The following is a 230,686-nucleotide window of genomic DNA, read 5'->3' on the forward strand; positions in this document are numbered from 1 at the left end:
CGTAAAAGTTGATTTACTGCCGAGATAATCTGGAACATCAAAACCATTTTGTACTGCAAGATAGGTACGTGTCCCTGCTCCCTCGATCGTACTCAGTTTCAAAGTATTTCCTGCTAAAACTGGAACCGCTGACCAAAACGGAATCGCAACCCCATCTAGCTCTGCGCGCATTGGCGCACCTGTTAAGCAAATGACAGTATCACAGTTGAATCGTAAGGTAGGCCCTGTAACAGTAAGTTCTAGTGCAGCACAAGATTCAGAATTTCCAACTAACCGATTGGCTAAGCGAAAAGCAAGATGATCCATCGGTCCCGAAGGAGGAACACCAACATTCCAATAGCCCATGCGACCCGGATAATCTTGAATTGTGCTAAAGGTTCCGGGTTGTAGAACTTCGATCGAGTTGGGCAAGTACTCAAACGAATCGAGAAACCGAGTACTGAGATCTGCTGCGGCAAAGGTTGAACTTGCTAGAATTTGGCGCAAAAAGTCGAGATTTGTCTCAATGCCTGCAACGGTAGATTGATCTAATGCAGATTTGAGTTGAGCGATCGCGCTTTCTCGCGATTCTGCATGAGCAATCAGTTTTGCAATTAACGGATCATAGTAAGGGGTAATTTCTGTCCCGCGATCGATCCAAGCATCACATCGAACGGTTGCTGGAAATTTGACTTCAGTTAAGATCCCAGAACTTGGCTGAAAGTTTTTACCCGGATCTTCAGCATAGAGACGCACCTGAATCGAATGTCCTTCTGTTTGCGGTTGGTAATTTTCTAGAAAACTGCGATCGCCTGCTGCGAGCCGAACCATCCATTCGACCAAATCAACGCCTGTCACCTCTTCAGTCACGCCATGTTCGACTTGTAGACGAGTATTGACTTCAAGAAAGTAAAACTCTTGTCGATCGACATCAAAGACAAATTCAACGGTTCCAGCGGATTGATAATCGATCGCTTTTGTAAGCCGCAATGCTGCCTCGTATAACTGTTGTCGGAGAGATTCACTGATTCCAGGACAGGGGGTTTCTTCGATGACTTTCTGATTACGACGTTGCACTGAACAATCGCGATCGCCGAGTGCAATCACTTGCCCTTGCCCATCGCCAAAAATTTGTACCTCGATATGTCTCGCTTTTTGGACATAGCGTTCTAGATAGATTCCGCTTTGCTTAAAGTTGTTTTGACTGAGGCGTTGTACTGTTTGGAACAATTCCGCCAGTTGATCTTGGCTGTGGCAAAGCTGTAAGCCAATTCCTCCTCCTCCCGCTGTACTTTTGAGCATGACGGGATAACCAATTTTCTCAGCCTCAGCTTGTGCTTGTTCAACATTTTCGAGGAGCGAAGTACCCGGAAGCAAGGGAACTTGATTCTGAGCCGCAAGTTCTCGTGCAGTATGCTTCAGACCAAAGCTTCGCATCTGTGCAGGAGTCGGCCCAATAAAGACAATTCCTACTGCTGTACAAGCTTCTGCAAATTCAGCATTTTCGCTCAAAAAGCCATAGCCTGGGTGAATTGCTTCTGCGCCTGTTTGTTTTGCTGCTTCGAGAATTCGATCCCATCTCAGATAGCTATCTGCTGCGGATGCAGAACCAATCGCCACGGCTTCAGTTGCGATCGCGACATGCCGAGCATATTGATCTGCTTCCGAATAGACGGCAACTGAAGCAATATTTAAGCGATCGAGCGTCCGAATAATCCGGCAAGCAATCTCTCCGCGATTGGCGATCAGAATTTTTTGAAACATAAAAGGCACTTGTAGGGTAAGGGGGATAGAAATTGTGGCTCTAGGAGTTAGTCATATTGGGGAGGTGGGGAGTGGGGAGCAAGAATCATTTCTAGTGTTTCCCCTATTCCCCTACCCTTCATAGCAAATCTGCCCGATCACTAGCTATCCCACACAATGAGTTGAATCGGAGTTGGATTGTAGCCGTTACACGGATTATTCATTTGAGGGCAATTTGAGATCACCACTAGGGCATTCATTTCTGCACGTAGATCAACGATGCTACCAGGATCAGAAATGCCATCCACAATTTCTAGCGTTCCATCTTCACTGACTGGAACATTCATGAAAAAGTTGATGTTGCTCGTCATGTCTCGCTTGCCCATGCCGTAGTCTTTCAAGGCATAAAGGAAGTTTTCTACGCAGGCATGTTGCCATTTTTTATCTAGTCCAAATCGCACAGAGTTACTTTCACAACTGCAAGCTCCACCCGACGTATCATGCCGACCACAGGTATCGTTGAGAACAGTCATGAGAACATTGCCATCGTTCGAGTAGAGCTTTGTTCCAGTGGTAATAAAAATATTTCCTTGGGCGCGAATGGTATCTGGAGCACTGTAACGTTCACTCGTATCATCGGCATTGTAAACCAGAAAATCAACCGCTTGATTTCCACCTAAATCTACAATCCGCAGGGTTTGTCCTTTTTTGATTACTTTCGCCCAAGGTTTGCGAGATGGAAGAACTTGATCGTAGATTGCGAGCTTGGGATCGAGTTGAGTACTAATCGTTGAAGTCATCACTGAAAGGCTCCTACATTACGCGAAAACGGCATCAGTATTTTGGAAGCCACGCTTGGCTTCTGGGTTCGCAGTTCGGCACAGATCATCCGCAGTGGGAGCAGGTGAACTCCAGACAGTTGCTTGAATCGGTTTCGGGTCATACGCTGGATTTGGATCAAGCGGATGCGGGCAATTCGAGAGGACGACCAGCACATTCATCTCGGCTCTGAGATCAATGTATTGTCCGGGTTGAGCCGTTTTGTTTGCCCAAACTAGATTGCCATTTGGCTCTACTGCAATGCGGGTGAAGAGATTTAAGTTCGGCATGATATCTTTTTTGCCCAGATCACGCTTCGTCAGGGCAAGCAGAAAGTTGTCTCGCGAATTTTTGTAGTCGCCTTCGCCATACTTTGCATTGGTTGCGAGGTTACTACATCCGCCGAGAGTGTCATGGTAACCGCAGGTATCTTCAACGATCGAGAACAAAATTCGTCCCATGTCTGAATAAATGACCATGCCTTTCTTTAAGAAAGCATTGAACTGAATTTTCGCGGTATCCGCTGCATTGTATCGCTCGATCGGATTGTCCGCGTTATAGCACAAGAGCGCTACGCCACTCGAACCTTCTGGAGCTAGAATCCGCAATGTGTCATTGCGCCGAATCACTCGTGACCAGTAGGCACCGCCTGGAATCGTTTCTTCATAGGTGATGTGTGCAGAATCGATCGTCATTCTCAGTTCCTCATTGCAACTACAAAAGCCCAGGAAGCCGTCAGCAAGATTAGTCTGCTGGTTGGCTCTCCCGGGCTTTTATCCCTCCGTGTAACTTATCTAGAAGATGTTCTCAACTCTAGATAAGCGGCTTCTCTTGGACCAGCCATTCAACTCAACATTGAACCGGAACCCTAGAAGCAAATTTGTACTGTAAGCTTGAAACCTGTTTGATGCTGCTAAAACTTGTAGCACAAGTCAAGCAATGAAGTAAATCCTCTCAAATGTACGGAATAGAGCAGTATTAAAAAGTACTTCTCTCTTCTAGGGAGTGGGGAGTGGGGAGTAGAGAGCTAGCAAGGAAATATTCCTCAACTCCTACTTCCTATCCCCTACTCTTTTGAGCACTTACAATTCAAACAGGCTCGCTCCAAACTACAGCGACTTCACAATCGAATCATCGTACAGCGACTTCACATCAAGCGGCTGTGGCACGGCTTTGAAATCATAAGCCCCTTTCGCCATCAGTTCAAAGCTCTTAATGGCGTTATTCGGATTCTCAGGATTAAATCCAATCGTTTTATTGCCTTCAATATCGAACAAAGTAATGCCCGCAAGCTGTTCTTTCAACTCTTCAGGCTTAATTCCTAGTCGGCTCGCAGCAGCAGCGATCGCGTCCGGATCACCCGATTTCAGTAACTTAATTCCCCGATCGGCAGCTTTGAGAAACTTGATTAAATCGTCTCTGCGACTAGCAATCAGATTCGCACGGGTCACAATCACATCTGCAATCAGATTCGTTCCTTTCGTACTGAAAATAATCTCTCCGCCCCCTTCTTTGGCTGCCTTCGTCAAAAAGGGTTCATAGGTCACAGCAGCATCGACTCGCTTCGCGCTAAACGCAGTTGCCGCATCAGGCGCAGGTAGATCTCTAATGGTGATATCTTTTTCCGTCAAACCGCCTTTTTCGAGATACGCCCGCAGCAACACTTTTTCAAACAACACATCTTCACGTGCTACTGTTTTACCTTTCAACTCTGCTGGGGACTTAATCCCGCGTCCCAAGATGCCATCAGATCCGTTTGAATAGTCAACGAGAAAGATAATTTTCACATTCGGATCTTTCCCTGCCATTTGCATGACATCGCCTGCGGTCAACCAAGCCACATCCGTCTTCCCAGATAGAAAAGCAGTAATTTGCTCGGTGTTTGACTGAAACAAAGTGTCCTCAACCTGGAGTCCTGCTTCCTGGTAAAACCCTTTCTTCACCGTAACATGATGACCTGAATACCCAGACCATGGATTCGTCGAAACAGAGAGTTGAGGTGTATTGTTCGCTGTATTGTTTGAAGCCTGGGGAGAGCAAGCGATCGTCCAAAATAGAGCAATGAATGCAAATGCGAAAAGTTTGACAAAACGAGATCTGAACATCTAAAACTTCCTTCTAGAGTGTGAAATCAATGCAAAACAGGAAATGCACCACTTAAAAAGCCTGAAAGAGGCGCAACAGCACCATTGCTGTTCATCGTCTCTCCCAGGCTTTTATCCTTCCGTGTGACTGCTCGGAAATCCGAAACAGTTTGCTTCTCTTGGACCAGACATTCGTGCTGAATCGGAACCCTAGAAGCGATAAATTTTTCGGCGATATGATTGAATCGATCGCGCGCTCCAAATTGCTAAAGCTAACTTACTTCTAGCACGTAGCAGTAGAAATAAAGTATTCAAAATCACAATTCTGTCGCTCTGAAGATTTTACTACTCGCGCAGTGAGTGAAGAATTTGCCGTTTGATCGCAACAAACTCAGACGAGAGCTTCATGTCTAAGTCGCGATGTTCAGGTAGTCCAACTGGAATTTCTAGTTTCATCCGTCCAGGACGAGCGCTCATCACATACACGCGCTGTGACAGAAAAATTGCTTCTTCGACATCATGGGTAATCATTAAAACTGTGACATGAGTTTGCTCCCAGAGTTCGAGCAAAAATTGCTGCATCTGTTCTTTGGTCTGAGCATCGAGTGCGCCAAAGGGTTCGTCCATGAGCAAAACAGCAGGTTCATTGGCTAAAGCACGAGCGATCGCGACTCGCTGCTTCATTCCACCAGAAAGCTGTTTTGGGTAAGATTTCGCGAACTGCGTTAAGCCAACAACATCGAGATAGTAATTGATGCGATCGCGCTGTTCTGCTTTGGGCATCTTGCGCAGATTCAGACCAAAGGCAATATTTTGAGAGACAGTCAGCCAGGGATAAAGGGTGTAATTCTGAAAGACCATGCCGCGATCGGAACCCGGCCCCGTGACTTTATGCCCATCGACTAAGACACTTCCAGAGGAGGGAGGCGTGAGTCCTGCCACAATGTTGAGTAAGGTCGATTTGCCGCATCCTGATGCACCGACTAAGCAAACAAATTCTCTTGGAAAAAGCTGAAGATTGATGTCTTCTAGCACAGTCATTGAGCCAGTTTGCAAGTTAAATGACTTAGACAGGCTACGGACTTCAAGCTTGGCAGTTGAGAGTTCAGATGCGATCTCAAGTTCAGATCGCTGCTGTAGTGCTTGAGATCGGGTGTTGAGCATAGTGTTGGCGTGCAGAAGGAGACAAAGTATTAGTTAAGTCGATCTCAGAACTTAAAAATGTTAATTCAGATACATAAGGTACGAGAACTTAGAAAATTTGGAATTTCGTCGCAAATGCAAGAGATGTAGTTGTCAATACAAAAACGCAGTCAACTCTCTCTCTAGACTGAACCCATGTCATTGATCGATGACGTTTTAATCTGCACTCAAAGGATGAATCCCGTGACTGATGCAAGTCTTAGTTCGCCTCAATCTGTCGATCGACAATATAAGTATCTAAAACCCTCCGTGTTTTGGAGTATCCGTCAAGGATTTCCGCGTCGATTGTCGGCACTGATTGTGATGATCTCGCTGGCAGTTCCACTCTTGCTCTGGTCGCTGATTAGCTATGCTCAAGTCGTTCCACCGATGTTTTTGCCCACACCAACTGCCGTTGTGCAGTCTGGGATTGAAATGTTCATCAACAATGATCTGATCTCAGATGTACTGACCAGTTGTGGGCGAGTGCTAGCAGGATTTGTTGTGGCAGCATTAATTGGTGTACCGATGGGCATTGCTATGGGAACGTTCTACAGCATGGAGAGCCTGTTCGCTCCTTTTGTCGGAACCGTGCGCTACATGCCTGTGACTGCTTTTGTGCCGCTGATTGTGATTTGGTTAGGCTTGGGTGAGGAGTCTAAGATTCTAATCATTACGTTGGGTGTCGTGCTTTATAACGCGATTATGATTGCAGATGCAGTAAAGTTCATTCCCAGTGAGATGATCAATGTTGCTTATACGTTAGGTGCGACACGGCGAGATGTGTTGTTTCGGGTGATTGTTCCGGCGACATTTCCGAGTGTGTTAGATACACTGCGAGTAAATATTTCGGGAGCTTGGAACTATCTCGTGATTGCTGAACTAGTCGCGGCTCAAACTGGCATAGGCTTCAGAATTATTCAAGCCCAACGCTATTTGCAAACTGAGAAAGTGTTGTTCTGCATTTTGCTGATTGGTTTGATTGGACTTGCGATCGATTACGGTCTGAAATGGATGTCGGCAGTGCTCACACCTTGGGCGGATCAGACGCGGCACTAGTAGAGTATTTGAAAAGTAATCGTTGAGACGCACTCACCCGCCCCGAAATGGAATTCCAGGGCTAACTGTGCGAAGCCCTTTGAAAGGACTGCATCGCTCAAGCCTCTGGTTAGTCCAGTTTAGTACTAGCCCCGAATTCACTCCGGGGTAGGATAGCAACGAGAGCGCAGAGTCTTTTCATACTCTCTATCAAACATCCTCCTTAGACTAGGCGAAATTCCCCCCTCAGGTTTCGCCTAGAGTTAGTCAGATTGATTGTAAAAAATGGGGAGCTAGAAGAACTTCATATAGCGCTGAACTTCCCAATCTGAAACATGATTGTGATACTCAAACCATTCTTGAGTTTTGAAATCAACATAGGTTTGATACATTAACGAACCCATTACCGATTCGCTCAACGGGTCAGCAGCAAACGCTTCGATCGCTTCTCCCAAGGTTCGAGGAAGCATCTTAATTCCCATTTCTGCTAGTTCTGCTGTCGTGTAGGTATACATATTCTCAGTATGCGGTTCACCGGGGTCGAGTCCTTCTCGAATCCCTTCTAACCCTGCTGCTAAAATCATCGCTGCACCCAAGTAGGGATTGCAGGAAATATCAGCCGCCCGACATTCAACTCGTCCACCTGCTAGTGGAATGCGCAACATATTCGTGCGATTGTTGTTGCCATAGCAAATATACACAGGTGCCCAAGTAAACCCAGACATACTTCCTCGTGCGATCAACCGCTTGTAGCTATTCACAGTCGGAGCAATCACCGCACAAATCGCAGGCGCATGACGAAGCACACCCGCAATAAACTGATAGCCCAACTTCGACAAACCACAGCGGCGCGGATCTGCTCGATCGACAAACAAATTCTCCCCAGTTTTCAAATCTGCAAGCGACATATTGTAATGCGCGCCGCTTCCTGTACGATTCGCAAACGGCTTGGGCATAAACGTTGCAAAGTAACCATGCTTCCGCGCAATTTCCTTCACCATCAAGCGGAAAAAGATCAAGCGATCGGACATCGTCAGCGCATCTGTATAAGTAAAATCCGTTTCAAACTGACCATTGCCATCTTCGTGATCAAACGAATACACATCCCAACCGAGATGATTCATCGCTTGCACAATCTCGTCTACCCAAGCATAGTTATCGAGCAGTCCTTGTAGGTCATAGCAAGGCTTTGCTAGCGTATCGCGATCGCTGATTGGAACCGCTTGTCCATCCTGATCTTTGAGAATAAAAAACTCAGTTTCAATCCCCAGATTAAACTGAAACCCCATTTCTGCTGCTTGCTGCAACACAGATTTAAGAATGCTGCGACAACACGCCTCAAACGGTTGACCCCGCAAATACAAATCACTCGCAAGCCAAACCATCTCTGAATTCCACGGCAAAATCGTTGCACTGGCAAGATCAGGCATTGTTGCTACTTCTTCATCACTGACCTCTTGAGGAACGCCATCCAAAGCAGCTCCCGTAAATAGCTCTGACCCTTGCATCATTTGGTCAAAATGCGACAGAGGAACCATTTTCGCTTTGCACATGCCATGAATATCAACAAAGCTCGCGATCGCATATTTCACACCTTGGTCTTTGAGCATCGTTTTGAACTGCTGCAAATCCGGATTAAGCTGATGGGTCATAGATTGAGATAGTTATTAAGACTGGACTTTACCGTATCAGACGCAGATTTAATTGCTGATTGGCACTTGTTCAGGTTAAGCAAAATTCTATCTAAAGATAGTGTCTAGCGATACGCGATTGTTTTATCTTTTCTGCTAGTCAACCCTACGCTTACTAAGCCGTTCATCAGAGGGAAAATTGGGAGAATAGAGCGTGGCTCAGGATGAGAAAGCAACAGGCACTGAAGACATCCTGATAGGAAATCAGATTGATGCCTTTTGTATCGTACTGAATGATGCATTACGTCCACTGACAGATGCGGAAGCAATTCAGTCAACAGCAGCGCATGTGCTAGGCGAGTCGTTAGGGGCAAGCCGTGTTGCTTATGCTGAAATTTTACTGAATCCTCAACAAGTGAGCATCTACCGGAGCTACACAAACGGCGTAGCAGAACTGAGCGGGGTATTTAGTACAGAAGAATATGGTCGAGACTTGATCAAAGACTACAGAATGGGGCAACAAGTGATTGTCTCAGATATTCAGCACAGTAAGCGCCTGACAGAGCGTGAGAAAGCAAAGTTCAAAGAGATCGACATTGCCGCCTATTGTGATACGCCTTTGATCAAGAACGGTCAATTAGTCGCCTTGCTCATTGTGCATCAATCGACTCCGCGACAATGGACAAAGCTGGAAGCAAGACAGATCGAAGAAACCGCAGAGCGAACTTGGGCAGCCGTTGAACGGGCACGCGCAGAAGCAGCCCTCCGACAATCTGAGACAAAATATCGCACCTTGTTTGAGTCGATGAATCAAGGATTCTGCCTTTGTGAAATGATGTTTGACGAACAAGGAAATCCGCAAGACTATCGATTCCTAGAAGCCAATTCTATTTTTGAATCGATGACAGGGCTGAAAGGTGCAATCGGAAAAACAGCACGAGAATTAGTCCCTAATTTAGAAGAGTTTTGGTTCGAAACCTATAGTAGAGTTGTACAGACGAGGAAACCTGAACGCTTTGAGAGTGGCTCTCAGGCTATGAATCGATGGTTTGAAGTCAGTGCTTTCCCAATCGATACCTATCCACAGTTTGCCATTTTATTCACCGATATTAGCGATCGTAAACAAGCCGCGATCGCACTGCAAGACAGTGAAGAACAGAGTCGTAACATTCTAGAAAGTATTACCGATGGGTTCTTTGCACTGAATGCCCAATGGCAGTTTACTTACATGAACAAATCGGCTGAAGCATTGCTTGAGCGATCAAGCAACGCTTCGGTCAGCAAGAACCTGTGGACAGAATATCCAGGCTTGATCGGAACTGAGTTTGAGCGAATTTATCGCGGTGCAATGCACGATCAAGTTGTCGGCGCAACAACCGCATTTTATCCCGACCACAATCGATGGTACGAAGTTCGTGCCTATCCAGCCAGGCCAGGCATTACCGTTTACTTTAGAAACGTAACCGAGCAGATCCAAGCTCAAGCAGCACTCCAACACTCTGAGAAACGATATCAAACCTTGTTTGAATCGATCGATGAAGGCTTCTGTGTAATTGAACTCGTGTTTGAGAAGGACATAGCAATTGATTATCGCCTTGTTGAAGTCAATCCAGCTTTTGAACAGCAAACGGGACTGACACAAGCCGTTGGCAAAACAATTCGTGAGCTAATTCCTGAGATTGAAACATTCTGGTTTGATATCTATGCGCAAGTGCTGCGGACAGGCGAACCGACGCGATTTCAGGATCACTCGGCTGCGATGAATCGTTGGTTTGATATCTATGCATTCCGGCTTGAACCTGCTGAAAGCAACAGAGTTGCAGTGCTATTTCAGGATGTGACCGAGCGCAGGCGAATCGAAACAGAGCGCGAAGCTGCACGAGAAGCAGCCGATCAAGCAAATCAGATCAAAGATGAATTTCTCGCGGTTCTCTCTCACGAACTGAGAACGCCACTGAATCCGATTTTAGGCTGGATCAAATTGCTACAATCGGGCAAACTCGATGCCAATCAACAGCGAGGAGCTTTAGCCACGATCGAGCGCAATGCCAAGCTGCAATCTCGACTGATCGAAGATTTACTCGATATCTCCCGAATTATTCAAGGCAAGCTGCTGTTAAATCCTACGATTGTTGATTTGACTCAGATCATTTCTGCCGCCGTTGAGACAGTACGTCTCGCCGCTGCCGCAAAAAACATTCAGTTAACGCTCACTTTTAATCCGACGGCTCCCGTATCGGCTGATCCAGTTCGATTACAGCAAGCTATCTGCAATTTGCTCACCAATGCCGTCAAGTTCACGCCAGACGGCGGAACTGTGACAGTCACATTAAGGTCTAGCGATCACCGGGCTGAAATTCAGGTCATCGACACAGGTAAAGGCATTCAGCCTAATTTTTTGCCTCGGATCTTTGACTCCTTTCAGCAAGAAGATGGCTCAACGACTCGCAAATTTGGCGGATTAGGACTGGGACTCGCGATCGTACAGCGCATCATCGAAATGCATGGCGGAACCGTCCAGGCAGAAAGTCAGGGAGTCAATCACGGCGCGACATTTATTGTAAAACTGCCGATGAATTTGCAAGCGCAATTGAGCAAGAGCGCGCTTGAGCCGCATTGCCCGGATGCAGCGCAAGAAGGAGAGTTAAACCATGTAACAGTTTTACTCATCGACGATGATCTCGATACTCGCGAATATCAGGCTTTCTTACTTGAACAAAATGGTGCAACAGTCATTGCCGTGCCATCTGGACTCGCCGCCTTACAGGTACTCGATCAGACCTTGCCCAATGTCATCGTCAGTGACTTAGGGATGCCTGAGATGGATGGCTACCTGTTAATTCGACAGATTCGTGCTAGAACATCGAAATGGGGAGGAAAAATTCCCGCGATCGCAGTTTCTGCCTATGCAGGAGAGTTTAACCAGCAGCAAGCGCTTGAAGCCGGATTTCAGCAGCATCTTGCCAAACCCATCGAGCCAGAAGAATTGATTCGTGCGATCGCCACATTATCAAGGAGCCAAGCATGAAACCTGAACCGAGCACAGCAAGCTTTCTCCAAGGCGGTGGCGAAATGGGCAGACGCATTCGAGAACTCGATTGGTCAAAGACTCCACTAGGTGAGCCAGAACAATGGCAGCAAAGCTTAAAAACAGCGGTGCGAATTATGCTGACCTCGCGTCAACCAATGTGGATTGCCTGGGGAACCAACTTAACCTACCTCTATAACGACGCGTATCGAGCGATTCTCGGCGGCAAACATCCAGAAATGTTAGGACAGCCGACCTCGGTTGTGTGGCGTGAAATTTGGGATGAGGTCGAGCCGCGAACGGCTTCAGTCATGCTGAGAAACGAAGCGACCTATGATGAATCGCTGCTGCTGATCATGGAGCGCAACGGGTATCCCGAAGAAACTTACTACACGTTTTCATATAGTCCTATCCCGGATGATCAAGGCGGAACAGGCGGGATTATTTGCGCCAATACTGACAATACGCAGCAAGTGATTGGAGAGCGACAGTTAGCATTGTTACGTGTCCTTGCGGCTAAAACTGCGGATGCTCGGACGTTCGATGAGGCTTGTACTTTCAGTGCCCAGTGTTTAGCTGCAAATCCTTATGATCTGCCGTTTGCTTTGATTTATCTGATTGATGTTGAACAGCAGCAAGTGATCTTATCCGGCACAGCGGGAATCGAGCGTGATCATCCGCTGGCGCTTGAAGCGGTCGGATTCGACCAAGATTCGATTTGGCAGTTGAGTGAGGTTGTGCGATCGCAAACATCCGCAATCATTACAAACCTCACCGCTGAGCTTCCCAAAGGCGCATGGCAGCATCCCCCTCATCAAGCCATTGTTATGCCGATCGTCGCCTCAGGAGACACAGGACAAGCTGGTATTTTAGTCGCAGGTCTCAATCCGTTCCGATTGCTAGATGATAACTATCAAGGCTTTCTTGATCTAGTTGCAGGTCAGATCGCAGCAAGCATTGCCAATGCTCAGGCGTATGAAGAAGAACGCAAGCGCGCCGAAACCCTCGCAGAACTCGATCGAGCAAAAACCGTCTTCTTTAACAATATCAGCCACGAATTTCGCACGCCTCTGACGCTGATGTTAAGCCCCACTGAAGAGGCACTCAGCGATCCGATTCATCCCCTTCCTCCGACCCAGCGAGAACGCATCGAGATCGTTCAACGCAACGGAATGCGCTTGCTAAAGCTAGTGAACACTCTGCTAGACTTTTCTCGAATTGAAGCCGGACGAGTGCAAGCCGTTTATGAACCAACTGATCTGGCAAGCTACACAACAGATTTAGCGAGTGTCTTTCGATCTGCGATCGAGCGTGCCAATCTCCAGTTCGTGGTCGATTGTCCTGCACTTCCAGAAGCGGTGTATGTCGATCATGAGATGTGGGAAAAGATTGTTCTGAATCTTCTCTCGAATGCCTTCAAATTTACCTTTGAAGGCAAGATTACTGTGCAGTTGTGCTGGCGGATAGACCAGGTTCAACTGATCGTTCGAGACACCGGAGTTGGCATTCCCGCAGCAGAAATTCCGCATCTGTTTGAGCGGTTCCATCGGGTGAAAGCGTCACAAGGACGAAGCTTTGAAGGATCAGGAATTGGACTTTCTTTAGTTCAAGAATTAGTCAAACTGCACCAAGGCACGATCGAGGTCATCAGCCAGGAAGGAGAAGGAACTTGTTTTACGATCGCCATTCCAACCGGAACCGCTCATCTTCCGGTTGAACAGATTAGCGAAACTCGTACGACCAGCGCAACGGGTGCAAGCTCTTATGTCGAAGAAGCGCTACGATGGCTACCAGACTCAAGTTCCGTTGCTACCCCACTGGACTTGAATCCGGTGATGCAGTCTTCGAGTCCTCAGGCTTACGTTCTACTTGCCGATGATAATGCGGATATGCGGGATTATGTCAAACGTCTTCTCGCTCAGCAGTATGAAGTCAAAGCAGTTTCGGATGGTTTAGCCGTGTTGGATGCGGTTTGCGATCGCACTCCAGATCTCATTCTCACAGATGTGATGATGCCCCAACTCGATGGATTTGGGGTCTTAAGTGCCCTGCGAGACAGCCCGCAAACCCGAGAGATTCCCATCATTCTCCTCTCTGCCCGTGCAGGAGAAGAAGCCAGAGTCGAAGGCTTAGCCGCCGGAGCCGATGATTATCTGACGAAGCCTTTTTCTGCACGTGAGCTATTAGCGAGAGTCGAAGCCACCCTCAAACTCTCGAAACTTCGACAAGAAGCACTCCAACGAGAGCAAACCTTACGAGCCGCGAGTGAAACGGCAAAACAACAAGCCGAAACTGCTCTAAGACGGATCGATCAGCTTCTAGAAAGTATGAGTGATGCGTTTGTGGCTTTAGACCATCACTGGAAAATCATTTATCAAAATGCTACTGCCGAACGCATTAACAATAAACCTCGCTCTGAAGTCATCGGTAAAACACTTTGGGAAGAATGGCCTGCGGCGATCGGAACCGAAATTGAAACGCAATACCGTCGAGCGATCGCGCAACAGACAGCAGCGCACTTTGAACATCACTACTATGAACCGCCGAGCCACGATGTTTGGTTAGAAGTGAACGCTTATCCATTTGAGGAAGGGTTAGGAATTTTTTATCGCGATATTAGCCAACGCAAACAGCTTGAAGCCGAGCAAGCTCATATTCTTCAGCTTGAGCAAGTTGCCCGTGAGAAAGCCGAACAAGCGAATCGGATTAAAGATGAATTTCTCGCGGTGCTCTCGCATGAATTACGATCTCCCTTGAATCCGATCTTAGGCTGGTCGAGGCTCTTGCAAACAGGCAGGTTAGATGCAGAGAAAACGGCTTATGCGTTAGCTACGATCGAGCGCAATGCCAAACTTCAATCGGATCTGATTGCGGATCTACTCGATGTCTCTCGAATTTTGCAGGGCAAGATCAACCTCAATGTAAGCACGGTGAATTTAGCAACGGTGATTCGAGCCGCGATCGAGACGGTTCGGTTAGCAGCTGAATCGAAATCGATTGAGATTGAGACTGCTTTTGAGTCGATGAGCAGCGACATTGCAGGAGATGCGACTCGCTTACAGCAAATTGTCTGGAATTTGCTCTCGAATGCCGTGAAATTTACGCCGACTGGAGGACGGGTGCAGATTTATCTGATTTCGATGGATGATCAAGTTCAAATGACGGTACACGACACAGGAAAGGGGATTGCTCCCGAATTTCTACCGTATGTGTTTGACTATTTTCGGCAAGAAGATGGCGCAACCACTCGTCAGTTTGGTGGGTTAGGATTGGGACTCGCGATCGTTCGATATCTAACTGAACTGCATGGTGGAACTGTAGCGGTTGAAAGCCCCGGTGAAGGACAGGGGGCAACATTTATGGTGCGATTGCCTCGGTTGTCAACTGCATCCGAGCTTCCATTAGAAGCACAATCGCCTGATTCATCTAGCTTGAAAAATATCAAAGTTTTAGCTGTCGATGATGATCCCGATGCGCTTGGGCTTGTGGAGTTTTTGCTCGAAGAAGCTGGAGCGATCGTGGTCTCTGTCAGTTCAGCGCATGCAGCTTTGGCAGCGTTGGCACAATCGCGTTTCGATATTCTCGTCAGTGATATTGGGATGCCAGAGATAGACGGGTACATGCTGATGCAGCGCATCCGAACGTTACCCCCAGAGCAAGGCGGAGAAATCTGCGCGATCGCGCTCACTGCCTATGCAGGAGAGTTGAATCAAAAACAAGCGATCGCCGCTGGATTTCAAAAGCATCTCGCGAAACCGTTGGAATCTGAGGAATTAATTGATGCGATCGCGGCATTGACGAAAAAATAGAGACTTTCGGAGGTGGGGAGTGGGGAGCACCCAGATTGAGATTGCTCCCCACTCCCTATCCAAAATTTATTGCGGTGAAACTCGCCCCTCAATCGTTTTCTCCGCAACTCTAAATCTGCAACATTTTCGGATATTCCAGGAGCATCTCATCGTAAGTGAGGCTATCTCCGTCTGCCTGTGGAGTCCATTGCAGTTCAAACTTCATTAAATACTCTGCATTCAAACTCGCTAACTGATTCAGCACCTCAGTCAACGCTTCCATCGATCGAATCTCCATAAACAGCGGCTTATCATCTGCCGTCCCGACAAGCAATGTCACCACAATATAAGAGGCAGGCTCCTTATCCGGATCAACCTCAAACTCTTTCAGCACCAACTGACCTCCTGCATTCGAGATCGTCTCTGTGGTGTACTTTGTCCGTTCGGCGATCGACAACCGATTAAACGCTTTCTCCGCCTCGTCTCGGGTCTTCACCGTCTCAGAACTCGCCTGCACATGGCTCCAATTTTCCGGCATTCTCAGCAACGCCAAAACTGCCTCTTGCAGCTGCGCGTGCAGCCCTTCGATCGAATCCGTTTCACCCTGCTCCACAATCTCCGTCAATTCCTTCTGAATCGCTCGACCTTCCGCCAGCAATCCCACCTGAATCATGGAAACCGTCACAATATCATTGTCAAGCTCATTGCCCTTGCTCTTTTTCGCACTCTTCAGCAAGTACCACACGAAAAATCCAGCACCACCGACGAGAATTAACGCCACAATCCATAACACGATGCTCGCGCCACTGGAATACCCGCTGCTATAGCCGCCCCCATAATAGCCGCCCCCATAATAGCCACCCCCCTGATATCCCCCAGAATTTGAGCGTCCAGAACTTGAACTTCCAGAGCTTGAGCCACCCGGAGTCGAACTGCCAGAAGAGCGAGAAGACCCACTACTGCGATTAAACGATCCGCCACTGCTGCGACCACCACTGCGTTTCGCATATGCCGCAGAATCAAGCAGCAATTCTGAAGATCGAAACGGCATCGGCACGTGTATCGAGTTCAAAACAGCAGAACTCGCGATCGTGGCACAGAGTAAGCGGAATTTTTTCGTCAACATGGTTCGTGATTTACTTCATCAGGTTTAAATTGCCCCGTCTGCTCCAGCCACTCTTGATATAAATCCGGGCGACGAGTTCGAGTGCGTTCGATCTGTTGCTGCGTCCGCCAGCGATCGATTTCAGCATGGTTGCCCGATCGCAAAACAGTCGGAACTTCCCATTCTCGAAACACGGGCGGACGGGTGTATTGCGGATAATCGAGCAATCCTGTTTCAAAACTTTCCAATTTCAGCGACTCTTCCTTGCCAATCGCACCCGGTAACAGCCGAATCGTGCCGTTTAAAAGCGCTAAAGCCGGAATCTCTCCACACGTCAACACAAAATCTCCTAACGAGACCTCGCGCGTCACCAAATTCAGCACCCGCTCGTCTATCCCTTCATAATGTCCGCAAATGATGACAATCTGATCAAAATTCGCCGAAAATTCCTTGAGCAAATCTTGTCGCATCGGCTCACCTTGCGGTGTCACAAATACTACCTCGCGACGGGGCAGTACGGGTAAAGATTCGACCGCTGCGAAAATTGGCTCTGGCTTCATCAACATGCCGACCCCGCCCCCGTAAGGCTCATCATCGACTCGGCGATGTTTATCGATCGCAAAATCTCGCGGATTAGTTAGATGCACCTCCGCGATTTGTTTCGCCAAAGCTTTCCCCAGTAATCCAGATTGCAGCGGCGACGCAAAAAAATCTGGAAACAACGTGACAATATCGAAGCGCATGTTGATAAATAAGAACGAAGAACTGTTAACAAAAAATTAATAGTTTGGCATGATGGAGAGTCATAAGAAATCAAAAATTAAATTTATAGCGTTAGACGATACAACTCCCGCGCCAGCGCGATGCGAATTTCGATTTCCCTGTTCACCCTTCACATATCATCCCTCATCCCTTCATGCTAGAGTCAGTCTTGCAATCGTTTGAACCGCAGATGCCTCAGTCTCTCAATACCGCCATTATGGTAATTGGCGGCGCAGAAGATAAAATTCATGGACGCGAAATCCTGCAAAACTTTTTCTTTCGGGCAGGAGGAAGTGATGCCCGCATCGCGATTATTCCCTCCGCTTCCCGTGAACCCCTAGTGATTGGCGATCGCTATTACACTATCTTCTCCGATATGGGCGCTCAGGAAATCAAGGTACTGAACATTCTTGATCGGGCGCAATGTGACGCACCCGAGATGCAAGAGTATGTCAGCGAATGTAGCGCTGTTTTCCTGACTGGAGGCGATCAATTACGCCTGTGTGGATTGTTATCGGATACGCCTGTGATGGATATTGTGCGATCGCGCGCCCAATCCGGCGAAATTACCCTCGCAGGCACCAGCGCTGGTGCCGCTGTCATGGGACATCACATGATTGCTGGCGGCGGCAGTGGTGAATCTCCCAATCATTCTTTAGTCGATATGACCCTCGGACTTGGCATCATTCCAGAAGTCTTAGTCGATCAACATTTTCATAATCGCAATCGCATGGCGAGATTAATGAGCGCGATCGTTGCCCATCCCGACCGATTAGGAATTGGAATTGATGAAGACACCTGTGCATTATTTGAAGGAGACGGCATTTTACAAGTCCTAGGCAAAGGAGCTGTCACCATCCTTGACCCCAGCGAAATGAACTACACCAATCAAGCCGAAATCAACAAAACCGACCCGATTTGTATGGGAAATTTGCGCTTGCATGTTCTCAGTGCGGGTTGTCGATTTGACCTACGGCGGCGCACCATACTCTTGCGGGAATCTCGGAGAAAGCCATTCTGGGATCGCCCCTAGAGATTGAAGAAATCAGATTTTCTTAACTTGTAGATTTGAGGATGTCTGGTAGCGTTTCGATGAGATCAGGTTGCACGATGTTACAGAATTGCTTGAATTCCCGACTTTTGGCGGCAACAGTTCTTTACACAAACTGTTTATCATGGACACTTCCCTGCTCAGATTGCATCTGAAACTAGATAACTGCTTTTGCAGGTAATCTAGTTCAGATCTTGATTGCCCAACTAACTAAACGCCAGCCTGTATCCCTGAATAGACCCCTATGAAGATACTCAAAGTTCAGACGTTACGTGGACCCAACTATTGGAGTATTCGCCGCCATAAAGTTGTTTTAATGCGTCTAGATCTCGAAGATCTGGCAGAAACACCTTCTAACTTAATTCCTGGGTTCTACGAAGGTCTGGTCGAGTTACTTCCTTCGCTTGTCGAACATTTCTGTTCTCCAGGCTGCCGAGGTGGCTTTTTGGCGCGCGTTCGCGAAGGCACAATGATGGGACATATCATTGAGCATGTGGCGCTAGAACTTCAAGAATTAACCGGAATGCTGGTTGGGTTTGGACGAACTCGCGAAACCGCCGAACCGGGCGTGTACCAAGTTGCGATCGAATATATTCACGAACGCGCCGGACGCTATGCAGCGAGGGCTGCCGTCCGAATTTGCCAAACCCTGGTTGAAACCGGACGATATCCAAAAGAAGAACTTGAAAAAGATCTCAACGACCTGCGCGAAATTGCCGCAGAGTGCAGTTTAGGACCGAGTACCGAAACGATCGTCAAAGAAGCCGAAACCCGCAATATTCCTTGGACAGAACTCGGCGCGCGCGCCATGATTCAACTGGGCTTTGGTGTCCATCAGAAGCGCATTCAAGCGACGTTGAGCAATCGGACTGGCATTCTTGGAGTTGAGCTTGCCTCCGATAAAGAAGGAACGAAACAAATGCTGCGAGCGTCTGGAGTTCCAGTTCCGCGTGGCACTGTTATTAGCTATTTAGACGAATTAGAAGATGCGATCGCGGATGTCGGTGGATATCCGATCGTGATTAAGCCGCTGAATGGCAATCATGGGCGAGGCATTACGATTAACATTACAACCTGGGAACAAGCCGAAGCTGCTTACGATGCAGCCAAAGATGTTTCTAAGTCGGTCATCATTGAACGGTTCTATCAGGGTCGCGATCACCGAGTTTTAGTCGTCAATGGGAAAGTTGTTGCTGTAGCTGAAAGAGTTCCTGCACATGTAGTAGGAGATGGTCGCTCGACGATTCAACAATTAATTGATGAAACGAATCGAGATCCGCGACGTGGTACAGGTCACGATAATGTCCTGACGAAGATCGAAGTCGATCGCACGTCTTGGGAATTGTTAGAACAGAAAGGCTATAACTTGGAAACGGTACTACCAGCAGGCGAGATGTGCTATCTGAGAGCAACTGCGAACCTCAGTACTGGCGGCATTGCTATCGATCGTACCGATGACATTCATCCTGAAAATCTCTGGTTAGCTGAGCGCGTCGTAAAAATTATCGGCTTAGATATTGCGGGAATTGATATCGTCACTGAGGATATCTCAAAGCCGTTGCGCGAAGTCGATGGTGTGATTGTCGAAGTCAATGCGGCTCCCGGGTTCCGGATGCACGTTTGTCCGAGTGAAGGGATTCCGCGCAATGTCGCTGAACCCGTGATCGATATGCTATTTCCGAATCATTCCAATGGTCGCATCCCAATCATTGCGATTACTGGAACAAACGGAAAAACAACCACAACGCGCTTAATTGCTCATCTGTTTAAACAGACGAAGCAAGTCGTAGGTTACACCACAACCGATGGCACTTATATTGGGGACTACCTCGTTGAACCTGGCGATAATACCGGGCCTCAAAGCGCACAGTTAATCCTGCAAGATCCAACTGTAGAAGTTGCTGTACTCGAAAGTGCTAGAGGTGGAATTCTGCGATCGGGTTTAGCCTTCAATGCCTGTGATGTGGGTGTCGTTCTGAACGTCGCCGCTGATCACCTGGGGCTTGGAGATATTAATACGATCGACGAAATGGCGCGAGTCAAAAGCGTCGTCGCGGAAGCTGCACTGCCCAAAGGCTATGTCGTCTTGAATGCGGATGATCCGTTAGTTTCAGCAATGGCAAGTCGCGTTTCGGCTCAGATTGCTTACTTCTCGATGAATGCAGAGAATGAATTAATTCGATCGCATACCCAACGAGGTGGACTCGCAGCCGTGTATGAAAATGGCTATCTCTCGATCTTGAAAGGCGATTGGACACTGAGAATCGAACAAGCGATCAATGTTCCCTTAACTTTGGGTGGACGTGCGCCCTTCATGATTGCTAATGCTCTAGCTGCAAGTTTGGCAGCATTTGCTCAAGGCGTTCGGATTGAAGAAATTCGAGCAGCCTTGATGACATTCCAAGCTTCAACCAAGCAAACACCAGGGCGGATGAATCTCTTCAACTTGGGTCATTTCCATGTGTTGATCGACTATGCCCACAATCCGCATAGCTACAAGGCATTAGGTGGCTTTGTTCAGAATTGGACGGATGGCGATCGCATTGGAGTAATCGGCGCACCGGGAGATCGACGCGATGAAGATTTTGTCGAGTTAGGCACACTCTCCGCAGACTTATTCGATCGCATGATCATTAAAGAAGATGACGACAATCGCGGACGCGAGCGTGGCAATACCGCTGAATTCATTGTGCAAGGCGTAAAAGCAACGAAACCGGATGCTCGATATGAAGTCATTCTCGATGAAACTCAAGCGATCGAGGCGGCGCTAGAAAGTGCAACTCCTGGCAGTTTAGTGGTGATCTTGCCGGAAAGTGTCACGAGAGCGATCAAGCTCATTGAGGCTCGAAATGCAGTTCAGGTCATGACCCCGGTTGTAACTCTAAATGGCAATTCAGATCCTGTGCAGCCCCAGATGGTCGCGAGAGAAGCAATCCCAACTTCCTAGTAATTTCTAGCGAATGATTGGACGCTGCCTTGTACTTTAGCCAACCAATTAAAAAAATCCCTCGCACATCAAACGCGAGGGATTTTGCACTTGAGTCTGTCAAAATCAGTTGAACTGCGATCGCTTACAAAAACCGCTTACGTACACGCTTTGGAACCGTCAAATTTCGAGACGAATGAAAATCTTCTTGAACTTTATGCGTTAGACGACGCGAAACCTGACGAACAACCTGTTTGAGAATCCGCTCTCCCGTACTTTTAATCAACGCATCTGGCAAAGCATGAATAAAGCGCGGAAACTGAATCGCCACATTCAAATCAAGCTGCCACTGCACCTGAGTCATTTTCGAGTTGGAATCAGTGGGGCTTGGATGCTCCACCAGATTCAATGCCGCTTTAAAATCTACCTCGTAACCCAGATAAGTATCGTCTGGAACCGGAACCGTCTCAATCCGATAAATCCCTTCCTGCTGTGGCAACAGATCTAACCCCACTCGCGGCTCCACATCGTATCCAAACGCCCCGAAATGTCCAATGATCAGCGCATAGCTATTTTGTCCGATCGGTTCGACCTGCATCGGATGCGCGCAGCGTCGAAACCATTCTTGATGCACATCCAGATAGGCTGCTACCGTTCGCGCATCAGCATTCATCTCCATGCAGTCCACAAACTGGCTCGAAAACACCGTTGGCTCATTAATCAGAGCATCCGTGTGAGCAGGAGTCACATTTCCACCCGCAGCATCGGTGGGGCGGGCGAAATTGGGATTCGCGAAGTCTGAGGGATCGGTCGGTTGCGATTGCATTCACTCTCTCTTCCGTTTGCCGTGGTTCTACGTCAAGGTTCCCCAAAGGATACTGATAGGCTCCACTTTCAGTCGGGGCTTCTCCTGAAAATCAGTAAAATCCATGCGGATTTCAGATGAGTACAGCCATCTATTTCTATCTTTACAAAAGTTAAGGATGTGCCTTACATATCCTACTCCGTGTACGAGGGTTTGGGAAGGGTAAGCCAAAAAAATCGCGGATCGAGCTGGCATTGATCACACTTCTGCACGATGTAGATTAGAAAGGGTCAGCAAAATATTGATAGACAGTGATTTGGTAAATTCTATGAAAGCATTTGTAGCAGGGGCGACGGGTGAAACGGGACGTAGGATTGTTCAACAACTCGTCGATCGCGGAATTCCTGTGCGCGCGCTCGTGCGCGATCCCGAAAAAGCACGATCGATTTTACCCACTGGGGTTGAATTGGTGAAAGGGGATGTCTTGAATAAAGCAGACTTAGTCGGCGCGATCGCAGACTCCACCGTGTTGTTCTGCGCAACGGGAGCGAAACCGAGCTTCGATCCCACCCAACCCTATAAAGTCGATTTAGAAGGCACAAAGAATCTCGTCGATGCTGCGAAAGCGAAAGGAATTGAGCATTTTGTATTCGTTTCCTCACTGTGTACCTCACAGTTTTTTCACCCATTAAACTTGTTCTGGTTAATTCTGGTCTGGAAGAAACAGGCAGAAGAATATCTACAAAAGAGCGGACTCACTTACACGATCGTGCGTCCGGGGGGCTTAAAGAACGAAGACAATCAAGATCGCATTATCATGTCCTCGGCAGATACCCTCAGCGAAGGCAGCATTCCCCGCACCAAAGTTGCACAAGTTTGCATCGAGTCTGCCTTTCAGCCCAGTGCTCGCAACAAAATTGTAGAAATCGTGGCAAAACCAGAAGCCCCTGAGCAATCGTTTGAAGCGCTCTTTGCTTCAGTTGCTTAAGCCTCTATGTTTGATCTTTCGCTCCGTTCTTTTGCGAAACGGAGTGAAAGATTCCAAGGTTCCACGATACCCCGCAATCATTTGTTAGATTTCAGGAAGCGCATGTTTCAAGAGTTGGATATGGAATCTGAGAAAAGAGAAATTGTTGTAGTCGGAGCGAGTCGGGGGATTGGAGCGGCTGTGGCGCAGCACTTTGCCCAAAAAGGTGATTCTGTGTTCTCGATTTCCAGAAGTCAGCCGATAGCAGGAAAGTGGATTCAAGCAGATATTTCCACTCCAGAAGGAATCCAATCCATTGTCAGTCGCATTGGTGACTCAACAATCGATGCCCTCTTGTTTATGGGAGGAGTTTGGGAAAACGGCGCATTTACCGATCAATATGACTTTATGACAAGCTCTGATCAAGAAACTCGCTTTGTGATAGCTGTCAATACGATTGCGCCGATTGAACTGACCAAGCAGCTTGCTAAAAACCTTGCCCAGTCTGACAATCCAAGAGCCATATTTATTGGTGCACTCTCAGGATTGGATCACTCTCCAACGATCGAGGTCGCAAATACAGCATCTAAATTTGGGTTAAGGGGAGCAGCCCAGGCATTGAAACTTGCTCTTTGTGATTACAAGATTGGGATTACGGTCATTAACCCAGGCAATATCGCAACTGAAGAAGTCATAGCAGATATTGAAGAGGGTAGATTTACACCACAAGTTCCAATTTCACTGGCAGATGTCATTTCTACAATTGAATGGATTCTCACACTTTCAAATACTGTCGATATTGGAGAGATTAATATGTATCAGAAAGGGTAATCAAGAAATCTTCTAAAGAGATAGAGATTATCAAGGTCGCTGAGAAATTGCGACATCTAAAAACCCTTGTACAGCGGACTACCCAAGAGAGATCGCTGAGTGATTGAAATTTCTAGTTGTTCCGATATAGACACCGTCAAGTTAGAAAGCGATCGAGGGCTGTTTTCAGTTCTTCAATTTCCGCTTCAATATTGCCTTCTTGAGCCGCACGCGCCACACATTGAGATAAGTGCTCGTCTAAAATCAAACGAGCTACTCGATCGAGTGCCCCGCGGACTGCGGCAACTTGGACTAAAACATCTGGGCAAGGTCGATCGCTTTCTACCATCGCTTTAATACCCCGCACATGTCCTTCAATTCGAGAAAGACGATTGACCACCTTCCGAATCGATTCTTCGCTATGGACATGATCATGCGGCTCATGATCGTGATGATGAGAGTGCGACTCCGTACCGTGAGGCAAATCTGAGGTCGTCATCGTCTTCAAACTCATTAGAGATCCTGTCTGATCTTAGTGCGAGGTGTGGAGAATGGGGTGAAATCTCTACCAGACTCGATTTTGTTTTCAGTCGTAGGATAGGAATAATGGCTAGACAGCGGCATTTTCATTAGGTTTAAGAATTATGCAACGCGCTCAACTCTCAAATCAGCTTCGGCGAATTCAAATTGCGATCGTCACACTCGCGCTGATGTTCGGCTTTACCCTATCGCTTCCCCAATCGGTGAAAGCCGAGACAACTGAAGCAGCACAACCCGCTCCGCGCGCCATTACACGCGGTAGCTTTGTTGCGGAAGCCGTGCAAAAAGTGGGAAAAGCGGTCGTCAGAATCGACACCGAGAAAACCGTTACAAGACGGGCTGATCCGATGCTCGATGATCCCATGTTTCGCCGATTCTTTGGGGAAGATTTTGCTCCACGATCGGAGACATTACGCGGTCAAGGGTCGGGATTTGTGATTGAGAAAAGCGGCATTATTCTGACTAATTCGCATGTGGTCAACGGTGCGGACAAAGTGACTGTGACCTTGAAAGACGGACGAGTGTTTGAAGGAAAAGTCCGAGGCTTTGATGAAGTGACGGATTTAGCTGTGGTCAAAGTTGAGGGCAAAGATCTGCCCACTGCACCTTTAGCCGATTCTGACCAAGTGCAAGTTGGAGATTGGGCGATCGCAGTCGGCAATCCCCTCGGCTTAGATAACACTGTGACCTTGGGAATTGTCAGTACGTTACATCGATCGAGCGCTCAGATTGGTTTATCCGATAAACGCTTAGATTTCTTACAAACCGATGCCGCAATCAATCCCGGAAATTCGGGTGGCCCCTTGCTCAACGATCGTGGCGAAGTGATCGGAATTAACACTGCCATCCGCCCGGATGCGATGGGAATTGGGTTTGCGATTCCGATCAATAAAGCGAAATCCGTCAAAGATGCACTTGCTAAGGGTGAAAAGATTCCACATCCTTACATTGGCGTGCAAATGACGACCTTAACTCCTGAAATTGCGCGTCAAAACAATACCGATCCAAATTCGCCGTTTGAAGTCCCTGAAGTCAATGGCGTGATTGTCGTGCGCGTTGTGCCAAATTCTCCGGCTGCTGCGGCTGGCTTCCGCCGAGGTGATGTCGTCACTGAAATTGATGGACAAGCAATTTCTAAAGCAGAACAGCTTCAAGCCCTGGTGGAAAATGTGAAACCCGGTCAAACCTTGAAAGTTCAGGTTCAGCGGGGCAAGCAAATGCAGCAATTGTTAGTTAAGCCTGCGGAACTGCAAGACGTGGGCTAGTAGTTTCTCACTAGCATTCGGAGGAATTTAAACATGGCTCAGAATCGATTTTTGATGTTTCTGATTGGGTTGGCAGTTGGACTGTTCATCGCCTGGGTTCCGTTGTCGATCGCAGTTTACTTTAACCAAAGCGGATATCACTTGGCTCACTATCTCGTTCTCACCGTATCCTCGATTTTCTTTGGGGGATTAGCGGCAGTGCAACAAGAAAAATTTGGCAACACCATCCAACGAGTCTTAGATTCGATGACTTGGGGCTAATCCTGGTAGATTTGCTACTCTTAAAAGAACAACGCTCCTTTACTGTCTAAGTGAGGAGCGATTTTTATTTCTTGATTTGTGAGGAGCATCATATGGGTTCACTTAAAGGACGGGATTTATTGAAATTGTCAGATCTCAGCCCAGACGAAGTGATGGAGTTGCTAGAGATTGCAGCACAGCTTAAATCTGGAAAATTAAACCCACGGATCACGGTCAACGGTCATCCGCCCGTGTTGGGATTGCTGTTCTATAAAGCCTCGACTCGAACCCGTGTGAGCTTCTCAACTGCCATGTATCACCTGGGTGGGCAAGTTCTTGATTTGCCCTTGAATGCCACTCAGGTGAGCCGTGGAGAACCGATCGAAGATACGGCAAGAGTCCTCGATCGCTATCTCGACATCTTGGCAATTCGCACCTTTGAACAGTCGGATCTCGACACATTTGCTCAAGAAATGCAGATTCCAGTCATCAATGCCCTGACGGATTTAGAGCATCCTTGCCAGGTTTTAGCCGACTTACAAACGATTCAAGAAACCTTTTCGACCCTTTCCGGTTTGACGCTGACGTATGTCGGAGATGGCAATAATGTCGCGCATTCGCTCATGTTGGGCTGTGCCTTAGTGGGTATGAATGTCCGCATTGCAACTCCTACAGACTACCGACCTCTGCCCGAAATTGTGCAACTGACGGAAAAAATTGCCAACGGTAAATCCGAAGTGCTGTTAACCGATGATCCGATCGCGGCCGCAAAAGATTCCCATGTGCTCTATACCGATGTCTGGGCAAGTATGGGACAAGAGGATCTCGCCGAAAGCCGAATTCCGATTTTTCAGCCTTACCAAGTGAATTCCGAGTTGATGAGTTATGCGGATAAAGACGCGATCGTGCTGCACTGTCTTCCGGCACATCGGGGCGAAGAAATCACCGAGGATGTGATCGAAGGCTCTCAATCGAAAGTTTGGGATCAAGCCGAAAATCGTATGCACGCTCAAAAAGCGCTCATGGCAAGTTTGCTCGGTGCAGTCTGATCCCAAACTTCCTTAAAATGTCGTAAACTTTTGTTAATAAGGACACTTCTAACTTGAGATTATGACAAGCTCTCCTGGATTCGGAAAAAAGGTTCATAAAGAGAAGAAGCAAACGACTGGGACGGCAAAACGTGCCCAAGCCTCGAAGCAGTTTGACGACTTCAAATCGAAAGGGCTACCCGAATATGAGATCTACCTCCGAGTCCAGGGCAAAAAGAAACTGCAATGGTTTCCCATTGGCGCGATCGCAGTAAAACGCTCCTCTCAAATCAGTGCAGCCATTTACGCCAACGAAGAAGAACTCTTAAAAGGCGCATTCCGTCTCTTCCCTGGCTTACGCAAAGAGCGCGAATCGCTGGAATATGGCTATCGCTTGAAAGAATTTAAAGACGAAGAAATTCAATTAGCCGTCCGCCCGACACCTGGAGTTCCCGGAGTGCTGCAAGGTGCGATCGCCTCGGTGGGCGAAAAAATCGGCGGATTATTCAGCAAAGCAAAATAATGCCCATCTGCTTAGCTTGAGCATCTTGAAATTAGAAAGGACTCGGAGCGTTCAAAACTCCGAGTCCTTCAAGATCCAATCAGGTTAATTTAGTATTCCGGCACAGAGGAATCGATTTCTTTGCTCCAGGCAGTAATCCCACCTTTCACATTGATGCCATCAATTCCTGAAGACTTGAGAATGCCAAGCGCTTTCGCCGATCGGCCTCCCATTTTGCAATGAGCAATGAGCTTGTGCCCATTCAGCAATTCTTTGACTTTCGCAACGCCGTCACCATTTTCAATGTCAGGGAGCGGAATCAAGACAGAGCCAGGGATCTTAGCGATATCGTACTCGTTTGGATTGCGGACATCGAGGAGAACATATTCGCTTCCGATCGCACCACTGTCGATCAGTTGCTTCAATTCCTGAACAGTCACTTCTTGCATATTGGCTTTTTCCTGTTCTTCGGCAGCTTTAGCTTGAGGAATGCCACAGAACATCTCGTAATCGATTAATTTCTCAATCACAGGACGCACTGGATTTGGGCGCAGTTTCAACTCGCGGAACTTCATATCGAGCGCATTGTAAAGCATTAGTCGCCCGCTTAATGTTTCGCCTGTACCCAAAATGATCTTGACCGTCTCAGTCGCTTGAATCACACCGATAATACCCGGCAAAATTCCCAAGACTCCACCTTCGGCGCAAGACGGAACCAATCCAGGTGGCGGGGGTTCTGGATACAAATCTCGATAGTTCGGTCCGCCCTCGTAGTTAAAGACCGTTGCCTGTCCTTCAAAGCGGAAAATCGAACCATATACATTCGGTTTGTTCAACAGCACGCAGGCATCATTGACCAAATACCGAGTCGGGAAATTATCCGTTCCATCCACCACGATGTCGTAAGGCGCGACGATATCGAGCGCATTTTCCGAACTGAGGCGCGTTTCATACAAATCAACTTGGCAGAATGGATTAATTTCGTGAATCCGATTCTTAGCTGATTCGATCTTCGGTTTGCCGACCCACGATGTGCCGTGAATGACTTGCCGTTGCAAATTCGAGTGATCGACGACATCAAAATCGACAATCCCGATCCGTCCAATCCCGGCAGCAGCAAGATACAGCAATAAAGGCGACCCCAAGCCACCCGTTCCAATACAAAGAACGCTGGCTGCTTTTAGGCGTTTCTGTCCATCGACCCCAACTTCCGGCAAAATTAAATGCCTGGAGTATCGGGCAATATCATCTTGAGTTAACTGGATCTCGTCCAGATTTGGATTTAACATGATGCGTTGCTGAACAAGTTGACAATCGTTTTCTAGGGAGTTATCAGCAGGCTTTCAGGTTGGAAAACTTGCCGATCGTCGAGGCTCCAGCTTTGAAGATCAGCCGAAGTTCCATTCAAAACTGAAACGATCGCATAACTGTACTGTGACCAGGCAGCGGCACGATCGCATTCTGAAGGGATTGCCGGATGATTCGGATGAGAATGATAGATCCCGATAATCTCAAGATTGTGCGATCGAGCTTCTTGCATGACCGCCAGCATTTCTGCGGGAGCAATTTCGTATCGACGCATTTTCGTCAGATCATTCTGGTCGTCATTCCATCCATTCTTCGTGGCTTTCACTTCCATGACGGTTTTCCCAGTGGGGTCACTCTTGCCTAACAGCAACCCGCAGCACTCTTCGGGATAGGTGCGTTCGGCATGAGCACGAATGCTCATGATGTGCTGAGCGTTGAGTCTGAGAATCACGGGCATGATGCTGATTCAGGGTGAATGCAAGCTCGATCAGTCGCCACGTTGCCAACTCGATCCGCTTTCTATGGACGGACGAAGTGCAAGCAAAGCGAAAGTCCGATCGAAATTTGCGTTAAATCAGATACTTATTCTAAGGGATTCAGGGGTAAGGGAGTTGGAAGATTGACGATTGATTTTTATGAAGATGATGAGAATGCTTCGGGGCGAAGATGTGCCCAAGGTTGTATCGTTTCCAATTGCGCCGCCAATGCCAGAATCGTTGCTTCGTCTGCTGGACGACCGACAAGCTGGATGCCGATCGGTAACCCATTTTGATCAAATCCCGCTGGTAAACTGATTCCAGGCTGCCCGGAGACATTGAATGCCGGACAAGGGGCAATCCATTTGATAATTTCGTCGATCGTTCTCATCGGGCTGAGATTTTTCCATTCCCCAACTCGAATCGTTGGATGCATGTAGGTTGGGGTTAACAAGACATCAAATTGATCAAACATCTTGACGATTTTACGAGCGAAAATTTGCAGTTGCTGCTGCGATCGTACCAATCGGCTCGCAGGCGTAAATTTTGCCCGCCACCATAACCATTGATTCACTTTTTCAAGCAAAAAGGGCGGTACTCCTACATCGGTTTGATTGCGCCAAGCAATCATAAACGGTTCGATCATGTCGCTTAAATCTGGAGTAATTTCTTCGATCGAATGTCCCATTTCTTCAAGCAGCCGCGCCGTTTTCATCACCGCTGCTAAGCAGTCGGGATCGGCTTTTCCAGCAGGCTCGATCGCGGTCACTAATCCAATTTTTAACGGTTCTAACTCCTGTCGAGTTGACTCGAGAAAAGAAGTCTCAGGGGAAGGAAGCCAATAGGGATCACCCGTGACATAGCCTTCTGTCATATCTAAAAAGGCGGCGGCATCCGCCACAGTTCGCGATAAGACTCCATTCACGGCAAATCCTGAGAAAGCTTCACCGATGGGAGCCATCGAAATTCGACCGCGTGAGGGTTTGAGTCCGACTAACCCACAACACGCCGCTGGACCTCGAACTGATCCCCCGCCATCACTGCCTTGAGCAATTCCACATAGTCCTGCTGCAACTGCCGAAGATGATCCCCCACTCGATCCCCCAGGTGTATAGTCTAAATTCCAAGGATTGCGGGCAGGTGGAAATCCAGGCGGTTCGGTATAAGGAAAAGAACCAAGCTGAGCCGTTGCGGTTTTCCCCAAAATAATAAATCCAGCTTGTTTCAGTTTTTTGACCACGAGGTCGTCCTGCGTCGCAAGTCGCTGCTTTGCAACTTTCAAGCCATAAGAACAGGGCACGCCATCCACTGCATTGAGATCTTTAATCGCGATCGGCACTCCATGAAACGGCGGTATTTCCACGTCTGATAGCTGATTCGTTTTCGTCTGGGCTTCTGCGATCGCTTGCTCTCGCATCACAGTATAAAAACTGCCTAATCGCGGATTAAATTTCTCGATTCGATCCAGGTAAAGCTGGGTGAGTTCAAGCGGAGAAATTTCTTTATTCCGAACGAGTTTTGCTTGATCAAGGGCTGAGCTAAAAGCTAAATCAACAGAATCCATAAAATACGACCTTGAGGCAGAGTAATTTAAGAAGCAATGTAACGAATACTGGGTTCTAATTTGATTGGAATTGTGGCATGAGATTTCTAAGAGAGATCGATCCCAAGTGACATTTAAATTTAAACTTTTTGGAAGCGCAGGCACGGATCGTCGAGGTTATTCTGTGGAGCCATTACCGATTACCCCCACTCCCGCACATATTACAGAGTCCCCAGAGCCAATTACAGGCAGTGAAGCCGTTTTTCCGTTGGCTGCAATGCCCGAATCGAGATTTTCTAAGAGTGAAATTCGATCGAGCCTGCGCGCCTCTACTTTAGATGGGATCTTTGCCGCAGTCTTCTCCAATATTGCTGGAGGAGTCCTCCTCAGTAATTTCTTAGTTGAACTTCATGCCAGTCCGGTTGAAATTGGGTTATCTGCTTCGATTCCCATGATGGCGAATTTGCTGCAACCGCTCGGAGCTTGGCTCGGCGATCGTACGACTAGCCGCCATAATTACTGTCTGGCCATTTATACGCCTTCTCGATTAATCTGGCTTTTATTGCCAATTTGTATTGGCTTATTTACTGCTGGAAAAATTGCGGATCATACGCTCGTTCTTTTCACGTTAGCGATCGTCTTTTGCACGCATTTTTTAGGCGCTTTGGGCGGGGCTTCCTGGCTGTCTTGGCTGGCGTCGCTGGTTCCCAGACGCTTACGCGGTCGATATTTCAGCATTCGTAACAGTGCGGCAAATCTCACTTGTTTAATTAGCGTGCCACTGGGTGGATTTTTAGTCTCGAAATTTGCAACCGGATCGATTTTGGGGTACGGAGTCATCTTAGTGTTCGGCATTGTGGCGGGAATTCTCAGTCTTGGATTTCAGTGGTTTATGAACGATGTGAATCCGCAAGAGCAGCAGAAAGCCGTGACGGCTTCCGATGAGATCGCGACCGATGCAATTCCTTTAATCACCGTTCTCAAAGATGCCAATTTTGTCCGATTTCTGATTTACTTCAGCGTTTGGATGTTTGCAGTCAATTTGAGTGCGCCCTTTTTTAATCTCTATTTGCTCGATAATTTGGGCTTGGATGTGAGTTGGGTGACGATTTATAGCAGTCTGACTTCTGCGGCAAATTTGCTGATGCTCGTTTTTTGGGGAAGAATTGCCGATCGCGTAGGCAATCGATTTTTGCTCCTCAGCGTTGGCGTGCTCGTTGCAGCGACTCCGATTTTCTGGCTGGGGACAGGAACGGATCTGTTATCCCTCTGGCTATGGTTGCCGTTGCTGCACATCTTAGCGGGCGGAACTTGGGCTGCGATCGACCTTTGCAATAACAATATTCAGCTTGAAATCGCACCCCTGCAAAATCAATCGACATATTTTGCACTGGCGGCTGCGATCGCGGGTGTCAGCGGTGCGTTGGGAACGACAGCAGGCGGATTTCTCGCAGAGCTTGCCAATTATGGCGGGTTGCCCGGATTATTCGTGATTTCCACGATCGTCCGATTTGTGGCGCTCGCGCCGTTAATTTGGGTGCAGGAAAGGGGAGGGCGATCAGTCCGGCAGGTTCTACGATCGTATTTTGCGAAGGATCAAGTCGATTTACAACTGTCAGAAAAATCTTGATGCTGCGGGTTGAAAACCTACTGTAACGTCAGTTCGGGTTAACGTTTGGGCGGCTAGCAAATTCCATTCGCATCGGCACATGGACGAAATCTCTTATCCCGAATTCACGTTACTGTACAAAAAACTCCGAGTTTGAAGGCTCGGAGTTCTAAATTGAGTAATGCTGAATTAACTCGCTGGTTTTTGCTGCTCTAGTTGTTTTTTGCGTTCCAATTGCTGCTGCGCTAAATCCTGTTGTGCCTTCTGAATATTCGTCTTCAGTTCTGATCGCTCCGTAGGATCTGTCGTGTTCTCTAATACACGAGTCCACATCTCGATCGCAGCGGCATAATGTCCCATCTTGTATCGCTGCATCGCGTCAAGCTTCGTCATCGTCATCCCTGCCTCAAACGCAGCATGAGCACGCAGCGGAGTCGCGATCGTAATTGGAATCAGACAAATCAGCAATCCGATCACCAGCAAGAAGCAAAATCGTACGAAATGTTTCAAGTCAAACATGGTTTTCTGCATTGACGAAATGAACTCCAATCTCTATCCGAAGATTCACTGTCTAGAGTTCACCGATCGACCCAAAAAATTACACCTAACGACAGCCTAAACTTTCACGAGTATCCACACCCGTCATCGGATTCGTTCCAGCCGCCCGTTTACACAGTTGTGCCGTTGTATAGCGATCGAGGATAGCATCCGTAAAATCGACCCCGGTAATTTCTGCCTCATCTAAAATCGTGTTTGTCAAGGTCGCTCCAACTAAAATCGCATTGCTGAGATTTGCTTTGTAGAGCGTCACTCGATCGATCAACGATCCCTGCAAATTTGCTCCACTCAAATCGGCACCCAACAAATTTCCTTTGGTGAGCATCGAATTTTTCAGATTTGCGCCTTTGAAATTTGTCTCTCGCATCTCTGCCGAAACAAACACTCCGCCTTCAAAATCTTGATTCGAGAGATCTTGACCTGTCAAATTGGCATTCGAGTAATTGAGAAATTTGGTTTCAGCATAAGCAGGGCTTGCGCCCATAAGAATCCAAAACCAGGCTAATGCCAAAATTAGCAGCGCATAAATGAAACGCCTGATCGATCGCGGAATCGCTAAAAACATGAGGACAAACCGAAGTATTGGGCTATCTCAAGCTTAACGACTACTGAGGCAGTTTAGACCGCATAGCGCTCCAGTCGCTGCCAATCCGAATCGTCAAATCTGAATCCAGCTCTCCGGTCGAAGTGGCTTCAACCTTGCCAAATCCCAATTCCCCCTGCAGCACTTTCGCACCTTGCAAGTCGCCTTTTTGCACAATAATTTGAGTTTTTTGCTGGAGATCTTGCCAGTTCTCAGCTTGGTAAACGTTGGTATACCCCAGCGTGCTCAAGTACTGCGCAAATTGCGCACCAGCTTGGGGATCATTAGAAGCATTCTGAATGGCAATTTTCAGATTTGCCAGCGGGAGTTCGTCAGCAGTTGCAGTAGAAGCTTTGAAATACTCTTGCATGACGCGATCGCGTCCCTGCTCATCCATAATCCAATAGCTGGCACGAAACTCATTCGGAGCGCTAAACCGTCCAGGCAACAGCACCATTTTAAAGTCATCTTTATCCAGCTTTTGCCCAAAGTTGACCAACGCCAGCATTTCTTCCATGCTGAGATTCGTATCAATGTACTTCTGCATCATGCTAACCAGGTTTGGAATACGCGGCAGAATCAACGGATTCGTCAATTTAGCCCGCAGTGCCTTGATCAGAGCTTGCTGACGCTGTACCCGCCCGATGTCACCGAACGAATCGTGGCGGAATCGAGCGAACTGTTCTGCTTTCGCACCATCCAAAGTTTGCCAACCTGGCTGAAGATCGATCTTGAGTTTTTGAGTGTTATCTGTATATTCCATCCGCTGCGGAACATACACATCGATACCGCCAACTAAATCAACTAATTCACGAAACGCATCGGTGCTGACGCGAACATAGCGATCGACTTCTACGCCATTGAGCGTTTTACTAATCGTCTCGCGAGCAAGAAGAGGGCCACCACTGGCATTGGCTTGGTTGATCTTTGTCACACCAATTCCTGGAACTTCGACTTGAGTGTCGCGAGGAATCGACAGCACATTCACCGAATTATCTGTTGGATCAAGTCGGAGCAACAGCATCGTATCGCTGCGACCTGAAAAGACTTCGTCCGAACCAGGCTTAGCGTCCACAACCCGATCAATTCCCATCACCAGAACGTTCACCGGACGAGAAATCTTGTACTGAAATCCGCTGCTCCACAAGTCGCCAAGCAGCTTCCGACCTTGCTCTGGAGCCGCACCTGGAATCGGAGCAAGCAGGGCAAGCGTGGTTCCAAGCATTGCAGAAATCGTCGTTGCCCCTAAAAAGGCAGCAATCCAAGTCAACGTCTTAGTCAGAGAAGGCTTTGGGCGAGGCGGTTCCACTGGAACAGGCAGCCGAGATTTTGCCGGGATAGACTGCCCAGGCACACTAGTGGGATCTAGCGTCGGTTGGCTTCTAGACTCTTTCACTCCGCTCACACCTCAAAAACATCTCGGTCAAAACGATCGCCAGAACTATATTGTTCGTTATCTTAACCAGAAAATTTTCAATTTCCTTCAGCTTTTGGAAATAGATTTTCTCGTTAATCTGAGTGAAAACCGCTTGTAGTCTGGGCTACAAAAACGCGATTTGTCCGAACTTAAGCATTTCCTGGGAATTTTACACTCGAACTTCGACTTTCGGCTAGTCTCCCTACGATCGGAATCACAATACTGGAGTTGTAGTCCGGAGAGAACCGTAGAACTCACCAGAAAATAAGACCAAGCTTGGGAAAATTAGAAGAGTCAGCAAAGATCGCAGTCAGCACCTTCAGAATGTGCTGACATTGATTACAATCCAAATCGTTTAGCCCCGAATTACTGAGTGCGCTTATGACTCAATCTCTGGTTCCGATTATTTTAGCGGGTGGAAAAGGTGAGCGGTTTTGGCCCCTCAGCCGCAAACAGCGTCCAAAACAGTTTCTTTGTCTCGATGGCAGTGGACGGAGTTTGTTACAAACAACGGCCGATCGCTTATTAAAAACAGCAGGCGGTTGGGACAATCTCTGGGTCGTGACCGCTTCGCATTTGGCAGATGGTGTGCGCGAACAGTTACCGGAGCTACCAGAAGCAAATATTTTGGTGGAGCCAGAAGGGCGTGATACCGCTCCGGCTGTGGCTTGGAGTACGGTCGAAGTGGCAAAACGCTACGGCAAAGATGTCGTGACCGGATTTTTCCCTGCGGATCACTGGATTGCCGAGCAGGATATTTTTGAAGCCACGTTGATGGCGGCAGTAGAGGCGGCAGTTGAGCATTCAGCGATCGTCACATTGGGCATTGCGCCAACTCATGCCGCGACAGGCTACGGCTATATCGAGCAGGGTGAAAAGATTGGGTTATTTGGTCAAGCCTATCCGGCATTTAAGGTCGATCGCTTTACAGAAAAGCCGGATAAAGATACTGCAGAAACATTTGTCAGCAGTGGACGTTTTAGCTGGAATGGCGGGATGTTCGTGTTTCTAGCCAGCGTGATGCTCGCTGAATTGCACCAACACGCTCCTGAAATCATTCAACTCCTAGAAGAGAAAGGAATTGACGCATATTCGACTCTCCCCAAGCTCAGCATTGACTACGCAGTGATGGAAAAGACCGATCGTGCCTGTGTGCTTCCGGTGCAATTTAGTTGGGACGATTTGGGAGATTGGGGCGCGATCGAGCGATTGATGAAATCAGCGGATCATCCGAATGTCGAATTCGGACAGCATGTTTGTCTTGATACGAGCGGCGCAATTGTTTACACCTCAGATGAGGATGAATTAATTGTGACAATCGGACTAGACGATACTGTCGTCGTCCGGGATGGGAAAGTCACACTCATTGTGAAAAAAGACCGGACGCAAGAGATTAAAGCCGTGCTGAAAACCATTCAAGAGCGATCGGAATTTCAAGGACTGCTCTGAATAATCTTGCAAAACCTGGAGGCTTACATACTTTCAGGCTCTTTGCGCTCAAGCTGCGGTTCGGGGATAGGGAGATAGGGTCAAGAACTGAACTCTAGATCTAAACTCTATAGCTGCTACTCCCCACTCCCCACTCCCAAAACTAAATGCGGTTGACGACTAAAGCACATATACCGCGATCGAGAAAGAATTCGGCACACGCGGCACTGAGTATCAAAACACTTAGAAAGACCTAACCACACTTACCAAACTCGACGACATTACGCTTGATCGTAATATCGCAATCTCCAAAGAAATCGTGACCTAAAAGCCCGATATCCATAGGACCGATCGAGACTGGGACATCTCGAATCGTCTTACCTGACACCGACATCGATTGCACCATTGCAATTTGCACGGTGGTCACACCTGCTGCCGTCATCGCTTGAGTTTCACCAATTGATCGAGCACCCAACTGTCGTGCCATTTCTTGGGTGATCATTGTTGCCGAAGCCCCAGTATCCACCATCATTTCAAATCGCTGACGATTGTTAAACAACACATCCACGACCGGAATATTATTCTTTCGGTATTTAATTGGGACTTGTAACGTGCGCGATCGTTGGGCTGCAATCGTCGCGATCTCTTTAGACGACAAGGCTGGATCAACTTTAATCCCTGGGTCAAGCACTGCTACTTTTTCTTTGCCAGTTCGAGCAGCCCGATCCTCAGCATTTGCCAAAGCTTGATTAAATTCCCCAAGTTTCTGGTTGACGAATTTGCGATTGGGATCAGATTTAGGAACTTGTTTGAGTGCGGCGATCGCACTTTTCCACCGACTCGCCACTAATTGCCAATCTTCTGGAGACAGCGCCGATTGGCTAATTGATCGCGCACTAGCAGCACTGTCGAGAGCCGATTGATAAAAATCTTCGATCGTCTCCGGAGTCGGAGTTGGCTTGGGGGGAGCAGAAGGTGTCGCAACTTGAAGCGATCGCGTCTGTGTCAATTGCATCCGACTACAGCCCACCCCGATTGCAGCCGAGGTCGCCATTAACAGCGGCAAAATCACGCAAGTTCCAAATCTGAGCATAGTTCCGACGTCCGAAGTCTGTCTGTCTTAGCGTTCCCTCAAAATCTATGTAAAAGCTTAGGTAATCCTTGCAACCTGAAACAGACATGAAATAATGGATAGGATTTTTTAGAAGTTGCTCCTGTTTATGTCTTCTGCTGTTCAGCCTGCTTTACTTGTGCTTGCCGATGGAACGACGTATCGCGGATTCTCGTTCGGCGCAACCGGAACCACGATCGGAGAAGTCGTTTTTAATACTGGAATGACGGGTTATCAGGAAGTCATGACCGATCCCAGCTATCGCGGTCAAATCGTCACGTTCACTTATCCAGAACTGGGAAATACTGGAGTCAACCCAGAAGACGAAGAGTCAGATGTCCCGCATGTGCGGGGTGTAATTGCGAGAAATATCTGTGAGCGTCCGAGCAATTGGAGATCGACAGCGACGCTCAGCGATTATCTCAAACAGCATCGACTCCTGGGAATTTATGGGATTGACACGCGTGCCCTAACCCGCAAACTGCGATCGGCAGGGGCGATGAATGGCGCAATCTCAACTGAAATTCTCGATCCCGGCGAACTGTTAGAACAAGTTCAGAACGCTCCCAGTATGGCTGGATTAAATCTCGTCAAAGAAGTTTCCACCGACAAAGTTTACGAGTGGTCAGAAAAAACAGAGACGATTTGGGAATTTAGCAGCACGGCTCAAACCCAAGAAGAACCCCTGACCGTCGTCGCGATCGATTTCGGAGTCAAGCGCAATATTCTGCGGCGCTTAGCGAGCTACGGCTGCCGAGTCATCGTTGTGCCCGTTGACACCCCACCCGAAGAAATCCTCAAATACAATCCTGACGGCATTTTCCTTTCCAATGGACCTGGCGATCCCGCCGCTGTCACTGAAGGAATTGCGACAACCAAAGCATTACTGGAAGCTCAAAAACCTCTATTTGGAATTTGCATGGGACACCAAATTTTAGGATTGTCTCTGGGAGCGGAAACCTTCAAGCTCAAATTCGGACATCGGGGATTAAATCAACCCTGTGGCTTGAGTCAGCAAATTGAAATTACCAGTCAAAATCATGGATTCGCCATTGATGCGAATTCTCTCTCTGACGCGACTGTCGAGATTACACATTTGAATTTGAACGACAAAACAGTTGCAGGACTGCGCCACAAGACGTTACCAATGTTTTCGGTGCAGTACCATCCAGAGGCAAGTCCAGGTCCACATGATGCCGATTATCTGTTCGAGAACTTCGTGCAATCGATGCGCGAAAACAAACAGTAGTCAAGTCTGCAGTAAGAGGGTATACTGGAGCGTCGAATTATATATTTGATTCTTCAATTATGGTAGGAGGGGGCTATTCCTGAGCAACTAACCCTAACAGTCAGTCTTCGAGGCACACGCGAAGTTAGGGACAATACATATCAACTCTTTCGCCTCGTAGGGCAACTTGATGCCTTTTCTGAACCGACCTTCCGGAAGGTGCTGACGAAGTGTATTGAGGATGGTCCTAAGCACGTTGTTTTAGATTTATCCAAAATCGACTTTGTGGATAGTTCGGGTTTGGGCGCTTTGGTGCAGGTCGCTAAAAAAGCGCAACAAGCCTCTGGAACCTTGCAGATTGTCACGAATGCACGGGTTACACAGACCGTGAAGCTAGTTCGCCTAGAGCAATTTCTTGCTTTACAACCGTCTGTGGAAACGGCGATTGAAAATATTCAATCTGCCTCTTAAGTCGATACATTTTCAGGAGTCTAGCGAATTCTATTTGCTGAGTCTCTCGAAGTTAGACCGCTATTCGTCTGCGCTCGAATAGTCGGTTTTTTCATGGTCTGCTAGGATCAGTAAGCTTGATTTCTCACGTGGAGCTAGAACAGATGTGATCTCAAATGAGTTAGGTTTTTTGGAATTGTCTCCAGGGTTGTCTGCTCCTTCCTCGTCTGAGATCCAGCGTCTTTCTCCGGCTGCATTTGCCTATTTGGGAGATGCAGTTTACGAACTGTATATTCGGAGGCAGTTTCTCTTGCCACCGAAGCGTTCTGAAGATTATCATCGGCAAGTTGTGTCGCATGTAAAAGCGGAGTCCCAAGCCGCGCATTTACGATCGCTCATGCCCCACTTAAGCGAAGCTGAACATGAGTTTGTCAAACGAGGTCGCAATGCCGCTTTAAACCGCCCGAAACGACTTGAGCCGGAAATTTATCAGCTTGCCACCAGTTTGGAAGCACTGATTGGCTATCTCTATCTCACTAACCCCGATCGTTTGTTTGAATTACTAGGATTTCTCGACCTTCAGTAAACAGAATCAATACCAAGCTTGAGGCGAAGGTTACTGCTCGTCTCAAATTCGTATCTCTTCGCCTTCTCTTCAACAGGATTAAATCATTATGGCTACTTCCGATAGACGCAACTCCAATTCCAAGGGTCGAGCAAATCGCGATGCTGGTGGAGGCAAACCGAAGTTTAAGGGCAAGCGGGTTGGTGCTCCTAAACGCCGCGACAGTGAGAGCAGTTTTGATCGCGATTCTCGCCCTGAGCGCCGCTCTTACGATTCGGGTGAGCAACGCTTTGAAAAACGCGATAACTCTGCACGGGATCGCAATGAGGGTTCCGGTGAGCGCCGATATGAGCGCAAAGAGCGCAGCTTCGATCGTCCAAACCGAAATGATTCAGGTGAACGACGCTTTGAAAAGCGCGATGGCTCTGGCTCACGTGGGCGGGATCGTTCAGAATTTAATGGCGAGAGAAGAGAGCGCAACTTTGACCGTCCCAAAGGCGAGTTCAATGGCGAAAAACGCAGCTTCGATCGCCCCAACCGTGAATTCAATGGCGAGAGAAGAGAGCGCAACTTCGATCGTCCGAATCGTGAGTTCAACGGCGAAAAACGCAGCTTCGATCGTCCCAACCGTGAATTTAATGGTGAGAGAAGAGAGCGCAACTTCGATCGTCCGAATCGTGAGTTCAACGGCGAAAGAAGAGAACGACGTGGCGGCTACGAAAGCCGTGAGCGCAACTTTGACCGTCCAAGAGACGGATTTAAGGGCGAACAACGGAAAGAGCGCAACTTTGACCGTCCCACGGGTGAACGACAAGAACGGAGCTTTGATCGCCCAAGAGGTGAGTTCGGGGGGCGGAAATTTGATCGGTCTGCACCTGGATCAGACTCACGATTTGAGAAGCGCGATCGCTTCTTAGCTGAACAAGCGCGCGATGATATTCCTTCGCATTTCGTTTCACATGATGAACCTTTTGAAAGCAATGAAGAACCCGATCTGCTCTATGGTCGCCATCCTGTCTTAACTGCTCTACAGGGAGAGCGCACTTTAAACCGAATTTGGGTAACTGAAAAGCTGCATTACGATCCCCGCTATTTGTCTTTACTAAACCAAGCAAAAGCCAACGGAACTGTCATTGATGAAGTAACCCCGAAACGATTGGATCAAATTACGCATGGTGCCAATCATCAGGGGATCGCAGCCCAAGTTGCAGCTTATGAGTACACCGAGCTAGACAATTTAATTGTGCGAGCTAAAGCAGCAACCGATCAGCCTGTGATTGTCGTTGCTGATGGGATTACTGATCCCCATAACTTAGGTGCAATCATTCGGACAGCCGAAGCTTTAGGAGCACAGGGGATCGTGATCCCGCAACGGCGTGCTGTTGGCGTAACCTCAACTGTGATGAAGGTTGCAGCAGGTGCGATCGAAAAACTCCCCGTTGCCCGTGTCGTCAATCTTGCGCGTGCTTTGGAAGATTTAAAATCAGCAGGATTTTGGATTTATGGCACAGCTTCTGAATCCAGTCAGCCGATTCATACGGTAAAATTTGCGAAAGCTGCTGTGGTGGTAATCGGTGCAGAAGGGGAAGGTTTAGGATTAGTGGTGCAGCGCGGGTGTGATGTACTGGTCTCAGTTCCACTACAAGGCACAACGCCCAGCTTAAATGCTTCTGTAGCAGCAGGAATGGCACTTTATGAAGTGTTCCGCCAACGCTGGGAAAGCACCATCCACATTGATGGACTTAAGCCAACTTTTGGATTGAAAAGTTAAGTGTAACGGAGTATAAAGAAGTTTGAACTCCAGTTTTGAAACATCAAGCACAGCACTGAACCGTCGATCGGATGCACAATCTAGGCATGATGCTTCTCAAAGTTTGCAGTTTGAACGGATGATTGCTCCTGTTTGCAGGTAGTTCTTTGGGTAAATAAACAGGCTTATGAATGAACTTTGGACAAGTTTTCTTAGCGCGGTCGGTTTTGCCTGGTGGGTTGAGGTGACAACCGATAATCCCCGCTGTGTGTATTATTTTGGTCCTTTTCCAAACCAGAAGACAGCAGCAACCCATCAAGGCGGCTATGTAGAAGATTTGGAGAAAGAGGGCGCAACGAATATCCGCATTGATGTAAAGCGTTGTAAGCCGTCGAATCTGACGATTTACGACGAGAAGGTGGATGTGGGGTTTAAAGTCTCCGGCGTGTTTAGTAGCCAGTATTAAACCATTCCTGTAGAGGCGGTTCGGTGAGCCGTCTCTACACCGTTTTATCAGGCATGATCCCTGCATCTGAGAGTTTGAGAAGACCGCCGAATCACCCTCGCCTAGAAAACTACTAGGGGTGTGGATGAATGAAGTTCTACGATCACCTCCAACTTTCAAGGTGTTGATCGAGCCATTGATCGATATCGTCGAGGATTGTTTCGGGGATCTCCCAAGGCAATAAGTGCGCGGTGTTTGGATAAACTTTATATTCGCAGTTTGGTAGATTTTTCGCAGTTTCAACACTAGAAATCGCGGTGATATGTCGATCGTGTTCTCCTGCTAGCATGAGCACCGGACAGTTAATGTCTTCAAAATTTTGAACTCGATAGTAACCTGGACTCAACGCTGCATTCAAAGCTCGATTTGCAGCCAGCGAAGTCTTGAGAAAGGCATACATTGCATCACTCGCAATGTAGCGATAGGTTGCGGGTGTATGGTGTCGGACTAAGTAACGAAACAGCGATCGCTTTGCAAACGTATCAATGTTCCACTGCCAACCGGGGCGGACTGCATTGAGAATTCCAGCAATTGCAGTGAATAGATTGTCCTGAAAGCTAATTTTGGGATGATCTCCCCAGGGGCGCGCGGAAGTTGCAATCAAGATGAGTCCGCTGACTCGATCTGGAAATCGTGCAGCAAGTTCAAGTGCGATGATCCCGCCCAGTGACCAACCCAGAATTAAACAGCGATCGATTCCATACTGATCCAACACGCCCTGCAAATCATCCAGATGATCCAGCATGACGAAGTTTTCGCGTGTCTTGGATTGTCCGTAGCCACGTAGGTCAGGCGAAATTGTATAAAACCGTTGCGCGAAATGCTCAGTAAACACGCTCATACTGCGACCTGAGCCGGGATGCCCATGCAAACAGAGGATCGGATACCCGCTTCCATCAATCCAAACCTTCAAAGAAAATCGATTCATCGAGACACCTAAATCCTTTCGCTCACTTGCCGCTGTTCGATATTATTAAAGACGAGTACTCCCAAACGGAATTGGTGTTATGGCAACGGAAGAAACGAACCCTCAAGGTGAAGACAAGGAACTCCCACCAACCGTCGGTGGCAATGTCCCGGAGGTTGTCAAAGAAAACTTGCATAGCGAATCTACATCTGCGACGACTGAAATTCCTTCTGCGAATGCGCCTGATCCCACTGCCGTTGAGAATAATGTTAACTCAGCAAAACCGAAAGCTGCGAAATCTGATGAGGCGCTAAAACCTGCAAAGGCGAAGAAAGAAAAGGCTCCTAGTGTTGAAGACAAACCATTTGGAGAGTTCATTCAGCAAGATTATTTGCCGGCGCTCAAGCAAGGGCTAGAGAAATTAGGCACTCGATCGCTAGAGCTACATTTCGAGAAGCGCAAAATTCCGATCAAAGGATATGATCAGGCTCCAGAATGTTGGCAAGTGATTGGCAAGTGGCAGCCGAGTTACAAGCAGTTGCGCGAGTTCAACATTTACTTCTTTGATGAAAGCATTAATGGTCTGAAAGGCTTTGCGTGCGCCGAGGGTGATCTCCTGAGTACGATGGAGTCTTTTCTGATTGATGAGCGGAAAGTTTCGCTCGACCTTTTGGTTTTTGGTGCAGTGCAGCGCTTGAATGGTCAAAAGTGGTTAGCACGGAATTAGTGAAAGCATGAATTAAAAAATCGCGATCGCACAAGTTACGATCGCGATTTTTTATGGAATTCAACTTGAATTCAACTTGAGATCACGAAACAGATTCTGCGATCGCTTGCGCCTCCTGTTCCTTAGCGAGGCGGCGTTTTCTTGCATACAACTGAATGAATGCTGCCATCGCGATCGTCATTGCAAAAATGCCCCAAGCCGTTGCACTGGTTGGAATGTTATTCTTAAACACCGCCAGCATCACAACAATCACAAAAAACACCGTTGGAAACTCATTAAACCAGCGAAACTGCTGACCTGTCATTTTGCAAGTGTCTGATGCAAATTGTTTCATGATGCGCTTACAGAGATGGTGATATCCCACAAGCAAAGCAACACAGGCTAATTTGACATGCAGCCAAGGCTCTTTCAACACATCGGGTTCAGTTGAAATTAGCCCAATCGCCATGGCGATTGTGAGTAACATCGCTGGGGTCATAATGATGCTGTATAAGCGCTTCTCCATGATCTGATACTGCGCCTTAAGAATGCTGCGGGCAGGTTCGGGTTGTTCATTTGCTTCAGCATGGTAGACAAAGAGCCGAGGCAGATAAAACATTCCCGCAAACCAGCAGACAATTCCTACGATGTGAAACGCCTTAAACCACTGATATGCCATAGAAAATAATTAAGTGGAGTGTTTGAAAAGCGTATCGAGGTAAACCGAGGTTATTTGTCGATCGCATTCTCCATTCTGCAATAAAAAGAGGCTCAATGCGGCGGTTAGAACTTGATCTTGATCCCAATCTGGATGCTGCTCTAAATATTGGGTCAAGGAGGTATGAAGGGCTTCGGGAAGGTCGGTTAAGATGCTGATGATCGGGTACATAAAAGCTCTCGATTTGGAGATGTAAACAAACGAGCCTGGTTTTTCAACAGGCTGTGGAAAACTTCAATCGACACAAAAAAGTTCAGCCAGAGCTTACGATGCGAGTTTGCATCATTAAGATCGGCTAGGACGTTGCATATGTACTGGTTTCAGCCGTTTTTGAAGCGGTTTCTGAAACGGTCTTATTGTGCTTCCAAATGCTTATTTCTGTCAATGCTAGAAAATGTATCGTAAAGGATCATTTCAGCAGAATACGACGGTGGAATGGGGGTTTCAGCGATTTCACTTTCTGAATTCTGATCACTACAGCCTGTTATTATACATTTTCTGATGGTTTTTTCAGTGTAAACACGGTTTTTCCACAGGATCACCTTTTTTCCTGTGGAAAACTACGCTACCCTGTGGAAAAGTAGCGTAAAGATCTGTGGAAAACTTGAATTTTCAGTCTCCGTTGGGGTTAAACTGTGTGCCGAAATTCGGGCAGTTCTGCGAGGGATGATATGTTGAGGTTTGCTGGGGAACCAGATGCAACCCTAAGCGATGCCGACTGGCAGGATGTCGATCAAGAAAGTCTCAAGAAAAAATAATTTGGACATGCCTTCTTGCCGATTCGGGCTTTTGATTTTAGCAGGAGTTGGCTCAGGAAGTCACGGTTTTTTTGCTTTAGTTTGCGGAAGAATCCGGTTTGCGGAACAGCAGTTGGATGGCGAGGGCAAATAGTCCCAGAGCTGCAAGTCCGAAAATTCCGGTTCCCATTGCGCTCATGCCCAAAACGAGGGTGCGGACGGCGGAGGAAATGCGCTGAACGATAAGTGTCGTGTCGGTATCGATCGGTTTGGTGGCGAAAGAAATCGCGATCGAGCTTGTCATGTTGTAGAGCGCATAAGCGAGGACAGCGGCAACGATCGCGCCGAGGAGGCAGCGGAGTGGGGTAGGGGATTGGGGAGTAGGGGATTGGGGGGTAGGGGAGTCTGACATGAGGGGTCTATCGATCGAGTGTCTGTCTAGTTTAAAACATCGCCTGCTGCTGAAGTGACTAATTCTCATCCCCTTTCCCAGGCAGACTTTAGAAAGGTTGTGCTGAGCTATGTTTAGAGATTGAGTACAGGGTAATAGCTGTCGCGAGTCTGCAAATCTAATGTTCTAAACTGAAAAAAGCTTCTGCTGTTTCAGCCGCAGAGATTGAGATGGCGCAAAGCTTCTGAGCAGGAGGGCTGACTTTCAATTCAAAGGTTTAGATGATTTCTGAGCGATCGGCGTTATCGCGAGCCTTGGAATATCGAGGCGACTGAAACAGGTCGTCTACGAGCGATCGCTCATTGCATCAGAGGAGATAACCCGCTAATGACACCCTTTCTTCCCTGGGATGATCTTCCCCCAGAACAGCTTGGAATCGACGATCGCGACCTGCGCCGTCAGCTTGACTTATCTCTTACCCAACGCTTTCGACAACAGTGCACTTCAGAACTCCAAACCTTACTCAATGCCTGTGCTTGGGCAATCACAACTACCACGAATGTTGTCACGTTAGTGATTGTTTGTCCTAATCGTGTAACGAATTGGGCAATACTCAGTCAGGTTGTCAATCTGGGCAATGAGCTAGCAGAATTTTCTACAGATGCTCGAATCCGCATCTACCCTACTCCAGAGATGCTCGATCAGTTTGAGATTCGAGTCGATGAACTCTCCATTTATCAAGATGGAGCTTGATAAATGCAAAAATCATTGCAAAAAAAAAGAGGCAATATCCTAATTACCTCCTTAGTCTGCATTTATCCACGTTTAAGCCAGCTGTAGGATTTAGTCATTCATTGAGTTCATCGCTTTCTTCGCTGCTCTTTCTGCTTGCTTAGCGGTTTTCTTAGCGGTCTTCTCAGCATCTTTTGCAGCTTTCTTGGCTTCACTGCTGAGCTTTGCAGGTGCTTCTCCAGCGTTATCTAACCCTTCTTCGATCTGTTGCTCGATCGATTTAGCGTCGGTATTCGATGGGCGCTTCATGTTATAGAAGCCTGCGGTGCCTTGCACTTCGTTGATCGCGCCACCTTTCGAGCGATCGCGAACTTCTTCGAGTGATTGCAAACCACCTTTATCGATCGTGTCTTTCGCAGTCCGCTCATATTCTTTTGCGACTTCGGATGCTTCGTTCGTCATCGGTTTGTCTTTGACAACAGCTTGAGCCGAAGCGCTCGATACCACTGAGACAAACATCATCGTTGCACAGAGGCAAACCGTGAAGAAAAACCGGAGTCCAGATAACAAAGATTTCATACAGATACCCTCCATAGGTACAGAGTTTTTTTAGAAACTTGCCAAAGGCAGTTCGCGTTAAATCTGCAACTATCTACTCAAACTTTCCCATCGATCACCATCTGCATCAGGGTGAGTTTTTCTTCCAGTGATTCCTATCTCAAGGTGGATGAGGCTAAGATTTTGACAGAAATTCGATGGTAGGAATCAAAGGGTCTTTGACGATGCCAAATCCCTTATAGCCCCAGCGATCAAGCAAACTCGTCATTTGCGAGCCAATGATCGATTCGGTGACAAAACGATCGCTCATTTCACCTGCATACTTGTTCAGGTATCCCAATGCATCGAATTGTTCTTGAAAGAGTAGGACATACCCATTTGCAGGCGATCGCGCTTCGTCTTCTTTTAACTTCGGATAAGCAGCAAGATAGCTGCCGTCAATTCTCGATCGAATTAAATAGTAAGTCTGTGAAAACATTTTTAGCTCTCATCTTGATGTCCTGAACTTTAAAGTCAGGTTTAGTTCAGACGAATCATGATTGATGCTCATCTGCCTAGAATCCATGCTAATTCAAGTCATCAATGCTAATTCGTGGATCAACTGCTTTCAGCAGTAAATCAGCGAGTAAATTCCCAACAATGAGCATCACTGCTCCCATCATCAAGCTCGACATAATCAAGTACAGATCTTGAGCCTGAACAGCTTGCAAAATCAATCTCCCCAAGCCTGGGAGATTAAAGAAATTCTCCGTGATAAAGGCCCCACCTAACAGGCTGGCAAATTCAAAGCCCAAAAGCGTAATCAGCGGGTTGATTGCATTTCGCAACGCATGAACATAAATCACGCGATTTTCGGACAGTCCCTTTGCGCGCGCCGTTTGCACATAATCTTGGCGCAACACATCGAGCAACTGACCTCGCATAATTCGCTGCAATCCGGCAAATCCTGCGATCGCTAAAGCCAAAGTCGGCAAAATCAAATGCCAGGCAACATCGAGAATCTTACCGAACCAATTCAAATCTGCAAAATCAATGCTGGTCAGATCTCCCACTGGAAACAGGGGCGAAGTATTCTGTGCAAAAATGAGCAGCAGCAAAGCAGTCACAAAGCTTGGAAATCCTTGTCCTGCATAGCTGAGTACTTGTAAAACTCGATCCACCCATTTTTGCTGTTTAATCGCTGCTAAGATTCCCAACGGAATCGCCACGCCCCACGTTACAACCAGCGAAGTGATTGCTAGTAAAAGCGTGGGTGGAACTCGTTCCCAGAGCAATGATACAACCGAGCGATTGTAAACAAAACTCGTTCCGAAGTCACCTTTTGTAATGATGTTCCAGACCCACAAGAAGAACTGTTCGATCCAAGATCGATCCAACCCATATTGCTTGCGAAGTTGATCAATCCGTTCTGGCGAAATTTTCGGGTTTTCGCGCAGCGTATCGAGGTAGTCACCTGGCGCAAGCTGAATGATGAAAAAGCTTAATGCGGCGGCAAGCAAGAGTGTAAATAATGCTTGCAATAATCGCTTCATCACATAAATCGAAGTTTCACTGGTCAGCGCTTCAAGGATTCGATCGAAACCAGATTGGAATCTTCTAGGGGTTGAAGTAGTCATGTGGAAAACCAGAGCGATCGGTTTCGTGATTATAGCGCTAGTATTCGACGAGCGTAACGATCGGAACTTGCGGCAAGCGATCGCGTCCTTGCAATTCTTTTAATTCAATCAAAAACGCACAGCCGACTAATTCACACCCAATTTGTTGAACCAGTTTTGCCGTTGCACCTGCGGTTCCGCCCGTGGCAATCAGATCGTCCACAATTAAGATGCGGCTTCCAGGCTGTACTGCGTCTTGATGCATCTCTAAGGTGTCTGTCCCATATTCCAATTCGTATTCGACAGAATGCACCGCAGCGGGCAGTTTTCCAGGCTTACGGACAGGCACAAATCCGATATTCATTCGGTAAGCCAAGGGTGCGCCGAAAATAAACCCTCGCGATTCCATGCCCACGATGTAGTCAGGATTGAGGTGAGAACATTTTTCCTCAAATAGCTCGATCGTGGCTCTTAGTCCGGCTGGATTTTGTAATAAAGTTGTAATGTCTCTGAACAGAATACCGGGTTTGGGAAAATCTGGAATTTCGCGGATGAAGGGTTTGAGATCCATAATGGGCAAGACTGGAAGAAGGTCAGTCATATCTTACCGTTCGCTTGAGTCTCGGCAAAGATTTCTACAGTTTGCAACTGAGACGATCGCTCAAAAATCTCGGCACCGATCACGATCGTAGACAAATTTGATTTTCCCGCTGTCATTCAATACTTGGGAATTCTCTCTGGTTTCCTGCAAATTTGTCATGTCACTCTCAGCTTCTCAACCTCCAATCTGCGACATCGTGCGGTGATACTTCCCAGTGGTGCCCGAATCACGCTGTTTGTAGTTAATCTCAGGCTTCAGTCCTAAAAGTTCACTGACCTGCTCGCGCAGTGCTTGAGTCGAAACGCCCGATCGCAGTTGCGATCGCAAATCAATCTGTCCGATCTCATTGAGCAAACAAGGGCGGAGCCAACCATCGGCAGATAATCGCATTCGATTACAGCGATCGCAAAAACATTCCGACATTTGACTAATAAATCCCAACGTCCCCTTCGCCCCTGGAATCCGAAACACATCCGCTGGACCATTTCCTTTCACAGTCGCTTCTGTTAATCCCCAGCGTTCTCGAATCTGTTGACGAATGGTTTCTGAATCGATCCAACCCTGTTGCTGAAACAATTGATCATTCCCAATCGGCATGAACTCAATAAATCGCACATGCCATTCTCGATCAAGACTCAGAGCTGCTAACTCTAGCACTTCATGATCATTCACACCTGGAATCACCACAACATTCAGCTTCAAAGGACTAAATCCAATCCGATGCGCGGCTTGAATTCCATCCCAAACCTGCTGCCAACGAGACTTACCTCGATGACCAATAATTTGATCAAAGATTTCTGGAACGAGTGAATCTAAACTAATATTGATTCTTCTCAAGCCTGCATCATAGAGATCCTGCGCCATCGACTCTAGTAAGAAGGCATTGGTCGTCATCGACAAGTCTTTGGTTTCAGGAAATTGTGCGATTGCGCTGACAATCTCGACGACTCCCGGACGAATCAAAGGCTCTCCCCCCGTCAGCCGAAATCGTGTAAACCCAACTGGAATAAACACCTCTCGCAGCAATGTCAGCAACTCCGCCTGAGTCAACAGAGCTTGCTGCAATACATACGCTAAGTCACTTCCTTCCGGCATACAATATTGGCACCGGAAATTACAGCGATCGACTAAACTAATTCGTAGATAATCAACTTGGTTCATCGTTCCATTCTGCCGGATGCGCCCCGAAAGCCGCAATCTCCTCAAAACTACTCAGGCGATTCATAAATCTTATAAAGCGTGTATCAATTGCAACTCGGTCATTTCAGCCTGACAGTGGAACATCAACTTCGGTCTTCATCAAACCTCTATCATCTCTTCAGGAAAACTTGTTTGAAGAAGCAGGAAACCGCCGTAAAAATACTGAGATATCTTCCTGGGTTTGTATAGTAACTTAATTGCGTCCGAACCCCGTATCCATCGACAGTTTCACCGATCGCTCTATTCTTTAATTTGCGTGAACCATCTCTTCTCTCTTAAGTCATTTGATGCGACTGAGGCAACTCACCCGCTCATTTACTGACCTACTGGTTCACATCATGGCTCAACCTCGTTACGACAAAACTGTCGATCGAAGACTCAGAACAGTGTCATCAGATTATTCCATTGGGCAAAAATATGACTACTTCTCGCCTTGCTTACACAGTTTGCGCTATCGGTTTGTCGGTTGGGATTCAGATTATTTCCGCTTCAAGCTATTCTGCCTACGCCCAAATCACACCGCCTCCAAATTCAGGTTCACCCGGAACCACCACAGGTGGCGGATCGCGATCTTAATTATTTTCAGTTGCGGTAGACAACTTCATCACACTGCCCTAAAGTTTGTAAAGACTTGACAATAACAGCAGCTTAGGGGCTAGGAGTGGTGAAAATCAGTGCGGCAGTGGGTAAGAGTTAGTCTCAGCACGATCGCAACAGCAACAGCAGTTCTCGGAATGCAGCTTGCTGGCGCATTCCAGCAATTGGAGTTAATGGTGCTCGATCAATGGTTTCGGGCACGTCTCTTAGAACCTGTCGACTCCCGGTTGGTCATCGTCACGATCGACGAATCTGACTTTAATTCACTCAGACAATACCCAATTTCAGATGAACTCCTGGCTGAGTTGCTCACCAAGATTCAGCGCCAAAAGCCACGAGTCGTGGGAATGGATCTGTATCGAAATCTGCCTGTTGAACCTGGACATGCCGCCTTGCAAAAGGTTTATAGTCAAATGTCCAATCTGATTGGTATTGAGAAAACGATCAGCGGCAACAACTTTCCTTCCGTTGATCCCCCGCCTATCCTGCGTCAGCGCAATCAAATTGCAGCGAGCGATATTGTTCTCGATCACGATGGCAAAGTGCGGCGCAACCTGCTTTCGCTGAGAGTCAATAAGCTATGGGGAAAAGATTCGCGGACGCTGGAAACCTTGGGAACTCGCTTGGCGCTAGAGTATCTCAAAGCAGAAGGCATTACGCCAAAACCGATCTCCGGAACATCTCAGATCCAACTCGGGCGCGCCCGCTTGGAAGCTTTGTCGCCGACAACTGGGGGGTATGTTCGCGCGGACACGGGTGGATTTCAGCTGATGGCGAATTTTCGCAATCTGAGGCAGCGCTTTACCTCGGTTAGTTTTAACGATGTGCTACAAGATCGGGTTCCCGCCGGATTGATGCAAGATCGCATCGTGGTGATTGGGTCGATCGCAGAAAGTCTGAACGATCGCTTTTTTACCCCCTATTCGCAAACGGCTCAAATGACTTCAGCAGGCGTTGAAGTGCATGCAGATTTCTCCAGCCAGTTGATCAGCGCTGCGATCGAGGGCAGACCACTTTTACGAGGGGTTCCGGCTGGAGTCGGGGGCGCTTGGTTGTTAATTTGGCTCGGAGGCGGTGCGGTCTTAGGGTGGCGAGTAAAATCGTTGCGATTGGCACTGATATTAGCCGTTGGCGTTACATTAAGCGGCATTGCTGGAACGTATCTTTTATTTTTGGCAGGCTGGTGGATGCCAATCGTCGCTCCAATTTTGGGAATGAAATTGGTCGCGTTAACCATGCGGATGCATTTAGTTTGGCGATCGCTCTCTGAATCTCATGACATGCTGCAACATTATGCAAAAACTTTAGAACAGAAAGTCGAAGAGCGCACCCAAGCTTTAAAGCAACAGAATCTTGAATTGATGCAGGCAAAACAAGAAGCCGAAGCTGCTGATCGAGCTAAAACAACGTTTCTTGCCAATGTGAATCATGAGTTGCGCACGCCACTGTCCATTATTCTCAGCAGCAGCGAATTGATGGGTTACGATAAATCGCTTGCACCGAAACAGAAAGAGCGATTGACGATGATTACTCAAAGTGTGCAGCACCTTTTAGATTTGATCAACGGTGTTTTAGAGTTGGCAAAACTCGAAGCGAATGCAGAAACTGTCGAGTTGCAAGCCGTGTCGATTCCCCAGATGTTGCACAGTTTAGAAGAACTCTATCAACCTCAAGCGATCGCGCGTGATTTAACCCTAACGCTGCACTGCGATCAAGAGGTTCCAGAGTGGGTACAAACTGACGAATGCAAGTTACGGCAAGTCTTAATGAATCTTCTGACCAATGCACTGAAGTTTACTCAACAAGGTGCTATTTCTCTGCGCGTCTTATGGATAGAAGCATCGCGATTGCGCTTTGAAGTCGAAGATACTGGGATTGGAATTGCGCCGCACGAGATGCAGTCGCTGTTTAAACCATTTATGCAAACTGAGTCAGGGCGCAGATCTGGACAAGGTTCTGGCTTAGGCTTATCGATTAGCCAACAATTACTCCAGCTACTTGGCTCCAAGCTCCAAGTTCACAGTACTCTGCAAGTTGGGACTATGTTTTGGTTTGATCTGGATGCAGAATTCGTCACGTCTGCCGAGAGCGATGCTTCTGCCTCCGAAGTTGCAATCACTCACTTAGAATTACGCGATCGCCTCGGTGCATAAGCATACAAGACCTTGATCTGCTATGAAGCCTCACTCTCCCTTTGTCCAGGCAAAAATGTCAATGCAAAAAAAGGGGCTGCATCCAATCAGCCCCTTCAGTCGCAAATTTTAGTACTCCCGCAAGCTATTTGCTCGCTCTCCGCAAGTAAACCCAATGACGATAGTTCGGATGAACATGACCTTCTGGCTCACGTTGCGGACTGTGTTCTACTTGGGGTTGGTCTTTTTCCGAGTTCTGACGTTGAAAGAATTTCATAAGAGTCCTCCTCAATGAAGTAATTGCAGGAGGCACTTCCAAACCTGTCACCATGCAAATCGACGCATGTCCGAATCTTTTTTGTGCCCTGTGATACTATTTTAACTCACTTTACGTGAACGTCATATGACTTGAGATAGAATCTTATCCCTGCCGAAGTACGAGTATCAGAAAATTCTGAATGATGAATTAAATCGTTTTGTAAACTCGAAGTAAAAAATTGAACAATAGCTTTAGTACACTTACGGTCGTAGATTATTAAATAAAAATTTTATTGCTTTGTTAAAAGCAAAGAGGAAGATATAGTATCTCCACAGATAGAAAAAGTCGGTCGCTATTCTATACCTGCGATCGCACATTCTTATCAGCTAAGACTTTGAAGCTCTAGGAGAAACTTCTGTGAACATTATTGCTTGGGCATTACTTGGAATTGTCGCTGGCGCGATCGCTAAGCTGCTTTATCCCGGTCGCCAAGGCGGCGGCATTCTCAGCACCATGATTTTGGGAATTGCAGGCGCAATGCTAGGAGGTAGCTTATTCTCGCTGATCACGGGCGGCGGTAAGATTGCCATCTCGGTATTTAGCCTACCGAGCTTAATTGTGGCAATTCTGGGTGCAATGATTGCAATCTTCTTGTGGGGATTAGTCACTCGCAGCGCTTCTTAAGATTGTAAAACTCTTTTAAGTTCAACATTAGGGGTTGTACTACTTCTCTTCCTCTGAATAGGGAGATGAATTGTACGATCCCTTCTTTTTAGTAGAGGTCAAACTGCGATCGCAAATCGTATGCTGATGTGCATTCAAGATTTGTAACTAAGGTAAAACAGTGATGACCTACCTCGGACAGCACATCGAAATCACAGAGCAAGATTCCGGTTGGATTGGGGTCTGGTGGCATGAAGGAGGCATGATCCAGCTTGGATTTTTCCTGAACGCGCCAGATGCATGGCAAGCCGTTACAGAATTGATTCAGCGGGATTTAGCCGTACGCTGTTTACTTGGTGTCTTGGATGAATGGCGCGACTACGATCAGATTGATGACATTGAATATGCGCTAGGTGTCAATTCACTCGTCGAATTTGTCTTAGCTTAGCTTGTCTGAGCATAGTCGGTTAGCTCTACTCAGAGAGTACAGTTTACGCGACTGTCGATTGCCTCAAGATGCGGCACGATAAGGACATGAAGATTCAAGTTCTTAATCGTTTTTCAAGAGGTGACAAGATGTTAGTTCGTTACTGGCAACCCTGGCGAGAAATCGATACATTCCGTCGCCAATTTGACCAATTGCTTGATTCGATGGCTCCGATGACCCATGAGCCGACTGACTGGACTCCTGCAGTCGAATTAAAAGATACAGGTCATGAGTTTGTTCTCCGCGCCCAACTCCCTGGCATTGACGCAAAGGATCTTGATGTTCAGGTGACCAAAGATGCGGTTTCGTTAGCAGGTGAGCATCGCCAAGAATCAAAGACCGAAGAAGGTGGATTCTTTAGAAGCGAATTCCGCTATGGTAAGTTTCAACGAGTCATTCCTCTTCCAGTTGAAGTGAAGAATGATCAAGTCAACGCTGAGTTCAAAGATGGAATTTTGAGCTTGATCTTGCCGAAAGTTGATCAAGTCAAGACTGTGAAGTTGAATTTGGCAGATGCCACAGGCGCGATCGCAGGGACACCTGAACCGACCAACGCATAGTTTGCAGATTGAATTCTAAACAGATTGAACTCTGAAGAGGTGGAAGGCACGATCGTGCCTTCCATTTTTTGTGTGTGCTAGCAGTCAAATATGAATCTCTGCAAAACTCCGGATGTCATCTCAGAAGATTATGTCAAACTGAAACTGTCTCTTCGCAACAACGCTACAACAACCGCGAAAAATGAACTGATTCTGCATTCAATCGATCACACTCAGGATACTCAGTCCCATGCCAAACACAATCTTAATTGCAGACAAATTGCACCCGAACAAACAGCCTCTGTTTGAAAATGCAATCCTAACAACCGTCAACAATTTATATCAACAGATCCATCGCTCTGAACTGTCTTCGCCTGAATGTGAGCCGACTTGCTGCTTCATCAAGGTTGCATCATTGCTGAGTACCCACAAAGCACCTGCTCATCCCGCTGATTTACTCATCACAGCTAGCCTAGTCACGCCCAATTTTGCCCCGACCTTGATCCGGCTTTACGAACAAATGCCCGATCCAAAATTTGTCATCGCACTCGGAGGATGTAGCCCGATCGAGAATTCGCTCACTGCTGTAGGCAGTCTGATTCCAGTCAATACTTACATTATGGAATGCCCATTGCGATCGCAAACGCTGTTAAACGCGATCGCATCTTTGCATCATTCGTGATCCTGCTCAATCCGAGCAATTCCCGTTTTCGGATAGTAGCGTGCCAAAATCTGACGATAGTTATATCCTTGTTCGGCAAGGCTCAATGCTCCTAGTTGGCTCATTCCCTTGCCTCGAAAGGCTTCTGCGACAATATCATCCGATGCCGCATACAGCGACTCGACAATTCCGCCGCGATAGCTGACAAACTCCCCTGCGGTCTGATCAACCGCCCGATTGGTGGCATCTGCTTCTCTAGAGATACCGCTATAGACTTGAAAATATTCGTCAGACCCCATGTGATAAAGCGGTTGAGCACGCCGGAAATAGTAAGTTAAGGCATACGATCGCGCCGCAACGGCTTGAGCTTTTAGCGCTTCTGCACTCCAGCTAGGTGAAACTTCACTGGCAACGACACTATGCAAATAGTGTCGCAAATTAATATAGTTCACGACCCAAATTCTTCCGCCTTGAGCCGCGAGTAAAAATCGACCTCGGTACGGTTTGTCTCCAAGATAGAGAATTCCGTTCGGCGGGGGCTGAATCATCACCATTCCTGGTAATTGTCCGTTGCCGAAATTCATGCGATCGCCAATTCCCTGAATCGGGTAAGAATTTCCAGACGAAAGTTGACCGATGGGCTTTCCTTCTCCATCCAGAATCGTTGCACCTTGAGAAGCCGCGATCGCCAAACTCGGTTGTCCCATTGCGATCGCAACTTGCATTTCAATTAATGAATCAACCGTTCCAATCGAAGCCATCAATGCCGCTTTGGTTTTCGCATTCAGGGCAGCTTCTTCTGGAGTAAATTGCTTCGGATCAACGGGCGTTAACGTCTTTTTTGGAGCGGGAGACTTAACGGGTTGCGCTAATTTCGGCGGAGGTGAGGGTAACGCGATCGGGCTTGGCAACGGAGATGCGATCGGAGAAGGCAGCGGTGCAGGTTCACTATGACTTTGCTGATTCAAATAAACGCCAGCCAGCGGAATTAATGCCAGACACGGAACCAATAACCAGGGACGCTGTTTTAGCCACTCTAAAATCGATTTACGCCACATATGAATAAAGTGCGGAATTCAGGATTGAATATTCGGAACAGATCTCCACCTTACCCTCTATTCAAGCCTGAATTCCAAAATCCGCTTACCAACCTTTCTCTGCTTTATCTAAGACGTAGAGTGCAACGGATTGGATTTGGTCATCGCTGAGACGACCTTTGAATGCGGGCATTGCGCCTTTGCCATTCGTCACTTGAGCAACGATCGCTTCAACTGTATCTTTGCCATTTGCGGTCAGCGCATCTTTCTTTAAAGTTTTTGCGCCGTTAATTGCGTTACCGCCGCCTGCATGACAAGCTGCACAGTTTGCATTAAAGACTTTTCCGCCTGCTGCTGCGTCGGCCGCAAATGCAGGTTGGCTGATCAATGTGGTTAGAAACACCACAGACAGGACGATTGTAGCCAACAGTGTTCTCATTCTGCGAATCATTTTGTTCTTCTCTTAAACGTCAACATTCGGTAAGCAGTTCTCACCAGTGTCATGCTGTCTTCAGGAAAATCCCTACGTCAAAAGACAGCGCGTAAAACTTTTCGGTTTCGTTATTAACCGCAATAGTTCGTTACCTGAGATGCAAATAAAGGTTTACAGAAGTTTACAGTTTTAGGGCTTTCAGTAATGATTCATTGTGGATTCGCTCAATGGATAGAGCAACCCAATTAATTACCTTAATTTCATCTATTCATCTCAAAGAATCAATGCCATTATTGAATCTCATCAATGTATGTTTGATTTTGATAATTCCAATGAGTTGAGCCTATGAGATGAGGAGAGATACTTTCTAAAAAATAGAAATAAGTCTATTAATTTAGGCCATATACAAATTATTTAAAACATGCGTAGTCTTCTCACAGTAGGAATTTCAGCAGAATACATAGTATTTTTTCAGCTGTAACTCATCACTAATATATCCTTTGCTTATCGGAGTAATTACTATCCAGGAATGAGAATCTATAGACTGAAATCCATCTATTAGATTTGAGATTTATGGTCTTATTTGCACTTCAACGTCTAGACTTTCTACAGAATTTCAGAGTATCTTAATATTCAACAGATTAATCAAGTTTGATTGACTTAAACAAGTGAGTTAAACCGATTAATAACTGCCAAAGCTGGTCTAATTTTTGCGGCTCAAAGGGCTGCTTTTGCTTGGTGTGATGCAGCAATTCAACTTAATTTTTGTCGTTGAATTTGCACATTAGATTTTCGCAGTCTGAATAGCTAGACTCCAGTGATTACAAGAATCTCTGGATCAGATTCGCTTGCTCAATCGAGCGCTTAATTTGTTGATTTATCTATGTTTGGGAGTTGGATATGAAGCGTTTTTCGTCGATGTCACGGCGCAACTTTTTATTAACAGCAGGAGCAACTACTGCTTCTACGCTCTTATTAAAAGGATGTCTAGGAAATCCCCCAGAGCAGACGACCGGTGGACTACAAGCTTCTCCCGTTGCTAATGTAGGTTCTGCCGTCAAAGCAGGCGAAGAACCTGAAGTTAAAACGGTCAAATTGGGCTATTTACCGATCGTTGAAGCAGCCCCGCTGATCATCGCTCAGGCAAAAGGTTTCTTTGCCAAGCATGGCTTAACTGAAGTTTCGCTCGATAAGCAAGCAAACTGGGGTGCAGCCCGCGATAACGTCAAAATTGGCGCAGGTGGCGGCGGAATTGATGGGGGACAATGGCAAATGCCGATGCCCTACTTGATTTCTGAAGGCATTATTACCGATGGCGCTCAAGTTCCAATGTATGTATTGGCGCAATTAAACACTCAAGGAAACGGAATTGCGATCGCCAATAAACACTTAGGCAAAAACATCGGAGTCAAGCTCGCAGATCAAACAGCATTCTTCAGCGGTCTGAAATCTCAAGGCGGACGCTTCAAAGCTGCTTACACCTTCCCCAAAGCAAACCAAGAGTTCTGGATTCGCTACTGGCTCGCAGCAGGCGGCATTGATCCAGTCGAAGATGTAGAACTGCTGACAGTTCCAACTGCACAAACCGTTGCAGACATGAAACGGGGGGCAATGGATGCCTTTAGTACTGGCGACCCTTGGCCCGCTCGAATTGTGTCAGATAAGTCTGGATTTATTGCTGCCTTGACCGGAGAAATCTGGAAAGCCCATCCAGAAGAGTACTTAGCAGTACGGAAAGATTGGGTTGATAAGCACCCCAAAGCAACGAAGGCATTGCTCAAGGCAGTGATGGAAGCCCAGCAATGGTGTGATGATTTCAACAACCGGGCTGAAATGGCAAAAATCTTTTCTACTCGTGAGTATTTCGGACTGCCAGAGGATATCATCCTCGAGCCGCTCATGGGCAAGTACAACTTGGGTGAGCGCACCGTCGATGACAAATCACTGGCTGTGATGTACTGGAAAGATAGCAAAGGCAGCGTGTCTTACCCTTACAAGAGCCATGATCTGTGGTTCTTAACCGAAAGTGTCCGTTGGGGCTTCCTGCCACAAAACACGCTAGACAAAGCGAAAGAAATGATTGATAAAGTCAATCGCGAAGACCTCTGGAAACAAGCTGCTCAAGAATTAGGAGTTGCTGCTGCTGACATTCCCACCAGTACATCCCGAGGCGTGGAAGAGTTCTTCGATGGAGTCAAGTTTGACCCAGAGAATCCCAAAGCTTATCTCGACAGCTTAAAGATTAAGAAGCTAGCAGCGTAGTTGCTAAATCGGTGCATCTCGCACTTTGAATGACTTGTCTGATTTGTTAAACACTTACCGCAGTTAATAAGGAGCAAACCGTCATGACTATCGCCCGGAAGCGGACACCTAACGGTGAGCCGAAGGCAACGACAACATTCCCCGCCTTCACTTGGGACGACAAGACCAAAGAGACACTCGACAACATTCTGATGCCGATTGGAGCATTGTTCGGATTGCTCGCCCTTTGGCAAATTCTGACCATGATTGTGCCGACCGATTTGCCAGGGCCTTTCAAAGTCATTGAAGAAACTCGGATTTTGATTCTATACCCGTTCTATGACAAGGGTGGCACAGACAAAGGGCTATTCTGGCAAGTGTTCTCCAGCTTGCAACGGGTTGCAGTTGGCTATACGTTTGCCGCAGTGGTAGGCATTAGCTTAGGCATCTTGGTTGGATTGAACAAACGTCTTTCAAAAGGTCTCGATCCAATTTTCAACATCTTAAGAACTGTTCCGCCTTTGGCATGGGTTCCGATCGCACTTGCTGCATTGAAGCAAAACCAGCCTGCTGCACTGTTCGTGATCTTCATTACTGCAATTTGGCCGATCTTAATCAACACCGCAGTGGGAGTCCGACAGATTCCGCAGGACTATAACAACGTTGCTCAAGTGCTGCAATTGCCCAAGTCGGAGTACTTCTTCAAGATTTTGATTCCCTCTGCACTGCCTTACATCTTTACTGGATTGAGAATTGCAATTGGTCTGGCTTGGTTGGCGATTATTGCAGCAGAGATTGTGATGTCCGGGATTGTGGGGATTGGCTTCTTTATCTGGAACGCTTATCAGAACAGTCAGGTGAGTGAAATCATCTTAGCCTTGGTTTACATTGGCTTAGTCGGTTGGTTGCTCGATAACCTGATGGCATGGCTTCAGAATAAGATCTTGCCGCAAAGCCAACGGTAATCCAAGAACTAGCGCGCTTGCTCCACTGCGGTAGCAAGAGGTGAAGGATGATGAGGACTGGATTTGTTCTCCGACGTTTGCGCCTCTGCATCCTTCACTTTTTATCCCAGCGATCGTTCTCTATCCCGTTCTGAAACACTTAACCACTGTCGTTCCAGGTTTTAGTTATGACTTCCTTTGTTACTGTCGAAAGTCTTGAAAAGACCTTTGCCCTTCAAGGTGGTGGCAGCTACGTTGCACTGAAGGGAATTGATTTAGAAATTAAGCAGGGCGAATTTATTTCCCTGATTGGTCACTCGGGTTGTGGGAAATCTACCTTGCTGAATATGGTGGCAGGTTTAGATTTACCGACAGATGGTGTCGTGATGCTGCAAGGCGAGCAAATCCTGCGCCCTGGTCCCGATAAAATGGTGGTTTTTCAAAACTACTCGCTCTTGCCTTGGATGACCGTGCGCCAAAACATTGCGCTGGCGGTTAACAATGTGATGAAAGATCTTTCAGCAGCAGAGCGGAACCAAATTGTTGAAGAACACATTGATTTAGTTGGTCTTCGACATGCCGTGGATAAGCCACCGGATCAGCTTTCTGGCGGAATGAAGCAGCGAGTCGCGATCGCACGGGCGCTAGCAACTCGTCCGAAGCTCTTACTGCTAGATGAGCCTTTCGGTGCGTTAGATGCGCTGACTCGCGGGAACTTGCAAGAGCAATTGATGAAAATCTGCGAAGAGAGCCATGTAACAGCAATCATGGTGACGCACGATGTCGATGAAGCTTTGTTGTTGAGCGATCGCATTGTCATGCTCACGAATGGACCCGAATCAAAAATCGGGCAAATCATGGAAGTAGACATTCCTCGCCCTCGCAAGCGCATGGAAGTCGTCAATCATCCCAACTACTACAGCTATCGCAGTGAAATCATTTACTTCTTGAATCAGCAAAAGCAGAGCAAGAAACTGAGAGCAAGAAAAACAACCGCGATCGCTCGTCATGGCTTAGAGAAGATCAATCTTGAAATCGGATTTGTCCCGCTCACAGCTGCGGCTCCCCTGATCATTGCCAAAGAGAAAGGCTTCTTCGCGCATCATGGCTTAGATGAAGTCAACTTAGTGCGTGAATCAAGCTGGCGGGGAATTCAAGATGGTATTGCGGGCAAATATTTAGATGCCGCACAAATGCCTTCTGGGATGCCTGTTTGGTTAACCGTCGGTGGACTAGGAGAACCCCTCCCTGTCGTCAGTGCTTTAACCATGACCCGAAACGGAAATGCAATTACACTCGACAAGCGATTCTTTGACAAAAGCATTACCACCTTGGCTGAGCTAAAGCGGATGCTGCTCGAGAGTGTAGATGAACGGCATACTTTCGGAGTCGTTCACCCGGCTTCGATGCACAACCTACTCTTGCGCTACTGGCTCGCGGCAGGTGGAGTCGATCCAGATAAAGACTTAACCATTTCAACCATTCCGCCAGCGCAGATGGTTGCTCAGCTAGAAGCTGGAAACATTGATGGTTACTGTATTGGTGAACCTTGGAACATTCGGGCTTCGCTCGACAAAATTGGGTATACGATCGCAACTGACCTAGAAATCTGGGATGGTCATCCTGGTAAGGTTCTAGGCGTTCGAGAAGATTGGGCGAATACTTATCCCAACACCCACGTTGCCCTCGTCAAAGCACTGCTCGAAGCTTGTGCTTATTGTGCAAATCCAGAAAATCATCTAGAAGTTCAAGCGATTCTGTCTCAACCGCAATATCTCGATTGCGAGATGGACTACATTGGGCTTGGCGATGGCAGCCATAGTACTTGTGACATTAAAGGGTCGCCGCGCGAGAACTCACACCCTCAGTTCTTTGGAGCAGGGGTCAACCGTCCCAGCCGGACAGAGCATCTTTGGATTCTGACGCAGTTGGCTCGGTGGGGCGATATTCCCTTCCCGCGGAACTGGGTGGAAATTCTAGAGCGGATTTGTAAGGTGAGTGTCTTTAGTATCGCGTCTCGTGAACTTGAACTAGAGGATGTTTCCTACAGTCGCGGACCAATTCAACTGTTTGATGGCACAACCTTTACCGCAGAAGATCCAATCGGCTATCTCAACCACCTCAAGATTAAGCACGATGTCTACATGGCAGACATTCCGCTAAAAGCTCCAGGCATTCTGGCAGCTTAAGGTGTGCGCGATCGCGAATCCACACATTCGCTCGATCCTCCAGATTTGGAGGATTAAGAGAACACCGATCCGTCGATCGCGCAGCAACACCGCCGTGCTACCTCATTCTGCACATCAACCCTCTCCTAACCATGCAAACCACTCAATCATCTAGAACAATGGTGACTTCGGCACAATCTGCACAAAGCTCTGCGTCCAGAGCAGCCAATCCCTTTCTCGTGATCGATCAAGTCTCCAAAGTGTATCCCACCAAAGATGGGGACTACACTGTTTTGAAAGATGTCAACCTCACTGTCAATCAGGGCGAATTCATCTGCGTCATTGGTCACTCCGGTTGTGGAAAATCCACCCTGCTCAACATGGTGAGCGGATTTTCCAAGCCCACCACAGGTTCTGTCCTGCTACAAGGTAAACCGATCGAGAAACCCGGTCCCGATCGTATGGTCGTATTCCAGGGATATGCATTGCTTCCTTGGCTCACCGTGTTTGAAAACGTCTATCTCGGGGTCAACGTCGTTTACCCTGACAAGCCCAAATCTGAAAAAACTCAGATTGTCAAAGACTTTTTGGCAATGGTTGGGCTAGCCGATGCAATGGAGAAAAAACCCACCCAAATCTCAGGCGGGATGAAACAGCGAGTTGCGATCGCCCGTGCGCTTGCCATTTGTCCAGAAGTTTTGATCTTAGATGAGCCATTTGGTGCATTAGATGCCATCACCAAAGAAGAATTGCAAGAAGAACTTTTGAAGATCTGGAACACTCACAAATGCACGGTGTTGATGATTACGCATGACATTGATGAAGCGTTATTTCTTGCAGATAAATTAGTGATGATGACTAACGGACCTGCGGCAAACATTGGAGAAGTGATGGAGATTCCATTCCGCCGTCCTCGAAATCGTGGGCGGATGATGGAAACACCAGAGTATTACAAACTGCGAAACTATGCATTGGATTTCCTCTATAATCGCTTCGCTCACGACGACGAATAACGTAACTAATCTTCAGGAGCCAGTGAAGGGCATTCAATTGAAATCTAATACTAAAAATTAGTATTGAATCCCCTTCATTACCGAACGAATGCAATGCCCAACGCTCTCAAAAGTTTGCTTGCACCGAAGCCTGTCCCAAGTAGTTGAACAGATGCGCTACTTTGAATCGATTTATAAGAAGCGCATCTATTTTTTCTCTCTCATCGCCAAAACGTCTCTCTGGCTTCTGTCCAATTCGCTTGATTTACAAAATAGAAGAAGAAGCTTAATTATAGATATTCTTAGGACTCAAGATTGGGCGAATTCAATACTGTTCGTAGATGCCCATGAAATAGCGCCAATCTATCAACAAATATCAATACTGTTCAAAAGTCTAGAGCGAATTAAGAGGTTTTTCTTATTCGCTCCATTTGGTTTTTCTTGGATTTTCATCTATTTAAGACTAGACGGAATACAAGAAATAACGATAAGGTTATTTCAATCATTTACTTGAACTGAATATAGTTAATCAAATCGTTCGTGGGGTCAATCATATCGATTGATTGAAATCAATGATTTTCCCACTGACATTGATCAACTACTTCAAAATCAGACGCTGTTGAGATTAATTCATGAGATTGATCTAGGGATTTTTGCGCCCAATTTTCTTGAGCAACGGCGTGCAGTTCAGTCCCTTTTTGGAGAGGAACATGGCTCAATTTTTAGACTCATTTTGGAGAGTGACCCTTGTGAGCGCCCTGACTACAGGTTTTCGTGCACCACAGGTGTTTCAAGAGTGAAGCGCCTCACTCTTACTCTCGATTAACTCTTGAAAGTTCATTCAGTTCATTCACTGCAACACTCCTCGACAGAGGAGAAGGAGGTATTTATGGATTTTTGGTCCTTGTTTGTCATGGACTTCGTGCAGCAGTTGCAGTCCCCAACACTCGCTTTTTTGATTGGTGGGATGATCATTGCTGCTCTCGGGAGTGAATTGGTAATTCCCGAGTCGATTTGTACAATCATCGTCTTCATGCTGCTCACCAAAATCGGTCTGACCGGTGGCATTGCTATCCGTAACTCCAACCTGGCGGACATGGTGTTACCCATGATCTGTGCAGTAGTCGTAGGGATTCTGGTTGTCTTCATCGCGCGCTATACATTGGCGAAGCTGCCAAAGGTCAAAGTCGTCGATGCGATCGCGACTGGAGGATTGTTTGGAGCCGTGAGTGGCTCCACGATGGCTGCTGGACTGACAGTACTGGAAGAACAAAAAGTGCCATTCGAGGCATGGGCAGGCGCACTCTATCCCTTTATGGATATCCCCGCCCTCGTGACTGCGATTGTGGTCGCCAACATTTATCTCAACAAGAAGAAGCTGAAGGCTGCACAGGCGCATCTCACCGAGGAGGAGTATCTCAGCAAGCAGGAGTATCTCAGCAATCAAGGGGCTGCGAATAATCGGGTCAAGATATGGCCGATCATTGAGGAAAGCCTTCGGGGTCCTGCCTTATCAGCAATGTTGTTAGGTCTTGCGCTTGGCATATTCACCCGACCAGAGAGTGTCTATAAAGGTTTCTACGACCCTGCCTTTCGCGGCTTGCTCTCGATCTTGATGTTGGTCATGGGCATGGAAGCATGGTCAAGACTTGGCGAACTGCGCAAGGTGGCTCAATGGTATGTCGTGTATAGCGTGGCAGCACCGTTTGTGCATGGGCTAATCGCCTTTGGTCTCGGCATGATTGCCCACTACGTTGCAGGATTCAGCATGGGCGGTGTCGTGATCCTGGCTGTCATTGCTTCCTCTAGTTCAGACATCTCAGGTCCACCCACGTTGAGAGCGGGTATCCCATCGGCTAACCCCTCTGCCTATATCGGCGCGTCCACAGCCATCGGTACACCCATTGCGATCGGCTTATGTATCCCGTTCTTCGTCGGTCTCGCCCAAGCGATCGGCGGACTATAATGACGGGCCGTGGTCTGTCGGTGTTCCCTTAGCTCGACAGACCCAGCATGTTAATGTACATCGTTTAAGGAAACAGCCAATATGTCTAAGAAAGCCAACAAGCTTGTCATCGTTACGGAAAAGGTTCTGCTGAAAAAGGTCGCCAAGATCATTGAGGAATGCGGGGCAACCGGTTACACAGTGGTGGACACTGGCGGTAAAGGCAGTCGCAACGTGCGCTCTACAGGTAAACCCAACACTGCCGACACCGACTCGAATGTGAAGTTCGAGATCCTCACCGAAACTCGGGAGATGGCTGAGAAAATTGCAGATCAAGTTGCATTGACGTTTTTCACCGATTATGCCGGCATTGCCTATCTCTGTGAAGCAGAGGTACTGTACGGGAGAAGTTTCTGTGGACCAGAGGGCTGTTGAGATCATCTCAACACTCATTTGCCCCCGTTACTCATTGAAAGCTATGACTCCGGCAATGATTGAGAGTGCATTTTTGAGGCTGGAACCCTTGAAAATTCTAGATTTTCTTTGATAGCTTTCATTGTCGGTTTAATAGGCTTGTCTCGATCCAGGCAACCGCATCCAAAGCATGAGAGTCTTTGATTCGATCGGTTGCTTTTTTCATAACTGTCCGCAGTTTGATGAATCTTTCAAACCCTTAACCTTCGTTGTTCTAAATTCATGATTTTGTCCAACATTCTGCATCCTTTTAGTGGGGGGATAGCCGCTCTCATGACTCCAATACCATTCCTGGCGACCGCTGTTGCTGAAGATTCACCCCTAATTCTGTCTGGCGTATTGCTGACGCTGGTGGTGATTTACCTAGCCAGCAAGCTCGGCGCAGAAGTCGCTAGGCGATTAGATTTTCCGCCCGTTTTGGGGGAACTGGTCGCGGGTGTGATTGTCGGCGTTTCAGCATTGCATCTGGTGATCTTTCCCGAAGGGGGGCTATCTGCCTCTGACTCGGTGATTATGTCAGCGCTGCAAGGATTAAATCAGTTAGCACCGGATGCGATGACTCGGATCTTTGAGTCGCAAAGTGAAGTGATTTCGGTTCTGGCTGAAATCGGCGTGATTATTCTGCTGTTTGAAATTGGACTGGAATCCGATCTGCGACAGCTAAAGGAAGTGGGAATTCAAGCCACGGTGGTCGCCTGCGTCGGAGTCGCAGCACCTTTTGCAGCGGGTACGGCAGGGTTAATGATGCTCTTTCATGTCGCAGCAATTCCAGCAATTTTTGCGGGAGCCGCATTAACGGCAACGAGTATCGGCATTACCTCTAAAGTGTTGTCAGAGCTAGGTCAACTCAAATCCAAAGAAGGGCAAATCATTGTTGGCGCAGCAGTGATTGATGATGTCCTCGGCATTATTGTTCTAGCTGTCGTCGCTAGCTTAGCTAAAACGGGTGAGATTGATGTTGCCAATGTCATTTACTTGATTGTCAGCGCGACGGCATTTTTGATGGGTTCAATTTTGTTGGGGGGTATCTTTAACAAAACTTTTGTAGCGATCGTAGATAAGCTCAAAACCCGTGGAAATATTGTTATTCCGGCATTCATCTTTGCGTTCTTTATGGCATTTTTAGGGAATGCCATTCATCTCGAAGCGATTTTGGGCGCGTTTGCAGCGGGTTTGGTGCTCGATGAAACCGATGCCCGGAACGAGTTAGATGAATTAATCAAACCGATCGCCGATTTACTGGTACCCATCTTCTTTGTGACAGTGGGAGCGCGTGCCGACCTCGGTGTGTTGAACCCGACAGTACCGGAGAATCGGGCGGGTCTCTTGATTGCTATCTTTTTGATGGTGGTAGCGATTATCGGCAAGCTGATCACAGGTTGGGCAGTGTTCGGACAACCCGGCATCAATCGAGTGGCGATCGGGGTTGGGATGATCCCTCGAGGTGAGGTAGGTCTAGTGTTTGCTGGCATCGGCTCAGCTAGCGGCATTTTGGATAAGCCGTTGGAGGTATCGATTATTATCATGGTCATTCTGACAACTTTTCTGGCTCCACCCTTTTTACGGGTTGCCTTTGGTTCATCCACAAATTCCATCCCAGAATCTACCCCGGCTGTGGAAACAGCTAGCAAGTAACGGTTTTACGAGATTACATCTGTTTACTCAACAGATGTAATCGATGATTGTGGCGCGATCCTCTGATCTACGGAACCGAGCATTAGAATTCTTGTATAGCAAGGTTACTCATACTGCGTAGCAATTCGGTGACGCAATCTTAAGAATCCTAGTTGGAACTTGTCATCGCTCCCAATCTTTCAGAAAAGATAGAGAAAATTTTCTCTATCTTTTTTTTGTTTCATCCGCAAACCGATCGCGTCTCCCTGTTGTCACAGGCAACCATTTGTCAGGAGCGTCAGATGCTACAACTCAAAGTCTTAGTCAATTCAGTGCTCAAGCAGCAGCCCATCGACTCTAGCAAGCTTCCTGCTGATCAGAAACAGTCGATCGCAGCCGAAACGGTTTTAGAGATTAGCTCGTTTACTGTTGTTGCAGACCATCTCAAAGTTACGTTTGCTGATCGATCGTTTCAAGGTCAAAAAACCTGGATGATCTTCCAACGTCATGCGGTCATTCTCAAAGATGGAAAGGTGAACTTTCCGCAAGCCACTCGTTTAGCCGTACCTTATCTCGATCAGTTAGATAACTCCGATAATCCGTACGGAACTTGCAATGTTACAAGTCTTGCAATGGTGCTGTCTTACTTCCGAGTTCCTCCGCGTAATCCAAGTATCCGCTTTCCTGATGAACTCGATCGCTATTGCACTGAAAAGAATTTAGATCGCCATGAACCCGCAACGATCGCTCAAGTCGCTGAAGATTATGGCTGCCACGATCGCTTTACGCAAACTGCAAGCTTTGAGCAAGTTAAGGAATGGTTAGCTCAGGGCAATCCAGCGATCGTGCATGGTTACTTTACTCCATCCGGACATATCATTTGCATCATTGGCTACAACGAAAAAGGCTTTATCGTCAATGATCCGTATGGTGAATTAATGTTTGATCCAAATCCTGAACTCAGCCACTACGATATCTACACCACAGGTGCAGGACTGACTTATTCTTACAATCTGATCTATCAAACTTGCTGTACAGATCATCAGTTCTGGGTGCATTTCATCTCAAAGCGTTAACTTCGTTTCTGGTTTGCGAGCGTTCTGAGATTCGGAATGCTCTTTTTAATTTAAATTATTTTCGGAATATCTTGCCGTCGTTGAGCACGAGAAGGTTGGCTAATGCAGTTTGTGAGCGCTACGATCGCATTAAGCCTCTCTTCATGAGTTCATCGTTTGCTGACACATTTTAGGAATTAAGCGTTCCCTTTGTTCCTAGAATGGATCGAATGTCTGCCGCTACAAGTTCGACGTTAGCCCAGGATGTCCTGTAGTCATCGATACAACATCGAGACAACCTTGGGGTGCACACTCTCATTCATTGAGGGACACCCCAGAATACACATTTACCCAGATTTTTCTCTATGACATCTTCGATTCGGATTTTGATGTGTGCTCCTGACCATTACGATGTGGATTATGTGATTAATCCGTGGATGGAAGGGAATATTCACAAGTCGTCGCGCGATCGCGCAGTAGAACAATGGCACGGTTTGCATGACTTGATCAAGCAACATGCGATCGTGGATCTGGTCACGCCACAAAAAGGTGTCCCCGATATGGTCTTTACCGCTAATGCGGGTTTAGTACTAGGAGATACGGCTGTCTTGAGTCGTTTTTATCACAAGGAACGGCAGGGAGAAGAACCCTTTTTCAAAGAATGGTTCGAGAACAATGGGTTCACCGTGTACGAGCTTCCGCCAGAACTGCCGTTTGAAGGCGCGGGCGATGCTTTGTTCGATCGTGAAGGACGCTGGCTTTGGGCAGGGTATGGCTTCCGATCTGAATTGGATTCGCATCCTTACTTGGCAAAATGGCTGGATGTCGAAGTGTTATCCCTGCGCTTAATGGATGAGCGCTTTTATCACTTAGATACTTGCTTCTGTCCGTTGAGCAATGGCTATTTGCTTTACTATCCACCTGCGTTTGATGCGTATTCTAATCGCTTGATTGAGATGCGAGTTCCCGCTGAGAAACGCATCGCGATCGCAGAACCTGATGCGGTGAATTTCGCGTGTAATGCGGTGAATCTCGATCATATTGTGATTATGAATAAAGCGAGTGCTGAACTGAAACAGCGCTTAGCAGATGCCGGATTTACAGTGCTAGAAACGCCGCTGACAGAATTTCTCAAAGCTGGAGGAGCCGCAAAATGTTTGACCTTACGGGTGACTGAACCTGTCCGGGTGGAACTTCATGCGGTGGCAACGATCGAGAGCCGAGTGGTGCAACTTGAAGGTCACTTGCTCGATTCGGGTCTGATCAACCGAGCATTGGATGTGATTGTTGAAGCGGGGGGAAGCTTCCAGGTCTTGAATTTCAGCTTGGGAACACAGCGTCAAAGTACGTCTTCTGCGGAAGTGAAGGTATCGGCTCCGTCGCATGATCTGATGGAAACGATCATGTCACAGTTGATCGATTTAGGAGCCTTGCCGCGTCCAACCGAAGTCTGTGATGCTGAACTTGAGGCAGTGGTTCAAGATGGCGTTGCACCGGATGATTTCTATGTGACGACGATTTATCCAACCGAGGTTCGGGTGAATTGCGAATGGGTGAGAGTTGATCGTCAGAGAATGGATGGTGCGATCGCAGTTTCCGCCGATGGTAAAAGTGCTCAGTGTAAATTACTGCGAGATTTGACGACCGACGATCGCGTTGTGGTCGGAGTGGAAGGCATTCGCACGATTCGGAAGACGAGCACTCGCGATCAGCGCAACACTCAAGAATTTAGCTTTATGGGTGCAGGCGTTTCGAGTGAGCGGCGCGTGGAATTAGTCGTTGAGCAGATTGCTTGGGAATTGCGGCAAATTCGCGATCAAGGTGGTCGAGTTGTGGTGACAGCAGGCCCTGTTGTGATTCATACAGGCGGCGGCGAACACTTGGCGAAATTGATTCGAGAAGGCTATGTGCAGGCATTGCTCGGTGGCAATGCGATCGCAGTTCACGACATGGAGCAATCATTGCTCGGGACATCGCTCGGTGTGGATATGAAACGAGGGGTTTCTGTCCGAGGTGGGCATCGCCATCACTTGAAAGTGATCAACACAGTCCGGAGCTACGGTAGCATTGCCAAAACTGTGGAAGCAGGTGTGCTCAAGAGTGGCATCTTGTACGAATGCGTTCGGAATGATATTCCATTCTCGCTTGCTGGATCGATTCGTGATGATGGTCCATTGCCCGATACGAAGATGGATCTGATCGAAGCACAGCAAGATTATGCGCGTTTGATCGAAGGCGCAGACATGATTTTGATGTTGTCTTCGATGTTGCATTCGATCGGGGTAGGCAATATGACCCCATCGGGCGTGAAGATGGTGTGTGTTGATATCAATCCAGCAGTTGTGACGAAACTCAGCGATCGTGGTTCGGTTGAATCGGTTGGCGTTGTGACCGATGTAGGCTTGTTCTTGAGTTTGTTGGTGCAGCAACTTGAGAAATTGACGAGTGCTTATCGCTTGGCTGAGAAAGTGTAAGCGGAGTGGGGAGATGGGGAGTGGGGAGAAACCAGGCTTAGCTCGCTCCTTATCCTCTACAGATTTTGTGATGAACTACTAGAGCTGCTAGAAGCCGGATTTTTCAGAAAAATCCGGCTTCTATTTTTAGGGCACGATCCCATCAGGAGTGAAGTTTGCGATAGTGGAAGTCTAAGCTTAGAGTTTTCCTATCACGAAAAAGGTTTTTCCTATCATGGTTTCTACTTTCCTAAGTTCACCTTCAGTCGATGTTTCACAAATTCGACTGGAAATTCGATCGCTGCAAGCTCAACTCGTCACCTGGCGCAGACAACTTCATCAACGTCCTGAACTCGGCTTTCGCGAACAGTTAACGGCTGAATTTATCACCCAAAAACTTCAGGAATGGCAGATTCCACACGAAACCGGAATTGCAAAAACCGGAATTGTCGCCACGATCGCAGGAAATCGTCCGGGTCGAGTCTTGGCAATTCGAGCCGATATGGATGCGTTGCCGATTCAAGAGCAAAATGATGTGCCCTATAAGTCGCAGCATGATGGACTGATGCACGCTTGCGGACATGATGGACATGTGACGATCGCGCTTGGAACAGCTTATTATCTGTCGCAACATCGTGATTTTTCAGGCACGGTAAAAATCATTTTCCAACCCGCTGAAGAAGGGCCAGGTGGAGCAAAACCGATGATCGAAGCAGGGGTTCTCAAAAATCCAGATGTCGATGCGATCGTCGGATTGCATATTTGGAATAATTTGCCCTTGGGAATGGTGGGTGTGCGGACTGGGGCATTGATGGCAGCCGTGGAAACGTTTGACTTCACGATCGTTGGGAAAGGCGGACATGGAGCAATTCCGCAACAAACGATCGATTCTGTTTTGGTCGGTGCTCAAATCGTGAATACGCTGCAAACGATCGTGGCGCGGAACGTTGATCCGATCGATTCAGCAGTCGTGACGGTCGGTGAATTCCATTCTGGGACAGCTTGTAATGTGATTGCGGCTTCAGCGCGGCTCAGAGGCACAGTCCGCTACTTTAACCCCAAATATGCGGGATATTTTGCGCAACGGATTGAACAGATCGTCGCCGGAATTTGTCAGGCACATGGCGCAACGTATGAATTCAACTATGACGTACTGTATCCGCCTGTGATTAATGATGGCGCGATCGCGGATTTAGTTCGGTCGATCGCGGAAACGGTGATCGAATCGCCCTTAGGAGTTGTGCCGGATTGCCAAACGATGGGGGGCGAAGATATGGCGTTCTTTCTGCAAGAAGTTCCAGGCTGCTATTTCTTCTTAGGATCGGCTAATTCAGAGAAAGGATTAGATTTTCCACACCACCATCCTCGATTCGATTTTGATGAAACGGTATTGGGGATGGGTGTCGAGTTCTTTGTCCGCATTGTTGAGACGTTTCGCTGAAACGACTGAGCGAAGTTTGTAGAAATCAAGAATTATCCATGTTAGGGGCATTTGCCCCTTTTTTAATGAGAATCAGTATCAAGATAGATGTTGTCAGCATTTTCTAAAATATTCGGATTCAAAAGGCTTTTTGCCCCTAATTGTACGGTTAACCCGCCCTAGAATTTCGGATTTACTAATGCAACTCAAAATCAGAATGACTATGATTTAGATATTAAAGCTGACTTGTCACTTCAGCCAACAAGTTTTCGGACAATTCATTGGAGAGATTCAAATCATGGCTTTTGAACTGAAACCGTTACCTTATGCTTACGATGCGTTGGAGCCTTACATTGATGCAACGACGATGCAACTCCATCACGATAAGCACCATGCCGCTTATGTGAATAACTTGAACGCAGCGATCGAGAAACATAGCGACCTACAAAGTATGTCTGTTGAGGATCTCGTGACTCACCTCGATCGAGTTCCTGAAGATGTTCGTACTACTGTCCGCAACAATGCAGGTGGGCATGTGAACCATACAATGTTCTGGGAAATTATGGGCGCAAATGGTAGCGGCGCACCGACTGGAGCAATTTCTGAAGCGATTAACAATTCCTTCAGTAGTTTTGATGCCTTTAAGCAGCAGTTTAATGATGCAGGTACAAAACGTTTTGGTAGCGGTTGGGTTTGGCTTGTGCGATCGCAACAGGGCGATTTGCAAATTCTTTCAACGCCAAATCAAGATAGCCCGCTGATAGATGGTCATACGCCGATTATGGGAAATGACGTTTGGGAACATGCTTACTATTTGAAGTATCAGAACCGACGACCGGAATATCTCAATGCTTGGTGGAATGTCTTGAATTGGGAAGAGATTAACCGTCGATTCGATGCGGCGATGAGCGGGCATTAATCTATCGATGATTAGAATCATCCACTTGTGTGATCTCGATCACTCACAGTATCATTAACCACAGACATACTGTAGAAGACTCAACTTTAGCCGAGTCATCAACAGGGAACACACGACTGGCCGACAGATTTCTCAGGAAGACTGTCGGTTTTTATTATTTAGACAGAAAACGCTAAACTAGAATCCCTGATTCTTCGTATCTCATGTTGGTTGCTGCTTTTTACAAGTTCGTTTCTCTCCCAGATTATGTGGAGTTGCGCGCTCCCTTGCTGGCACTGTGTCAAGAGCAAGAAATTCGTGGCACGATTTTGCTGGCGCAAGAAGGAATTAATGGCACGATCGCGGGATCAAGACCTGCGATCGCTCAAGTTCTCGACTATCTCCGCAGCGATTCAAGATTTGCTGACCTGAACGTGAAAGAATCTGAAACCGAATCGCGGATGTTCGATCGCTTAAAGATCAAACTCAAAAAAGAAATCGTCACCTTAGGAATTCCCGAAGTCGATCCGACTCAGCAAGTTGGAACCTATGTGAAACCGCAAGAGTGGAATGCGGTGATTTCTGATCCTGAGACGATCGTGATTGACGTGCGCAATCGATTTGAGGTCAGTGTCGGCAGTTTTGAAGGGGCGATCGATCCTGAAACTGCTTCGTTTCGACAGTTTCCAGACTATGTGCGATCGCAGCTTGACCCAACGCAGCACCAGAAAGTTGCGATGTTCTGCACAGGTGGAATTCGCTGCGAAAAAGCTTCGGCGTATCTGCTGTCTCAAGGATTTAAGCAGGTCTATCACTTGGAAGGCGGGATTCTCAAGTATTTAGAAGAAGTGCCTTCAGAGGAGAGCTTGTGGCGGGGTGAATGTTTTGTGTTTGACCAACGGGTGGCAGTGACGCAAGGAGTCAAAGATGGCTCGTATGATATGTGCTATGCCTGCGGACATCCAATCTCTCTCGATGAAAAAGCCTCTCCTCTATATCAAGAAGGAATTTCTTGCCCATATTGTTCAGAGACTTGTTCGGAGTCATCAGAGTGATTCGGAGCCATCAGAAATTGAACGAGAATCTAACGATTGCTACTCTTAAAGTCAAAGTGCTTTGTGATCGCATTCTCTTCAGAAGCTTGATTGGTACTGGCAAAGCTTGAACTGATTTAACCTTCTTGAATCAAGTGAAGCAGTTCATCGGTCGAGATTTTGCCGCTGACTTCTGTGCCTTCGAGTAGACTGTCTGCTAGCTCGCGTTTGTGTTGATGGAGATCAACAATCTTATCTTCGATCGTGTCTTTTGCCACGAGTCGATAAATGGTTACTGGACGCTGCTGACCAATTCGATGTGCGCGATCGCTGGCTTGATCTTCAACAGCAGGATTCCACCACGGATCCATATGAATCACATAGTCTGCGGCTGTCAGATTGAGTCCTGTTCCTCCTGCTTTCAGGCTAATTAAGAACACATCGCCTTCCCCTGCTTGGAAAGCATTAATGCGCTTCTTGCGTTCAGGGGTTGAAGTCGAACCATCGAGATATTGATAAGCGATCGCTTTTTCTTTCAATAGTTCTTGCAAAATTTTGAGATGATCGACAAATTGACTAAAGACTAGAACTTTATGTTTGTTGTCGAGTAACTCGTCTAGCACTTCGCCAAACAGTTGCAGCTTTGCACTGGGAAGTGGAGAATCTGGTGTTACTAAGCGAGTATTACAGCACGAACGACGAAGCTTCATAATCTCAGCTAAGACTTGCAGGTGCTTCTGTCCCGCAGTTGCATCGGATTCTGCAAGACGCTGCATTGCGCTTTTTCTCAGTGCTTCATAGAAAAGTCGTTCGTCAGTACTCAACTCGACATGAAGGACAATCTCAGTTCGAGAAGGCAATTCTTGTAAGACCTGAGTTTTAGTCCGGCGCAGGATGAACGGTTGAATCAGTTTTCTTAAGCGAGTTCGGGCTTGTTTATCTTCAAATCGTTCGATTGGAGTCGCAAAACGTTCGTTAAAGTGCTCAAGCGAACCGAGTAAACCAGGATTGATAAATCGGAAGAGATTCCACAATTCGCCTAAGTGATTCTCGATCGGGGTTCCGGTCGTAATCAGTTTGAAGCCGCCTCTGAGGTTCATTGCAGCTTGCGATCGCTTAGTTGCAAAGTTCTTAATCGATTGAGCTTCATCCAGCACAATGGTTTGCCATTCGATTTGAGCTAGCTTTTGGGCAACGTCATCTTGCTGAAGTAAGCCATAGCTGCAAATCAAAATGTCAAACGGTTGTAGACGATCGAGAACTTTTTGGCGATCGCCACTTCCAAACTGCACAACATTCAATGTTGGAGCAAAGCGCTCAACCTCACTAATCCAGTTCAAACAAACCGAAGTTGGAGCGATGACTAAAGTTGCTCCATTTGCGGCGCGGGTGAGGATTAGGGCGATCGATTGCAACGTTTTACCTAATCCCATTCCATCGGCTAAACAGGCTCCTACGCCCCAGTGAGCAAGCTTTGCCATCCAGCGAAATCCTTCGATTTGATAGTCGCGTAGTTCGGCTTGTAGCGTTGAAGGAAGAACCGGATCGAGAGATTCTACTTCTTTGAGCTTTTGAATGTGTTTTTGCCAATATTGGTCGGCTTTTAGTTCGCCAATTTCATCGATCCAATCCTCGATCGCAACTGCGGCAAGTGGATGAAATCGAGTTTTCTTGCCTTGCTGTTCTGCGATCGCTCGAAATTCATCGAGTCGTTTGCGAAACTCTTTGGTGAGTGCGAGAAACTGACCATCTTCTAGACGAATAAATCGACTGTTCGATTGTCCTAATAGTTCTAACAGTCGTTGCATTTCCAGCACTGAGTCTTCGTCAATTCTCAGTTCACCGCTTGCTTCAAACCAATCTCGCTGGCGTTGAATCTTCATCTGAAAATTGCCGATTCCAACTTCGCGGCGAATGCGGAACTTTTCACCTTCGGGATGAGAAATAATAATGCGATCGCCCAATTCCTGAAGCTCTAGCAATAGCTCCAAACAATCCTCTGGATCTTCAATGAGCCATTCGCCATCTTCTTGCTCATGTTCCATTAAAATATCGCAGTCGAGCATGGCATCATTTGCCAATTTTCGTTCTAGCTTCAGGTCTCGTGTAGTCTGTAATCGCTGACCTTCGACTTCTGCAATGACAGTTTCTCCGCCCATTCCAGGACGATAGTATGATCCACCCGTTGCAAAGGGACGAACTAATACGGCAACTCTCAGCCCGGATCGTGCAGGCAGAAGATGAAAATTAGGAGTTGGGTCAGCAGGTACTTCTTCAGCACTCACACCACCACCGATATCTGAATGAACGGTCACCAGTCCAGAGATTGCGTGAATCGCATTGAGCACTCGATCTTTCGCTTGTTCAGGGACTTCTAATTTGTTGCGCGATCCTAGAATTTCTCCAATTCGTCGATGCTCAGCCGTCAGTTCAATAATTTTCAGCCGAGTTGGACTTTCTTTGATTAATAAAATGCTTTGATTGTCTTTGAGAGCCGGAGATAGTTCTAAGGTTAAGCGATCGTGCTTTCCCTTTTTCACAATCAATTCTGGCTCACCTCGGACTACCTCAATCCTTGTGCCTGGTGCATCGTCCCAAAAGACATAGGGATGACCGATTAAACCTAGAATTGCTTTCTCGTCAAATCGATAATCGACCTGTCCATAATATCCGCCTGATGAATAAGCTTTGAGTCCAGCACAAATTTTCTGATCTTGCTCGGTTAAGTAAGGAAAATCCTCACTTGATCGCACTAAACGCTTCAAGGCAACATTTCGACCTTTTCCCCATTCGCCTTTTGCATTCAAAGATTGCTCTTTGGGTTGAATTGTCCAAGAGCTAGCATACATTGTAATAAACCAAGCTAAGCGCTGTTTTGTTTCGGAAGGTTCAGAAACAACGGGAGCTTGATTGAGGTTTGTCAATGCATTTAGGCAAAGCTCCCAAGGTTCGAGTGACTTGACTAAATCAACTAAAGGTACAATTTCCGTTGATCGCTGAAGTTGTTCTGCAATTTCAGCAAATTCGCTCTTGGGTTTGAATCGTGAGAGTAACATAGCAACTTCTAGCGCGACCCAGTAATAACCTGATGCCTGAGCTTGAGCATAGAAAGCACTGAGTCCGCCTGAAAGTCTTGATTTCGCAGTCGATGCATCTGTCCAGTAAACGACTAGGGCATTCACAATGGTTTCGATGCCATGCTGATGTCGATAAGGAGCTAAATCGAGAATCCAATCTTTCTGACCAATGTCTCCTTGCTGAAGCTGAATGATTTTCTCTAGCGTTTCATAGGTTGGACTCAGCCAATTCTTTGCCTGTTTTCCAATCCCTGCATAGGTTTTAGCTTCACTCAATTGAGCGGTCGATCCCGCTTTTAGCAATGCCAAGATGAAAAAGATGCCAAGTAGCCCGCTGAAATAGGCTTTGCGTTTGCCGATAGCTTTGCGAAAGGCAGCAAGCCCGATTGTATATTGTGCGATCGCAGTCTCGAAATCCCCGCTTAACGTTTTTAGCCATCCGGATAATGCGGCACTTGGCTCTGCGGGCAGGCTGTTCAAAGTAGCTTGTGCTTCAGCAAGTTTTCCTCTCAGTAACAGTTGCTCGACTAAAAGCAGCGGTTGCCACCTGAATTTAGTCTTGTTTTGCTGACAATCTTCCTGAAGCAGTGTAAATGCTTCATTCGCAGGAACGAATTGCTGCACGGAATGATTCAAAATTCCGAGGAGGACTGTTTCATATAAAGGTGCTGGCAATGAGCGCACCCACTCTGCATCAAATGAACGATTACAGACTTGAAAGATGGCTTCATCGATCGTGATTTTTGTTCGATTGAAACTGTAGCGAGAGTAGTGCTCAAACTGTTTGCTGGCGTAGGTGAGATCGTTTCGATAAATGCCGATGCGAAATTCGCGCAAAAACTGTTGCTCAGTCTTGAAATATTTAGCGCTGCCTGAAAGTACTTGAATGGGATTCACTGCCTCAATCGCGGCGACCAGGGTTTCAAACTTGTTGTCTGCGATCGCGTCCCGAGTTGCAATTTCAACGATCGCTGGATTGCACTGAAACCCGTTTGAAACTTGCACTAAGATTTCATCATTGATTAAGCGATCGAGTCTCGTCTTCAGCATCGCATCGCTCAAGACTTTCCCACCCTCTCTGATCCCCGCATGCTGGAGACATTTCAAACAAGCTGCACGGTATATCGGTTCATACATAACCGAGAACACCTGTACGATTTGGCGCTTGATCTTGTCTAATTTGCGATAGCGATTGAGAATCTGAGCGTGATCATCACTCATAAGCGTTTAGCTCAATGAAGTTTAATCAGGATAACAAGAAATTTAGGCTGCTCTCAAACCTGAATTCCCAAAAAAATTAGCATTTAAGATCAGGGGATCACGTTAAGATCTAAATCCTAATTTAACCTCCGCGTTCTGGAACTGATATGAAACTGGCAGGAAGAGTAAGTCAGGTGACTCCATCCCTCACCCTCGCGATCGACGCAAAAGCCAAGGCGATGAAGCGTGACGGTATTGATGTCTGTAGCTTTAGCGCAGGCGAACCCGATTTCGATACGCCAGACCATATCAAGCAAGCGGCGGTTGATGCGTTAAAACAAGGTAAAACTCGATACGGCCCTGCTGCTGGAGAACCGCTCTTAAGAGAAGCGATCGCGCACAAACTGCAAACCGAGAATCAACTCTCCTATGCTCCCGAAAATATCATCGTGACGAATGGCGGTAAACATTCGCTCTACAACTTGATGATGGCAATGATTGATCCGGGCGATGAAGTGATCATTCCGGCTCCCTATTGGGTGAGTTATCCCGAAATGGTCAAACTCGCGGGGGGTGTGCCTGTGATCGTCAAAACTACTGCCGAAACGGGCTACAAAATTACGCCAGAGCAGTTGCGCCAAGCGATTACGGATAAAACGCAGCTTTTCATTCTCAACTCGCCCTCGAATCCCACGGGTATGGTTTACACGCCGGATGAGATTCGCGCGATCGCTCAAGTGATCGTTGAGAAAAATATCTACGTGGTTTCAGACGAAATCTATGAGCGCTTGCTCTATGACGGTGCAGAGCATTTGAGCATTGGGGCAGTGAGTCCAGAAGCATTTGAGCGAACCATTATCAGTCATGGATTTGCCAAAGCTTATTCGATGACGGGCTGGCGAGTCGGCTATCTCGCGGGGAATCTGGATTTAATCAAAGCGGTGACGAAGATTCAAGGGCATAGCACCTCGAATGTCTGTACGTTTGCTCAATATGGCGCGATCGCGGCGTATGAAGGCTCACAAGATTGTGTCGAGAAGATGCGCCAAGCCTTTGCTGAGCGGCGACAGGTGATGTTTGACGGGGTGACTGCGATTCCCAAATTAACTTGTGTAAAACCGGATGGAGCTTTCTATCTGTTTATCAACATTAGTCAGCTCGGCATGACTTCGCTTGAGTTTTGTGATGGTTTGCTGACAGAACAGAAAGTTGCCGGAATTCCAGGAATTGCATTTGACGCAGACGATCATATTCGCTTCTCTTACGCGACGGATATGAATACGATCGAGCGAGGACTCGATCGCTTAGCTGCCTTTGTCAAATCTAAGATCTGATTGGTTTGGCAGAGCATCGAATCGCGTTTGTCTGAGCAAATGGAATTCGATGCTACATCAGCAAAGTATGCCTGCATGTTCGAGCAGGGTGTTTTAAAGGTTTTCTTCAGGTTCCTCGCTCCGTTCTATCTCGCCCCGGAATGAATTCGGGGCTAACAGTGCGAAGTCCTTTGAAAAGGACTGAAGACCCTATTCTGATTGGCTGTTCGTCCCTTGAGTGGACTTCGTTCTGTTAGCCCGGATTTTCAATCACGGGCGGGTGAATGCAATGAACGATTACTTCTCAAACGTCCTCTAACAGCCATTGTTTTCAGATCAGTATGCTGCTAGTTTTGTGCACATTGCTCGAATTCCATTGAGGAACAGTCTTAATTACGATCGGCAACGGCTGCTTTGGCTCGACGAGTGGGTAATTTGCGATCGGATTTGCGTTTGAGTCCGATGGCGACGGCTTCTTTACCATCGGAGCCGAATTGTCCTCGAACGGCTTCTTTCATGGCGAGAACGGCATTGTGAAAGTCTTGTTCTGCTTGGCGTGCAGCTTCTGCGGCTTCGCGGGCGAGAACTTGCTGTTCGGTTTCGAGTTGTTGTTTGGCGAGCATGGTGCGGTAAGCGGTTTGTAAGCCTTCGGTGGTGGCTTCTGGGCGATGGGTTTGGTAACCGGAGATGGTGCTTAGTCCGTTTATGGATGCGACATCTTGTTGAAGGACATCGCGGGAGATTCGTTTCGTTGGCATTGGAGTTGATCCTCTGTCTGAAGGTTTGGTTTATTATGCCCAGGAATGATTTACGACTAAAGTCTAGAGAATGAGTTGGTTTTGACATTGCAAAACGGTAGTTCGAGTCGTGCAGATTGAGAAACGTTGTCGGAATTCAGTAAATCCCGCAGGCGAATCGAGATCGACGAAAGGCGAATCGAAATGGCGCGATCGAATTATGTATATTCCGCAGGGCGAATCGAATGCGACGTAGGGCGAATCGAAATGGCGCGATCGAATTATGTATATTCCGCAGGGCGAATCGAATGCGACGCAGGGCGAATCGAATACGATGCAGGGGAAATTCGATTCGCCCTCATTTCTTTTTGATTGTGAACAAAAGAAATGCTTCATCTCCCCGGTATTTCAAGTCTGGATGTGTAGGATAAAAGACAAGCCCTTTCTCCTGTTGCTCGATCGATGTCCTCTCAATTTCAGCCCTATCTGGAATCGATTCTGAAAGCTTATGAATCGCGATCGCGATTTTATACGCAAACGGATGCGGAAGGTCGGGAGACGTGTTTAGGCTTGATGGTGAAAACGGCGGAAGAGACTAGACCGGGCGAAAGAGATCGAGAAAAAGAACGAGAACAGATTGAACGATTGCCTGTGCTGGAAGGATTGCAGAAATATGCTTCAGAGCACAAGCACGTTTTGCTGGTAGGTCGTCCGGGATCGGGGAAGTCAACGGCATTAGAGCAATTGTTGTTGGAATTGGCAAGGAAAGCGCAAGCGGATGAAGCGTTGCCGATTCCAGTATTGGTGCAGTTGAAAGCGGATCGACCAATTTTGGCATTGATTCGAGAAACGTTACGACGGCATCGGTTGCTTTTGAAGGATAACGACTGTGTAGATGAACTGCTCTTTGAAGGAAAACTGCTGCTGCTGTTGGATGGTGTGAACGAAATTCCTCAAGAGTCATTACGGCGAGAATTGGAGCAGTTTCGAGAAGATAATAGCGCTGTGCCGATGGTGTTTACGACCCGTGATTTGGAACTGGGTGGAACACTGGGCGTTGAGAAAAAGCTGAAGATGCAGCCTTTGACTCCTGAGCAGCTAAAGGAGTTTGTGCAAAAGTATTTGGGGATAAAAGGAGAAGCGCTTTTAAGGGGGTTGAACGATCGCTTAAAGGAGTTAACGGAAACGCCATTGTTGTTGAAAATGCTCTGTGATGTCTATGGGTTACAGGGGGAATTGCCACGGAGTCGAGGGGAGTTATTCCGCGCGTTTGACCAGAAGTATGAGGAAATTAAGGGCAACCCGCCGATTTCGGCAGATTCTCGGCGGTTTAAGTCTGAGCTATTGCAGCATCTGGCATTTGGAATGTTGGAGGGGGATGCGCTGGAGCCACAATTGAGATTGTCTAGAACGGAAGCAGAGCAGAGATTAGAGGAATTGCTAAAAGGGCGAGTCGATGCACCTGGGCAGAAGGCGAAGGAATGGTTAGAGGATTTGCTGGAGCATCATCTATTGCAGGTGGCGGACGATCCGAAGGAGATTGAGTTTCATCACCAACTGTTTTTGGAATATTATGCAGCAGAGTGTTTGCTAAATCGGGTTGCTCGACTAGAGGATGAGCAACTGCAACAGAAGTATTTGAATTTTCTGAAGTGGACGGAGCCTGTAGCGATGCTGCTGGTGCTGGTAGATGAAGCGCAGGCGGAACGAGTGATCAGGCTGGCGTTACAGGTTGATTGGAGGATGGGATCGAGATTCGCCGGGACAGTAAAGCCAGAGTTTCAGAAGAAGACCGTTAGATTTGTGGAGGAATTGAAGGTTCCCGATTGGTTGAAAGTTGAGTGTTTGGGGGAAATGCGATCGGAAAGCGCGATCCCTGAATTGCTCGAACGGTTGGAAGATGATCACTCTAATGTTCGTGAGAGAGCAGCATTTGCGTTAGGCAAGCTAAGAAGTGAAGCTGCAATTCCTGAATTGCTCGAACGATTGGAACATGCTGACTCTGACGTGCGTGGGAGAGCAGCAGATGCGTTAGGCAAGATAGGAAGCGAAGCTGCAATTCCTGGATTGCTCGAACGATTGGAGCATGCTGACTCTGACGTGCGTGGGAGAGCAGCAGATGCGTTAGGTGAGATAGGAAGTGAAGCTGCAATTCCTGGATTGCTTGAACGGTTGGAAGATCCTGACTCTGATGTGCGTTGGATCGCAGCGATTGCGTTAGGTGAGATAGGAAGTGAAGCTGCAATTCCTGGATTGCTTGAACGGTTAGAGCATGCTGACTCTGACGTGCGTGGGAGTGCAGCATTTGCGTTAGGTGAGATAGGAAGTGAAGCTGCAATTCCTGGATTGCTTGAACGGTTAGAGCATGCTGACTCTAATGTGCGTGGGAGTGCAGCATTTGCGTTAAGCAAGATAAGAAGTAAAGCTGCAATTCATGCATTGCTTGAACGGTTAGAACATGCTGACTCTGATATGCGTTGGAGTGCAGCATTTGCGTTAGGTGAGATAGGAAGTGAAGCTGCAATTCCTGGATTGCTCGAACGATTGGAAGATCCTGACTCTGATGTGCGTAGAAGTGCAGCAGATGCGTTAGGCAAGATAGGAAGTGAAGCTGCAATTCCTGGATTGCTTGAACGGTTAGAGCATGCTGACTCTGATGTGCGTGGGAGAGCAGCATTTGCGTTAGGTGAGATAGGAAGTGAAGCTGCAATTCCTGGATTGCTTGAACGGTTAGAGCATGCTGACTCTAATGTGCGTGGGAGAGCAGCATTTGCGTTAGGCAAGATAAGAAGTGAAGCTGCAATTCCTGGATTGCTCGAACGATTGGAACATGCTGACTCTAATGTGCGTGGGAGAGCAGCATTTGCGTTAGGCAAGATAGGAAGCGAAGCTGCAATTCCTGGATTGCTCAAACGATTGGAAGATCCTGACTCTGATGTGCGTAGAAGTGCAGCAGATGCGTTAGGCAAGATAGGAAGTGAAGCTGCAATTCCTGGATTGCTCGAACGGTTGGAAGATCCTGACTCTGATGTGCGTAGAAGTGCAGCAGATGCGTTAGGCAAGATAGGAAGTGAAGCTGCAATTCCTGGATTGCTCAAACGATTGGAACATGCTGACTCTGACGTGCGTAGAAGTGCAGCATTTGCGTTAGACAGCACTACAGAAAAACATGCAGAAACGATCGCTCAACACCTCCCTCATCTTCTAACCTTAATCCCAACCGATTCAGGTGAAGATGCTTATCGCGTCACCCTCGCCACCCAGAGGAACTGCAAATATTACAACTACGAAATCTATCAAGCCTATCTAGAAGCGCAGAAGCACGATCGACAAACTCCACAAAACAGCGATCTCACACACACAATCATCAATAACTATCCCAACGTTACCGACGTTAAACAAACTATCATGAGCAACTCATCTAAATACAACTTCCCCAACGCTCAGAAAGTTCAAATCTTTGAGCAAGTGAACACCTACATCGAAAACAACCATCCCACAGATCCCGAAATCAAAAAAGCGATCGCTGACCTCACACTTCTCCTCACTCAACTCCAAACGCAACATCCCCAAGTCAAGACCGAATCTCAAGCCCTCACCATTCTCGATGCAGAATTTACCGAAATTCAACACTCCACAACTCATCCCCTCGTCACCCTCCGCCAACAACTGCTCAATCCAGAGCGTCATCTCCAAGCCATCAAAGCCACCCTCGCAGAAATCGCCAAACACTACCTCGAAGAAAGCGTCTGGTCAAAAGCAGCAATTACCTATCTCGATAAAATGAGTGAAACCCCCGACCAAGGAGCCTAAATCATGCAAATCACGATCGACATCCCCGACTCTCTCCACCTCAGCGAAGCCGAACTCCGCAGCGAACTCGCGATCGCGCTTTTCCAGCAAGATCGCGTCAGCCTCGGTAGCGCCAGCAAAATCGCAGGAATGCACATCATGGACTTCCAAAAGCTGATCAGCGATCGCGGCATCTGCATCCATTACGATGTTGAAGAATTCCAACAAGACGTGCAACATCTTCAAGAACGCGGCTGGCTATGATCATCGTCAGTGACACCTCCGCGATTGGAAACTTAGCGATCGTCAACCGTCTTTGGCTACTTCAGATCATCTATAGCAAAGTGAGTACCTTACAAGAGCTTCCAGAATGAGCAATCCATCCAAGTACAACTTCCCCAATGCTCAGAAAGTCCAAATCTTCGAGCGAGTCGATACCTACATCGAAAACAACAATCCCTCAACTTCTGAAAGTAAAACCTCATCTGCTTCATCTGCTGCAAATCCAGAAAAATCATCCACTTCTTCAGATACTCCGTTCACCCTCTTCTACTCCTACGCCCACGCAGACGAAACCCTCCGCGACGAACTCAACAAACATCTCAAGCTCCTTCAACGCCAAAGAATTATCACAGCTTGGCACGATCGCAACATCACCGCCGGAACCGAATGGGCAACCGCGATCGATCAAAACCTCAACACCGCCGACATCATCCTGCTCCTCATCAGCGCCAACTTCCTCGCCTCCGACTACTGCTACGAAACAGAACTCACTCGCGCCCTCGATCGTCACACAAAAGGCGAAGCCCGCATCATCCCCATCATTCTCAAACCCTGCGACTGGGAATCCGCCCCCTTCGGCAAACTCCAAGCGCTCCCCATTGCTCACGGAGCAGGCGCAAAAGCCATCACAACTTGGAGCAATCAAGATGAAGCATTTTTAGCGATCGTCAAAGGCATCCGCAAAGCTGCCGAAGAGATCCGGCAAAAGAAAACCTCAAGTTAAAATCAAACTATCCTCTTTCTCTACTCGATTCATGCAAATCACGATCGACCTCTCACCAGACATTCAATTAGACGATGCCATTCGTCAGCAAGCAGAGTCTAAAGCGCGTGAGTCCTACATTATGGAACTCCTACGTCACGGCAGCATTAGCACAGGTTACGCAGCGCAGAGTCTCAACCTCAGCCGTTTAGAAATTCTGGATTTAATGGCACAGTTCAAAATCTCACCCTTTCCAGAACAAACTCCAGAAGAACTCGCTCAAGAAATCGCTGAAACCCGCAATTTGCTCTAATCGTGATCATTGTTTCCAACACCACACCCCTCAGCGAACTTGCCAAAATCGATCGCCTCGATTTGTTATCTTCCCTCTTTACCAAAATTCTCATCCCCCCAACGGTTCACGCAGAACTCACGACCGGAAATCATCCCGCTAGCCTGTTGATTCCGAAGGCAACTTGGATTGAAATACGACCCCTCCAACAGACTGAAAGAATTGAACAACTTCTAAAAACTCCTGGACTCGATCGAGGTGAATGTGCTGCAATTGCACTCGCAGAAGAATTGCAAGCCGATCGATTGCTGATGGATGAAAGAGCAGGGCGCAACCTTGCTCAAACTTTAGGATTACCAATCATTGGAACGATTGGAATTCTGCTTCTTGCCAGAGAGCAAAGAATCATCAGTGAAGTCTCTCCCTTGCTAAACGGATTAATCGACCAGGGAACCTGGATAAGCCCTGCGTTTTATCAACAAGTGCTACAAATGGCAGGCGAAGAATAGCAAAGAGTAAAACCATCACGATCGCCCAAGGCATCCGCAAAGTCGCCGAAGAGATTCGGCAACACAGAACCGCAAGTTAAAATCAAACTATCCTCTTTCTCTACTCGATCCATGCAAATCACGATCGACATCCCCGACGAATATATTCAACAGCTAGAACCTAACTTAGAAGATCTGCCTCAGCAAGTTCTTGAAACCCTTATCGTAGAGGCTTACAAAGATCAACGCCTCACCCATGCAGAAGTCGGGCGCATTCTCAAACTCGATCGATTTCAAGTCGATGCCTTTCTCAAGCAACATCAAGCCTACCTTCATTACACGATCGATGACTTCAATCAAGACTTACAAACACTTCAGAAAGTCCTTGGGGAACAAAGCTAGGACATATCAATGATTGTTGTCTCCGATACCTCACCAATTCTTTATCTGCTTCTCATCGATCAGTTAGACCTCCTGCCACGTCTCTATCAACGCATTATTATTCCTGATGTTGTTCAAGCTGAAATGCAAAATCTAGGTGCACCACTTGAACTACAAAACTGGATTGCTTCTCCTCCACATTGGCTAGAAATCCATCCTGTTTCAAACAGCGCTAGCTCTGCTCCAACAAATGTTCGCACGCTCTTACAGCGACTCGATCCCGGAGAACAAGCAGCAATTCTTCTTGCTCAGTATTTAAACGCTGGTTTGCTAATTGTGGATGATCTTGATGCCCGTCAAACTGCTCAAACTCTAGGTCTCAACATCACTGGAATGTTAGGAATTCTGGGCGAAGCAGCAAAACGCAACTGGATTACCTTATCAGAAACTCTAGAACGGCTCTTACAAGAAACAAATTTTCGTGCCTCCCCGAAACTCATTCAAGCCCTGCTTGATCAGTTCTCTAATTCTCAAGGTTAGAACAATTACGATCGCTCTCAGTGACACGCTGGAACAAAACTTGAAATACGATCGAGATTCAACCAATCGCAAAAATAAACTCTAGAATCGTTGAGCGGTGAACTCTCAAGGCTAGATGTCAATGGAATTCCATCCAAAGCTACTGTGGAAGATTTTAGCGATCGCATTGCGAATTTATGCGATCGTCTGTTTCGTCTTATTTCTGATTCAATCTCGATTCATCTTCTTTCCCACCCGCACCATTTACCAAACTCCTGCCGATTTAGGCTTATCTGCCGAAGAAATTTGGATTCCTGTAAAAAACTGGCTTGGAAAACCGGAGCGAATTCATGCTTGGTGGGTACAAGGCAGCAAGCCGAACTTAGGAACCGTGCTGTATTTTCACGGCAACGGCGGCACATTAGGCGGCATTGACCAAATGGATCGCATTCATCAGCTTGGATTCTCAGTACTTGTGATTAGCTATCGCGGCTACGGCAAAAGCGAAGGCGGATTTCCCTCAGAATCACAAGTGTATGCCGATGCAGAAGCCGCTTGGAATTATTTAACTCAGACGCGCAATATTCCACCCAAGCAAATCACAATTTATGGATACTCGATCGGCGGTGCAGTCGCCATTGATCTCGCCACAAAACATCCCGAAGCCAGAGCATTAGTCACCCAAAGCACATTCACTTCTATGCAGGATATGGCAGAAAGAAATCCTTATTTTCGCGTCTTTCCCTTAGAGATCATTTTGACTCAGCGATTTAACTCGATCGACAAAGTACGATCGCTGAAAATTCCCGCCTTTTTCATTCATGGCGATGCCGATGATCTGGTTCCGCCTGCGATGAGTCAAGCCTTATATGATGCCACTCCAACGACGAAACAATTATTATTTATTCCAGGCGCAAAACATAACGACGCTGAATTTACAATTGAACACTTAGAAACCATTCGGAAATTCGTTGAAGCGGTTCGATAAAATGCCAGACAAAACAACGATCGATTACAACAGTCAGCTCAAGCAGGAGTTTGGAGCGCTCATCGACTCGCTCAATCTCAAAGAACAGCGCAGCAAAGAATACTTGCGAATGCGCTGGCTCGATCAAGTCATGTGGATGGAAAAACGCGCGGGAGAAATGCGCGATAAACATCGACGGCTAAGGCTGAATGTGATTATCTGTAGTGCTCTAGTGCCGATTGTTGTCGCATTAAACTTCAATCAAGACAAAGAAGTCGATAAAATCCTCAAAATTACGATCGTTGCGATTAGTGCGGTTGTTACTGTCAGTTCTGCGATCGACGAATTCTATCAATATGGTGAGCGTTGGTATAGCTATCGTAAATCTGCGGAATTGTTAAAGACTCACGGGTGGCAGTTTTTCCAACTCAGCGGCGCTTATCGGAGTTATAAAACGCACGAAGAAGCATTACCAATCTTTAGTGACGAGATTGAAAGCATCATTCAGCGCGATGTCGAAATCTATGTCGCTGAAGGAGCAAGACGGACTCAAGAAGATAACAAACCTGAAGAACTTCCGCCTGCTGAGTAGAACTGTTGAGTAGAAACTATGTCTGACCTACCCCCATTGAACTCCGATACGATTTGGGCAATTCTCAAAGATGAAATCGATGATGCTACTGCAAATCGTTTAGTCTGTCATTACTTAGGCTATGACGATGCCGCTGTTGCACCGGATTGGCTCGAAACCTATCCTGAGCCGCCGAATTTTATCGAAAGCCGTCCAGCAGTCGTGAAATTAACCCGATCGATTCCCTCTGAAAACAAGCAACTTCTGAAAGAACAACTGGGATTTGGCGGCTACAAAGTTGATGAACTGGTGCCCCGAAAAACTCGTCGTGCCACAATGGCGAACTGGTTGTTAAGCTACATGCAGCAGCATGACATTAGCCTTTAGAGGATGAAATCATGGGAATCGAACGCCGCCTATCTCGAACAATGTTTCTCGCAGCGGAAACAGTACAATTGCGTCAAATGTGTTTTACACCGGGCAAAGTCTTTCAACCCGGTCGTTATCTCGCCGGAGAATTGCCCGATGTGGCGTTTGAAATGGGTTTAGTCGATAAATTGCCGCCCGTTCGAGGCAAGAGTGCTGAAATCACAGAAAAACCGGATGAAGAATGATCCTTATGCTTGGCTTGAGCAGTCCTTAAAGTCGATCGAGCGTGCAGGTTGGCAGCGATCCACTAAAACAATCGATCGTCCGGGTGCAGTGATTCAACTTGACGATCGTCAATTTCTCAATTTCGCCAGCAATGATTATTTAGGACTCGCCACTGACGATCGTTTAGTCAATGCCGCGATTCAAGCGATTCAGAGCTATGGAACTGGAAGTACTGGCTCGCGGCTCCTCACGGGGCATCGGGCTTTACATCGAGAGTTAGAGACTGCGATCGCACAACTCAAACAAGCTGAAGATGCGATCGTATTTAGTTCAGGCTATTTAGCGAATTTAGGCGCGATCGCTGCTTTAGTCGGAAAACGCGATTTAATTCTGTCTGATCAATACAATCATTCAAGCTTACGAAATGGTGCGATTGTTAGCGGTGCAACAACGCTCGACTATGCTCATTGTGATATTCAAGACTTACGAACTAAGCTAGAACAACAACGCCAACATTTTCAGCATTGTTTGATCATTACAGACACAGTGTTTAGTATGGATGGCGATCTCTGCCCGCTTCCAGAGATTCTTGACCTAGCAGATGAATTTGAGTGCATGGTGCTAGTAGACGAAGCTCATGCAACAGGTGTGATGGGTGCAACAGGTGCAGGATGTGTTGAACATTTAGGCTGTACAGGACGTGCGATCGTTCAAATGGGAACACTCAGCAAGGCATTAGGAAGTTTAGGCGGTTATATTGCTGGCTCAGCGCAATTGATTGATTTCTTAAGAAACCGCGCACCCAGTTGGATCTACACAACTGGGCTGTCTCCGGCTGATACTGCGGCGGCATTAACAGCAATTCAAATTGTGCAACAAGAACGCGATCGCCGAAATACCCTTTGGCAGAATGTTGCTTATCTCAAATCACAGCTTCCAAATTTCGCACTTCTCCCTTCAGAGTCTCCGATTCTCTGCTGGCAATTGCCGAATGTGCAAACTGCACTAGAAGCTGCAAAATCTCTACAAGCAGAAGGAATCTTCGCCCCTGCAATCCGCCCGCCGACTGTGCCGACGAGCCGGATTCGGATGACGATAATGGCAACTCATGAGAAAGCGCATCTCGATCGCTTAGTTGCTGCTTTGAATCGAGTTCAGAAAGACGTTGAGTAAGGTGTGTTTTAGCTAGCTCAAATCACTCTCGATCGACTTTGCAACACAGCTATTGTGGTTTTTCACGTCAATATTAGAAGTATTGCGGCTCAAGATTTGTCTGAACTGCGTTGCATTACATTGGCTAGGTGCAGGAATCTGATTGAAAATAAACTCTTTTGAAGCAGTAGAAAGTTGCCAACCGAGCGGAAGCCTGATCTGTTGGTCTAAGTTTACTTTTTCTAGCATTAGAGTTCTGAACCTTAGCTTAAACGGGTCAGTAATTCCATCATTCAAGGTATAGGTAGATAGCTCGATCGCGCTGGCACTCCGAGCTTCACGCGCACTGAATAGAGCGCGAATCGGCGACAAGATCTCATTCATTCCTGCCGACTTGAGCGGTTTTCCTGAATCAACTTGTGGTTGATCTACGATCGCTAAATAAATCAATTCAAAGCTTTTCCCATACCCTTTTACTTTCTGCAAAGCTCGACCAATATCAAGAGCAGTAGGAATCCCCGAATTATCAAAATACCCACCATCCGCAAGCCGTAACTTACTTCCGTCACTCTTGCGTTGAAACCAACCCACCGGAGTTACAAAAGGAAACCTAGCACTCAATACAGCCGCCGTACTCAACCTTAAATCTAACTGACTCTCGTTTAGAGTAATCCTTTCTTGAGTCGGTAATACAATCTCAAAAGGACTCATTACCAAGCGTTTTCCGTTCTCAACGATGGTTGAATTGAATACCAGCGCAGGAGCAATTCCTTGAGGTTGCCAATGTTTGTAAAAGGACTGCTTCAAAGGATTTTCACGATTATTACCAAGCTGATTCCAACTATTTTCAAAGGCAAGTTCTAACCCAGTCGCTCTGTCCCAGTCATAGATCGGAAAGGGAATAAATCTCTGAATCAGATCTGGAAAAAAGCCCAGTGTCAGTAACGGAGAAAGTAACTCTTGCTCAAAAAGCTGGCTAGCTTTTTCACTAAGATTTTGCTCCTCTCCGGTCTTGAGTAAGCTCGCATACGCTGCTGATCCCAAACTCCCACCAGAAACGCTACTAATCGTAAAAAGATGCTGAGGAAAGCTTGGAATCGATTCAGTCAAGTGTGCAAAAGTAGTCGCTGCATGATACGCCGCAAAAATCCCGCCCCCTTGGGCTGATGCAATATACACTGGATAAGGTTTTCCTGAATATTGATCGCGATCGGGACGACTCGCTAGCCAGGTTTGAAAACTTGCTTCTAAAGATGGCAATGGAGAATTATCAGAGGTTGCAATTTGCCGAAACCGATGATTGTCATTCAGGTTCAGTAGACTTGAAATCGCAACTAATCCTAGTAAAATCGTGAGAGCTGGAACATTATTTCTAAATGCCCAATAATAGATAGTTGAAAACACAACAACGAGCGTAGTCAATGCGATCGCAATCACACTCACCGCTCCAACCGCATTAGGAATCACCGTAGATGGCAGAGCAATGACGAAAATAGCAGAAGCGGAAATCGATGCAATCCACCACAAAACGATCCTCGCTGCTAGATGGGAATGCCAAGAATACAGAATGAGGTTAAGCAGGACAGACAGACCAAAAACGATAATGACTCCCAAAGCTGCTCTCGAATCTGCTGCTGCTGCAATCAAAGGCAAAGAAAATGTACTAAAGATCGTGTACGCAACATTCGCAAGCCCAATTTCAACCTGTGGAGCAAACAGCCCTTCCCCTTGAGACTTAGATCCCAAAAAGCATCGATGAAATAAGTCTGTGCGTTTCCAAAGTAGGAAGAAAATAGTTATCCCAGTGCTTAAGCTTGAAATCATCCAAATCATTAAAAAAGATCGAGCTTGATCATTAATCGATTCGTTCCAAGCCTTGAGAATTCCGAGCACTAAGCTAAGAATTGGAATTATCCCTAAAATCCTCGGTGTCCAATTTGCTAAGCCATTCTGAAATCTACTCCCTTGCTCCAGAATTAGAAAACGGGAGACATACCAAATGAAGATTGTGAGCAATAAGACAGAACTGACCGTTACGGATGCCTCATAAAATTTGTTACTATCCGAAGCGATCGCGCGATAGACCTCTATAGTCTGATCAACTTTTGTAAAAATTAAGGACGCGACGATCGCGATCGTCACCGGAACTCTTAAGTAGATCCCGATCTCAAAGATCGGTTGAATCCACGTTTTGATCAATTCAGAAACCGTTTGCACCCATCCATTAGAATTCGATGCTGTCATGATTGAATCTCTTGAACTCGGCTGTGTCTAAGCGGACATGCTCAATTCTTGGAAACAATATCCCAAAAATTGCATTGACACACCACCTCGTCACGAATCGAGTCAAAATGATCAGCAAAATGGGGAGATGGGGAGCATTTGAAGTTCCCTCGTCTCCCCATCTCTCCCTCTTCCTACTAGGGTTTAAGTTTCAGACGTAGACGATCGACCCAAAGTGGGTGCTAAAAATGCCACTAAAGCCCCGATCGCAAATCCTGCAACATTCCGAAACAGCGGCAACCAATCGGTGGTACGAGTGATGACTGGCCCAATTCCAAACGCCAAAAATAAGATCCCCCACAGCGGCGAGAAAATCAGCGCCCACTGCCAAGCGAAGACCTGTCCTTCTTTACGAGGTTGTGCTGCAAATCCAAACACTAACCCCCCAACCGTTGAAGTAATCAGGGTTAACAACCACTGTTCACGCGGCAACCCAGGGACAACCTTACATCCACCCTGGCGTAAACATCCTTTGACTGATTCCAACGCTTCTAAGATGGCTTGATCCCCGCCGTTATCTCGCACGAAAAATTGATTCCCGAATCGAGTTTGTAACTCGATCCAAAACGTCCGAGACAGCAAGGGATAAAAATCATCACCCACACTGAAATTCAGCAGATTTCCGCCTCGTGTATCTGCAACTAACAAAACGCTTTTGTTATCCAATCCCCAAAAGCCTTTGACGGCGGTTCCAGGTGTACGATCGCTTTGTGTCAGAACCCGTAATTTCCAGCCCGTCTCAGCTTCAAACTTTGACAAGTCAGCAGACAGTGCTTCTTCCTGAGTCTTCGTAAACTCATTTGCCAAGTCAATCACGTTCGTCGGATGATCCGGCAATAAATCAGGATTGTCATATGCCTGTGCCGCTGGTGCGATCGTCCAGACAGAAATGACGACCATCAGTGCCATCAAACCTTGAAATAGACGGCGGACTCGAAGATTAGGCATAGCACGATCTCACGAATGGGTCACTAAAGAACATTAAAAGTAATCGTAAATGAGGCATTTAGAATAGACGCTCATTTTTGTTTACATTTGTTTAACTAATTCTAATATAGGAATGCTGTCAGCGATTCATCTCGCTGGAACAGGATCAATAATTTTGCTTATTCTGGGTCGTGGCGCACTGGCGATCGCGAAGGTTCAGACGGCTTGTTCGTCTGCGATTCGTCCTGATCTTCCCACTCATAATTTAGTTCCAGATCAGAAGTCACTTCTTCAAAATGATGATTTCCATTTTGTTCGTGTGGTAACAATCGTGGCTCTCCACTTGCTGTCATCCGATTCGCTCGCCGCGATTTATTCTGAGGTTGGTTCAGTGTCCGCCATGCCGCTTTCACGCCTGCAAAAACACTGCGCCCAGTTGTTTGGGCTTTCTGTGCTTGTTGCTTCACACCGGTCAGAGTCTCATCTACCTGCTTCACCACTTGACTGGCGCTCTGAACGCCTTGAGTCACATCATCGGTGAGATCAGTCACCTCATTTCCGGTAATCCGGAGCGCCTCTAACGTCGGTGGCAACTCCCGATTCAACGTCTCGAATAATTTTTCGGCACTGCGGGCTGCCCGTCCCATCTCGTTAAATGCAGGAATTGCCACAGTTAAGAGGGCGGTCAAACTGATCGCCACGAGTAAAATCGATAAGCCTAGCCAAAAAATAGGATCAGTCACACTTCATCTCATCTCGCTTAGCGCAAACGATCGCGAACTGGAGGTTTAGGATCGCTCCCCGATTCAGACTCTCGACTGAGAATTTGATGCTCACGCTGGGTTGCTTCCAATCCAGCGGCGATCGCTTCTTTTAATCGTCCCAGTGTGTCATCCCAGTTTCGCAGCGCAGACTCAGAAAAGCGATCTGCCTGAAGTTGGACACTGGTGGATAAATCTTCCGCAAGTTCAGGCAGAGCATCTGCCGACTTTTTGATCAACTGTCGAGTTTCTCGTCCTGGACGGGGTGCAATTAATAATCCTGCGATCGTCCCCATTGCTGCTCCGATGATCATGCCGCCTAAAAATGATCCCGATCGATTGTCAGACATATCTTGGCTCTACCCCTTGCGACTCACTAAACCAACTCTGTAACACCAGACCTTTCCTCATTCTGCCAGACTGAACCGCAATCTAGCGATTGATTCGTCCTTTAGCTGATTTTGTAGCAAATTTTTTCGCGCGTTGGTTTAGGAGAGGGGTGAGGAATAGCGATCGTCCCATTCCCATCCCCATTCCCAACAGGGCAAATGCCTGCTGTGCCTGCCGAACTTTCGGTTCAAGCTGGCGATACGTATGCCTTATTCTTTGTACGCCGAGCTGTTGACGCTCGATCGCGCTCGGTGCACCATACAAAACTTGATGCGTTTGCCGTTCTGCGACAACCAGTGCATCTGCGGCTCTAGAAAAAGCTTGCCGCAACTGCCACATTTGCCAGGTGAGATAAAACCCATACAAAGCCAGCGCAAGATTTAAGACAATAACCGCTATCAACATATCTCGACCGATTGTTTTTCTAATAATAGCGAGTCTTTGTCATTACAAAATGCCTCTTTTGCCATTTGGGCGGACGGTGAGCCAGTTAGTCTTTGCCATCGCTAACTGCTCTGCGGTGAGTTTTGCGCCTGTGAGGTTTGCGCCACACAAATTTGCATTCCGCAAATTCGCATTGAGTAAATACGCTTGCGTAAGATTTGCACCTCGTAAATCTGCCCCTTCTAAATCGGCATTACTCAAATAAGCTTGTGCCAAGTTAGTATCGCGCAAGTTGGCTCGCTGCAAACTCGCCTTGCCAAAATCAGCATTGAATAAATTTGCGCCTTGTAGATTAATCTGTTTCAAATTCGATTGATGAAACACAGCGCCTGACAAATTAATTTTCGGAATGGCGAGTAACGACAGATCATGCGACGCAAAATCTCGTTTACCCTTACCGTACAGAGACACGAGAGTTGCAGAATCAAGTTTTGGAGCCGCCTGAGTCTTGTTGCCGGATGTGTTGCTATTGCTCCCGGTTCGTCCGCCTGAATCACGAGTCGTTGGGCGAGCTGCCATCACGCGATTCCGAGCCACTCCGGTCTGTAAATTCGTCGATTCCGATCGCTGATTGCGCGCCCGAATTGCCATGGCTGCCCGTGCTGCCGGAGAACTCGGTTGAGAATCAGGGTCACGTTTTGTCAACGTTGATCGGGTTGAAACGCTATTCATACTATTTGCCAAACTGTCGAGATACGGCTCCAAATCCAACGCGCGTAAAATCTCATTGGCTGACTGAAACCGATGCCGCACGGAGACTTCCAGCATTTTCTTCAAAACGCCTGCAAAGTGCTCACTCAGATGCACCTGTTTTTGCCACAACAATTCACCTGTGGCAGGATCGTAATCGAGATCTTTTGGAGATTTTGCGGTCAATAAGTAAATGCAAGTCACACCCAATGCATAGAGATCGCTTGCATAAACCGGACGCATTGCCATTTGTTCGGGTGGCGCAAATCCGGGAGTCCCGATCGCATAAGCGGTGAGTGCAGTCTGATCCGATAAACTCGCGGCAGATACAGAGTTCACTTGGTTTTTGACGGCTCCAAAGTCAATCAGCACAAGTTTGCAGTCTTGCGATCGCCGAATCAAGTTTGCAGGTTTAAGATCTCGGTGAATCACTTGATGACTGTGAACATACTGCATAATCGGCAGAATCTCGCTGAGAAACTGCTTGACCCCTGCTTCGCTAAAAGCTCCTGAGCGTTTGATTTCCTGCTGAAGGGTGGAACCGCTGATATATTCCTGAACCAGATAAAATTCTTGATTTGCCTCGAAATAATCGAGTAAGCGGGGAATTTGGGGATGATTGCCGATGCGCCCCAAGGTTTGGGCTTCCCGTTCAAACAAGTCTCGCGCCATCTGCATCACATGAGGTGCAGTTGTGGTCGGACGGAGCTGTTTAATCACACAGTAAGGTTGACCCGGCAGAGATTCATCTTTTGCGAGAAACGTTGCACCAAATCCACCTTGTCCTAATGCATGCAAGACACGATAACGATCGCGCAACAGCAAACTAGCGCCACAGGCTTGACAGCGCTCTGTATTGGCGAGGTTTTCTGGGCTTGGGCAGACTGGGTTCAAACAGTAGCTCATGAGGGCAGCAATCTGTAAGGGTGGATTCCAAAAAATGGCAAAGCTTTGGGGGGAAGCAAAGTGTGAGTTTGCAAGACGCAGCTTGTATTGAGAGGTTACCCAGAAGTGGGAGAGCAGGGAACAGGAACGCTGAGAGAGGCGCAACAGCGATAGAATAAGGTCTGTCTTGGCGTGATTTTTGAAGGCGACGGATGCGTATCTCTCTGAACTGGTTGCGGGAATTGGTAGATATTTCAATGACTCCAGAGGCGTTGGCGGAAAAGCTGACGATGGCGGGGTTTGAGGTGGAAGACATTGAGGATCGGCGCACTTGGGCAGATGGCGTGGTCGTCGGAAAAGTGCTGACGCGCGAACAACATCCCAATGCCGATCGCTTAAGTCTCTGTACAGTGGATATTGGGGCTGAAAGTCCGTCTCAGATTGTTTGCGGTGCGGCAAATGTGCGCGCTGATATTTTTGTTGCAGTGGCGACGTTAGGCACATACTTGCCGAATGTCGATTTGAAGATTAAGCCTGCAAAACTCAGAGGCGTGGAATCGAAGGGCATGATTTGCTCTTTGTCAGAGTTAGGCTTGACGAAAGAATCGGAAGGCATCCATATTTTTGATGAAACTGTGACAGGAGCGTTAACGCCTGGTATGGATGTGCGTCCCTTGTTGGGATTGGATGACGCGATTTTGGATCTGACTTCGACCGCGAATCGAGCAGACGCTTTGAGCATGGTGGGTATTGCGCGAGAAGTGGCAGCATTAACCGGTGCAACGTTGCGCTTGCCGGAACCGAGTGTGCCTGAGTCTCAGAAGACCAAATCGGTGTCGATTAAAATTTCAGATGCTCAAGCTTGTCCGGCGTATATTGGCACGCTGATCGAGAATGTGAAAATTGCGCCTTCGCCGTTGTGGTTGCAGCGTCGCTTACTCGCGTCGGGTGTGCGATCGATTAATAATATTGTCGATATCACCAACTACATCATGCTGGAATGGGGGCAACCACTCCATGCCTTTGATTTCGACAGTTTGGTGAAAGTGGCTGGAACGGATCAGATCGAAATGGGCGTGAGATTTGCGCGATCGGGCGAATCGGTTAAAACGCTCGATGGCCAAGATCGCACGCTTCAAGAGCAAGCTTTGTTAATCACCGTCAATGACAAGCCAACGATGTTGGCGGGCGTGTTTGGTGGTGAAGAAACAGAAGTGAGTGACAGCACTCAGCATATTTTTCTCGAAGCTGCAATTTTTGACTCTGCTGCAATTCGCAAATCTGGGCGATCGCAAGGGTTGAGAACAGAAGCCTCTGCTCGTTACGAACGGGGTGTGAACTGGGCAGGTTTGGAAACGGCGGCTCGTCGAGCAGTGCAACTGATTCTTGAGCTTGCAGGTGGAACGATTACGGCTCAAGAAACGGTTGACACCCGACAAGGTTCGTTGACGAGATCGATCGCGCTACGACTTGAACGAGTTCGAGAAGTGCTCGGCATGGTTGAACTCGGTGACGATGTTGGGGAATTGCAAGCGAAGGATGTGGAACACACTCTGACAGCACTAGGCTGTGAGTTGAAATCAACGGGTTCAGAAACTTGGAATGTTACGGTTCCGCCTTACCGCTATCGAGATTTGGAACGTGAGATTGATCTGATTGAAGAAATTGCGCGGCTGTATGGCTATAACAATTTCTCAGATACGCTACCTGCGAAAACTGAGCCAGGATATTTGTCGATCGAGCAATTGATTTCTCGCAAAGTTCGCGAAGCCTTCCGAGGTATGGGGCTGACCGAATTGATTCATTATTCACTCGGCAAACCTGGAGAAGAACGGCAAATCGTTCTCGCGAATCCTTTATTTACCGAGTATTCTGCGCTGAGAACTGATCTAATCAATGGCTTAATTGAGGCATTCCAGTACAACCTTGAGCAAGGCAATGGAGCTTTGAATGGCTTTGAGATTGGGCATGTCTTTACTCAGGAAGAAGATCTGATTGAAGCTGAAGCGATCGCTGGTATCTTGGGTGGAGATCCGAGCCAAGGTAAGTGGGTTCGGGGCGGCAAAGATCAGCCGATGACCTGGTTTGAGGCGAAAGGCATTTTAGAAAGTGTCTTCGATCGAGTCGGGTTACCTGTAGAATTTCAGCCTGATCGACGCGATCCGCGCTTGCATCCGGGACGAACGGCTTCGCTTTGGGTTAGAGGCGATCGCTTAGGAACGTTTGGACAGTTACATCCTCAACTGCGTCAAGAGCGCGGCTTACCGGATGAAGTTTATGTTTTCCAATTGGATCTCGAAGTGATCATTCGCCATTTGGAAACAGATGAAGCGATGGTTCCGGTTTTCAAGCCGTTCTCTACTTATCCTGCTTCCGATCGCGATATTGCTTTCTATGCATCGCGTGAGGTAGGCGTGAGCGATTTGGAACGCACGATCGTCAAAGCAGGCGGTAAGTTACTAGAATCGGTGGAACTGTTTGATGAATACAAGGGCGATCGCGTTCCAGAAGGTCAGCGCAGTTTAGCGTTCCGATTAGTCTATCGGGCTGACGATCGCACTTTGAAAGATGAAGATGTAGACCCGGTGCATCAAAAAGTGCGCGAAGCACTGGTTGAGAAGTTCCGGGTTGAGTTGAGAAGCTAGAGGTGAAATTGTGCCGAAATATGTTGTTTGGGGAAGCTACTGTGACGATGTTCTAGAGAAAAGAACGCCCTATCGTCAGGCTCATTTAGATGGGTTAGCGAAGCAAAAAGAAGATGGGATTTTAGTGACGATCGGACCGACGAAAGATGTAACGAAAGTGTTTGGCATCTATGAAGCGGAGAATGAAGCGATCGTTCGGAATCTGATCGAGTCTGATCCGTATTGGCAGAATCAGATTTGGACGGAATATGACGTGAAGGAGTGGATTCAGGCGATTTAGGTGTGATGGGGAGATAGGGAGCAAGAATTTTTTTGCTTGTCTCTCTGTCTCCTCAATCTTAACCTTCACAGCGATCAGATCTTTAACTGTTTCACCCTGTTGCTGCGGCCAATATTGGCTCAGTAAATATGATTCCAAGAATGGAGAACCATCGAAACGATTCAGGAACATCAGGATCATAAGTTGCTAACAGTTGCGATAATGATATGCCCAGTACAAACGGGTAGTAAACACAGCGCACCTGACCAGCTTTTGCCGTTATAGTTCCGTAGCTCTTCTTGGATAACCCATTTGTAGTAACCGTAGTAGAGCGATCCGATCAAAGCCGACTGCCACAGGTTCCACAATCACTCCACACCTGTACCTAAGTAATATCAACAGTATTGCTTGTATTTAAAGTGACTTTATTTTCCGGAAGAATAAGCTTTGCTGGGGAAGAATTATCAGAATGGTAATCTTCTTCTTCTGGCTCCCTCATGCCTCTACCACTTGCTAAAATCATCCGAAAATTTCATGTGCTTTGGATCACAATTCCTAGCGTAGCAGGATTAATCGTGCTTCTGCGGGTTGCTGGGGCATTACAATCTTTAGAATGGATGGCATTTGATCAATATGTTCGGCTGCGTCCCCAAGAAGCAACTGACGATCGCGTCATTATTGTAGGCGTAAACGAAAATGATATCCGGCAACTTAAACGTTATCCGTTTGATGATGCTACCTTTGCCAAACTGTTGACGAAAATTAAGCAGCAACAGCCGCGAGCGATCGGTTTAGATATCTATCGGGATCTGCCAGTAGAGCCAGGACATTCAGAGCTAGCTAAAGTATTCCAGACAACCCCTAACCTGATAGGCATTGAAAAACGAGGCGGAAGTACAGAAGTCGAGGTTGCACCTCCCCCCATTCTGAAACAGCGCAATCAAACTGCTTCAAACGATGTAGTCCTTGATGGCGATGGGAAACTGCGCCGAGGTCTACTGTATTGGACAAGTCCCAATGGAGAAGAATCTTTAGAAAGTTTGGGATTACGCCTTGCAATGCTCTATTTAGAAGCTCAAGGAATTACATCTCAACCAGCGAAAACCAATTCACAGTATCTCCAGCTTGGGCATGGGATCTTTCCTATTTTTGAGCCAAGCGATGGGAGCTATGTCTCGGCGGATGCAGGCGGCTATCAAATCTTGCTGAACTATCGAGGCGCTTCTGGCAAGTTCCGCACGGTGTCACTGATGGACGTGCTTCAAGACCGACTGCCTGCTGATCTCATGCGTGATTCGCAAGGACAGCCCTTCCGAGGCAAAATTGTTTTGATTGGAGTGACAGCTCGAAGTCTTAAAGATGTCTTTTACACTCCCTATAGCGGCGACTCGATCACGACTCCAGAGAGAATGGCGGGGGTTGAGGTACAGGCAAATTTAGCGAGTCAAATTATCAGTGCTGCGATCGACGGACGATCGGGCTTCCAAGTTTGGACAGATGCAATGGAGGCAGGTTGGATTCTGCTGTGGTCGGGTGTGGGAACAGGCTTAGGCTGGATGGTGCGATCGCCACGTTGGGCAGTGGCAGGCACAGTTGTTGCAGTCGGAGGGCTAGGACTAGGAAGCTTTGCAGCATTCGTCTTTTCCTGGTGGATTCCGGTTGTCCCACCTGCCTTAGCGCTGCTCACGTCTGCGATGGTCGTCACGGTTCACATTGCCCACTCCGAGCGGCGCGATCGCCAAACTGTGATGAATCTCTTTGGGCGATATGTGACTCCAACGATTGCTGAGACAATTTGGCGCGATCGCGATCAACTGCTCTCCCAAGGTCGCCTGCGGGGACAAAAACTCACTGCAACGGTACTATTTACCGATATTAAAAACTTCAGCACAATTGCCGAACGGTTCGACCCTGAAACGCTGATGATCTGGCTCAATGAATACATGGAAGCGATGACGGAAGTGGTGTTGAAGCATGGGGCAGTGGTCGATAAATTTATTGGAGATGCGATTATGGCAGTCTTTGGTGTGCCGATCGCTCGTAAAACTAGTAAAGATATTGCTCATGATGCGTACAGTGCTGTGCAATGCGCGATCGAAATGTCCGCTGCACTAGCTGCACTGAATCAACGCTGGGCACAGCAAGGACATCCCACGATTCAAATGCGAGTAGGTATCTCGACAGGCACAGTCGTTACAGGCAGCTTAGGTGGTCAGCAGCGCATGGACTATACCGCGATCGGCGATAGTGTTAACGTAGCAGCGCGACTCGAAAGTTTTGATAAATCGATCGAGGGTGGACTCTGCCGAATTTTAATCAGTGAAGAGACCTTTACGCTGGTTGAAGGTCAATTTCCAGTGCAAGCCGTTGGGACAGTTCAACTAAAAGGGCGGGAGCAACCGACGAACGTTTATCAAGTTTTATGGGAACCCTCGAAGAGTGGGCGTGGAAGAGTTTAGCGTCTGTTCGACAGGAGAGAATTGCTCCAAAGTTTTCCCACCCTTGCAACCGAGCTAGATCATCGATCATCACCCTCTATTGATTCACAAGACGATGGCTTCTGATTTCTCTAAACTCAAACGAGTTAACCCGATATTCTTGTTTGGAATTGGGACACTTTCTTTCACTATCCTACAAAGTTTATTGCCGCTGGAGTTCCCCTTACCTAGTCCTCTCAATTCATTGCAGCCTGCCCCCGCAAATGCTCAATACAAGCCTCCTAAACGTTCGGGTTTCAGAAGTAGTGAAGGCACGGGAACGCGAGAAGACGCATTACGCCTTTGTGGTCAGCGCAAAACAGCTTCTTTTACTCCCCTCGCACCAACCAACCACATCGGGGAAACGATTTCATCCCGTCCAACCTTATTCTGGTATCTATCCAGCCGCCAAACTGTGGAACTTAAGCTCATGGAGTCAGGAGTCCAAAAGCCTGTGTTTATGACCACAGTACAAGTAGATAAGCCTGGTATTGTCCCATTTGAATTACCGAAAACTGCGCCTGAGCTAGTTCCTGAAAAAGTTTATCGCTGGTCGATCGCTATCGTTTGTGAAGATGGCACAAAGGATGCTTTGAAGATGACATTGATCCGACGAGTTGCACCGACTCCAGAGGTAAAACAGCAATTAGCGATCGCGAAATCCGATCAGAATCGCGGTCAAATCTACGCAGCCCAAGGTCTGTGGTACGACGCAGTCACAATGTTCTCGAAAGCGATTGCGGCAAATCCCAAAGATCGAACGGCTCCTGACAAGCTCTTATCACTGCTCGATCAAGGAGGATTTGCAAAGATTACGGAACAGGAGCGCAAAAAAAGCAGCCGATAGAACATTGAACGATGCCAAGATTGCTGCAATTGCAGGATGATTCGTCTTTAATCATGCGATCGACATAAACCCATCCTGAGAGGTAACAATGTTACTCAAGAAAATTAGCTTCTCGATCTGTTTTACGCTTCTCTTCATCTGGCAACCTTTATCTTGTCAACAGTTCGCAGCAATCAGTGCAGAGCGCCAATCTGAAAAAATCGCTCAATCCAAACAAATTACACAGACGAGCGCGCAGCCTCTCACACTTTATCAACCCCTCCAGCGCTTGCAATGGGAAGGAGAAACGAGCAAAACTGGAATTGCTTACTTTCCCATTGAGGGATTGCCAGATATTTCTGTTTCTGAAGCTGATTTAGACATCGCTCGTCGATCGCAAGACCCAAAGCTAGTGGCTAAAACATTAGCTGCTTTGGGATTATCACATCATCTTCAGGGTGAATATGACAAAGCGATCGACTACTATCAGCAAGCCTTAAACATTGCCCGCAACCTAGATTCAACCTTAGAAACAACATTACTAGGTAATTTAGGACTCGCGCATGTACAGTCTGGAAATTACTATGCTGAGGCTGTAGATTATTTAGCCCAGTATTTAACTGCTGCTCAAGATCGTAAAAAACTCCAAGCCTTCGGCAATCTAGCAAACGCCTATTTTGGAACAGATTTATATGTAAACGCGATCGAGCTTCACCAAAAACGTCTTACCTTATCTCGAAAATTCAAGGATCAAGCCAGCGAAGCTAAAACATTCAGCGATCTGGGCATAGTCTATCAAGCCCTCGGAGAACGTGCCAAAGCGATTCAGTATCAAGAACAAGCGCTAACCTTAGCGCAGAACATCAAAAATCAATCGATAGAATCACTGGCGTTGGGAAATTTAGGCGTGATTTACCAATCACAACGCAACTATGCCAAATCAACTGAATATCAGCAGAAACGCCTTACCCTTGCCCGTCAGTCTCAAGACCTACGAGGAGAAGCAGAAGCGTTAGGAAATTTGGGCGGAATTGCTTATTTTCAGGGAAATTATCAAGAAGCGATCGCTCAATATGAGCAAGCCTGGAACATTGCTTGGAACAAACTGCGCGATGCCGATCTGATCTATCGAATTCGCGGCAATCAAGGGCTGATCTACGCACAAATGGGCAACTCTGATAAAGCATTAGAGTTCTACGGACAATATCTTCGTTACGCTGCTTCCCGGAGCAATCGACGAGAGGAAGGAATTGCCAGGATCAATGCTGCCGCAGTTCGGTTTCAATCTGGGAACTTAGACGCTGCCGCGAAAAATCTTCAAGCGGCGATCGAGACTTGGGAATCACTGCGATCGCGACTCGGCAACAATGATAGCTTCAAAGTCTCTATCTTTGAAACTCAAAATTCACCTTATAGCAATCTCCAAAGTGTTCTCGTCGCTCAAAATCAACCCGAAGCTGCCCTCGAAATTTCTGAGCGAGGACGTGCCCGCGCCTTTGCCGAACTCCTCGATCGCCGTCTTTCTGGGCTTTCTTCCCGAAAAGAAACGCCGCGATCGCCCCTTGCCTCTTTGACGATCGCGCAAATCAAACAAATTGCTCAAAAGCGCCGCGCGACTCTAGTTGAATACTCGATCATTCCTGCACAGTTCAACGTGAATGGCAAACTAGAAACACGCGAGTCAGAGCTATTGATCTGGGTGATTCAACCGACCGGAACTGTCACTTTACGTCGCGTTGACCTCAAACCGCTTTGGCAATGTCAGGATGCTCAGCCTTGTGCTCCTGAAGAACTCTCTGATATCGTTTCGCTAGGTCGAGCAACGCTAAATGAGGACAGTCAAGCTACTCAAGATGCTGCACATCCCTTACGGCGGCTGCATGAACTCTTGATTCAACCGATCGCAGATCTGCTTCCTCAAGATCCGAATGCTCAAGTTGTCTTTGTGCCGCATCGATCGCTCCTGCTCGTGCCATTTACTGCCTTGCAAGATGCAAAAGGCAAATTCTTGATTGAGCAGCACACTATTTCGATCTCACCTTCGATTCAAGTTCTCGATCTGACGGATCAATTAAGAAAAAAACTAGACACCGTTAGTCAGAAACAAACAGAGAAACAATTAAGCGAAGCTCTGATTATTGGCAATCCGGTCATGCCAAAAGTCGTGACTGAGGTAGGAGAACCCCCTGAACAACTGCCGCCTTTACCCGGATCAGAGCAAGAAGCAAAAACGATCTCTCAAATGCTCAAGTCTTCGGCATTAGTTGGCGAAGCTGCAACAAAATCGAACGTCCTGCAACGTATGAATCGCGCTCGTTTGATTCATCTTGCGACTCACGGCTTGATGGGTGATTTTGTTGGATTAGGAGTACCAGGTGCGATCGCGCTTGCACCAGATACGATCGCCACCGGACAACCTTCTTTAGAAGAAAACGGATTGCTGACTGCGAATGAAATTTTCGATCTCAAACTGAATGCTGAACTCATTGTTCTCAGTGCGTGCAACACTGGACGAGGCAGAATTACCGGAGATGGAGTCATCGGATTATCTCGTGCTTTGATTGCGGCTCAAGTCCCAAGTGTTGTCGTTTCGCTCTGGGCAGTCCCCGATGAAGCAACTGCATTACTCATGACAGAGTTTTATCGAAATTTGCAACAACAGCCGAATAAAGCCCAAGCCTTACGCCAAGCAATGTTGACAACGATGAAGCAATATCCTGCCCCCGTAAATTGGGCAGCATTCATGCTCATTGGCGAAACACATTAGCGATGTTATAAGTTCAACTTTTTTGAGAGAGCTGGAATATTATAAACCTGTCCCCGCGTGGCGAAGCGATCGCGGTTTCTCAGTGGAGATCAAGCTATCTCTACAAAAGTGATTCGGCAACTTTCAGATACGGCGATTACTATGGTAACGGTTCAGGAGCTTTTTAATGGCTGGGTAGGCAGGATCAATGACCTGATTCAAGTCGATCATGAGAATTTATCTTGTTGTATGGAATGCATTCAAAATATTTCTTGCCATATCGAGTGTCGCGTCAAATTCGCGAATCACACTGTCCAAAGAAGCAATCACGTTCCTCCTGGATTTGTTGAACCGACTGTCTATCTTTGGCAGTGCTGCAAGAATACCTCTAAAAGCAGCAATCTCTCCTTTCACATTTGAGATTCCTTCTTCCAAATCACGAATTTGATCTTCTAATACTCCTTCACTGTCATTAGAAGAAGATTCTCTTCCCAGTGCAATACCCCGGCTCAACGCTTCAAAAGCATTGTCTCTAGACTCGGAGAAACTTGGCAATTGTTTTTCTAAGACAATTGAGTATCGACTCATATCTTCAGCAACCAATTGTACTACCTGTTTGAAGCGTGTGTAGTCACCTTGAGTGCCTAAAGTACCTAATGAGTCAACTTCATCTGAACGTCTCTGTATCTGTGTTCCTATATCAATAGTCGCTTCTGCAATCGCTCGTAGAGGTGTGAGCATTGCTTCAGACTCTCTCGTAACAATGTCGTAGTAATCCAGAAGCCCGTAGTCGTTCTCATCTTCAGTAGTTGTATCAAGGCTAGGCTCAAGTATTTTATTTTGAAGTGTTGAAGATTCAGTAAGTAAAAAATCTCTTGCCGAAAGCCTGTTTTTCCAACGTTGTACCACGAGACTCAGATGCGTCCGTACTGTGGATTCAAAAGCAGTTGTGCTTTCAAATGAGCAGTAAATTGACTCATCTGCAATACTAGAGTTGTTGGGGAATAAGTTGTAGAGTTGTGAAATTCCTGCTTTTTGCCATCAGGTTAAGCAGCGATCAAGTAAAAGTTCCAGAGTCCGGCAGCAGTCAGCATCAAACGGTCATCAAAATCTTGTGTGCGATTCCGATAAATCGCACTCGCCGCCCCATAACGCTTGATGCCTGCAAACGCATTTTCACAGACAACTCGCGATTGGCTCAAACTGCGATTTTCTTGTTTCTGTTCCTCGCTTAGCTCACCTCCTCTCGGTTTCTTGTGTGGAATACGAATATTGACATACTCGGATTGCAAGCCTTGAAAGCCTAAATCTACCTCGATTGGGATCTCATCCGGGATATGAAAAGCGATCTCCTCTTCCGCTTCAAATCGCTTATCGTGGAGCTTTCCCTCACGAGATGGACTCAACACTAACACTCGCTTGGTTTGGTCTACTGCCGCAAGATGCTTGCGAGTATGTCGGCGCTTTTTGCCGGAGTAGTTCTGCGTCTGAGTGTCTGGATCTTGCGGACGTTGAATCGGGCGCTCTGTCCCATCAATCATCACCCGCTCCACACCTGGAAACATTTCTAGGAACGCTTCAATACTCCGCAGCTTGCGCTCTGGTAGCACCATCTCATGACCCAACGCTGCTTCAAGAACAGGTTGCAGTTCGTGCATCCATTCGTGTGTTTGGGAGCGGTCCAGGTCAAACAAAATTCCCGCTAAATCAAACGTCGGGTAGCACTTGAAGTAGAGCAAAATATAGAACAGCTTCGCTTCTATGCTTTGCAGTCTCGCTTTGCGTCCACCTCCCCTTGCTCGTTTTCGCACGGGCTTTGCTGCTACTCGACTTGCCTCATACGCCTGCTCAAAACTCGGCAGCAAGGCATCAAAAGCTTTGCGATTTAGCCCTGTCAATGCTCGCAGCAGTCGGTCTTGGTTCAGTGCGCGTTCAAGGTTTAGCATCGGGTAAGATGACGGTTCTCTTGTCTATTATCACTTATTTCCCAACAGGTCTACTGTTTCTGAATTCTTGAACTTTGCTTAACTGTTGACTATCAATCTTAGAGGGGGCAATAGGAGCATCTTTGAAGTAGAGCATCAAATCAACAGACTCAGGATCTACCTTGAATCTGGAGTAAGCACGCTCAAATTCTTCGATTGCGCCTGATGTAGCCCTAAGTGTTGGTGTTCCTGCCCTACCCCAAAAGATTCCAATAAAAATGTCGTAATCATTAATCATTTGCGAATTTACGATATCCTGAGGATCACTGCCAAAACTGGGATATACGTGAGTTTCCCACCTATTCAGCTCCAATCGTAACCTTAAGTTTTTTGCCCAAGTTCTGTTTAATTCTGAGATGACAGCTTCTAAAATATCTCGTTCTTCTTTGACATCGGAAGGAGACGCAACGAAGACTTGCAGTACAGTTTCAATTTTCGGCATTTTGTCGTGAAGAAGAATTATAGATGCCCAAATCTTACTGTGTTGTTCAGTACCTTTGTACGACTTAGCATGTAGAGATTACCGAACTAATGTATTAACTGAAATTCTTCAAACAAAAAAGCGCCCAGAATTTCCCTGGACGCTCTCAGAATATTTGAGATAACTCTAGTTCAGTGCATCTGCACCTGCAACTACTTCAAGCAGTTCCTGAGTAATCGCCGCTTGACGTGCCTTGTTATAAGACAACGTCAACGAACCAATCAAATTCTTCGCGTTATCACTCGCATTGTTCATCGCTGTCATCCGAGCCGCCAACTCACTAGCTGCCGCTTCTTGCAGCGCCCGCAGTAATTGGTTATTCAGATACAACGGCAGCAATGCGTCGAGAATTTGTACTGGATCTTGCTCGAAGATCATATCTTGTGGGAAAGACTGAACTTCAGGAGCCGACACTTTCTCACGTTCGACTTGAAACTGACCGCCACGAGTCGTCAAGCGAAAGATCTCATCATCTGCAACTTCCAATCCTTGCGGATCAAGCGGTAACAGCGTTTGAACAACCGGACGAGAGGCAATCAAGGAAACAAATTTCGTGTAGATCAGCTCAACTCGATCGACACTTTCCGACAAGAACTGAGATAAGACCACATCCGCGATCTGAGCCGCTTCTGATGCGGTCGGGATCTGTTCTAGCCCAGAGTAAGTTTCCACGATCGGATAATCCCGACGTTGGAAATATTGCGTTGCTTTTCGACCGACAATGACCATTTTGTAGTCAATGCCTTCCGCTTTCAGTTCCTTAGCACGAATTTCAGCCCGACGGATAACGTTAGCATTGTAACCACCGCACAATCCACGATCGCCCGAAATTACTAATAAACCAACAGTACCGACATTCCGCTTTCTCAAAAGCGGTAAGTCAGCTTCTTCAAACTTCAATCGAGCTTGCAAGCCGTAGAGCACTTGCGCTAAGCGATCGGCAAACGGACGAGTCGCAGTCACTTGCTCTTGTGCACGACGCACCTTCGCTGCTGCCACAAGCCGCATTGCTTCTGTAATCTTTTTCGTGTTCTTGACCGACTGAATGCGATCGCGAATAAATTTTAGGTTTGCCATGATTTGAAACGATTTTAGAGTTTAGCGTTTGGATTCTGAATCGATCGAAGATCCAGAATCCAAAATCCGTCTTAGGCAGCAACCATCAAGGCTTGCTTCGTCTCGGTAATCGCTTCTTTCAACAGCGCTTCCGCTTCATCGCTCAACACTTTCGAGGTCTGAACGATCTCAAGATACTTCGGCTTGCCAGTCTTCAGATACTCACGCAGATTCGTCACAAAAGTCGTGACCTTATCCACAGGGATATCATCCAAGTAACCATTAATGCCGGAGTAGATCACAGCAACTTGCTCAGCCACCGAAAGCGGCGAATACTGAGGCTGTTTCAAAATCTCACGCAGACGCACACCGCGAGCAAGTTGGTTCTGGGTAGACTTATCCAAGTCAGATGCAAACTGTGCAAACGCTTCCAATTCAGCGAACTGTGCAAGCTCAAGTTTCACCTTACCTGCAACTTTCTTCATCGCCTTGGTTTGTGCCGCAGAACCTACACGGGATACCGAAATACCCGCGTTCACCGCTGGGCGCAGACCTGAGTTAAACAAGTCAGAGGACAAGAAGATCTGACCATCCGTAATCGAAATCACGTTCGTTGGAATATATGCAGATACGTCACCCGCTTGGGTTTCGATGATCGGCAATGCTGTCATGCTACCGCCACCCAATTCATCGCTGAGTTTTGCAGCACGCTCAAGCAAGCGAGAGTGAACGTAGAATACGTCTCCAGGATAAGCTTCACGGCCCGGCGGACGACGCAGCAAGAGCGACATTTGGCGATAAGCCTGAGCTTGCTTAGACAAGTCATCATAGATCACCAGGGTTGCTTGACCTTTGTACATGAAGTACTCAGCCAAAGCTGCACCCGTGTAAGGTGCGAAGTATTGCAGAGTTGCCGGATCGTTTGCGTTTGCTGCAACGACAATCGTGTATTCCATCGCGCCACGATCTTGCAGCACTTGGACAATGTTCGCAACAGTCGAAGCTTTTTGTCCAATCGCAACGTAAACGCAGATTACGCCTTCGCCTGCTTGGTTTAGAATCGTGTCAACCGCAACGGAAGTCTTTCCAGTTTGACGGTCACCAATAATCAACTCACGCTGACCCCGACCGATGGGAATCATTGAGTCGATCGCAGTAATTCCGGTTTGCATCGGCTCACAAACCGACTTCCGGGCAATAATCCCTGGAGCCATCGATTCGATGAGACGGGTTTCAGTCGTCGCAATATCGCCTTTACCATCGATCGGACGTGCCAAAGAATCGACCACGCGACCGATCATTGCTTCGCCTACGGGAATTTGAGCAATCCGCCCGGTTGAAGTCACAGCACTTCCTTCTTGAATGCTGCGACCGTCGGACATCAATACCGCACCGACGTTATCTTCTTCCAGGTTCAATGCCATCCCGACCGAACCATCTTCAAACTGCACCAATTCGCCGGACATGCACTTTTCCAAGCCATAGATCCGAGCGATGCCGTCACCGACTTGTAGGACAGTTCCAACATTTTGAACTTTTACGCCTTGATCGTAAGTTTCGATCTGCTGACGAATAATGTTACTAATTTCGTCTGGTCTGATTGCTGCCATTGGAAACCTCTATTAAAGGATGAGAAATGAAGAAAAAAGGGGGAAGTCTAAGTCGCACTGGTCAGACGTAGCGTAATCCGACGCAGTTGACCGCGGAGACTTGCATCAATTACCTGCGAACCAACTTTGATGATCACACCACCAATGAGTTCAGGATCGATTTTTGTTTCGATGTCGACCGAGTTCGCATTCGTCATCGCAATGACTTTGCTACGAATCGCATTTTTCTGATCGTCGCTCAGTTCAACCGTCGAAATCACTTCTGCCAAAACTGCCTGCTTCAATTTCCGCAGCAGTTTTCGATATTGCTGGCAGATGCCTTCGAGAAAAGTGATCCGTCGTCGATCGACCAGTAACATCAAGAAATTCCGCGTAAACGGATGAATCGCATCACCAAAGACTTGATTCAGTACGGCTTTCTTCACATCAGCTTTCGCCAAAGGACTCGCTACCAGGGCTTTTAGATCTTCTGACGCATTCAGCGTGTCGAGAATGTTCGCCATATCTTCGCCGAAGCGATCGACTAAATCATTCGACTGTCCCAAAGACATCAACGCCTGAGCGTAAGGTTCTAAAACCTCAGAGGTCAAAATATTTTCTGCCATTGATTAACCCTCGCTCAATAACGCAATACTGCGATCGACTAATCTCTGCTGCGAATCATCGTTCAAGCGATTTGGCAATTCGCCAGATGCGCGTTCCAGTGCCATCGCTGCCACTCGTTGACGCAATTCGTTGATGATGCGTTCTTGCTCTGAAGAAATATCCGCCGCAGCCGTTTCCCGCATCCGAACGATATCTTGTTCAGCCTTTGCAAGAATTTCGTCTGCCGACTTCTTCGCCGCAACTTCAGCATCGGATCGAATCTTTGCTGCTTCTTGTTGAGCTTGAGCCAATTTCTGTTGCTGCTCTGCCAATGCTGATGCAGCAGTCTTTTTCCGGCTTTCCGCTTCAGAAATTGCTTGCTCGATCGCGGCACGCCGTTCGCCCAGTGCTTTACTGAGAAAACCGCGTCCAAAATATACCACTATCGCAATAACGATGCTGAGGTTAATCAGGTTGGTTTCGAGGATATCGAAGTTTAATCCGAAACCGCCCCCCTCTGCTTCTGCCAAAATCGGATGAATCACTCCGCTGGCAAGTCGCAAATACATTTCCATGACACTTTTCCAAAACTGCGCGTTGTCTATCCCAAACCGGACGGGGAATTGTTCTCATCGGGAGCCTTGATCAACCAGCAGCCTCGTTAAATTCCAACTAATAATTTGTCTAGAATTTCACGACTTAAGGCTTCCACTTGCTGCTCTAGCGTTTGCATCGCAGCCGCTTTTTGCTGGTCTAACTCTTTCTGAGTTTGTTCCCGCTGTTGTTGTGCTTCTTGCTGTGCCGCTGCAATTTTCTGTGCCGCGATTTGGTTTGCGTCAGCTTGAGCTTTTGCGATCGCGCTTTGATAAGCCCGACGCGATTCAGCGAGTTCAGTTTCGTACTGTTTCGCTAATGCTTCTGCTTTTGCCAACCGCTCCTTCGCATCAGCTTCAGTGCCGCGAATAAAATCATTACGATCTTCAACAACCTTGGTCAAAGGCTTGAAGAACACAATGTTCAACACTGCAACCAACAGTAAAAATTGCACCGCCATCAACGGCAGCGTTGCATCAAAATCAAACATTGTAGGAAGTAAGAGCTAGAAGGACACACTCAAAACTCGGAACACAGAATCGATCTGAATTCCGAGTTTTGAACTCGAACTTATGCAAATGGGTTCGCGAACAAGAGAACCAACGCGATTACCAGACCGTAGATGGTCAGAGATTCCATAAACGCGAGGGTCAACAGCAACGTACCGCGAATTTTGCCTTCTGCTTCAGGCTGACGTGCAATTCCTGCAACAGCTTCTCCAGAAGCATTACCTTGACCAATACCAGGTCCAATTGCAGCAAGACCGATCGCGAGTGCAGCAGCGATTACAGAAGCAGCAGCAACGGTAGGATTCATAGTGATTTTCCTTCGATTGAATACGGTGAACAGATTCGGACAAGAAAATGCGGCTAATCGTGATGTTCGTCGCCGTGACCTTCAAGTGCTTCGTGAATGTAAGCACCTGCCAGAGTCGCAAACACCAAAGCCTGAATTGCACTGGTAAATAAACCCAGCAGCATCACAGGAAGTGGGACGAACAGCGGCACTAGAAGCACCAATACACCGACCACCAATTCATCCGCCAAGATGTTACCAAAAAGTCGGAAGCTGAGTGAAAGCGGCTTCGTGAAGTCTTCTAGAATCGCGATGGGCAGAAGAACCGGAGTAGGTTGAACGTACTTCGCAAAGTAGCCCAATCCTTTCTTACTGAAGCCTGCGTAAAAATATGCCAGCGACACCAAGAGTGCTAAAGCAACTGTGGTGTTGATGTCATTCGTGGGGGCAGCGAGTTCGCCTTCTGGTAGCTTAATCAGCTTCCAGGGAACGAGTGCGCCCGACCAGTTAGAGACAAAGATGAACAGAAACAGAGTGCCAATAAACGGAACCCAAGGACGGTACTCTTTCTCGCCTAGCTGGTTTTTTGCCAACTCACGCACAAACTCCAGCGCGTACTCCATCAGGTTCTGAATGCCTTTTGGAACGCGTTGAGCGTTACGGGTTGCGAGCAATGAAGCTCCAACCAATAGCCCGATGACGATCCAAGAGACAATAAATACCTGCCCATGAATCTTCAGATTGCCAATTTGCCAGTAGAGGTGATGACCCACTTCTAAGCTGGCGATCGGTAAAACGTTGGGAGCGTCGAGGAAATTAAGCATTTCAGTTCAGGCGGCTTTCCCCAGATTCAAGGAGCAATATTTTTTTCGCGAATTTCTATTAAGTTAGGTCTGAGTTTGTTCAGGCTTAAACAGAATCCGCAAGGTATGGACGAGTAGGGTTCCTTTATACGTTAAAAAGCCTAGAAATACAGGCAGCACATGAAGATCTTTCACTTGAGTAACGAGAACCATTACCCCAATAAAAACAGCTAAATGTGTTTTGCTGATTTTTTGCTTTTCCGTACCGAGTCGCTCTACATTTCGCGCCAATAACTTTAAGTAAACCACACCTGTACACGCTCCAATTAAATAATTCAGAGCAGTGTTGAGCGAATAGAAATACCAGACAGGGAAGAATATTAGCCCAGTCAAGATCACGGTTACGATTAGCAACTCATTTTGGAGTCGATAAAAGTCATCCATGGACTGACTTGACTCTGGTTTTTCTGTACCAGTTTGGATCGTTTCTTCCATAGCAGGCGCGGCTCCAAAGTTAGATTCACATTGTCATGATAACGATCGAATATCATTGATGTCCGAGCGATCCCCAACAATCTGAACCAGAAGCAATCATATCATGTGGAGGTAATAATACTTAATGACTTTTGACACGGGGATTTTGTCAATTGCCGATCAAAGAATTTCTACTCTGAGGGTTGTCAAAAGCGCCTGAGTGATGCTGTGAGAACGGACATCAGCCGAGAAAATCGTATTCTGGCTGAAGGGATTCATGACCGCTTGCTTGAATCGGCAGCCATGAATTCCTTCACAAACGGCAACAAATCCTACGGAGTCAGTAAGATAAGCTGCTGTTCTTGCAGCGATCGCACTTTATCGATCGAAATCGAAACCGTCGAGAGAATCTCTTGCACCGATTGTGTCTGATTACCATCGCAAGCCTTCAAAAATTCAAACTCATCTTCAGCCAGATTGATGATTTGGTAATCGTAATTAAACAAACAGCGGCTCTCCCATCCGTCCATACAAGGACTGCGTTCAGGAATTGCCTGTAAAAGGGCTTCATCCGAACTCCAATCTGATTTTGGTAATTCCCCTCGACTCAAGAAGAATTCGTAATGAGTCACCGACTCTGGATCAAGGAGTTCAATTAAGCGATATCTTTCTTGATCGCTCAATTTGTCCGCCCGTTCCAGCAAGTCCGGCTGATTGAACAGTCGCGATGCCTCCCACTGACGCGGATTTGAGAAGCCTAAAAAATTCAATCCAGACGCATCAATCAACTCAAACAGCGTGTGAATGTTGTAATCGACTTCACGCGGATGGACATACATGTCGGCAAAACACTCATCGCGCGTATTCTCCATCGACCAGCGCTCTTGTTCTCGGCGCACCAGACGATTGTTTGGAGGCAAGGACGCAAAAATCTGCCGCCCGATCGCTACGCCTTCGCGATAGTCGGATCGATCCGATTGCAAAAGCTTAATCGCTTCTTGCATCAGTTGAATTTCATATCGTCCCAATTCTGAATACACAAAAATGTGCATCAATCCACCCGGCGCCAGTTTGGTTGCCAAGGATTGAATCCCTCGGTTTGGATCGGGTAAATGGTGCAATACGCCCACGCAATTAATTAAATCGAACTGACCGGAAAGTTGATTGGCATCGTAGAGACTGAGGTGATGAAACTCAACACGATCGGCTCCCGATCTCTGACAGCGCTCTCGCGCAACGGTTAACGCCCCTGCACTCAAATCAATCCCCGTCACCTGAGCGTGAGGATTCAAATGCACAAGATATTCTGTGCCAACGCCTGTTCCACATCCCGCATCTAAAATCCGGACATCTTGGCGTTTCGGTTTCTGTCCGGTACAAAAACTATACGCAGCCAGCCAATTCCAGCGCCAGTTGTAGCCGGGTGGTGGCTCATCTAATAAAGGCTCTGGTGGAAAAGGGTAGGTGTTATAAAGTGCGGCAACTGCAGCACTAATGGTTTGAGAATCTGACATAAAATTCGCGAAAATCACAGCAAGCGTGTATTTCTAGTGTCGCACTGGATGGACGCAGACGGGAAACCGTCCTGTTGCGGATTAACAAGGATTTGCCAGAATGAATGCAGCCACGATCGACGAACGACTAAAAATATGGATAACAACAATTGGATCACGCAACTGCTGATGCTCGGTGTGGGCACAACGTCTTTGGTCGCTGAAAAACTCAAAGAAGTTGGGGATCAGTGGGTGAAAGAGGGCAAACTCAATCCCGATCAGGCAAAAGGCTTCGTCGATGATCTGATGAATCAACTGAAAACCGAGCAGGGCGGATTTGAAGCCCAGTTTCAGCGGCAGCTTCGCAACATGCTGATGGATTTGGGTGTGCCTCGCCAGAACGAAATGGATGAATTGCGCGGCAGACTCGATCGCTTAGAGCGACAGGTGCGAGATTTAGAAAATAAGCTCTGGAAATGAGAATCAGTGTGAAAATTGAAAAGCACATTCAAGAAAACTGATCATGAGAGAGATTTTGATCAGCTTCGGCGTCATGGTGGCTTGTATTGCGGTGCTGGTCGTGGCACAGATTACGGGAGGTTCTCGTGATAGCGCGATCGCTGCTGAAATGCCTAAGACCGAAGCTGCTCCTGTAGTTCAAGTAGCACAAGCTGCTGATTTAAAACCGATGACAACTCCGAATCCTGCTGAATCGAAAGAACCGACCGAAACTGCGTCTGGTCTGAAATATGTTGATGTGGTTGAAGGAACGGGCGAGACTCCTGAAGTGGGTCAACTCGTGACGGTTCATTACACGGGAACGTTAAAAGACGGCACGAAGTTTGATAGTTCTCGCGATCGCGGTCAGCCTTTCAAATTCAAAATTGGCGTAGGGCAGGTGATCAAAGGCTGGGATGAAGGCGTTGGCTCAATGAAAGTGGGCGGTCGTCGCACTTTAGAAATTCCACCCGATTTGGGGTATGGAAGTCGAGGCATTGGCCCGATTCCACCAAATTCGACGCTATTTTTTGATGTGGAATTGCTCAAGGTTGGCTAGATTTTTTAATTGAGCGATCGTCTAAGCTCCCTGATTCTCAACCAATCGGGGAGCTTATTTTATTGAAATCTTGAAAGACAAGAAACGCCGGATTGATTCAATCCGGCGACTCGATAGATGAAAAATTTGGCTGTCAATTTCTTAGGGATCGCTCTGCATCACTTGAGGATGAAGCAATCCGACCATTTGTTGAATTCCGCGATGAATCCGGCGCGTCACCGTCATCGGGCTGACTCCAATCTGTTCTGCGACTTCTTTACGCGATAAATCATGTAGGAAAACATATTCGATCGCTTGGCGGGTCTTATCTTCAAGCTGATTTAAGGCGCGTTGTAATTGCTGGCGGTCTTCTTCGAGCACTTGGAGGGCTTGATATCTGACATCGGGTAAGGTGTCGCCCAATGTCATCGGAGAATCTAACTGCTGACACACGGTTGCGTCTAAACTCAGCGGTAATCGGTTCTTTGCAGCCAGTTTGCTCTCGCGCCATTCGTTCACCGACACTTTTAATACATCTGCAATCTCTTCGTCACTGGGTTGCCGTCCGAAGGCTTCCATTAATTGTTCGCGGACTCGTTGCCCTTCTTTATTCAATTGCTGCCAGCGACGGGGAATTTTGACGGTTCCAGCGCGATCGCGTAAGAAGTGAAGCATTTCGCCTCGAATATACGGTACGGCGAACGAACTGAACGCGCATCCTTGATTGGGATTAAACCGTTCGATCGCTCGAATCAGCCCTAAATATCCAATCTGTTCGAGGTCTTCATAGGGTTCTGCACATTGATGACTCACCCGATGAGCGATTTTCCGCACTAAACCTGCATTCATCTGCACCAACTGGTTTCGCAGTCTTACCGAGGGGTTTTGGTGATACGAAACTAACAGTTCCATTCCACGGGAGCGTAAAGAAGATTGAGTTGCCATCATCTACCACAAGGTCAAAGTTCACATCAGCGTTGAGCTTATTTTCTGTATAGAAATGGTTTCAAGCCATCGTCGATATACGGTACTGATCGAGTTTCTTCTGGTATGAATTCGGCAGAAACACGCAAGATCTCAATCCTTTGTATAGAGGGCATTTCGACCAATTTAGGGCTGTGATCTGTGTCATATTTCGGATGTGATTGTACTCATCCAAAAGTGTGATTTATATCTCTTCTTTTAGATGAGGAAATACATTTTTAATAACTTTATTTTGAATGTCATAACTCGGCTGAAACATAGCAGGAATAACAATTATGGCAACCCAAAAAGACAAAAAACCACAAAAAGAAATGGATTCTTCTAAGTTAGAAAAAGAGCAAAATTCGGCTCAACAAACAAGCGGAGGATCAGATCTCGATAATGCTCCCGATGTCGAATCTTTGACAGAGATTCTACACGGAGATCCTACGGAGATCGAATCCAATGAAGCGATCGATTCGATCGATGAATGGGTGGATTTTCTCAAAGGTCACAAGGAGGACAATATCAAAGAGTTGTCTGCATCTTTGAAGGAACTGAAAAAACTCTTGAGGGGCAAAAAGTCTGATGGAAGTGAAATTGCGGAGGTGCTAGAGACGCTTGGCGAGCAAACGAATGCGATCGGAGATGAAGCGGCTCGCGGTGTGAAAGGGCCTCTGCACACCTTGGGCAAGGCGTTAATTACGTTCAGCCACAAGATCGAACGCACGGCTGCAAAAGATGAGGAATAGTCTGCTGATAAACGCTCTGAAGTCTGTCTAAAACTTGCGAGCAGCGAGATTGGACGAAATGTAAGTTCAATCTCGCTGCCTCGTTTGTAAGATTTTCTAGCGTGGGTAATCTAGACGAGCGATCGTTAACGAGTATTTCACGCTATATGGATCATCGTAAGCTTCAGAATCAGCACTTTACTGCTCTCAAGGAGAAGTATCAAGTTGAGCACAACCAATCTGCTGAACCGGACATTTTTCTGTATTTCATTCTTAGGAAAGCTGAGTTAGGGATTCAGATTACAGAGATAGAGTTTCAATGGCTCATTGAGAATCGCTTCACTAAAACCGCTGGCATCATTGATTTGCAGCAATACAAAACCGAAGAGCTACAAAGACTAGAAGCTGAACTTTTGCGGCTCCGAGTTCGCTATTGTATTCCAGAAGATGCAGAGCTTACGATCTCAAATCCTATCAGTTCATTGCTCTGGAAAGTAGAATCTGGAGGTGTTATTTCAGCTTCGGAGTTAGAACTTCTCAATCATGATGCTCTTGTAGATACAAGGAAAGTGATTCAGGAAGTTTTGCAGTTTTCGCAACTCAAAGTGACCTACAAAGCGGCAAAACATCTTGATCGTCTCCCAGAGGAGCCTCTCTTCTCAATTCTGAAAAAACTGGATGTTCGTGAACAGTTAACTGATGCTGAAGCAGATTGGCTTTTAGCTCATGATTTCTATGAAACATTAGACATTTATTGGCAGCAGGAAAACGAGAGAAAAGCTGAACGCGAGTTTTCAGTGCTTAAGACAAAATATCAAGTTGAAGCGCATCCGGATACTTCTATTTCTAGTCCGCTCTATACCATTCTCAAGAAGTTAGACGCAGAAGAGGCGCTAGTCAATCGGGAATGCAAATGGCTAAGCAAGCAAAATCTAAACACGCTCGTCATTCTTGCACAGCATCATAAAGATAAAATTCTTTTTGCATCACTGAAATCGAAGTATCAAGCAACTCAGTGCGAGAGTTCAGAGCCTACTAATCCTTTGTTCCTGATTTTGAAACGTCTTGAGGCACTCAATTCAGAAACCTCTATGCGGAACTGGGATTCCCAAGTTATTGCAGGAGACATTCAATGGCTATCAGATCAAGGATTGGCTGGAACAGCACAGATACTGATACAGACGCATTTCAGGATGTTAAAAACAAAATATCGAATTTTCGGAGCATTAGCGATCGAGCCATTCTACGAAATCATGCTCAGATTGGAGCGAGGAGAACGACTTGACCCAAAACAAGTTGTGCAACTTATTGAAGAAGGTCGTCTTTCTCGAACTGGCAACATTGCGATCGCTCACTATCGATTAGAAGCTATTTTCTATGAGAAAGAATACCGACGTACTGGAAATCGATGGAATCTAGCAAGTGCAAGTAGTAATTGGCGCAAAGCAGGTAAACCTGAAAAAGCGTTACAGGTGACAGAGACTCTGAATTGGGACAAAGTAAAAGAACTAGACTTGAAAGCAGCTTTGCTCGTTACAAGAGGAGCAGCTTTCCGCGATTTGGAACAGCTAGATGAGGCAGAACAGTGTGCAACAAAAGCTATGGAATACCAACCGGAGAGTCATCAGCCTTTCACCTTAATGGGCGCTTTGTCCTACGATCGAGGTAACTATACTCAGGGCGATGATTGGTTTGAAATGGCAGTAGAGCGTGGAGCGACTGATACAGACAATGAAATTGAAAAAATTGTCAGGATGACGAAACAGAAGGAAAAACGCCGAGAAGTTGTCGAGTATCTTCTCAATAAAGATCCAGACCGCTACAAATGGGCGAAGGTCTATCTTAAACCAGAGTCACTTTAGGAGCGACGAGCACGAAGCTACGTTATACATTCAGAGATTTGACAGGCTTAGATGTTGCTAACTGAACATATTCTTTAGATGCTTAAAAAAGCTGGTGGTCTCCTATGAGTGGAGCTACCAGCTTCATTTCTCAATCAACTAGAGAACTTACTTCGACTCGGTGAAGTCAGCATCGATGACATCATCGCCACCCGAGGTCGAACCACCGCCACCAGCACTTGCACCTGGATCAGCGCCAGGTGCTTCGCCGCCTGCTTGCTGATAGAGGTTTTGGCTAATGCCGTATAAGGACTGTTGCAGGTCGGTCTGGAGAGACTTGATTCTATCGAAGTCTTCAGCAGCGATGCCCTAGTAAGAATTTTCTGAAGGCTTGCCTGATTCGTAGAAATCATAAATGTTCTTCAATCAGTCTCCACTTTCAAGCTTTTCCAAATCAGCTAAATCCTGTAACCGTCCTGATGCTTTCTTATTCCGCTTCAGATTCTCCAAGTCGATAAAATTGACCATGACTCCATCAACTTCGATTTCAGACCTTGTACGAAAACAAGTCGCAAAATCCACACCATCTGGCGTTGTAATCATATCAATCCGATTGGGTGGATATCCGAGTTGAATCACTTGATCCGAAGTTAGAAAATCTTCAACGGTTAAATTCAGGGAACCAAAACCGAACTGTTGCAATGCCTGCATGATATTAGTTGCATTCTCCTGGGTCATCTCAATCCAGACATCCAAATCCTTTGTGTAGCGAGGATGCCCGTAAATTGCAACTGCATAGCCGCCCACAACTAGATATCGAACCTGATTATCGTTTAATGATTGTATAAACTCTCTGAAGTCTTGGTTCAGCATCACCGTATTTCCAGAGATGGTACTCTCGACGAATCTCTTCTAATGCATTGATTCTCGCCTGAAAAGATTGAGTTTGCCAATAAGCAATATCTTGGTTTGGCGCTCTCATGCTTGTCTTTACAATTGGCATTGATCGACGAGGAGAATCTTGCATAAGCTTATGTCAATGTTATCTGCATTATACAAGAGGTCTAGCTCAAGCTATAAAAAAGCTGGTAGCTCCAGCAAAGGGAACTACCAGCCTCATTTCTCAATCAACTAGAGAACTTACTTCGACTCGGTGAAGTCAGCATCGATGACATCATCGCCACCCGAGGTCGAACCACCGCCACCAGCACTTGCACCTGGATCAGCGCCAGGTGCTTCGCCGCCTGCTTGCTGATAGAGGTTTTGGCTAATGCCGTACAAGGACTGTTGCAGGTCGGTCTGGAGAGACTTAATTCTGTCGAAGTCTTCAGCAGCGATCGCATCTCTGAGATCCTTGACCAATCCTTCAACTTTAGTCTTATCATCGGCAGGGACTTTATCGCCTAGCTCGCTGATTTGCTTCTCAGCTTGGTATGCCAAGGAATCTGCTTGGTTCTTGAGATCAATCCGCTCACGACGTTCTTTATCGGTCGAAGCATTTTGCTCAGCATCGCGTACCATCCGTTCAACATCATCTTTCGGTAAGGTTGAAGCTCCGGTAATGCTGATCGATTGTTCTTTACCTGTGCCCTTATCTTTCGCAGAGACAGTCAAGATACCGTTCGCATCAATGTCGAAGGTGACTTCGATTTGAGGAACGCCACGGGGAGCAGGAGGAATTCCATCGAGACGGAAGGTTCCAAGGCTCTTGTTGTCGTTCGACATTTCGCGCTCACCTTGCAGCACATGGATTTCTACATTGCTTTGTCCATCGACTGCGGTTGAGAATACTTCCGATTTCTTGGTCGGAATCGTGGTGTTGCGAGGAATGATTTTGGTCATCACACCGCCCAAGGTTTCAACACCCAAGGACAACGGCGATACGTCGAGCAAGAGAATGTCTTTAACTTCACCTGCCAAGACACCTGCTTGAATTGCTGCACCAATTGCAACCACTTCATCTGGGTTCACGGTTTGGTTCGGATCTTTGCCCAAGACGCGTTTTACAACTTCCTGGACTGCGGGAATCCGGGTCGAACCTCCGACGAGAACGACTTCATCGATCTTGCTCTTGTCAAGCTTCGAGTCGCGGAGTGCAGTTTCAACCGGGATGCGGCAGCGATCGATAAGATCCGCACACAATTCCTCAAACTTCGCACGAGTCAACGTGGTATCGAGGTGCTTCGGCCCATCTTGAGTTGCAGTGATAAACGGGAGGTTAATATCCGCTTGAGTCACGCTCGACAGTTCGATTTTTGCTTTCTCAGCCGCTTCAGTCAAACGCTGAAGTGCTTGCTTATCTTTGCGGAGGTCAATGCCTTCTGCACGGGCAAAACCATCAGCTAAGAAATCTACGATCTTTTTATCGAAGTCGTCTCCACCTAAGTGAGTGTCTCCAGAAGTCGCGAGTACTTCAAATACACCGTCGCCAACTTCAAGGATTGATACGTCAAACGTACCACCACCTAAGTCGAATACGAGAATCGTTTCATTGCTCTTCTTATCAAGACCGTATGCGAGAGATGCAGCAGTCGGCTCGTTAATAATTCGGAGCACTTCTAGACCTGCAATTTTCCCTGCGTCTTTGGTTGCCTGTCGCTGAGAGTCGTTAAAGTAAGCGGGAACTGTGATCACCGCTTGGGTCACATCTTCGCCGAGGTACTTACTTGCGTCTTCTTTCAGCTTCCGGAGGACTTGAGCAGAGATTTCTTCCGGTGCAAATTGCTTGCCTTGGGCGGTGCAATCGAGTTTAACGTTTCCGCCAACGTTCAGGACTTTATAAGCAACTTCTGTTGCTTCATGGGTCACTTCGTCAAATCTGCGACCGATAAACCGTTTGACCGAGTAGAACGTATTCTCTGGGTTCATGACGGCTTGGCGCTTGGCAATTTGACCAACTAAGCGATCGCCATTTTTTGCGTAACCGACGACTGAGGGGGTCGTGCGAAATCCTTCCGCGTTTGCGATTACAGTGGGTTTACCACCTTCCATCACAGCGACACACGAGTTTGTCGTTCCTAAGTCAATTCCAACAACTTTTGCCATATGGGTGCTTCGGCTCCATCACTTAATCAATGCGGTTCGGGGTAGGGGACTGGCGCAAGTGCCAGAATTTATATCGGGGCGGCGGGACTCAAACGGGTAATTTTCAGTTCAGTGCCACCAAAGCATTCCATCCCCTACCTAATATACTGTTCGGGTTCTGGCGTTCCATGAAGGGGTATTTACCGTACCTACCGAACCATTTCGGGGACGGTTGAGGGGGAGTGGGGAGTGGGGGGTGGGGAGATGGGGAGAATCAAAATTGCGCTTCTTGCTCCCTATCTCCCTATCTCCCAAGCCCACATTTAGGAGTTCCAAACGTCTGCCGTTTCTTCAGCTTGCGCTTCTGATTCGACGAGATTGAGTTTGACGATTGTGGGTTTCACGGCTTGTAGACGAGGTAGGGTGAGGGTCAAGATACCGTCTTTCAATTCAGCCTTGGCTTGATCGTTTTGCACAGCAGCAGGGAGCGAAATCACGCGGCGGAATTTGCCATAGCGGAATTCAGAACGGAGTCCTTTGGCTTCTGTCGCTTCTAATTTGTGCTCACCTGAGATCGAAACGGTGTCTTGTCCGATTTGGACATCAACGTCTTTGGCAGCGATGCCTGGGAGTTGAGCGCGAAGAATGAATTCGGCTTCTGTCGCGGTGAATTCGATCGCAGGTGACCAAGTTGTTTCGCGAGTCGGCATCAGTTCGCTGAAGAGTTGATTAAACTGACGACGTGCCATTTCCATTTCTTGCAAACGAGTAGAAGTCATCATGGCGGTTACCTTGTCTAGAGAGTAGCGTTCTGTGTTTCGATGTTTCTAATTTAGGAGGAATCAAGGTTAGGCGCATTGGGGCAAACCGGAAGCCAAAGGTTGGGGTTGCCGCCCCGGATGAAATTCATAGGTACGGTGAACCGTCGAGGCGGTTGGGTTTACCCGCGCTGAACGACCTCAATGCGTTGTGCTGATGGCGTTTTCTTTAACCACGGACTCGGCTGAACCACAGTTGCATCGATGTTTGCACCCCATACTTTCTGCAAAGCTTGCAGGAGTAAATCTTGTTGATATCGCAGTTCCAGAATGTCAGTGCCGCGATTGATCACCGCGAAATAGATCAAACCGCGATCGCGAGTCGGTAACACTCCTGCTAAAGCGCTCACTTCTCTAAGAGTTCCGGTTTTAATGACGGCATGTTCTGGCACTGCTCGATCTTCTAGGGTTCCGTTGCGATCGACACCGGAAGCCGGGAAAAAATCAGCGATCGACAAGTTTAATGGATACAGAGTACGATCAAGGGCTGCAAACATGGCACAAGCTGCATGAGGAGAGATGCGATTTTCAACTCCGAGTCCAGACCCATTTGCTAGCAAGAGTTCATTGGGTGAAACGTTTGCGGCTGAAGATGCTTTTTCAATCACAGTCTTCACGCCTCCTAAGTTATCTGCTAGCATCTGCGCCATCTCATTTTGGCTATGAACATTGAGATGTTTGAGCACATGCACTAACGGTAGCGATCGATGTTTTAACAATGTCGTCTGCTGGCTAGCTGATCCAGTCCTGACTTTTCCTTTGATTTCAATGGTTGGACGTTTTCCTGAAACTTCCCCAAATTCATCACGAATGTCAGAATCCCACGTTTTTGAGTTGAGTGCTTGTTTGAGCAGTTCACCGGACTGCAGAGTGCTCTCTCGAAAGTTGAGCATAAAGCTACCTGTGATAACTAAATCTCCTGTCACACGAGTAATTCCAAGCTGATTTAAGGCATTGCCAAGCGCGATCGCATCTTCCCAGACAAACAGAGGATCACCACCACCTTGAATGACTAAATCCCCCTGTAACACTCCGTTTTCAATAGCTTCAGTTGTACCGATCAGCGTCTCAAATTGGTGATCGACTCCCCAAGTCTGTAAGGCTGCCAGCGAAGTTGCAACTTTGGTCAGAGAAGCTGCTGGCACAGGAGTTGTACCTTGATTGCTAAGCAGCAGATTTGCGCCAGATTGTAGCCAAATTCCTTGCTCATTCGCCTTTAATCCTTGGCTGTTGAGGAATTTCAGATAATCTTTGACCACTTTTTCTGCATCTGGATCGCTCGCCTGCCAGAATGGAGTCTGAACCGTGACGCGATCGAGCATTTCGCTCGGATCAAATGAGGTGGGTAATCCCGCCATTTTCAGCCACCCTGACAGTAATCCTGCACTCAACAGATCCAGCAAATCACATCCTCCTGTACGGTTAAAGAATATTGCTCAACTAAGTCCTATGGCAAAGTCTGATCCGAATCGAATTTTACGCCTTTTACCGATCGCAGTTGGCGTTTTGGGTGGAAGTTTGTTGTTTACGAATCGAATTCTCACCCCTGCTCTCACAGATTCTCAAGCGCGATCGGATGCATTGGGTGTGATTTTGAGCGCGATTCTGATTTTGACGGGCTTAATCTGGCAGCAAATCCAGCCTCGTACACCTGATAGTGTCGAATTAATCGGTGAAGAAGGGTTTGATCTCGATCCAAATTTACCGGAAGCTGTAAAGACTGAGTTAGCATGGGCTTCTCATATTCTGCTGACGAATACGGTAACGCGATCGCTGATTGTTTTCTATCGCGGCAAAGTGCTGCTGCGTCGTGGCATTCTTAGCCCTGTGAAAGAGGTAAAACCGGGCGCAATCTTAGCGCGAGTTCTCGAGAAGCAAAAACCGATTTATCTCGTCGCACTCAATGTTTATCCTGGCAAGATTGAGTTTGACTATCTGCCCGAAAATACGCAGGGTGTGATTTGTCAGCCCATCGGTAAAGAAGGCGTTTTGATTTTAGGAGCGAATGCACCTCGAAGCTTTACCAAGCAGGATGAAAATTGGGTGAGTGCGATCGCGGAAAAACTCGATTACAGCCTGAGTCAATTATCAACTTGAAAGAGTGCTAGCTTCGTAATGCTTTAACAGTCTGCAAAACACATTGTGCTGCTTGATCAATGTCTGCCTCTGTATTGAATCTGCCAATGCCAAATCGGATCGAAGCAAAGGCTAATTCATCAGGGACACCGATCGCGGTTAAAACGTGGGAGGGTGCAATTTTTGCAGAGGTACAAGCAGAGCCGGATGAAACCGCGATCGTGGATTGCGCTCCGAGGAGGAGCGCTTGTCCATCGACATTCTCAATGCTGATATTTAAGTTTCCGGGGAGGCGTTGAGTGGGATGTCCGTTGAGATGGATGCCTTCAATGTTCAACTGCTGCCATAAGCGATCGCGCAGGACTCGGATTTTTTCTTCGGGTTCAGCAAGCTCGATCGCTTTGCCGAGTCCAACAATTTGAGGCGTGTAAAGTGTTCCCGATCGCATTCCTCGCTCATGTCCGCCTCCATGTAACTGAGCAGAGAGTTGAACTCGCGGATTCTTGCGCCGAACATACAAAGCTCCAATGCCTTTGGGCGCATAGACCTTGTGCCCTGTAATCGACATGAGATCAATATTTTTCACAGTCAGGGGAATTTTACCAATGGCTTGTGCGGCATCGGTGTGAAACAGGACATTGCGACTGTGACAAAGCTCGCCAATCTGCTCAATCGGTTGAATGACTCCGATTTCATTATTTGCAGCCATAATCGAGACTAGAATTGTATCTTCTCGCATGGCTTTTTCGAGTTCTTCTAGATCAATTAAGCCAAAGCGATCGACTCCTAAGTAAGTCACTTCAAATCCAAGCGATTCTAAATACCGGCAAGGGTCTAACACTGCATTGTGCTCAGTTTGAACCGTGATGATATGTCGTCCTTGGCTAAAGTAAGCTTCTGCAACACCTTTAATCGCTAAATTATTTGCCTCAGTTGCACCGCTAGTAAAAATAATTTCTTCTGGAGTTGCGCCTATCTTATCGGCGATGATTTCTCGTGCTTGTTTGACAGCGGCTTCTGCTTCCCATCCGTACGCATGAGTCACACTCGCAGGATTGCCGTAATGCTCAGTGAAGTAGGGAAGCATTGCGGCTAAAACGCGATCGTCTACCCGTGTGGTTGAATGATTATCAAGATAAATGGGACGCATGAGCGAATGAGGGGGTAAATGGTAAATCCGCTTGATCCGTATGAACAAATTTTATTTGCAACTTACACAGAAGCGGAGGCTTTATAGATTGAAGCACTCCTAGCAGATTGGGATCAGGCGACTTATGAGACTCTTGCTCATAGTATCGTTGACCACGCTGAACGACATGGATATTCTGGCAATTATTTGCGCTATCTCCGCAAGGCTAAGAATTTCAACAAGAAGAGCGCGAAACAGAAGACTTTAGCGGATGGCGCAATAAGATGGAACAAAGGATTTGAATTTTTGATTGAGCGGTCAGGGAAAATCATCTCATATGGAGAGAATTAACGAATTATGAGTGAGCAACTTCTATCTCGTTCGTCTGACCTTGAACTCGTTCACATTCGCAAGCGGATTGAACAACTCAACATAGATTACCAAGCGCTCAAATCGGAGCGGCATCAACTCTCAGAATGGGAAGAGGATCAACCCTTCAGTATCCTAGGCGAAATTGAGCTGTTCACGACTCAAATTCAAGGCTATGCTCATCAGATTTTGAGCCAAAACATGCGCTCGTCGATCGAGGAAACGATTCAACATCTCAAATCAATCAAACTGTTTGAGATTGATTATTTTTCAGATTGGTATTTCGCTGAAAACAATGACTACACGCAACTCAAACGCTATGTAGAAGCGCAAGATTATCTAAGATTACTATTACTAGAATATCTCAACCAAACTCAATTACATCCAGTCGTGCAATGAATGTGCCAACGCTAAAACGGTTCACGATCGAGGAATATCACCGCTTAACCGAGTTGGGATTTTTCCAGGAAGACGATCATATTGAACTGATTCGAGGACAATTGATTCACATGGCAGCAAAAGGCAAAGCACACGAAACCTGCAATCGAAAACTGCTCCGAGAATTGCCACGCTTGCTAGGCGATCGCGCAACGCTTCAGAATCAATCGCCGATTACACTTCCCAACGATGGAGAGCCAGAACCTGATTTTGCAATTGTTCAGAATCGCCCGGATGATTACCTTTCAGGACATCCTAGACCCGAAGATATTTTGCTCGTGATTGAGATTTCAGATTCGTCTCTCACCTATGATCAAGAGACGAAATTAGAGATGTACGCAGAAGATAAAATCCAAAATTATTGGATTTTCAATCTCCTCGATCGCGTCTTAGAAATGTATAGCGAACCGTATCGTAAGTCAGACTCAGAATTTGGTTATCGAGTGAAGCGGATTGCTTTACCGAATGAGAGGGTGAAGTTGCCTCAGTTTTCGGATTTGGATTTGGAGTTATCGATCGTATTTCCCCTACAACAAAACCTTGAGCGCTAGAGTAAACCCTGGAACGACATCTTCTCCACTTAAAGTCGCTGATTCAGGATATTGAGTAATTGATCCATCAGCACGATAGACGTAAGCAGTTTTATTTTGACGATCGATCAACCAGCCCAATTTCACTCCATTTTCAATATATTCCTGCATCTTTTCTTTCAAGCCTTCAAGCGAATCAGACTTGGAGCGAATTTCAATGACGAAATCAGGCACAACTGAAATAAACTTATCTTCTTGCTGATCCCAATCTTCAGGCAATCGACCCTTCGCAACAAACGCTGCATCAGGCGATCGCACAGCAGTGTTTGGCAATCGAAAGCCCCCACTTGAGCTGAAGACTTCGCCTAAATCATTTTGTTCGACATGAATCAGAAGATAAGCCCCTGCTTTAATTTCTCGATTGCTCGAAATTCCCCCGGTTGGTGGCATGGTGACTAAACTCCCGTCTGCATTACGCTCGAATCGCAGTTCAGGATTCTTAGAACTCATCTGCATTAGTTCTTCATCGGTAATCTCGGTGAACGCAGGATGTACCATTAGCTTGTCTAGAATGCGGCGATATTGTTCGACTATAACAGGAAAAATTTAGGAACTCGATCGACGAAAACCCAAATGATTTCTGAAGCTATCGGTTGAATCTTAGAGTTGAGAGGTCAGCGATGAGTGATCCAGTAGGTTAAAGCTCCAAGTGCTAAACCGATCGTTGAAGTGAAAGCCAAAATAAAACATGTATCAATTCTACTGAACGACTCCAAAAGCTGTTTCCCAGCCCAAACCCCAGCAAAAACCAAAGTCCATATTCCAACTGCAACACTAGCACCAGATCCATTTAACACCTTACCTAAAGCTCCATATAAAGCTCCAGACAAAGCCCACGCTCCAACGAGAACCCAAGCCCAACCCCAAGCTTTCGCCGAAACCCAAGCTCCAGCCTCAATCAAAACTCCAGCCAGAGTCAAAGCCCACACTCGAATCTCAGCAGCAGATACGGATAGTAAAAAGCCTAACAGACCATACCCTAATACAAGGCAGGTTAGCGGACTCCAAGGTAGTCTTTTGACTAGACAATCATGCTTTCTGACTTGTTTATTATTTTGCTGAGGGGTGTCTTGCTCAGATGGCTGTTGCACAGCTTGCTGCTGTCTTTCCTGATGTTCTTTAATTTGACCTAGTTTTGGTGAGTTTTGTCGTTCTCTCTCTGGTTGTTCTAGCTTATCGTGATGTGCTTGTTTCAATCGTTCTATCGTCTGACGAATCCCCCGCGTCACGCTGAGAAAAGCATCGTCAAGATTTTCCCATTTGGTCACAGGTACAGCATTCTCAGGTAGCGCTTGGAGTTTTCCAAACGGAGCGTCATTCCAATCGACAGGGCGCAAAATAATCGGGATGACGCAGGCTTCTTTGCGGTCGTGCCTCTCTAATGCTTTTGTCAATTCAATGTCATAACAATAATCTGAAGCCAAAAAATCTGCGCTAATCAGCAACAAAATAATCTTCGCCGAATTCAGATGAGCAGCGATCTCGCCTTTCCATTCTGATCCTGGGCTAATTTCTCGATCGTGCCACTCTTTAATCACGCCCTGACGCTTCAGAATACTCAGATGCTTTGCCAATTCATCCCGCAACAACTCGTCTCGATGTGAATACGAGACGAACACCTCAATTGGTTCCGGCGTGAGATTCGACACAGGGCAGAAAGAGCCACTCTACAGCTATAGGATAAATCTTAATCTGATGGAGTCTGAAATTGCACGATCGCTCACCGCTCACCATGCTTTGAACCTCGCGCATCAAGATCAGAGCAGCGCGATCGCTCATCCAAAATTCGCCCGCCATTCTCAAATATTCACGCGCGACACTTAGAGCATCTCGCTCGAATCTCAGAGCGTCTCATGCGAACCTTTAGAACATCTCGCGTGAACCAATTTGCATCGTGCTCAATCGTTCAAACAGTTCCAACCCTGATCAAACGCTCGTCATTCAAGTCGATTCAATGTGCGTCGATTCCGTTGACTATAATTGATAGCCCAACCACAAACCTCATCTGATGAAATACGCGATCGCACTTGGCAGTAACTTAGGAGATTCTCAAGCCATTCTAGAATCTGCGCTCAGTCGGTTAGAAACTGTGATTGCGCGATCGTCTTGGTATCAGACCAAAGCCGTCACCTTACCCAATAGCCCACCTCAGCCGGACTATCTCAACGGCTGCGCTATTCTCGAAACTTCATTAGAACCCCTTGACCTCTTGGCAAAACTTCAGCAAATTGAAGCGGAGTTTGGACGAATTCGACACCAAAAATGGGATGCTCGCACGCTTGACTTGGACATTTTGCTGTTTGATGATGTAGTATTCCAAACCAAGACGCTCTGCATTCCACATCCTCGGATGAGCGATCGCGCTTTTGTGCTGGTGCCATTAGCCGAAATCGCCCCCGATTGGAGACATCCCCAATTGAATCGTTCGATCGCTGAACTGGCTCAATTCGTCGATGGCTCTGGTGTCAGAAAGCTCTGAGCTTCGATTCACCTTCACCCTGTAAGAGTCATGTCTCTGGGATCAGAACCTCCTCAACTCCTCAAACAACGCCTTTTGTACAAAGGGCGGAAGTTTAACTTTGAAGTCAATCATTTGCGGCTGCCGAATCGGGCAGAGGGCGATTGGGAATGTATTCGGCATCCCGGCGGTGCTTTAGTGATTCCGGTTACGCCCGATGGAAAGTTGGTGCTGGTGAAGCAATATCGATTTGCCGTGCAGCGTCGATTGTATGAGTTTCCAGCGGGGACAGTCGAGAAAGGAGAAGATCCGCTCGAAACTGTGCAACGTGAGATTCAGGAAGAGACAGGATATACCTCAGAGAATTGGAAGAAGTTGGGAGAGTTTTTCTTAGCTCCGGGCTATTCGGATGAGGTGATTTATGCGTTTCTCGCAACAGACGTAACGATCGTGGATCAACCTCCTCCTCAAGATGACGATGAGGATATTGAAACTGTGTTAATGTCTGCGCAAGAAGTAGAAGCGGCAATCCATGCTGGAGATCTTGCAGATTCTAAGTCGATTTCTAGCTTCTTTTTAGCCCGATCTTTGTTGTCCGACTCCTGAGTTATGTCTGATTTGATTTTGTTTTGGCATCGTCGGGATCTGCGGATTTCTGACAATCTTGGTTTGGCTGCGGCACGCGCACGATCGCGCAAAATTGTTGGTGTATTTTGTCTTGACCCCTTGATTCTCGATCGAGATGATGTAGCTTCCGCACGAGTGAAGTATTTGATCGGAAGCTTGCAGTCTTTGCAAAAAAGGTATGCAGAGGCAGGCAGCGAATTGCTGATTATTCAAGCCGATCCGAAAGAGGGAATTCCGAAATTAGCACGATCGCTGAATGCTGCGGCTGTGTTTTTCAACCAAGATGTGGAACCGTATGGACGCGATCGCGATCAATCTGTAGTTACTGCTCTGAATCATCTGGGTATTGAAGTACAGACATTCTGGGATCAATTGCTGCATTCACCTGAAGAAATCAAATCAGGATCAGGCACACCTTATACGGTGTATTCTCCATTTTGGAAGAATTGGAGCCTTCAGAAGAAAAAAGCGCCTGCACCGGATCTCGCAGGTGTAGAAGGATTGACTGATTCAGAGCGAGAGCAAGCAGAAGGCACGATCGAGCTACCCACCGAAAAAGAACTTGGGTACGTTTGGGAGCATCCCCTCCTACTTGATCCAGGTGAAAAAGCAGCCCAGGAAAGACTCGAAGAATTTTGCGCTAGTGCAATTTACTCGTATCAAGAACAACGAAATTTTCCGGCTCAGTCTGGAACGTCTTTACTCAGTGCTGCATTGAAATTTGGTGTGATTGGCGTTCGGAAGGTTTGGGCAGCGACCGTTGAGACAGCCGAGAATCGCGGGGAAAGTGATGATATTCGAGTTTGGCGGCAGGAGCTTGCTTGGCGCGAGTTTTATCAACATGCGATGTATCATTTTCCTGAATTAGCAGACGGCGCTTACCGCAAAGTTCTCAAGGATTTTCCTTGGGAGAATAACGAGAAGTATTTTCAGGCTTGGTGCGAAGGCAAAACGGGCTATCCGATTATCGATGCGGCGATGCGGCAGATGAATGCAACCGCTTGGATGCATAATCGCTGTCGCATGATTGTGGCAAGCTTTTTGACGAAAGATTTGCTGGTCGATTATCGGCTCGGTGAGAAGTACTTTATGCAGCGGTTGTATGATGGCGATTTGTCGGCAAACAATGGTGGCTGGCAGTGGAGTACTTCGAGCGGAATGGATCCAAAGCCGTTGCGAATTTTTAATCCAGCGAGTCAGGCGAAGAAGTTTGATGCGGAGGCGGAATATATTCGCGAATGGTTGCCAGAATTGCGGGGTGTAGAGACACAAGATTTGATTTCGGGCAAGATTTCAGCAGCAGAGCGCGATCGAGCCGGATATCCAAAGCCGATCATTGATCACGCGGTGCAGCAACGAGTTTTTAAGGAACGGTATGCAGCGCAGAAGGCGACAACCGGAGAGAGTGGGGGTGATTGATCAGAAGCGATCGCGTAAACTAGCTCTAACCCTGATTTTTGATCGCTATGTCCTTTTCTCAAATCACTGTTGAAGACTTGGCTCAATGCCTCGACAATCCAAATATCCAATTTGTCGATGTGCGCGAACCCTGGGAAGTTGAAATGGCTTCTCTAAAACCGTTTCAAAATCTTCCACTCAGCCAATTTTCGGAATGGGCTGAGCAAATCTATAGCCAGCTTGATCCTGAAACGGAAACATTAGTGCTTTGTCATCATGGCGTGAGATCAGCGCAGATGTGTCACTGGCTCACCCAGCAAGGATTTACCAATGTAAAAAATATCTCAGGTGGAATTGATGCTTACTCGATCGTAGTCGATCGCTCAGTTCCCCGATACTAAAACTGCTGTCATAGGCACATGATGACATTGCTCAATTCGTCGCTGTTTTCATTCAAGCTTTTTGCTGCCCTTGGCTGTGGATTAGTTGGGGGTGTTTTCTTTGCGTTTTCAACCTTTGTGATGCCTGCTCTGGAGAGCCTGCAACCTGCTCAAGGTATTGCAGCCATGCAATCCATCAACATCAAAGCGATTAATCCGTTCTTTATGTTTGCGATCTTCGGTACAGCATCAGTTTGTCTACTGCTCGCGATCGCTGCATTGCTGAACTGGCATCAACCGCACACGGCATTTCTTCTAGCAGGCAGTTTACTTTATCTCATGGGTACAGTCGGAGTGACGATCGTATTCAATGTTCCGCTAAATGATGCATTAGCAGTTGTCAAACCCGAGAGTACCGAAGGCGCGAATCTCTGGGCAAGATATTTGACGAATTGGACATTTTGGAATCATATTCGGACAATTGCAGCACTCATTGCATCAGCATTGTTTGCAGCAAGCTAAATGATTTCCCACTCTAATCCATCCTCATCGCGCACGATTTGACAAGACTGTTCTAACTGATCAATCCATTCATCGATCGTTGTTTGAGACTGAGCTAATTTTGCCAGACGACCTGCAACAGTTGCGGCAGCTCCGCTCGTGTCTCCGGGCGCACCCGGTTCTACAAAAAATGTGGTATGGCAACCTCTTCCAGTACTAGGATGTAGCCGTTGTGAATGGTTTGCGAGTTGCAATCCGGCTGGCGTTTGTGCGATCGCTCCAACACTGATCACTTCTCGCAAAATTGCTGGAAATGCCATGCCTTGCCGATGATGATGTGCATACCCATTTCCGGCTGCTGCAACCGTTGCAACTTGTGAATTTCGGAGCTGAGAAATCAAAGGACGCAAAGGATGCTCAGCATAGTACTCATCGGATTCAGAACAGGTTATATCTGCGATCGCAGCACACACGACTCGGATATTCAGTCGATCGTGATGTTCGAGAATCCATTCAAATGCGATCGACATTGCTTCTAGATTGCGAAGAATCCCTTGCCGATTCACGATTTTAATCGGAACAATCCGTACTTCTGGCACGATTTGTAGAATCGTTTGAGCGATCGCGGTTCCGTGTGTTCCATAGTCGATGGTTTCATTGCGATCTCCTTCATCACTCAAATTTAATCCGGTCAGCAAGTGAGCAGCATTCACTCGCTCAGGATCAACACCTGTATCGATCACAGCCACACTGATGAGATTCGATGATTGCATAAGCACCTCTCTGAAACCACTCTCATCCTATTAAAAACCACCATTCAGCACTCTATTTTCAACTCCATAACTTTCCATAACTTTCCATTATCGACTGACCTAAGCAGTTCCCATATCGTAAAAGGGTCTTCAACAAGACACCACAAACCTATCTGAGGAACCGCAACATGTTTCTAAAAAACAGAGCTATTCTACGCGCAAATGAAGTTCGGAGCGTAGCAAAACGGGGTGATAGTAAAAATGCCCTCACTGATTTTGATATGGCATTAGCCTTGACGCAACAAGCAATCAACACTCAGCTTCAATACGCTTGGAAAGCATGGGTACGCCGCAAAAACATTGAAAGTGAAATTGTTCTTCCTAAATTTAAACTGAATAAAAATGGTCAACAAGTTCCTGCAACTTACGGCATTCGTACAAAACTGGCACCAATCACCATTGATTTTAATGTTCCAAACGGCAAACTGGGGCAAGTCAATGTTACTCTGCATCTACAATCAGGAGTAGTAACTTACTACGATGAAGAAGCAGAAGATAAAGCTACCTATCCGATCGAAAATTGGAGCATTGGAGTTGTAGTCGATCTCGATAAGAAACCTGTCGATCTCAAAACCTTAGCAGCGATTGATCCGGATGCTAAAAATCTTGCAAGTGAAACGATCTCAAAGTCGGGTCTACCCGAATCCGTTTTCTCGATCGAATATTTATTCCTAAAGTTTACGACTGTTGATCTCCTCCTTTCTGGCGGACAACAGATTCAGATCCCTGCGGAAGTTCCACAAGCTGCAAAAACGAAAGCACTTGAATCTCTGAATCTATTGCTGCAAGGCGAGATGGGCGAATTTATGCTCGGAACGGTGGTGCGACGAAACCGTGAACAAGCAACGCCAACGTTTGCGATGACCGACTTTATCTTCCATGTCGATCCGAATGAGATCGCTCCGGAAGCAAGTACTTTGAGCTATTTAGGGATGTTCTCGGATCGTGCTCTGCCGAGCGATCGTAATGGAGCACGCATTAATCTCAAAGATGATTGGATTCGCCCTGATCAAATCAATGGTCAAACCTCGACGATTTCCGGCGTGATGGCGATTCGCAAAGAGAAGTTTTTTGATGAATATTTAATTCCTCTGTTTACTCAACAGTTTGGCTTTTCTCCAATGGTCAACGGGAATACTCGGACTTACTCCAAGTCGGATTCTAGAAGCGATCGACGCAAAGACATCGTACAACGGATTCTCGATTCCAGTGATAGTTATGCCGTGAGTATTACGCTCGTACCAGGCACGAATACTCTGAGTATCTCTGGTCAAATTTCTAGCTCTCGGACATATCGAGAGCGCACTCTCCCTACCCTAGTTAATAAAGATGGATTGCCGAGCCTATCTGTGAATGGTTCAGGAACTCGAACTTTCAGTGCTTCTATTACACTAACTGCTGAAGGAATTGGAACTGAGTTTAGTATTCATCCCGATCTCAACGATCCTCAATTTTCACCCATTCAGATTTCCGGCGATACCGATGGTTTTGCAGAAGTAACGAAAGCTTTCCAAAAGCTTTTCGGGATCAAAGATATGGAAACAGAACTAGGGAATGCTGCACAAGATCAGGTCAATCAAATTAGCCAAGTTCTTCAAGGTGTACTGTCGCGCATTGATATTGACCTCTCGAAACATCAATTCATTCCTCCAGGTGGTGGCGTATTTACGTTCCAGAATCTCCACTTCTCCGATCAGACGGGCGATCTGCTCATGGACGTAATCTATCAAGCTCCTTAGTTCTGCTTGCAATTCGGGATCTGTTGGATCTCAGATCCCGAACCCACTTCAACTCTTCAACATAAAATCATGAACACTCCAAACGTTACTAGCTTTTCCACTCTCGACCAGCAAGGACAATCCACCCGCTTCACAGTTTCAACCGATATCATCGATTACATGGCATCTGCTCGCACCTTTGGGCGAGAAGATCTCGCTGATCCACAACAACAAGGACGCTTCCAACGTCGAGTCATTGCGATTCCCGATCGACGTTCTACTGTCCTTACGCCAATGGTGCTAACGATCGGCAATCGCAACCAATTCTCGCTCGTTCGCCAAGATAGCTCAGGCTGGAAACGATTTGATCTCAATCGTGCTTTCGGAAATTCTCAAGTTCATGCTTTGGGTGCTGCCTGGACAGATGACGATCGCATTACGATCTCCGTTGCAGTCAGCGATCCCGTTCAACCTGCGCTCAGTCGCGTCTTTGTTGCCTATGATCTCAGTAGCCAACATACCGATTGGGATAACATTCCTTGGGTTGATTGTGGAACTCGCGCCATGATGCGACTCGCTGCAATTCGAGTCTTGGATGATGGAGATAGCTGGACGATTGTTCTAGCAGGTAATCAAGGTGCAAATGAAGCCGTTTACTTATTAAGACCAGGACAGAAGTTTAATCAAGCTTTTGTCTTCAATCCAGCTGTGACTTTGCAAGAAATCTTTGATTTTGAAGTTGGAGTACATCCTGTCTTTGGAGGTGGATTGCATGTCCTCGGAACTAGTGGAGGGAAGCGCGTGCTTTCTTTCCGTCCATTCCCGACCTATGACAAGACAGGGCGGATTGTATCGACTCCTCCCGTCGTTGTTTTACCTTGTCCAGCAGGAGCAACGGTGCTCGAATCAACTGTCACTCGCGATGGTGCTAGCGATCTCTACATTGCCGGACAAGGCACGCAGTTCATCTCAGCCGATGAGCAGGATCAAGCAGCAAAAGCAAAAGTTGAAGCAATTGTGCCAGCAGAATTAGCACCGAATGTTGAAGATTTAGTCATCGGAGATAATGCAGACGGAACGATCGCAGTTTGGACATTACTACAAAATGGTGACTTGAACATTGTAAAGCGATCGACGAATGGCTGGAGTGCGCCGTTACGCCTGCGCACGGATGTACAAGAGATTGCACCGATCCAAGGAGATGACTATGCAACAACTTCTCTGTTGATTGTTTACACGAATAGTCGTGCTAGCTATCTTTGGCAAGATGCAGGAACGGGTGTTTGGCAAGAAACTCCGATTCTCCTTGTAGATGCGGGTGAGCTAACTCGGATTCCCTGCTATGGCACTTCACTTCGAGTGCTTGATGCAGTAGGAACACCCCAACCGAATCGCAAAGTAACTGTTTCAGCATCCGTACTGTGTAGCGTAGTGATGAACAATGAAACCGTCTTTCTCAGTCCTAATGTGTCAATCGAGACGGAAACGGATGCCAATGGCGCTGTGAGCATATTTGATGCAGTGCGATCGCTGACTCCTGCGATTTATCGTTTCTCAGTCGAATCGATTGATAAAGCGATCGAAGTTAATCCTGCTGCAAGTGTGCATCAACGATTCAAAACGATGACTGCGGATGATCTGCGATCGGCAACCTTTACAACTCCAGAAGGCACGTTTTCACTGTTATCCGAAAGCTTCCGTACTGGAGCGAATCGGACTCAAGTCGATGCGATCGCGGCTGCATTAAATCAAGTCGCAAAACTCACTGATTCAACCACCACCGTTGCTCCAGGAGTGCGGCTCGTCGAACCCAATGCAGCTTACAGTTCTGAATTACGATCGGACACCGTACCACAAGGGTATCAGTGGGGGATCATCGCTACAGCTAAAGGCTTAAAGGCAGCGTTGCAGAGTGATGTCGATCGGCTTGTCAAATCCAAGAGTGCAGGCGAATTCTTTACGAACTTAGGAGATACGATCGCAGATTTCTTTGAGGGAGTAGGCGACCTCATTTACAAAGGTGCAGTGTTTGTGATCCAAAAAGCTGGAGAAGCCTATGAGTTTATTTGCCAACTGGGAGACAAAATTAAGCGATTTGCTATCAAGACCTTAGAAGAAGTCGGGTCTTTCTTCAAATGGCTTTGGGAGCAAGTAAAAATCAAAGCTGAGTGGGTTTGGGAACATCTGAAGCTCCTCTTTGACTGGAATGATATTCTGTTCGTGCGTGATGCAATGGTCGATGCAACAGATGAAGCTCTCCGCTATTTTCAAGCTTCGATTTCTACTCTCAAAACTCATGTCGATAAAGGATTCGATATAGCATTGAACCAAATCGAAGATTGGCGGACAGAAGCAGGAGTGCCACCGAAAAAGCTAGCACCTATCGCTCCTAGTGCAAGTATTTTGGATGACTTGCAATCGATCACAGCTCCGATTCAAACATTGATTGATCGAGCGACTGGCAATAGTGTAGTTGCTTGGATCAATGAGCGTATCAAAGATATTGGCTCGCAAATTATCAGTATCGAAAGTCCAAATCCTATAACTGAAGCAACCGAAGCTGCGGAATCTTTTATCAAAGGACTATTTTCAGATACAGCGGACAATCTATTCGCGTGCTGGCAGCAGATTGAAGCTGACTTGTCTGCACTGTTTAACCATCAGCTCCCAACAGGCAAAGACTTGAATTTTCAATTGATTCGGAATGTCTTGATTGCAGTCGGTGCAGAAGCGTTGTCTGGCTTGCTACAGACATTACGAGATCTGTTAATGCGATCGCTCGAATTGATGAAAGATATTATCGGAGTCCTTCGAGATACTTTATTTCTCAAAGTGCGCTTTCCCTTCATTGAGAAGTTGGTCAATCTGGTGCTTCCGGGTATGAAAGTCGATACTTCATTCCGGTTAATTGATGCCTTGATGTTACTATTCGCGATCCCCGGCACACTCAGCTACAAGGTGTTTTTCCAAGAAGCTCCCCTCAAAAAAGGAGAGAAGTTGATTCTGCCGTTTAACACTCCCATGACCGTACAGTCTGGTGTTGCAGACATCAAGCGATATGCTTGGATTGGCACACTCGTCGGTGCATTTGCGAAATCCGCCATCTCGCTTTATCAAAGTGCCTCCGCAGCTTCAGAAGAAGAACCTGCTTTTCCACCCGAAGTCGCACTTGGACTCGCTTCTGCTTTTGGTGGAATTGGGCTTGCAGCAGAAATCATGGGTCGTCGGGACGTGTCTAGCTTGCCAGCAGCGTTGCGAACCGCAGTAGAAGCGTTGCAGTGGTCGATGATTGCGATTTCAGGTTGGATTGCAATGAAAGGAGCCGCAGCCGCAATTCTAGCAAAAGCCAAAGGGGCAAAAGACGTAGGCACAGTCAAAAAGGTGAATGCTGGATTAGAAACTGTCCTCTATCCGAGCCATTTCCTCTTGCAAACGGTCGCGTACAGTATTGTGATCGATGATGCACGTCGATCGAGCAATCATGATGTTCGCGAGCGGCAGTTACCAGATTCGTTCATCTGGGTCGCGGGCTTGTTTGATCAAGGTGGCTCAACTCTATTTGCAAGTGCAGAACTAGCAAAAGCTCAAGTGAAGTTAGCTTTGCTCGCCGCTGGAACAACCTCAAAACTCTTAGCCTTCTTAACGTCAATTGGAGGAGTTGCAGCAGAAATATCAGTTTGATTGAGATCATCAGATTTGAGAGGAGATAGAAGCCTTACCAGCTTCTATCTTTTTCTTTTAAAGTCAGTCCTCTGAGTCTGGATTCTCCCCACTCCCCACTCCCCACTCCCCACTTCCTCTATCAGATTGATTGTGCTGCACAACAAACCGACCCACACTCTTTTCCCTTGCACAAAAAATCCCCCAGGCAAATTCTCACCTAGGGGACAGTTCAAACATGACTCTCGAAAATTACCTAGCGCGCAATCTTAACAGGTGTGCGATTTGCTCTCACATCAAATTCCGCCTTCTCGATCAGCGATCGACCTGTCATCTCTTCCGGGATCGGTAACTTCAAGATATCCAAAATTGTCGGCGCAATATCCGCCAACCTTCCGTCATCTCGCAAAGAAACTTCAGTTCCATGCCCCGGAATCTTTAAGCCCTCTCCTTCCACCAAAATGAAAGGAACCGGATTCGTCGTATGCGCTGTCCAAGGATTGTGGTTTTCATCCCACATTACCTCTGCATTGCCGTGATCGGCTGTGATTAGGGCTGTTCCACCTGTTCGATTAATCGATTCCAGCAATTGCCCTAAACATCGATCGACGGTTTCTAGCGCTTCTACCGTCGCATCCATTTGTCCCGTATGCCCCACCATATCCGGGTTGGCATAGTTAATCACAATCATGGAATAGATGCGCTTTTCCACAGCCGCGATCGCGCCTGCTGTGACTTTTTCCGCCGACATCGCAGGCTTTTTGTCGTAAGTCAGTACCATTGGACTCGGAACTAACTCGCGATCTTCTCCTGGGAAAGGCTCCTCTAGCCCCCCGTTGAAAAAGTAAGTCACGTGAGCATATTTCTCAGTTTCAGCCGTGCGCAGTTGCCGCAATCCGTGACGAGAGATCACCTCGCCTAAGATGTTGTTGAAGTTTTGCGCTTCAAATGCGACCTTGACCGAAAGCGAGGGATCGTATTGGGTAAACGTCACAAATGCCAGCGGAGAGATTAGGGTTCTCTCAAATCCGTTAAACGCAGGATCAACAAACACCTGCGTCAATTGCCGGGCGCGATCCGGACGGAAGTTAAAGAAAATAATGCCGTCGCCAGGTTCAATCGCTCCCGCAGCCAGTCGAGTCGGCTCAACAAACTCATCGGTCACGCCAGCTTCGTAAGACTGTTTCAGCACGTCGATCGCACTTTGTCCCGTTCCCTCTCCGGGTTGAGTCATCGTCCGATAAGCCTTTTCAACACGATCCCAACGGCGATCGCGATCCATCGCATAATAGCGACCGCTAATGGTGACAATCTTGCCAATCCCGACGCGGTCGATTTCAGCTTGCAAGTGCTGGATTTCTTGAATTGCAGCCTTTGGAGGCGTATCGCGACCGTCCGTGATCGCATGAATATAAACTTCTTCCAGTCCTTGTGACTTCGCTAAGTTGAGCAATCCAACCAAGTGAGAAATGTGAGAATGAACGCCACCCGTCGAACATAACCCAACTAGATGCAACTTCGTCTTCCGATGCTGCACAGTTTGACAAACTTCGACTAACTTTGGATTCTGTGACAGCGTTCCAGTCTCGACTGCATCAGAAATCCGCACCAATTCTTGAGGGACGACGCGCCCTGCCCCGATGTTCAGGTGTCCGACTTCTGAATTGCCCATTTGCCCATCGGGTAATCCGACATCTCGACCAGAAGTCCGAATTAACGTGTGCGGATACGCTGCCCACAGACTATCCATCACCGGAGTCTTCGCCTGCGCGATCGCGTTGCCATCGCGACTATCGCGGTAGCCCCAGCCATCCAGAATAATAAGCACCACAGGAGAAACAGGCGCTTGCCCCATATTTTTCTGCCCTTTCACTGAAATATTCTCCGCAAATCATAGCATTGCTCAGTAATCCTTCGCGTTTTCCCTGCATATAAAAATCAACTTCGCTCTTTTGTTAACAATTTCTTAACAAGTTGATTTACTTCTTAAATCTTGCTAGGAAAACTACTCAGAAGAATCAACGATTTGCGATCAAGTCAAAGATTGATCACAAATCGTTTTCTCGAATTCTAATGCTTTGAATCTTAGCGGTTTTTTCTGGAAATTACGCGCTTCTTTGAGCTTTTTTCGTTTTTTCTTTTTCTTTCTGCTTCGCGCGTTTTTCGGCAGCTTTCGCTTCTTTTTCAGCCTCGATCGCGGTTAATCTGGCTTTCTCTTTCTCCTCAGCGATTTTATCCAGGTAGTAGTGGTAATCTCCCCGGTACAAGCGGAGTTCGCCGTCTCGAATCTCGACGATTTTGTTGGCAGTTCGAGAGATAAAGTAGCGATCGTGCGACACGATGACGACACTGCCATCGTAATTTTGAATCGCTTCTTCTAACATTTCTTTGGCAGGAATATCTAAATGATTCGTTGGCTCATCCAGAATCAGCAAATTAGCGGGTTGAAGCAGCATTTTTGCTAATGCCAACCGCGCTTTTTCTCCTCCGCTGAGTGATTCTACCTTCTTGAAAACGGTATCACCACTAAACAGAAATCGCCCTAAATGTGTGCGAACTTCCTCATTTTTCCAATCTGGGACTTCATCGTGAATTGTATCGGCGACGGTTTTATTCAAATCCAGTGCTTCCGCCTGATTTTGCTCAAAATAACTGGGGATCACGTTGTGATCCCCTAACTTAATGGTGCCTTCGACTGCCTGTTCACTTCCGGTCATGAGGTGCAGCAGGGTTGATTTTCCAGCTCCGTTGGGTCCGAGAATGGCAATATGATCCCCACGTTCAATCAGCAACTCTGCGCCTAAGAACAGAATTTTGTCGCCATACATATGCGTGAGATCTTCAATGATCACCACTTCGCGTCCGCTTCGGGGTGCGGGCGGGAATCGAAAATGCAGCGTTCTCACATCAGAATCGGGCGCTTCGATCCGCTCAATTTTATCGAGTTGTTTTTCGCGGCTCTTTGCCTGCGTGCTTCGAGTCGCACTGGCACGGAAGCGATCGACAAATGCCTGTTGTTTCTCCAATTCTTTCTGCTGCCGCTCAAATGCGCTCATTTGTGCGTCTCGCTGTTCCTGCTTCTGCTGCAAGTAAGCGGAGTAATTGCCGAGATACGTGGTCGATACACCGCGCTCAGTTTCCACAATTTGGGTGCAGAGTCGATCAAGAAATTCTCGGTCGTGAGACACAATCACCATTGGAGTAGAAAGGTCTTTGAGATAGTTTTCTAACCATTCGATCGTTTCTAAGTCCAAATGGTTCGTCGGCTCGTCAAGGAGTAAGAGATCAGGCGATTGAAGGAGAATCTTGCCCAAACTCATCCGCATCTGCCATCCGCCACTGAAAGCGCTGACCAAACGATCTCCATCATCAGAATCAAATCCCATTTCGGGCAAAATTTTCTCAATCCGAGTTTCTAGCCCATACCCATCCATCGCCTCGAATTGCCGCTGCAGCCGATCCATTTTGTTCAGCAACTTGTCTAACTCTTCTGGCGTTGCGGATTCCATCGCCACATGCACTTTAGATAGCGCTTCATGCACCTCGTTTGCCTCTTTGAAGGCACGCCAAAATTCTTCCCGGACAGTGCGCGTGGGATCGACTTCAAATTCTTGCGTCAAGTAGGCTATATGCAGACTCGCAGGACGAATCACTTCACCATCGGTGGGTTCAATTTCGCCTGCAATGATTTTGAGCTGCGTCGATTTGCCTGCGCCATTCACACCGACTAACCCGATGCGATCGCCCGGTTTGACTTCCCAGTTAATGTCTTTTAGGACTTCGCCAGTGGGATAGATCTTACTAACGTGTTCGAGGCGCAACATAAAAAACTCCAGGGTTAGGCAAGTTTTAAAATCTTAACAAAACCTAACCACTTCGGATTTTTAGTTACAGATTATTTGGGAGCGAAAATGTCCCGTCTGCATGGGGTGGAAAGTCGAGAATTTTGACGATCGCATCTGCATTCAATTCGCCATAGATATGCGGAAAAGTTCCAACGCCTTCAACTGCTTCATATCGAATCTCTGAATTCACCTTTTGAGGATCAATGCAGAGTAAAACGAGGTCACGCTGTCCTGCGTAAAACTGATTGGCAACCCAAATCACCTGATCCTGAGTTGAACAGTGAATAAACCCTTCCGTATCCAAAGAATCAGCGCGATAAACTCCGGTTCGCTGTGCAATTTCGGCGCGATCGCGAGTCGTAATGTGCAAAATCAATTGATCGATCCCCATTCTCGCATCGGAAATGAGAAGAGAGCATGAAAGAGTGGGCTAGATGTTTCTTTAGGTTTAGGCATACCAATCCCAGCGAGCAGTGCTAAGAGTACTGTGATGGCGATCGCCTGGAGAAGCTTCTCTAACATCTCAAACCTCACTCAATCAATTTTCAGGCAAGGATGATCGGGTAGGCATCCTTGATAAGATCTTACTTAAGATTGATGCAAATGCCTACATCCTTTAGGATCCTATCAACTTAGCCTCTAAACTTAGCGTCTAGTTGAGTGTTGTCTGTGCCTGAAGTTTTTTTTCCTTGATCCCGCAGAATGCTCCTGCTACAGGTCTCGGTGCTTGAAGATGGGGCAACGTTGGAGGAGATGCGATCGCACTCGCAATCGGTTGGGTCAACAATGTAATCAGACACGAACAACCTGCCAACAAAAATAGCTCTAACCGTTTCGTTTTCATTGCACTTAAATAATCCGCGATCGGGCAATCTGCTCTGCCAAGATAGCAAAAAAATACCGCAATGACTCGTCTACATTGCAGAAGTCGAAACGTACAGACAATTCTAGGAATGCTAAAGAACCCAGATCAAAAGGCCTAAAGAGTTATTTCTGACAGAATTCAATTGACGTAAAAGAACATTAGTACTAAACTACTAAAGGCAAGCGAGCAGAATTCCGAATTTGCTTACAGAGTCGCAATTCCGTTCCTTCTTCGTTCCATTCAACTTGGTCAAAAACCTGATATAAGATATACAATCCCCGCCCTGATTCACCTTCGTAGCAAGGGAGTTGACCTTCAACTTCTTCTTCACAACAGCAGACCGGAGCATCAAAACCGCATCCCTGATCTGAAATGATCCACCAATACTCATCAGCGACCATTGAAAACTGAATTAGAACTTTTTTGCCAGGATCAAGGCAATTCCCGTGTTTTGCGGCATTGACAAGAGCTTCTTGGAGTCCTAACCGCACCTCAGCCCGCCAGCGGCTAGGAACTTTTGAGAGGAGAAGATCCAAAATCGGAATCAGATACAGCGTCGATGGGAAGCTGACTGTGTTCCAATTGCGCCCAACCGGACGAGGAGACATCGCAATCACTCAGAAAACCCCGTTGCTTTCAAATGGATCAACATACCGATCATTCAGCAATCGCACCTGGGAACGTTTGGTTACTTCTAAAAACCGAGTCAGAAATGATTGAAGAACCGTGAAGTTTTTATCTACCTTTACTGCCAATCTGTTAAATGTGAAAGTCTTGGCAACGAGTTATATAAAGTCGAAAATTTATATGAAACTACGCAGAGCAAGCTTGCTCAATGTAGCCTTCTACATTCATCCTATACCAAAATACGCGCCTCGGAGTACGTTTTTTGGCTGAATTGCAGCTAGCGCCGTCGATAAATTTTTTCTTCAAGACGACGAAAGTCTTGTTCGATTTCTGCCCAAAGTCTGCGATTGTGGGGATCAGTACGGAGCGCCTTTTTCAAATAATTCCGGGCTTTTTCATAATCGCGATCTTGAATCAGATGTTGTCCCCAACGGTGATAAGTGATCGCTTGCCATTGTCGAACATCGGGGTGATCAGGAAAGCGTTGCGCTAATCCTTCTGCTAAAGCAATTGCGCGCGGGAATTTCTTTTGTTTGAATAAGTCTTGCAGTTGCTCATAGGACGACTGTAGAAGATGGCGATCGACCAATGAGAGTTCTGGCGCATCGGGATTCTGTGCGACTTTATGAACTTTGACTTTGATTTCTGCGGGTTCTGCTGCAACAGGGGGATCTTGGGGTGACACTTCAGCAGGCAGAATGCTCAGCAAAAATTGATATGCCTCAGTGATGCGGATGAAGCGTTCTTTTGCGCGATCGTCATTTGGATTCAGATCAGGATGCAGTTGACGGGCGAGCCGACGATAAGCAGTTTTGATGTCTTCGTAGGTCGCTCCTGCCCTCAATCCTAAGAGTCGATAAGAATCAGCAATGTTCATGAATACAAAAAAGGGCAGAACTATTTGCATTCTGCCACTTGTTTTTGAATTTGGTGTATCGCAGATTTGACGAATCGTGCTGAATCATTCACTCTAGCGAACAAAATTTGCTAGAGCACACTGCAAATCATCATTAAACGGTTTCGATCACGCGATCGATTAATCCATATTCTTTTGCTTCAGCAGCAGACATGAAATAATCGCGATCGGTATCCCGCTCAATCTTCTCCAGCGGTTGACCTGTACGCTCAGCCAGCATTTCATTCAGTTGCCGACGCATCCGAATGATTTCTCTCGCTTCGATTTCGATGTCGGTTGCTTGCTGACGACCGGTTCCCCCTAACGGCTGGTGAATCATGATCCGGGTGTGCGGTAGTGCAACCCGTTTGCCTTTGCTGCCAGCGGCAAGTAAGAATGCACCCATTGAGGCTGCTAGACCCACACAAATGGTGATCACTTCAGATTTGATGTGCTGCATGGTGTCGTAGATCGCCATCCCTGCTGTGACAGAGCCACCGGGGGAATTGATATACAACTGAATCGGTTTCGTCGGATCTTCAGAGTCGAGGTAGAGCATGATCGCCACGATTTGGTTAGCGATATTGTCATCTACGTCTTGGCTCAAGAAAATGATGCGCTCTAAGCTTAAGCGCTGATAGATATCGATCCATTGCTCATAGGAGCTACCTGGCAAACGATACGGGACTTTGGGAGTTCCAATTGGCATAGGACAGTCTCTTGGGTAATTAAACTAAAGCGGGAATTTGCTTGGGTAACTCTTTGGGGCTTTCCAGAACTCGATCGATGAGTCCGTAGTCTTTTGCTTCTTGAGCAGTGAGATAGAATCTGCGATCGAGATCTTTGGTCAGTTTCTCAACCGATTGCCCCGTATTCATCGAGAGAATTTCGAGGAACGTTGCGCGATCGGCAAGTACCTTTTTCGCATCCACTTGAATGTCTGTGGCTTGACCGCGCGATCGCCCGTATTGCGGAGACAGCACAATTTCAGCGTTCGGCAAACTCAGCCTTGAGCCTTTTGTACCGGACGACAATAACAAGACGGCGCTACTCGCTGCCATTCCCATACAAATCGTATGAACGGGTGCTTTGATGTATTGCATCGTGTCGTAGATTGCCATACTCGCCGCGAGCGACGAGACTCCTCCAAAGGCTTCACCAGGAGAGTTGATGTAGAGATAAATGGGTTTGGTTGCGTCTTCTGAATTGAGATACAGCAAGAGTGCAACGATCCCATTGGCGTTGTTGTCGTCGATTTCGTCATCGAGGAAAATGATTCGCTCGAATGCCATGCGGGTGTAAATGTCCACCCACTGCACCATTTGACTGCCGGGGAGGCGGTAAGGAACTTGCATAGGGCAAAAGAAGTAGAAGGTGGGGAGTGGGGAGTGGGGGAGTGGGGAATCCGTTTAAATTCTCCCCATTCCCCTATTCCTCGAAATTATGTCAAGGCAGCAACAGGTTTGGGTAATTCCTTGGTGCTTTCGAGAACCCGATCGATTAGCCCATACTCTTTTGCTTCTTGCGGAGTTAGATAGAAGGTGCGATCGGTGTCTTTGATGATTTTCTCGATCGACTGTCCGGTGTTCTTAGAAAGAATGTCCAGGATTGCCGCGCGGTTGTCGAGGACTTCTTTTGCTCGAATTTGAATATCTGTCGCTTGTCCGCGTGTGCCCGATTTGGGTTGATTGAGCACGATCGTGGCATGAGGAAGACTAGCTCGGAAGCCTTTGGTTCCGGCAGAGAGAATCATTGCCGCCGTTCCGACTGCTTGACCGATGCAGATTGTGTGAACGGGAGGTTTGATGTAATTAATCGTGTCACAGACTGCAAACGCTTCGGTTTCAAACCCAATCGTTTCTCCTTGCCACGAGGTTCCGGTGGAGTTGATATAGAAGAAAATCGGTTTTTCGGGATCGTCGAATTGCAGATATAAGAGCTGTGCGATGATCAGACGAGTGTAGTCTTGGTTGGGGTTTCTGCGATATTCATCGATCGAGTGCAGAGGTCCACCGAGATATACAATGCGCTCTTTCAGCATCAGAGATGCGAGGTCTGGAGGGGGCGTGCGATAAGACGCATCGCCATAGTAAGTCGAGGACTGAACAGCCTTAATCGGTGATTCCATAGCAGCTTGCCTGAAACAATTGCCTAAAGTGGCGGTTTATTCATGGTAGCGCGTGAGACGAGGAATAATGCAGTCACCGGAGGATGGGAATCCCGAAATCGCTGAAAGTTCCCGAAATTGCTGAAAGTTAACGAGACGAAGAGACGCTAAATGTAAAACAGGTTTGCGCCCGTAGTTTGTTCGAGCATAGAAGATTCAGAATCATTCTGCAAAAAATTCCCTCTACTTTTTCTGGCAAATTCTGCGGCAGAGAAAGTAGAGGGAATGCCATTAGATTTCTAACATTAGATTTCTAAGGAGTCTAAGCTGAGAGAAGCAGTCTTCTCTTGATACAGGCTGACGATCGTATTCAGCACATCCGCCACACTCATTGCATCGGATTGAATCTCGATCGCATCTGATGCCTTTCTCAAAGGTGAAATTGTGCGAGTGCTATCTTTGCGATCGCGCTCAAAAATCGCCTGCTCTAAATCTGCGAGATTCGCCGCAGGTTGACCCATACTTTTGAGATCAAGCTGTCTGCGTCGCGCCCGTTCCTGAATTGAAGCTGTCAGATAAATTTTGACTTCTGCATCTGGAAAAACATGCGTTCCGATGTCACGCCCATCTACTACGATGCCGCCGCGCCGACCATAACTTTGCTGCTGTTTGACCAATGCCTCACGCACGGCTGCCTGCGCCGCGATCGTCGAAACATGCGCCGTCACTTCCGGAGTCCGAATTGCTTGGGTTACATCCTGTCCATTCACCAATACAACTGGAATTGCCGTATCGGTTTGAAAATCGATCTCACACTGATGCGCCAACTCAGCAACGGCTGGTTCATCGCGCAAATCGACTCCAGCTTCGAGTACAAACCAGGTTAACGCCCGATACATTGCGCCTGTATCGAGATAAAACAGTCCCAATTGTTTCGCTACGCTGCGTGCTACGGTCGATTTGCCTGCACCTGCTGGTCCATCGATCGCAATAATAGGACGACGATCGCGCAAGATTGTGTTGTCGATCAGGCGGGTCGAACCCAGGCGCGCCGCCAATGCCAGCAAGCCCTCATCAGTTACGGTGTCTAAAGATTTCAGCGTCATCGGATCTACAAGTTCGATATACTCCGGTTGCAGTGACGGGACTTTTTCGAGTTCCTGTTTAACTGCCTGCACTAAGGTAGCACTTACACGCTCCCCAGATCGAAATAGTTTTTCAGCTTGTGACAATCCTCGATAAAGCGCGCTTGCCTTTATTCTTTCTTCATCACTAAGATATTGGTTCCGGGAACTCAGCGCTAAACCGCTTGGTTCGCGGACAATCGGGCAAGGCACGATCGTAACGGGCAGATTCAAATCTCGAACGACTTGTTGAAGAATGGCAAGCTGTTGGGCATCTTTCTGACCAAAATAAGCGCGATCGGGTTGGACTAAATTAAAGAATTTTGTCACAATCGTCGCTACCCCTTCAAAGTGCCCAGGACGCACGACACCACACAACCCGGACATCATTTCAGCGGGAGGTTGAACCCGAGTTTGGATCGGGGGAACTGTCGCCATTTCAGCGACGGTGGGCGCAAATATGACATCGACTCCGGCTTGTTCGCACAAGGCACGATCTCGCTCCAGAGTTCGAGGATACCGTCCAAAGTCTTCGTTCACGCCAAACTGCAATGGATTGACGAAAATGCTGACAACAACGATTTGATTTTCTTGACGTGCGCGCTCAATTAAGCTCAGATGCCCGGTGTGGAGTGCACCCATTGTGGGGACGAACCCGATCGTCGATTCTGCTGAATCCGTCGCCACGGGCTGTTTTTTCTGTACCGATTTTAGATAGCACCGCAATCCCGCAACGGTCGTGAACAAGCGCACAAGTCCTCCTGAACTCTGTCGATGACAAATCTATTTAAGTTTAGTGAATCTCCGCACTTTTTCGCGAGCTTCTAAAAGTTTGCAAACACAAGGAGGAGAGCGACTTAAAATTTGCTAAAGTGTAAACCTTTCTTAGAATAGACCCCTCTATGTTATTGAACGAGAAGCAGCAGCGAATCTTGTCGATTATTGATGCCGGACATACAACAGGCGAGGGGATTGCAGATGAGATCGGGTCTTCGATGCAGATGATTCGCTATTACTTGGATACGCTGGCTGAAGATGGCTATCTCAAGGTGGCGAAGGTTTACGATAATGCGACACGCGAGTTCCAAGTGGTACGCGCGTATTTAACCGACAAAGGCAAGGCGGCACTGGTCAAGGTGGCTCCAGATGCAGTAGTGCAGACGATCGAGCAGACCGTAGCTCCGACCGCATCGAATGAGATGGAGTTGATTATTCAGGCGTTAGACCGAGTCCAGCCGATTGTGGAGGCGTTGCCGAGCGATCGTGCGGAGATTGCTTGTGTGTATCTAGAAGATTTGCAGAATGAGATGAAAGTGGCATACCGTCGAAAGCCACAGCGGATTAAGGCGTATTTTTTAGCGTTGTTGGGGACGGCATTGCCTGCGATTCAGCAAACGGGAAGGGCTGATGCCTTTGTTGAGGATGCACGATTTTTAGCAGATAAGTTCGGGGTAACGGTGAAGTTACCAGAGAATGTTGGGGATTTGAGTTGAGCGAGTTACGGTTGGCGATCGCAGCGAATTTCTAACATAAATCCATCGGGATCGTAAAAATAAATTCCGCGTCCGGTTGGGCGAGAAACAGGTCCGTGATCGATGAGCACGTTGTAATGATGGAGCACTTCAACGGCTCGATCGAATAATTCGGGCGCAATATCAAATGCAAAATGATTCATTCGAGTAAATTGCTGTTTCGGGTCAGAATCGGGTGGCGATAGTTCTGGCTCCCAAAATAAATCGATAATCGTTCCGTCGGGGGTTTTGAAATTGGCAATTTTTCCTGCTTCCACTTCCGCCTTTAACGTCTCAGGCACTTCTGCCCCGGTCAGTTCGTGCAGTCCTAAAACCGTGCCATAAAAATGCCGCGCGACTTGTAAATCTTTTACGTTCAACGCGAGATGATGAACTTCCCGCAGACAGCCCGCGAGTGAAACAGTGGAAGGTTGAGGAGTAGAGAGCATCGCGAATTCCATTGCTTTTACTTTCGCTCTGATTCTATCAAACTCACATCAAGGACGCTTTTTCGCTTGCAGCCATAACGTACTGCTTTTCCACTTCACCGTTTGATTGAGCAAGCGAGTTGAGAAAAGCTGTTGAATCTGCGCTACTTCCGCAGGCTTCAAGGATTGCGCTAAGTGTTCAGCATAGGTGAGTTGCTCAGAACCGGATGTGAACCAACGATCGAAAAGCGATCGCGATAAATACACTTCAGTTTGGGTCTGCTCAGTCTGCACTTCAACCTCAAACCCTGCTTGCTCAAAATTAGCTTGCAACGTTTCAATTGACCAATTCAGTTTTGGATCGTCTGGATTCAGATAAATTGCTTCTTCGGCTTGTTGCCAGCGATCGTATAGTTTCGGCTTCAACCAGAGTCGATCAGCAAGTTGATACAACCGTTGGGCAGCCCTTGGCATCGATTCTGCTAAAACAATTTGACCATGAGATTCAAGTAATGCAGACAAAGCTGCAATCGCGCTAACTTTATCCGATTCCGCATAGAGTGCATTGCGCCCGATGATGCGATCGAACTTCAGAGGTTGAGATAACGCTTGAACAAGAATCGGGCGAGAGAGTTCGGGTAAGGATTGTATTTGTTCATTAAGAGCTGCGAACTCTTTTTCGGTTCCTACATGGCCATATACTCCTCCTTCAGGAACTTGGCGAACTGCCTCCCAAAGTAATAATCCACTGCCTGCATTCAAATCGAGAACGAGATGATGACGTTGAAGATGTGCTAGTGCAAAAATGCGATCGCGTACAGTTCCCAATCTTTCTCCGACTTGGCTCAGCGATCGAGCTAGCCATCGATCTAAGCTCGAATTCTTCGGACTCGTCGTCAGTCTTTCCCCAATTCCTTCGACAAAAGCTGCCAGTTGTGCTTCGCGATCGCGCTGGACTTTATCTCGAATCGTTGCTTCAAAGCCTTGATCTGAAGGTTGATAAAAGACTTGCCCTTGCAGGCTACTGGGTAAGTATTGCTGTGCGACCCAATGTTCGCGATATGAGTGTGGATAGAGATAGTTCGCACCATGTCCAAAGCCTTCTTTATCTCGATTCGGATCTCTCAAATGCAGAGGGACATCTGATTCACGTTCTCGTTCTACTGCTGACAGCGCATCAAAGAAGCCCATCACGCTGTTTGATTTTGGTGCATTTGCTAGATAGAGGGCTGCTTGAGCTAACGGATAGCGCCCTTCTGGCATTCCCACTCGATCGAATGCCTCTGCACAAGCATTGACTGTGACAACTGCATTCGGATCTGCTAAGCCCACATCTTCACTCGCTAAAATCAACATACGGCGCAAGATAAATCGCGGATCTTCTCCGGCATAAATCATTCGAGCTAACCAATACAGCGCAGCATCCGGATCAGAACCGCGCAAGCTTTTAATGAAAGCACTAATCGTATCGAAATGGGCATCGCCTTCTTTGTCGTAAAGCACGGCTCGTTGCTGAATGGATTCTTCAGCAATGGCAACCGTGATGTGAATGATACCTTGCTGATTCGGTGGGGTAGTTTCAACTGCAAGCTCTAAAGCATTGAGCAATGATCGAGCATCGCCATTCGCAATGTTAACCAGATGAGCGATCGCATCGGCATCTATCTGAATCTTCAGGCTTCCATATCCTCGCTCCGAATCGTGAAGGGTCTGTTCAACAACTTGCTTTAGATCTTCTGAAGCAAGCGGTTTTAGTTGAAAAAGACGAGATCGACTAACTAAAGCTTTATTCACCTCAAAATAGGGATTTTCGGTTGTTGCACCGATGAGGATAACTGTTCCATTTTCAACCCAAGGCAGCAATGCATCTTGCTGAGCTTTGTTGAATCGATGAACTTCATCAACGAATAAAATTGTGCGTTGATTGAAGGTTTTGCGACGTTCTTGCGCAGTTGCAATGGCATCGCGAATATCTTTAATCCCGGCAAGAACAGCATTAATCGCAATAAAGTGAGCTTGCGTTGTGTTCGCAATAATTTGAGCAAGCGTCGTCTTTCCAGTGCCAGGAGGTCCGTAAAAAATCAGCGATGACAATTGATCAGCTTGAATTGCACGACGGAGTAAGCGTCCTTGACCCACGATCGCAGTTTGTCCAACAAATTCATCGATCGTTCTTGGACGCATTCTTGCAGCAAGCGGTGCGGCGGAATCACGCTGATCAAATAAGTTCACGAGTTCAAAGCCCTCACTACATTTTTAACCAATGCAAACACAGGTTCTCTCAAGATTCAGTGTTGCAAACCCTGATCATAACGACATCAGGAGCGTTTGAAGTCGAAAACACAACATCAGCGAACAAATTCAAATTGTTCCCTGAGATACAATTAAACCCTTTAAAAGCAGATTTACTTTAGTAGGGTTTATATTCAAGGAAAATATACTTGTACTAAGTTCCTAAGCACGACTTTATCCATATAGTCGCCAAGCTTTCGTGCGTAGTGATTGAGTTTTGCCTATTCTCTTAGACTTTTTGCCAGATCACTTTCGGCAATTCCAGAACCAGCAATCCGGCTTCATTCAACAGATAGTACGAAAGCATTGCTGTTTGATGATCCCGAGAATCAGCCCAGCAGTGAGACTTGCAATCACAGGTGTACCCTTGGCTTCCTGTTTTGAAGACGAAAGCATTGTTTGACCTCTTTCGCATTGGGCTAGAAATCGAGCAGTTGACAACTGACTAAGTTCAAGTTAGCCGATCGATTCCGTAGTAAATTGGAGGAAATAATGATGTTATGATCCTTCCACGACAACCAAATTGTAGAGTAGAGAGCAGTTGAAGACTAGTATTCATGGCTCAAACCCTTATAGATTGTGACGCTCAACAGTCTATTCGTCAGGAAGGCTTGACGAGCCTATCAAGTTCAGATCCTTCTCTCAGTTTGTCGTGAACTTTCAAGACAAAGCTTCTCTGATGATTTCTAAATACTTTAACCGCTCCGTCCAGTCGCCTGTTTTTCCGAACATTCTGGCAGGGCTAATTTCTGGGTTAGTGTGTGTTACGTATAGTCTATCCTTCGCAGCGCTGATTTTCTCTGGTAGTCTGAGCACTCATCTGTCTGCTGGCATTTATAGTGCTCTGATTAGTGCCACGATCGTTGGGATTGCAGTTGCGCTGAAGAGTTCTTTTACCTGCGCGATCGCAGGTCCAGATTCTAATACCTCTGCCATTCTCGCCCTGATGGCAAGCGCAATTGCATCTCAGTTAAGCAATGCACCCAGTCTTTTACCAACTGTCTGGACAATGCTGGTGATCAGTTCTATTGTGTCTGGTATTTTCTTAATCGGACTGAACTATTTACAGCTAGGACAATTTGTTCGCTTTATTCCTTACCCTGTGATTGGCGGATTCCTCGCTGGAGCGGGTTGGCTGATCATTCGCGGTGGATTTGTTGTCACGACTGGGATAGCTTTAGAATTTGAAAATTTTAGCGCCTTATTTCACTTGAGCCATTTGCTTCATTGGCTATCTGCTGCGGGATTTGCGCTGCTGCTCAAACTCGTTCTTAGTCGGTATAACCACTATCTTGTCGTTCCTGCATTTTTGCTTGCAGGATTTGTGCTGACCTATCTCGTGCTGGGAAGTATGGGAATTTCTTTAGAACAAGCAAGAGCTGAAGATTGGTTATTTTCAGCGTCCAGCATCAACCAGCAGGAGTCTTTTACTGGATTGCCGAGTGTGTTGCAGATTGATTGGCGGGTTTTGTGGAAGGAGATTCCCAGCCTACTCGCAATGATGTGCGTCCTGGCACTTTCAACACTGCTGAATGCTACAGGATTAGAACTCATCAGCCAACAAGACATTGATATCAATCGAGAACTGAAAACCTGTGGCGTTGCGAACTTAGCAGCCGGAATTGGAGGCGGAATAGTCGGCTTTCTGTCTTTTAATCGCAGTGTTTTGAATCGTTCTGCCGGGGCGACTGGTCGATTATCAGGCATCGTTGCTAGCCTGTTTTGCGCTGCATTTCTGTTTTTAGGAACTGAGGTGATTGCCTTTGTTCCGAAGCCACTGTTGGGAGGACTCCTGTTCTATATTGGTCTCAACTCCTTGATTGAATGGCTCTACAACGCTCGGAAGAGATTACCGACGATCGAGTACACGCTGATTATCTTGATTTTGGTGATTATTGCTGGATCAGGTTTTCTGCAAGGAGTCGGGGCTGGACTTGTGATTGCCTGTCTCATCTTTGCTGTGAACTATAGCCGTACGCCTTTAATCCATTCTGAGATGTTTGGCAACAATCGCCCTAGTAATTTTGAGAGATCGTTTCAACAACAGCGAATTCTGCGTCAGCAAGGGCAGCAAATTTATATCTTATGTCTTCGCGGATATATCTTTTTTGGCACATCGAATACATTCCTCAACCATGTGCGAGATGTCTTGGCACGCGCGAAAACGCCCATTCGTTATCTCGTCTTTGATTTTCACCTGATTAATGGATTGGATTCATCTGCTGTTTCTAGCTTTGTCAAACTCCGCCGCTTTGCCCAGCAACAAGATTTACATTTAGTCTTTACGCATCTTCCGCCTGAACTTGAGCGGCAATTCATTCAGAATGATTGTTTGAAAGTCGAAGATGATCCGATCTGTCGTCGATTTCCTGACCTCGATCGAGGAATTGAGTGGTGCGAAGAACAGATTCTCAAAGCAATTCAATTGAGAAGAAGGCGATTTCTGCCTCTGACTCTGCAAATCCCAGAGCTTTTGATGCTTTCAAAGGAAGAGACTCGGCAATTTATGAGCTATCTTGAGCCACTTCAGATCCCAGAAAATCACATCTTATTTACCCCAGGAGCAGCAGCAGACACGCTGTATTTTTTAGAGAATGGTCAGATGAGCCTCTTGAGCCAGTCTACCTCTGGAGAACCTAAACGGGTGCGGACTTTGAGTTCTGGTACGGTGCTAGGAGAAGTTGAGTTTTATCAAGATAGTGTTCGCTTGGTGAGCGCGATCGCAGATAAAGGAAGCAGTCTATATTGTCTTTCCAAACAAAACTTACAAGCGATGCAGAAAAATCATCCTCAGCTAGCGGCTGCATTCCACCAATTCATTGCTCATCTTTTGGCAGAGCGTCTATTTTCATCGACCCATTCCAATGTTGAGCAACAGTAGCGATTCAATCTTACCTATGGACTCTTCACCATCACAATCAATGCTTTCCTCGCTTCAATCCTTTCTCACAACTCCGCTGAGCGATCGGCTTCGCTCGACTCCAGGCGAAGCAGAAACAGAGGCTGTTCGACTGTTTCAGACGGTTGCAGCTCATGTCCCGGCTTATCGATCGTTTTTGCAAGAACACAACATCGATCCAGCATCGATTCAAACTTTTGCTGATTTTCAGACCCTTCCACTCACAACTAAATCTTCTTACCTCAAACGTTATTCACTGGCTCAACTTTGCCGCAATGGCAAGTTAGAAGTTTGTGATATGATTGCAGTCTCTTCTGGCTCAACTGGACAGCCGAGCTTTTTTCCTCGATCGCTCTCAGATGAATTTCAAATTGCTACTCGATTTGAACAGATTTTTCACGATAGCTTTCAAGCCGATCAGAAACGTACACTCGCGATCGTATGTTTTGCGCTAGGAACTTGGGTCGGAGGAATGTTTACTGCAAGCTGCTGTCGGCATGTTGCAAGTAAAGGCTATCCGATCACCGTGATTACTCCTGGCAATCAAAAGGCTGAGATTTTTCGAGTGCTAGAAGCGCTAGCACCGGAATTTGAGCAAGTTGTTTTACTCGGATATCCGCCCTTTCTCAAAGATGTGATTGATAGTGGCATTGCTCAGGGAGTTCCCTGGCAGAACTATCACATCAAATGGGTATCGGCGGGGGAAGTGTTTAGTGAAGCTTGGCGATCGCTGGTTGGGCAACGGATTGGCTCGACGAATATTAACTATGATTCTGCGAGCTTGTATGGAACTGCGGATGCAGGTGTGCTAGGAAATGAAACGCCTTTGAGTATTTGTATTCGTCGGTGGCTAGCAGACCATCCCGATGCTGCTCGTGAATTGTTTGGGGAATCTCGTTTACCGACTTTAGTTCAGTATGATCCGTTGAGCCGATTTTTTGAAGTCCAAGATGGAACATTGTTGTTTTCTGGCGATAGTGGACTGCCGCTGATTCGCTACCACATTGCAGATAATGGAGGAGTGCTCACATACGAGCAAATGATCGAGTTTCTCGCAGCACAAGGATTTGATCCGATTCAGGAACTTCAAGGCGATCGAGGCATACATCCCCTGCCATTTGTCTATGTTTTTGGTCGATCGGCATTTACTGTGTCTTACTTTGGAGCAAATGTCTATCCGGAGAATGTCAGTGTCGGACTCGAACAATCTCCGATTTGTGATTGGGTCACCGGTAAGTTTGTCATGCAAGTGAAAGAGGATGACGATCGTAATTCTATTTTCTCGATCGTCGTAGAGCTAGCAGCCAACGTTAGTGCAAGTGAAGAGAAGCAACAAACGATCTCGATCGCAATTTTGCAGCAGTTACAACGGCTGAATAGTGAATTTGAGAACTATGTTCCTCAAGCCTATCAACTTCCTCAAATCACCCTAAAAACAACAGGTGATCCAGAGTATTTTCCTCCCGGTGTGAAGCATCGTTATACACGCCCATCGAATGCTTGAACCACGGTTTCTTGAATGCGTTGATCGTTCATCATAAACGTGTGATACACCGGGAAAGTAATCACGCGATCGCGGCTCGACAGATAGGTTTCATTCAATGCCACAATGCCATCGTTCACATCTGTTCCAAAGGGACTCCATGCTCCTCTAAGACCGCTGGTTCCGGCAATGATGGTATAGGACGACGTGAGCGGAGGCAATTTGTCAAAAAAGGCTGGATCTGCGAGATTTGCGCCACACTGACCTGTCCACCATTGAAACAGAGGAATCTGATTGGCGAAGGTTGCAAGCCGAGGCTGACGATTGGGAGTTCCGAGCATCACAATCTGTTTGGGCAAGGCTGAGCGGATTTTTCCCAATGCCGATCGCGTTAACAATCCACCGAGCGAGTGCGCGACAATTCCGTAAGGTTCTCGATCCGCGATCGCATCTAACCGAGTTCGCAGACGTTCAACGATTTGATCATAGGATTCTAGAACAGCAGCGTAAGCAAACTGTTCTGTTGTCCATCCCGCCTGTTGTAACCGCCGTTCTAAAGTGAGTAGAGAAAACGGGCTGCGCGACAGCCCATGAATCAAAAGTAGTTTCATCCCAATTGAGGTTTCAATTTCTTACAAGTGACCTAATGGTTTATCCTGCTCTCTAGGATTATATTTGCTTCTCAACCCGTCGTAATCAGCAACATGGTTTTACAGTCCCATTCGTCTAGGGAACCCGGATGGTCATTAGATCTCCGTAATCCACAAGTCATTCAATCGCTCGTCCCGATATTTGGATGGTTTTACGAGCATTACTTTCGGGTTCAGACGAGCGGTTGGGAACTGATTCCCACTGAAGAGCCTGTTTTGATTGTCGGTTCGCACAATGGCGGCATGGCAGCACCAGACATGATCATGATGATGTATGACTGGTTTCAACGATTTGGCTACGATCGCCGAATTTATGGATTGATGCACCCGCAGATGTGGAACGTATTACCGCCACCTTTGACAAAATTAGCGGCTGAAGTGGGTGCGGTTCAGGCTCATCCTAAGATGGCGATCGCGGCTTTGCGGAGTGGTGCGAATGTGCTGGTCTATCCGGGTGGCCCGTATGATGTTTTTCGTCCACATCGATTACGCGATCGCATTTGTTTAGAGGAGAACCGAGCATTTATTAAGCTTGCTTTGCGAGAGAAGGTGGCGATCGTTCCTGCGATTTCTTGGGGTGCTCACGATACGCTGATTGTTCTCGAAGATTACTATGCGCTCGTGAAGCAACTACATCGCTGGGGAATGCCTTGGCTGTTTGGGATTGATCCGATCGTGTTTCCGATTTATCTGGGATTGCCTTGGGGTTTAGCGATCGGCCCACTGCCGAACATTCCTTTTCCAATACAGATTCATACTCAAGTTTGCGCTCCGATTCGATTTGAACGATATGGACGAGATGCTGCAAACGATCACGCTTATGTGGAAGCGTGTTATCAGCAGGTGCGTCTGCAAATGCAAAAGGATCTCGATCGTTTAATCGAATCGACGACTTCAACACATCGTTGAGGCAACTTATCTATTGGTTACTTTCCTCTTGCTCATGATTGATCAGCAATCTTAGGGGGGAATTACTTGCGATCTCTTGATGATGAGGTTCACGATCACGCTGTTTCGATCCTAAGTTGAATGATTCTCTGTTTTGGTGGCTCCGTTCAGTCAAAATGATGCACCATTCTGTCTCAGAGATGGAATGTTTTGATTTTGAGTCGGAACGTTTTATGTTTTTGGATGAACGATCGCACTTTTTGTAGAAGTGTTCTATCTTTTTCTCAAAACATTCACCAGTAAAGATAGAACGCCCACACTTTGAGATGGAATTTTGAGCAAAAAAGATAGAACTTCCACACTTTTTGTATGAAAATTCGTTACTCAAGATAGAACGATCGCACTTTGAGATGGAATTTTCATATTTTTTGGTAGAACGATCGTATTTCAGATAGGAATGTTCTCATTTGAAAGCAAAATCAAGGAGAGTTGGAAGAGTTCAATTGCATTTTCTCCTGCAACAATTCAAGATTTCGGATGTAAATTTGCGTGTTGGGATGGTCGATTCCTAAAGCTTTCTTGGCAATTTCTATCGATCGTACATAGAGCGGTTCTGCTTCGCTGTAGCGTCCTTGCAAGTCGTACAGTGCTGCCAGATTATTTAGACTGCTTGCTGTAGCCGGATGCGCTTCCCCTAATTGTTGCTCATGAATTGAAAGCGATCGTACATAGAGCGGTTCTGCTTCGCTGTAGCGTCCTTGCAAGTCGTACAGTGCTGCCAGATTATTTAGACTGCTTGCTGTAGCCGGATGCGCCTCCCCTAATTGTTGTTCTCGTATTGAAAGCGATCGTACTAAAAGCAGTTCTGCTTCGCTGTAGCGTCCTTGCGATTTGTACAGTCCTGCCAGATTATTCAAACTCTGCGCTGTATCCAGATGCATCTCCCCTAATTGTTGCTCTCGTATTGAAAGCGATCGTACATAGAGCAGTTCTGCTTCGCTATAGCGTCCTTGCGATTTGTACAGTGCTGCCAGATTATTCAAACCTCTTGCTGTAGCCGGATGCGCTTCCCCTAATTGTTGCTCATAAATTGAAAGCGATCGTATATAGAGTGGTTCTGCTTTGCCATATTCACCCTTCTGATGAAGTGCATATCCAAGATTATTCAATCTCAAAGCCGTTTCAACTGTATTCTCAAACTCTCCGACTTGAACACTCGCGTTATATCGCTGTGCAAACCTCTCTGCCACATCATATTCCCCTATCTTCCGACAAACTGCCCTCAAAAATCGCAAGAGGTTCAGCACTTGCGGATGATCCATTCCCAAAACTTCCTCGCCCAACTCCAACGCAGCACTCAATTCTTCATAAGCCGCCTGAAGCTTCCGCCCACCCATCCGCAAATACACAAACCCCAACATCCCCCGGCTTACAATCACCTCCGGGTGTCGGTCTCCCAATGCCTCTATTCCCAGTTCAATCGTCTCCTGACACAACCGCAACGCCTCATCCAATCGATCATGTCGCAACATCAGATTCGCCTGCGTCTGCATCAGCTTGATCACCCGCAACGTCGATCGCTCCTCTAACCCCGAATAAATCCACAACGCCTGCCGATTCAGTTCGATCGCTCTCGCTAACTCATTTCGTCGATCGAACACCTGCGCCAACAGATCCAACGTCTCCACAACCTCCGAAGACTCCTCACCAAATAGCGCCATTCTCAACCGCTTCGATCGCTCTGCCGCATTCCCCGCATCAAACGTATTCTCACTCTGCAAATACGCCCGTCCCAGATAAAACTCCACCGTCGCACTCTCCGCAGATTCCGCCTTTTGCAACGCTGCCCAACTTGATCTCGCCTGCTCCAAAGTCTCGATCGCGTTCTCCGTCTGTCCTAATTCCACCTGGGACATTCCGAACCGCATCAATGCGATCGCGCCCAACTCTGCCGATAACTGCGATCCCATCTGTGCCGTTTGCTGAATCAAAGCGATCGCTTCCGTATGCCGAGACTCCGCCTGTAATGCAACAATTTGCTCCAGCGTCCAACCTGCTACAACTTCAGGATCAATCCCTCGCAAGCCGTGATAAACCGACTCAACCAATCGCCCTAAATCTGCTTGTTTAGAGTGTTGCGATCGCTCAAATTCATACAACCACTGATGAATCAATTTCTGCTCTGGCAAGGTCGATCGCGCCTGCAAATGTTGGCTCACCAAAGGATACAACCGCCAAAGCTGATCTTCTAGCTCCTCGACAAACGGCGATGCCAAAATCTGCTTCAACCTCGCTTCAACCTCACCCAAGTCACGATCCTGCACGATCGCACTCACCAATTCCACATCCCAAGTCCGCGCAAATGCTAACACCTTGAGAATTTCCGCCTCAGCCGCATCCCATCCCTGCACCAACTGCTGCAACACTTCTTCTCGCGATCGCGCCTCACTCTGCGGAAACTGCCGATACATCTCAACCCGCAATTTGAGATCCGCTGGAATTCCTTTTGATGCGATCGCAATCTGCCCTGCAATCACCTCATCTTCGATTCCAAATCCTTCCAGCCATTTCAAACTCTCTTCATACGTCAACGGCTCGATTTTTACCTGTTGAGCAGCCATGAATCCTGAGATCTCCTGCTTCGCAAATAGCACCCAAAGCACCGCAGGATTCTCAACTGCCAGCATTTCCTCCAACCACAAACATCGTCCATTCTGATCCAGCAAATCCTCATAGCCATCGATCAGAATTGTAACTTTTCGCCCCTGATCTTCAAGCTGCGATCGCAACGTCTGCATCAAAAGCTTAGGCAACAGTTCCAAAAATTCGTAAGCTTCTGCACAATCATTCAACTGCTGCAAAACTTCCTTCTGCCGTCCCGGATTTTCCATAAACCGCAGCGCAAACCAAGCCAGCTTACTCATCGTTCCGGCGAATGGAACCTGTTTCTCTAAATCTTGTGCAACTGCTCCCAATAAATCGCCAAGCGTACTGATAATATCTCCGACATCAGTTCGCCCTTGTCGATCGCTGGGATCATATGCTTGTCCTGGACGCGACCAATTCAAGTAATAAGCATACGCCCATCCAAAATCTCTCAACTCAAGTCCATCTCGCGCCAACTCGCAAAACAGCAACTCTAGCGATCTTTCCATACTCAAATCATTGTGTCGCTTCATTGCACTGCCATTCAGCACCACACACTGATCCCGATACGCTTTTTCCAGAAATCTCATCAACTCGGTCTTGCCAAGTCCATCTTCGCCATGAAACACCAGAATATTTTGTGCCGCTGCTCCTACCTGCTCAAACGATCGTGCAAACTGCTGCTCATACTTTTTCCGAGCAAGTCTCACAGTCAAACCTGTCTGCATCTCCAACTCCCCAAAACCGCAATCAATACATACCGTACTGACTTCCTTCTTCGAGGGTATAAAATCTTTTTCCTGAATTAGCCCAATGCTTTCTTAAAGTTTGTTATCGATCGCTCAAACTCACTCTTCCAATTGTCCAAAAATTGCCTCAATATCCCGCCGCCCATCAATTACTCTGGCAATCTCAATCCCATCCGGCAGTGGGTAATAAAACACACAATAGCTATCTACAACAAATCCTCGAAGGTCTGGCGCAAGCTCCTCATAACGCTTTCCCATATTTGGAAAACCCGCCACCAACTTACATTTTTGTCGAATGCGATCAAAAAGCCGAGAAGCCACAGCAGCATTAACCAGAGTCAGCCCATCACAAATCTCTTCAAGATCTCGAATTGCATCAGGTGAAAACGTATAGTGGCTCATGATTCCGAAGAGGACTGTTGCTGGATTCTAGCTTGCAGTCGCTCAAAAACCGCTTCCCCATCAACTCCCTCACCATTTCTCAATTGCTCAGTTCCAGATTGAATCTTCTGACGCAGATCAGTCAATCGCTTTTCTCGTTCAGCAAAAACTTCCAGGGCAGCGTTGATGACCTCTTCAGCACTCGCAAACCTGCCTGTTTGAATTTGCGTCTGAATAAATCTTTCATTATCAGGGTTGAGAGTCATATTCATGGCTTGAATTCTCACGATAGTCTAATGATAAGTTCTCGATGATCATTGAACTCTTCGCACCATTGAACAACATCTATTTCATGCTGGATCTCTTTGACTTAATCCACAATATCGAAAAACGTCCCGCCATGTATCTCGGACAGCTGGACATTACCCATCTCAGCGCCTTTCTTTCAGGCTATTTCTTCGCCCGTCGCCAATCTGGAATCCCCGAAACTCTGCAAGAACAGCAGTTTGCCGAATTCCAAGCCTGGGTCGAACAAAAATTTAACGTTACTTACAGCCAGCCCTGGGAAAAAATCATTCGCTTCTTCTCCCCAGACGAAACCGCTTCGCTCCAACAATTCTTTATCCTATTCAACGAATTCACCGAATCTCAAACCGCAAAGGAGATCGCTTCCTAAAGTCGTTCTATGCTGGATTGAAGCGTTTAATACAATCCAGGTGAATCACATGGATACTTCAGAGCGAATCGAATGGCTACAATCGAGAACAGAATTCGCAAGATTGAGTGAAAAAGCGCTAAGTGCGATCGCTCAAGCCATCCAAGAACAGCAAATTCAAGAAAATCGTCGCATCGGACTCGAAGATACTCAGCCCAACGCCCTTTACATTCTTTACAACGGGCATCTAGAGAGCTATCGCACCAGTAAAGCCAGTGCCGCCAAAGCAACTAGTCTTCTTCCAGGCGCGATCGTCTATCTCAAAGAATTGCTCTTAGATGAAGCCGCAGAAGAAACCGTAATTACCCTGGATGATTGCACGCTTTGGACAATTCCACGCGAAGAATTTATTGCGATCACTCAACAATTTTCCGAACTGGGGCAAGCCATTTCGCGACAATTGGCAACCCAACTCGAACAAGCCGAAGCAGAACTCGCATACGAGCGAGAAAAACAGATCGCATTGCGACCTTACCTTGTGCCGAAAGTAAAACGCGGCATTGTTGGCACAAGCCGATATGCAACCCGACTGCGACAGGAAATTAAAAAGGCATCCAGCGATCGCGGTTCGGTGCTGATTTTCGGAGAACCGGGACTGGAAAAAGATAATTCCGCCGCATTGATTCATTTTGGTTCCAGCGATCGTAAAGAACCTTTGATCAAAATCAATTGCAACACCATGCAACCGAATGGGGCTGAGCTTTTTGGACGAGTGGGCAAACCTGGATTGCTCGATTGGATTGGGCGCGGCACACTCATGCTGAACAATCTCGAAGACATCTCACCCGAATTTGAAGAAAAGCTCGTACAACTGCTCAAAACCGGGCAATTTACCCCGATCGCGCGCGAAGGAGAACCCGGACCGGAACCGCGATCGTATGAAGCGCGGTTGATCATGACTTCAGAAAAAGTCCTGCCGCAACTTGAGAAATGCAAACTGATTACGCATGTGATCAAAGTCCCACCCTTGCGCGTCAGAAAATCAGACATTGCACTGCAAGCAGATTACTACCTGAGTTTACTAACAAAATCGCGAGGCATCGCAAAACCCAAAATTACTCCAGAAGCATTGCGCCGACTTCAAGGTTATGACTTTCCAGGCAATTATGTAGAGTTAGAAAACTTACTCAACCGAGCCATTACCCAAGCCGAAGGCAGAGAACTTACCGAAGAAGTCTTCTGGTCAGCCGGAGATAAAAATCGACGCTTTCGAGTCAACCTGCTCAACGCTTATCCAAAACTCCGCCAGTTTCTCAGAAGTTCTTGGTGGCCAGATCGGATTAACTATGGGTTTACTTTGGGAGTGTTTGCAGTCGTAGTTGTTGTGCTATTTGCTGCTCCGCAAACGCGCGATCGCAACTTTGCTTTAAATCTGTTTTGGGCATGGTGGTGGATGCTGATTCTCATCTCCTTCCCCTTTGTCGGCAGGCTTTGGTGTGCAATCTGTCCATTTATGATTTATGGAGAACTCGCACAAAAAATCTCGCTCTGGCTCTTTCCCCGTAAGCTTCAACCTTGGGCAAGACAATCTGCCGAAAAGTGGGGGGGATGGTTTTTGTTCGGACTGTTCACCCTGATTTTGCTATGGGAAGAACTCTGGAACTTAGAAAACACAGCTTACTTATCTGGATGTCTATTACTTTTGATCACAGCCGGAGCCGTGATCTTTTCAGTGCTATTTGAGCGGCGATTTTGGTGTCGATATCTTTGCCCGATCGGTGGCATGAATGGTCTATTTGCAAAGCTTTCTATGATTGAACTCAGAGCGCAACAAGGCATCTGTTCCGCAACTTGCACAACTTACCAATGCTACAAAGGCGGTCCTCAAAAAGGCGAAGGCATGGAAACTGGAGGCTGTCCGATCTATTCACACCCCGCCCAACTGCAAGACAACAAAGACTGTGTATTGTGTATGACTTGCCTCAAAGCCTGTCCGCATCGATCTGTCGAACTTAACCTTCGTCCACCTGGAATCGAGCTATGGACAACACATCATCCGTCTTATTCGGAAGTGTGCTTACTATTTCTTCTCTTTGGAGCCGTTTTTTTACATCGCCTGCCTCAAGTTGAACAACTTTTCGGCATCAATCTACACTTAGACCACTTTGGGATTCATACGATCGTTTCAATGCTTGCTCTGATGTTTCCCGCAGCAATTTCACTGCTCTTTCACCAAATTCTGCGATTGTTAAATCGGCGATCGCGTCCGTTTCTCGAACTTGCCTATGGCTATCTGCCACTGGTTCTGGGCGTGAGTCTAGCGCATTACTTACATCTAGGCTTAACCGAAGCTGGACAAATTTTACCCGTCACCGCAGCAACTTTTGGAGGAAACGCAGAACTGATTGCAACATTACCGATCGCAGTTGCTCATCCTGCTGTGATTGAATTTTTACAAGCAGTAACACTCATTGGATCATTTTGGTGCAGCGTATTTTTAACCCAAAAGATTGCGCGACAACCCATTCAAAACTTACTGCCTCAACATTTTGCACTGGTGATTCTTGGTTCGGGATTGTGGAAGTTAATTATTGTTTCCTAGATCATTCTGACGGGATCATCTCTGATCGAATAAGACTATACAGTTTATGTCTTTAGATGGGTTGCGCGCGATCGCTGAATCGGGCATTATTAGCCAAATAAAGAAATTTTCTGTAGTACAATTTCAAACCGACTGTTGACGTTGAACGCAAGATACTCAATATGGGCAATCCATCCAACACCCTGAAATCTGTCACCCGCCCACACCCTGTGAGACAATCTGCACGTCAAAAAGCTGTGAAGCCGCCATCTACTGCAAAACGATCGACTTCTCGCTTCTTGCTGCACTTTGCCCAACGCCATCCCTTCATCTGCTTATTTGCAACTTGGGGTGCAATTCTGTACTTTGGCTGGCTCGCTGCTCGGGGACTGACCTACACCAATTCCGCTCCGCTTGAAACACCCAAACCTCAAGCCACTGCCAAAGCTCCACAAGCCAATTCGCACATCCCGACTCCTGCCAGCTCATTTGGACTATTAGCGATCGTCGCGGGCAGTTGCGCCTTGACTTCCGTCGTGCTGGCGAAGCAGTTGCGACCTGTGAAATCAAGCCCTAAAACCCCGGCAAGGTCTGTCGTCATTCAACCGAAACCTGTAAAATCGCGCGAAATGACCAGTTCACGCCGACCTCGAATGCCGATTCCGCAAGCGAATCTCCCAACGCCTCCAACTCGACAAGCCGCAGCAACTGCGAAAGCAACGTTCAAGCGATCGACTCCTCCGCCTGTCCCTATTTCTGAACAAGAGAATGCATTGGAAATGCAAGATCCTAGCTTGGCAGAAATGTTGGATATCCGTCGGCAAGCGTAATGCGGTTTGGATTGAGAAAAACCGAACAACAGAGAGTTTTGCTGTTTTATTTCACAGCAATCAATGCTTTCCAGTCGGCGATCGCAGCTTCACTCCAGAGCCAGTTCTTACTCAAGCCACTGATTTGAAAGTCCTGCCCTGCTTCTCGCAGTAAACGATCGCGGGTTGCTACTGCCTGCTGTCTCAGCTGATTGCGCTGATTTCCCGTCTGAGACTGCGCTGTTTTATTGGCAACTAATGCTAACCCAGCCAACGCCGTACGTCGATCCAGTTTGCCTGCATCTCCTGCCTGTGCTGCCAGCTTCTCAGCATTGAGCCAAGTTCTTCCGGCACGACCAAAATTACCTTGAGCGTAGTAAACAAACCCCAAAGCATTGAGCGTCTGAGGTGTACGATTCCCTGCCAGCGAGGTTTCAAAAAATCGCTGAGCATCATCTAATTTGTAATTGCTCTTCCTCGCCTGCACCGATTGCCAAGCAATTCGTCCCAATAGGAAATTCGCGGTTGGATTATCGCGTCGTTTGTCGGCAGGAACATTTTGAATCGCCGTCTCCGCAGCCACTAATTCACCATTATTCAGCAACTCTTCGATCGCATCTTGTCCCTGACGCAGATTTCCCTGAGCCAGTGCAGTTGTCGCAGTCGCAACCAGATTGTTCGATCGACTGACATTTGCGCCTGGAGATTGGTTGATCTGGCTAATATTATCAATCAACTCACTCGGAGAAGGAGTCGTCGAAGCGCGCCAAGTCGAAAAGCCCCAAACCCCCAAAACCGCAGCCGCAGCCGTTCCTAAAATGCCAGCGAAAATCCAAGGACGACGAGGACGCGGAGCCGAGGGCGCTTTCATCTCCCCGAAAATCCGATTCGGCATTGGCTCCTCGAAGGTCACATCCTCGACATGCAGTTCAGGCACAACGGGATTGGGGGACGGTTGTACTGCGCTGCCATTGCTCCCACTGCCCAAATTGTGCGCGGTTTCCAGTCGTTGCAGGTTGCGACGGGCATCGCTCAAACTCGGCTCATGCTGAAGTGCCATCTTGTAAGCCACGATCGCTTCTGTTGGACTGCCTAATTTTTCTAAGACGACGCCCATTTCACTGAAGGCTTCAGCGCATTGCGGATCAAGCTCGATCGCGCGACCATACGCAATGATTGCCCCCGTCAAATTCTCAGCTTGGGCGCGCATTCGACCGACTGCGAGGCAATCCTCGGGATTTTGCAGCGTTGATTCGTCAGTCGTCACTGAGAGTGGTTCAAAGAATGGTTCTGCGGCTCTAGCTTGAGAAAAAGGATTCTCAGTTGGCTCATGCAGTTCTTGCAGTAATTCGAGCACCGCTTGACGATCGCTATCTTCAGGATCAGCAAATTCTAGATCGTCAAACAACATTTCCGCCTCGTCTAAGTCAGCGGGATCATTTGCGATCGCGAGGGGATCAAATGCAAAATTTGCGGGTTGCGGCTCTTGTCCTGCATTCGTCATTGAAGGCAGCGCAGTCGGTTGCAGATAGCCATCAAAATCAGGATGCAGATAAAGGATCGGCAATGCCCAATACAACTGATTCGAGCCATAAGATGACAGCAATCCTTGACGCGCTCGGCTGAGACTTAAATCGATCGGATAGCGCTGCTTCAAATTGCGATAAAACAAACGGCTAAGCGTCAATGCCACATCATCTGGAATTCGCTCCGCCATTGCCAAAACCGCCGGAATTCCCCGCTTCAGCAAGGCATCGGTTAAATTGCTCGACTCCGTTTCATTCGTCGGATCAGCGGTCGCCGTATAAACCCCTCGGCAAGAATTAAACACTGCCATACGAATGCCATTATTCACAAGCAATCCAGCCAGATCATCGCCGCTGAGAACTTCAGTCAGTCCAGTACGATCGCTGACGAGATATAAATCTCCGCCTGCCAAACCTAAATTGCTGTGACCCGCATAATGCAAGACCTGATAATGCCCTTGCTCCAACGCTTGCGTCAATTGCTCACGTCCAGGCTGATCCAAAATCGTCAGGTCAATTTTGCCATTTGCCTCTTCTTTCAATTCATCGCGCAAATGATTCGCTTCTCGGCGGAGTTCCAAGACTTCTTGATCCGTCGGAGCCGCCAAAACCATGAGAATTCTCAGCGGCTGATTTGCATCGATTACCGTCGCAGATCGATGTGGCTGCAAAATCGTCCCCATCGGCGCAAATGCCGCCTGATAGCGCGAAAACACCACATCGGTTCCCGTGGCTAAAGGACGTGCCCCTGCGTGCAACACTTCCCAGGGCAAACGAGGCAAGCGATCTCCTTTCAGTCCTAATCTCAATCTCAAGCCTTCGCGACGATTCTGCGCAATCCCCTGCGCTGTGACCCAGCTATCCCGAATCGTCCCTTGAAATAGTGCATTGTAGAGTTTCTGACCTAATTCAACGAGATTGGGAGAAAGGGCATCGCTGCCCGTTGCCGATGGACTGAGCGATCCCATTCTGCCCCGCAGAATTCCCAACAGCGGATCGTGCATCAATTGACGTGCCTGTTCGAGCCACTCTTCGACTTGCCAAGTGACGAGTTCCTCCGCCAAAGGAACGCCCGGTGAGACGCGCTCTGTTCTCACCAAATATTCATCGCCCCGAACTGGCGTAACAGAAATGTAGAACTCCTGATTCACTCGACACCCTCCGTCAACCTGACTGGTTTCGACTTGCCCCCACCTGAAGACAATTCGATCCTAATTTCTAATAACCGCACATGATCGTCATCGGTCAGGGAAAATTCTGAATTTACACGATCACACCTATTAGCATTGCAAATTTTGACGCGATCGATAGCAAAGTCATTGGCATCCTGACGAACAACTCCACGAGTAGACTGAACGTTTACTTAAACGTTACTGAAAGTTCAAGAAAACTTTGTCTCATCTTTAAGTATTCCCACCCAGAGTCTCCGGAGAACAAGCGTAAATTCTAGGAAGAAGGAATGGTAGATGCACCCTGATTTATTGCCCTCGTCCATGCCTAGTGGACAGGGCTTTTTTGGTTTTCGGTGTGATTCTAACCTTGCCCCCTCGCTTTTGAGATAGAATTTTCAGGGTTAAGTAATGTTTCTGCCCCGCAATCGACGGCAGATTTTAGATCTAGAGAGGAACTGGACACATGGCATTCACACAACCCCCTTTACCGTTTCCAAAAGATGCACTTGAGCCATATGGCATGAAGGCAGAAACATTTGATTATCACTACGGTAAGCATCATGCAGCTTACGTTACCAACTTGAATAAGTTGGTAGAAGGAACGCCGATGGAAAGCCTATCGCTAGAAGATGTGATCAAACAGTCGTTTGGGGATTCCTCGAAAGTGGGCGTATTTAACAATGCGGCTCAAGTTTGGAACCACACCTTCTTCTGGAATTGCCTGAAAGCAGGCGGCGGTGGCGCACCGACAGGTGAACTGGCAGCCAAAATCGATGCTGCATTCGGTAGCCTTGACAAGTTCAAAGAAGAGTTTAGCAATGCGGCTGCAACTCAATTTGGCAGTGGTTGGGCATGGTTGGTAGACGATGGCGGTACGCTAAAAGTGACCAAAACTCCGAATGCAGAGAATCCTCTGGTGCATGGTCAAAAGCCTTTGTTGACGTTGGATGTTTGGGAACACGCTTACTACTTGGATTTCCAAAATGCACGTCCTGCCTTCATCAAGAACTTCTTGGATAATTTGGTCAACTGGGATTTTGTTGCTCAAAACTTAGCTGCTTAAAAACAGATTGGTCAGAATTGTGATGAAGAGTGAGGTGAGTTTTCTGCCTCACTCTTTTTTTTAGGGAAGCAAGACGAGGCTGAGGATTTCTGTTAGTCGTATCGTCAGGGTTTGAATTTTCCTTTGATCCCCGTAAGCCCGTAAAATACGGAATGAAGTGTCAAACAACTAACCCGTGAAAGCAATCACCCTCCTTGGTTCAACCGGATCGATCGGGACACAAACGCTGGATATCGTATCCGAGCATCCTGATCAGTTTCGCATTGTCGGAATGGCGGCTGGGCGGAATGTCGAACTCTTTGCCCAACAAATTCGCACTTTTCGTCCCGAAATTGTTGCGATTTGTGATGAGAGCAAATTGACCGAATTGAAAGACGCGATCGCGGACTTGACTCCACAGCCGATTATCTTATCTGGCGAATCTGGAGTGGTGGATGTGGCGCGCTACGGCGATGCAGAATCAGTTGTGAGCGGGATTGTGGGATGTGCGGGATTGTTGCCGACTCTAGCCGCGATCTCAGCCGGGAAAAACATTGCCTTAGCCAACAAAGAAACCATCATTGCAGGCGCGCCTGTGGTGCTGCCCTTGATGAAAAAACATGGCGTGAAGATGCTGCCTGCGGATTCAGAACATTCTGCAATCTTCCAATGTTTGCAAGGTGTGCCTGAGGGAGGTCTGAGAAAAATTATTCTCACCGCTTCAGGTGGTTCGTTCCGCGATCTGCCCGTGGAAAAGCTCGCATCGGTCACGGTTGCAGATGCGCTCAAACACCCGAATTGGTCAATGGGACGCAAAATCACGATCGATTCTGCCACGCTGATGAACAAAGGCTTAGAAGTGATCGAAGCTCATTATCTATTCGGCGTGGACTATGACGATATCGAAATTGTGATTCATCCACAGAGCATTATTCACTCTTTGATTGAGTTGCAAGATACTTCGGTGTTAGCTCAACTGGGGTGGGCAGATATGCGCTTGCCTTTGTTGTATTCCTTGTCTTATCCCGATCGCGTTCCGACCAACTGGGAACGCTTAGACCTTGTGAAGCTCGGAACCTTAACCTTCCGTGCGCCGGATCACGCGAAGTATCCTTGCATGAAGCTTGCTTATGCAGCAGGTCGAGCAGGTGGCTGTATGCCTGCGGTCTTGAATGCAGCCAATGAACAAGCAGTCGCACTCTTTTTAGAAGAAAAAATTGGCTTCTTGGACATTCCGCGCTTGATTGAAGCAACCTGCGATCGTTACACCACTCAAAACCGCTCAACCCCAACGCTTGAAGAGATTCTAGCTGCGGACGCATGGGCACGTGAAACAGTTGTAGCAACTAGCCAACTTGTCCAAGTTTAGCGATCGTAACTTTACTATGGTAAGCGAGAATTCGTGCAATCAAAATCTGCTTAAGAAAGCAATAAAACCCTGACATCTTAACGCTTTCTTTTAGTCAAACAATATTTTGAGGTGCCATACTGGGGAGCAGTTTCTCAATCTCATCCCTTGGATAGGTGACTGTCCGATTTTCTGCCCCCTCGCTTACTCACATATCGCATGAATTCCTTCAACCATTTCCCCTGGTGGGACTATCTCAATCAACATTTATTCGATTCCGAGCGCCCGTTTATTTGGAGCTTTGAGAAGTTCCGGCATGTGAATCGAGTGCAGAAACTTGAACGCTGTTGGGAACAGTCAGAAGTTCGTCTATTAGAACGCTGTTGGCAACAAGAAACAGACGAAAAAAACTTCTAGCAGCCAAAGATTAATCCTTGCCAGTTCTATCGTTTGGCAAGGATTCTTTGTTTCAATGACTGATGACGATCGCGCTGGCTCTTGAGTAATTCACCCTAGTACTGCGGGTAGATTCTATAGCTGCCTCCACCGTCTAGCAAACTCATCCAAGGTCGATTTCGGAATTTGACTCTGTAACCATTTCAAAGATGAATCTTGATGAGCTGCACCTCGGTAGGACTTACAGACATTGATTAAATCGATGGGGAGCGGTGCAGGAGGAACGCTTGGGCTAGTTTTTTGCAGTGCACTCCAAGTCGCCGCTCCAACAATGCCATCAGTGAGTAAGCTCTTTGCTTTCTGAAAAGCAACAACTTGCGCTTTCGTTTTGGGTCCAAAATCTCCATCTGGTGTGCCTAGGTCAAAGCCTTGAGCTTTCAGTAAAGATTGCATTTCTTGAACGACATTGCCTTCACAGCCTTGTCTTAACGGAATGCGACCTTTCAACAGCTTTTGCAGTCCATCTAAATCCCCATTAAATTGATTGAGATCGACATTTCCAACAATGCCGCGCAGGGTTCCAGATTCCGAATATTGATGAAATACCCAAAGCTTCCAAGCTGAAGGAATATACGGTCTTCCAGGTGTCCCAAAGTTCGCGACCCACAGTGGGTATTCCGAAAATCTGGCGGTATTGCCAAGTTTATCTTCCCAGAACGAAGGATAAGTGTAGAGAATTGGTTTGCGTCCTGTTTTCGCTTCAATGATTTCTAACCATTTCAACGCTCGATCGATGACCACACTTGCGCTCTGTCCATCATTGATCTCTAGATCGAGTACTGGAGGTAAATCGAAATCTTCGATCGTTTGCACCGTTTTCAAAAAGTTATCGGCTTGCTGAGCGGGATCTCGACCCGGACGAAAGAAGTGATATGCTCCGCGGACAATTCCGACCGATCGCATTCCTGACCAATTTCGGGCAAACTTCTCATCGCTGCTAGTCACACCTTCTGTGGCTTTCGCAAATCCATAAAAGACGCTTTGGCTCGCAACCGTTGCCCAGTTGACATCTTCTTGATAAGCCGAAATATCAATCCCTAATAGAGCCATTCTTCAAACCTCTGAAACCTTGCTGTACTAAATTCACGATCGATCAGGAACATTCCTCAAGCTTGCCGAAGATCATCGGAAAGATCGATTAAATTGCTTGAAGCAGCCATTCACTGACGATCTGATTCCCACCTTGACTTAAATGAATGTGATCTCGATAAAGTGTTTCTGGGGAAGCCGATTTTGCTGCGCCTGCAAAGATCGCTAAGAAGTCAATGTACTTAATTTGCTCAGTTTGAGTCATATCCATTAATCGTTTTCGGGCAACAATTTCATACTCTCGCGAACCTGGTGGTGTTAATTCCCTCAACAACGGGGTCATTGCTAAGACGAATTCCGCATGATTGCGATGTGCAAGGTCGCGAATTTCTCGAATTGCATCTAAGATTATGCCGACGCGATCGCCGCCTTCAGCCTGGATTTTTTTGAATGCCTCGGGCATGGCGGGCGCAGGTAAAAGGTATCGATCGAGGACTTCTTGAATTGCACTCATCGGTTTGCGATCGGGATAGTTGCGATCGCGTCCGACTCCTAAAGAAGTAGGCTGCGTTCCAAATAAATCGTCGGTATTGATGACTAAAATAATGACTTCTGCATTGAAAGTTCCGAATCGTTTGAGATACGCTAATTCATTCCGAGGCGACCAAGAATTTGCCGAAGCGTTTAGGACTTCCAGTTTGCCATGAGCCGTCCCCAAGCGCTGCATGACTTCCGAAATGACATCTTTTTGATCTGTCCACCAGCCGCCGTTAATAATCGAATCCCCAAGCAGCAAAATTCGTTTCGCTTCAGGTTTCGGGGTGAAATTTGGCGATCGCATGGAAAATTGATTCGTCTCGATCCGGTTGCCAAACCGCTTGACTGACTGATTCGGAGCGAGCAGATAGCCAATCTCAGGATCAGCGACATAAAGCAGCGGATCGCCAAAACCAAAGAGAATTCTCAGGGCGATTTCGAGCAGGATGAGAACGGTTGCCAGAAGCGCGATCGTGATGCTGAGCCAAGTCATTCCGGGGCAGTGTGTGATTTGCTCTACCATCTTGACCGCTGAGTGCAAAATTGATGCAAAAATTCGGTCAAGATACGGAGATTATTTAAACTTATTTGAGCAGAAAGATAAAATAATGCTTGAGAAAGAAGGATGTAGAAAAATCTATGAATTACCCTAAAGGAAAATCACCGACCTTTTACTAAACGTTACGGAGTGTTGCACTCATGTCAGACCTAAATCGTGGGATTATGAAGTTCGAGGGCGCAGACAGTCCGCTTGTGATTGCTATTTCTGCGGCTCTTATTCTCGGCAGTATCGGCGTGCTAATTTTATGGGCACTTCGCTCTGCCTACCTGTTAGGTTAGTTAGCTTGATTTCGTTTACTCAAAGATTAGAGAGCTTGCAATCTGTAGGCTCTTTTTTATTTTTTTATTTAGCGTGAATTCGGGATAAGAGATTTCACCGTTCGCTAGCCGCCCAAACGTCAATCTGAACTGACGTTATTTAGGGCGATCGCAAAACTCTCGTTCTATCGGATCAGCATTCGGATGTGTTCATCGAACATTTGACTATAAGTAGATGGGCGTAATCCAACATCAGTTCGGCGCATTCTCTCGCTTCGTTGCTCACTCGCCCCGGAATGAATTCGGGGCTAACAATGCGAAGTCCGCTTCGGGACTAACAGCCAATAGAAACACTTTCTTCAGTGGGTTTCAACCCACTTCGCACAGTTAGCCCGAACTTCCAGTTCAGGGCGGGACGCAAACGAGAGCGACGATCTTTAGCTTGAAATTCACCAACCAAGCTTTTAGATGTGCTGAGAACTATTTGCCTCGTATCGGATTCGATCGACGTACTAAGGCATCCGCTGTCACTGCTAGAACTAGCACAATTCCCTGAACAATGTTCTTTACACTCTGATCTTGGTTGAGCAAATCTAGTCCATTGTCCAAGCTCCCAATCACAAGCGCGCCTAAAATGACTGCCCAGACTGAGCCGCGACCGCCGAATAAACTAACCCCACCAATGACTGCTGCCGCGATCGCATTTAACAATAACGTTGCACTAATCTGAGTCGCGACTGCTGTACTCCGCGAAGTCAGCATAATTCCGGCGACTGCTGCTAGCATTGATGCCAATGTAAAGACTGCCATCTTCATGCCAATGACATTAATGCCCGCTCGTCTTGCCGCTTCTTCATTACCACCAACTGCATAAAGATGCCGACCAAACAGCGTTTTTCTCAGAACGAGCCAGAGCGCAACAACAATTCCAAGCGAAATCATCACCGATTGCGGCACACCTTGATAAGTCTGGAACAAGAACACGATCAGAAATACGATCGCGAAAATTGCTGCAACTTGAGCCAGAAGGGTTGAAGATCGTTTCACAGGCAATCCTGCTTGCAGTCGTTTCCGCCGTTCATACCAGACCCCGATCGCATAAAGTGCCGCGAGCACAATCGGAATCCCCCAACCTAAAACCGGATTTAAATAAGTGGGAGCCAGCGATCGGATCACAGGATCACGAACAATCAGCGTGGTTTGTCGCCCTAGAACTAATAGCAAGAATCCAGCATATCCAATCGATCCTGCTAGGGTCACAATAAACGACGGGACGCGCAGAATTGCAATAAAAAAGCCGTTGACTAACCCAATGATTGCACCTGCGACTAACGCGGCTAAAATCGACGGAATTGCACCCCAGTTTTGATAGACCGAAAGCGTCGCCATGATGGCTGCACAAGCTTGTGCGACGGCTGCTAGGCTCAAATCAATCTCGCCGAGTAAAAGCACTAAAACAGCAGCAGTACTGAGAATACTAATTACAACAATCTGCTGAGTCAGATTCGTCAGATTCCGAGCTTGGAGAAAGATGCCACTCGTTGTAAGTTGAAAATATAGCGTGATCAATGCAAGCGTAACGAGAACGGGGATAAATCCTAGATCACCCCGCATCAGAGAACTTAAAGTAAATTTCGATCGAGAACTTTGTGGATCGCTCATTTCAGCATTCGCTGAAGCTCGATCGTTCGCATCTGTTTTCATAATATTTCGGGTTGAGGATCGCGATATTCTGCGCCTGTGATGGCAGCAACAACTTGTTCTGATGTAGAACTCTGAATGTCAAACGTTGCACTTCGTTGTCCTAACCGCATGACAATCACGCGATCGCAGACTTCAAAGACATCATGTAAGTTATGCGAAATAACGACGACTGCTAAGCCTTGTTGTTTGAGCCGTTGGATCAAGTTGAGGACTTGGCGAGTCTGAGCCACACCTAAAGCTGCGGTCGGTTCGTCGAGAAGAACAACTTTCGGCGATCGCAGAATCGTTTTCGCGACTGCAATACATTGCCGTTGTCCACCTGATAGGGCAGCAACCGGACGGCGAACCGATGGAATTTTCACATCCAGGAGTTTGAGAACTTCGATCGTGCGGCGCTCCATTTCAGTCTCATCGAGAACCTTGAGAACGCCTGGAATCAACCAGCGATAGGCTTCTCGCCCTAACCAGAGATTGCCAACCACATCGAGATTGTCACAGAGCGCGAGGTCTTGATAAACCGTTTCAATGCCGAGACGGGTCGCATCTTGAGGTGAAGCGATCGAGACTCGCTCTCCGTTGAGAAAAATTTCACCCGAATCCGGCACATAAGCGCCTGACATGGTTTTCACGAGCGTAGACTTTCCTGCCCCGTTATCGCCAACTAAACCCACGACTTCGCCTGCATAGACTTCAAAATCGACATTCTTGAGAGCTTGTACCCCTCCAAAAGATTTGCAGATGTTGCGGAGTTCTAGCGTCGGTCGAGTTGAGCTTGAAGACGCTTCTGATTGTGTTGATAAAACTGAGTTACTCATAGAGATGTTGTAGTTGCAAGAATTCTATGTAAACGAGAAGTTGGAGTTCTGAAAAAACTCCAACTTCCGAGGATCTCAGCTTTTAACTTCTACAAAGTCCAGTTGTATCCCCATTTAGCCCATTGCAGACCTGCTCCTTCTTCAAGAATCCATCTGCAAAAACTGTCTGCTGAACATTCGTCTTATCGACTGCGATCGGAGCAAGCAAGACTGATTTCACTTGTCCTCCGCCCTGCTGCAAATTCGTCTGTCCGTTCACCAAACTTCCTGGATCAGTGCCATTGCTCAAAGCTGCAACTAATTGCGCCGTTGCCTCCGCTTCTTTTGCGATCGGCTTATAAACCGTCATCGCCTGATCGCCTGTCAGAATATTCTGAATGCCCGTCAAAGTTGCATCCTGACCTGTGACTAGCACTTTTCCATCTAGCTTCTGCGCTCTCAATGCTGCAATGACCGTATTGGCTAAACCATCATTGGCAACATAAGCCGCTTGAACGTTGTTCTTTTGCTGTGTCAACACTCCTTCCATCAATGATTGCGCTCTCGCACTATCCCAGTTTGGCGTGTATTGATCAAACACCAAATTTAAGTCTTTACTATCAACTAATGGCTGCAAAGCTTTCAATGCTCCTTCTCGGAACTGCAACGCATTGCTATCCGTTTGTGAGCCATTGATCATGACTAGATTCGCGCCGCGCTTTAAGCCGTACCCTCCCTTGCGATACTGATCAGCAATGTACTGCCCTTGCAGCTCACCGACTCGTACATTGTCGAATGAGACATAGTAAGCCACATCTGGATCTTGAATTAAGCGATCGTATGCAATCACTGGAACCTGACTTGCTTTTGCTTTTTGCACGATCGCAGACGCTTTCTCACTGTCATTGGGATCAACAACGAGAATACAAGCGCCTTTGGTCAAAGCTGCATCCGCTTGATTTTGTTGAGTGTCTGCATTGTTATTCGCATTGGCATATTGAATGGTTGCGTCAGGCAAGACCTTCTTGATTTCCCGCTCTAACAAAGGACGATCGTATGCCTCATAGCGCGCTGAAGAATCTGATTCAGGCAAAAGAATTCCAATGTTTTTACAGCCTTTCGCAGCAGTGAAGCTGGCTGAAGTTGCGGGCGCATTATTTGCAGTGGGTGTATTTGAATTGCTGCAAGCTGAAAAAAACAACAGACCGAGTAAAGGAAGAAATTTAGAAGTTGCTTTGAGAATTACGTTCATAGCTGTGTGTCCTAAAGGTCAAAACTAGGAGCACTCTCTGCTCCTAGTTTGAGATCTACTAAAAAGAGAAAACTGTCCGAACAACACCAATCACCGCATCGTTATTGTTCTCGTTGTAGTCTGGATTCGTCACCCAGATCACACCGGGTGTGATCGAAATGTTGTCATTGATGCGATAGCGGTAAAAAGCTTCTAAGTGCAGAGAAGTATCGCGATCGCGAAATCCCAAATCACTCCGCGTCAATTTTGGCTCTTGTCCAACCAATAAGCCTCCCAAATTGCCCTGCTTAAACAAGTCAGGGAACGCCAAAGTCACCGCCCAATTCCAAACATCTCCACGCCCGCGCCCAATATAATTATGATTGGCATAGCCAACCCATCCACCTAGCGCAAACTTCGGTGACACCTGAAAGTTTCCAGAAATTCCATAGGCGTTGATACTCACCGCACTATCGAAGTTACTATTTGCGAGATTACTTCCCGTTGCACTCAGGTTAAACGGATCATCCGGCTGAAGATTCGCACCAAATGGAGCATACGCATTGATGTAAGTAAACCCAATCCGTGAACTTGGACTCAAGTTAAGGATCAACTGCGCCAGCGCCCCATATTGACCATTAAACAAGCCGTTTTTATCAGTGGGAATCGAAGCATTCGGAACGAGATAGCCTAAGTTGACCTCAGCCGCTGTCCCAATCCTTTGACGTACACCAATGCCTGCTCCGCCCGAATAGTTGTAGATCGGATTCCGCAAGCCAAACAGGGAGACTGCACCGCCATCAAAGTAAGGATTAAGCTGTGAAGACGCATCCAAGTCTACAAAGCCATTTCCGGTTGCTGCTAAATAGACATCCGTGCTCTCTGTCAATGGGAAGCGGTAGCGGAGGAGTGCAATACTCGCTGATCCACCACTATCTCCATCAAACTCTAGTCGCCCCATGTTCGTACCGAGTACTCCTAAGCCTCGCACTCCGGTCGGACTTGTGGCATCTTGAGTCGTCTGCCCCAAGGGCGTAATGTTGTTTGCCTGAATTCGAGTCGTGAGCAAATCTCGCCCAGAAAAGCTGGTATTGAGATTCAACCGCACTCGATAACCAAGCGTTGGATTTCGCTCGGCTTCGGTTCCATTGGCATTGTCTCCACTGACTACACTGGAAGCGGCAATGATCACTTCACCTTGAAGTTTTGTGGTCGTTGAGAATTGTTGCCTTTCTAACGTTCCAGTGCGAGTTTCCAATGCATCGACTCGTCCGCGCAAGGTTGCAAGTTCAGTTGCAAATTCTTGCTGAAGCCTTTGCAGCGTTGCGAGGTCTTCTTTCTTGACTAAATCTGCCGTTGAAGCTGCGATTAGCTCGTTGACGCGATCGAGACAAGCATTCAATCCTGCCGCGAACTCAAATCGGGTCAAAGCCCGATTGCCGCGATACGTGCGATCGGGATATCCCGCAATACAGCCATAGCGCTCGACTAGAGACTGCAAAGCCTGAAAAGCCCAATCCGTCGGTCGAACATCCGATAACTGCGAAACCGAGGTCACTTGTCCTGCATTATTTTCAAGCGGTTGAGGATTTGCAGGAACGATTGGGGAAATTTGAGCAACAAGATTAGGGGTTTCCGCAGCACGAACACTAATTGCTGAAACAAGAAGTGAACTAACAGTAACAGCACAGGTTAATAAATGAAGTTTCACAAGTCATCCTCACAGTAAAAAATTGACCCTGCAGCAATGTGCAGCACCAAAAATAAGCTGAATTTCAACCGAATAAAATTCCAGAATGACGATCACCAACTCTGTTGCTTTATGAGAAGTATGAGAGTGATCCTGATAGGTTTGAGATTAATTTTTTTCTGCAAACGATTTCGTCTATCTGGAGACTGAACAGTCGAATTTACAGTGACATTTGAATTCAAATTTCTTTACAGTTTTCAGTAGGGGAAAACCGCTTCAGAATCGCGATTAAAAATATAATCATGATCAAATACGACTGCGTCCGGATGCCGAATGACAGAGAAGCCAAACTGAATAATTGCTTCAGTTGTAAACGTTGCGATCGCGAGTTCTATCAACTTTTTATCTGATATACTGGGTCGCTCGACAAAGTAGTCACGGCGGGCAAAAAAGAGCTTTTCGTCTCTTGGCACAATGATCTGATTGAGCCGATGAGTGCGCTGAATTGGCTTTAAATACAGTGTGATAAATTCTTCTTGATTATGTTGCAATCTGTAAAGTCTTTCGTGTTGCAACCAGCTCATCCGAAACAATAATTTAACCAATTCAAAGCCTAAAACATAGTTAAAAATATTATTTCTTTCTTCAGTACTGACGACGACACGGAGTGCTGATTCTAAAATTAATTCCGGTTGCCTTCTCGCATCTTGAGCAGAATGAATATAGAACTGTCGAATATATCCTCTTAATAAGCGTTCAGATAGCTCAGTGGTAATGTGAAAGCGATCGAGATTATTTTTGACTTTCTGCCGAATCTCATGATTTTCGATCAGCTTAGAAATCAGTCCATTTGCCGTATATTCATCTAAAAATTCAGCTTGCACCTCTGGCGAAGCTGCACACAGCAAGTGACAGAGCGAAAGCACATAGCGTCGCTGATTCCACGGCAAACTTTCCGCCCACTGTTTTGCTTCGGGCGGTAGCTTGTCGAGAACATTTTCGATCGCATCAGCATTTGCAGGATGAGTCATTCGACGATCGGAGAAAGCAGGAAACATTCAATCAGTGTGCCCAAAAAAAGCAGCGACATGATGTCGCTGCTATAAAGAGGTATTTTCTTGATTCGTGTACAGATCACTGTACGAGCAGTTGTCTTGCAATGACAAACAGTCTTTACGATTTTCAGGAGGCTCATAGCCCTTGCTTCGGGGCAGTCCTTCTCGATTCACTATAAAAAGTTTCGCGATCCAAGACTTCACCTGATCGGATTACCTGACCGGGCGAGTTCGCGTAACTTCCCGGATCTTGGTATTGTGGATCAAGATAAATATCCGAAATTTCAATGCCTTCTACGATCGACTCCCAAGTGACTGCTTTTCCTCTTGCTGCCGTTGTCGGGCAGGAAGCGATCAAATTAGCGCTGCTGCTGGCAGCGGTTGATCCAGGCTTAGGTGGCGTGGTGATTGCTGGACGACGCGGCACAGCAAAATCCGTCATGGCACGCGCGATTCATGCCTTATTGCCCCCGATCGAAGTGGTTCAAGATTCGATTAGTAACTGTGAACCTAATGCGATCTCCGAGTGGGATGATCTTACGCTGGAGAAATACGGCAGCACTGAAGAAGTGCCGACTGAAATTATTCGCGCGCCCTTTGTGCAGATTCCTTTGGGGGTCACTGAAGATCGATTGCTCGGTTCAGTTGATGTCAGCCAATCGATTAAGCAAGGTGAAACGGTTTTTCAGCCTGGGTTGTTGGCTGAAGCAAATCGAGGCGTATTGTACGTCGATGAAATTAATTTATTAGATGATCAAATCTCTAATTTATTGCTCTCTGTTCTGACCGATGGGCGCAATCAGATTGAGCGCGAAGGCATTAGCTTTCAACATCCTTGCCGACCTTTGTTGATTGCAACTTACAACCCGGAAGAAGGGAATTTAAGAGAGCATTTACTCGATCGCATTGCTATCTCACTTTCAGCCGACATGGTGTTGGGATTAGACGATCGCATTCAAGCCGTCGAACAAGCCACCCGCTATTCTGATTCGCCTCAGGCTTTCTTAACGCAGTACACCGAAGATATTGACGCACTGAAAACGCAGATTATTTTGGCTCGCGAATGGCTGAAAGATGTGCAGATTAGTGCAGAGCAAATTGAATATTTAGTCACTGAAGCCGTGCGAGGCGGTGTGCAAGGGCATCGAGCCGAATTGTTTGCTCTAAGAGTGGCAAAAGCTCATGCCGCTTTAGACGGGCGCACTGCTGTAAATGCTGAGGATTTGAGAAAAGCAGTTGAATTAGTGATCATTCCGCGATCGACGATCGTTCAACAAGCTCCCCCTGAAGAAGCGCCTCCTCCCCCTCCCCCGCCTCAAGATCAGTCGGATCAAGAGCAAGACCAGCAAGAAGACCAAGACGATCCAGAAGACGAATCGGAAGATCAACCCGAACAAGACACGCCAAACATTCCCGAAGAGTTCGTGTTTGATCCTGAAGGAGTGATTCTCGATCCGGAAGTGCTGTATTTTGCTCAGATGGCAACGCGGCAAGGAAAATCGGGAAGTCGCACGATCGTATTTTCAGAAGATCGAGGCAGATATATCAAACCGATGTTGCCCAAAGGCAAAGTGCGCCGGATTGCTGTTGATGCGACTTTGAGAACAGCCGCTCCTTATCAGCGATCGAGAAGACAACGCGCGGATCAAGTCCTACCCGGTCGTAAGCGAGTCTTCGTTGAAGAAAGTGACATTCGGGCGAAACGACTGGCTCGAAAGGCTGGAGCCTTGATTGTATTCGTGGTCGATGCGTCTGGCTCAATGGCACTGAATCGGATGAATGCTGCCAAAGGTGCAGTATTGCGCTTACTCACCGAGGCATATCAAAACCGAGATCAAATTTCGCTGATTCCCTTCCGAGGTGAGCAAGCTGAGGTCTTATTACCGCCAACGAGATCGATCGAAGCCGCAAAACGCAGACTCGATCGCTTACCGTGCGGCGGCGGTTCTCCCTTAGCACATGGCTTAACCCAGGCAGTTCGAGTCGGATTGAATGCAAAACAGTCCGGCGATATTGGACAAGTCGTGATTGTGGCAATTACCGATGGTCGAGGCAATATTCCGCTGGCGCGATCGCTCGGTGAAACTTTGCCTGAAGGTGAAAAGCCGGATATCAAAGGTGAACTGTTAGAGCTTGCCGCAAAAATTCGCGCCTTGGGGATTCAGTTGCTCGTCATTGACACCGAGAATAAATTTATCTCAACTGGATTCGCGAAAGAGTTGGCGAAGCAAGCAGGCGGAAAATATCATCATTTGCCGAAAGCCTCAGATGCCGCGATCGCAGGAGTTGCGCGCAATGCTATCTCAGATATTAAGACTCGTTAGTACGGAGTCCTGTCGTGCTAGTCGATTGAAACATCTCGGGTGATCGCCTCTCATGTTGGTGAAGCTCTAGCCCGAGAGAATGTTTTAAAAGTAATCTATGAAAAAGCCCTGGGGAGATGGGGAGAATCCAGACGCGGATCACTCTCTACCAGCTTTATTTGTAGTGAACGGCTAGAAACGCGCGAAGCCGAACTGCGGTAAACATGTCAAAGGGTCTGGCGACTTGCCAGACCCTGAAAAAATGGTGGTCACTTAAGTTGTCAAGGTGTATCGAACAAACAACAGATAAGGTGGACAAAATCGCAAACAGTCTAATCAACAATCTCCCCGAATCAGCCGAACCAGGCTGTAGTTTTCGCTAGTTCAAATTTGCGACTCAAATAAAGCGGAATTGAAGTGAGAATCTTGAGTGCAGTTGAGACTAAGGTGAAGTTCGATCGGTGAAATATCTTTCAGGATTTGCGAGGGATTAAAGCGGGAGACACGGGCTTTAATCGGCTTGGGAGAAGGGTTTGAACTTCTCTTGTGTCTTGAATATAAAGTAGCATCCTCATCCCCGAGTCGCGCACCTGTTTTACTAAAGTTCACTCCATGTTACCGATCGCAATATTTCTCTCAACCTACCGCAAAATCGCTGCCCAAGTTGCGCCGCCGACAATACCATCCGCTTCGAGTCCAAACTTCTGCTGTGCCGCTTTTACCGCTTCCTCGGTTCCGGCTCCAAAGACCCCATCGACTTCACCGTCATAAACGCCGATCGCTCTTAATCGACTCTGCAATCCCCGCACACTTTCACCCGTGGCTCCGCGTCTTAAAATTGGAAACTCGGTGGAAGCGGGTGCAGTAGTTTCAACCCGACGTGGCGCAGTGGGATCAGGATTCGCTGGGGGCGCGACAGGTTCATTGGAGGGAAATAAGCGATTCCAGGTCGCAGCGCCAACAATGCCATCTGCATCCAGTCCAGCGACTTGTTGAAAGCGTCGGACGGCTTGAGCAGTGCTTTCATCAAATACACCATTGACCGAGCCGCCATAATAGCCCAATAGCTTTAAGGTACTTTGTAATTCGGTAACATCTGCCCCTTGGCTTCCTAGGCGGATAATGTTTCGGGCTGGAGTCTGGCTCAATCCAGGATGGATAATCGTAGCCGTAAGAGCGATCGCGAGTGTGAAGAGAAACAGCGATTTGATAAATCGGGTTGGCATCATAGAAAGAAGTTGAAGACGAATCATGGGACGCATGGCGAGGAGCTAAAGTTGCAGAATAAAAACGGTGAGAAATGAACCAAATCAGCGAGAATTCTACACTAGGTTTCGGAAAATAATCATGCAATCTGCACTTCTCTATCGATTTCAAGCAACAATGATGGGCGCGATTATGGGAGAGATGATCGGCATTCAGGCATCGGGTCGCCTGCCGTCGCGTCACTATTCTCTAGAAGATCTAATGGAGTTTTATGCAGAATCTTTGATTGATCCCAGTCGTATCGAGAATTCTAGCGATCCGATTTTCCGAGAACCCCTGACGAATGCGGAAGCAGCGATCGCGCTTCTCCCCGTATTTTTGTATTTCCATGATGACTTTACAAAACTGCGGCAGAATCTCCAAACTGTTCTGAAAGTTTGGCAAAATTTGCTGATCTCAGAGTTGGATCTCTTAGCGATCGGATACACGATCGCTCAAGCCTTGAAAGGCGATCTCAATCCGCGCCGTTTAGTTTCTCCCATGTTTGAAGCATTGCTAGCTCCACCCGAAGGAATTCCCAGACTTCAACGATTGCAGCAAGTGGAAACGATGGTGCAACAGAAAGTGGGATTAGAAGATGCGGTGCAGTTAATTCTGACCTTGAGTGAAGCGACGACTGGAGATGCCGCGATCGCACTTGCACTCTATTGTTTTCTCAGCACGGCAGGAGATTTTAGATTATCGATTTTGCGGGCGGCTCAGACGCGATATCAGGTTCCTGGAGTCACTGCTTTAACAGGTGCGCTATCGGGAGCATTGAATAGCACGATCGGTCTGCCCGCAGATTGGCGAATGACCTTGAATCAAGAGGAGCATATTCGCCAAATTTGTACGCGATTGTTAGCAAGCTGGTCGGGAATGTATCACTTGAATGATGAGAATATGCGATCGCCCAGTGCTCAAAGTATTACGGCTCCGCGCTAGTGGGGAGTGGGGTGAATGACTACCCTAATGCCACATCTAAGAACAACATCAATACAAATCCAATCATCACGCCTAACGTCGCCTGCTTCTCGATTCCCAAGCGATGCGACTCTGGGATAATTTCATCACTAATCACAAACAGCATCGCTCCGGCTGCAAATGCCATTCCCCACGGCAAAATTGCGGCGGCGATCGACACGACTGCTGCACCGATTACGCCACCAATCGGCTCTGCTAATCCGGTTAATAACGCCACGCCAAACACACTGCGACGACGATATCCTTCTCCTAAAAGCGCGATCGCAACAACCAATCCTTCTGGAAAATTCTGCAATCCGATTCCCAAAGTCAGCGCAATTCCATTCGCAACATCGCCACCGCCAAATCCGACTCCAACCGCCAATCCCTCTGGAAAATTGTGCAGCGTAATGGCAATGATAAATAACCAGACCTGCCGTAATCGATTCGCTTGGGCTGAACCTTCCGATCCTTTAATAAAATGCTCATGTGGAAAATAGCGATTTGAGCACCAGAGGAACCCACCCCCCAATAAGATTCCAGCAACGACGATCGCGGCTGCGCTCAAGTGATTTGCACCCAGTTTCTCAGCCGCTTCTATTCCCGGAATCACCAAGGAAAACGAAGTCGCGGCTAACATCACTCCCGCCCCAAACCCCAGAAGTGCACCTTGAGTTTGAGGCGTAATTTCTTTGATGAAAAAGATCGGCAATGCCCCTGCCCCAGTTGCGAGTCCCGCAACAAGACTGCCAGCCAAACCTAGGAGCGTTACATTATCCCCCATAGGTTCGACCTCGCCAGCTTTTTGGCTTGCGAGTAGACGAGAGGAAAATTCTAAACACAGCGGCTGGATCAGCGAACGGAGACAGCCAGAACAATCCTGCTCCTTTCGCTTGAGCGCGATCGTAAGATTGCAAGATCGCCGCATTCAATCCCAATCGCATCGCAATCAAGGCTCCATTCAATCCCAACGTGATCAAAGCAGGCAAGGTTGTATTTCCAGAAGCAACGATCGCAGCCGTGAAAATCAGCAACGGAATCGGCAAGGCTTGCACTAATGTGAGAAATGCCAGATCCCCCCAAATTTGCGCCGAAGTTGAAGCATCCTTGAGATCGAGCGATCGCCCCCATTCTTCCCATGTTTCTTTCATGCCCTCATACATGCGAACCTTTAAAACATTCGCACCATCTAAGAACGCGACCTTTGCACCCGTTGCTGCAATATTTCGCACTAAGGTGACATCATCGCAGAAAGACCCTTTGGCGCTGGTATAGCCGCCAACTTTTTCTAACAGCGATCGCCGACAAAAGAAGCATTGCCCATTCGCCATAACTCGCTCCGGAGAACTTCCGACTTCTCCTGCTGCTCCAAATCGATACACCAAGGTCATCAATAAAGCAGGCTGTAACCAAAGCTCGCCGGGATACTTGAGAATGAACCGGGGCGAGAGGGTAATCAGGTCGAATCCTTCCCGATTCGCCATTTCGAGCAAGCTACAGACCAAACTCGGATGCGGAATCGTATCAGCATCAATCCCCAAAATCCATTCGCTATGAGAAGAACTTGCCAAGAATCCGTTGTGCAATGCCCAAGGACGACCCACCCAGTCTGAAGGCAGCGGAGGATCATTAATCAATCGAAATCGCGGATCAGTCGCTTGTGCGGCTCGGACTAAATCCGGCGTTTTGTCGGTCGATCGACTATCCACGATCGTAATTTCTCGCACCTCATACGTTTGGCGAGTCAGACCTTCTAGACAAGGCGCAATACGATCGGCTTCATTCAGCGTCGGCACAACGACACTCACCGCTCCGAAAAAGTTTGGATTCGGCAGTTGAGGTTGAAGCGGAGGACGACGCACAGCCCCTTTGAGCAATCGCGAGAGTAAAATCGCTGCCGCCGGAATTTGAATTGCTAACAGTACGAGGAAAAATACATCCTGAAATACAAAAGCCTGGGAATCAATCAATCCCAGGCAATAGATTCCGGTCTGTCCGATGAAATTCGTCAACCTTCCAACCCCTTAAAATCAAATGCTGTTCATTATTACAAGAAGGACGGGAAGGTAGAGAGAATGCGTGACTTTCTCTTCCCCCTATCTTCCCATCTCCTCTACTTCTGCCCGATACCTACCGAAACCGTCGGCACTTCGCGCGTCAAACTTCCTGACAAAGCAGGCTCAATTCCTTGACTAGGCTTCGTCATCCACCAAAGCGCGATCGCGGGAACGACGCCCAGAACAATACTCATTGAGGTCGGAATCAAATAGCGCGCATCCAACTCGGTAACGGTGATGATCGCACCAAAAGCAAAGTTAATCAGATAGACGATCAGCGGCACAGACAACTGAGCGCGATTCAAATTTAACGGCTTTGCACCCCAAAACAGCGATGCCACAAACATAAAGATTGCACCCGTTCCCAGCCAGCCTGTAACATTTCGATAAGGCATACCGAAGAACTCACCGACTTCACCAAATTCCCAGAAAGGATAAGACGCCTGACTCATTGCCGGATCGAGAACGAAATCCCAGGCGGTTAATAACACAGATCCGAGCGCGATCGAGCCGATCAGTTTCGCCCAAAGCGGCAGTCCAATGCTTTCTAAACCTGATCGTGCCAGTACATAGCAGCACAATCCGACATAGAACCAAGACAAGGGAATAGTGAACGGCACAAGACCTGCAATCTTATAGCCCAATCCACTCAAATACCCATACGCACCAAACGGAAAGCCAGTACTAGTTCCTAGCAATTCACTTCCCAAAGAAAGAATGACTGCAGGAAGCATAAATGTCAGCCAGTGCCGTATTCCGAGCGTCCGGTAAGCATAAATTGCCACCGTCACAGCCCCGAGTAAGATATACCCGACTCCGCCATTCGCCATGCTCCACCCAAACGCGGTTTGCCCAACCGTCGGAAGAGATGCAATAAATTCTGGATTGGGCAGCACCAGCAATAATCCCGCTAATCCAAAAGCCAGCGCCAACGAATGTCCTGCCAAACACAGGCGCTCAACTGTAACCAGATGCTTCATACCGTTTCCTCAGAAAATATGGCACTAACTTTGCCTGACTACTTAGTTTACAAATCTTCAGGTCTTTTCAGGCGTTTGTTTGGATGCTTTTTTCCAGATTTCCAAAAAAAGTATCTGATTTTGGGTTTAGATTTTGGGTTGAGAGGCGTATCAAGAGTAAGCCACGACAACCAATCTGGACAGTTTTCTTTCAATCGATATCGCAAATCTATCCTCCTCAGGATAGAAATCTCCTCTTCAACTTCTATCGCAGCAGGTCGCTCTCAAATCCAACATTGCTTCGTTCCCTTAGTTAGGATAAGTCTTTTATACTTACGAATATCCTTCTAGTTTCTTCGTTTCGTCATGAATTCTGTTACTTGTCCAGTTCCCGACGAACAGCAACCGCTCAATGAATATCAAGAACTGAAGGAATCTTGGTTTTTTCGCTGGGCAACGCTCGATCGCATTTCCTATCTCAAGCCCGTTGTCATTCTCTGGGCACTGAGTTGGCTCGTCGCTGCGCCTGTCGCTGCGGTGAGTTTTCCGCCTGCAAAGCATTTACCCCAATTTCTCTTATTTGCATCGGCAGGAGCATTTGTGATTCCGGGTTTGGCACTGGTGCGGCTCTATCTGGGCTGGGCATATGTGCAACGGCGCTTAAGTGATACGGCGATCTTTTACGAGGAATCTGGCTGGTATGACGGGCAGATGTGGGAAAAACCACCCGAAATTCTCGCGCAAGATCGATTGGTGGTCAGCTATCAAGTTCAGCCGATTTTGCAGCGATTGAAAAAGACATTCATTACGATCGTTGTCAGTTTCGCGATCGGGATTCTGCTCTGGATCATTCTGTAGAGTCTGGACTTTAGCGCTGAATGCAAAATCGGCGCTACAATCAGAAATGCCATTTTATGCTTGTTTAGTATGGATACCGTTGAATTAAAACGGAATGTCGAATCGCTCACTTCGCGCCTGGGAACTACCCAGGACTATCTTTGACGTTCCTGCTCTGACTGCGAAAATTCAAGATCTTGAGCAAATTGCGTCTCAACCGAATTTCTGGGACGACCAAACTCAGGCACAACGCACCCTTCAAGAATTAAACGACTACAAATCTCACCTCGAACAGTTCGATCGCTGGAAATCTGATCTCGCTGACGCTGAAGCGACTTTAGAATTGCTCGAACTCGAAATGGATCAATCTCTGCTCGAAGAAGCTGAAGCGAAAACACAGCAGCTTCAACGGGATCTCGACCAGTGGGAACTGCAACAAATGCTGTCTGGCACTTACGATGCCAAGGGCGCAATTCTAACCATCAATGCAGGCGCAGGTGGAACAGATGCCCAAGACTGGGCGGAAATGTTGTTACGCATGTATACCCGTTGGGGTGAAGCACATGGGTATAAGGTGCATTTGATGGAAGTTTCCGAAGGAGACGAAGCGGGGATTAAGTCTGCCACGCTTGAGATCGATGGGCGCTATGCCTATGGTTATCTCAAAGTCGAGAAAGGGACGCATCGCTTAGTTCGGATTTCGCCGTTTAATGCGAATGACAAGCGACAAACGAGCTTTGCTGGCGTGGAAGTGATGCCGATGATTGATTTATCGGTGCAGTTAGATATTCCTGAGAAGGATTTAGAAATCACGACTTCTCGCGCGGGCGGTAAAGGTGGGCAGAACGTCAACAAAGTTGAGACGGCTGTGCGAGTTGTCCATAAGCCAACAGGCATTGCAGTGCGGTGTACAGAAGAGCGATCGCAGCTTCAAAACAAAGAGAAAGCACTGGCATATCTAAAAGCCAAACTGCTGATCATCGCAGAAGAACAACGCGCCAAAGAGATCGCGGAGATTCGAGGCGATATGGTTGAGGCGGCTTGGGGAATGCAGATTCGTAACTATGTGTTCCATCCTTATCAGATGGTGAAAGATCTCAGAACGAATGTGGAGACAACTGCCGTTCAGGACGTAATGAATGGGGAACTTGATCCATTCATTGAGGCTTGTTTGAGACAAGAGAATCAACTGGTGGAAGCTTAGAAACCCTAAAAGGGTGTTTTAAAAGTATCAAATGTTTCCTCGCTGCGTTCTATCTCGCCCCGGAATGAATTCGGGGCTAACAGTGCGAAGTCCTTTGAAAAGGACTGAAGACCCCATTCTGATTGAATTTTAGTCCCTTCAGTGGACTTCGTTCAACTAGCCCCGACTTTCAGTCCGGGGGCGGGTGAATGTGTCTGAAAGATTACCTTTAAAACACTTTCTAAGAGTTTATCGTCCGGGTCTTGTGTCCGTAGCCAGTTGGGAAATCGGGAGAATCCAGGCTTAAATTTCTCCCTATCTCTCAATTCTGTTTTTCACGCGTCAAATACGGGAGTGCAACAATCTCACCGAGATCAGTCTGTAATCCTGCTCCACCTGCTTTGGTGCGAATATAGGCAAGTCCGATCGCATCGACAACGCTAGTAATTTTTCCAACTTTTTCACCCGCGATCGTCACAACTGTTCCAGGCTCAACCACTTGATTGAGCTTGATGCCCCAGAGGTTTTGCTTCACGCCGTTATAGGCATCTAAACGGGCAATGGTTTCTTGTCCGATATAGCACCCTTTATTCCATGAAATCGTGTGCCACAATCCGGCTTCTAAAGGATTGTAATCATCGGTCAATTCCTCTCCTGGCATCGGACGACCTTGTTCAACCCGCAACTGATTCCAAGTTTGATCATCGATTTCAGTTGCGCCCAATTCTTTGAGCTTTGCAGTGAGATCAATTGAGCGATCGCTGATTAAAGTATAGCCTTCGGTTGCAAGTCCACTGCCAACTGCAATCCGAATTCCATCGACAAGGCAGTGCGTTCCGTAAGGCTGAGCGATCAACTCGGCGGCACCCAGTTCTTTGACAATGTCATGGCTCTTTGAACCCAAGACTGAGACTGTTTGAGTCTCGGGAGTGATATCAGCAAGTTTCACTTTATCTGCGAAGAATATATAGCGATCGAGAAACTTCATCAGCTTCTCAGTCAGCCCAGGTGAAACGAGCAAAATCACCGAATCTTCTAGAATGTACGCCGTTGCGAGATCGATCGTTCTAGCCGTTGAAGTGACGAAGACAGTATCGCAACCTTCGCCGGGTTTTCTGAGATTAAATGTATTGGTGCTTTGATTGTGGAGAAAATTGAGGCGATCAGCATCTGAGACTTGGATGCGTCCCCAGGATGAGCGATCGTAAAAAACAGCACCTTCAACTTGAGTCATAGCAATTTCAAATAAGCGTGAATCAAATTACCTTCTCACTTTATTCTTCATCATTTCGGTCTTCTTGCTGGGATTCCATCCCACCCGTCAATGAAAATCCGGGGCGAGATGGAATCCCAGCGAGACAGAATCAAACCAGAGTGAAATTGACAAACTATTTCACAACTGCGGGACGAGTAGCAGAAGGCTTACGATCGATGACTTGATCCACCAATCCATAGTCCTTCGCTTCTGTGGCAGACATAAAGAAGTCGCGCTCTGTATCCTGTTCGATTCGCTCAAGCGGTTGACCTGTGTGATCCGCGAGAATCGTATTCAAGCGCTTCTTGAGATACAGAATTTCTTTCGCTTGAATTTCAATATCCGTCGCTTGTCCTTGAGCACCACCGAGCGGTTGGTGAATCATAATCCGCGAGTGAGGCAGGCTCATCCGTTTGCCTTTTGTGCCAGAACTTAGGAGAAATGCGCCCATCGAAGCCGCAAAACCGACACAAATCGTCGAGACATCAGGGCCGATCTGCTTAATCGTGTCATAAATACCCATCCCGGCTGACACCGAGCCACCCGGAGAATTGATGTAGAGATAGATATCTTTTTCGGGATCTTCGGCTTCGAGAAACAGCAGTTGAGCTACGACCAAATTGGCGACATCGGAATCGATCGCGCTACCGAGGAACACAATTCGCTCCCGTAAGAGTCGAGAGTAGATATCAAAGGCGCGTTCGCCGCGTCCGGAGGTTTCAATAACGGTAGGAATCATGAATCCAGTCCAGTGAATTTTCTACATTTTAGCGACCTAAGCGCGATCGTGTTGCATAGGTCGTATCAGTGCAGTATCTGAACAAGTGATTGATTAACTCGAATTTACATAATAGATTGACTGAAGATCCTACAAGATTGACTTGAGGTAGCTGTGAAGAAATCTGGTGTTTTATTTCTATTGATCACGACGGGAATTGTGCTTGGAACTGCGTCAGGAATTTATTATTTCTGGAGACAGTTGACACAATTACCCGAATGGTATGCGCAGGGAGAAAAGAATCCCAAAACTTATGCCCAAATTCAAAAGTCTGGGGCAGCTATTGAAAAAAAGATTGAGGAGAAAGCTCAATCAATTCCACAACCCAATCGGGTTTCTCCTGATACAAAGATTGTTGCTAATGCTTCGCCTGACAAGCCTTCCAGCCCAAATCCAAATGTACAAGTTGCCCTAAATTCTCAGGAATTGAATGATCTTTTGGTAACAAAGATCACTGAAAAAAGCGGCGGTCAACCCTTACCAAACTCTGTGAAAGGATTTCATACTTCGCTGAAAGATGACAAGCTAAAAACAGGAGCGGTTGTAGATGTTCAGGAGTTAAAAAATAGCGGACTGGGATCAAAACAGCAAAACTTGTTATCTGAAATTACGCAAAAAATTCCGATGAGCGATCGCAAAGTTTACATCGGCGTTGAAGGCAAACCAGAAATGCAAAATGGCAAGTTACGGTTTGATCAAAATGCAAAAATCCAGATTGGGAATATGAGTTTTACGATCGCAGAAGTTGCCAATCGGTTGGGTGTCCCTGCTGCCAAAGTGCAGGAGCAACTCAATATCGAGATGAAGCTGCGCGGTCTGGATATCAAGGATATTGACTTCAAAGACGGCAATGCGATTTTGCGGGGAGAAGCAAAATAAGCTCAAATTAGCTCAGAGGGGTGAAGAATTTGCGGATTTCAAGCACAATTTTGAAATCGTGTTCTTCACCCCTCTATGCCGAATCGCTTACTCCATGCCCAAAGCCTTTATCTACGCAAACATGCTCACAATCCGATCAACTGGTGGGCTTGGAGCGAAGATGCGATCGAGACGGCGCGCCGAGAAAACAAAATCATCTTTCTCTCGATCGGGTACTCTTCTTGTCACTGGTGTACGGTGATGGAAGGTGAAGCGTTTTCAGATGAGACGATCGCTGACTATCTAAATGAGAATTTCTTACCGATCAAGGTCGATCGCGAGGAACGCCCAGATCTCGACAGCATTTATATGCAAGCGCTGCAAATGCTTACGGGACAAGGAGGATGGCCCTTAAATATTTTTCTGACTCCAGACGATTTAGTCCCGTTCTATGGTGGAACGTATTTCCCAATCGATCCCAAGTATGGTCGTCCTGGTTTTTTGCAAATTTTGCAGACGTTGCGGCGATTGTATGACAGCGATCGTGCCAAGATCGATGGAGTCAAATCAGAAATTCTCACAAATCTCCAAAACTCAGTTCTGCTTCCCACTCAGACTTTAAGCGACGAACTCTTAAAACTGGGGTTGGAATATAGTACCGGGATTCTATCGGCACAAATGCCTGGTACAAGATTTCCGATGATTCCTTATGCGGATGCAGTCCTGCACGCAGTTCGGTTCGACTTCGATCGGTATGACGCGCGCGAAGCAGTGACTCAACGCGGCTTAGATTTAGCTTTAGGTGGCATCTTTGACCATGTCGCAGGCGGATTCCATCGCTATACCGTGGACGCGACTTGGACAGTTCCGCACTTTGAGAAAATGCTGTACGACAATGGGCAGATTGTCGAATATTTAGCAAATCTCTGGGCATTAGGTGTGCAAGAACCTGCGTTTGAAAGAGCGATCGCGAAAACGGCTCAATGGCTCAAACGCGAAATGACTGCACCCGAAGGCTACTTTTATGCCGCACAAGATGCCGATAGTTTTGTCACTCCAGAAGATACAGAACCCGAAGAAGGAGCTTTCTATGTATGGAGCTATTCAGAACTGCAAGCGTTACTAACTTCGGAAGAATTCACAGAGCTATCGGAACAGTTCTCAATTGTTCCTGCTGGAAATTTTGAAGGCAAAATCGTACTACAACGCCAGAACTCTAACCAACTTTCACAGACTGCTGAAACTGCCCTCAGCAAGTTGTTTGAAGTTCGATATGGAGCTTGTGTGAGTGATCCGTTTCCGCCTGCTCGGAATGCAGAAGAAGCAAAATCTATTGCTTGGTCAGGACGAATTCCAGCCGTTACCGACACAAAAATGATTGTTGCTTGGAATAGTTTAATGATTTCGGGACTCGCTCGATCGTATGCAGTTTTCCGAGAATTAGAATACCTAGAACTTGCGACCCAAGCCGCAGATTTCATTCTGCAAAATCAATGGATCAATCAGCGCTTCTATCGCCTAAATTATGGCGGCAAAGTTGAGCTACTTGCTCAAGCTGAGGACTTTGCTCTATTCATCAAAGCTCTACTTGATTTACATCAAGCCACGCGGAGCATTCGATCCGATGCGCCAGAGAATCAGACAGATTGGCTAGCAGCAGCGATTCGGATTCAAGCTGAGTTTGACGAGTATCTTTGGAGCCTAGAGCAAGGTGGATATTACAACACAGCAAAAGATGCGAGCCGAGATCTACTCATTCGAGAACGGAGCTATGCAGATAATGCGACACCCGCAGCGAATGGAATCGCGATCGCGAATTTAGTCCGTTTATCGTTACTGACTGAGAACTTAGATTACTTCGATCGAGCAGAGCAAGCCTTACAAGCGTTTGCAAGCGTGATGGAACAATCGCCTTCTGCTTGCCCAAGTTTGTTTGTTGCACTCGATTGGTTTCGCAATCAAACACTGGTTCGGAGTTCGATCGAGCAAATTACTCCGCTCGAAACCCAATACTTGCCCACAACTGCGCTAATTGTCATTGATGCTTTACCAGAAAACGCTGTGGCGCTAGTGTGCCAGGGGTTAAGTTGCAAAGAGCCAGCATTGACGCAAGAACAAATGATGCAGCAACTCCAACAGAGCCAGATTAGAAGCCGATAAATTCTGAAAAATGGCTTGTCACATTTTGAGTATCTTGCCTCAGAATGTGAAAATCTCCGTTTTTTGCGAATAAATATTGCAGGTGTTCAATTGCCTTGTGAGAGTATGGTTGCCGAACTTTCCTTTTGTTTTTCGCAACATTTAAGTCCTTACTGGTATTCTCGTTTCTAATTCAGTTTGTACTTGCTAGGCAGCGTAGCCAAAAGAGACAGGTAACTCACCCCATGAAGCCTGAACTTTCTGACCCTCAACGGACAGTCAACTCCCGCACAGCAAAAAAGGCACATTACATCACGTTTTATCAGGATTAGGCAATGAGGGGAGATGGCTTACAGATGACTCACGATCGACTACTGACGGGAATTTCAGGACTCAACGAAGTGCTTCATGGTGGATATGTACCCGGTCGTGCTTATCTGGTTCGAGGCGGACCGGGTACAGGTAAAACAACGTTAGGAATGCACTTTTTAGCGTCGGGAACCGCAAACGGCGAAACCGTTCTATTCATTACACTGGCAGAAACAGTTGCCCAACTGCGAAAAACAGCTGAAGGCTTAAACTTCAACACTCAGGGCATCACGTTTCTTGACCTTAGCCCCACCTCCGACTTTTTTGCTCAAGTACAAACCTACGATATTTTCTCAGCCGCTGAAGTCGAGCGCGAGCCAACAACCCAACGCATTGTAGAACAAGTTGAAAGCCTGAAGCCGCAGCGAATTTTCATCGACTCAATGACCCAATTTCGCTACCTGGCAACCAATACCTTTCAGTTCCGTAAGCAGGTATTGTCGTTTCTGCGATTTCTGACAGAGAAAGATATTACGGTGCTGTTTACCTCAGAACACAGCGTCGAAGCCCCCGACGATGATTTACAGTTCATGAGCGACGGGGTGCTTGACTTGAACTTTAATGAGGACAATCGTACCCTGTCGGTTTCCAAGTTTCGAGGAAGCGATTTTCGCAGCGGCAATCACAGCTTTCGCCTCACCAGTGAAGGAATGCAGCTTTTTCCGAAACTATTACCCAGACTATCGGAACAAGCGCTGACCGTAGAAACGATTTCCTCGGGGATTCCAGAAATTGATGCACTGTTGCATGGTGGTCTTGAACGCAGCACGATTACCATCATCAGTGGACCGAGTGGGGTAGGCAAGAGTACGTTAGGGCTTCAGTTTATGAAAGAAGCAGCCGGACGGGGAGAGCGATCCGTAATTTACACCTTTGAGGAAAACAAGGAAACGCTGTTGCATCGGGCTGAAGGAGTCAATATTCCGGTTCACGCCATGCAGGAGCGCAGCACTTTATCGATCGTGCAAATCGAACCGCTCCACTATACCCCTGATGAATTTGCTAACCTCGTGCGCCAGGAAGTCGAAGAACATCAGGCGCGGATTGTCATGATCGATAGTGTATCGGGGTATCGGCTCTCAGTTCGAGGCGAAGACTTGACCCCTCACATTCATTCCCTCTGTAAGTATTTGCAAAACATGGGGGTTGCTGTTCTGCTGATTAATGAGGTTGAATCGATTACCGGAGAATTTAAGGCAACTGAAATTGGGATTAGCTACCTAGCAGATAATATGATCTTTCTGCGCTATCTGGAAATGCACGGTGAATTGAGACGTGTGATCGGCGTACTGAAGAAGCGGATCAGCGATTTTGAGAAAACCCTGCGTGAATTTCAAATTAGTCGGGATGGGATTAAAGTTGGTAATCCGCTCAATCGACTTCGAGGTATCCTCACAGGTATCCCCGAATTGCTAGAGGGTGAGTAAGCGATGAACCGAATTGTGATCTTTATTGAGCAAACGGAGAATCGCCGCCTCCTGACAGAGTGGCTAGGACGATATTACGATGTCACCGTTGGGGAGTCTGTGGTGCAGGCAAAGCATGCTGTCCCACTGCTCAATGAACCGTTTGACCTGTGCATTTTGGATGGACCAGCCTTACACCATTTGTGGGAATGGGTACAGGCGAGGAAAAACGCAGAGCAACCTGTATTTTTGCCTGTTTTGCTGATTACGCTCCAACCGGATATCAGACTGGTGACGCGACATCTTTGGCAAACTGTTGATGAACTGATTAGCAAACCAATCGAAAAGTTAGAGTTACAGGCGCGAGTGGAAATTTTGCTGCGATCGCGACGACTTTCCCTTCAACTTCAAGCTGCCCTAGAACAAGAACGCGAACTCAAACAGATCAAAACACGCTTTGTCTCAATGGTGTCCCATGAATTTCGCAATCCTCTCAATATCATTTTTGGGTTCTCTCGACTGCTAGAGAAAAGCGACTTATCACCAGAACGGCGAGCCGACTTTGCTCAACGCATCCATATCGCCGTCAGAACAATGACTGCTCTACTCGATGATGTCTTGGCATTGGGCAAAGCAGAAGCGATCGGGGCGACGGCAAATATGACATTGATTGTCATTGAGCCGTTCTGCCGTAAATTAGTGGAAGAGATCAAGTTTGGTATGGGAGCTAACCATACAATTCAGTTTGACTGTGCAGCAGAATGCCTGAGCGTTCATGTAAATGAGGTATTGCTGCGCCAAGTTCTCACCAATCTGCTCTCCAATGCCATCAAATATTCTCCCCCTCAAAGCACTGTTCGGCTTCGATTGCAGTGTGAATCAGCAGCAGTGATCATCCAAGTCCAGGATGAAGGGATTGGTATTTCTCCCACGGATCAAGCACACCTGTTTGAATCCTTTTTTCGTGCAAGCAATGTCGGCAATATTTCAGGAACAGGGTTAGGGCTAGCCATTGTGAAACAGGTCATTGAGCAATCGGGTGGAACAATTTCCGTCGCAAGTGAGGTGAATGTTGGCACGACATTTACAGTAACTTTGCCGATCAATCAATAACTAATCCAGTACCATCACTCCTCTCTTACTGACAAAACCCCGTTCGATTTTCTGAATATCTCTCGTAGGCTAGAATCGCTAACTTCGTCAAGCCAGTAGAATCGGAGCGAAATTGCTCAGCTATAAAAATGACGAAAGAGTTTACGCGCCGGAAATTCATTGCTACTGCTACTCTCGCAACAGGGTTTGCCCTAGCGGTACAACCTATTTCAGCCAAAACAATCACGACTGACGCGAAGGGATTGATTGTAGGTGCCGTCAAAATTCCCGTTGCAGATGGCGAGCTTCCTGCTTACAGAGCGCAGCCAGCGACAGGTTCTAATTTTCCAATTGTTTTGGTGATTCAAGAAATCTTTGGGGTGCATGAGCATATCCAAGATGTTTGCCGCCGATTTGCCAAGTTAGGTTATGTCGCGATCGCACCTGAATTATTTATCCGGCAAGGCGATGTCTCAAAGTTAAGCAGCATTGATCAAATTCGTCCGATTGTTGCCAAGGTTCCAGATGCCCAAGTCATGTCTGATCTAGATGCAACCGTGAATTGGGCGGTGCGCTCAGCCAAGGGAAATGCTGAACGGTTAGGAATCACAGGCTTTTGTTGGGGAGGACGAATTACCTGGCTCTATGCAGCACATCGTCCCCAAGTCAAAGCAGGAGTGGCATGGTACGGGCGCCTCGTCGGTGATGCAACACCAGTCACCCCTAAGCATCCAATCGATATTGCAGCATCGCTCAAGGTTCCAGTTCTAGGACTGTACGGCGGCAAAGATACAGGCATTCCGCTTGAAACAGTACAACAGATGCAAGCTCGACTCAAAACCGGGCAGAGCCAGTCTGAAATCATTGTTTATCCAGATGCACCTCATGCTTTCTTTGCGGATTATCGTCCCTCTTATCGGGAGAGAGAAGCGATCGAAGGATGGCAACGGCTTCAAGCATGGTTTAAGCGGCAGGGAGTTTAGTCCGCGATCGCAACAGTGCTGCTCGCAATTTCGCTGCCTCCAAATACTTCCTCGCTCAGCAACTCGCTCTCCATGCTTCCTCACCATTGGACACGCCAAACACTGCATCGGAATCCCTATCCGCTTAGCTCATCCCTCATGTTTGACGAATTCCCTCAGCCTGATGAACCCAGTAGAACTAACTGAGCAATTTCATCAAACTAGAAGAACTGATTGATCGTATTCAGGAGCAAAATTATGAGAAAGCCTATTTATGCTGCTTTGATTTATGCCTGTATCATCATCAATACGTCTTGCAATACCAAGCACGCATTTGCTTCACCTTTTCCACAAACTGTCGCGACGGATCAAATCCCCTTCTTCCACCAAGTAGAGCGCAGCAACATTACGATTGCTTCCCAAACTCCCAAACAAACTGCTACTACTTCAGACTCAGCAGATATTTACTTTCCTATTCCTACCACCTCGAAGAAATTTCCCATTGCCTTGCTCCTACAAGGAGGATTAGTCGATAAATCAGCCTACTCAAGCTTTGCCACTGAGGTTGCCCGCTATGGATTCATCGTTGTTGTTCCCAATCACACTCGATCGCTGACGGCTCCAAATGGACAAACCATCACTGGGTTCGCAGCAGAACAACAGCAAGTTAACGATGTGCTCAAACAGATGATTGCCGAAAATGCAAATTCTAAATCCCGTCTCGCGAACCGAGTTGACACAACCAAACTAGGACTATTAGGGCACTCGCTCGGTGGTTATGTCGGATTAGGCGCGATTCAGAATCAGTGCTTTCCGGGGATATGCACAGGCAATTTTACTCGACCACCCGAATTAAAAGCGGGAATCTTTTACGGCACAAATTTCCGGACTCCACCCATCACTGGCGCATTTCCAGCGATCAAGAATCAAAATATTCCGACTGCTTTAATTGCTGGCAGTCTTGATGGCGTATCTGACTTAGACGAAACCCAACAAACTTACAAGCACATTCAAACGCCGCCAAAGGCACTCATTATCGTCAAGGGGGCAAATCACTACAGCATGACCAATCAAGATAATCCCCGTGATCCAAGCCGACCCACTCTAAATCAACCTCAAGCAATTGCAACGATCGCCCGATGGAGCGCATTGTTTTTACGAGCGCACCTACTGAATGATTCAGTCGCTTTTAATCGTGTATACAAGAGGGGAACCGACGACGATCGTGCTACTACTGTGACCAGTGAGCCTCCTCAATCCATTCGCTCTCAACCATAGATGTAATCTACTTCACCTTTCACACTCACTGAGTTACTCTTAAGCTCTACTTCTGCAAGTCGCACCTGCACAAAACCAAGATAAAAACAAAATAGGGATGAGATTAAACGCATGAATTCAAAGCCCCCCTTTCGAGAACTCGGGCGGAAATCCCAAAAGCACAAGCTCAAATCTGGAATCAAACAACGATTCAATGGAGCCTGTGCCTACTGTGGACGTACTCCCAAAGTTCTCACCTTGGATCACATCGTGGCTGAATCCAAAGGGGGCAGGAATGTCATATCGAATTTAGTCGCAGTCTGTAACCGCTGCAATCTCAGTAAAGGCAGTCTTCCCCTCTGGCAATGGTGGCAAGCCTCTCCCTGGTGGAATGAAGAAAGAGCGATCGCGGTTGCTGCAACGGTATTGATCTGTGCGCTTAAGTCGCCAGCATCCGCAACGCTACCGCTTCCGCCGTCTTAATGCCGTCAATTCCTGCTGAAAGAATTCCGCCTGCATAGCCTGCGCCTTCTCCCGCTGGAAACAAACCCTGAGTATTCACACTCTGCCCATCTTCCCCACGCTTGATCCGAATCGGGGAAGAGGTTCGAGTTTCTACACCCGTCAGAACCGCATCGGGCATCGCAAACCCTGCGATTTGTTTTTCAAAGGCGGGGAGAGCTTCGCGGATTGCCGCGATCGCGTACTCTGGTAAGCTCGATCCCAAATCTCCTAACCGCACACCCGGCGCATAGGACGGCAACACACTGCCAAATTCGCGCGACGGACGATCGGCAATAAAGTCTCCTACTAACTGCCCTGGAGCCTCATAGGTTCTGCCCCCTAACTCAAACGCCCGCTTTTCTAACTGTCGCTGCAAGGCAATTCCCCCTAAAGGACTTCCTGGATAATCGTCGGGCGAAATGCCAACGACAATCCCACTATTAGCATTACGTTCATTGCGAGAATACTGGCTCATACCGTTTGTGACAACATGCCCTGGCTCTGAAGTCGCAGCAACGACTAATCCACCGGGACACATACAGAAGCTATACACCGATCGCCCATTTTTGGCATGATGCACTAACTTATAATCTGCTGCCCCCAATCGTCGATCGCCTGCATATTGTCCGTATCGGGCGCGATCAATCACGGGCTGCGGATGCTCAACCCGGAAGCCGATCGAGAACGGTTTCGGCTCAATATAAACACCTTGATCGAACAACATTTGGAACGTATCGCGAGCGCTGTGTCCAATCGCGAGCACCACATACCGACTTTCGAGGATTTCTCCACTCTCTAAGCGAACGCCCTGCACTTTCCGATTTTCAATCAAGACCTCTTCGACTCGGCTTTGGAAGCGAATCTCACCGCCCAAGGATTCGATCGTTGCTCTCATCTTCTCAACGATTCCCACCAGCTTAAATGTCCCAATGTGCGGACGATTTACATACAGGATCTCCGGTGAAGCGCCCGCATTGACTAATTCTGTCAACACTTTCCGCCCATAGTGTTGCGGATCGCGAACTTGGCTGTAGAGTTTGCCATCGGAGAAAGTTCCTGCTCCGCCTTCGCCAAACTGAGCATTCGATTCTGGATTAAAGTCAGCTCTCTTTTTCCAAAAGCCAAACGTATCGGCCGTGCGATCGCGGACTTGTTTTCCCCGCTCCAGCAGAATCGGGCGAAATCCCATCCGCGCCAGCATCAGTCCCGTAAACATCCCACAAGGCCCTGTGCCAATGACGATCGGTCGCTCTGTAAATCCTTGCGGCGCGTGAGCCACGGAACGATAGCTCATATCCGGTGTCTCTTTCACCCGCGGATCTTTCTTAAACCGTTGCAGTACTCGTTTTTCTTGCTTGATTTCTACGTCCAGAATATAGACCGCAGTAATCTTCTCCCCTCGATTGCGGGCATCATAGCTGCGCTTAAAAATGGAATACCCAACCAATTCTTCTGCCCTAAGGTGCAGCATGTCGAGAATGGCGCTTTCAATTTCCGCTTCGGTATGATCTAACGGGAGCTTTATTTCACTGAGCCGCAACATAATCTAGAGTCCAACCTACAAGGTTCAGGATAACGTCTCCGCGATACCAACTCACTCCATTTTGAGAACATTGCCTTTGGCACAGCAAAGCTGTTCGCGCACTGCTTAGAAAAAGGTAGAACACTCTGCTCCTTCCATCAACATCTGCAGCTGTCGATCGACAATGTTCAATTTGATATCCGTCGAGTGCCAAAATTTTCAAGTAGCGCTCTCTGTTGTACCATCTCTGAAGCTCAAAGTCTTCCAAGTCACCTTGCATAAACCATCCAGTTCAACCGTATAAGTCAGTAGCAGAGAACAAATCCCCAACACCTCACAGCTCAGGAGATCAGTCATGTTGTACCCTACACTTCACAAACTTGCAGCTTCCCTTCTCCGTCCGATCGCTGAAAAACTCGACAATCTTGAAATTCACACCGCTGAAACTGCTCACTTCTTCTGTCGCCTCATTCCTGCCCAATGCCCGTTTGAACGTGATGTCCGCTTCTTCGGTCGCGTTTTGTTTCACATTCCGCCGATGTGCAAACTGAACCCGTTCTACGAACAACTTGTAGGATTACGATTCAAAGCACTGTGTTACTTAGCAGATGTCTGTGGTGAAGATATTGCAGCTTACTGCTAGGGTTCTTGCCATCCGTTCACTAAACCACTATGCACTGAAAGTACATAGGTTCTTTTAGGGCTGAAAGCCCAAGTTAACTCATTCCAGCATGAAATTGTCGTTGTCCTGATTCGATGGATTTCGATGATGTTCCAGATACTCTTGCACTAACTCCTCCGTTAGGTTCCCTGTACTCCATGCTCCGTATCCAATCGCCCAAAAGTGCTTCCCCCAATACCGTTTCTCCAACTCTGGATATTCTTGCTGTAGCAATCGCGACGTGCGACCCTTGATCCGCCTCACGAGATCGCTTATTGATTTTGAGGGTGGATACTCGATGTGCATATGCACATGGTCTTTACTCACCACTCCCTTGAGGATCTTCACGTCCTCAGCATCGCAAATCTGGATGATCAATTCTCGACACCGCTTCTGGATCTCGCCTTTGAGGACAGGATATCGATACTTTGTCACCCAGACGAGATGGGCGCTTAGACGGGTGACGGTATGGCTACCTCGGCGTTGGTCACTCATGATAGTGTTTTTCTTTCAAACCTATCACGGCTCCCTTTTACAGCCATCGGGAGGTGTGTAGCAACTAAAGTCTCCCACGAAAGTGGGTAGTTTCAACTAGCGTGCGGGGACAATGAACCGAACTGTTCACTGTACTTTCATCGACTGTACTCTCAGTTTGTGAAAGTTTCTGGATGGTGGCTAGACTTGGGTATATCTGCGCTACAATGTCCGCTAGTATTGGGTTTGGCCAATCTACCCAGAAAGTCTAAGCCATTACTAAAGTGTTTTCAGCAGTCTCATAATGAGCATTCTCAAATTCATCACGCTTTCGAGCATTTTGACTGTCTCTCTTCCCGCGATCGCACAACCTAAACAAGTTCTTGATTCGGGATGTCGTCAAGGTACTTGCTGGGAATCATCTTTACTGAGCAGAACATTAGTCCATCAAAATCAGCTGGGTGGAGCAGCAAATCAGCTCTACAGAATTGAAGTTGAAACTCAATTTACAGGTAACGACTCTAAGGCTGAACGAACCTCACGATGGGTTTATTGCTCAACCAGCCAACCTTTTGTAGCATTCACCTCTTCACCGAATGACGAGCTAATTTACCTTCACTACCTGAATCCTGGTGGCGATGTATTCGGCTATAACTCTGGATCTAACAGAATATATTGGGCAGTCTGTCATGATATCTGGAATGCTAAAGTTTTTAGCCCACAAGAAGGGCTTGCACGAAAAGCTCAGCAACTAGGATATTCACGTTCATTGCAAAGTGATCAAAGAGAAATTCCTAAACAGCTATTCCAGCCCTAACCCTGCACAACGATCTGCTTCGCTTCTCCATTACGAAACACAATTTCCTTATACCGCAGTCCCAAATTAATCGTGAAATGCACGATCTGTTGTGTTTCCTAAATCCCCCAAATTTTGGAGACTTTGAAACTGGGAATTTTGAGACTTCTCAGTCCCTCAGCATGGAGAATTTAGGAGCGTTCTCAAATTTCACAACTCAAATCGGATTGCTCTATGTGTAGATTGAAAGAACAGCAAATTGCTAGCAGAATAAAGTGTTATTCGACAACAATCACACGAATTTAAACAAAAAATTGCCTGACTCTTAAAAGCCCCCAGAGTCAGGCAGTCTACCTGTAAGGCACGCCTTTAACCGGATACACCAAACAAACTTAGTTGCCCCCTAGTTGCTTAGCTTTTCCGAGTGCGTTCCTCAGATTTGAATCTATTCTCAGTGACAAGCAGGTCGAATCCCCTCGCAAAAAGTACCGATTTTTATCTCAGACTAAAGTCGAATATCCAGACGGTTCCGTAAATTTTCCCTGCACACTTCACCTAAAATCAATTCAACCAAAGTCTAAGTCGGCGAAGTCCAGATAGACCGGATAAAATTGAAAATATTTCGATTTTTGTGTCCACTATGCTAGTCCCTCTAAGTCGCAAAAAGTTTGAAGACCTGATTCCATTAGTCGGAACTGGCGCACAGTACAAATATTATTGGGGAAAGCTTTCTGACGTTCTGAGACGGGTTCTGATCTCGATTTCTGCGGTAGCAGGAGCCTTGCTGATTCGCGCCTTCTTTGCAACCGGGGAATTGCAGGATGTAGTGCAGGCAGTCACGTTTTTTCTGATTATCCTGGCGCTGGTTTATTGGTTGTGGAGTCCTGCTATTCAGGCGGCAGTTCGGAATGCAGGTTATCGCCGATATAAATATGCAGGGTTCTTGCGCGGCGAAGTTCTGGATGTGTTCGTGACCGATGAACTCGTCGGGACAGAAGAAAGCGTGAATAACCGAGGAGAATTAGTTGTCACTGAGAATCGGGAACGGCGAATCAATGTCGTCGTAGGAGATGAAACAGGGTTTGAGACTCGGATTCAGGTCCCCCTAAAACGAGAACATCAGGCAATCCGAATTGGAGATACGGCTGAAATGTTGGCACTTTCGGATCGTCCTGATTTAGGGCGGATTGCTAAAGTGAGTGATATTTTCGTGAGCCGAGTCGGAGTTTGGGTGAGCGATTATCCTTATCTACGACGGGACGAATTTGAGGCGGTCAGTCGGCAAATTAATACGATCGAGCCTGAAGATGATTACCGTGAACCGCCGCGATCGAAACGGAATGAGCGGCGTTGGGACGAAGAATATGACGAGCCTCGTCCTAGAAAACGCATTCCTAAATCCAAGCGGCGATCGTCCGATTGGGATTAAACTGCATTATCCCCCCCGTAAGCTTGCCATGCCAGATCTACTAGACTGTTGACGATCGCGGCTGCAACCACTGCATTGCCTTTTCTTCCTTGGGTACAAATGTTTGGAACTAAGGCATTACTCAATCTGGCTTTCGCGGCTTCAATATCGAGAAACCCAGAAGGCGTGGCAATCACAAGGGTAGGTTTGATTTCTTCTTTCTGAATTAACGCAGCCAGTGTAATCAGAGCCGTCTGAGATTGCCCAACGACAAAAATACCTTCTGGGTAACGTCTAGCAAGCGTTTCGATCCCCCAAGCAGCGCGGGTTTTCTCTTTTTGGGGACGGGTGATCGCTTCCATACTGCAGTAGATGGGATTAGCGAACGTATTTTGGATATTCGTATTAATGCCAACTTGCACCATTGGCACATCAACAATAATGGTCGTGCGCGCAGCAAGGGCAGCCGCACCAGACTGCAAGGCAAGATCAGAGAAGTGAATCAGGGATTTGTAGTCGAAATCAGCCGTTGCATAGATAACCCGTCGGACAATTTCGTATTCAGCAGGAGAAAGCATGTGATCGCCAACTTCTCGATCGATCAGGGCTAAACTCTGCGCGTCTGTGGGATGCCACTCCATAAGTATGTCGCTTTTAATACATTAACTTTCGAGCTTTTTCAGTGTACTCGGATTTCGATAATTTGCATGGCAGAATCATCTATAGCGAAATTCCCCAAACTTATGATTTTTGATGCGCATCACTACTGGATCAGAAATGCTCATGTGCCCGCTTCCCTGGTGGTGAATGGGAATAAATGGGCAACCCGTAAGCCACCCACAGATCATTTGCTGCATGTTGATCTAGAAATTGTTGAAGGTGTGATCAGCGCGATTCTAGCAGCAGGAACTTATCAGAATTATGTCTATCCGTCGATCGATTTACAGGGGGGAATGATCTGGGCGTGTTTTGCAGATTTACATACGCATTTAGATAAAGGTCACATCTGGAATCGCACTCCAAATCCGGATGGAACATTTGAAAGTGCGCTGAATACAGTTAGAGTAGATGCTCAGAAAAATTGGAATCCAGATGATATTTATCGTCGAATGGAGTTTGGTCTGAAATGTAGTTATGCTCATGGAACAAAAGCGATTCGGACGCATTTAGATTCAGCCGGAAAGCTCGGTGAGATGAGCTTTGAGATATTTCGAGCATTGAGAGATCAATGGGCGGATCGAATTATTTTACAGGCGGTTTGTCTTGTCTCTTTGGATTATTTTCTAACACCTGAAGGAGAGAAATTAGCTGATCTAGTTGCAGAGTCAGATGGAATTTTAGGTGGCGTTTCATTTATTAATCCTGACATTGATCAACAGATCAATCGCGTTTTTTCAATGGCGAAAGATCGCAAACTCAATCTAGATTTTCATACAGATGAAAATAATGATCCCGACTCGAATACTTTGCGACGAATTGCTGAAACCGCGATTCGACATCGATACCGCAATAAAACAGTCTGTGGACATTGTTGTAGTCTGGCAGTCCAAGATGCAGCAGAAGCAGAAACCACGATCGCTTTAGTCAAAAAAGCTGGAATCGGTGTCGTGAGCCTGCCCATGTGCAATCTATACTTGCAAGACCGCACCCCTAATCGAACTCCCCGCTGGCGCGGTGTGACGCTTCTGCACGAATTGAAACAAGCAAAGGTTCCAGTGGCGATCGCATCAGACAATTGCCGGGATCCCTTCCATGCCTATGGCGATCATGATGCATTAGAAGTGTTCAGCCAATCGGTAAAGATTGCTCAACTCGATCGTCCCTTTGGGGATTGGGCAAATGCCATTACCTCTACCCCGGCGGATTTAATGGGATTGCCGAATGTCGGGCGGATTGGGGTTGGACTCCCCGCAGATTTGGTGCTATTCAAAGCTCGAAATTATGGAGAACTGTTATCGCGATCGCAGCACGATCGCATTGTTTTGCGGAATGGAAAAGCGATCGACACCACCTTGCCTAGCTATGCAGAATTAGACGATTTGGCTAAACCGTAAGAAGCCGCAACCAAAGCAAGACTAAATTCTCTAACTCGCGAGTCAACAGCAGAATCCGTCAGATTAGAACTCTTGCCTATCTCTTTTAAATCGGGATGATAGGATTTGAACCTACGACCCCCTCGTCCCGAACGAGGTGCGCTACCAAGCTGCGCTACATCCCGCGATGCGTTTCTTACTATAAAGCAAAACTTTGTTAAAGTCGAGCCAATTCCTTAAAAAATTTCCCGATCTAACCGCAGAAATGCCGAAAATTAATTAAATGATCTACACTCAAATAGGGTAAAATTTGACCCCGACTATCTTTTGGAGGAAAGCACCGCTTGTCTAAACAAGACTTGATTGAAATGGAAGGGACTGTCGTCGATTCACTACCGAACGCAATGTTTCGCGTAGACCTCGACAATGGATTCAACGTACTCGCACATATTTCGGGCAAAATCCGCCGCAACTACATCAAAATTCTTCCCGGCGATCGCGTCAAAGTCGAACTCACTCCGTACGACCTGACCAAAGGCAGAATTACCTATCGACTCAAAAATAAAGGGCGTTAGGATTGCGCTATAAAGATCACTTTGACAATTGTTATAAGAAATTGTTAGGATATTGTGTTTGTAATGTTGCCGAGACTTGGGCATGAAAGTACGTGCGTCAGTGAAACGAATTTGCGAAAAATGCCGCGTCATTCGTCGGAAAGGGCGCGTCATGGTGATCTGTGAAAACCCGAAGCACAAACAACGCCAGGGTTAACAAGATGCTCGTGTACGAGTCTGCCGCAGTTAGACAGTTTCTAGCTCGCTGGCAGACTTTTCGACTGTTTATCAATAACGTTCAGGAGAACTCAACGTGGCGCGGATTGCGGGCGTAGACCTCCCTCGTGACAAGCGAGTGGAAATCGGTCTTCGATATATTTACGGAATTGGACCCACCCGGTCTAAAGAGATCATCGCGAAAACAGGAGTCAATCCTGACACTCGCGTCAAAGATCTCAGCGAAGCAGATGTCGCAGCACTGCGGGAAGCAGTGGAAGGCGGCTATCAGATTGAAGGGGATTTGCGGCGATTTGAATCGATGTCAATCAAACGATTGATGGATATCGGTTGCTATCGGGGTCGGAGACATCGGATGGGCTTGCCCGTTCGCGGTCAACGCACTCGAACCAATGCACGCACCCGTCGAGGCGGTCGTCGAACTGTCGCTGGGAAGAAAAAAGCTCCCGGTAAGAAATAGCGTGATTTGCCTCCAGGTAAATTACTTGTGGGCAATGGCTTGTAGGAACGTAGCAGCTTAACTGATTGAGAATTTGACATGGCAAGACAACCGCAGCGGAAAACGGGTCCGCGCAAGGCGAAAAAGAATATTCCGAACGGAGTCGCTCACATTCAATCGACCTTCAACAACACGATCGTGACGATCTCCGATACTCAAGGTGAAGTTATCTCCTGGGCATCGGCTGGATCGAGTGGTTTCAAAGGTGCAAAGAAGGGAACTCCCTTTGCGGCACAAACCGCTGCCGAAGCAGCCGCTCGTCGTGCGATCGACCAAGGAATGCGTCAGCTTGAAGTGATGGTCAGTGGACCGGGTGCTGGACGGGAAACCGCGATCCGTGCACTTCAAGGAACAGGGCTAGAAATTACCCTGATCCGGGATGTCACTCCCATTCCTCACAACGGTTGCCGTCCGCCGAAACGCCGTCGCGTTTAATAAAACGACGATCGCGCAGATTGCTGCTTATAATGGGCAGCACAAAACGGTATGGATGTCATCAGCAAGGAAGAAGGAGGGCTACTCCGTGGCACAGTTTCAGGTTGAATGTATTGATACGAGTACTGAGGAAGACCAAAGTCAGTACAGCAAGTTCGTATTAGAACCGCTAGAGCGAGGACAAGGAACCACCGTTGGCAACGCATTGCGGCGGGTGTTACTGTCGAACTTAGAAGGCGCTGCCGTGACTGCTGTGAGAATTGCAGGCGTGACCCATGAATTCGCAACGATTCCAGGCGTTCGAGAAGACGTTTTGGACATCTTGCTGAACATGAAAAAGCTCGTCTTTAGAACTTACTCGTCTCAGCCTCAGATTGGTCGGCTCTTAGTTCAAGGTCAGTCCACCGTGACGGCTGAAAACTTTGACCTGCCTTCAGAAGTTGAGCTGGTTGACCCGACTCAGTACATTGCAACCCTATCTCCTAACGCAACGTTAGAGATGGAATTCAAAATTGAGAAAGGCAAAGGCTATCGCGGCGCTGGCAAATTCACCGATGATACTGCACTCGACTTTTTACAGATTGACTCTGTATTCATGCCGGTGCGTAAGGTGCAATACAGCGTTGAAGATGCTCGCCAAGGTGGAACGGCTGAAAAAGACCGTTTGATCATGGAAATCTGGACAAATGGCAGTTTGACTCCGCAAGAAGCGCTGAGCCAAGCCGCAAATATCCTCGTTGATCTGTTTAATCCGCTGAAAGACATCACATTCGAGCCTTCGGATGATGATGGCATGAGCGATGAGCGGATCGAAAATCAAATCCCGATCGAAGAATTGCAGCTATCAGTTCGGGCATACAACTGTCTGAAACGCGCGCAAATCAACTCGGTCGCGGACTTGCTCGACTACAGCCAAGAAGACCTGCTCGAAATCAAAAATTTTGGAGCCAAGTCTGCCGAGGAAGTCGTCGAAGCCTTACAACAACGGTTGGGGATCACCCTGCCGCAAGAAAAATCTAAATCCTAAGAGTAGCTATGCGTCACGGTTGTAAAGTCCCCTTGTTGGGAAAACCTGCGGATCAGCGTAAAGCACTCCTCCGAGCGCTGACCACTGAACTCATCCGCAACGGTCGAATCAAAACGACCAAGATTCGCGCTCAAGCAGTGCGATCGGAAGCTGAAAAGATGATCACTTTGGCAAAAGACGGTTCGCTTGCAGCACGTCGTCAGGCAATGGGATACATCTACGACAAGCAGCTTGTTCATGCTTTGTTCGAGAATGCTCCTGAGCGTTATGCCGATCGCCAAGGCGGATATACCCGCATCTTGAGAACGGTACGTCGTCGCGGTGACAACGCTGAAATGGCAATTATCGAATTGACCTAAGATGGCACCTGCTCAGCCGTCCTTGCAGCGAATTGCCCTCCTGATTCAGTACTTGGGCACTCGATTTTATGGGTGGCAGCGGCAGCCGAATCATCGTAGCGTTCAAGAAGAGATCGAAACTGCGATCGCGTCTGTAGTCGGATATCCGGTGGTGATTCATGCCGCAGGGCGAACGGATACAGGCGTTCATGCAGCGGCTCAGGTGGCACATTTCGATGTGATGACGCTGATCCCAGCACACCGATGGGCAGATGTGATCAATGCTCGGCTTCCCGATGATGTTCTGATTCGGGCTTCGGCTCAGGTTCCAGCCGACTGGCACGCCCGGTTTTCAGCTTCTTGGAGACGCTACCGATACACGATCTACACCGAGGCACGTCCGAATTTATTTGCGCGATCGTTGTCTTGGCACTACTACCACGCTCCGCTGGATGAGTCCAAAATGCAGCAGGCTTTAGATCCCATGATTGGTCGCCATCATATGGCAGCCTTTCAGAGAGCGAACTCTAGCCGTCCCCATGCCTGGGTAGACCTTCAATTTGCGGAATGTATTCGACAAGATTCATTTCTCTATATTGAAGTGCAGGCAAGCGGATTTCTGTATGGGATGATGCGACTGCTCGTCGGATTATTGGTAGAAGTGGGACGCGGTGATCGTTCGGTTGAGAGCTTCACTCAGTTGTGGCAAAACGAGCGACGTCATGAAGTGCGGTATGCGGCTCCCCCGCAAGGGCTGTGCCTCTTAAGAGTGGGCTATCCCGACATGCCATTTCCCCCAGAACTCTGGTTTGATGCACAGCCGAAACTGAATTTATCTCGGATGACGCTCGAACCTTCTTTGTAAACAAACTCACGGTCATGGAAAACAAAACCTACCTTCCTGCTATCGCTGAGATTCAACGCGACTGGTACGTTGTGGATGCAGCGGGTCAACGCTTGGGTCGATTAGCGACTGAAATCGCGATGGTACTTCGCGGCAAAAATAAACCGACTTACACGCCTCACTTAGACACAGGCGATTTTGTTATCGTGATCAACGCTGACAAAATTGACGTGACTGGTAAGAAACGCAGCCAAAAGCTGTATCGTCGTCACTCCGGTCGTCCGGGTGGAATGAAGACCGAATCTTTTGAAAAGCTGCAAGCTCGTTTGCCAGAGCGCATCATTGAGCAAGCGGTGAAAGGAATGCTACCGAAGAATTCCTTGGGTCGCCAACTGTTCACCAAAATGAAAGTGTATGCAGGTGCAGAGCATCCCCATGCTGCACAGCAACCCAAAGTTTTAGACATCAAAACGATTCCGGGAGAAAAGTAATCCATGCAAGCAACTGAAGGAAGAGTGATGTATCAAGGAACGGGTCGTCGCAAATCTGCGATCGCTCGTGTCCGTCTCGTTCCCGGCGAAGGCAACATCGTCGTCAACGGCAAGCCTGGAGATCTCTATCTCCAATTCAACCAAGAGTACATCTCGGGTGCAAAAGCTCCCCTGGAAACCTTGGGTTTGGAAGCGGAATACGATATTCTCGTCAACGCTCATGGCGGTGGTTTGACTGGACAAGCAGATGCGATCCGCATGGGTGTTGCCCGGGCACTGTGCCAACTCGACCCTGAAAACCGGAAGCCGTTGAAAGTCGAAGGCTATTTGACTCGCGATCCGAGAGCGAAAGAGCGGAGAAAGTACGGCTTGCGCAAAGCTCGGAAAGCTCCTCAATACTCGAAACGCTAATTGTTACACTGTATTTGAAGCGGATTTGGAGATAAGGCAATGGCAAAACCAGGTATTCATCCAGCGTGGTATCCCGAAGCAAAGGTTTACTGCAATGGTGAAGTTGTGGCGGTCGTGGGTTCGACCAAGCCTGAACTACACGTGGATGTGTGGTCTGGCAATCACCCGTTCTTCACGGGAACTCAGAAGATCATTGACACTGAGGGTCGTGTGGAGCGCTTCTTGCGGAAGTATGGCATGAGCGACGAACAGAAGTAGCGAGATTTAGGTTGATTGATGTGACGATCGCGTTTTGAGTTGCCGCGATTGTCTTTTCGCCTAAATTTTTTCTACTTTTTTCCGAGGCTACTATGGCTGAAGCATATTTGATTGACAAATTAAATTCCGTTGAGCAGACCTTTAACGAATTGACGCGGAAACTTGCTGACCCGGATATCGCCCGAGATCCGGGCGAGTTTCAGCGGGTCGCAAGATCGCGATCGGCGTTAGAGGAAACGGTCAACACCTATGAGCTTTGGCGCAAGACTGAGCAAGATTTAGCAGGTGCACGTCAGATCGTCAAAGAATCAGGCGGCGATATTGAGCTGCAACAAATGGCGGCGATGGAGGCGGAAGAACTCCAAGAAAAGCTGCAAGAGTTAGAAAATCGATTGAAAATTTTGCTGCTTCCCAGTGATCCGAATGATGACAAGAACATCATGTTGGAAATTCGGGCGGGCACAGGTGGAGATGAAGCCAGCATTTGGGCTGGGGATTTGGTGAGAATGTACTCGCGGTATGCGGAGCGTCAAGGCTGGCGCATCAAAATGGCGAGTGAATCCCTGGCTGAAGGTTTGGGTGGATTCAAAGAAGCCATTATGGAAATTCAAGGCGATCGCGTCTATAGCAAATTGAAGTTTGAGGCAGGTGTTCACCGGGTGCAGCGCGTTCCGGTCACTGAAGCTTCTGGACGAGTTCATACTTCAACTGCAACCGTCGCAATTATGCCGGAAGTGGATGATGTGGAAATTCACATCGACCCGAAAGACATTGAAATGAAGACGGCACGATCCGGTGGTGCGGGTGGTCAGAACGTCAACAAAGTTGAAACTGCGGTCGATTTGATTCACAAGCCGACGGGAATTCGGGTGTTTTGTACCGAGGAGCGATCGCAGCTTCAGAACCGGGAACGCGCGATGCAAATTCTGCGGGCTAAGCTGTATGAGATCAAGTTGCGAGAGCAGCAAGATGCGATCACTTCGATGCGGCGATCGCAGGTTGGGACAGGAGAGCGATCGGAAAAGATTCGCACGTACAACTACAAAGACAATCGCGTAACTGACCATCGATTAGGACAGAACTTTGCATTGAATCCTGTGCTAGAGGGTGATCTAGAAGATGTTATCGAAACTTGCATCTCTCAAGATCAACAAGAGCGCCTAGAGCAGTTAGCTGCTGAGAGTGGAAATGAAGCTGCTGTCAGATAGATTTGAGCATCGATTTTGACTACTGTTATGTATAGAAGATGAATCAGCGAACTTCCGAAGTCATGGCTTCTATTAGAGGCTTTTCCTCCATTCGAGAAGCCATGTCTGTCATAGATACCGTTTGAATTGGCTAAATTGGTATCATTTTTCACCATATAGTGCCTGAAATGTCTCTGTCTGTCGGATGTTTCGGAAGAGGGGCCAACTTCTTAAATCATCTTCAGTCAGTGCGCCTGTATCTAGCAGGATAGGTAATAGCTCAAAACACTGCTTTTCATCATCAAGTAAGACTAATTTAGCTAGTCTGAATATCATGCCCTTAGCAGAAAAATCTGCCGCTTCAATCTCTTTACGAGCCTTGTCAAAGTTGTCTTGCCACTTGAGAGATTGCCAGTAATTAATCTGTCCTGTTAAACGACTAGATTCTGAAAGTCTCTTATCATTTATGAGAAAGAAGCTTATGCTCTCCGCAATACTCCATCTTTCACTACATAAATTTTTGTAAGCAACATCGATTAAAGCTTGACCACGCTCTTCATCTGTAGGGCGTAAGCTTTTCCAAAGCTCAAAACATAATAACGATAGGAATTTTTCAAATCGATTTATCGCTTGATCCAAGTATTCTTGAGAAATGCCCACTTCTTTTCCAATCTGAGCTTCTGGATGTAAATCTCTTGTAACTTTGTTCAAGTAAATTTTGTTCACCATTCCACCATTATGAACAAAAAGGTTTCTGCGCTGGCAAATTTCAATTAAGTAAATTTCCTCTTTCAATAGATAGCCGTCCATAGACAGTTTTAAGTGTTCTTTGAAGAACGTAATCCAATCACTAAAGCTTCCCCTTAAAACTTCTTCAATTCTCAAGTCAATTAAATAATTTCTTGCCTCATCAACTGTTCCTATCGCTTGCAACTCATTGAGAGTTAGACTGCGGTTGCGAATGCCAGCAGCATCTGGATGTAGATTAAAGTATTCATGCAGCAGTTGAGATAAAAACCACTCAACAGCGCTAACTAAAGAAATCAGCGCGTTTTGGTACAGTAAAGTTTTTTGGTAGGTTCTTTTCCTGAATCTATCCATACCAGAGTAAAATGCCTTCTCTCCTGCTCCATGAATCTGAACTTTGACAGATTTTCCATGCTCTTCATCTTTTACATTCAGATCGATTTCTCCATCGAACCTAGAACGCAGCCTTTCTATCGTTTCTGTTGAAAGTGAGTTTTCTCCAAACAATTCTGGACTGATCGCATTCATGGCAATCATGAAAGGGATAAAAGCAGTGGGATCTTCTTCAATTTCCTTCAGAGTAGCCTTCTCAAGAATCGGACTCACGAGGTCTACAAAATCTCTAAGGGTATCCAGGTTGTCTGAAAATTTACGTATAAGACCTGATAGCATATATACCTTAATACGCCAGATTTTCAGTAATTGTACATCAATAATATAGAATTACTATTCAGATTTAGGTAGTGCTTTATAGGGAAGGACGTAGAAAAGAGAGGAAGCGATAATAGAAAAGGAGATTGACTTGAGCTGACTCTTGATGATCAAACCCTTACTAACCTGTCCGAACTGCGGTTCACACGACATCAATAAAAACGGAACGACTCGGCACGGTAACCAGAACCATAAATGTCGGGACTGTGGACGGCAGTTTGTGGAAAATCCCAAGTGGAGACGAATTAGCGATGACACGAAATCAACTATTGAGCGAATGCTGCGAGAGAAGATCCCACTGGTTGGGATTGCTCGAAGCTCGCGAGTGAGTGAAAGCTGGCTCCAGCAGTTTGTTAATGCTTACTATGCAACCGTTTCTCGCCAGGTGCAAGTGCAACCCAAGCCGCAAAAGCGATTGACCGTGCAAATGGATGAACTGTGGTCATTTGTCGAGGACAAAGACCATGAATTCTGGATCTGGTTGGCGTTGGATGCCGAAACCCGTGAAATCGTTGGATGCTATATCGGTGACCGTTCTGGAGAATCCGCGAAAGCTTTATGGGACTCGTTGCCTCCGGTCTATCGTCAGTGCGCTGTGTGCTATACCGATTTTTGGACATCTTACCCCGTTGCCCTGCCAAGCAACCGACATCATGCCGTGGAAAAAGCAAGTGGATTGACGAGCTATATTGAGCGCTTCAACAACACTTTAAGACAACGAGTGTCTCGGTTAGTGCGGAAAACTTTATCGTTCTCGAAGGATGTCAACAATCATATTGCTGCCATCTGGAACTTCATCCACTACTACAATGAGCAATGCCGACACATGTTTGCATGAAATCAGCCTATTTTCTACAGCATTTCCTAAAAGGCACTACCCAGATTTATTTAAATCTGGATTTCTGTTAAATGCTTTCGCACTTAACAGTAGCTCCCCGAAAAACAAGATGGCGATACTGGTCAAAGCGCAATCCAACCTCATAAGGAATTGCCAGACTTACCACTCCGCCAACCGGAATTCGGATTGGACGGTCAGCGATTTGAGCCTGTATCTGCATTAGCCAGGGAATCGGAATCAAAGTACAGTCCGAACCTGTGTCGAGAATCGCTTGACCAACGATTGAAGGTTGCTCGAATCTTCCAGGCTTGATGAGTTCTAGAGGAACGATCGGAATTGCGGGAATCTCTGACCCAATGCGAGTGTAGCGGTAAGTTCCCATAATCTAAGACAGGCGGAGTGGCGATCGCACAATAAATTCAGGCTCAACCTTCACGACTTTTCGGATAACGAGCGGACGAGGTTCACTCTCTGCATATAGGCTAGAAATTCAGCAGAGGGATAAACTTGGGATAACTGAGGTTTTGCAAGGAACATCGCTGAAATTGTCGAGAATTTGACTCCAAAATAGCGCGCTCACACAATGAGAAATAGAAACAGTGCTGTACGATCGCATTAATTTCTGAGGTAACTATGGTTTCCGTAACGATAGCAACCGACTTTACATTTGATGATTTCATCGAGTGGTATCCGGAAAACTCAACCACTCGATATGAGTTGCATGATGGTGAGATTGTTGAGATACCAAATCCAACGGGCAAGCATTCAAAAGTGGCAGGTTTTCTCTCTGGCAATCTTTTTTTAGAGATTATGCGGTTACAGTTGCCACATTTTATTCCAACAGAATGCGTCGTTCGTTCCGCTGATGAGCGATCGGGTTATAAACCTGATGTGATTGTTTTAGATGAGAATGCGATCGCAGATGATCCTCGATGGGATAAAGAATCTGTCATTACACAGGGAAGCTCTGTTCGTCTGATCGTTGAAGTTGTCAGCACAAACTGGGCTGATGATTATGCCAGGAAACTGGAAGAATATGAGAGCCTTGGAATTGCTGAGTACTGGATTGTAGATTATCTGGGCTTAGGCGGAAAACGCTTTATCGGATCTCCGAAAATGCCAACGGTTTCGGTTTATCAATTGATTGATGGCGAGTATCAAGTCAAACAGTTTCGGGGAAGTGAGAGAATCGAGTCACCCACTTTTTCAGAATTAACTCTCACAGTTGAACAGCTTGTTCAGGCTGGAGCTTAGTATTTGACTGTATCAGGAAGTGAGTTTGAATTTTGACGATCGCGATCGCCTCGTTGAAATCGAAATTCTAAGCATCATCAATCGCATTGCTTTGACAGATTTCAACAAGATTCAGGGTAATGTATCGGCATAAAATGTTTTTTCAGGATGCCCAGGAGAGACAGCATGAATCAGAAATTAGTCGAATCACTGGCACAGATCATCCTCTCTCTGTCTGCTGAAGAGAGACAACTTCTAGAGGAATCCATTCAATCTCCAATTGCAAAAGAAGTAAAAGAAATTGGTGAACGATTGAAGAGGTTTGAGGAAACCTATCAGATGTCTTCAGAGCGGTTCTATCAAAAGTTTCAGGCTGGTGAACTTGGGGACTCGATCGACTTTTTTGAGTGGAATACTTACTACGAAATGTATCGCTCAGCGCAATTGCAAGCTTCTTAAAGATGGACTTACATCAGTACATTGCGAGTATTAAAGCAAAGCTGAATGCAAGTTCAATCATTTCGTCGATCGAAATTGTGGATGAGCGCGTGTTATTCGATCGAGGTTACTTTCGTGCAAGATTAACGCTGAGTAACGAAGATTTTCTGGAGATTGCAGAATCCTTCACGGCTCAGAGTGATCAAGTCACAACGTTAGACTATCGCTATCAGTGGATGGATAGCACAAAACAAACTCTTAGAAAGCGTTGGGATAGTGTCAAACATTTTCCAGATTTGCCTAATTTTCCGCATCATGTTCACATTGGTTCGGAATCTAACGTTGAGCCAGGACAATCTCGTAGCATCCTAGAATTGATTGAGCATGTAGAGAATGAGTTCAGCCGAGATGAGTAGATTTCATCGGGAAGAATCTATCTGATACTAAAAGTTATACGTAATCCGATTGTTTACTTCAGCGACTTTACCTTGTAGAAACAGATCATTGATCACTGAATCAAGCTCTTGTTGATTAACTTTATGAGGACGCATGATTGATTGAACGTGTTGAGACAGAGCATTGCGGCTTCGAGGACGACACTTATCTTCAATTTTTGAGAGCTTTGCAATGACTTGCATCATTATTTTTTCCTGCCGAGAAGAACCGTTATTCTGCTGAGATAGGGCTTTGACACATTCAATTCTTCGACAGGAAATTTTGCGATTGCAGAGATATCGAATTAGCGGATCGTAACCTTTGTCTTTAGAAAGTACTGTAAACGAAAGCTTAGGATTCACTTGGCTTAATTGCCCCAGATAAAAAGCGATATGAAAATCTAGAGAATTGTTGCCCTTGCCTTCGATTTTGATCCACTCGATCGCATTACCAAATGGCTGCGCTGCTTGAACAAGTTCTAGGGGCAGTTTGCTTTGAGACTGTCCGACAAAAATTTTGATCTGAAGCTCCTGTTCCTGAATGATGGATAGATCAAGGGTCTGGACGTTCTCATAATCAACTAGCAAAACTGATGTGCCCATTGTCTCAATGCTTAAAATAGTTAAAAAATAAGCTTTGTCTTATTTCTCCCCTGAATTCGTCAAAATTATCAGAGCGAATCGCGATCGCATATCACGCTCAAGTTGCAAGCCGTTTGGATTTGTGCGATCGACAATTTCGCGATCGACGTTAGAATCTATTCCATTGCCATTTTTAGATCAGAACATCTGATCTGCCGTAGAATCAAAACTATGGAAATTCTCTCGGTTAGCCTCAAAAACTTCAAGTTTCACAGCGATCGCTCGTTCTCGTTTCAACCGGGAACGAATGCAATTTGTGGCGAAAATGGTGCGGGCAAAACCAGCATTCTCGAAGCGATCGCTTGGGTGCTATTCGACTATTCGGGTGCGTATACCAAAGATGATTTGATCCGCAATGGCTCGAATAGTGCCCAAGTTGCAGTCAATTTTGTTTCCAGTCGGGATCAGCGAACTTATACTGTCACGCGCTGTACTCGATCGAGCTATACGATTTACGATCCAGAACTAGATGAACGGCTGGATTACACCAAGAAAGAAGACGTTTTACCTTGGTTAAGAGAACATCTAGGAGTGCCAGCTGGAACAAATTTAGGGCAATTGTTTCGCAATACGATCGGGGTTCCGCAAGGGACATTTACAATCGACTTTCTTGGCACTGCTGAGGAGCGCAAAAAAGTCTTTGATCCGATTCTCAAAGTCGAAGAATACAAGAAAGTATTCAAAGAGTTAGGCGACTTAGAGAAGTTCGCAAAAGCACAGTCTGAAAGCTTAGAGCGCGATATTCAGCAGTATGACGAATCCTTGCAAGAATGGGATGAACTTACCGCGACTCAACAGGGACTGACGCAAACCATTTTGCAGATTCAGACGGATTTGAACCACTGGCAGCAGCGCCATGAAGAGTTAAAAGATGAGCAAGCTAAATGGAGCGAAATTGAATCGCAAGTTCAGCAAGTTACTTTACAGCTCGAAACGGTTTCGGGGCAGATTCGAGCCGAGCAGTTGAATGTCGATCGCTTAAAAACAGAACTAGACCGTGCTGAGAAATCTGTGGCTCTCTGCACAGAGCGGCGGGATAGCTATCAAGCTTACACACAAGCTGATCAAGCATTACAAGAATTTGATCGAAGTCGATCGCAGCAAGAAAAGCTACTCAAAGAACGGCAAAAGCTAGCTGAGTCTTTGGGAGCCTATCAGACGAAGCTTGCTGTTCTAGCGCAGAAGGGAGAGCGGCGATCTCAGATTGAAACTGAACTCAAACAACTCGAACCTTTAATTGAGCAACAATCTCAGCTTGAGCAAGAGCAAAGCCAACTCAATGAAAAGCTGCAATCCTGTCAAAGCTGGAAGCAAACCATTCAACGCGATGAGAAACGACTCGCACAACTTCAGCAGCGCCAAAAGCAGTTAGGAGAAGAGATTGAGCGACTAGAAGGCTTAGGTGCGATCGTCAAACAAATTCCTCAACTTGAAGAACAACAAAGCCGCTATCAGCAACAACTGAGCCGGATCGAAGCTGCGACTCAATTTGATTCTGATCTGCGTCAAATTCTGGCGCAGGCTCAACATCGCGAAGGAATTCAAGCGAATCATATTCAGACAGCAACTTTAACCTTACAAGAGCTACAGCAGGCAGCCCCATCCTGGCAGCCTCGAATTGAAAGTGTTCTCGCTACGATCGCAAATAGCTCAAAACTCAACAATCATTTAATGCGTGACCTGCAAGGCATTTTAGATGATCTATCTGAGCAACTACTTGCCGATCGCTTAAAGCAACGCTTAGGTGAAGTTCAAACTCAACTCAAAACAATTCGAGAACAGGAATCACAATATCGTAAGCTTGAGGCAAAGTTTGACGAAGAAGAAAAGCTCGATAGTGAAATTGCAGAACTGCGATCGCTGATCACCGAACATCAATCTCAATTAGCAGCAGAGCCAGAACTCAGAGAACAGCTTGCTCATCTCGCGGGACAGCTTCAAACATTAGAAAATCCTCGCGGACGAAGCAGTATTTTACAAAAGGAACTCAAAACGCTGACTCAGCTTGATTCCGAACTGCTTCAAGCTCAGGCTGATTTGAAGCGAGTAGAAGACGAAATTAGTACGATCGACGATTCTCTACAAGCCTTTGAGAACCTAGCTGATCAAATTCGAGAACAGCAGCTTCGACGCGATCAGTACAAAGAAGACTATCAAATCTATCTCGAACATCAGCAATCGGCAAATAGCTTCAAAGGGCGTAAAGTACAGCACGAAGACGCGATCGCGCAACTCAAACAGCTAGAAGAAAAGCAAGCAGAATTCACAAATCAGAAAGCTCAACTGGCTGAAACTTATGATCCTGAGCAAGTTAAAGCAATCAAAACCGGATATGAAGAAGCAAACAATCAACGGATTTCGCTGAGTACTCGATTACCAATAGAATCTCAGCGTTTAGAAGAATGTGAAACCCGACTTTCTAAACTCAAAACCATTCAGCAAAAACGTACAGAAACTCAGGCTCAACTCAAACAAAAGCAAAAAACCGAACGCTTCATCAAAGCCGCTCGAAAATTCTACAAAGAAGCGGCTCCACGGATTACAGAGCGCTATGTTCAAAGCATTTCCCATGAAGCCGATCGCTTATTCCGTGAATTGCTCAATCGTCCCAATGTCGCTCTCGAATGGACACGCGACTACGAAATTATGGTTCAAGAAGGCGCACATTCTCGGAGATTTATCAATCTCTCAGGGGGTGAGCAGATGTGTGCTGCTTTAGCAGTTCGTTTAGCTCTACTCAAAGTACTAGCAGACATCGATATCGCATTCTTCGATGAGCCGACAACTAATATGGATCGCCCAAGGAGAGAGAGCCTAGCAGAAGCGATCGCGAATATCAAATCCTTCCGACAGCTTTTTGTGATTAGCCACGACGATACATTCGAGAAAGTCACCGAAAATGTCATCCTCGTTGAGCGCGAAGCCTAACCAGAATTCTACTTCAATCACTGGTGTAATAGTGGCGAGTTCCTTTTGCATCGATCGCTTCTCCCAATCGTCGCAAAGCATGAACATAAGCGGCAGTACGGATTGAAATCGAAAGCTCTTTGGCAATTTCCCAAATCTGCTGCGCCTCTGCTACCATTTTTTGCTGAAGTGACTGATTCACCTCACCTAATGTCCAGTACAGTCCATTCCGGTTCTGCACCCACTCAAAGTAGCTCACCGTCACACCCCCCGCATTGACCAGAATATCAGGGAATACATAAATCCCTTTCTGCTCCAAAATAGCATCCGCAGCAGAGTTAATCGGACCATTTGCTAGCTCAAAAATGAGCTTTGCTTTGATATTGTGTGCATTCACCTCTGTAATCTGATTTTCTAAGGCAGCAGGTAATAGAATATCGACCTCTAGCTCTAGTAATTCTTCATTCGTAATACGCTCGTGTTCTGCAATGTTGCACACACTGCCCTGACAGTAAACCGCTTGAATTTCACGGGTCGAATTCTTATGTTGGCGAATGCTCGGAATATCAAGTCCGTCTTTCGAGTAAATTGCTCCCTTAGAATCACTCACCGCGACGACCTTACAGCCTGCACGGTACGCTAATTCAGCGATCGTTGCTCCCGCATTGCCAAATCCTTGCACTGCTACCGTTGTTTCGGTTGGGCGCATATCGAACTTCGGTAACATTGCCTCGATCGTAAACCAGGCTCCCAATGCAGTTGCCGCATCTCGTCCCAAACTCCCCCCCATCGTGATCGGTTTTCCAGTCACCACTCCAGGCACATTCTGCCGCCGAATGATGCTGTACTGATCCATCATCCAGCCCATCACCATGGCATTCGTGTAGACATCAGGAGCCAGAATATCCACATCAGGTCCAATAAAATCTGCGATCGCATCAATATATCCGCGGCTCAATCGCTCTAATTCCAACCGCGACATCTCTTTGGGATTCACAGCAATCCCGCCCTTTGCTCCTCCGAATGGCAAATTTAACACCGCACACTTAAACGTCATCCAAAATGCTAAAGACTGTACTTCATCGAGCGTTACATTCGGATGGTATCGCACCCCACCTTTTCCGGCTCCACGTGAGTCGTCATACCGAACTCGATGCCCCTGAAACACTCGCAATGAGCCATTGTCCATTCGCACAGGAATCGACACAGAAAGAGAAGCTTTCGGATATTTCAAAGACTCGATCGCGTCTTCTGACAATGTTGTATGCTTCAAAGCTTGCTGTAATCGTTGTGAAGCGTCAGCAAATAGGGAGGACATAACCAACTCCGCAGACTATAATTTTTAGCCTACCAAGTCATGAGAACCTAAAGAGATTAAGAATTAATTGCGATCGTAAAATTCCGAAATTCTTCGTGTCATCGCATCTGAACAATCCTTTGTCAATGAGAGTTCAAGATTGTTAGACTGTGCGAGAAATTTCCAGGAGATAAAGACTCATGAAAGTTCAAGGTGCGATCGCGCTGGTCACTGGAGCAAATGGTGGAATTGGACGGCATTTTGTCGAGACATTGAGAACCGCTGATGCGGCAAAAATTTATGTTTGCGCTCGCAGCATTGCAAAATTAGAGTCACTGGTCGCGCTCGATCCCGATCGCATTGTTCCAATCGAACTGGAAGTGACGAACCCCGAATCTGTACAGGCGGCTGCCGCACAATGTTCTGATGTCACTCTATTGATCAACAATGCTGGCACTTCTTTAAATCAAGGCATCATTGCCGCTGATAATCTAGACAGCGCGCGTGCAGAACTCGAAGTAAACTACTTCGGACTGTGCCATATGTGTCGAGCCTTTGCTCCCGTTTTGAAAGCAAATGGCGGAGGGACGATCGTGAATGTTCTTTCTTTACTTGCAAAAGTCAATCTTCCCTTCAGTGGCTCATACAGTGCTTCAAAAGCCGCAGCACTCTCAGCAACTCACTGTATTCGGGCAGAGCTAGGCAGTCAAGGAACTTTAGTGGTAGCAGTAATGCCAGGAACAGTCGATACAGATTTAGCAAAAGACTGGCCCGATCCGACAGTTTCTCCCGCAGAGGTTGCCCAGGCTGCGATTCGAGCAGTTGAAGAACAACTCGAAGATGTTTATCCAGGTGAGCAAGCGACTCAAGTTTCAGGGCAACTTTTACAAGACCCAAAAGGGGTCGAAAAGTATCTTGCCACTTTCTTACCCGGCATGGAACTAGCTGGAACCCAAGCTTAGCTCGATCGCAGCAGAAGTCAGAGTCTTCAAAAAACTCTGACTTCTCAGCTTAAGCCGGATCTAGTCGCGTATTGGATCGTAAACAAACAGACCTGCTATGCTCAAGACACGCTGAATTCGTGAGCATCTATGCGGCTTCCTCTTCCTCAATTTTCTGCTCAAAATCGCCCTGCAAACCACATTGCAGAAGTGATCGAGACAGCAACCACTGAATTTCTCGCTCAGTGTCTTGAACCAGACGATCTTGCTTTTCCGGTGATGCCTCCGTTTGGAAGTTGGGTAAAAGCGATCGATGAAGAATCGAATAATCTCATTTATGCGGTGGTCTATCATGCCACCACTAGCCCGATCGACACCGTTCACCGCGCGCGCGCATTAGGGATGTCCATGCAAGAACTGCGCGAACAACAGCCGCAGATTTTTGCCATGCTCAGAACGGAATTTCGATCCGCGATCGTCGGTTATCAAGCAGGCGGAAATAAAAAGAACGGCTCAAAAGGCGGAACGCTTTATCAACATCTTCCCCCTCGTCCCCCTCAGATTCACCAAGCCGTTTATGCTTGCGATTCAGATGAGATTATTGAATTTAGTAACGAACTTGATTTTCTCAGAACCTTGCTGCAAGTTGGGAGCGCTCCGGTCGATGCTTTAACAGCAGCAGCAATTCGCGAAATTTATCAGTTGCGAAAAGCCGATCGTGCTTGGCTGGTACAGGCCGGGCGAATGCTCAGCTTATTGTTAAAAGATGATTACGATCGCCTCAGAGTCATTCTCAGCCAAATTCACCTCTAGATAGAGTTTGGCAGGCATCTGGATCGATACACATTAAGTTTATGCACATGAATCTATGTTATTGCTAACCGCTGGCTTGTTTCAAGAACCGATTGTTGCCTTCGTGATTCTGCTGGCGGTTATTCTCGTCGTTCCTTTGATATTTGAGCGATTACGCCTGCCAGGATTAGTCGGCTTACTTGCCGCAGGAGTCGCATTAGGGCCCAATGGTCTGAATATTTTTCAGACCGAGTCTGAAACGATGAATCTGCTCTCGGACATCGGACTGATTTATTTGATGTTTGTGGCAGGACTAGAAATTGATATTGACCAATTTACACGCACTCGAAACCGCTCGATTGGATTTGGGACTTTTACTTTTTTAGTTCCATTAATCGTCGGAACGATTGTGGGTCGATTGTTTGGATTTGATTGGAACCCTGCTATTTTGATAGGTTCTTTGTTTGCGTCTCACACCTTACTTGCTTATCCGATCGTCAGTCGGCTAGGTATCGTCAATAATGAAGCCGTGACCGTCACGATTGGCGCAACGATTTTTACTGATATTGGCGCGTTGCTGGTTTTAGCAATCTGTATCGGAATTCATGCAGGAGATTTCACAGTCTTCAAGCTGTTCACACTCTTGGGATCGTTAGGGATTTATACGATCGTGATTCTTGTCGGGTTTGACAAAGCAGGACGTGAATTCTTCAAACGCTCTGGCGATGAAGAAGGCAATCAATTTCTTTTTGTGCTACTCGCCGTATTTCTCGCATCAGTTGGAGCACAACTAATTGGCGTTGAAAAGATTGTCGGTGCGTTTCTGTCGGGGCTTGCCGTCAATCGGGTGGTCGGCGATAGCCCGGTCAAAGAGAAAGTTGTCTTTGTCGGCAGTGTTTTGTTTATTCCGATTTTCTTTGTGGACATGGGATTGCTGATTCGGGTTCCGGTGTTTATTCAAAGTTTGAGCGATCCGAAATTACTAGGACTGACGATCGCGATCGTGGTCGGTCTAATTTTCAGCAAAATGGCGGCGGCAGTTCTGGCGAAACTGGCATACCGCTACAGTTGGACAGAGATGATGGTGATGGGATCGCTGTCTCTGCCTCAAGTTGCTGCCACACTTGCTGCTACCTTAGTTGGCTATCGGGCTGGATTGCTGACAGAAGGCGTTCTCAACAGTGTGATTGTGCTGATGTTAGTCACTTCGACACTCGGTCCGATTCTGACTGCCCGATTCGCCACCGAACTTCAAGCCGAAACCGTCGAAGATTTACCCCCCACGCTCGCTGATCCAGTTTGGATCAGTCAAATGACCGTCTTAGTTCCGGTGTACAACCCGAATACCGAAGCGAACTTGCTAGAATTAGCCGCGTTAATTGCCCGATCGCATTCGGGGCGATTAATTCCATTTGCCGTCGCATTTTCTCAATCGCATCTTAACTCCTCACAGATGCAAGAACGCCTCGATCGCAGTGAATTACTGCTCGAACGGGCAACTCAATTCGCGCAATCGTTTGATGTTGAAGTCTCACCGATTCTTCGCATTGATGATCGCATCGCTCAAGGCATCACTCGTGCGAGCCGAGAACATCACGCGAATCTAATCATCATGGGCTGGGGACGACAAAGCCGATTTGGAGAACGATTATTTAGAACGATCGTCAGCGATGTCTTGTATGCTGCTCCTTGTCCTGTTGCCGTGGCGCGTTTGCTCAAATCGCCAAGTCAATTTCAGAAAATTCTGATCCCGATAGAAAATCTGACATTGCGATCGATTTCTGCTCTCCAATTTGCGCTGAACATTGCAACTGCGACAAACGGGCAAATGACACTGATGCATGTCTGTGGTCGAGCCACTTCTGCAAGCAAAATTGCCTGGATCAGATCCCAACTCGACCTCCTCGTTGAAAAGCTAGCTCCCCAAGTCGAGCAGATCGCCACCGAAATTGTGATTATCCCCGAGGACGATATCGGACGAGCGATCGTTGCTGCCTCAAAATCTTTTGACCTGCTGATTTTACGGTCGTCTCAGACTCCCAATACAGCCGGAGGATTGATTTTGGGTAATCTCGTCTCCCAAATTTCGGTACAAATCCAATGCTCGATGATTTTATTCGATGAGCCTGAAGTTGTCGATCGCCCGCTCTTGCTCCCCAACGCCTAAGTTCATACGGATCTTAAATTAATCTCTAATTTTTCTAAAGTTTGCCGATTAGACTTGATTTGCTGAGACAGCCATGTGAAATTTGATACATAAAGGACTGTTTCGGGTAATTTATTCCCCAGATTTAAGCCTATGAATTGGCGAATTACTCTCGCTATTTCTCCACGTTGACCGAAAATAGAGTCAACAAGGGTGCATACGAGATGACAACTGATCAAGAAACAGGAGCGATCGATTCGATCCGAATTCTACTCATTGAGGACAATGAGCCAAACCGACGATTACTCGAAGATTATCTGGTCTACCAGGGCTTTGAAGTGCAATCGTTGGCAACAGGAACAGGCTTTGAACGCGCATTGACGGACTTCAAACCTCAAATTGTCCTGCTAGATTTGAAGCTACCAGACATGGATGGATGTGACATTTTAGAGCGCATGCAGGAGTCTCCAGACTGGCGGGAGATTCCCGTGATTGTGGTCTCGGCTCGTGCATTTATCGCAGATCAGCGCCGAGCGCTAGGTCTAGGAGCACAACGATATTTAGTCAAACCGATTCGACTCTTAGAATTGCTTGAGGTGATTCGATCCGTGCTTGGATAAGCAAAAATCGGGGGCGACATGAATTTCTCGCTCCCGATCGCTGCAATCAAAAACCTTTAGACGATCGTCGTTTCGCTGTCCTGCTGCGTATTGATAAATTGTTCGATCGTCAAACTTAAATTCTTCACGGTATCGCCGGATTCTAAAATCTGAATTTCGAGAGCAGACAGTAAGAGAGTTGCGGTCTGCAATTGGGTGAGCGCTCGTTCAATGTTGTTGCGAGTTTGGCTCTCAAACTCTTGTAGATTCATAGGGGTTGTGGCAAGTCAAGACTGATATCTCGCACTATAGTCACTCAGGTTCGGTGATCGTCACCCTTATCCTTGAGGATTGATTTAAAATTTAAACAATCCCCTCTTAGATAAAGTTTTAAGTGACTGATCACCCTGAAACTCCGTTACTAATCGATGATCTCGAACGTTTAGAGACTCGGCTAAAAGAAATTCCGCAAGAGCCGGGTGTGTATTACATGCGCGATCGTACGGATCAAATTCTCTACATTGGTAAATCAAAACGACTGCGATCGCGGCTCCGGTCTTATTTCAATGGTCATGATACTCGACCCCGAATCGCGCTGATGATGCGCCAAGTGGTCGAAATCGAAGTGATTGTGACCGATACTGAAGCAGAAGCTTTAGCATTAGAGGCAAACCTGATTCGTCAACATCAGCCGCACTTTAATGTGTTGTTGAAAGATGACAAGAAATATCCATACCTTTGTATCACCTGGTCAGAGCCGTATCCTCGGATTTTCATTACGCGCAAGCGGCGCATGGCGAAAGAACGCGATCGCTATTATGGGCCTTATGTGGATAGCCGCACGCTGCGAACCACGTTGCATTTGGTGAAACGCATCTTTCCGCTGCGCCAACGTCCCCAACCTTTATTCAAAGATCGTCCTTGTCTCAATTACGATATTGGGCGCTGTCCAGGCGTTTGTCAGGCTTTAATCTCGTCTGAGGATTACCGGAAAACAGTTCAGAAAGTCGCCATGATTTTCCAGGGACGAACTCGCGAACTGGAAGAATCTCTGATGGCTCAGATGGAAGTTGCCGCAGAGAATCTGAACTTTGAACATGCGGCACGACTGCGAGATCAGATTGCAGGCTTGAAAAGCTTGAGTGCAGAGCAAAAAGTTGCGTTACCCGATGACACGATTTCACGAGATGCGATCGCGCTTGCGGCTGACGATCAGCACGCCTGCATCCAACTTTTCCAAATCCGGGCAGGTCGCTTGGTTGGGCGATTAGGATTCTTTGCGGATGCTCATGCTGAACCGGGTGCAATCTTGCAGCGCGTGTTAGAAGAACATTACCAAACGGTCGATCCAGTTGAGATTCCGGCGGAAATTCTCGTTCAACATGAATTACCCGATGGTGAGATGTTGGCGGAGTTTTTGAGCCAAGCGAAAGGGCGAAAAATCTCGATCGTGGCTCCTCAACGTCAAACCAAAGCAGAACTGATTGAAATGGTTGAGCGCAATGCGGGGTTTGAGTTGGCACGAACGCAAAAATTTGCCGATCGTAATACTCAATCGATGCAAGATCTGGCTGAAATCCTGGATCTCCCAGAGTTGCCGCGCCGAATCGAAGGCTATGACATTTCGCATATTCAAGGGTCAGATGCAGTGGCATCCCAGGTTGTCTTCATCGATGGGCAACCTGCGAAACAGCATTATCGACACTACAAAATCAAGAATCCAGAAGTGCGATCGGGTCGTTCCGATGACTTTGCCAGTATGGCGGAAGTGATTTCTCGTCGATTTAAGAAGTACGCGACGGCAAAAGCGAGAGGTGAAGAGATCGTGGCTGCGTCTCAAACCTCTGCATTGAAATCTCAAACCTCTGCACTGGCTGATTTTCCTGATGTTGTGATGATTGATGGCGGAAAAGGTCAACT

218 protein-coding genes, 1 tRNA gene and 2 riboswitches (2 of these 221 running past the window's edge) are annotated in these 230,686 nt (G+C 47.1%); of the genes, 119 read left to right on the top strand and 100 right to left on the bottom strand.

Annotated features, from left to right (window positions below; all coding sequences use genetic code 11):
• The 5 genes from uca to ACMUEV_RS07475 form a co-directional block, all read right to left on the bottom strand.
• Positions 1-1,743, bottom strand: partial view of an urea carboxylase gene (gene uca / locus ACMUEV_RS07455; RefSeq protein WP_190652744.1) — the 5' end (the start) only. It extends 1,854 nt beyond the left edge of the window; only the first 1,743 of its 3,597 coding nucleotides appear in the window; its start codon is at positions 1,741-1,743; the stop codon falls past the left edge of the window.
• A gap of 140 nt (positions 1,744-1,883) precedes the next feature.
• Positions 1,884-2,522: an urea amidolyase associated protein UAAP2 gene (locus ACMUEV_RS07460; protein WP_017289753.1), complete on the bottom strand. Its 639-nt coding sequence runs from the start codon at positions 2,520-2,522 to the stop codon at positions 1,884-1,886.
• 18 nt (positions 2,523-2,540) lie between these two features.
• The gene (locus ACMUEV_RS07465; RefSeq protein WP_017289752.1) at positions 2,541-3,236 is read right to left on the bottom strand and encodes an urea amidolyase associated protein UAAP1; all 696 of its coding nucleotides are present in this window, start codon (positions 3,234-3,236) and stop codon (positions 2,541-2,543) included.
• 65 nt (positions 3,237-3,301) lie between these two features.
• Positions 3,302-3,424, bottom strand: a riboswitch (guanidine-I (ykkC/yxkD leader).
• A gap of 226 nt (positions 3,425-3,650) precedes the next feature.
• A complete protein-coding gene (locus ACMUEV_RS07470; RefSeq protein ID WP_017289751.1) occupies positions 3,651-4,646 on the bottom strand; it encodes an ABC transporter substrate-binding protein in 996 nt (331 codons plus the stop codon).
• Positions 4,647-4,744: 98 nt separating this feature from the next.
• Positions 4,745-4,850, bottom strand: a riboswitch (guanidine-I (ykkC/yxkD leader).
• A gap of 120 nt (positions 4,851-4,970) precedes the next feature.
• Positions 4,971-5,789 (bottom strand): ABC transporter ATP-binding protein, encoded by an 819-nt coding sequence (locus ACMUEV_RS07475; protein ID WP_017289750.1) that lies wholly within the window; start codon positions 5,787-5,789, stop codon positions 4,971-4,973.
• Between the two features lie 174 nt (positions 5,790-5,963).
• On the opposite strand from ACMUEV_RS07475, the gene ACMUEV_RS07480 reads away from it, so the two are divergent.
• A complete protein-coding gene (locus tag ACMUEV_RS07480; protein ID WP_017289749.1) occupies positions 5,964-6,866 on the top strand; it encodes an ABC transporter permease in 903 nt (300 codons plus the stop codon).
• A gap of 272 nt (positions 6,867-7,138) precedes the next feature.
• Here the strand turns inward: ACMUEV_RS07480 and glnT are convergent, their stop codons facing one another.
• Positions 7,139-8,497, bottom strand: a complete 1,359-nt coding sequence (gene glnT, locus ACMUEV_RS07485; RefSeq protein ID WP_017289748.1) for a type III glutamate--ammonia ligase — start codon at positions 8,495-8,497, stop codon at positions 7,139-7,141.
• A 193-nt stretch (positions 8,498-8,690) separates the two neighbouring features.
• Here glnT and ACMUEV_RS07490 point away from each other — a divergent pair, with 193 nt between their 5' ends.
• Together ACMUEV_RS07490 and ACMUEV_RS07495 are read left to right on the top strand one after the other, a co-directional pair.
• Positions 8,691-11,504, top strand: a complete 2,814-nt coding sequence (locus ACMUEV_RS07490; protein ID WP_190652743.1) for an ATP-binding protein — start codon at positions 8,691-8,693, stop codon at positions 11,502-11,504.
• Positions 11,501-15,313: an ATP-binding protein gene (locus ACMUEV_RS07495; RefSeq protein ID WP_190652742.1), complete on the top strand. Its 3,813-nt coding sequence runs from the start codon at positions 11,501-11,503 to the stop codon at positions 15,311-15,313. The genes ACMUEV_RS07490 and ACMUEV_RS07495 overlap by 4 nt, the downstream gene beginning before the upstream one ends.
• A 109-nt stretch (positions 15,314-15,422) precedes the next feature.
• Here the strand turns inward: ACMUEV_RS07495 and ACMUEV_RS07500 are convergent, their stop codons facing one another.
• Both ACMUEV_RS07500 and trmD read right to left on the bottom strand, forming a co-directional pair.
• Positions 15,423-16,418, bottom strand: coding sequence for a DUF1517 domain-containing protein (locus ACMUEV_RS07500; RefSeq protein ID WP_190652741.1), 996 nt, complete (start codon positions 16,416-16,418; stop codon positions 15,423-15,425).
• Positions 16,412-17,140, bottom strand: a complete 729-nt coding sequence (gene trmD, locus ACMUEV_RS07505) for a tRNA (guanosine(37)-N1)-methyltransferase TrmD (protein ID WP_017289744.1) — start codon at positions 17,138-17,140, stop codon at positions 16,412-16,414. Before trmD ends, ACMUEV_RS07500 begins: the two co-directional genes overlap by 7 nt.
• A 173-nt stretch (positions 17,141-17,313) precedes the next feature.
• Here trmD and ACMUEV_RS07510 point away from each other — a divergent pair, with 173 nt between their 5' ends.
• Together ACMUEV_RS07510 and cphA are read left to right on the top strand one after the other, a co-directional pair.
• Positions 17,314-18,192, top strand: a complete 879-nt coding sequence (locus ACMUEV_RS07510) for a cyanophycinase (RefSeq protein ID WP_348251406.1) — start codon at positions 17,314-17,316, stop codon at positions 18,190-18,192.
• A 262-nt stretch (positions 18,193-18,454) separates the two neighbouring features.
• Positions 18,455-21,157 carry a cyanophycin synthetase gene (cphA, locus tag ACMUEV_RS07515; RefSeq protein ID WP_190652739.1) on the top strand — a complete coding sequence of 901 codons (2,703 nt, stop codon included), beginning with the start codon at positions 18,455-18,457 and terminating at the stop codon, positions 21,155-21,157.
• A 124-nt stretch (positions 21,158-21,281) separates the two neighbouring features.
• Here cphA and ACMUEV_RS07520 read toward each other — a convergent pair whose 3' ends face one another.
• Positions 21,282-21,962, bottom strand: a complete 681-nt coding sequence (locus tag ACMUEV_RS07520; RefSeq protein ID WP_190652738.1) for a DUF1997 domain-containing protein — start codon at positions 21,960-21,962, stop codon at positions 21,282-21,284.
• A gap of 307 nt (positions 21,963-22,269) precedes the next feature.
• Between ACMUEV_RS07520 and ACMUEV_RS07525 the strand changes: the two genes are divergently transcribed.
• Positions 22,270-22,929, top strand: coding sequence for an NAD(P)H-binding protein (locus tag ACMUEV_RS07525; protein ID WP_017289740.1), 660 nt, complete (start codon positions 22,270-22,272; stop codon positions 22,927-22,929).
• Between the two features lie 120 nt (positions 22,930-23,049).
• A complete protein-coding gene (locus ACMUEV_RS07530) occupies positions 23,050-23,739 on the top strand; it encodes an SDR family NAD(P)-dependent oxidoreductase (protein ID WP_190652737.1) in 690 nt (229 codons plus the stop codon).
• Between the two features lie 136 nt (positions 23,740-23,875).
• Here the strand turns inward: ACMUEV_RS07530 and ACMUEV_RS07535 are convergent, their stop codons facing one another.
• Complete coding sequence (locus tag ACMUEV_RS07535; protein WP_225885683.1) at positions 23,876-24,217, bottom strand: metal-sensing transcriptional repressor; 342 nt, start codon at positions 24,215-24,217, stop codon at positions 23,876-23,878.
• Between the two features lie 145 nt (positions 24,218-24,362).
• Between ACMUEV_RS07535 and ACMUEV_RS07540 the strand changes: the two genes are divergently transcribed.
• From ACMUEV_RS07540 to ACMUEV_RS07555, 4 genes are all read left to right on the top strand, one after another.
• Positions 24,363-25,523, top strand: a complete 1,161-nt coding sequence (locus ACMUEV_RS07540; RefSeq protein WP_190652736.1) for an HhoA/HhoB/HtrA family serine endopeptidase — start codon at positions 24,363-24,365, stop codon at positions 25,521-25,523.
• A 33-nt stretch (positions 25,524-25,556) separates the two neighbouring features.
• Positions 25,557-25,784, top strand: a complete 228-nt coding sequence (locus ACMUEV_RS07545; RefSeq protein ID WP_017289736.1) for a hypothetical protein — start codon at positions 25,557-25,559, stop codon at positions 25,782-25,784.
• A gap of 92 nt (positions 25,785-25,876) precedes the next feature.
• Positions 25,877-26,812 carry an ornithine carbamoyltransferase gene (gene argF / locus ACMUEV_RS07550; protein WP_190652735.1) on the top strand — a complete coding sequence of 312 codons (936 nt, stop codon included), beginning with the start codon at positions 25,877-25,879 and terminating at the stop codon, positions 26,810-26,812.
• A 61-nt stretch (positions 26,813-26,873) separates the two neighbouring features.
• The gene (locus ACMUEV_RS07555; RefSeq protein ID WP_017289734.1) at positions 26,874-27,314 is read left to right on the top strand and encodes an HHL1-like protein; all 441 of its coding nucleotides are present in this window, start codon (positions 26,874-26,876) and stop codon (positions 27,312-27,314) included.
• Between the two features lie 89 nt (positions 27,315-27,403).
• Here ACMUEV_RS07555 and moeB read toward each other — a convergent pair whose 3' ends face one another.
• The 3 genes from moeB to ACMUEV_RS07570 all read right to left on the bottom strand — a co-directional run bounded on the left by moeB (position 27,404) and on the right by ACMUEV_RS07570 (position 30,641).
• Complete coding sequence (gene moeB, locus ACMUEV_RS07560; protein WP_017289733.1) at positions 27,404-28,582, bottom strand: molybdopterin-synthase adenylyltransferase MoeB; 1,179 nt, start codon at positions 28,580-28,582, stop codon at positions 27,404-27,406.
• Between the two features lie 32 nt (positions 28,583-28,614).
• Positions 28,615-29,058: a M67 family metallopeptidase gene (locus ACMUEV_RS07565; protein ID WP_017289732.1), complete on the bottom strand. Its 444-nt coding sequence runs from the start codon at positions 29,056-29,058 to the stop codon at positions 28,615-28,617.
• Between the two features lie 176 nt (positions 29,059-29,234).
• A complete protein-coding gene (locus ACMUEV_RS07570; protein WP_190652734.1) occupies positions 29,235-30,641 on the bottom strand; it encodes an amidase in 1,407 nt (468 codons plus the stop codon).
• Between the two features lie 106 nt (positions 30,642-30,747).
• Between ACMUEV_RS07570 and ACMUEV_RS07575 the strand changes: the two genes are divergently transcribed.
• Positions 30,748-32,250, top strand: coding sequence for an MFS transporter (locus ACMUEV_RS07575; protein ID WP_190652733.1), 1,503 nt, complete (start codon positions 30,748-30,750; stop codon positions 32,248-32,250).
• 168 nt (positions 32,251-32,418) lie between these two features.
• Here the strand turns inward: ACMUEV_RS07575 and ACMUEV_RS07580 are convergent, their stop codons facing one another.
• The 3 genes from ACMUEV_RS07580 to ACMUEV_RS07590 form a co-directional block, all read right to left on the bottom strand.
• On the bottom strand, positions 32,419-32,748 hold the full coding sequence (locus ACMUEV_RS07580) for a hypothetical protein (protein WP_144056248.1): 330 nt from the start codon (positions 32,746-32,748) through the stop codon (positions 32,419-32,421).
• Positions 32,749-32,833: 85 nt separating this feature from the next.
• Complete coding sequence (locus ACMUEV_RS07585; protein ID WP_017289727.1) at positions 32,834-33,352, bottom strand: pentapeptide repeat-containing protein; 519 nt, start codon at positions 33,350-33,352, stop codon at positions 32,834-32,836.
• Positions 33,353-33,392: 40 nt separating this feature from the next.
• Positions 33,393-34,766 (bottom strand): LCP family protein, encoded by a 1,374-nt coding sequence (locus ACMUEV_RS07590; protein ID WP_225885684.1) that lies wholly within the window; start codon positions 34,764-34,766, stop codon positions 33,393-33,395.
• A gap of 402 nt (positions 34,767-35,168) precedes the next feature.
• On the opposite strand from ACMUEV_RS07590, the gene ACMUEV_RS07595 reads away from it, so the two are divergent.
• A complete protein-coding gene (locus ACMUEV_RS07595; RefSeq protein WP_017289725.1) occupies positions 35,169-36,236 on the top strand; it encodes a mannose-1-phosphate guanylyltransferase in 1,068 nt (355 codons plus the stop codon).
• A 232-nt stretch (positions 36,237-36,468) separates the two neighbouring features.
• Here ACMUEV_RS07595 and ACMUEV_RS07600 read toward each other — a convergent pair whose 3' ends face one another.
• Positions 36,469-37,308: a TIGR02281 family clan AA aspartic protease gene (locus ACMUEV_RS07600; RefSeq protein WP_190652732.1), complete on the bottom strand. Its 840-nt coding sequence runs from the start codon at positions 37,306-37,308 to the stop codon at positions 36,469-36,471.
• Positions 37,309-37,435: 127 nt separating this feature from the next.
• Here ACMUEV_RS07600 and carA point away from each other — a divergent pair, with 127 nt between their 5' ends.
• The 5 genes from carA (at position 37,436) to ACMUEV_RS07625 (ending at position 41,785) form a co-directional block, all read left to right on the top strand.
• Positions 37,436-38,575 (top strand): glutamine-hydrolyzing carbamoyl-phosphate synthase small subunit, encoded by a 1,140-nt coding sequence (gene carA / locus ACMUEV_RS07605; RefSeq protein WP_017289723.1) that lies wholly within the window; start codon positions 37,436-37,438, stop codon positions 38,573-38,575.
• 75 nt (positions 38,576-38,650) lie between these two features.
• Positions 38,651-39,025, top strand: a complete 375-nt coding sequence (locus ACMUEV_RS07610) for an STAS domain-containing protein (protein WP_026148823.1) — start codon at positions 38,651-38,653, stop codon at positions 39,023-39,025.
• 169 nt (positions 39,026-39,194) lie between these two features.
• On the top strand, positions 39,195-39,590 hold the full coding sequence (locus ACMUEV_RS07615) for a Mini-ribonuclease 3 (RefSeq protein WP_199329657.1): 396 nt from the start codon (positions 39,195-39,197) through the stop codon (positions 39,588-39,590).
• Positions 39,591-39,678: 88 nt separating this feature from the next.
• Positions 39,679-41,340: a 23S rRNA (guanosine(2251)-2'-O)-methyltransferase RlmB gene (gene rlmB, locus ACMUEV_RS07620; RefSeq protein ID WP_190652730.1), complete on the top strand. Its 1,662-nt coding sequence runs from the start codon at positions 39,679-39,681 to the stop codon at positions 41,338-41,340.
• Positions 41,341-41,506: 166 nt separating this feature from the next.
• The gene (locus tag ACMUEV_RS07625; protein WP_017289719.1) at positions 41,507-41,785 is read left to right on the top strand and encodes a DUF1816 domain-containing protein; all 279 of its coding nucleotides are present in this window, start codon (positions 41,507-41,509) and stop codon (positions 41,783-41,785) included.
• A 142-nt stretch (positions 41,786-41,927) separates the two neighbouring features.
• On the opposite strand, the gene ACMUEV_RS07630 is transcribed toward ACMUEV_RS07625, so the two are convergent.
• On the bottom strand, positions 41,928-42,752 hold the full coding sequence (locus ACMUEV_RS07630) for an alpha/beta fold hydrolase (RefSeq protein ID WP_190652729.1): 825 nt from the start codon (positions 42,750-42,752) through the stop codon (positions 41,928-41,930).
• Between the two features lie 79 nt (positions 42,753-42,831).
• Between ACMUEV_RS07630 and ACMUEV_RS07635 the strand changes: the two genes are divergently transcribed.
• Positions 42,832-43,458 carry a DUF2996 domain-containing protein gene (locus tag ACMUEV_RS07635; RefSeq protein ID WP_017289717.1) on the top strand — a complete coding sequence of 209 codons (627 nt, stop codon included), beginning with the start codon at positions 42,832-42,834 and terminating at the stop codon, positions 43,456-43,458.
• Positions 43,459-43,540: 82 nt separating this feature from the next.
• Here the strand turns inward: ACMUEV_RS07635 and hemJ are convergent, their stop codons facing one another.
• The 3 genes from hemJ to ACMUEV_RS07650 all read right to left on the bottom strand — a co-directional run bounded on the left by hemJ (position 43,541) and on the right by ACMUEV_RS07650 (position 45,304).
• On the bottom strand, positions 43,541-44,116 hold the full coding sequence (gene hemJ, locus ACMUEV_RS07640; protein ID WP_017289716.1) for a protoporphyrinogen oxidase HemJ: 576 nt from the start codon (positions 44,114-44,116) through the stop codon (positions 43,541-43,543).
• Positions 44,117-44,125: 9 nt separating this feature from the next.
• Positions 44,126-44,326 carry a DUF2811 domain-containing protein gene (locus ACMUEV_RS07645; protein WP_017289715.1) on the bottom strand — a complete coding sequence of 67 codons (201 nt, stop codon included), beginning with the start codon at positions 44,324-44,326 and terminating at the stop codon, positions 44,126-44,128.
• Between the two features lie 663 nt (positions 44,327-44,989).
• A complete protein-coding gene (locus tag ACMUEV_RS07650) occupies positions 44,990-45,304 on the bottom strand; it encodes a DUF3082 domain-containing protein (RefSeq protein ID WP_026148821.1) in 315 nt (104 codons plus the stop codon).
• Positions 45,305-45,670: 366 nt separating this feature from the next.
• On the opposite strand from ACMUEV_RS07650, the gene ACMUEV_RS07655 reads away from it, so the two are divergent.
• Entirely contained in the window at positions 45,671-46,036 is a 366-nt protein-coding gene (locus ACMUEV_RS07655; protein WP_017289713.1) for a hypothetical protein, read from the top strand.
• 90 nt (positions 46,037-46,126) lie between these two features.
• On the opposite strand, the gene ACMUEV_RS07660 is transcribed toward ACMUEV_RS07655, so the two are convergent.
• The 5 genes from ACMUEV_RS07660 to moaA form a co-directional block, all read right to left on the bottom strand.
• Positions 46,127-46,594 (bottom strand): hypothetical protein, encoded by a 468-nt coding sequence (locus tag ACMUEV_RS07660; RefSeq protein WP_017289712.1) that lies wholly within the window; start codon positions 46,592-46,594, stop codon positions 46,127-46,129.
• A gap of 154 nt (positions 46,595-46,748) precedes the next feature.
• Entirely contained in the window at positions 46,749-47,051 is a 303-nt protein-coding gene (locus tag ACMUEV_RS07665) for a hypothetical protein (protein WP_017289711.1), read from the bottom strand.
• Positions 47,052-47,139: 88 nt separating this feature from the next.
• Positions 47,140-48,189 (bottom strand): ABC transporter permease, encoded by a 1,050-nt coding sequence (locus tag ACMUEV_RS07670; protein ID WP_017289710.1) that lies wholly within the window; start codon positions 48,187-48,189, stop codon positions 47,140-47,142.
• 37 nt (positions 48,190-48,226) lie between these two features.
• The gene (locus ACMUEV_RS07675; RefSeq protein WP_026148820.1) at positions 48,227-48,739 is read right to left on the bottom strand and encodes an adenine phosphoribosyltransferase; all 513 of its coding nucleotides are present in this window, start codon (positions 48,737-48,739) and stop codon (positions 48,227-48,229) included.
• Positions 48,740-48,943: 204 nt separating this feature from the next.
• Positions 48,944-49,930, bottom strand: a complete 987-nt coding sequence (gene moaA / locus ACMUEV_RS07680) for a GTP 3',8-cyclase MoaA (RefSeq protein WP_190652728.1) — start codon at positions 49,928-49,930, stop codon at positions 48,944-48,946.
• Positions 49,931-50,386: 456 nt separating this feature from the next.
• On the opposite strand from moaA, the gene ACMUEV_RS07685 reads away from it, so the two are divergent.
• Positions 50,387-50,545 carry a hypothetical protein gene (locus tag ACMUEV_RS07685; protein WP_190652727.1) on the top strand — a complete coding sequence of 53 codons (159 nt, stop codon included), beginning with the start codon at positions 50,387-50,389 and terminating at the stop codon, positions 50,543-50,545.
• A gap of 98 nt (positions 50,546-50,643) precedes the next feature.
• Positions 50,644-52,719 (top strand): CHASE2 domain-containing protein, encoded by a 2,076-nt coding sequence (locus ACMUEV_RS07690; protein ID WP_017289706.1) that lies wholly within the window; start codon positions 50,644-50,646, stop codon positions 52,717-52,719.
• Between the two features lie 124 nt (positions 52,720-52,843).
• Here ACMUEV_RS07690 and ACMUEV_RS07695 read toward each other — a convergent pair whose 3' ends face one another.
• Positions 52,844-52,975, bottom strand: a complete 132-nt coding sequence (locus tag ACMUEV_RS07695; protein ID WP_277880442.1) for a hypothetical protein — start codon at positions 52,973-52,975, stop codon at positions 52,844-52,846.
• 399 nt (positions 52,976-53,374) lie between these two features.
• Here ACMUEV_RS07695 and ACMUEV_RS07700 point away from each other — a divergent pair, with 399 nt between their 5' ends.
• The 4 genes from ACMUEV_RS07700 to ACMUEV_RS07715 all read left to right on the top strand — a co-directional run bounded on the left by ACMUEV_RS07700 (position 53,375) and on the right by ACMUEV_RS07715 (position 55,328).
• Positions 53,375-53,641, top strand: coding sequence for a GlsB/YeaQ/YmgE family stress response membrane protein (locus ACMUEV_RS07700; protein ID WP_017289704.1), 267 nt, complete (start codon positions 53,375-53,377; stop codon positions 53,639-53,641).
• 163 nt (positions 53,642-53,804) lie between these two features.
• Positions 53,805-54,068 (top strand): hypothetical protein, encoded by a 264-nt coding sequence (locus ACMUEV_RS07705; protein WP_190652726.1) that lies wholly within the window; start codon positions 53,805-53,807, stop codon positions 54,066-54,068.
• 128 nt (positions 54,069-54,196) lie between these two features.
• Positions 54,197-54,667 carry an Hsp20/alpha crystallin family protein gene (locus tag ACMUEV_RS07710; protein ID WP_190652725.1) on the top strand — a complete coding sequence of 157 codons (471 nt, stop codon included), beginning with the start codon at positions 54,197-54,199 and terminating at the stop codon, positions 54,665-54,667.
• A gap of 229 nt (positions 54,668-54,896) precedes the next feature.
• The gene (locus ACMUEV_RS07715) at positions 54,897-55,328 is read left to right on the top strand and encodes a hypothetical protein (RefSeq protein WP_017289701.1); all 432 of its coding nucleotides are present in this window, start codon (positions 54,897-54,899) and stop codon (positions 55,326-55,328) included.
• On the opposite strand, the gene ACMUEV_RS07720 is transcribed toward ACMUEV_RS07715, so the two are convergent.
• Complete coding sequence (locus tag ACMUEV_RS07720; protein ID WP_017289700.1) at positions 55,319-56,365, bottom strand: SpoIID/LytB domain-containing protein; 1,047 nt, start codon at positions 56,363-56,365, stop codon at positions 55,319-55,321. The genes ACMUEV_RS07715 and ACMUEV_RS07720 overlap by 10 nt on opposite strands.
• Positions 56,366-56,450: 85 nt before the next feature.
• The gene (petJ, locus tag ACMUEV_RS07725; protein ID WP_316428182.1) at positions 56,451-56,771 is read right to left on the bottom strand and encodes a cytochrome c6 PetJ; all 321 of its coding nucleotides are present in this window, start codon (positions 56,769-56,771) and stop codon (positions 56,451-56,453) included.
• A gap of 906 nt (positions 56,772-57,677) precedes the next feature.
• On the opposite strand from petJ, the gene ACMUEV_RS07730 reads away from it, so the two are divergent.
• The 12 genes from ACMUEV_RS07730 (at position 57,678) to ACMUEV_RS07785 (ending at position 74,036) form a co-directional block, all read left to right on the top strand.
• Complete coding sequence (locus tag ACMUEV_RS07730; protein WP_190652724.1) at positions 57,678-59,039, top strand: CmpA/NrtA family ABC transporter substrate-binding protein; 1,362 nt, start codon at positions 57,678-57,680, stop codon at positions 59,037-59,039.
• Between the two features lie 83 nt (positions 59,040-59,122).
• The gene (gene ntrB, locus ACMUEV_RS07735; protein WP_190652723.1) at positions 59,123-59,983 is read left to right on the top strand and encodes a nitrate ABC transporter permease; all 861 of its coding nucleotides are present in this window, start codon (positions 59,123-59,125) and stop codon (positions 59,981-59,983) included.
• A gap of 167 nt (positions 59,984-60,150) precedes the next feature.
• Entirely contained in the window at positions 60,151-62,151 is a 2,001-nt protein-coding gene (locus tag ACMUEV_RS07740; RefSeq protein ID WP_190652722.1) for a nitrate ABC transporter ATP-binding protein, read from the top strand.
• Between the two features lie 158 nt (positions 62,152-62,309).
• Entirely contained in the window at positions 62,310-63,143 is an 834-nt protein-coding gene (locus tag ACMUEV_RS07745) for a nitrate ABC transporter ATP-binding protein (RefSeq protein ID WP_190652830.1), read from the top strand.
• An 868-nt stretch (positions 63,144-64,011) separates the two neighbouring features.
• Positions 64,012-65,088 carry a sodium-dependent bicarbonate transport family permease gene (locus ACMUEV_RS07750; protein ID WP_026148815.1) on the top strand — a complete coding sequence of 359 codons (1,077 nt, stop codon included), beginning with the start codon at positions 64,012-64,014 and terminating at the stop codon, positions 65,086-65,088.
• 81 nt (positions 65,089-65,169) lie between these two features.
• Positions 65,170-65,502: a P-II family nitrogen regulator gene (locus tag ACMUEV_RS07755; protein ID WP_017289691.1), complete on the top strand. Its 333-nt coding sequence runs from the start codon at positions 65,170-65,172 to the stop codon at positions 65,500-65,502.
• 312 nt (positions 65,503-65,814) lie between these two features.
• Positions 65,815-67,176, top strand: a complete 1,362-nt coding sequence (locus ACMUEV_RS07760; protein ID WP_242044676.1) for a cation:proton antiporter — start codon at positions 65,815-65,817, stop codon at positions 67,174-67,176.
• 215 nt (positions 67,177-67,391) lie between these two features.
• Positions 67,392-68,231 carry a C39 family peptidase gene (locus ACMUEV_RS07765; protein ID WP_197693248.1) on the top strand — a complete coding sequence of 280 codons (840 nt, stop codon included), beginning with the start codon at positions 67,392-67,394 and terminating at the stop codon, positions 68,229-68,231.
• Between the two features lie 344 nt (positions 68,232-68,575).
• A complete protein-coding gene (locus ACMUEV_RS07770; protein ID WP_190652720.1) occupies positions 68,576-70,684 on the top strand; it encodes a TIGR00300 family protein in 2,109 nt (702 codons plus the stop codon).
• Between the two features lie 214 nt (positions 70,685-70,898).
• Positions 70,899-72,104: a M20 metallopeptidase family protein gene (locus ACMUEV_RS07775; RefSeq protein ID WP_190652719.1), complete on the top strand. Its 1,206-nt coding sequence runs from the start codon at positions 70,899-70,901 to the stop codon at positions 72,102-72,104.
• A gap of 277 nt (positions 72,105-72,381) precedes the next feature.
• On the top strand, positions 72,382-73,002 hold the full coding sequence (locus tag ACMUEV_RS07780) for a superoxide dismutase (RefSeq protein ID WP_199329655.1): 621 nt from the start codon (positions 72,382-72,384) through the stop codon (positions 73,000-73,002).
• Positions 73,003-73,205: 203 nt separating this feature from the next.
• On the top strand, positions 73,206-74,036 hold the full coding sequence (locus tag ACMUEV_RS07785; protein ID WP_190652718.1) for a rhodanese-related sulfurtransferase: 831 nt from the start codon (positions 73,206-73,208) through the stop codon (positions 74,034-74,036).
• Positions 74,037-74,152: 116 nt separating this feature from the next.
• Here ACMUEV_RS07785 and ACMUEV_RS07790 read toward each other — a convergent pair whose 3' ends face one another.
• A complete protein-coding gene (locus ACMUEV_RS07790) occupies positions 74,153-78,313 on the bottom strand; it encodes a DEAD/DEAH box helicase (protein ID WP_190652717.1) in 4,161 nt (1,386 codons plus the stop codon).
• A gap of 173 nt (positions 78,314-78,486) precedes the next feature.
• On the opposite strand from ACMUEV_RS07790, the gene ACMUEV_RS07795 reads away from it, so the two are divergent.
• Complete coding sequence (locus tag ACMUEV_RS07795) at positions 78,487-79,626, top strand: pyridoxal phosphate-dependent aminotransferase (RefSeq protein ID WP_415354753.1); 1,140 nt, start codon at positions 78,487-78,489, stop codon at positions 79,624-79,626.
• 368 nt (positions 79,627-79,994) lie between these two features.
• Here ACMUEV_RS07795 and ACMUEV_RS07800 read toward each other — a convergent pair whose 3' ends face one another.
• Positions 79,995-80,363 (bottom strand): hypothetical protein, encoded by a 369-nt coding sequence (locus ACMUEV_RS07800; protein WP_190652716.1) that lies wholly within the window; start codon positions 80,361-80,363, stop codon positions 79,995-79,997.
• A 109-nt stretch (positions 80,364-80,472) separates the two neighbouring features.
• On the opposite strand from ACMUEV_RS07800, the gene ACMUEV_RS07805 reads away from it, so the two are divergent.
• From ACMUEV_RS07805 to bioF, 13 genes are all read left to right on the top strand, one after another.
• Positions 80,473-80,598, top strand: coding sequence for a hypothetical protein (locus ACMUEV_RS07805; RefSeq protein ID WP_277880441.1), 126 nt, complete (start codon positions 80,473-80,475; stop codon positions 80,596-80,598).
• A gap of 206 nt (positions 80,599-80,804) precedes the next feature.
• Positions 80,805-84,155 (top strand): HEAT repeat domain-containing protein, encoded by a 3,351-nt coding sequence (locus tag ACMUEV_RS07810; protein WP_190652715.1) that lies wholly within the window; start codon positions 80,805-80,807, stop codon positions 84,153-84,155.
• Between the two features lie 3 nt (positions 84,156-84,158).
• Positions 84,159-84,398: a UPF0175 family protein gene (locus ACMUEV_RS07815; RefSeq protein WP_190652714.1), complete on the top strand. Its 240-nt coding sequence runs from the start codon at positions 84,159-84,161 to the stop codon at positions 84,396-84,398.
• 106 nt (positions 84,399-84,504) lie between these two features.
• The gene (locus ACMUEV_RS07820; protein WP_190652713.1) at positions 84,505-85,140 is read left to right on the top strand and encodes a toll/interleukin-1 receptor domain-containing protein; all 636 of its coding nucleotides are present in this window, start codon (positions 84,505-84,507) and stop codon (positions 85,138-85,140) included.
• A gap of 31 nt (positions 85,141-85,171) precedes the next feature.
• A complete protein-coding gene (locus ACMUEV_RS07825; protein ID WP_190652712.1) occupies positions 85,172-85,432 on the top strand; it encodes a UPF0175 family protein in 261 nt (86 codons plus the stop codon).
• A gap of 2 nt (positions 85,433-85,434) precedes the next feature.
• Positions 85,435-85,920 carry a DUF3368 domain-containing protein gene (locus ACMUEV_RS07830; RefSeq protein WP_190652711.1) on the top strand — a complete coding sequence of 162 codons (486 nt, stop codon included), beginning with the start codon at positions 85,435-85,437 and terminating at the stop codon, positions 85,918-85,920.
• 111 nt (positions 85,921-86,031) lie between these two features.
• A complete protein-coding gene (locus ACMUEV_RS07835; protein ID WP_190652710.1) occupies positions 86,032-86,301 on the top strand; it encodes a UPF0175 family protein in 270 nt (89 codons plus the stop codon).
• Between the two features lie 9 nt (positions 86,302-86,310).
• A complete protein-coding gene (locus ACMUEV_RS07840) occupies positions 86,311-86,820 on the top strand; it encodes a DUF3368 domain-containing protein (protein WP_190652709.1) in 510 nt (169 codons plus the stop codon).
• 121 nt (positions 86,821-86,941) lie between these two features.
• Positions 86,942-87,787, top strand: a complete 846-nt coding sequence (locus tag ACMUEV_RS07845; RefSeq protein WP_190652708.1) for an alpha/beta hydrolase — start codon at positions 86,942-86,944, stop codon at positions 87,785-87,787.
• 1 nt (position 87,788) lies between these two features.
• Entirely contained in the window at positions 87,789-88,358 is a 570-nt protein-coding gene (locus tag ACMUEV_RS07850) for a DUF4231 domain-containing protein (RefSeq protein ID WP_190652707.1), read from the top strand.
• Positions 88,359-88,376: 18 nt separating this feature from the next.
• Complete coding sequence (locus tag ACMUEV_RS07855) at positions 88,377-88,724, top strand: DUF1823 family protein (RefSeq protein ID WP_190652706.1); 348 nt, start codon at positions 88,377-88,379, stop codon at positions 88,722-88,724.
• Positions 88,725-88,735: 11 nt separating this feature from the next.
• Positions 88,736-88,951 carry a hypothetical protein gene (locus tag ACMUEV_RS07860; protein WP_190652705.1) on the top strand — a complete coding sequence of 72 codons (216 nt, stop codon included), beginning with the start codon at positions 88,736-88,738 and terminating at the stop codon, positions 88,949-88,951.
• Complete coding sequence (bioF, locus tag ACMUEV_RS07865; protein WP_190652704.1) at positions 88,941-90,104, top strand: 8-amino-7-oxononanoate synthase; 1,164 nt, start codon at positions 88,941-88,943, stop codon at positions 90,102-90,104. Before ACMUEV_RS07860 ends, bioF begins: the two co-directional genes overlap by 11 nt.
• 12 nt (positions 90,105-90,116) lie before the next feature.
• On the opposite strand, the gene ACMUEV_RS07870 is transcribed toward bioF, so the two are convergent.
• The 6 genes from ACMUEV_RS07870 to ACMUEV_RS07895 all read right to left on the bottom strand — a co-directional run bounded on the left by ACMUEV_RS07870 (position 90,117) and on the right by ACMUEV_RS07895 (position 96,484).
• The gene (locus ACMUEV_RS07870) at positions 90,117-92,327 is read right to left on the bottom strand and encodes a patatin-like phospholipase family protein (RefSeq protein WP_190652703.1); all 2,211 of its coding nucleotides are present in this window, start codon (positions 92,325-92,327) and stop codon (positions 90,117-90,119) included.
• Between the two features lie 183 nt (positions 92,328-92,510).
• Complete coding sequence (locus tag ACMUEV_RS07875; RefSeq protein ID WP_190652702.1) at positions 92,511-93,314, bottom strand: TPM domain-containing protein; 804 nt, start codon at positions 93,312-93,314, stop codon at positions 92,511-92,513.
• A gap of 158 nt (positions 93,315-93,472) precedes the next feature.
• On the bottom strand, positions 93,473-94,036 hold the full coding sequence (locus ACMUEV_RS07880) for a DUF948 domain-containing protein (RefSeq protein ID WP_190652701.1): 564 nt from the start codon (positions 94,034-94,036) through the stop codon (positions 93,473-93,475).
• A gap of 17 nt (positions 94,037-94,053) precedes the next feature.
• Positions 94,054-94,404, bottom strand: coding sequence for a YtxH domain-containing protein (locus tag ACMUEV_RS07885; RefSeq protein ID WP_017289655.1), 351 nt, complete (start codon positions 94,402-94,404; stop codon positions 94,054-94,056).
• An 82-nt stretch (positions 94,405-94,486) separates the two neighbouring features.
• Positions 94,487-94,849, bottom strand: a complete 363-nt coding sequence (locus ACMUEV_RS07890; protein ID WP_190652700.1) for a hypothetical protein — start codon at positions 94,847-94,849, stop codon at positions 94,487-94,489.
• A 42-nt stretch (positions 94,850-94,891) separates the two neighbouring features.
• Positions 94,892-96,484 (bottom strand): serine/threonine-protein kinase, encoded by a 1,593-nt coding sequence (locus ACMUEV_RS07895; RefSeq protein WP_017289653.1) that lies wholly within the window; start codon positions 96,482-96,484, stop codon positions 94,892-94,894.
• A 191-nt stretch (positions 96,485-96,675) separates the two neighbouring features.
• Here ACMUEV_RS07895 and pheT point away from each other — a divergent pair, with 191 nt between their 5' ends.
• Positions 96,676-99,108: a phenylalanine--tRNA ligase subunit beta gene (gene pheT / locus ACMUEV_RS07900; protein WP_190652699.1), complete on the top strand. Its 2,433-nt coding sequence runs from the start codon at positions 96,676-96,678 to the stop codon at positions 99,106-99,108.
• A 10-nt stretch (positions 99,109-99,118) separates the two neighbouring features.
• Entirely contained in the window at positions 99,119-99,388 is a 270-nt protein-coding gene (locus tag ACMUEV_RS07905; RefSeq protein ID WP_190652698.1) for a YciI family protein, read from the top strand.
• Positions 99,389-99,564: 176 nt separating this feature from the next.
• Here the strand turns inward: ACMUEV_RS07905 and ACMUEV_RS07910 are convergent, their stop codons facing one another.
• Positions 99,565-99,735, bottom strand: a complete 171-nt coding sequence (locus ACMUEV_RS07910) for a hypothetical protein (RefSeq protein WP_190652697.1) — start codon at positions 99,733-99,735, stop codon at positions 99,565-99,567.
• 129 nt (positions 99,736-99,864) lie between these two features.
• Between ACMUEV_RS07910 and ACMUEV_RS07915 the strand changes: the two genes are divergently transcribed.
• From ACMUEV_RS07915 to ACMUEV_RS07925, 3 genes are all read left to right on the top strand, one after another.
• Complete coding sequence (locus ACMUEV_RS07915; protein ID WP_190652696.1) at positions 99,865-101,826, top strand: CHASE2 domain-containing protein; 1,962 nt, start codon at positions 99,865-99,867, stop codon at positions 101,824-101,826.
• 94 nt (positions 101,827-101,920) lie between these two features.
• Entirely contained in the window at positions 101,921-102,691 is a 771-nt protein-coding gene (locus ACMUEV_RS07920) for a DUF928 domain-containing protein (protein ID WP_190652695.1), read from the top strand.
• Positions 102,692-102,779: 88 nt separating this feature from the next.
• Entirely contained in the window at positions 102,780-105,437 is a 2,658-nt protein-coding gene (locus ACMUEV_RS07925) for a CHAT domain-containing protein (protein WP_190652694.1), read from the top strand.
• Positions 105,438-105,653: 216 nt separating this feature from the next.
• Here the strand turns inward: ACMUEV_RS07925 and ACMUEV_RS07930 are convergent, their stop codons facing one another.
• The 12 genes from ACMUEV_RS07930 to ACMUEV_RS07985 form a co-directional block, all read right to left on the bottom strand.
• On the bottom strand, positions 105,654-106,325 hold the full coding sequence (locus ACMUEV_RS07930) for a hypothetical protein (protein WP_190652693.1): 672 nt from the start codon (positions 106,323-106,325) through the stop codon (positions 105,654-105,656).
• A 137-nt stretch (positions 106,326-106,462) separates the two neighbouring features.
• Positions 106,463-107,362, bottom strand: coding sequence for a transposase family protein (locus tag ACMUEV_RS07935; RefSeq protein WP_316425607.1), 900 nt, complete (start codon positions 107,360-107,362; stop codon positions 106,463-106,465).
• Between the two features lie 34 nt (positions 107,363-107,396).
• Positions 107,397-107,843 carry a hypothetical protein gene (locus ACMUEV_RS07940; RefSeq protein WP_190650491.1) on the bottom strand — a complete coding sequence of 149 codons (447 nt, stop codon included), beginning with the start codon at positions 107,841-107,843 and terminating at the stop codon, positions 107,397-107,399.
• Between the two features lie 165 nt (positions 107,844-108,008).
• The gene (locus tag ACMUEV_RS07945; RefSeq protein WP_190650493.1) at positions 108,009-108,959 is read right to left on the bottom strand and encodes a F0F1 ATP synthase subunit gamma; all 951 of its coding nucleotides are present in this window, start codon (positions 108,957-108,959) and stop codon (positions 108,009-108,011) included.
• Between the two features lie 71 nt (positions 108,960-109,030).
• Positions 109,031-110,548, bottom strand: coding sequence for a F0F1 ATP synthase subunit alpha (gene atpA / locus ACMUEV_RS07950; protein WP_190650495.1), 1,518 nt, complete (start codon positions 110,546-110,548; stop codon positions 109,031-109,033).
• Positions 110,549-110,595: 47 nt separating this feature from the next.
• Entirely contained in the window at positions 110,596-111,153 is a 558-nt protein-coding gene (atpH, locus tag ACMUEV_RS07955) for an ATP synthase F1 subunit delta (protein WP_190650496.1), read from the bottom strand.
• Between the two features lie 3 nt (positions 111,154-111,156).
• Complete coding sequence (locus ACMUEV_RS07960; protein ID WP_190650498.1) at positions 111,157-111,708, bottom strand: F0F1 ATP synthase subunit B; 552 nt, start codon at positions 111,706-111,708, stop codon at positions 111,157-111,159.
• An 86-nt stretch (positions 111,709-111,794) separates the two neighbouring features.
• Positions 111,795-112,217, bottom strand: coding sequence for a F0F1 ATP synthase subunit B' (locus tag ACMUEV_RS07965; protein ID WP_017289642.1), 423 nt, complete (start codon positions 112,215-112,217; stop codon positions 111,795-111,797).
• An 80-nt stretch (positions 112,218-112,297) separates the two neighbouring features.
• On the bottom strand, positions 112,298-112,543 hold the full coding sequence (gene atpE / locus ACMUEV_RS07970; RefSeq protein ID WP_017289641.1) for an ATP synthase F0 subunit C: 246 nt from the start codon (positions 112,541-112,543) through the stop codon (positions 112,298-112,300).
• Positions 112,544-112,596: 53 nt separating this feature from the next.
• A complete protein-coding gene (gene atpB, locus ACMUEV_RS07975) occupies positions 112,597-113,346 on the bottom strand; it encodes a F0F1 ATP synthase subunit A (protein WP_017289640.1) in 750 nt (249 codons plus the stop codon).
• A 63-nt stretch (positions 113,347-113,409) separates the two neighbouring features.
• On the bottom strand, positions 113,410-113,820 hold the full coding sequence (locus ACMUEV_RS07980; protein ID WP_017289639.1) for an ATP synthase subunit I: 411 nt from the start codon (positions 113,818-113,820) through the stop codon (positions 113,410-113,412).
• Positions 113,821-114,131: 311 nt separating this feature from the next.
• Positions 114,132-115,313: a class I SAM-dependent methyltransferase gene (locus ACMUEV_RS07985; protein ID WP_190650500.1), complete on the bottom strand. Its 1,182-nt coding sequence runs from the start codon at positions 115,311-115,313 to the stop codon at positions 114,132-114,134.
• 135 nt (positions 115,314-115,448) lie between these two features.
• On the opposite strand from ACMUEV_RS07985, the gene ACMUEV_RS07990 reads away from it, so the two are divergent.
• Positions 115,449-115,772, top strand: coding sequence for a phasin family protein (locus ACMUEV_RS07990; RefSeq protein WP_017289637.1), 324 nt, complete (start codon positions 115,449-115,451; stop codon positions 115,770-115,772).
• Between the two features lie 43 nt (positions 115,773-115,815).
• Positions 115,816-116,349 carry an FKBP-type peptidyl-prolyl cis-trans isomerase gene (locus tag ACMUEV_RS07995; protein ID WP_017289636.1) on the top strand — a complete coding sequence of 178 codons (534 nt, stop codon included), beginning with the start codon at positions 115,816-115,818 and terminating at the stop codon, positions 116,347-116,349.
• A gap of 141 nt (positions 116,350-116,490) precedes the next feature.
• On the opposite strand, the gene ACMUEV_RS08000 is transcribed toward ACMUEV_RS07995, so the two are convergent.
• The gene (locus tag ACMUEV_RS08000; protein ID WP_239741201.1) at positions 116,491-117,276 is read right to left on the bottom strand and encodes an RNA polymerase sigma factor SigF; all 786 of its coding nucleotides are present in this window, start codon (positions 117,274-117,276) and stop codon (positions 116,491-116,493) included.
• Between the two features lie 311 nt (positions 117,277-117,587).
• Between ACMUEV_RS08000 and ACMUEV_RS08005 the strand changes: the two genes are divergently transcribed.
• Positions 117,588-118,043, top strand: coding sequence for a hypothetical protein (locus ACMUEV_RS08005; RefSeq protein WP_190650502.1), 456 nt, complete (start codon positions 117,588-117,590; stop codon positions 118,041-118,043).
• 101 nt (positions 118,044-118,144) lie between these two features.
• A complete protein-coding gene (locus tag ACMUEV_RS08010; RefSeq protein WP_347277600.1) occupies positions 118,145-119,884 on the top strand; it encodes a hypothetical protein in 1,740 nt (579 codons plus the stop codon).
• 134 nt (positions 119,885-120,018) lie between these two features.
• Here the strand turns inward: ACMUEV_RS08010 and ACMUEV_RS08015 are convergent, their stop codons facing one another.
• From ACMUEV_RS08015 to ACMUEV_RS08035, 5 genes are all read right to left on the bottom strand, one after another.
• The gene (locus tag ACMUEV_RS08015; protein WP_190650504.1) at positions 120,019-120,276 is read right to left on the bottom strand and encodes a hypothetical protein; all 258 of its coding nucleotides are present in this window, start codon (positions 120,274-120,276) and stop codon (positions 120,019-120,021) included.
• A gap of 13 nt (positions 120,277-120,289) precedes the next feature.
• Positions 120,290-120,736: a nucleotidyltransferase domain-containing protein gene (locus ACMUEV_RS08020; protein ID WP_190650506.1), complete on the bottom strand. Its 447-nt coding sequence runs from the start codon at positions 120,734-120,736 to the stop codon at positions 120,290-120,292.
• Positions 120,737-121,003: 267 nt separating this feature from the next.
• Positions 121,004-122,908: a molecular chaperone DnaK gene (gene dnaK, locus ACMUEV_RS08025; protein WP_190650508.1), complete on the bottom strand. Its 1,905-nt coding sequence runs from the start codon at positions 122,906-122,908 to the stop codon at positions 121,004-121,006.
• Positions 122,909-123,210: 302 nt separating this feature from the next.
• A complete protein-coding gene (locus tag ACMUEV_RS08030) occupies positions 123,211-123,669 on the bottom strand; it encodes an Hsp20/alpha crystallin family protein (RefSeq protein ID WP_190650510.1) in 459 nt (152 codons plus the stop codon).
• A gap of 158 nt (positions 123,670-123,827) precedes the next feature.
• Positions 123,828-125,108 carry a D-alanyl-D-alanine carboxypeptidase gene (locus ACMUEV_RS08035; RefSeq protein ID WP_242044345.1) on the bottom strand — a complete coding sequence of 427 codons (1,281 nt, stop codon included), beginning with the start codon at positions 125,106-125,108 and terminating at the stop codon, positions 123,828-123,830.
• Positions 125,109-125,154: 46 nt separating this feature from the next.
• Here ACMUEV_RS08035 and ACMUEV_RS08040 point away from each other — a divergent pair, with 46 nt between their 5' ends.
• Positions 125,155-125,802, top strand: a complete 648-nt coding sequence (locus ACMUEV_RS08040; protein ID WP_190650512.1) for a cofactor assembly of complex C subunit B — start codon at positions 125,155-125,157, stop codon at positions 125,800-125,802.
• A gap of 7 nt (positions 125,803-125,809) precedes the next feature.
• Here ACMUEV_RS08040 and ACMUEV_RS08045 read toward each other — a convergent pair whose 3' ends face one another.
• Positions 125,810-126,931, bottom strand: coding sequence for a cysteine desulfurase family protein (locus tag ACMUEV_RS08045; protein ID WP_190650513.1), 1,122 nt, complete (start codon positions 126,929-126,931; stop codon positions 125,810-125,812).
• A 336-nt stretch (positions 126,932-127,267) separates the two neighbouring features.
• Between ACMUEV_RS08045 and ACMUEV_RS08050 the strand changes: the two genes are divergently transcribed.
• Positions 127,268-127,678, top strand: a complete 411-nt coding sequence (locus tag ACMUEV_RS08050; RefSeq protein WP_190650515.1) for a hypothetical protein — start codon at positions 127,268-127,270, stop codon at positions 127,676-127,678.
• The gene (locus tag ACMUEV_RS08055; protein WP_190650517.1) at positions 127,675-128,268 is read left to right on the top strand and encodes a Uma2 family endonuclease; all 594 of its coding nucleotides are present in this window, start codon (positions 127,675-127,677) and stop codon (positions 128,266-128,268) included. Before ACMUEV_RS08050 ends, ACMUEV_RS08055 begins: the two co-directional genes overlap by 4 nt.
• Here ACMUEV_RS08055 and ACMUEV_RS08060 read toward each other — a convergent pair.
• Both ACMUEV_RS08060 and ACMUEV_RS08065 read right to left on the bottom strand, forming a co-directional pair.
• Positions 128,245-128,805 carry a Uma2 family endonuclease gene (locus ACMUEV_RS08060; RefSeq protein ID WP_190650519.1) on the bottom strand — a complete coding sequence of 187 codons (561 nt, stop codon included), beginning with the start codon at positions 128,803-128,805 and terminating at the stop codon, positions 128,245-128,247. The genes ACMUEV_RS08055 and ACMUEV_RS08060 overlap by 24 nt on opposite strands.
• A gap of 116 nt (positions 128,806-128,921) precedes the next feature.
• Positions 128,922-129,956, bottom strand: a complete 1,035-nt coding sequence (locus ACMUEV_RS08065; protein ID WP_190650521.1) for a TIR domain-containing protein — start codon at positions 129,954-129,956, stop codon at positions 128,922-128,924.
• Positions 129,957-130,002: 46 nt separating this feature from the next.
• On the opposite strand from ACMUEV_RS08065, the gene ACMUEV_RS08070 reads away from it, so the two are divergent.
• The 6 genes from ACMUEV_RS08070 to ACMUEV_RS08095 all read left to right on the top strand — a co-directional run bounded on the left by ACMUEV_RS08070 (position 130,003) and on the right by ACMUEV_RS08095 (position 133,692).
• Positions 130,003-130,131 (top strand): hypothetical protein, encoded by a 129-nt coding sequence (locus tag ACMUEV_RS08070; protein ID WP_268181588.1) that lies wholly within the window; start codon positions 130,003-130,005, stop codon positions 130,129-130,131.
• Between the two features lie 184 nt (positions 130,132-130,315).
• Positions 130,316-130,786 (top strand): 2-amino-4-hydroxy-6-hydroxymethyldihydropteridine diphosphokinase, encoded by a 471-nt coding sequence (gene folK / locus ACMUEV_RS08075; protein WP_190650523.1) that lies wholly within the window; start codon positions 130,316-130,318, stop codon positions 130,784-130,786.
• Between the two features lie 30 nt (positions 130,787-130,816).
• Positions 130,817-131,371: an NUDIX hydrolase gene (locus ACMUEV_RS08080; RefSeq protein WP_017289617.1), complete on the top strand. Its 555-nt coding sequence runs from the start codon at positions 130,817-130,819 to the stop codon at positions 131,369-131,371.
• 3 nt (positions 131,372-131,374) lie between these two features.
• A complete protein-coding gene (locus tag ACMUEV_RS08085; protein ID WP_190650525.1) occupies positions 131,375-132,811 on the top strand; it encodes an FAD-binding domain-containing protein in 1,437 nt (478 codons plus the stop codon).
• A 47-nt stretch (positions 132,812-132,858) separates the two neighbouring features.
• Entirely contained in the window at positions 132,859-133,191 is a 333-nt protein-coding gene (locus ACMUEV_RS08090; RefSeq protein ID WP_017289615.1) for a rhodanese-like domain-containing protein, read from the top strand.
• 18 nt (positions 133,192-133,209) lie between these two features.
• A complete protein-coding gene (locus ACMUEV_RS08095; RefSeq protein ID WP_415354754.1) occupies positions 133,210-133,692 on the top strand; it encodes a DUF1772 domain-containing protein in 483 nt (160 codons plus the stop codon).
• Here the strand turns inward: ACMUEV_RS08095 and ACMUEV_RS08100 are convergent.
• Complete coding sequence (locus ACMUEV_RS08100) at positions 133,689-134,444, bottom strand: S8 family serine peptidase (RefSeq protein ID WP_190650527.1); 756 nt, start codon at positions 134,442-134,444, stop codon at positions 133,689-133,691. The genes ACMUEV_RS08095 and ACMUEV_RS08100 overlap by 4 nt on opposite strands.
• Before the next feature lie 167 nt (positions 134,445-134,611).
• Between ACMUEV_RS08100 and ACMUEV_RS08105 the strand changes: the two genes are divergently transcribed.
• Together ACMUEV_RS08105 and ACMUEV_RS08110 are read left to right on the top strand one after the other, a co-directional pair.
• Positions 134,612-136,222 carry a hypothetical protein gene (locus tag ACMUEV_RS08105; RefSeq protein WP_190650529.1) on the top strand — a complete coding sequence of 537 codons (1,611 nt, stop codon included), beginning with the start codon at positions 134,612-134,614 and terminating at the stop codon, positions 136,220-136,222.
• Positions 136,223-136,291: 69 nt separating this feature from the next.
• Positions 136,292-139,882: a hypothetical protein gene (locus tag ACMUEV_RS08110; protein ID WP_190650531.1), complete on the top strand. Its 3,591-nt coding sequence runs from the start codon at positions 136,292-136,294 to the stop codon at positions 139,880-139,882.
• Between the two features lie 235 nt (positions 139,883-140,117).
• On the opposite strand, the gene gpmI is transcribed toward ACMUEV_RS08110, so the two are convergent.
• The 11 genes from gpmI to ACMUEV_RS08165 form a co-directional block, all read right to left on the bottom strand.
• Complete coding sequence (gpmI, locus tag ACMUEV_RS08115; protein WP_190650602.1) at positions 140,118-141,716, bottom strand: 2,3-bisphosphoglycerate-independent phosphoglycerate mutase; 1,599 nt, start codon at positions 141,714-141,716, stop codon at positions 140,118-140,120.
• Between the two features lie 250 nt (positions 141,717-141,966).
• Positions 141,967-143,685 carry an ABC-F family ATP-binding cassette domain-containing protein gene (locus ACMUEV_RS08120; protein ID WP_017289609.1) on the bottom strand — a complete coding sequence of 573 codons (1,719 nt, stop codon included), beginning with the start codon at positions 143,683-143,685 and terminating at the stop codon, positions 141,967-141,969.
• A gap of 64 nt (positions 143,686-143,749) precedes the next feature.
• A complete protein-coding gene (locus tag ACMUEV_RS08125; RefSeq protein WP_190650533.1) occupies positions 143,750-144,097 on the bottom strand; it encodes a DUF952 domain-containing protein in 348 nt (115 codons plus the stop codon).
• Complete coding sequence (locus ACMUEV_RS08130) at positions 144,079-144,228, bottom strand: hypothetical protein (RefSeq protein ID WP_017289607.1); 150 nt, start codon at positions 144,226-144,228, stop codon at positions 144,079-144,081. The genes ACMUEV_RS08125 and ACMUEV_RS08130 overlap by 19 nt, the downstream gene beginning before the upstream one ends.
• 130 nt (positions 144,229-144,358) lie before the next feature.
• Entirely contained in the window at positions 144,359-144,550 is a 192-nt protein-coding gene (locus tag ACMUEV_RS08135) for a hypothetical protein (protein WP_017289606.1), read from the bottom strand.
• 185 nt (positions 144,551-144,735) lie between these two features.
• Positions 144,736-145,179 (bottom strand): ATP-binding protein, encoded by a 444-nt coding sequence (locus ACMUEV_RS08140; RefSeq protein ID WP_017289605.1) that lies wholly within the window; start codon positions 145,177-145,179, stop codon positions 144,736-144,738.
• Between the two features lie 296 nt (positions 145,180-145,475).
• A complete protein-coding gene (locus ACMUEV_RS08145) occupies positions 145,476-146,075 on the bottom strand; it encodes a J domain-containing protein (protein WP_190650535.1) in 600 nt (199 codons plus the stop codon).
• A gap of 133 nt (positions 146,076-146,208) precedes the next feature.
• Complete coding sequence (locus ACMUEV_RS08150) at positions 146,209-146,802, bottom strand: ATP-dependent Clp protease proteolytic subunit (RefSeq protein ID WP_017289602.1); 594 nt, start codon at positions 146,800-146,802, stop codon at positions 146,209-146,211.
• Between the two features lie 19 nt (positions 146,803-146,821).
• Positions 146,822-147,448 (bottom strand): ATP-dependent Clp protease proteolytic subunit, encoded by a 627-nt coding sequence (locus ACMUEV_RS08155; RefSeq protein WP_036044782.1) that lies wholly within the window; start codon positions 147,446-147,448, stop codon positions 146,822-146,824.
• Positions 147,449-147,534: 86 nt separating this feature from the next.
• Positions 147,535-148,221 (bottom strand): ATP-dependent Clp protease proteolytic subunit, encoded by a 687-nt coding sequence (locus ACMUEV_RS08160; protein ID WP_017289600.1) that lies wholly within the window; start codon positions 148,219-148,221, stop codon positions 147,535-147,537.
• Positions 148,222-148,505: 284 nt separating this feature from the next.
• Positions 148,506-150,077, bottom strand: coding sequence for a bifunctional pantoate--beta-alanine ligase/(d)CMP kinase (locus ACMUEV_RS08165; protein WP_017289599.1), 1,572 nt, complete (start codon positions 150,075-150,077; stop codon positions 148,506-148,508).
• Positions 150,078-150,226: 149 nt separating this feature from the next.
• On the opposite strand from ACMUEV_RS08165, the gene ACMUEV_RS08170 reads away from it, so the two are divergent.
• Positions 150,227-150,817, top strand: coding sequence for a transcriptional regulator (locus ACMUEV_RS08170; protein WP_017289598.1), 591 nt, complete (start codon positions 150,227-150,229; stop codon positions 150,815-150,817).
• A gap of 5 nt (positions 150,818-150,822) precedes the next feature.
• Here the strand turns inward: ACMUEV_RS08170 and ACMUEV_RS08175 are convergent, their stop codons facing one another.
• Both ACMUEV_RS08175 and ACMUEV_RS08180 read right to left on the bottom strand, forming a co-directional pair.
• Positions 150,823-151,296 carry a VOC family protein gene (locus ACMUEV_RS08175; RefSeq protein WP_242044346.1) on the bottom strand — a complete coding sequence of 158 codons (474 nt, stop codon included), beginning with the start codon at positions 151,294-151,296 and terminating at the stop codon, positions 150,823-150,825.
• A 36-nt stretch (positions 151,297-151,332) separates the two neighbouring features.
• Positions 151,333-153,495: an AAA family ATPase gene (locus ACMUEV_RS08180; RefSeq protein WP_190650537.1), complete on the bottom strand. Its 2,163-nt coding sequence runs from the start codon at positions 153,493-153,495 to the stop codon at positions 151,333-151,335.
• 712 nt (positions 153,496-154,207) lie between these two features.
• Between ACMUEV_RS08180 and ACMUEV_RS08185 the strand changes: the two genes are divergently transcribed.
• Together ACMUEV_RS08185 and ACMUEV_RS08190 are read left to right on the top strand one after the other, a co-directional pair.
• On the top strand, positions 154,208-156,436 hold the full coding sequence (locus ACMUEV_RS08185) for a SulP family inorganic anion transporter (RefSeq protein ID WP_190650539.1): 2,229 nt from the start codon (positions 154,208-154,210) through the stop codon (positions 156,434-156,436).
• Between the two features lie 40 nt (positions 156,437-156,476).
• Positions 156,477-157,958: a phenylacetate--CoA ligase family protein gene (locus ACMUEV_RS08190; protein ID WP_190650541.1), complete on the top strand. Its 1,482-nt coding sequence runs from the start codon at positions 156,477-156,479 to the stop codon at positions 157,956-157,958.
• Here ACMUEV_RS08190 and ACMUEV_RS08195 read toward each other — a convergent pair.
• The gene (locus ACMUEV_RS08195; RefSeq protein WP_190650543.1) at positions 157,934-158,548 is read right to left on the bottom strand and encodes an esterase/lipase family protein; all 615 of its coding nucleotides are present in this window, start codon (positions 158,546-158,548) and stop codon (positions 157,934-157,936) included. The two genes, ACMUEV_RS08190 and ACMUEV_RS08195, sit on opposite strands and share 25 nt — an antisense overlap.
• Before the next feature lie 93 nt (positions 158,549-158,641).
• Between ACMUEV_RS08195 and ACMUEV_RS08200 the strand changes: the two genes are divergently transcribed.
• Positions 158,642-159,496, top strand: a complete 855-nt coding sequence (locus ACMUEV_RS08200) for a lysophospholipid acyltransferase family protein (RefSeq protein WP_190650545.1) — start codon at positions 158,642-158,644, stop codon at positions 159,494-159,496.
• 458 nt (positions 159,497-159,954) lie between these two features.
• Here ACMUEV_RS08200 and ACMUEV_RS08205 read toward each other — a convergent pair whose 3' ends face one another.
• The 3 genes from ACMUEV_RS08205 to ACMUEV_RS08215 form a co-directional block, all read right to left on the bottom strand.
• Positions 159,955-162,849: a tetratricopeptide repeat protein gene (locus ACMUEV_RS08205; protein ID WP_190650547.1), complete on the bottom strand. Its 2,895-nt coding sequence runs from the start codon at positions 162,847-162,849 to the stop codon at positions 159,955-159,957.
• A gap of 120 nt (positions 162,850-162,969) precedes the next feature.
• On the bottom strand, positions 162,970-163,272 hold the full coding sequence (locus tag ACMUEV_RS08210; protein ID WP_190650549.1) for a type II toxin-antitoxin system RelE/ParE family toxin: 303 nt from the start codon (positions 163,270-163,272) through the stop codon (positions 162,970-162,972).
• A complete protein-coding gene (locus ACMUEV_RS08215) occupies positions 163,269-163,523 on the bottom strand; it encodes a type II toxin-antitoxin system ParD family antitoxin (RefSeq protein WP_190650552.1) in 255 nt (84 codons plus the stop codon). Before ACMUEV_RS08215 ends, ACMUEV_RS08210 begins: the two co-directional genes overlap by 4 nt.
• Before the next feature lie 38 nt (positions 163,524-163,561).
• On the opposite strand from ACMUEV_RS08215, the gene ACMUEV_RS08220 reads away from it, so the two are divergent.
• From ACMUEV_RS08220 to ACMUEV_RS08230, 3 genes are all read left to right on the top strand, one after another.
• On the top strand, positions 163,562-163,927 hold the full coding sequence (locus ACMUEV_RS08220) for a hypothetical protein (RefSeq protein ID WP_199329435.1): 366 nt from the start codon (positions 163,562-163,564) through the stop codon (positions 163,925-163,927).
• A 49-nt stretch (positions 163,928-163,976) separates the two neighbouring features.
• On the top strand, positions 163,977-166,508 hold the full coding sequence (locus ACMUEV_RS08225) for a sigma 54-interacting transcriptional regulator (RefSeq protein ID WP_190650554.1): 2,532 nt from the start codon (positions 163,977-163,979) through the stop codon (positions 166,506-166,508).
• 161 nt (positions 166,509-166,669) lie between these two features.
• The gene (locus ACMUEV_RS08230) at positions 166,670-167,317 is read left to right on the top strand and encodes a hypothetical protein (RefSeq protein WP_190650556.1); all 648 of its coding nucleotides are present in this window, start codon (positions 166,670-166,672) and stop codon (positions 167,315-167,317) included.
• 46 nt (positions 167,318-167,363) lie between these two features.
• On the opposite strand, the gene ACMUEV_RS08235 is transcribed toward ACMUEV_RS08230, so the two are convergent.
• Positions 167,364-169,973: a CHAT domain-containing protein gene (locus tag ACMUEV_RS08235; protein WP_190650558.1), complete on the bottom strand. Its 2,610-nt coding sequence runs from the start codon at positions 169,971-169,973 to the stop codon at positions 167,364-167,366.
• A 484-nt stretch (positions 169,974-170,457) separates the two neighbouring features.
• Between ACMUEV_RS08235 and ACMUEV_RS08240 the strand changes: the two genes are divergently transcribed.
• The 3 genes from ACMUEV_RS08240 to ACMUEV_RS08250 all read left to right on the top strand — a co-directional run bounded on the left by ACMUEV_RS08240 (position 170,458) and on the right by ACMUEV_RS08250 (position 172,801).
• The gene (locus tag ACMUEV_RS08240) at positions 170,458-171,057 is read left to right on the top strand and encodes a superoxide dismutase (RefSeq protein WP_017289583.1); all 600 of its coding nucleotides are present in this window, start codon (positions 170,458-170,460) and stop codon (positions 171,055-171,057) included.
• A gap of 175 nt (positions 171,058-171,232) precedes the next feature.
• Positions 171,233-172,405, top strand: coding sequence for a 1-deoxy-D-xylulose-5-phosphate reductoisomerase (dxr, locus tag ACMUEV_RS08245; RefSeq protein WP_190650560.1), 1,173 nt, complete (start codon positions 171,233-171,235; stop codon positions 172,403-172,405).
• Positions 172,406-172,603: 198 nt separating this feature from the next.
• Complete coding sequence (locus tag ACMUEV_RS08250; RefSeq protein WP_017289581.1) at positions 172,604-172,801, top strand: hypothetical protein; 198 nt, start codon at positions 172,604-172,606, stop codon at positions 172,799-172,801.
• A 114-nt stretch (positions 172,802-172,915) separates the two neighbouring features.
• On the opposite strand, the gene ACMUEV_RS08255 is transcribed toward ACMUEV_RS08250, so the two are convergent.
• Complete coding sequence (locus tag ACMUEV_RS08255) at positions 172,916-173,890, bottom strand: GH25 family lysozyme (protein ID WP_190650562.1); 975 nt, start codon at positions 173,888-173,890, stop codon at positions 172,916-172,918.
• 88 nt (positions 173,891-173,978) lie between these two features.
• A complete protein-coding gene (locus ACMUEV_RS08260; RefSeq protein ID WP_242044347.1) occupies positions 173,979-174,929 on the bottom strand; it encodes a GDSL-type esterase/lipase family protein in 951 nt (316 codons plus the stop codon).
• A 176-nt stretch (positions 174,930-175,105) separates the two neighbouring features.
• Between ACMUEV_RS08260 and ACMUEV_RS08265 the strand changes: the two genes are divergently transcribed.
• Positions 175,106-175,246, top strand: a complete 141-nt coding sequence (locus tag ACMUEV_RS08265; protein ID WP_026148803.1) for a hypothetical protein — start codon at positions 175,106-175,108, stop codon at positions 175,244-175,246.
• A gap of 459 nt (positions 175,247-175,705) precedes the next feature.
• Here ACMUEV_RS08265 and ACMUEV_RS08270 read toward each other — a convergent pair whose 3' ends face one another.
• The 5 genes from ACMUEV_RS08270 to ACMUEV_RS08290 all read right to left on the bottom strand — a co-directional run bounded on the left by ACMUEV_RS08270 (position 175,706) and on the right by ACMUEV_RS08290 (position 181,702).
• Positions 175,706-176,929, bottom strand: coding sequence for a sugar ABC transporter permease (locus ACMUEV_RS08270; RefSeq protein WP_190650564.1), 1,224 nt, complete (start codon positions 176,927-176,929; stop codon positions 175,706-175,708).
• Positions 176,926-177,744: an ATP-binding cassette domain-containing protein gene (locus ACMUEV_RS08275; protein ID WP_017289575.1), complete on the bottom strand. Its 819-nt coding sequence runs from the start codon at positions 177,742-177,744 to the stop codon at positions 176,926-176,928. Before ACMUEV_RS08275 ends, ACMUEV_RS08270 begins: the two co-directional genes overlap by 4 nt.
• 82 nt (positions 177,745-177,826) lie before the next feature.
• Positions 177,827-178,975 carry a sugar ABC transporter substrate-binding protein gene (locus ACMUEV_RS08280; protein ID WP_190650566.1) on the bottom strand — a complete coding sequence of 383 codons (1,149 nt, stop codon included), beginning with the start codon at positions 178,973-178,975 and terminating at the stop codon, positions 177,827-177,829.
• 58 nt (positions 178,976-179,033) lie between these two features.
• Positions 179,034-180,665, bottom strand: a complete 1,632-nt coding sequence (locus tag ACMUEV_RS08285; protein ID WP_190650568.1) for an iron uptake porin — start codon at positions 180,663-180,665, stop codon at positions 179,034-179,036.
• Positions 180,666-180,901: 236 nt separating this feature from the next.
• Positions 180,902-181,702 carry a cobyrinic acid a,c-diamide synthase gene (locus tag ACMUEV_RS08290; protein ID WP_239741197.1) on the bottom strand — a complete coding sequence of 267 codons (801 nt, stop codon included), beginning with the start codon at positions 181,700-181,702 and terminating at the stop codon, positions 180,902-180,904.
• Positions 181,703-181,986: 284 nt separating this feature from the next.
• On the opposite strand from ACMUEV_RS08290, the gene bchD reads away from it, so the two are divergent.
• Complete coding sequence (gene bchD, locus ACMUEV_RS08295; protein ID WP_017289571.1) at positions 181,987-184,023, top strand: magnesium chelatase ATPase subunit D; 2,037 nt, start codon at positions 181,987-181,989, stop codon at positions 184,021-184,023.
• 620 nt (positions 184,024-184,643) lie between these two features.
• On the opposite strand, the gene ACMUEV_RS08300 is transcribed toward bchD, so the two are convergent.
• Positions 184,644-185,231, bottom strand: a complete 588-nt coding sequence (locus tag ACMUEV_RS08300) for a peptidoglycan-binding domain-containing protein (RefSeq protein WP_017289570.1) — start codon at positions 185,229-185,231, stop codon at positions 184,644-184,646.
• 118 nt (positions 185,232-185,349) lie between these two features.
• Between ACMUEV_RS08300 and ACMUEV_RS08305 the strand changes: the two genes are divergently transcribed.
• Positions 185,350-186,192, top strand: a complete 843-nt coding sequence (locus ACMUEV_RS08305; RefSeq protein WP_017289569.1) for an ADP-ribosylglycohydrolase family protein — start codon at positions 185,350-185,352, stop codon at positions 186,190-186,192.
• 19 nt (positions 186,193-186,211) lie between these two features.
• Here ACMUEV_RS08305 and ACMUEV_RS08310 read toward each other — a convergent pair whose 3' ends face one another.
• The 3 genes from ACMUEV_RS08310 to cruF form a co-directional block, all read right to left on the bottom strand.
• Positions 186,212-186,994: a ZIP family metal transporter gene (locus ACMUEV_RS08310; protein ID WP_190650569.1), complete on the bottom strand. Its 783-nt coding sequence runs from the start codon at positions 186,992-186,994 to the stop codon at positions 186,212-186,214.
• Complete coding sequence (cruG, locus tag ACMUEV_RS08315; protein ID WP_242044348.1) at positions 186,984-188,222, bottom strand: 2'-O-glycosyltransferase CruG; 1,239 nt, start codon at positions 188,220-188,222, stop codon at positions 186,984-186,986. Before cruG ends, ACMUEV_RS08310 begins: the two co-directional genes overlap by 11 nt.
• A 101-nt stretch (positions 188,223-188,323) precedes the next feature.
• Entirely contained in the window at positions 188,324-189,247 is a 924-nt protein-coding gene (gene cruF / locus ACMUEV_RS08320) for a gamma-carotene 1'-hydroxylase CruF (protein ID WP_190650571.1), read from the bottom strand.
• A 345-nt stretch (positions 189,248-189,592) separates the two neighbouring features.
• Between cruF and ACMUEV_RS08325 the strand changes: the two genes are divergently transcribed.
• Complete coding sequence (locus tag ACMUEV_RS08325; protein ID WP_190650573.1) at positions 189,593-190,084, top strand: CGLD27 family protein; 492 nt, start codon at positions 189,593-189,595, stop codon at positions 190,082-190,084.
• 69 nt (positions 190,085-190,153) lie between these two features.
• Positions 190,154-191,267, top strand: a protein-coding gene (prfB, locus tag ACMUEV_RS08330; protein ID WP_190650575.1) for a peptide chain release factor 2 whose coding sequence is annotated in 2 segments (ribosomal slippage) — positions 190,154-190,225 and positions 190,227-191,267 — 1,113 coding nt in all. Because the reading frame shifts where the segments join, the coding sequence is not laid out codon by codon here.
• Between the two features lie 301 nt (positions 191,268-191,568).
• Here prfB and ACMUEV_RS08335 read toward each other — a convergent pair.
• Together ACMUEV_RS08335 and clpP are read right to left on the bottom strand one after the other, a co-directional pair.
• Positions 191,569-192,480, bottom strand: a complete 912-nt coding sequence (locus ACMUEV_RS08335; protein WP_190650577.1) for a YgfZ/GcvT domain-containing protein — start codon at positions 192,478-192,480, stop codon at positions 191,569-191,571.
• Positions 192,481-192,634: 154 nt separating this feature from the next.
• Positions 192,635-193,240: an ATP-dependent Clp endopeptidase proteolytic subunit ClpP gene (clpP, locus tag ACMUEV_RS08340; protein WP_190650579.1), complete on the bottom strand. Its 606-nt coding sequence runs from the start codon at positions 193,238-193,240 to the stop codon at positions 192,635-192,637.
• A 153-nt stretch (positions 193,241-193,393) separates the two neighbouring features.
• On the opposite strand from clpP, the gene ACMUEV_RS08345 reads away from it, so the two are divergent.
• From ACMUEV_RS08345 to ACMUEV_RS08375, 7 genes are all read left to right on the top strand, one after another.
• Positions 193,394-194,158, top strand: a complete 765-nt coding sequence (locus tag ACMUEV_RS08345) for a hypothetical protein (RefSeq protein WP_190650581.1) — start codon at positions 193,394-193,396, stop codon at positions 194,156-194,158.
• A 75-nt stretch (positions 194,159-194,233) separates the two neighbouring features.
• The gene (locus ACMUEV_RS08350; protein WP_190650583.1) at positions 194,234-196,297 is read left to right on the top strand and encodes a thioredoxin domain-containing protein; all 2,064 of its coding nucleotides are present in this window, start codon (positions 194,234-194,236) and stop codon (positions 196,295-196,297) included.
• Positions 196,298-196,632: 335 nt separating this feature from the next.
• The gene (locus ACMUEV_RS08355) at positions 196,633-198,072 is read left to right on the top strand and encodes an ATPase domain-containing protein (RefSeq protein ID WP_190650584.1); all 1,440 of its coding nucleotides are present in this window, start codon (positions 196,633-196,635) and stop codon (positions 198,070-198,072) included.
• 3 nt (positions 198,073-198,075) lie between these two features.
• Complete coding sequence (locus tag ACMUEV_RS08360; protein WP_190650586.1) at positions 198,076-199,164, top strand: ATP-binding protein; 1,089 nt, start codon at positions 198,076-198,078, stop codon at positions 199,162-199,164.
• 128 nt (positions 199,165-199,292) lie between these two features.
• Positions 199,293-200,126 (top strand): dienelactone hydrolase family protein, encoded by an 834-nt coding sequence (locus tag ACMUEV_RS08365; protein ID WP_190650588.1) that lies wholly within the window; start codon positions 199,293-199,295, stop codon positions 200,124-200,126.
• A gap of 237 nt (positions 200,127-200,363) precedes the next feature.
• The gene (locus tag ACMUEV_RS08370; RefSeq protein ID WP_190650590.1) at positions 200,364-201,383 is read left to right on the top strand and encodes an alpha/beta hydrolase family protein; all 1,020 of its coding nucleotides are present in this window, start codon (positions 200,364-200,366) and stop codon (positions 201,381-201,383) included.
• A gap of 111 nt (positions 201,384-201,494) precedes the next feature.
• The gene (locus tag ACMUEV_RS08375) at positions 201,495-201,845 is read left to right on the top strand and encodes an HNH endonuclease (RefSeq protein ID WP_190650592.1); all 351 of its coding nucleotides are present in this window, start codon (positions 201,495-201,497) and stop codon (positions 201,843-201,845) included.
• On the opposite strand, the gene ACMUEV_RS08380 is transcribed toward ACMUEV_RS08375, so the two are convergent.
• Entirely contained in the window at positions 201,802-203,409 is a 1,608-nt protein-coding gene (locus ACMUEV_RS08380; RefSeq protein ID WP_190650594.1) for an NAD(P)/FAD-dependent oxidoreductase, read from the bottom strand. The genes ACMUEV_RS08375 and ACMUEV_RS08380 overlap by 44 nt on opposite strands.
• A 334-nt stretch (positions 203,410-203,743) precedes the next feature.
• On the opposite strand from ACMUEV_RS08380, the gene ACMUEV_RS08385 reads away from it, so the two are divergent.
• Positions 203,744-204,031 (top strand): Mo-dependent nitrogenase C-terminal domain-containing protein, encoded by a 288-nt coding sequence (locus ACMUEV_RS08385; RefSeq protein WP_017289553.1) that lies wholly within the window; start codon positions 203,744-203,746, stop codon positions 204,029-204,031.
• 78 nt (positions 204,032-204,109) lie between these two features.
• On the opposite strand, the gene tnpA is transcribed toward ACMUEV_RS08385, so the two are convergent.
• A complete protein-coding gene (gene tnpA, locus ACMUEV_RS08390) occupies positions 204,110-204,544 on the bottom strand; it encodes an IS200/IS605 family transposase (RefSeq protein WP_415354698.1) in 435 nt (144 codons plus the stop codon).
• A gap of 283 nt (positions 204,545-204,827) precedes the next feature.
• Here tnpA and ACMUEV_RS08395 point away from each other — a divergent pair, with 283 nt between their 5' ends.
• Both ACMUEV_RS08395 and ACMUEV_RS08400 read left to right on the top strand, forming a co-directional pair.
• A complete protein-coding gene (locus ACMUEV_RS08395; protein WP_190647589.1) occupies positions 204,828-205,340 on the top strand; it encodes a hypothetical protein in 513 nt (170 codons plus the stop codon).
• 619 nt (positions 205,341-205,959) lie between these two features.
• Positions 205,960-206,748 (top strand): hypothetical protein, encoded by a 789-nt coding sequence (locus ACMUEV_RS08400; RefSeq protein WP_017289532.1) that lies wholly within the window; start codon positions 205,960-205,962, stop codon positions 206,746-206,748.
• On the opposite strand, the gene ACMUEV_RS08405 is transcribed toward ACMUEV_RS08400, so the two are convergent.
• The gene (locus ACMUEV_RS08405) at positions 206,745-207,368 is read right to left on the bottom strand and encodes a precorrin-8X methylmutase (RefSeq protein ID WP_017289531.1); all 624 of its coding nucleotides are present in this window, start codon (positions 207,366-207,368) and stop codon (positions 206,745-206,747) included. The genes ACMUEV_RS08400 and ACMUEV_RS08405 overlap by 4 nt on opposite strands.
• Positions 207,369-207,470: 102 nt before the next feature.
• On the opposite strand from ACMUEV_RS08405, the gene ACMUEV_RS08410 reads away from it, so the two are divergent.
• Positions 207,471-208,781 carry a cytosine deaminase gene (locus ACMUEV_RS08410; protein ID WP_190647591.1) on the top strand — a complete coding sequence of 437 codons (1,311 nt, stop codon included), beginning with the start codon at positions 207,471-207,473 and terminating at the stop codon, positions 208,779-208,781.
• 90 nt (positions 208,782-208,871) lie between these two features.
• Here the strand turns inward: ACMUEV_RS08410 and ACMUEV_RS08415 are convergent.
• Positions 208,872-208,945, bottom strand: a tRNA-Pro gene (locus tag ACMUEV_RS08415).
• A 159-nt stretch (positions 208,946-209,104) separates the two neighbouring features.
• Here ACMUEV_RS08415 and infA point away from each other — a divergent pair.
• From infA to prfA, 11 genes are all read left to right on the top strand, one after another.
• Positions 209,105-209,335 (top strand): translation initiation factor IF-1, encoded by a 231-nt coding sequence (infA, locus tag ACMUEV_RS08420; protein WP_026148794.1) that lies wholly within the window; start codon positions 209,105-209,107, stop codon positions 209,333-209,335.
• A gap of 82 nt (positions 209,336-209,417) precedes the next feature.
• Positions 209,418-209,531, top strand: a complete 114-nt coding sequence (gene rpmJ, locus ACMUEV_RS08425; protein WP_071596180.1) for a 50S ribosomal protein L36 — start codon at positions 209,418-209,420, stop codon at positions 209,529-209,531.
• A gap of 96 nt (positions 209,532-209,627) precedes the next feature.
• Positions 209,628-210,011 carry a 30S ribosomal protein S13 gene (gene rpsM / locus ACMUEV_RS08430; RefSeq protein WP_017289528.1) on the top strand — a complete coding sequence of 128 codons (384 nt, stop codon included), beginning with the start codon at positions 209,628-209,630 and terminating at the stop codon, positions 210,009-210,011.
• 78 nt (positions 210,012-210,089) lie between these two features.
• Positions 210,090-210,485: a 30S ribosomal protein S11 gene (rpsK, locus tag ACMUEV_RS08435; RefSeq protein ID WP_190647593.1), complete on the top strand. Its 396-nt coding sequence runs from the start codon at positions 210,090-210,092 to the stop codon at positions 210,483-210,485.
• A gap of 88 nt (positions 210,486-210,573) precedes the next feature.
• Positions 210,574-211,512, top strand: a complete 939-nt coding sequence (locus ACMUEV_RS08440; protein WP_017289526.1) for a DNA-directed RNA polymerase subunit alpha — start codon at positions 210,574-210,576, stop codon at positions 211,510-211,512.
• 8 nt (positions 211,513-211,520) lie between these two features.
• Positions 211,521-211,871: a 50S ribosomal protein L17 gene (gene rplQ / locus ACMUEV_RS08445; protein WP_017289525.1), complete on the top strand. Its 351-nt coding sequence runs from the start codon at positions 211,521-211,523 to the stop codon at positions 211,869-211,871.
• A 1-nt stretch (position 211,872) separates the two neighbouring features.
• Positions 211,873-212,715, top strand: coding sequence for a tRNA pseudouridine(38-40) synthase TruA (gene truA / locus ACMUEV_RS08450; protein ID WP_190647595.1), 843 nt, complete (start codon positions 211,873-211,875; stop codon positions 212,713-212,715).
• A gap of 14 nt (positions 212,716-212,729) precedes the next feature.
• The gene (rplM, locus tag ACMUEV_RS08455) at positions 212,730-213,185 is read left to right on the top strand and encodes a 50S ribosomal protein L13 (RefSeq protein WP_017289523.1); all 456 of its coding nucleotides are present in this window, start codon (positions 212,730-212,732) and stop codon (positions 213,183-213,185) included.
• Between the two features lie 3 nt (positions 213,186-213,188).
• Positions 213,189-213,596 (top strand): 30S ribosomal protein S9, encoded by a 408-nt coding sequence (gene rpsI / locus ACMUEV_RS08460; protein WP_017289522.1) that lies wholly within the window; start codon positions 213,189-213,191, stop codon positions 213,594-213,596.
• A gap of 39 nt (positions 213,597-213,635) precedes the next feature.
• Positions 213,636-213,854: a 50S ribosomal protein L31 gene (gene rpmE, locus ACMUEV_RS08465; RefSeq protein ID WP_190647597.1), complete on the top strand. Its 219-nt coding sequence runs from the start codon at positions 213,636-213,638 to the stop codon at positions 213,852-213,854.
• A gap of 92 nt (positions 213,855-213,946) precedes the next feature.
• Positions 213,947-215,062 (top strand): peptide chain release factor 1, encoded by a 1,116-nt coding sequence (gene prfA, locus ACMUEV_RS08470; RefSeq protein ID WP_190647599.1) that lies wholly within the window; start codon positions 213,947-213,949, stop codon positions 215,060-215,062.
• 141 nt (positions 215,063-215,203) lie between these two features.
• Here prfA and ACMUEV_RS08475 read toward each other — a convergent pair whose 3' ends face one another.
• Positions 215,204-216,394, bottom strand: coding sequence for a hypothetical protein (locus ACMUEV_RS08475; protein WP_190647601.1), 1,191 nt, complete (start codon positions 216,392-216,394; stop codon positions 215,204-215,206).
• Positions 216,395-216,605: 211 nt separating this feature from the next.
• On the opposite strand from ACMUEV_RS08475, the gene ACMUEV_RS08480 reads away from it, so the two are divergent.
• The gene (locus ACMUEV_RS08480; RefSeq protein ID WP_190647603.1) at positions 216,606-217,337 is read left to right on the top strand and encodes an IS1 family transposase; all 732 of its coding nucleotides are present in this window, start codon (positions 216,606-216,608) and stop codon (positions 217,335-217,337) included.
• Positions 217,338-217,404: 67 nt separating this feature from the next.
• Here ACMUEV_RS08480 and ACMUEV_RS08485 read toward each other — a convergent pair whose 3' ends face one another.
• Complete coding sequence (locus ACMUEV_RS08485; protein ID WP_190647605.1) at positions 217,405-217,719, bottom strand: hypothetical protein; 315 nt, start codon at positions 217,717-217,719, stop codon at positions 217,405-217,407.
• Between the two features lie 251 nt (positions 217,720-217,970).
• On the opposite strand from ACMUEV_RS08485, the gene ACMUEV_RS08490 reads away from it, so the two are divergent.
• The 3 genes from ACMUEV_RS08490 (at position 217,971) to ACMUEV_RS08500 (ending at position 219,424) form a co-directional block, all read left to right on the top strand.
• On the top strand, positions 217,971-218,591 hold the full coding sequence (locus ACMUEV_RS08490) for a Uma2 family endonuclease (RefSeq protein WP_190647607.1): 621 nt from the start codon (positions 217,971-217,973) through the stop codon (positions 218,589-218,591).
• 165 nt (positions 218,592-218,756) lie between these two features.
• Positions 218,757-219,029 carry a hypothetical protein gene (locus ACMUEV_RS08495; protein ID WP_017289516.1) on the top strand — a complete coding sequence of 91 codons (273 nt, stop codon included), beginning with the start codon at positions 218,757-218,759 and terminating at the stop codon, positions 219,027-219,029.
• Positions 219,030-219,031: 2 nt separating this feature from the next.
• Positions 219,032-219,424: a toxin-antitoxin system TumE family protein gene (locus ACMUEV_RS08500; RefSeq protein ID WP_190647609.1), complete on the top strand. Its 393-nt coding sequence runs from the start codon at positions 219,032-219,034 to the stop codon at positions 219,422-219,424.
• A 27-nt stretch (positions 219,425-219,451) separates the two neighbouring features.
• Here the strand turns inward: ACMUEV_RS08500 and ACMUEV_RS08505 are convergent, their stop codons facing one another.
• Positions 219,452-220,045 (bottom strand): PIN domain-containing protein, encoded by a 594-nt coding sequence (locus tag ACMUEV_RS08505; RefSeq protein ID WP_190647611.1) that lies wholly within the window; start codon positions 220,043-220,045, stop codon positions 219,452-219,454.
• Positions 220,046-220,255: 210 nt separating this feature from the next.
• Here ACMUEV_RS08505 and ACMUEV_RS08510 point away from each other — a divergent pair, with 210 nt between their 5' ends.
• A complete protein-coding gene (locus ACMUEV_RS08510; protein ID WP_190647613.1) occupies positions 220,256-223,012 on the top strand; it encodes an AAA family ATPase in 2,757 nt (918 codons plus the stop codon).
• A gap of 13 nt (positions 223,013-223,025) precedes the next feature.
• Here the strand turns inward: ACMUEV_RS08510 and ACMUEV_RS08515 are convergent, their stop codons facing one another.
• Complete coding sequence (locus ACMUEV_RS08515; protein WP_017289512.1) at positions 223,026-224,309, bottom strand: Glu/Leu/Phe/Val family dehydrogenase; 1,284 nt, start codon at positions 224,307-224,309, stop codon at positions 223,026-223,028.
• Positions 224,310-224,488: 179 nt separating this feature from the next.
• Here ACMUEV_RS08515 and ACMUEV_RS08520 point away from each other — a divergent pair, with 179 nt between their 5' ends.
• The 4 genes from ACMUEV_RS08520 to ACMUEV_RS08535 all read left to right on the top strand — a co-directional run bounded on the left by ACMUEV_RS08520 (position 224,489) and on the right by ACMUEV_RS08535 (position 228,787).
• Positions 224,489-225,250: an SDR family oxidoreductase gene (locus ACMUEV_RS08520; RefSeq protein WP_190647615.1), complete on the top strand. Its 762-nt coding sequence runs from the start codon at positions 224,489-224,491 to the stop codon at positions 225,248-225,250.
• A gap of 129 nt (positions 225,251-225,379) precedes the next feature.
• On the top strand, positions 225,380-226,042 hold the full coding sequence (locus tag ACMUEV_RS08525; RefSeq protein ID WP_017289510.1) for an HAS-barrel domain-containing protein: 663 nt from the start codon (positions 225,380-225,382) through the stop codon (positions 226,040-226,042).
• A gap of 55 nt (positions 226,043-226,097) precedes the next feature.
• Entirely contained in the window at positions 226,098-228,188 is a 2,091-nt protein-coding gene (locus tag ACMUEV_RS08530) for a cation:proton antiporter (protein ID WP_190647617.1), read from the top strand.
• Positions 228,189-228,391: 203 nt separating this feature from the next.
• Positions 228,392-228,787 (top strand): response regulator, encoded by a 396-nt coding sequence (locus tag ACMUEV_RS08535; protein WP_017289508.1) that lies wholly within the window; start codon positions 228,392-228,394, stop codon positions 228,785-228,787.
• Positions 228,788-228,843: 56 nt separating this feature from the next.
• Here ACMUEV_RS08535 and ACMUEV_RS08540 read toward each other — a convergent pair whose 3' ends face one another.
• Positions 228,844-229,038: a hypothetical protein gene (locus ACMUEV_RS08540; protein ID WP_017289507.1), complete on the bottom strand. Its 195-nt coding sequence runs from the start codon at positions 229,036-229,038 to the stop codon at positions 228,844-228,846.
• A gap of 122 nt (positions 229,039-229,160) precedes the next feature.
• Between ACMUEV_RS08540 and uvrC the strand changes: the two genes are divergently transcribed.
• Positions 229,161-230,686, top strand: partial view of an excinuclease ABC subunit UvrC gene (gene uvrC / locus ACMUEV_RS08545; RefSeq protein ID WP_017289506.1) — the 5' portion only. The gene runs 454 nt beyond the window's last position; the window shows 1,526 of its 1,980 coding nt (coding positions 1-1,526); it begins with the start codon at positions 229,161-229,163; the stop codon falls past the right edge of the window.

Source organism: Leptolyngbya sp. FACHB-1624 (genome assembly GCF_047649235.1).
Lineage (GTDB): Bacteria > Cyanobacteriota > Cyanobacteriia > Leptolyngbyales > Leptolyngbyaceae > Leptolyngbya > Leptolyngbya boryana.

Bases quoted from the DNA above. Each gene is read 5' to 3' on its own strand.
- ACMUEV_RS07460 (WP_017289753.1), bottom strand. From the start codon at position 2,522: ATGACTTCAACGATTAGTACTCAACTCGATCCCAAGCTCGCAATCTAC.
- ACMUEV_RS07465 (WP_017289752.1), bottom strand. From the start codon at position 3,236: ATGACGATCGATTCTGCACACATCACCTATGAAGAAACGATTCCAGGC.
- ACMUEV_RS07470 (WP_017289751.1), bottom strand. From the start codon at position 4,646: ATGTTCAGATCTCGTTTTGTCAAACTTTTCGCATTTGCATTCATTGCT.
- ACMUEV_RS07475 (WP_017289750.1), bottom strand. From the start codon at position 5,789: ATGCTCAACACCCGATCTCAAGCACTACAGCAGCGATCTGAACTTGAG.
- ACMUEV_RS07480 (WP_017289749.1), top strand. From the start codon at position 5,964: ATGTCATTGATCGATGACGTTTTAATCTGCACTCAAAGGATGAATCCC.
- glnT (WP_017289748.1), bottom strand. From the start codon at position 8,497: ATGACCCATCAGCTTAATCCGGATTTGCAGCAGTTCAAAACGATGCTC.
- ACMUEV_RS07495 (WP_190652742.1), top strand. From the start codon at position 11,501: ATGAAACCTGAACCGAGCACAGCAAGCTTTCTCCAAGGCGGTGGCGAA.
- ACMUEV_RS07500 (WP_190652741.1), bottom strand. From the start codon at position 16,418: ATGTTGACGAAAAAATTCCGCTTACTCTGTGCCACGATCGCGAGTTCT.
- trmD (WP_017289744.1), bottom strand. From the start codon at position 17,140: ATGCGCTTCGATATTGTCACGTTGTTTCCAGATTTTTTTGCGTCGCCG.
- ACMUEV_RS07510 (WP_348251406.1), top strand. From the start codon at position 17,314: ATGCTAGAGTCAGTCTTGCAATCGTTTGAACCGCAGATGCCTCAGTCT.
- cphA (WP_190652739.1), top strand. From the start codon at position 18,455: ATGAAGATACTCAAAGTTCAGACGTTACGTGGACCCAACTATTGGAGT.
- ACMUEV_RS07520 (WP_190652738.1), bottom strand. From the start codon at position 21,962: ATGCAATCGCAACCGACCGATCCCTCAGACTTCGCGAATCCCAATTTC.
- ACMUEV_RS07525 (WP_017289740.1), top strand. From the start codon at position 22,270: ATGAAAGCATTTGTAGCAGGGGCGACGGGTGAAACGGGACGTAGGATT.
- ACMUEV_RS07530 (WP_190652737.1), top strand. From the start codon at position 23,050: ATGGAATCTGAGAAAAGAGAAATTGTTGTAGTCGGAGCGAGTCGGGGG.
- ACMUEV_RS07535 (WP_225885683.1), bottom strand. From the start codon at position 24,217: ATGACGACCTCAGATTTGCCTCACGGTACGGAGTCGCACTCTCATCAT.
- ACMUEV_RS07540 (WP_190652736.1), top strand. From the start codon at position 24,363: ATGCAACGCGCTCAACTCTCAAATCAGCTTCGGCGAATTCAAATTGCG.
- ACMUEV_RS07545 (WP_017289736.1), top strand. From the start codon at position 25,557: ATGGCTCAGAATCGATTTTTGATGTTTCTGATTGGGTTGGCAGTTGGA.
- argF (WP_190652735.1), top strand. From the start codon at position 25,877: ATGGGTTCACTTAAAGGACGGGATTTATTGAAATTGTCAGATCTCAGC.
- ACMUEV_RS07555 (WP_017289734.1), top strand. From the start codon at position 26,874: ATGACAAGCTCTCCTGGATTCGGAAAAAAGGTTCATAAAGAGAAGAAG.
- moeB (WP_017289733.1), bottom strand. From the start codon at position 28,582: ATGTTAAATCCAAATCTGGACGAGATCCAGTTAACTCAAGATGATATT.
- ACMUEV_RS07565 (WP_017289732.1), bottom strand. From the start codon at position 29,058: ATGCCCGTGATTCTCAGACTCAACGCTCAGCACATCATGAGCATTCGT.
- ACMUEV_RS07570 (WP_190652734.1), bottom strand. From the start codon at position 30,641: ATGGATTCTGTTGATTTAGCTTTTAGCTCAGCCCTTGATCAAGCAAAA.
- ACMUEV_RS07580 (WP_144056248.1), bottom strand. From the start codon at position 32,748: ATGTTTGACTTGAAACATTTCGTACGATTTTGCTTCTTGCTGGTGATC.
- ACMUEV_RS07585 (WP_017289727.1), bottom strand. From the start codon at position 33,352: ATGTTTTTAGCGATTCCGCGATCGATCAGGCGTTTCATTTATGCGCTG.
- ACMUEV_RS07595 (WP_017289725.1), top strand. From the start codon at position 35,169: ATGACTCAATCTCTGGTTCCGATTATTTTAGCGGGTGGAAAAGGTGAG.
- ACMUEV_RS07600 (WP_190652732.1), bottom strand. From the start codon at position 37,308: ATGCTCAGATTTGGAACTTGCGTGATTTTGCCGCTGTTAATGGCGACC.
- carA (WP_017289723.1), top strand. From the start codon at position 37,436: ATGTCTTCTGCTGTTCAGCCTGCTTTACTTGTGCTTGCCGATGGAACG.
- rlmB (WP_190652730.1), top strand. From the start codon at position 39,679: ATGGCTACTTCCGATAGACGCAACTCCAATTCCAAGGGTCGAGCAAAT.
- ACMUEV_RS07625 (WP_017289719.1), top strand. From the start codon at position 41,507: ATGAATGAACTTTGGACAAGTTTTCTTAGCGCGGTCGGTTTTGCCTGG.
- ACMUEV_RS07630 (WP_190652729.1), bottom strand. From the start codon at position 42,752: ATGAATCGATTTTCTTTGAAGGTTTGGATTGATGGAAGCGGGTATCCG.
- ACMUEV_RS07635 (WP_017289717.1), top strand. From the start codon at position 42,832: ATGGCAACGGAAGAAACGAACCCTCAAGGTGAAGACAAGGAACTCCCA.
- hemJ (WP_017289716.1), bottom strand. From the start codon at position 44,116: ATGGCATATCAGTGGTTTAAGGCGTTTCACATCGTAGGAATTGTCTGC.
- ACMUEV_RS07645 (WP_017289715.1), bottom strand. From the start codon at position 44,326: ATGTACCCGATCATCAGCATCTTAACCGACCTTCCCGAAGCCCTTCAT.
- ACMUEV_RS07650 (WP_026148821.1), bottom strand. From the start codon at position 45,304: ATGTCAGACTCCCCTACCCCCCAATCCCCTACTCCCCAATCCCCTACC.
- ACMUEV_RS07655 (WP_017289713.1), top strand. From the start codon at position 45,671: ATGACACCCTTTCTTCCCTGGGATGATCTTCCCCCAGAACAGCTTGGA.
- ACMUEV_RS07660 (WP_017289712.1), bottom strand. From the start codon at position 46,594: ATGAAATCTTTGTTATCTGGACTCCGGTTTTTCTTCACGGTTTGCCTC.
- ACMUEV_RS07665 (WP_017289711.1), bottom strand. From the start codon at position 47,051: ATGTTTTCACAGACTTACTATTTAATTCGATCGAGAATTGACGGCAGC.
- ACMUEV_RS07670 (WP_017289710.1), bottom strand. From the start codon at position 48,189: ATGACTACTTCAACCCCTAGAAGATTCCAATCTGGTTTCGATCGAATC.
- ACMUEV_RS07675 (WP_026148820.1), bottom strand. From the start codon at position 48,739: ATGGATCTCAAACCCTTCATCCGCGAAATTCCAGATTTTCCCAAACCC.
- moaA (WP_190652728.1), bottom strand. From the start codon at position 49,930: ATGAACCAAGTTGATTATCTACGAATTAGTTTAGTCGATCGCTGTAAT.
- ACMUEV_RS07685 (WP_190652727.1), top strand. From the start codon at position 50,387: ATGACTACTTCTCGCCTTGCTTACACAGTTTGCGCTATCGGTTTGTCG.
- ACMUEV_RS07695 (WP_277880442.1), bottom strand. From the start codon at position 52,975: ATGAAATTCTTTCAACGTCAGAACTCGGAAAAAGACCAACCCCAAGTA.
- ACMUEV_RS07705 (WP_190652726.1), top strand. From the start codon at position 53,805: ATGACCTACCTCGGACAGCACATCGAAATCACAGAGCAAGATTCCGGT.
- ACMUEV_RS07710 (WP_190652725.1), top strand. From the start codon at position 54,197: ATGTTAGTTCGTTACTGGCAACCCTGGCGAGAAATCGATACATTCCGT.
- ACMUEV_RS07715 (WP_017289701.1), top strand. From the start codon at position 54,897: ATGCCAAACACAATCTTAATTGCAGACAAATTGCACCCGAACAAACAG.
- ACMUEV_RS07720 (WP_017289700.1), bottom strand. From the start codon at position 56,365: ATGTGGCGTAAATCGATTTTAGAGTGGCTAAAACAGCGTCCCTGGTTA.
- ACMUEV_RS07730 (WP_190652724.1), top strand. From the start codon at position 57,678: ATGAAGCGTTTTTCGTCGATGTCACGGCGCAACTTTTTATTAACAGCA.
- ntrB (WP_190652723.1), top strand. From the start codon at position 59,123: ATGACTATCGCCCGGAAGCGGACACCTAACGGTGAGCCGAAGGCAACG.
- ACMUEV_RS07740 (WP_190652722.1), top strand. From the start codon at position 60,151: ATGACTTCCTTTGTTACTGTCGAAAGTCTTGAAAAGACCTTTGCCCTT.
- ACMUEV_RS07745 (WP_190652830.1), top strand. From the start codon at position 62,310: ATGGTGACTTCGGCACAATCTGCACAAAGCTCTGCGTCCAGAGCAGCC.
- ACMUEV_RS07750 (WP_026148815.1), top strand. From the start codon at position 64,012: ATGGATTTTTGGTCCTTGTTTGTCATGGACTTCGTGCAGCAGTTGCAG.
- ACMUEV_RS07755 (WP_017289691.1), top strand. From the start codon at position 65,170: ATGTCTAAGAAAGCCAACAAGCTTGTCATCGTTACGGAAAAGGTTCTG.
- ACMUEV_RS07760 (WP_242044676.1), top strand. From the start codon at position 65,815: ATGACTCCAATACCATTCCTGGCGACCGCTGTTGCTGAAGATTCACCC.
- ACMUEV_RS07770 (WP_190652720.1), top strand. From the start codon at position 68,576: ATGACATCTTCGATTCGGATTTTGATGTGTGCTCCTGACCATTACGAT.
- ACMUEV_RS07775 (WP_190652719.1), top strand. From the start codon at position 70,899: ATGGTTTCTACTTTCCTAAGTTCACCTTCAGTCGATGTTTCACAAATT.
- ACMUEV_RS07780 (WP_199329655.1), top strand. From the start codon at position 72,382: ATGGCTTTTGAACTGAAACCGTTACCTTATGCTTACGATGCGTTGGAG.
- ACMUEV_RS07785 (WP_190652718.1), top strand. From the start codon at position 73,206: ATGTTGGTTGCTGCTTTTTACAAGTTCGTTTCTCTCCCAGATTATGTG.
- ACMUEV_RS07790 (WP_190652717.1), bottom strand. From the start codon at position 78,313: ATGAGTGATGATCACGCTCAGATTCTCAATCGCTATCGCAAATTAGAC.
- ACMUEV_RS07800 (WP_190652716.1), bottom strand. From the start codon at position 80,363: ATGCCAACGAAACGAATCTCCCGCGATGTCCTTCAACAAGATGTCGCA.
- ACMUEV_RS07810 (WP_190652715.1), top strand. From the start codon at position 80,805: ATGTCCTCTCAATTTCAGCCCTATCTGGAATCGATTCTGAAAGCTTAT.
- ACMUEV_RS07815 (WP_190652714.1), top strand. From the start codon at position 84,159: ATGCAAATCACGATCGACATCCCCGACTCTCTCCACCTCAGCGAAGCC.
- ACMUEV_RS07820 (WP_190652713.1), top strand. From the start codon at position 84,505: ATGAGCAATCCATCCAAGTACAACTTCCCCAATGCTCAGAAAGTCCAA.
- ACMUEV_RS07825 (WP_190652712.1), top strand. From the start codon at position 85,172: ATGCAAATCACGATCGACCTCTCACCAGACATTCAATTAGACGATGCC.
- ACMUEV_RS07835 (WP_190652710.1), top strand. From the start codon at position 86,032: ATGCAAATCACGATCGACATCCCCGACGAATATATTCAACAGCTAGAA.
- ACMUEV_RS07840 (WP_190652709.1), top strand. From the start codon at position 86,311: ATGATTGTTGTCTCCGATACCTCACCAATTCTTTATCTGCTTCTCATC.
- ACMUEV_RS07845 (WP_190652708.1), top strand. From the start codon at position 86,942: ATGGAATTCCATCCAAAGCTACTGTGGAAGATTTTAGCGATCGCATTG.
- ACMUEV_RS07850 (WP_190652707.1), top strand. From the start codon at position 87,789: ATGCCAGACAAAACAACGATCGATTACAACAGTCAGCTCAAGCAGGAG.
- ACMUEV_RS07855 (WP_190652706.1), top strand. From the start codon at position 88,377: ATGTCTGACCTACCCCCATTGAACTCCGATACGATTTGGGCAATTCTC.
- ACMUEV_RS07860 (WP_190652705.1), top strand. From the start codon at position 88,736: ATGGGAATCGAACGCCGCCTATCTCGAACAATGTTTCTCGCAGCGGAA.
- bioF (WP_190652704.1), top strand. From the start codon at position 88,941: ATGAAGAATGATCCTTATGCTTGGCTTGAGCAGTCCTTAAAGTCGATC.
- ACMUEV_RS07870 (WP_190652703.1), bottom strand. From the start codon at position 92,327: ATGACAGCATCGAATTCTAATGGATGGGTGCAAACGGTTTCTGAATTG.
- ACMUEV_RS07875 (WP_190652702.1), bottom strand. From the start codon at position 93,314: ATGCCTAATCTTCGAGTCCGCCGTCTATTTCAAGGTTTGATGGCACTG.
- ACMUEV_RS07885 (WP_017289655.1), bottom strand. From the start codon at position 94,404: ATGTCTGACAATCGATCGGGATCATTTTTAGGCGGCATGATCATCGGA.
- ACMUEV_RS07890 (WP_190652700.1), bottom strand. From the start codon at position 94,849: ATGTTGATAGCGGTTATTGTCTTAAATCTTGCGCTGGCTTTGTATGGG.
- ACMUEV_RS07895 (WP_017289653.1), bottom strand. From the start codon at position 96,484: ATGAGCTACTGTTTGAACCCAGTCTGCCCAAGCCCAGAAAACCTCGCC.
- pheT (WP_190652699.1), top strand. From the start codon at position 96,676: ATGCGTATCTCTCTGAACTGGTTGCGGGAATTGGTAGATATTTCAATG.
- ACMUEV_RS07915 (WP_190652696.1), top strand. From the start codon at position 99,865: ATGCCTCTACCACTTGCTAAAATCATCCGAAAATTTCATGTGCTTTGG.
- ACMUEV_RS07920 (WP_190652695.1), top strand. From the start codon at position 101,921: ATGGCTTCTGATTTCTCTAAACTCAAACGAGTTAACCCGATATTCTTG.
- ACMUEV_RS07925 (WP_190652694.1), top strand. From the start codon at position 102,780: ATGTTACTCAAGAAAATTAGCTTCTCGATCTGTTTTACGCTTCTCTTC.
- ACMUEV_RS07935 (WP_316425607.1), bottom strand. From the start codon at position 107,362: ATGCTAAACCTTGAACGCGCACTGAACCAAGACCGACTGCTGCGAGCA.
- ACMUEV_RS07940 (WP_190650491.1), bottom strand. From the start codon at position 107,843: ATGCCGAAAATTGAAACTGTACTGCAAGTCTTCGTTGCGTCTCCTTCC.
- ACMUEV_RS07945 (WP_190650493.1), bottom strand. From the start codon at position 108,959: ATGGCAAACCTAAAATTTATTCGCGATCGCATTCAGTCGGTCAAGAAC.
- atpA (WP_190650495.1), bottom strand. From the start codon at position 110,548: ATGGCAGCAATCAGACCAGACGAAATTAGTAACATTATTCGTCAGCAG.
- atpH (WP_190650496.1), bottom strand. From the start codon at position 111,153: ATGGCAGAAAATATTTTGACCTCTGAGGTTTTAGAACCTTACGCTCAG.
- ACMUEV_RS07960 (WP_190650498.1), bottom strand. From the start codon at position 111,708: ATGGAAATGTATTTGCGACTTGCCAGCGGAGTGATTCATCCGATTTTG.
- ACMUEV_RS07965 (WP_017289642.1), bottom strand. From the start codon at position 112,217: ATGTTTGATTTTGATGCAACGCTGCCGTTGATGGCGGTGCAATTTTTA.
- atpE (WP_017289641.1), bottom strand. From the start codon at position 112,543: ATGAATCCTACCGTTGCTGCTGCTTCTGTAATCGCTGCTGCACTCGCG.
- atpB (WP_017289640.1), bottom strand. From the start codon at position 113,346: ATGCTTAATTTCCTCGACGCTCCCAACGTTTTACCGATCGCCAGCTTA.
- ACMUEV_RS07980 (WP_017289639.1), bottom strand. From the start codon at position 113,820: ATGGAAGAAACGATCCAAACTGGTACAGAAAAACCAGAGTCAAGTCAG.
- ACMUEV_RS07985 (WP_190650500.1), bottom strand. From the start codon at position 115,313: ATGTCAGATTCTCAAACCATTAGTGCTGCAGTTGCCGCACTTTATAAC.
- ACMUEV_RS07990 (WP_017289637.1), top strand. From the start codon at position 115,449: ATGGATAACAACAATTGGATCACGCAACTGCTGATGCTCGGTGTGGGC.
- ACMUEV_RS07995 (WP_017289636.1), top strand. From the start codon at position 115,816: ATGAGAGAGATTTTGATCAGCTTCGGCGTCATGGTGGCTTGTATTGCG.
- ACMUEV_RS08000 (WP_239741201.1), bottom strand. From the start codon at position 117,276: ATGATGGCAACTCAATCTTCTTTACGCTCCCGTGGAATGGAACTGTTA.
- ACMUEV_RS08005 (WP_190650502.1), top strand. From the start codon at position 117,588: ATGGCAACCCAAAAAGACAAAAAACCACAAAAAGAAATGGATTCTTCT.
- ACMUEV_RS08015 (WP_190650504.1), bottom strand. From the start codon at position 120,276: ATGATTTCTACGAATCAGGCAAGCCTTCAGAAAATTCTTACTAGGGCA.
- ACMUEV_RS08020 (WP_190650506.1), bottom strand. From the start codon at position 120,736: ATGCTGAACCAAGACTTCAGAGAGTTTATACAATCATTAAACGATAAT.
- dnaK (WP_190650508.1), bottom strand. From the start codon at position 122,908: ATGGCAAAAGTTGTTGGAATTGACTTAGGAACGACAAACTCGTGTGTC.
- ACMUEV_RS08030 (WP_190650510.1), bottom strand. From the start codon at position 123,669: ATGATGACTTCTACTCGTTTGCAAGAAATGGAAATGGCACGTCGTCAG.
- ACMUEV_RS08040 (WP_190650512.1), top strand. From the start codon at position 125,155: ATGGCAAAGTCTGATCCGAATCGAATTTTACGCCTTTTACCGATCGCA.
- ACMUEV_RS08045 (WP_190650513.1), bottom strand. From the start codon at position 126,931: ATGCGTCCCATTTATCTTGATAATCATTCAACCACACGGGTAGACGAT.
- ACMUEV_RS08050 (WP_190650515.1), top strand. From the start codon at position 127,268: ATGAGTGAGCAACTTCTATCTCGTTCGTCTGACCTTGAACTCGTTCAC.
- ACMUEV_RS08055 (WP_190650517.1), top strand. From the start codon at position 127,675: ATGAATGTGCCAACGCTAAAACGGTTCACGATCGAGGAATATCACCGC.
- ACMUEV_RS08060 (WP_190650519.1), bottom strand. From the start codon at position 128,805: ATGGTACATCCTGCGTTCACCGAGATTACCGATGAAGAACTAATGCAG.
- ACMUEV_RS08070 (WP_268181588.1), top strand. From the start codon at position 130,003: ATGGAGTCTGAAATTGCACGATCGCTCACCGCTCACCATGCTTTGAAC.
- folK (WP_190650523.1), top strand. From the start codon at position 130,316: ATGAAATACGCGATCGCACTTGGCAGTAACTTAGGAGATTCTCAAGCC.
- ACMUEV_RS08080 (WP_017289617.1), top strand. From the start codon at position 130,817: ATGTCTCTGGGATCAGAACCTCCTCAACTCCTCAAACAACGCCTTTTG.
- ACMUEV_RS08085 (WP_190650525.1), top strand. From the start codon at position 131,375: ATGTCTGATTTGATTTTGTTTTGGCATCGTCGGGATCTGCGGATTTCT.
- ACMUEV_RS08090 (WP_017289615.1), top strand. From the start codon at position 132,859: ATGTCCTTTTCTCAAATCACTGTTGAAGACTTGGCTCAATGCCTCGAC.
- ACMUEV_RS08095 (WP_415354754.1), top strand. From the start codon at position 133,210: ATGATGACATTGCTCAATTCGTCGCTGTTTTCATTCAAGCTTTTTGCT.
- ACMUEV_RS08100 (WP_190650527.1), bottom strand. From the start codon at position 134,444: ATGCAATCATCGAATCTCATCAGTGTGGCTGTGATCGATACAGGTGTT.
- ACMUEV_RS08105 (WP_190650529.1), top strand. From the start codon at position 134,612: ATGTTTCTAAAAAACAGAGCTATTCTACGCGCAAATGAAGTTCGGAGC.
- ACMUEV_RS08110 (WP_190650531.1), top strand. From the start codon at position 136,292: ATGAACACTCCAAACGTTACTAGCTTTTCCACTCTCGACCAGCAAGGA.
- gpmI (WP_190650602.1), bottom strand. From the start codon at position 141,716: ATGGGGCAAGCGCCTGTTTCTCCTGTGGTGCTTATTATTCTGGATGGC.
- ACMUEV_RS08120 (WP_017289609.1), bottom strand. From the start codon at position 143,685: ATGTTGCGCCTCGAACACGTTAGTAAGATCTATCCCACTGGCGAAGTC.
- ACMUEV_RS08125 (WP_190650533.1), bottom strand. From the start codon at position 144,097: ATGGGGATCGATCAATTGATTTTGCACATTACGACTCGCGATCGCGCC.
- ACMUEV_RS08130 (WP_017289607.1), bottom strand. From the start codon at position 144,228: ATGTTAGAGAAGCTTCTCCAGGCGATCGCCATCACAGTACTCTTAGCA.
- ACMUEV_RS08135 (WP_017289606.1), bottom strand. From the start codon at position 144,550: ATGAAAACGAAACGGTTAGAGCTATTTTTGTTGGCAGGTTGTTCGTGT.
- ACMUEV_RS08140 (WP_017289605.1), bottom strand. From the start codon at position 145,179: ATGTCTCCTCGTCCGGTTGGGCGCAATTGGAACACAGTCAGCTTCCCA.
- ACMUEV_RS08145 (WP_190650535.1), bottom strand. From the start codon at position 146,075: ATGAACATTGCTGATTCTTATCGACTCTTAGGATTGAGGGCAGGAGCG.
- ACMUEV_RS08150 (WP_017289602.1), bottom strand. From the start codon at position 146,802: ATGCCAATTGGAACTCCCAAAGTCCCGTATCGTTTGCCAGGTAGCTCC.
- ACMUEV_RS08155 (WP_036044782.1), bottom strand. From the start codon at position 147,448: ATGCAAGTTCCTTACCGCCTCCCCGGCAGTCAAATGGTGCAGTGGGTG.
- ACMUEV_RS08160 (WP_017289600.1), bottom strand. From the start codon at position 148,221: ATGGAATCACCGATTAAGGCTGTTCAGTCCTCGACTTACTATGGCGAT.
- ACMUEV_RS08170 (WP_017289598.1), top strand. From the start codon at position 150,227: ATGTTATTGAACGAGAAGCAGCAGCGAATCTTGTCGATTATTGATGCC.
- ACMUEV_RS08175 (WP_242044346.1), bottom strand. From the start codon at position 151,296: ATGGAATTCGCGATGCTCTCTACTCCTCAACCTTCCACTGTTTCACTC.
- ACMUEV_RS08190 (WP_190650541.1), top strand. From the start codon at position 156,477: ATGCTTTCCTCGCTTCAATCCTTTCTCACAACTCCGCTGAGCGATCGG.
- ACMUEV_RS08195 (WP_190650543.1), bottom strand. From the start codon at position 158,548: ATGAAACTACTTTTGATTCATGGGCTGTCGCGCAGCCCGTTTTCTCTA.
- ACMUEV_RS08200 (WP_190650545.1), top strand. From the start codon at position 158,642: ATGGTTTTACAGTCCCATTCGTCTAGGGAACCCGGATGGTCATTAGAT.
- ACMUEV_RS08205 (WP_190650547.1), bottom strand. From the start codon at position 162,849: ATGCAGACAGGTTTGACTGTGAGACTTGCTCGGAAAAAGTATGAGCAG.
- ACMUEV_RS08210 (WP_190650549.1), bottom strand. From the start codon at position 163,272: ATGAGCCACTATACGTTTTCACCTGATGCAATTCGAGATCTTGAAGAG.
- ACMUEV_RS08215 (WP_190650552.1), bottom strand. From the start codon at position 163,523: ATGAATATGACTCTCAACCCTGATAATGAAAGATTTATTCAGACGCAA.
- ACMUEV_RS08220 (WP_199329435.1), top strand. From the start codon at position 163,562: ATGATCATTGAACTCTTCGCACCATTGAACAACATCTATTTCATGCTG.
- ACMUEV_RS08225 (WP_190650554.1), top strand. From the start codon at position 163,977: ATGGATACTTCAGAGCGAATCGAATGGCTACAATCGAGAACAGAATTC.
- ACMUEV_RS08230 (WP_190650556.1), top strand. From the start codon at position 166,670: ATGGGCAATCCATCCAACACCCTGAAATCTGTCACCCGCCCACACCCT.
- ACMUEV_RS08240 (WP_017289583.1), top strand. From the start codon at position 170,458: ATGGCATTCACACAACCCCCTTTACCGTTTCCAAAAGATGCACTTGAG.
- ACMUEV_RS08250 (WP_017289581.1), top strand. From the start codon at position 172,604: ATGAATTCCTTCAACCATTTCCCCTGGTGGGACTATCTCAATCAACAT.
- ACMUEV_RS08255 (WP_190650562.1), bottom strand. From the start codon at position 173,890: ATGGCTCTATTAGGGATTGATATTTCGGCTTATCAAGAAGATGTCAAC.
- ACMUEV_RS08260 (WP_242044347.1), bottom strand. From the start codon at position 174,929: ATGGTAGAGCAAATCACACACTGCCCCGGAATGACTTGGCTCAGCATC.
- ACMUEV_RS08265 (WP_026148803.1), top strand. From the start codon at position 175,106: ATGTCAGACCTAAATCGTGGGATTATGAAGTTCGAGGGCGCAGACAGT.
- ACMUEV_RS08270 (WP_190650564.1), bottom strand. From the start codon at position 176,929: ATGAAAACAGATGCGAACGATCGAGCTTCAGCGAATGCTGAAATGAGC.
- ACMUEV_RS08275 (WP_017289575.1), bottom strand. From the start codon at position 177,744: ATGAGTAACTCAGTTTTATCAACACAATCAGAAGCGTCTTCAAGCTCA.
- ACMUEV_RS08280 (WP_190650566.1), bottom strand. From the start codon at position 178,975: ATGAACGTAATTCTCAAAGCAACTTCTAAATTTCTTCCTTTACTCGGT.
- ACMUEV_RS08290 (WP_239741197.1), bottom strand. From the start codon at position 181,702: ATGTTTCCTGCTTTCTCCGATCGTCGAATGACTCATCCTGCAAATGCT.
- bchD (WP_017289571.1), top strand. From the start codon at position 181,987: ATGCCTTCTACGATCGACTCCCAAGTGACTGCTTTTCCTCTTGCTGCC.
- ACMUEV_RS08300 (WP_017289570.1), bottom strand. From the start codon at position 185,231: ATGATGCCAACCCGATTTATCAAATCGCTGTTTCTCTTCACACTCGCG.
- ACMUEV_RS08305 (WP_017289569.1), top strand. From the start codon at position 185,350: ATGCAATCTGCACTTCTCTATCGATTTCAAGCAACAATGATGGGCGCG.
- ACMUEV_RS08310 (WP_190650569.1), bottom strand. From the start codon at position 186,994: ATGGGGGATAATGTAACGCTCCTAGGTTTGGCTGGCAGTCTTGTTGCG.
- cruF (WP_190650571.1), bottom strand. From the start codon at position 189,247: ATGAAGCATCTGGTTACAGTTGAGCGCCTGTGTTTGGCAGGACATTCG.
- ACMUEV_RS08325 (WP_190650573.1), top strand. From the start codon at position 189,593: ATGAATTCTGTTACTTGTCCAGTTCCCGACGAACAGCAACCGCTCAAT.
- ACMUEV_RS08335 (WP_190650577.1), bottom strand. From the start codon at position 192,480: ATGACTCAAGTTGAAGGTGCTGTTTTTTACGATCGCTCATCCTGGGGA.
- clpP (WP_190650579.1), bottom strand. From the start codon at position 193,240: ATGATTCCTACCGTTATTGAAACCTCCGGACGCGGCGAACGCGCCTTT.
- ACMUEV_RS08350 (WP_190650583.1), top strand. From the start codon at position 194,234: ATGCCGAATCGCTTACTCCATGCCCAAAGCCTTTATCTACGCAAACAT.
- ACMUEV_RS08355 (WP_190650584.1), top strand. From the start codon at position 196,633: ATGACTCACGATCGACTACTGACGGGAATTTCAGGACTCAACGAAGTG.
- ACMUEV_RS08360 (WP_190650586.1), top strand. From the start codon at position 198,076: ATGAACCGAATTGTGATCTTTATTGAGCAAACGGAGAATCGCCGCCTC.
- ACMUEV_RS08365 (WP_190650588.1), top strand. From the start codon at position 199,293: ATGACGAAAGAGTTTACGCGCCGGAAATTCATTGCTACTGCTACTCTC.
- ACMUEV_RS08370 (WP_190650590.1), top strand. From the start codon at position 200,364: ATGAGAAAGCCTATTTATGCTGCTTTGATTTATGCCTGTATCATCATC.
- ACMUEV_RS08375 (WP_190650592.1), top strand. From the start codon at position 201,495: ATGAATTCAAAGCCCCCCTTTCGAGAACTCGGGCGGAAATCCCAAAAG.
- ACMUEV_RS08380 (WP_190650594.1), bottom strand. From the start codon at position 203,409: ATGTTGCGGCTCAGTGAAATAAAGCTCCCGTTAGATCATACCGAAGCG.
- ACMUEV_RS08385 (WP_017289553.1), top strand. From the start codon at position 203,744: ATGTTGTACCCTACACTTCACAAACTTGCAGCTTCCCTTCTCCGTCCG.
- tnpA (WP_415354698.1), bottom strand. From the start codon at position 204,544: ATGAGTGACCAACGCCGAGGTAGCCATACCGTCACCCGTCTAAGCGCC.
- ACMUEV_RS08395 (WP_190647589.1), top strand. From the start codon at position 204,828: ATGAGCATTCTCAAATTCATCACGCTTTCGAGCATTTTGACTGTCTCT.
- ACMUEV_RS08400 (WP_017289532.1), top strand. From the start codon at position 205,960: ATGCTAGTCCCTCTAAGTCGCAAAAAGTTTGAAGACCTGATTCCATTA.
- ACMUEV_RS08405 (WP_017289531.1), bottom strand. From the start codon at position 207,368: ATGGAGTGGCATCCCACAGACGCGCAGAGTTTAGCCCTGATCGATCGA.
- ACMUEV_RS08410 (WP_190647591.1), top strand. From the start codon at position 207,471: ATGATTTTTGATGCGCATCACTACTGGATCAGAAATGCTCATGTGCCC.
- rpmJ (WP_071596180.1), top strand. From the start codon at position 209,418: ATGAAAGTACGTGCGTCAGTGAAACGAATTTGCGAAAAATGCCGCGTC.
- rpsK (WP_190647593.1), top strand. From the start codon at position 210,090: ATGGCAAGACAACCGCAGCGGAAAACGGGTCCGCGCAAGGCGAAAAAG.
- rplQ (WP_017289525.1), top strand. From the start codon at position 211,521: ATGCGTCACGGTTGTAAAGTCCCCTTGTTGGGAAAACCTGCGGATCAG.
- truA (WP_190647595.1), top strand. From the start codon at position 211,873: ATGGCACCTGCTCAGCCGTCCTTGCAGCGAATTGCCCTCCTGATTCAG.
- rplM (WP_017289523.1), top strand. From the start codon at position 212,730: ATGGAAAACAAAACCTACCTTCCTGCTATCGCTGAGATTCAACGCGAC.
- rpsI (WP_017289522.1), top strand. From the start codon at position 213,189: ATGCAAGCAACTGAAGGAAGAGTGATGTATCAAGGAACGGGTCGTCGC.
- rpmE (WP_190647597.1), top strand. From the start codon at position 213,636: ATGGCAAAACCAGGTATTCATCCAGCGTGGTATCCCGAAGCAAAGGTT.
- prfA (WP_190647599.1), top strand. From the start codon at position 213,947: ATGGCTGAAGCATATTTGATTGACAAATTAAATTCCGTTGAGCAGACC.
- ACMUEV_RS08480 (WP_190647603.1), top strand. From the start codon at position 216,606: ATGATCAAACCCTTACTAACCTGTCCGAACTGCGGTTCACACGACATC.
- ACMUEV_RS08485 (WP_190647605.1), bottom strand. From the start codon at position 217,719: ATGGGAACTTACCGCTACACTCGCATTGGGTCAGAGATTCCCGCAATT.
- ACMUEV_RS08490 (WP_190647607.1), top strand. From the start codon at position 217,971: ATGGTTTCCGTAACGATAGCAACCGACTTTACATTTGATGATTTCATC.
- ACMUEV_RS08495 (WP_017289516.1), top strand. From the start codon at position 218,757: ATGAATCAGAAATTAGTCGAATCACTGGCACAGATCATCCTCTCTCTG.
- ACMUEV_RS08500 (WP_190647609.1), top strand. From the start codon at position 219,032: ATGGACTTACATCAGTACATTGCGAGTATTAAAGCAAAGCTGAATGCA.
- ACMUEV_RS08505 (WP_190647611.1), bottom strand. From the start codon at position 220,045: ATGGGCACATCAGTTTTGCTAGTTGATTATGAGAACGTCCAGACCCTT.
- ACMUEV_RS08510 (WP_190647613.1), top strand. From the start codon at position 220,256: ATGGAAATTCTCTCGGTTAGCCTCAAAAACTTCAAGTTTCACAGCGAT.
- ACMUEV_RS08515 (WP_017289512.1), bottom strand. From the start codon at position 224,309: ATGTCCTCCCTATTTGCTGACGCTTCACAACGATTACAGCAAGCTTTG.
- ACMUEV_RS08520 (WP_190647615.1), top strand. From the start codon at position 224,489: ATGAAAGTTCAAGGTGCGATCGCGCTGGTCACTGGAGCAAATGGTGGA.
- ACMUEV_RS08525 (WP_017289510.1), top strand. From the start codon at position 225,380: ATGCGGCTTCCTCTTCCTCAATTTTCTGCTCAAAATCGCCCTGCAAAC.
- ACMUEV_RS08530 (WP_190647617.1), top strand. From the start codon at position 226,098: ATGTTATTGCTAACCGCTGGCTTGTTTCAAGAACCGATTGTTGCCTTC.
- ACMUEV_RS08535 (WP_017289508.1), top strand. From the start codon at position 228,392: ATGACAACTGATCAAGAAACAGGAGCGATCGATTCGATCCGAATTCTA.
- ACMUEV_RS08540 (WP_017289507.1), bottom strand. From the start codon at position 229,038: ATGAATCTACAAGAGTTTGAGAGCCAAACTCGCAACAACATTGAACGA.